Here is a 193,147-nt window from a genome sequence, read left to right as displayed (position 1 = left end):
GCGCGGCGAGCGGAGCGGCGGCGTTCGGCCGCGCCGCCGGAGCGGGCGTGGCGGGCGGCACGACGCCCGGGGCCTCGCGCCTGGGCGCGCTGGACGCCAACGGCGTGTCCTCGGCGCGCGCCCCCGGGCTCAACGAGACGCCCAAGCTTTCCGCCGGGCCTTCCGGCGGCGGCGGGCCGGGCGACCTCGGCGGAGGGGGAGGGGGAGGCGGGAAGGGAGGCTCGGGCGGCATGGGCGGCGCCGTGCCCGGCGGAAAGCCCAAGGAGTCGGCGGGCAAGCCGACCGGGTCGGATTCGGGCGGCGGCGCTCCCGTCGGGGGCGGCGCCTCCGGCGGGTCCTCGGGACCGTCGGGCGCGAACCCGCCCGCGGGCGAGGAGCCCGGCCCGATCGCCAAGACGGGCGCGCCCGAGGTCGGCGAAGGCGTCCCCAGCGGGAAGAAGTTCAGCCTCACGCGCGGAGGGCCGGCGGTGATCGAGACGAGAACCTTCCTGACGAAGAAGAAGGTCCCGCTCGTCGGCTTCACGGCCAAGATGGCCATCGACGGGGACGGCCCCGGCGGCGGCCGCGACGGCGACCCGACCTACCAGCGGGAGACCGCGCTCAAGTCGAACGGCGCGAGCCTCAACGCGCGCGTCGTGCCGTTCATCGTGATCCCGGGGGACTTCTCGGCGGCCCATCCGACCGTCAAGCTCGGCGACTACGCGGCGGTGACCTACGGCGGCAAGACGAGCTACGCCATCGTCGGCGACGTCGGTCCGAAGGGCGTGCTCGGCGAGGGCTCGCCCGCGCTGGCGCGGGCCGTCGGCATCAATCCGCACCCGGTGAGCGGGGGGGTGCAGAGCGCGAGCGTGCAGTACCTCATCATTCCGGGCAGCCGCAAACCCGCGGTGCCGGGCTCGGCGGCCGAGGTCCAGAGCCAGGTCGGCGCCGCCTTCGAGAACGCCGGCGCCGAGCTCCGTTAGCGCCTCCGCCGGAGCGGGTCCGGGCGGGAAATGCTAAACTCTCCGTCCTTCCCGTGGCGATCCTCCTCAGCTGTCAAAACCTCACCAAGAGCTTCGGCATACGCCCGCTCTTCGAAGGCCTGTCGTTCGGGCTCTTCGAGGGCGAGCGCACCGGATTGATCGGGCCCAACGGCGCGGGCAAGTCCACCTTGCTCAAGATCCTGGCCGGCCTGGAGGCCGTCGACGAGGGGAAGATCGCCGCGCGACGCGGCCTGCGCGTCGGCTACCTGGCCCAGCAGGACCGCTTCGAGACGGTCGGCGAGGGCTGGACCGTCCGCGACGAGCTGGGCCGCGCGCTCCAGGGGCTGGGCCTCGAGGACTGGGAGATCGACATGCGCGTCGAGTCGGGCATGGAGCGATCCGGCTTCGCGGACCCGGACCAGCGCGTCGACAAGCTCTCCGGCGGCTGGCGCAAGCGCCTCGCGATCCTGTCCCAGGTGCTGCGCGAGCCCGACCTGCTGCTCCTCGACGAGCCCACCAACCATCTCGACCTCGAGGGCGTCCTGTGGCTGGAGCGCTTCATGTCGGGTCTCGACTTCGCTTTCCTCACCATCACCCACGACCGCAGCTTCCTGGAGCGCGTGTGCAACCGCGTCGTCGAGCTCAACAAGCGCTACGAGGACGGCCACTTCTCGAGCCAGGGCAACTACAGCGACTTCCTCGAGAAGCGCGAGGAGCTGTTCAGCCATCAGGCCACGCTCCAGCAGACGATGCAGAACACCGTGCGCGGCGAGATCGCCTGGCTGCGCAAGGGGCCCAAGGCGCGCACCACCAAGCAGCAGGCCCGCATCGACCGCGCCGGCGAGATGATCGCCGGCCTCGCCGAGCTCAAGTTCCGCAACGCGCAGGTCCGCGCCACCGAGATCGACTTCGACGCCACCGAGAGGAAGAGCAAGAGCCTCGTGCGCTGCCTCGGCGTCGAGAAGTCCATGGGCGGCAGGAAGCTGTTCGGCCCCTTGGACCTCATGCTGTCTCCAGGAGACAAACTTGGATTGCTGGGTGAAAACGGCTCCGGCAAGTCCACCTTGCTCAAGCTGCTCGCCGGGACGCTCGCGCCGGACAAGGGGACGATGCGCCGCGCGGACCACCTGAAGGTCGTGACCTTCGACCAGCACCGCGAGCAGCTCGACATGACGAAGACGCTCAAGCGCTCCCTGTGCGAGGCCGGCGAGCACGTGGAGTTCAAGGGCTCGCGCATCCACGTCTACGGCTGGGCGGAGCGCTTCCTGTTCCGCACGGAGCAGCTCGAGTACCCGCTGAGCCGCCTGTCGGGCGGCGAGCAGGCGCGCGTGCTCATCGCCCGCCTCATGCTGCGCCCCGCCGACATCCTCCTGCTCGACGAGCCCACCAACGACCTCGACCTGCAGTCGCTCGAGGTGCTGGAGAACAGCATGATGGAGTTCCCCGGAGCCCTCGTGCTCGTCACCCACGACCGCTACCTGCTCGAGCGCGTCAGCCAGCGCATCCTCGCCCTCGACGGCAAGGGCAACGCGAATTTCTACGCCGACCTGTCCCAGTGGGAGGCGGCGCGAGAAGAATCGGATTCCCTCGGCGCCATGCATCCGGTCGCTCCGGCGCCCGTCCGGGACGAGCGGTCCCTTGACCCCAAGGAAGCCAAGGAGCTCTCGAAGATGGAGGCGTCCATCAAGGCCGCGGAGAACGAGGCCGCGCTGGCCCGCGCGGCGCTCGAGGACCCCGCCGTCGCGACCGACGCCCCGGAGCTGATCAGGCGCCAGGCGCGCCTGGACGAGGCCCGTCAGCGGGTCGAGGCCCTGTTCGCGCGCTGGAACGAGCTCGAAGCCCGGCGTTGACTGTAACCGTTTCGTCATTGAACTTCCGGCGGGAAGCCCTATACTTACATCGATGCGCCTGAGACCTCTCGTTCTGTGCGCCCTGCTGTCGTCCGTCGCCGCCTGCGGCGAGGCCGACGGCCCCGCCGCGCGCGAGGAGCGCCTCCTGCGCGCCGCCCGCAACGGCGACGCGCGGACGGTCGTCCGCCTCCTCGACGCCGGGGTGGACGTCGAGGCGCGCAACCCCGGCGACGCCTGGACGCCGCTGATGTGGGCCGCGGTGCGTGATCACGCGGACCTCGTCAAGCTTCTGACGGCCCGCGGGGCCCGCATCGAGGTCCGCGACCGCAAGGGGCTCACCGCGCTGCTGGTCGCGGCGCGCTGGGGGAGCAGGAAAGGCGTCGGCGCCCTGCTCGACGCCGGGGCCAGCATCGGCGCCGTGGACGAGATCGGCTGGAACGCCCTGATGTGGTCGTGCTTCAAGGGGCAGACGGACATGGCGGCGCTCCTGCTCGACCGCGGCGCGTCCCTCGAGGGCCTCGACCCCGACGGGCGCACGCCGCTGATGCTCGCGGCGAAGAAGGGCCATGAGAAGACGGCGGCTATGCTGCTGACTCGCGGCGCCTCGATCGCGACGCGCGGGCCCGACGGGCTGACGGCGGCGGACCTGGCCGAGAAGAACGGCTACGACGACCTGGCTCGCCGGCTCCGGCCGCGCTGAGGCGCGCGCGCTCCCTCCGTCGGAGCGTTTCGCGGTTGTTTCGGGCCGGTAAAAGAACGGCAACGGAAAACCCTTTGTTTAGCGGTAAAAAATCGGCAAAGCCCTCTTGCGGATCCTCGCCCCCGGGCTTATACTGAACGCATGACCGCCAAAGTGAAATCGGTGCTCACCGTCGTCTCAGAAGCGCTCGAGACCGCCGCGGGCTACGCGCTCGTCGCGGTCGGCATCTACGCCGCGATCTTCGTGGACATGACCGGGGGCGGCTCCCTGTGGAACACGCTGCGCCACTTCCAGGCGACGTCCCGGGAAGGGATCGAGTCCCCGAACGCGACCCGCGTGATCAAGGTTCCGACCCAGGTGGTCGAGGAGAAGGTCCACGAGGACCGCATCCTCGCCGTTTTCGACGACGCGTCCCCGGCGACCGAGGTCGCGGCGGTGTACGAGGCGCCGGAGTCGGCCGCCTCCCGCCCCTCCGCCGCGTTCACGGACACGCCCGCCGATCCGAAGTCCGGCAAGACCTGGAAGAAAGGGATCAAGGGCGAGCTGAGGAATTTCACCGTGTACGGGAAGGGCGATCAGACCACCTCGGCGGCGATGCCGGTCGGCACGGCCGTCCGCGACGACACTCCCGCGGTCGCGGCGACGGCGGCGGCAGGCTCCGCCGCGCGCGCGGCCACCGAGGCCGCGGCCCGTCCCGGCGTCGGCTCGCGGCTCTCCCGCGGCGCGCTGGCCGCGTCGGAGACCTCGCGCAACGTGCGCTGACGCCGCGCTACTTCTGAGGCGGCACGAACGGCGAGGCGAAGTCCTTGCCCGTCAGCGCGACGGACTTGACCGACGCCGCCGGGAAGCGCAGGCGCTGGTCGGAGTCCTTCGGGATCATCTCGATGTACGCCTCGCCCTTGAACGGCGCCAGCTCGCGGTTGAACAGGTAGCCCTCGAGCGTCTTGCCGTCGGCGAAGGTCACGGTCACGTGGCCCCGGAAGTCGAACGCCTCGTCGATCTGCGCGGCCACGTCCTTCGGAAGAGTCATGTCGTCTCCTGTCCTATCCGATGAGAGCCGTCAGGCTCGCCACGGTCGCGTCCCAGTCCCCGTCCGCGGCTCCGCCCTGGGCGAAGTCCGCGCGCCCGCCGGCCGAGCCGCCGTGCGCGGCGGCGAAGGCCTTGGCGATCTTCGCCGCGTCCACGCCCTTGCCCGCCATGTCCGGCGTGGCGGCGAGCACGAACGACAGCTTGCCCTCGCCGGGCGCGGCGAGGAAGACGAGGCCGGATCCGACCTCGGCCTTGATCTTGTCGGACAGCCCTCTCAAGGATTTGGGGTCCGCTCCCACGAGGCGCTGCACGCACAGCTTCACGCCCTTGACCTCGACGACGGTTTTGCCCGCCTCGGCCTGCGCCGCGAGCTTGTTGGCCTTGAGCTGGGCGAGCTGCCCCTCGAGCTGCTTGAGGCTGTCGATCTTGGCGGGAGCCTTCCCGCCGAGCGCCTCGATGGCGGCGATCAGCTCGTCCTGTCGCGCCAGCGCGTCGGCCTGGGCCTTCGCCTTGGCCGCGTGCTGCGCCGCGGCGTATTCCTCGACCGCCTTGCCCGCGAGCGCCTCGATGCGGCGCACGCCGGAGGAGGCCGACGACTCCTTGACGATCTTGAAGGCGACGATCTCGGCGGTGTTGTCCACGTGCACTCCGCCGCACAGCTCGAGGCTGAAGCGGTTCTTCGGCTCCGCCCAGGCCTTGGGGCCGATCAGCAGGAAGCGGGGCTCGGCGCCATAGTCCTCCCCGAGCAAAGTGGTCGCGCCGAACTCGGCGACCCGGGCGACGGGATGGCACTGCGCGACGACGGGGTGCGCGGCCTTGATCTCGGCGTTGACGATGTCCTCGATCCTCTTGAGCTCGTCGGGCGTGATCGCCTTCGGATAGGTGAAGTCGAAGCGCAGCTTGTCCGGGCCGACGTAGGAGCCGGCCTGGCGGATGCTCCCGCCGAGCACGCGCTTGAGCGCCTCGTTCATCAGGTGGGTCGCCGTGTGGTGGGGCTTGATGCGCGCGCGGCGCTCGGCGTCCACCCTGGCGCGGACCTCGGTGCCGACGAGCAGGCGCGCGCCCATCTCGACGAGGTGGACGAACACGGCGCCGTGCTTCTGCGTGTCGGCCACGCGCGCGAGCACGCGCGAGCCGTCCGCCGCGATCAGGTCTCCCGTGTCGCCGACCTGCCCGCCGCCCTCGGCGTAGAACGGGGTGCGGTCGAGCACGATGAGGCCCGGGGACGAGGCGATCACCGTCGCCGTGCACTCCTGCGCGACGTAGCCCACGAACTCGGTGCGGGCCGCGCCGGCGGCGATGGCCGCGAGGTCGTTCTCTCCGGAGCCCTTCCAGGACGCGCGCGCGATCTCGGAGGCCTTCTCGGAGGCGGCCTTGAAGCCGGGCTCGTCGACGGCGACGCCCTGCGACGCGCATATCTCCTTGGTCAGCTCGAGGGGGAAGCCGAAGGTCTCGTACAGGCGGAACGCGGCCTCGCCCGACAGGTGCTTGCCGGACTTCTGCAGCGCCTTGGTCAGCTCTGCCTCGCCGGCGTGCAGGGTCTCGAGGAACTTGGCCTCCTCGGTCTTCATCACGGCCTGGACCTGCTCGGAGGCGGCGCGCAGCTCGGGATAGCCCGGCGCGAAGATCTCGATCGCCTCGGGGACGAGGAGGTGCAGGAACGGGCGGTCGAAGCCCATCAGCTGGCCGTAGCGCGCCGCGCGGCGCACGAGGCGGCGCAGGACGTAGCCGCGCTCGACGTTCGAGGGGATGATGCCCTCGCTCATCAGCATGGTCGCGGCGCGCGCGTGGTCGGCGATGACCCTGAATCCAAGGGCATGCTTCGGGTCTTGAGGGTCTGTTCCGAGGATCTCGGCTGCTTTAGACACGATCGGCGCGAACAGGTCGGTGTGGAAGGGGGACTTGGTGCCCTGCGCGCAGAACGCGAGGCGCTCGAGGCCCATGCCGGTGTCGATGCACGGCCGCGCCAGCGGCTTGAGGCTCCCGTCGGGCTGGCGGTCGAAGCCGGTGAACACGAGGTTCCATATCTCGATGTAGCGGTCCCCGTCGCCGCCGACGACGTCGTCCTTGCCCGTCGCGAACTCGGGCCCGAGGTCGTAGTAGATCTCGGAGCACGGCCCGCAGGGGCCCGTCGGTCCCATGTTCCAGAAGTTGGTGTCCTCGCCGAGGCGCACGGCGGCGTTCGGGGCGCCGACCTTGCGCCACAGCTCGACGGCCTCGTCGTCTTCTTTATAAACGGTAGGGTACAGACGCTTGGGATCCAGGCCGACGTCCTTGGTCAGGTACTCCCAGGCCCAGAAAACGGCTTCCTGCTTGAAATAGTCGCCGAACGAGAAGTTGCCCAGCATCTCGAAGAACGTCATGTGCCGCAGGGTCGTCCCGACTCGCTCTATGTCTGTCGTTCTGAAACACTTCTGGGACGACGTCGCGCGCTTGAGGTCGGTCTTGAGCCCGAGGTAATAGGGCTTGAACGGGACCATGCCGGCGGAGTTGAACATGAGCGTCGCGTCCCCCTGGGGGACGATCGGCGCGGAGGCCTTGAGCGTGTGGCCGTTCTTGACGAAGAAATCGAGATAGCCGGAGCGGAGCTGGGAGCTGGTCTTCATGGGGGATGATGATTATAGCTGTTTCCGGAAACAGTTATAATCGCTCATGGAATTGGACGGCTTCGAGCGTTTCGACTTCACCGCCGGCGGCGTCTCCAAGCCCGTCTACCGCGCGGGGTCCGGCCCCGCCGTCGTCCTCATCCATGAGCTGCCCGGCATGGTCCCCGAGTGCGTCGAGCTCGGCCGCAAGGTCGCCGCCGAGGGCTACACGGTGTACATGCCGCTGCTGTTCGGCGCGCCGATGCAGAACTACGGGGTCAAGCCCGTCCTCTGGGCGTGCGTGTGGAAGGAGTTCAGCGTGCTGAGCACGCACGGCAAGAGCCCCGCCGCCGACTGGCTGCGCGCGCTGTCGCGCAAGGCGTTCGCGGAGCGCGGCGGCAGGGGCGTGGCCGCGATCGGCATGTGCTTCACCGGGCGCTTCGCGCTCTCGCTGATGATGGACAAGGAGCTGATCGCGCCGGTGCTGTGCCAGCCCTCTTCCTCCTATAGCGAGTCGGCGATGGGCATCCCCGAGGCCGAGTGGGACAACGCGGTGAAGCGCTCCCGCGAGGAGAACATCCCCGTCCTCGGCATGCGCTTCGCGGGCGACTCCCTGTGCCGCGCCGCGCGCTTCGACGCGCTGCGCGACGGCTTCGGCGAGCGCTTCCGGGAGGTCGTGGTCCCGGGCGCGCGCCATTCGGTGCTGACCCTGCACTTCAAGGACATGAGCCCGGACGAGCGGACGCGCGTCTGGGGCGAGTTGACCTCGTACCTGCGCGAACGGCTCGGGGCGTGAGCGCCTACGACGCGGTCATACTCGGCTCGGGCGGCGCGGGCCTGATGTGCGCGTTGACCGCGGCCAAGCGCGGGCGGAAGGTCGCCGTCCTCGACCACGCGGCCAAACCCGGCGGCAAGCTCATCATCTCCGGCGGCGGCCGCTGCAACTTCACGAACCGCGAGGTGAGCGCGGACAACTTCGTGTCGGAGAACAGGCACTTCGCCAAGTCGGCCTTGTCCCGCTTCACCCCCGAGGACTTCATCGCGATGGTGGAGGCGCACGGCATCGCCTATCACGAGCGCAGGCACGGCCAGCTCTTCTGCGACGGCTCCGCGCAGCGGATCATCGACATGCTGGTGAAAAGCGCCCGCGAAGCGGGCGCCGAGCTTTTTCAAAGGCACAAGGTGATGTCCGTCGAAAGGAACGGGGATTTTTATTCCGTCGCGACGGACATGGGCGTCTTCACGGCGAGCAAGCTCGTCGTCGCCACCGGCGGCCTGTCGTTCCCGAAGTTCGGCGCGACGCCGGTCGGCTACGACATCGCCGAGCAGTTCGGCCTGAAGCTCGTCCCGCGCGCCCCCGCGCTCGACGGCTTCGTCTTCAGCGGCGCCGACCGCGTCCGCCTCGAGGGCTTCTCGGGCATCGCTCTCGACGCGGCGATGGCGACGAACGGCGTCGTGTTCCGCGAGAACCTGCTGTTCACCCACGCCGGCTTCAGCGGCCCGGTCGCGCTGCAGGCGTCCCTGCATTGGAGGCCGGGCGGCGAGGTCCGCGTCGACTTCATCCCGGGCCTGTCCCGCGAGGGACTGATGGAGTGGTTCGCCTCGCGCAAGGGCAACAAGCTCGAGATCAAGAACCAGATGGCCGCCCTCGTGCCCAAGCGCCTGGCCGAGCGCTTCTGCGATCTCTGCCTGCCCGACGCGCTCGACATGGGCAACTACCCGAAGAAGGAGCTCGCCGCGTTCTGCGAGAAGCTCCAGGATTGGCGCTTCGTCCCCGCCGGGACCGTCGGCTACGGCAAGGCCGAGGTCACCCGCGGCGGCGTCGACACCTCCGAGCTCTCGTCGAAGACCATGGAGGCCCGCAAGGCGCCGGGCCTTTATTTCATCGGCGAGGTCGTCGATGTCACCGGCTGGCTCGGCGGCTTCAACTACCAGTGGGCCTGGGCGTCCGGGAAAGCCGCGGGCGACGCTCTGTGAACTTCGGATGTGTTAAAATCCCGGCATGACCGCGACCACCGACTGCCCCTGCCAGAGCAAGAAGCCCTTCTCCTCGTGCTGCGAGCCGTACATCACCGGCAAAGCCGCCGCCCCGACCGCCGAAGCGCTGATGCGCGCCCGCTACACGAGCTACGCGACGGGCAAGATCGACTTCATCGAGAAGACCCACGCGCCCGAGAGCCGCGCCGACTTCGACCGCAAGGCGTCGGAGAAATGGGCGAAGGACTCGACCTGGCGCGGGCTCGCCGTCGTCGCCACCAAGGACGGCGGACCGGAGGACAAGACCGGCATCGTCAGCTTCATCGCCGGCTTCTCCCAGAACGGACAGGACTACGAGCATCACGAGATCGCGACCTTCCGCAAGGAAGGCTCCAACTGGCTCTTCGTCGACGGCAAGTCCCCGAAGCCCGAGACCCACGTCAACACCGGCCCCGACGTCGGCCGCAACGAGCCCTGCCACTGCGGCTCCGGCAAGAAGTTCAAGAAGTGCCACGGGCGATAAGGCCGCCGCTTACTTGAAGTCGGAGGAGGGGATGCCGCCGGCGCGCAGCCAGGTCTTCAGCGCGTCGATGTAGGAGGCGTCGGAGATCCGGCTGGACTTCTTCTGGCGATAGCCGTCGATCCGCCACTTGCCGTCCCGGCGGGTGACGTAGAAGGCGATGGTGTGGCTCTGGATGTCGGGGTCGCGGTTGGCGTAGCCGCGAAGGAACTGGCGGCCGTTGAAGTCGGCGTACAGGAAGACGCCGTCGCGGGAGACTTCCTCGACCGACTTGCCGCCTTTGACCCCCATGGCTCCGGCGACGCCTCGCATCAAGTCGCCCTGGGCGTTGTCGGGATACTTGGCGACCGCGCGCTCGAGCTCGTCGTTGGTCAGAGCCATCTCGACCTGGTTCTCGAGGCTCGCGTCCGGGATGGCGTCGAGGTTCCGGATCAGCCCGCGCTTGGCCATCACGGCCTCGACGTGGGGAACGGTGACGCCGTACTCGGCGGCGAGGCGGATCAGCAAGGCGGCGTGACGGCGCAGCTTGGGATCGAGCTCGGCGGCGACGCGCTCGTCGGCCGCGGCCTTGCCGGGGACGAGCTCCCGCCGCACGGAGGCGGCGCGCGGGGAGTCCCGCGGGATGCCGTTCTCGTCGAGCCAGTCGCCGAGGAGGGAGTCCGCCTCGCGCTCGGTGGGGGCGCGCATCCCGCCCATGATGCCCTTGATGAAGCGCCGCGCGGCGGCGAGATCGGGGTTGACGGGGGGCGCGCGCGCCGGGACGGGCGCGGACTCGGCCTGCCAGGCCTCGGGAGTCTGCCGGGCCTGGAAGTAGCTCAGCACCGCGTCGAAGTTCTTGCTCTCCTCGGGCGGGAGCAGGGCGAACAGCGGGTTCTGCTTGAGGACGCTCAGGAACTTGAAGCTGCCCGCGAGCATCATCTCGTCGGTCGGGCCGGGGCCCTTGCCGATGGCCTGGAGCTGAGCCCGGATCTCGACGGCGAGGCCCTCGACGCGCTTGCGCGCGTCGGCGAGGGAGCCCACGTAGGTGGAGGACTGATCGGCGAAGGCGAGGTTCTTTCCCCAGGCCACGGCCCAATCGCCCTCGCCCGGGAAGGCCTCGGCGGCGGCCTTGGCGAAGGCGTCCTGCTTGGCCTGCAGCTTCGCCGGGTCCATGTCGAAGTCCGTGGCCATGATCAGGGCCTTGACCTGGGCGGCGGTGAAGCCGAAGCCGCCGCCGAAGTCCAGCAGCAGGGCCCGGGCCTCGTCGTCCTGGTCCAGGTGCTCGAGCGTGGCCGCCACCCGGGCGGGAGTGTTCTCGGCCCTCGCGGGGTCCACGTCGTGGAGGGCCGCGGCGAGTATCAGGAGGATCTTCTTCTCGGCGGGGAGGTTCCGGCCGGACAGGATGCGCGCGGTGAGGTTCGCCACCTCGCGGGTGTGGCCGAGGCCGTGGTAGATCGAGCTCTGATTCCCCGGATGGCGCGTCCCCAGGAAATCGTAGAGCCGGGCGAGCAGGCCTTGCGGGACCCCGAGCTTGCCCAGCTCCAGGAGGAAGTAGACCGGGGGGCCCGCGGGCGGCCCGGCGGGGGCGGCCGCGGGGTCGTTCTTGGGAGGCGTTCCCGGCGGCGCGGCGGCCGCCTGAGCGGGCTTGGAGCCGGGCTTTTCCGCGGCGGCGGCCGCGGGAGCCGGGGACTGGGCCAAAGCGGAGGGGGCCAGTCCCTGATTAAGGGAGACGGCCGGCGCCGCCAAGGCCGGCGCCAGGGCGCCGGAGAGAGACAGGGGGGTGAGCACGCTCCCGTTCTGGAGGCCGATCGGAGCCACGCCCCCGGCGTTGAGGGAGGTTCCGACCGTGCCCGAGGTGCCGGCCGCGGCGTCGGCCCCGGCGTTGGTCTTGATCTGGGCGCCGGCCGGGAGGGGCCATGCAATTAAGGTAAGAATCAGCGGGAGGGTAAGAGTGGGCCGCATTCCGGGAGTGTAGACCCGGTTCGGGGCCCTGTCAAGGGGTCCGGGAAACAGTTTTAATAAGATTTCGTTGACAGGCCTGAATCAGTCTGTTATAACATCACCGACGGAAGAACACGCATGCGCAAGAAAATCCTCGACGTACTGGCCCGCCGCCTCACGGTCCTCATCATCCCCCAGACGCAGATGAAACCCTGGCGCTGGCAGTGCTCCACCGGCTTTTTCCTGTTCTGGTTGGGCCTTTGGTCGGCCATGACCATCGGGGCGGGCGTGGTGGCCGGCCGTCACGTCGACTATTGGATCACCAAGGCCGACAACCAGGTCATGCTCACCAAGATGACCCGCCTGGCCCAGGAGATGGACCGCGCCCGCTACGCGCTCGACCAGGCCCGGGGCACGGACCGCCAGCTGCGCGGCCTGCTCTCGATGGCCAACAACCGCGACCCGATCGAGGCCGCCACCGGCGTCGGCGGGCCGACCTTGGCCGACCGGCTGAGCCTGGGCAAGATGCTCAACGGCGGGGCCTCCGCCATCCGCCAGGCCGACTGGCACCGCGAGATCGAGCGCATCCGCCACGACGCCGAAGGACGGCTGGCGAGCTTCCAGGAGATCGGCTGGTACGTGGGCAACCAGAAGAGCCTGCGCAACGCGACGCCGACCCTGTGGCCCACCAAGGGCGTGGTCACCTCGGGGTTCGGCTACCGGTTCTCCCCGATGCGCCGCGGCGAGAGCCAGGGCGAGGCCGGCGACAACGGCGAGTTCCACGCCGGCATCGACATCGCCAACGCCGCCGACACCTTGGTGCAGGCGACCGCCGACGGCACCGTCCGCTTCTCGGGCTGGTCCCACGGCTACGGGAACATGGTCGTCATCGACCACGGCTACGGCCTGAGCACCTTATACGGGCACACCTCCAAGACCTTGGTGAAGATCGGCGACCGCGTGGTGCGCGGCCAGGTGCTCGGCTACATGGGCACCACCGGCCGCTCGACCGGCGCGCACCTGCACTACGAGGTGTGGCGCCAGGGCCGGCCCATCAATCCCTGGACCTACCTGAAGGTCGGCCCCGGACCCGAGCTCCTCGGCTACCTTCCCCGCGCCCCGAAGGCCCGGTCCTGATGTTCGGCGAGAAGAGCGGACGCGGAGACGCGCGCGAAGGCATGACCTTGATCAGCGAGGACGCCTTCTTCCACGGGACGCTCGTCGTCAAGGGCTCGCTGCGCGTCGAGGGCGCCTTCGAGGGAGACATCTCCGACGCGGTGGACGTCGAGGTGGGCGCGAAGGGCCGCGTGATCGGCAACCTCGCGGCCGAGACCGTCGTGATCGCCGGCGAGGTCGTCGGCGACATCGTCGCGGCGCGCTCCCTGGAGATCCTTCCGGGCGGCCGCGTGACCGGCGACATCCGCGCCCCGAAGCTGAAGATCGACGACGGGGCCTTCTATGAGGGCGCCTGCTCCATGGGCTCCGACGAAGGCAAGTCCCGCCGGCGCCGCTCGCGCGCCGAGACCGACGCGTCCCAGCCTGCGGACCCCGTCTCCTAGATGTTAAGATTGACCTAGGCCCCCGCCCAAAACCAAGGAGTCCCATGATCTCATTCCTGCGCCGCCATCAGAAAAGCATCTTCGTCGCGACCATCTCCGTCTTCCTGTCCGGCAGCTTCGTCGGCCTCGGCGGCTTCTACTTCACGAGCCGCGACAACGACGGCGCCGTGGCCCGGATCGGCGAGAGCAAGATCCCGGCCCAGCGCCTGCTGCTGCGCGTCAACCAGTACGCCGACGCCCTCCGCCAGAAGGGGACCGAGGTCGACGACGCGATGATGTCCCGCCTCAAGCGCGAGATGCTCAACGACATGATGATCGAGGAGATGATGGCGCTGAAGGCCGACGAGCTCGGCCTGAAGGTCACCAATGACGAGCTTTCTCGCGATATCCGCGCGACGCCGGCCTTCCAGCGCGACGGCCGGTTCGACCAGGACGTCTACTTTCGCCAGGTGCGCGCGATCTTCCGCGAGAACCCCCAGGAGTACGAGCGCAACCGCCGCAAGGCCATCAAGAGCGGCCGCCTGAAGCAGCTGATCTACCGGGTGGCGAAGGTCCCGGCCTCCGAGGTGGACGCCGCCTACGCGCAGGTCATGAAGACCGCGCCGAAGAAGGACCTGGCCAAGATCACCAAGGAGGCGGTCGCGCAGAACCTCCAGCAGCAGCGCGCCGTCGAGCTGATCAACCACTGCCTCAAGCAGCTCTCCGCGCGCGTCGAGCATCAGATCTGGTTCGACCGCGTCGACTCGGGGGCGAACTCGTGAGCGACATACTCGTCGTCGGCTCCGTCGCGCTCGACTCCGTCAAGACCTCCGCGGGCAAGTCCGTCGAGGCCCTCGGCGGCTCGGCCACCTATTTCGCGCTCTCCGCGAGCTATTTCTCGTCGGTCGCCCTCGTCGGCGTCGTCGGCGAGGACTTCCCGGCCGAGCACCGCCGCACGCTCAAGCGCCGCAGCGTGGACCTCGAGGGCCTGAAGGCCGCGAAGGGCAAGACCTTCCGCTGGTCCGGCAAGTACGGCAAGGACGCGGCCGTCGCCGAGACCTTGGCGACGCACCTCAACGTCTTCAAGGAGTTCAAGCCGGTCCTCAACGAGGCCCAGCGCAAGGCGCCGGTCGTGTTCCTCGCGAACATCGATCCCGAGCTCCAGTCCGAGGTGCTGGCGCAGATGAAGGGCCCCGCGCTCGTCGCCTGCGACACGATGAACTACTGGATCGAGTCGAAGCCCGCCGCGATCAAGAAGCTCCTCGCCAAGGTGGACATCTTCTTCTCGAACGACCAGGAGGCGATGCGGCTGACCGGCGCGCCGAACGCGCTGCAGGCCGCCGAGGTCCTCGCCGATTGGGGGCCTTCGGTCATCGTCATAAAAAAAGGCGAGCACGGGGCTTTGATGAAGGTCGGCAGCAAGTTCTTCGTGTACCCCGCCTACCCGCTGGCGCGCATCAAGGACCCGACGGGCGCGGGCGATACGTTCGCGGGCGGGTTCCTCGGCTACCTGGCTTCCTCGGCTTCGTACGAGGATGTCTCGCATCTCAAGCGCGCGATGGCCTACGGCACGACGATGGCCTCGTTCAACGTCCAGGACTTCTCGACGAAGAACATCGAGGACCTGGAGCGCGACGTCATCGACGAGCGCTTCCACGACCTCGCGGAGCGCATGACGATCCCCCGCGCGGACGAGTTCCTGAAGGCCCGGCGCGCCGTCGCGGCGTGATCCGGCTCGAAGGCCTCAGCAAGACCTTCGGCGCGTACAAGGCCGTCGACGACCTCCACCTGGAGGTCCGCCCCGGCGAGATCTTCGGCTTCCTCGGGCCCAACGGCGCCGGCAAGACCACGACGGTCAAGATGATGACCGGCCTGCTGAAGCCGTCCGCCGGGCGGGTCCTCGTCGGCGGGCGCGACATGGCCGCCGACCCCATCGCCGCCAAGCGCGCGATGGGCCTCGTCCCCGACGAGCCCTTCGTCTACCCGAAGCTCACCGGCGCCGAGTACCTGCGTTTCGTCGGGGAGTTGTACGGCGTCGCCTTGCCCGACATGAAGAAGCGCGTGCCCGAGCTCCTGGAGATGTTCGAGCTGAGCCCGTGGGGCGGGGAGCTGCTCGAGAGCTATTCCCATGGGATGCGGCAGAAGCTCGTGTTGGCGGGAATATTGCTTCATGAACCTAAAATACTCGTGCTCGACGAGCCGATGGTCGGGCTCGACCCGAAGAGCGCGCGCCTGGTCAAGGACATCTTCCTGAAGCTCGCCGAGCGCGGCACCGCGATCTTCATGTGCACGCACGTCCTCGAGATCGCCGAGAAGCTGTGCCACCGCATCGGCATCATGATCGGCGGGAAGATGATCGCCTGCGGCACCCTCGACGAATTGCGCGAGCAGTCCAAGAAGGAGGGGCGCGACCTCGAGAGCGTCTTCCTGAGCCTGACCGGCGGCGCCGAGTATTCGGCGCTCCTCAAGTACCTGTAAGATGCTCGGCACCTTGCTGCGCCGCCGCGCGCGGACCTTCGTCAACACGATCGGCGCCTGGACCGGCTACGAGTGGCTGCGCAACGCGGCGTTCGGCTCGGCGGGCTTCGGGCTTTTGTTCGGCCTGCACTACGGCTTCTATCGCCTCCTCAAATACCTGTCCACGGTCGAGCTGATCGGCCTCCTGCTGACCTGGAAGCTCACCGCGATGCTGCTGCTCATGACCTTGTCCATGGTCGTCGTCTCGAGCCTGCTGACCGCGCTGACGACCTTGTTCTACTCCTACGACCTGAAGTTCCTGATGAAGGCCCCCGTCAGCCTGCGCTCGGTGTTCCTCGACAAGTCCCTGGAGAGCGCGTTCTTCGCCTCCTGGATGATCGGCCTGATCCTCGTCCCGTACGTCGCCGCCATCATGCGCGTTCAGCACCTGGGCATGGGGTTCCTCGCGGCGTTCCTCGTCGCCGTGCCCCCGTTCCTTCTTCTGGCGGCCTCCTTCGGGATAGGCTTCACGCTCCTGCTCCTGTATCTGTTCCCGTCGTCCCGCACCCGCGACGTGGTCTGGGTCTTTTCCAGCCTGTCTTTGACGGTCACCTACGGTCTGGTCCGCTTCGCCCAGCCCGAGAAGCTCATCCGTCCCGACGCCCTCAAGGTCGTCGCCGAGTACCTCAACTTCCTCCAAGCCCCGACCGCGCCGTACCTCCCGTCGTGGTGGCTGGCCGAGGCGCTGCGCATGGCGGCGGAGGGCGCCTGGCGCGGCTACGCCGTCCGGGCGATCGGGCTGTGGGCGGCGGCGTTCCTGGTGTACGGATTGTTGGTCGCCCTCGCCGGGAAGGTGTACTTCATCGGGTACAGCGGAGCGCAGGAGGGGGCGCTGCGCAAGCGCGTCCACGACTTCAAACTCCTTCCTGAACAACGGATCTTGGGGACTCGTTCCGCGGCCGTGCTCCTCTGGAAGGAACGAACGACGTTCTTTCGCGACGTCAAGCACTGGTCCCAGATCCTTCTGATCATAGGACTGGTGTTCGTGTACCTGTTCAGCATCCAGCGCCTGCCGCTGGATTCCGCCGAGCTGAAGAGCCTCGTCTCCTTCCTCAACGTGGGCACCGCAGGCTTCGTCCTCGCCGCGCTGGGCCTGCGCTTCACCTTCCCGGCGATCAGCCTCGAGGGGAAGTCCTGGTGGGTCCTGCGCAGCGCCCCGATCGACGTCGGCCTGGTGATGCGCGAGAAGCTCCTCTTCTCCGCGATCCCGATCCTGAGCATCTCGGCGATCCTGGCCCTGATGACGAACTGGCTCCTCGCGGCGGACCGCTTCACGTCGATCCTCTCCTTCGGCGCGCTGCTCACCGTGGGCCTCGCCGTCTGCGTGATGGGCGTGGGCTTCGGCGCGCTGTTCCCGAACTTCACCGTCGAGAACATCCATCAGATCGAGTCGTCGGTGGGAGGCTTCGTCTACATGGCCGCCTGCCTTTTCTACGTCGGCTTCACCATCGCCGTGCTCGCCGCGCCGATGCAGATGCACTTCGCGGAGCGCTTCGGGACGGGCGTCTGGAACTCGCGCGTCGCGCTCTACTCCGGCGCCGGGTGGCTGGCGCTGAACGCCGTTGCTATGATAGCGCCCTGGACGCTCGGCCGCCGGGCGTTGGAGAACCATGAATAAGATCCTCTTTGCCGTCCTTCTGTTCGCGTCGCCGGCCTCCGCCGCGCCTCAAGTCGCGGTCGTGATCGACGACTTCGGCCTGAACTACAAGAAGACCCCGCCCGACGAGGAGTGGCTGGCCCTGCCCGGCGCGATGACCTTCGCCGTGATGCCCGAGTCGCCGCGCACGAAGAAAGTCTCGCCGCTCGTCTCCGCCGCCGCGTCGAAGGAGTTGATGATCCACTACCCGTTCGACCCGTTCCAGTCCCTGAAGCTGGCCAAGGACGCCGTGGACCCCGAGGACGCCCTCAAGACCGCCGCGCTCCTCGACAAGGCGATGAAGCAGATTCCGAACGCGAAGGGCCTCAACAACCACCGTTCCTACAAAGCGACGAAGAACCGGCCCCTGATGCGCGCCTTCATGGCCCAGCTCAAGCCCACGGGGATGTACTTCCTCGACTCGAAGGTCTCCGAGAAGAGCGTCGCGCACGCGGAGGCCGCGGCGGCCGGCATCCCCGCGGCGACGAACGACGTCTTCCTCGACACGGCCGAGCTTCACACGCAGGCCTTCTGCGCGAAGATGCTGCGCCAGGCCGTCGCGCGCGCCCGCAAGCACGGCTCGGCGATCGCGATCGGCCATCACTACTTCCGGTCGACGTTCGACTGCCTCAAGGAAGAGATGCCGAAGCACGAGAAGGACGGCGTGGTGTTCGTGAAGGCGTCCGCCCTCGCCCGCTGAGGCGGGCCGCTACTGGTAGATGACGACTGACGGCTTCGGCTCGAGCTCGAGGAGCTCCCGCGGCGTCATCAGCGGCTTGTCGTTCTTGTAGAACAGCTTGATCCCGGCGTGCTGGACGGGCTCGTTCTTGACCGTGACGCGGTAGACCCGCCGCTTGAGCGCGGGGGAGCCGAAGCCGTCCATGACGACGGCGATCTGCACGCGCGGGTCGAGGCGGATGCGCTCGCGGCGCATGAGCATCTCCTCGGTGAAGCGGTGGACGATCAGGAGCTTCGGCGGCAGGCCCCCGTTCGCGGCGATTGTGGAGAGCAGGATGGACGCGACGTTGACGTCCTCCCCGTCGCTCGTGCCGATCCGCTTGCCCGGACGCACCGTCCTCGGCATGTCGAACTCGGGGTCGAGGGCCAGGTGCACGTGCGGCCGCGACAGGAACGGGCGCAGCCGCTCGACCTCCGCTCTCACCGTGCTGTGGCCGATCTGCACGTCGAGGATCACGAGCCAGCCCCGGCGCGCGGCCCAGCCGATGACCTTCTCGATGAGCGCGTCGGGCATGCGGTTGTTGTAGCGGCCGTCGGGCCCCGGCGTCGGGGAGGCGACCGTGGCCACCAGCTCGAGCGCGGGCAGGACCGGCGTCGCGGGATCGGCCTTCCGCCACTCCGCGGCCTGCTTGTCCAGGCGTTCGAGCATCTCGTCGACGGGGATCTCTCCGAGTATGCCCATCCGCTTCGACAGGGGGTTTCCGTAATAGCTGACGATGCGGCATTCGGGCAGGAGCTTCCCGGGGGGGCACGCCGCGGGCACCGCGGGGGCGGCCCGGAGGGGCGGCGCCGCGAGGGCGGTCAGCAGGACGGCCGCGAGGAGGCTCAAAGCGCTTCGCGTTTCGTCTTCTTCAGCTCCAGCTCGAACTTCTGGAGAGGCGCGCCGGGCACGCCGGAGAACGCGCGCACGCGCAGCACGGTCTTGTCCTCGAGGGCGAAGTAGGCGCGATGGACGGCGCCGTTGACGAAGGTGACGTCGATCTGCCGTTCCGGCGCGGCCGGCTTGCCGTCCAGGGGCTCGGGCGGCGCCGCCGTGCCCACGATCGCCCCGCCCTTCAACTCCGCGTCGGGGGCCACCGTCGTGGTCAGCACGGCCTCGTAGACGCCGCGCGGTTTGCCCGGGACCAGAGAGAGCCGGTCCGTCAGGCGGTCCCGGAACTGGAGCTCCTTGAGGTCCAAGGTCAGCGCGGCCTTCCCGCCCCAGCCGGTCTTGACCGTCAGCAGGACCTCGTAGCGGCCGAGGGCGTGGATCAAAGAGCCTTCCCAGCGCCCGTCGAGGTCCTTCAGGCCGGTCTTGGCGTCCTTGCCCGCGGGCGCGACCGGCAACCCCGGGAGGAGGGCCGTCGGCTTGGTCGTCGTCGAGCACTCGGCCGGGGCGAACAGGTCCCCGGAAAGGGAGGGAGGCTGGCCGTTGGGGCACAGCCGCGGCCCGGCGAGCAGCGGCGAGGCCGCGAGGGCCGCCAGGGCGGCGAGGACGAAGGTCTGTGGTCGTCTCATGGGGGAAATCGTAGCGGCGGTGGGACTCGAACCCACAAGGGCGTGAACCCGATCGATTTTGAGTCGATTGCGTCTGCCATTCCGCCACGCCGCCTACAAGCCCATCTTATCAAATTGGTGCCAGGCCTCCCATTATCCCATTACTCCGCCGGAGGGAATCCCGGGAGTAATGGGATAATGGGAGGCCTGGCACCATCGTTATAATGGATTCATAACGCCCTCGGGAGCTATCGTGAGGGCATGGAACGAGTCAAGAAGCTGCTGCTGGGCAAGCCGCGGGACATCCGCGATCCGAACGTCTATCACAAGATCTCGCTGGCGGCCTTCCTCGCCTGGGTGGGGCTGGGGGCCGACGGCCTGTCCTCCTCGGCCTACGGCCCCGACGAGGCCTACCGCGCCTTGGCCGGGCACACCCACCTGGCCCTGATCCTCGTCGTCATGATGGCCGTGACGATCTTCGTGATCTCGATCGCCTACTCGAACCTCATCGAGCACTTCCCGGGCGGCGGCGGCGGCTACCTCGTCGCCACCAAGCTCCTCGGCGAGAAGGCGGGGGTCGTCTCCGGCTGCGCTTTGCTCGTGGACTACGTGCTGACCATCTCGGTGTCGGTCGCCGCGGCCTGCGACGCGCTGTACTCCTTCCTGCCGCCGCATTGGGCGGGGACCAAATTGGTCGGCGCGGCGCTGATGCTCCTCATCCTGCTCGTGCTGAACCTGCGCGGGGTGAAGGAGTCCGTCACCTTCCTGGCGCCCATATTCCTGTTCTTCGTCGTCTCGCACGTCGGCATGATCCTCTACGCCGTGTTCAGCCACCTGCCGGTCCTGCCCGAGGTGTTCAAGGGCGCCGGGACGGACCTGAGCGCGTCCGTCTCGACGCTCGGCTTCGCGCCGGTCGCCTTCGTCCTCCTGCGCGCCTACTCGATGGGCGGCGGCACCTACACCGGCATCGAGGCGGTCTCCAACGGGGTCGCGATGCTCCAGGAGCCGCGCGTGCAGACCGGCAAGCGCACGATGCTCCTGATGTCGACCTCGCTGGCCTTCACCGCGGGCGGCATCCTGCTCGGCTACCTGCTGGTCAACGCCGTGCCGGAGGCGGGCAAGACCATGAACGCGGTCCTGCTCGAGAACCTCTACGGCGGCTGGGGCGCCGTCGGGCGCGCGATGATCGTCGCGACCCTGTTCGCCGAGGCGGCCCTGCTCGTCGTCGCCGCGCAGGCGGGCTTCCTCGACGGCCCGCGCGTGCTCTCCAACATGGCCCTCGACTCCTGGGTGCCGCACAGCTTCTCCCAGTTGTCCGACCGCCTGGTCACGCAGAACGGCGTGTTCCTGATGGGCGCGGCGGCGATGGGGACCTTGATCTATACGAAGGGGAACATCACGACGCTCGTCGTGATGTACTCGATCAACGTCTTCCTGACCTTCTCGCTGACCGAGCTCGGCATGTCGAAGTACTGGATCACGCATCGGGCCAAGGAGCCCCGCTGGAAAAGCCAGCTGGCCATCCACGGCACCGGCCTCGTGATGTGCGTCAGCATACTCTGCGTCACGCTGTTCGAGAAGTTCCTCGAGGGAGGCTGGGTCACCGCCGTCATCACGACCTTGACCATCGCCGCCTGCTTCTGGATCCGCCGCCACTACCGGGAGGTCTCCTCCAGCCTCAAGGGTCTCGAGAAGATTCTCGAGGCCTCGCCGCTCGCCGGCGAACCGGCCGGTCCGAGCAGGCTCGATCCCAAGGCGCCGACCGCCGTGCTCACCGTCTCCGACTTCTCCGGCTACGGCCTGCACCACATACTCGCCATCCAGCGCCTGCTCCCGGGCTACTTCAAGAACTTCATCTTCGTCTCCGTCGGCGTGCTCGACTCGGGGAACTTCAAGGGCAGCGAGGCCGTCGGCCAGCTCGAGAAGGAGAAGCGCGCGCATCTGGCGAAGTACGTGGCCTGGTGCCGCCAGAACGGCCTCGAGGCGGACTCCCGCCTGGCGCTCGGCACGGAGACGATCGAGACGCTGGAGAAGTCGATCGTCGAGCTGTCGCGGGAGTTCCCGCGCATGATCGTGTTCACCGGCAAGCTCATCTTCCGTCAGGAGCGCTGGTACCAGCCGTACCTGCACAGCGAGACGGCCAACGCGATCCAGCGCCGCCTGCAGTTCAACGGCGTGCAGGTCGTCGTGCTGCCGGTGCGGGTCTATTGAACGGGCGGATCGGCATGAAGAAGGCGCTGCTCGTCCTCATTCCGTTGAAGCTGAGCGCGCCTGGCACGGCCGCTTCGGCGCCGTGGGATGCGCCCTTGCCCGTGAGGTTCGGCGGGTTCGTGGACGTCTATTACGCCTACGACGCGCGTCGGCCGCCGGCCCGGGACCGGGCTTTCACGACCCAGCCGGCACGGCACGACGAATTCAACGTCAATCTGGCCTTCGTCGACGCGACGGTCGACGGCGAACGGGTGCGGGGGCGGCTCGCGCTGCAGGCGGGAAACTCCGTGCAGGCCAACTACGCGGGGGAGCCCCGCGTGGGGACCGTGAGCGGCTCGGACTTGGCGCGCCACATACAGGAAGCCGTGGTCGGTTATAAAGTCGCCGACGAGCTCTGGATCGACGGCGGGATATTCTTCTCGCACATCGGCCTCGAGAGCTGGATCTCGCGGGACAATTGGACCTGCGGCCGCTCGCTGATGGGCGATTTCTCGCCTTATTACCAATCGGGCGTGAAGGCGAGCTACCGGATCGACGAGGCGTGGTCCGGCCAGCTGCACGTGCTCAACGGCTGGCAGAACATCTCGGAGAACAACGACAACAAGGCCTTGGGCGGCCAGCTCTCCTGGACCGGGCCGTCCGGCTGGACGGCGACTTACAACAACTTCTGGGGCCAGGAGGTCGGCAATCAGGGGCGCTTCTTCAACGACCTGATCGTCAAGACGCCCCCGTTCGGCCGGCTCCAGCTCGCGGCCTCGGCGGACTACGGGATCCAGCGCAAGCCCGGCGGCGGGGATTTCTCGCGGTGGTACGCGGCGGCCTTGATCGGCCGGTGGAAGTTCGACGAACGCGTCGCGGTCGCCGCGCGCGTGGAGCGCTACGTCGACCAGGACCAGGTGATCGTCAACACCGGCGGCCAGGGAGCGTTCCGGACCACCGGCGCGTCGGTCAACCTGGATAAGCTCCTCCATAAGCAGCTTTTGTGGCGGCTGGAGGCGAGGCATTTTTGGTCCGAGAACCCGGTGTATCCGACGAGAGGCGGCTACGCCGAGCGGGACGGGGTCGTCTCGACTTCGTTGGCGCTGACCTTCTGACGATGGGACTGAGCACGCTTTCGGGCCGACGCATGAAAGCGGTAACATAGAAACATGCCCTACCGGGAATATGGTCTGGCCGTCGCCGCGGCGGCCCTGTGCACGGCCGCGGGCTTCGCGCTGTTCCCTCTGGTGTCGCTCACCGACCTCGTCATGGTGTATCTCGTGGGGACCCTGGTGGTGGCGCTGCGCGGCTGGCGCGGCCCGGCCCTGTTCTCCTCGCTGCTGGGCGTGCTGTGCTTCAACTTCTTCTTCGTGCCGCCCCGCTTCACGTTCCACGTCGAACACACCCAGTTCGTGGTCACCTTCGCGGTCATGTTCGCCGTGGCTCTGATCATCAGCCACCTCGCGGTGCGTGTGCGGACCCAGTCCGACGCGGCCAAGCGCGCCGAGGTCGTGGCCGAGGCCGAGCGCTTGCGCAGTTCCCTGCTGAGCGCCGTCTCGCACGAGCTGCGCACGCCGTTGGCCGCGATCATCGGCTCGGCGAGCACCTTGCTGCAGACGGGCCACGGCGGGGGAAAGTCGTCGCGGGACCTCCTCGTCAACATACGCGACGAGGCCGACCGGCTGACGCGGCTCGTGCATAACCTCATCGAGACCACCCGCCTCGACTCGGGCGCCGCCCTCAAGAAGGAGCTCTATCCGATCGAGGACGTGATCGGCACGGCGCTCGAGCGGGTCGAGAAGCTCCTCGCCGGGCGGCATGTCGAGTCCGACCTGCCCGAGAACCTGCCCCTCGTTCCGGTCGATCCGGTCTTGATGGAACTCGTGTTCGTGAACCTGATCGAGAACGCCGTGCGTCACGCGCCGGAAGGCGCGCTCGACATCGTCGCCCGCGAGCGCATGGACTTCCTCGAGGTGTCGGTCGCCGACCGGGGCCCGGGGCTCAAGCCCGAGGAGCTCGAGCGGGTCTTCGAGAAGTTCTACCGCGCGAGCGCCGCGCCTGGCGCGGGGCTGGGGCTGGCGATCTGCAAGGCGGTGGTGGAGGCGCACGGCGGGACGATACGGGCAGAGAATCGCCCGGGCGGCGGGGCGATCTTTCTGCTGACCTTGCCCCGGAGGAACGCCAAGTGAGCGCGCGCAAGCCGACCGTCCTCGTCGTCGACGACGAGCGCGCGATCCAGCGCTTCCTCAGGCCGTCGCTCGAGGCGAACGGCTTCGCCGTCCTGGAGGCCTCCACCGGCAGGGCGGCGCTCGACCTCGTCGTCGCCAAGAAGCCCGACGTCGTCCTCCTCGACCTGAGCCTGCCGGACATGGACGGTCTGGACGTGCTCAAGCGCCTGCGCGAGTGGAGCTCGGCGCCCGTCATCGTCGTGTCCGCGCGCGGCCAGGAGACCGACAAGATCGCGGGCCTCGACCGCGGCGCCGACGACTACCTGACCAAGCCCTTCGGCGTCGAGGAGCTGCTGGCCCGCATCCGCGTCGCCCTGCGCCACGCCGAGGGCGCGGCGCGCGACTCCGAGCCGGTGTACGAGCACGGCGATCTCAAGATCGACCTGACCTTGCGCCGCGTGTGGCTTTCGAAGAAGGAGGTTCGCCTGTCGCCGCTGCAGTACACCCTGCTCGCCGCTTTGGTCCGGGACGCGGGCCGGGTCGTCTCCCAGAAGCAGCTCATGAAGGAGCTCTGGCCGGAGGGGGGGAGCACGCCCGAGGCCCTGCGCATCCTCGTCCACCAGACGCGCCACCGCATCGAGAAAGAACCGGTGCGGCCCCGCCACCTCAAGACCGAGCCCGCCGTCGGCTACCGCCTCGAAGCGCAGGACGAATAGTCCCGCGTTATCCACGCTATCCACCGATCAACTGTCGTCAACGACAGTCCCATTGGGGGAAAAGGCCGACGCCACCGGCGTCGATGACAACGCCGCGATAACGGGCCTGAAATGGAGTCTCAACGGTGTCCGGGGCTACCATGAGGGCATGCAGACTTCCGCGGAGTTCGCCGTTCTCGCCTGCCTGACCCTCGATGAGCGGAAGGCCGCCGAGGTCATGGCCGAGGCGGCCCGGCTGGCGGAGAAGTTGAAGGCGCCGCTCAGCGTCGTCCATCTCTACCCCGCGGCGTGGAGCGGTCCTTTAAGGGCGCATCCGAGCGCCTGGCATCTCAAATCCGATGACCCCGCCGAGGTCGTGAAGCGCTTCGCCGCGCGACGGCGCATCACCCACATCCTATCCTAGCCTCGGACACCGAAGGGTTTGACCCCAACAACGCAACACGGGAGGTCTGACCCCGACGTTATAGGCCTTTGTAGGTGGTCAGCGTGCGGATGTACTGCTGGCGCTCGAAGGCGCTGGGGTCGGCGCAGTTGCGCTGGCTCATGCTGCCGCGCAGCTGGGAGACGGACTTGTACTCGCGCTCGGTCATCCAGCGCGCGAGCTCGGTCTCGATGACGCGGATGTGCTCGATGCCGAACTTGAACAGCGCCGAGCACAACATCGTCGTCGTGGCGCCGGCCATCAGGAGCTTGAGCGCGTCCATCGCCGTGTGGATGCCGCTCGTCGCGGCGAGGTCCGCCTTGACGCGGCCGGAGAGCACCGCCGTCCAGTGCAGAGGCAGGCGCAGGGCCTGGGGCGTGCTGAGCAGGAGGTTGGGGCGCACCTCGAGCTTGTCGAGGTCGAAGTCGGGCTGGTAAAAACGGTTGAAGAGGACCAGGCCTTTGGCCCCGGCGTCGTCGAGGCGCTTGGCCATGCTCGCCAGGTTGCTGAAGAAGGGGGCGAGCTTGACGGCGACCGGGATGCTCACGACGGAGCGCACGGCGGTCAGGATGTCGACGTGGGTGTTCTCCACCTCGATGCCCGGGACGCCGGGGTCGGTGGGTATGTAGTAGATGTTGAGCTCGAGGGCGTCCGCTCCGGCGCTTTGGATGTCCTTGGCGTAGCTCGTCCAGCCGCCCAAGGAGGTCCCGTTGAGGCTGGCGATGATCGGCATCTTCGAGGCCGCCTTCGCCTTGCGGATGTGGTTGAGGTAGCTCTCCGGGCCCCAGTGGAAGCCGCCGACGGCGGGGAAGAAGCTCTGGGCCTCGGCGAAGGCGTTGGTGTTGTCGGTCAGGCGCGTGATCAGCTCGTCGCGGTCGCGCGTCAGCTGCTCCTCGAAGAGCGAGCTCAGCACGACGGCCGAGGCCCCGGCGTCCTCCATGCGGCGGATGCCGTCGAGGGTCTCGGAGAGGGGGCTCGCCGAGACCACGAGCGGCGTGCGCAGCTTCAGGCCCAGGTAGGTGGTGCTCAGGTCCATGCTCATGCGCTCAGGCCGCCGTCCGCGTCTTGCGCTGCGAGAGGTACTCGTACAGCTCCCAGCGCGCCGCCGCGTCCTGCTGGGCCATGTCGAAGAGGACCTTGGCCTCCTCGGGCTTGCTCTTGGCGAGCATCTGGAAGCGGTTCTCGCTCGCCAGGTACGCTCCGAGGCCGGCCGGCCTGGTCGGCTTGGAGTCGAGGATGAGCGGCGCCTCGCCGGCCTTGGCGCGATCGGGGGAGTAGCGGTACAGGATGAGCTTGCCCGTGTCCGCCGCGGCCTTCTGGTTCTGGTTGGCGGTGCGCATGTCGATGCCGTGGGCGATGCAGTGGCTGTAGGCGATGATCAGCGCGGGGCCGTCGTAGGCCTCGGCCTCGAGGAAGGTCTTCAGCGTCTGCTCGTCGCGGGCGCCCATGGCGACCGAGGCGACGTAGATGTTGCCGTAGGACATGGCCATGAGGCCCAGGTCCTTCTTGGCGGCGGGGTTGCCGCCGCTGCTGAACTTGGCCACCGCGCCGCGCGGCGTGGACTTCGACTTCTGGCCGCCGGTGTTGGAGTACACCTCGGTGTCGAGGACGAGCACCTTCACGTTCTTGCCGCTGGCGAGCACGTGGTCGAGCCCGCCGTAGCCGATGTCGTAGGCCCAGCCGTCGCCGCCGACGATCCAGACGCTCTTGCGCGTCAGGTTGTCCGCGACGCCGAGCAGGCGGCGCGCCTTGGGGTCCTTGAGCCCGGCGAGCTTCTTCTTGAGCTCGGCGACGCGCTCGCGCTGGTCGTAGATGTCGGCCTCGTCCTTCTGGGAGGCGTCGAGGATCGAGCGGGCCAGCTCCGGCCCCACCACGCCCTGCAGGCTCCTTAGGAGGTCGCGCGCGGCCCCGGTCTGATGGTCGGCCGAGAGGCGCATGCCCAGCCCGAACTCGGCGTTGTCCTCGAACAGCGAGTTGGCCCACGCGGGACCGCGGCCCTCCTCGTTCTTCGCCCAAGGGGTCGTCGGGAGGTTGCCGCCGTAGATCGAGGAGCAGCCGGTGGCGTTGGCGATGATCAGGCGGTCGCCGTACAGCTGGCTGAGCAGCTTGAGGTACGGCGTCTCGCCGCAGCCGGCGCACGCGCCGGAGAACTCGAACAGGGGCCGCTGGAACTGCTCGTGGCGGATCGAGCCGCTCTTGAGGAGGCGGCGGTCGACCTCGGGGAGCTCGAGGAAGAACTCCCAGTTCTTGCGCTCGGCCTCGACGAGCGGCGCCGCGGGGCGCATGTTGATGGCCTTGAGCTTGGTCTCGGACTTGTTGCGCGCCGGGCAGACGTCGACGCAGATGCCGCAGCCGGTGCAGTCCTCGACGGACACCTGGAGGGTGTACTTCATGCCCTTCCACTCGCGGTCCTTGGGATCGCAGGACTTGAAGGCGGCCGGGGCCCCGGTGAGCTCGGCCGGCATGTACACCTTCGGCCGGATCACGGCGTGGGGGCAGACGATGACGCACTTGGCGCACTGGATGCAGACGGACTCGTCCCAGACGGGGACCTCCTGAGCCAGGCCGCGTTTTTCCCACTGCGCGGTGGCCGTCGGATACGTGCCGTCCACGGGCATGGCGCTGACGGGCAGGCGGTCGCCCTCGCCGGCGCAGATCGGGCCGAGCGTGTCGCGCACGAAATCCGGCGCGCCCGGGGCGACCGGCGGCACCAAGGCGGCGTGGACGTGCCCGCCCGCGGGGACGACGACCTGATGGAGGTTCTTGAGGCTCTCCTCGACGGCCTTCAGGTTCTTGTTGACGAGCTCCTCGGACTTCTTGCCGTAGGCCTCGCGGATGGACTCGCGGATGGCCTCGACGGCCCGCTCCTTGGGGAGCACGCCGGAGATGGAGAAGAAGCAGGCCTGCATCACGGTGTTGATGCGGCCGCCCAGGCCGTTCTCGCGGGCGACCTTGTAGGCGTCGATGACGAAGAAGCGGATCTTGTTCGCCCGGATCGTCTCCTGGTCCTCCTTGGGCAAGGTCTCCCAGGCCGCGAGCGGGCCGGCGGCGGTGTTCAGCAGGAACACCCCTCCCGGCGCGAGCATGCGCAGCATTTTATATCTGCCGACGAAGGAGGTCTGATGGCAGCCGAGGAAATCGGCCTGCTCGATGAGGTAGGGCGCGCGTATCTGGGCAGGTCCAAAGCGAAGGTGGGAAACGGTCATCGCGCCGGACTTCTTCGAGTCGTAGACGAAGTAGGCCTGCACGAAGGACTCGGTGTGGTCGCCGATGATGTGGATGGTGTTCTTGTTGGCGCCCACGGTGCCGTCGGAGCCCAGGCCGTAGAACACCGCGCGGACGACCTCGTCGCCCTCGATGGACCAGTTCGAATCGTACGACAGGCTCAGGTGGGTGACGTCGTCCTCGACGCCGACCGTGAAGCGCGGCTTGGGGGCGGGCTTGGCGAGCTCGTCGAAGACGGCCTTGGCCATCGCGGGCGTGAACTCCTTGGAGGAGAGGCCGTAGACGCCGCCGATGACGCGCAGGTCCTCGCGACCGCCGCGCTTCAGCGAGGCAACGGCGTCGAGGAACAGGGGCTCGCCGGCGCTGCCGGGCTCCTTGGTCCGGTCGAGCACGGCGACGGACTTCGCGCTCTTGGGGAGCGCCGCGCAGAACAGCGCCGCGTCGAAGGGGCGGTACAGGCGGACCTTCAGGACGCCGACCTTCGCCCCCGATGCGTTGAGCGCGTCCGCCGTCGCGTGCAAAGTCTCGGCGCCGGAGCCCATGACGACGACGACGCGCTCCGCGTCGGGCGCGCCGTGGTACTCGTAGACCTTGTAGGCGCGGCCCGTGAGCTCGGCGAGCTCGTCCATCTTCTTCTGCACGATGCCCGGGACGGCGGCGTAGAACGGGTTGGCGGCCTCGCGTGACTGGAAGAAGACGTCGGGGTTCTGCGCGGTCCCGCGCAGGACCGGACGGTCGGGCGAGAGGCCGCGGCCGCGCTGCGCCTCGACCAAGGACTCGTCGACCAGCGCGCGGACGGTCTCGTCCGACAAGGTCAGGATCTTGTTGATCTCGTGGCTGGTGCGGAAGCCGTCGAAGAAGTGGACGAAGGGAACGCGCGCCTCGAGGGTGGCCGCGTGCGCCACCAAGGCGAGGTCGCCGGCCTCCTGGACGGAGTTCGAGCACAGCATGGCCCAGCCGGACGCGCGCGCGGCCATGACGTCGCCGTGATCGCCGAAGATGGACAGCGCGTGGGTCGCCAGGGAACGGGCGGCGACATGAAAGACCGCCGGGGTCAGCTCGCCGGCGATCTTGTACATGTTGGGGATCATCAACAGGAGGCCCTGCGACGCGGTGAAGGTGGTGGCCAAAGAGCCGTGCTGCAGCGCGCCGTGGATGGCGCCGGCGGCGCCGCCCTCGCTCTGCATCTCCATGACCGAGGGGATGTCGCCCCAGAGGTTCTTGCGGCCCTCGGAGGCCCACTGGTCGGCCCACTCGCCCATGTTGGAGGAAGGGGTGATGGGGTAGATGGCGACGACCTCGCTCAAGCGGTAGGCGACGTCGGAAACGGCCTGGTTTGCGTCGACGATCTCGTGGGGGGTAGTGGGCATAGGTCCTCAACGCCCACGTAAGCAACATAAAGGCCAACGAAAAAGGCCTTAAATTGCGCCGTTTATCCGAGAGTGGGGGAGGTCTTGGGAACCCACATCCCGCCGACGAGCCCGGTCATGATGGTCTTCCCGTCCTTGGGTCCGCCGTCGAACTGGAACTCGACGCAGGCGACCATCTTGCCCTCGCGGAAGTAGCCCTCGGGCTCGAAGCTGGCCAGGCAGGCGACCTTGTCGCCCGCGCGCACGGTCTCGAAGAACTCGACGCCGTCGACCTGGGTGAAGAAGCCGACCAGCAGGGCGATCTCCTCGGGGGTCATCTTCAGCGTCATGTGGTAGATGCACCAGGCCACGCTGCCGATCTGCGCGGCCATCTCGATCATCTTGAACGGCGGCGCCAAAGTGCCGTCCGGGGTGTAGCCCGCGCAATCCTCGGGCTTCCAGGTGTAGTTGCCGACGATGTGGTCGGCGTCGATCTCGACGATCTCGTCGATGAACCGCATCGGCCGCTGCTGCGGGACGAGGGCCAGCACCTGCTCGGGCGTCAGGACGGTCAAGCGGCCTCCTCGCGTATCTTGAGCTTGCCGCCGAGGGCCATCTCGCTCGGGAGCGGATAGCCGGCGTAGCGGATGTTCTTATGACAACCCACGTTCAGGTTCGTTGCTGAGAGGATCAGGCGGCCGCCGGCGTGCACTTTCGCGTCCGCGCGCACGAAGGCGTCGCCGTTCGGCGCGCGCGAGAAGCGCACGATGACGATCTCGTAGCGGATCAGCTCATCTTCCGGAAGGATCTCGCCGAAGACCTCGACGCGCTCGAAGCCGAGCGCCCGGCCGGTGCCGGGGTTCCGCCGCCAGGTGAGGAACAGCCCCATCAGCTGCCACACCGCGTCGATGGAGAGCACCGTGGGCTTGATGCCCGGCGTCATCGGGTAGAACCACTCGAGCGGGCCGTTGGAGCGCGTCGCCGAGATCGAGCCCTCGCCCGTGGCCTCGTCGAAGACGATCCGGTCGATCGCGCCGACCTCGAGCATCAGCGACGAGGGGAGGAGGCCGACCTCGAGCCCGGGGGCGTCGATCAAGGTTCCCTGCGACAGGGCGACGATCTCGGCGTGGTTGAGCCTCGACTTCGCGGCGAACTCGTCGTACGCGAGCTTGCGGATCGGCGCGTCCTCGGCGGGAGGCGCGGGGGCCGGCTTCGAGGGAGACTCCTCGGTCCAGTAGGCCGTCGCGACGGAGACGCTCCCGATGGTGTACACGAGGGTGCCGTCCACGGAGACGGTCGCCTTGCCGGTCAGTAAAGTCTCCCCGTCGGAGGTCTCTTCGGAGAGCACGTCGATCGCATAGACGATCTTCTTGTCGTAGGGCCGTATCTGCCCGAAGAAGGACACGTTCTCCATGCCCATGGTCTTGCCGCAGCCCTTCAGGCCGCGCCAGGCGGCGAAGAAGCGCAGGCACTGCCAGGCCGCGTCCACGCCCCAGCAGCCGGGCATCACGGGATCGCCGTTGAAGTGGCAGGGGTAGAACCAATCGTCGAGCTTGTTGTACCGGACGGCCTCGACGCGGCCGGTCCCGGAGGCGGCGTCCCAGGAGATCTCGGTCACCTCATGAAACGGGACGAGCAAGGAGCCGGGCAGCGCGGGCAGGCCGGCGGGGGCGTCCTCGAGGAGCCGGCCGGCGACGAAGTCGAGGATCTCGTCGCGGCTGAAGCGGCTCTTGGCCCGGAAGTCCGTGAATCTCATTTAGTTGCCCGGGCCATTATACTTAAGATAGTATCCGGACATGAGCATGGTCAAAGAGTTCAAGGAGTTCGCCCTCAAGGGCAACGTCATGGACATGGCCGTCGGCGTCATCATCGGCGGGGCGTTCGGCAAGATCGTCAGCTCCTTCCTCAACGACGTGGTGATGCCGCCTCTCGGGATGCTCATGGGCGGAGTGGACTTCACGGACAAGACCATCGTGCTCAAGGCCGCGGAGGGGACCGCTAAGGCGGTGACCTTGAACTACGGCGCCTTCGTCACGAACGTCGTCGACTTCGTCATCATCGCCGGGGCCGTGTTCGCCGCGGTGAAGGGCGTCAACGCCCTCAAGCGGGCCGAGCCCGCCGCTCCGCCCGCCCCGACCGAGAAGCAGTGCGCCGAGTGCCTGCTCAACATCCCGATCCGGGCCAAGCGCTGCGGGCATTGCTCCCAGCCCCAGCCCTCCTGACCGGATATGTCCCGGACCATCCTAGTCGTCGACGACGACGTCACTCTGGTCGCCCCGCTCAAGGACGGCCTCGAGTCGGCGGGCTACCGCGTCGCCGTCGCCTTCGACGCCGCTCAGGGCATCCTGCTCGCCCAGGAGCTCCGGCCGGACCTCATCATCCTCGACTTCTACATGCCCGGCGTGGACGGCGGGGCGGCGTACGAGCGCCTGCGCTCCTCGCCGCTGACGAGCTCGACCCCCGTGATCTTCTCGACGGGCCTGACGCTCGAGGAGCTCAAGGGAAAGATCAAGCCGGGCGCGAAGACCTTCTTCCTGCGCAAGCCGGTCGGGTTCTCAGGCATCCTCTCGGTGGTCAACCAGGTCCTCGGCGAGGACCGTCAGGCGTTCGCGAAGGTGACCTTGCCCAATACGACGGGCACGCCGCCTCCGCCCGCGGCCAAGGCGCCGGAGCCTAAACCGGAGCCGAAGGCCGCGCCGGCGGCCGCGCCCGCGCGAAAGGCGAAGTTCCATGAGTTCCAGGTGCGCGTGACCTACGCCGACACCGACAAGGCCGGGATCATCTACTACGCGAACTACCTGAAGTACCTCGAGCAGGGGCGCACCGAGCTGCTGCGCTCGCTCGGCGTGCGCTACCGGGACCTCGAGGTCCAGCGCAAGCTCTTCCTGCCGGCCGTGTCGGCGGACTGCGAGTACCTGGCCCCGAGCCGCTACGACGACCTGCTGACGATCCGGACCTGGATCTCGGAGCTCGGGCGCGCGAGCATCTCGTTCGCGTGCGAGGTCGTCGACGGCGAGCTCGGCGGCAAGGTCGTCGCGCGCGTCCGCTCGCGGCACGCGATCGTGACCGACCTGTGGCGCCCCGCTCGCGTGCCCGCCGACCTGCGCGTGCTGCTCGCGCCGTACGTCCAGCCTTGAAGTCAGCGCTGATCGTCTGGGTGCTCATCCCCGGCGGGAGCTTCCTGATGGGCTCCGACGAGTTCCCTCAGGAGCGCCCCGTCCATCGCGTGACGGTCAAGGCCTTCGAGCTCGGCCGCACCGAGGTCACCAACCGCCAGTACCAGGCCTGCGTGAAGGCGGGCGCCTGCGCGCCGCTCGACATGGACTGCCTCTCGCCCGCGTTCCGCGGCCCCGAGCAGCCGGTGGTGTGCGTCCCCTGGGCGCAGGCGCGCGCGTTCGCCGCCTGGGTCGGGGGGCGACTGCCCAGCGAGGCGGAGTGGGAGTACGCCGCCCGCGGCGCCGGCCGCGAGGTCCGCTACGCGTGGGGGAACGCGCCTCCGACCTGCCGCCGCGCCGTCTTCGGCGAGCGGCCGGACAAGCTCGGCTGCGGGCGGGACGCGACCTGGCCGGTGTGCTCCAAGCCGGCGGGCAACACGCCCCAGGGCCTGTGCGACATGGGAGGAAACGTCTGGGAGTGGACCGAGGACTGGTACCACGACTCCTACGACGGCGCCCCGTCCGACGGCTCGGCCTGGCTCGTGAAGTCGACCGGCTCCTATCGCTCCGACCGCGGCGGGCAGTGGGACGGGGACGCGCACAACCTGCGGGTGTTCAACCGCGACAGCGAGGACCCGGAGATCCGCGGCGAGCGGGGCACGGGCTTCCGCGTCGCGCGCGACGCGAAGGCGCCCTAGGTGTAGGGAACGCCGACGCCCTCGGCCGAGCCGAGCGTCAGTCCGCGCTCGCTCGTGTACCAGGACCAGGTCACCGAGACGAGGGCCTTGATGATGCCGGCGGCGGGCACGGCGAAGACCAGGCCGAGGAAGCCGAAGGTGGCGCCCCCGACGATGAGCGCGAGCAGGTTGGTCATCGCGTGCATGTGCAGGGAGTGGCGCGCGATGATGGGCTGGATCAGCATCTCCTCGAGCAGGCGGATGCCCACGAACAGCGCGGCGACCTTCACCCCGGCGACGATCGTGCCGTACTGATAGACGGCCATCGCCCCGCCGACGAGGATGCCCATGGCGAGGCCGAAATAGGGCACCACCGAGCTGACGCCTGAGATCGCGGCGATGATCAGGGCGTTGTCGACGCCGAGCGCCAGCAGGCCCAGGAACGAGACGATGAAGATCGCCGTCACGACGATGATGAGGCCGCGCAGGTAGTTCCCGAGGACCGTGTCGACCTCGCTGAGCAGGTGGATCGCCTGCTCGACGTAGCGGCTCGGGCACATCTGGATCCCTCCCTCGACCCCGTCCGGGGCGTCGAGCAGGAAGAAGAAGCCGATGAAGGGCACGAGCAGGGCGTGCGCGAGGAGGGGGATCATCGCGAGGACGTGGGAGGGGAGGTCCTGCAGGACGTGCATGACCCCTCCGAGGGCGGACTCGAGCGCGTGCTCGGCCACCTTCGGGGGCAGGGGCAGCTTCTTCGTCAGCGCCGCCTGCTGGGCGTAGATCGTCTTCTGGATCTCGCTGAGGTAGGCCGGAGCGCGGGTCTGCAGCAGCTCGGTCTCGGACAGGATCATCGACTTGAGCCCCGCGTAGGCGACGAAGGCGAGGGCCGCGGCGGCGAGGTAGCCGCAGACGACGAGCTGGGAGCGGCGCAGGCCGCGCGCCTCGAAGTAGCTGACGATCGGGTTGAGCACGTACGCGAAGGCGGCGGCGAGGACGAAGGGCGCGAGCGCGTGGTGCAGCCGGGAGAACGCGTACAGCAGCGCTCCCCCGACGACGAACGCGGTGAGGACGGGGAACTCGCGGGGCCGCTCAGTCATTCTTGCCGATGACGCTTTTGGGGTCCGCGTTCATGCGGCGCAGGCGCGCGGAGAGCAGCCGCGCCAGGTGGCGCATGATGGTCACGCCGATGCGCGGCTCGGACTGCAGGAGGGAATCGAGCTTGCTCTTGTAGAGCAGGTGCAGGCGGGTCTTCTCCGTCGCCGTGGCGGTGGCGGTGCGGGGCAGGGACTCGAGCAGGGCCATCTCCCCGAAGAAGTCGCCCGGCTTGAGCCTATAAAGGAGCACGGGCGTCTCGCCCGGCGACGGCCGGGTCAGCTCGACGGCGCCGGACTCGAGCACGAACAGGGCGCGGCCGATGTCGCCCTCGACGAAGACGATCTCCCCCTCGCGGTAGGTGCGGGAATGCAGGGCCGAGACGAGGTAGCCGAGCTCCCGGTCCCGGAGGTCCTTGAAGATCTCCAGCGAGCGCAGGAACTCCTTCTTGCGCGCGAACTGGGGGTCGACGAACCAGCGCTTGATCGATCTCAGCGCGGACATGTCAGCGGCGGAGGAACGACAAGCCGGCGGAGATGACCGTCCTCAGCGCGCCGCCCCAGCCGGAGCGGAAGGTCTCTCCCACGGACAGGACCTCCTGGTCGACGCGGTACGCGGCGACCTCGACGGCGGCGGCGGCGTCCTTGACGCGCAGCATCACGACGACGAAGACGCCGACCATCACGGCGAGCTCGACGACGATCAGGGCCAGGCAGACGGCGATGAAGGTGTCCATGGAGGGGATACTATCAAAAATTGTAGGATGCCCATCATGCCCGAAGCGCGCACCGACTGGTCGGCGACCATCAACCTGCCGAAGACCGATTTCCCCATGAAGGGGGACCTCGCCAGGCGCGAGCCGGAGCTCCTGAAAGTCTGGGAGGAGGAGGGACTCTATCAGAAGATGCGGGCGCGCCAGGAGGGCCGGCCCGCCTTCGTCCTCCACGACGGGCCCCCGTACGCCAACGGCAGCATCCACATCGGCCACGCCCTGAACAAGACGCTCAAGGACATGACCGTGAAGGCCCGCGCGCTGATGGGCCACTCCGCGCCCTACGTCCCCGGGTGGGACTGCCACGGCCTGCCGATCGAGACCGCCTTGCTCAAGGAGATGAAGATGAGTAAGCGCGGGGTCACCGACATCCCCAAGTTCCGCCGTGACGCCGCCGCCTTCGCGGAGCGCTTCATCGGCCTGCAGCGCTCGGAGTTCAAGCGCCTCGGCCTGCTCGGCGACTGGGAGAACCCCTACAAGACGATGTCCCGCGGGTACGAGGCGAAGATACTGCGCGCCTTCCGCCTGCTCGTGCAGAAGGGCCACGTCTACCGGGGCCTCAAGCCCGTGCTCTGGTGCCCGACGTGCGAGACCGCGCTCGCCGACGCCGAGGTCGAGTACAAGGACAAGACCTCTCCCTCGGTGTACGTCGCGCTCAAGCTCCGGCCTTTCAAGGCCGAGGCCGCCAAGAGCGACAAGCAGCTGCTCGACGGCGCCGAGCTCGTGGTCTGGACGACGACGCCCTGGACCTTGCCGGCCAACCGGGCCGCCGCCTTCAACCCGCTGCTCAAGTACACCTTGGTCGCCGCCGAGATCGGCGGGGTCAAGCGCTCTCTCCTCGTCGGACGCGACCGGCTCGAGGCGGTCAAGGCGATCGTCGGCGCGACGGCCTGGGAGGAGGTCAAGTCCTGGGACGGGTCCTACTTCGACGACCCCTCGATCACCTACGCTCTGCCGTTCCCGCCCTCCGCCGCGGACCACAGCGGCCGTACGGTCGTGGCCGACTACGTGACCGCCGAGGACGGCACGGGCATCGTCCACACGGCTCCCGGCCACGGCGAGGACGACTTTCACACCGGCATCAAGTACGGCCTCCAGATATTGAACCCCGTCGACAACTCCGGCGTGTTCACCGACAAGGCTCCCCAGTGGAAGGGGAAGAACATCTTCAAGGAAGGCAACCCCGAGATCGTGGCCGACCTCGCCGAGCGGGGCCTGCTCCTGGCCAAGAAGGACATCTCCCACTCCTATCCGCACTGCTGGCGCTGCAAGAACCCGGTCATCTTCCGCACCACCGAGCAGTGGTTCTTGAAGCTCTCGGAGGCCCTGCGCGGGCACCTGCTGGCCGAGATCGACAAGACGCAGTGGGTCCCCGCCGAGGGCCGCAACCGCATCGCCGCGATGGTGACCAACCGACCCGACTGGTGCCTGTCGCGCCAGCGCGTGTGGGGCACGCCGATCACCGTGCTGTACTCGGTCAAGACCGGCGAGGCGATCCTCGACGACGCCGTGCTCCAGGCCATCGAGCGCCACGCCGCGACCAACGGCACCGACTTCTGGTTCGAGAGGTGGGGCGAGGTCCTGACGCGCAAGGACTGGGGCTTCCTGCCGGATCATCCCGCTTTGGCCGACGGCTTCCGCCGCGAGTCGGACATCCTCGACGTGTGGCTCGACTCCGGCGTCTCCTGGCTCTCGGTGCTGGGCGAGGACGCCGTCGCCGACCTGTACCTGGAGGGCTCCGACCAGCACCGCGGCTGGTTCCAGAGCTCGCTCGTCATGTCCACGGCCCTGCGCGGCAAGGCCCCGTACAAGGCGGTGCTGACGCACGGTTTCGTCCTCGACGAGAAGGGCCGCGCGATGCACAAGTCGACCGGCAACGTGGTCGCGCCCCAGGAGGTCATCTCCAAATGGGGCGCCGACCTCCTGCGGCTCTGGGTCGCGCTGTGCGACTACAACGACGACGTGCGCATCTCCGACAAGCTCCTCGAGGGCCCCGCCGACTCGTACCGGCGCGTGCGCAACACCTTCAAGTACCTCCTCGGGAGCCTCGACGGGTTCGACTCGTCCAAGACGGTCGCTTACGGCGAGCTCCCGGAGATGGAGCGCTACCTCCTGCATCGCCTGGCCGCGCTCCAGAAGGCCGTGCTCGAGGACTACCGCGCGTACCGCTACCGCGACGCCGCGCGCCGCCTCGTGGACTTCTGCGCCTTCGACCTTTCGGCGCTGTACCTCGACGGGACCAAGGACCGCCTCTACACCTTCAAGGCCGGCTCGCCCGAGCGCCTCGCGGCCCAGACCGTCATGGCCGAGACCTTCGCGCGCCTGTGCTCCTTGCTGTCCCCGATCCTCTCCTTCACGGCCGAGGAGGCCTGGCGCTTCTGGCCCGCGCGTCCTTCCGCCAGCGTCTTCCTGTGGGACCTCCCGGAGACCGACGTGCGTTGGACCGACGAGGCCCTCGCGGCGCGGTGGGCCAAGGCGCTCGAGCTGCGCGAGCGCGTCATGAAGAAGATCGAGGAGGCCCGGACGGCCAAGCTGATCGGCAAGTCGCTCGACGCGCGGGTCACGCTCCCCGGGGACGCCGTGGAGTTCAAGCGTCTCGACCTCGAGGAGCTGTTCATCGTCTCCCAGGTGTCCTGGGGCGCGGTGTCGGACATCTCCGTCGTCCACGCCGACGGCGCGAAATGCCCGCGCTGCTGGCGCTGGCAGACCGACCTCGGCTCGGACCCGTCGGCCCCGGAGCTATGCGGACGCTGCGCGCGGCAGCTGTAGTCGCCCTCCTCGCGCTCGACCGCGCGACCAAGATCTGGGCCGCCGGCTCGCTCAAGGCCGCCGGCACGATCCCGCTCCTCCCGTTCTTCGACCTGACCTACGTCGAGAACACGGGCGCGGCGTTCGGCATGGGCCGCGGCGCCAACAAGCTCCTGACCGCGGTCTCCATCGGGCTGGTCGTCGCGCTGCAGGTCGTCCGGCGGCGCTGGCCGAAGGACGACCTTTGGCTGCAGTGGGGGGCCCTGCTCGTGACGGCCGGGGCGGTGGGCAACCTGTACGACCGCCTGGCGTTCGGCTTCGTCGTGGATTTCCTGCACCTGCACCATTGGCCCGTGTTCAACGTGGCCGACTCGTGCATCACGATCGGAGCCTGCATGCTGGCGTGGGGGATGAGGGACGAAGGACCGTCTAAGCCGTGAGCTTGGACAGGCCGTAGCCGATCAGGCCGCCGATCAGCACGCCGACGCCCATGCCGGCGAAGCCCCACAAGGAGCCGACGAGCAGCCCGATCATGGCGCCCTTGACGCCGCTGATGATGTGGTCCGACTTGAGCCACTCGTTGGGCTTGGGGGGCTCGATCTCCTTGTCCGGGCCGGGGGTCGGCGTCTTGAGATCCGCGCGCGCGCGCGCGTCGGCCTTGACCTGCTCGTCCTTCGCGATCTGCTCCGCCGTGCGGCCGTCGGTCGAGGCGCCCGCCCGCACGAGGTCTCCCTCGGGCCGGGCGCGCGCGCCGTCGAAGTTCGGCGCCTCGAGGTTCGCCGCGGGCCCGGCGGCACGGGCCGGGACGGCGAAGGCGGCGGCGAGCAGCATGGGCAGGACCAGGACTCTCATGCCCATAGGATAGCGCCAAGCGAAACGCCCCGTAAGGGGCGTTCGGTCCTTCCCGGCCTGGGCCTTTCGGCCTAAGCCGTCAGCTCGTGATCTTGGTCAGGCCGTAGAACAGGGCGCCGCCGAGCAGCGGCCCTAAGACGAGGCCCGCCGGCCCGAACAGGGACCCGACGAGGAGCCCGACCATCGCGCCCTTCGCGGCGCTGGTGAGCAGGTCCGAGGTGAGCCACTTGCTCTTCTCCTTCTCCTTGTTCTCCACGTCCGAGCCTGTAGGCACCGGGACGTTGGCGCCGACGGCGGGCTTTCCGCCGGTGCCCGCCGTGCCGTCGATCCGGCCGGGAATCTCATCGGGAAGATTTTTGCAGGCGTCCTGGCGGGCCTTCCGCGGCCACTTCGTGTCCCGCGTCTGCGTATTCGACTCCGCCGGCTTCGTCTGCGGCACCGCGTCCGGCACCGAATTCTGGGCGCCCTTCAGCGCGTCGGGGTTGTCGGTATCGATCACCGGAGCTCTCGTGTCGCCCTGGATTGTCGCGGGATCCGGCGGGTAATCCTTGCAGAACTGCCGTTGCTGGAACAGCGGCAGCTTCGCGAACTGCTCCGCCGTCATGTCGTCCGACGCGGGGGCCGCCGGGACCTTAGAGCGCGGAGGCACCTCGTTGTTCATCCGGTTGCGCAGGAGCTCCGCGTTCGTCAGCAGGTTGTTTTCCGTCGGATCGAGCTTGCCGTCCTTCGTCGCGCGCTTGAGGTAGCCGTCGTACATCTCCTTCTCCTTGGGCGTCAGGAGCGCGATCTCCTCCGGCGTCAGGATGGATCGGGGGGGCTTCTCGGGGGTGGTCGCGACCGGAGGCTTGCCCTCGGCGGAGCCGACGGCCGCGCGCGCGGCCGTCACGGCGAGGCGCAGGGCCACGGGATCGACGTTGGCCGGGGCGAAGCCCGTGCCTTGCGTGGCCACGCCGTCCGCCCCGTGCCTGGCCTGGTTGTACCTCAGCAGATCGTCGCCCTTCTTCGTGAGCAGGTCCCAGTCCGCCTTCGAGAGCTGGATCTCCAGCATCTTGGCCGTGTCCGGGCTGGCGGTCTCCTGGAAGGGAGCGATGACGGCCTTGACGTCCTTGGCGTCCTTGCCGCCCCACATCTCGGTCTTGCCGATGGCGTCCTTGATCTTGGCCTCGGCCTGGGCGGCGGGCAAGGCGCGGGCGGCCTTGTACCCGGCCAGCGCCTCGGGGCGGATCTGGGCCTCGAGGAGGGCCCGGTACTTGTCGTCGAGGGCCTTGCGCGCGGCGTCGTCCTTGGCGTCCTTGCGCGCGGCGGCGTAGGCCGCGGCCTGGACCTTGGTGAGCCAGCGCGTCTCCGTCTCCGCGATCAGGGCGAGCGAGGCGGCGGCGGGCGCGTCGGGGGCCTTGGCGGCGGTCACCTTGACCCAATCCTGGCCTCCGATGGCGGCGTGGGAGAGGGGCTTGTCCTTGAGGACGAGGTTGGCGCCGCCCGCGTCGACGCGGCGCAGCGCGTGGTCCTTGTAGACGACGTCGATGACGACGCGGTTGTTGCGGACGCGGTACTCCTTGCCGTCCGCCTTCTCCACCTTGTCGTCGGCGGGGACGATCCAGTCGACGCACTCGACGACGTCGTAGTTGCTCTTGAGGTGGCCGGAGATGTTCTTATGCCCGTCCTCCGCCTCGTGATAGCAATAGAACGTCATCATCGGCGTGGGCGCCATCGGGATCGGCGCCTGGGTGGTCTCGACGGCGTGCCAGCGGTGGATGTGCGTGACCTTGTCCTTCCAGTTCCCGGCCCAGGCCGTCTTCTTGAACTCGCGCTTGATCCCGTCGGACTTCGGCGGCTGCGCGCCCTTCTTCGGGTCCACCTTCGCGCCGCTCGAGTTGACCAAGGTGACGCCGGGGATGCGGATGTCGTGGGGGATCGCCGGGGGAGCCAGGTAGAAGGTGCCGGCGGGCATCGCCATCACCGTCACGGTCTTCGCCGCGCCGTCGGGGCCGATCAGCTTCTTGTTCCTCTCGTCGTAGCGGTAGTTGGTGAGGGCGGTGTAATAGGTGGGCGGAGTGCCGCCGGGGAAGCCGAGCAAGGTCGAGCTCAGGTCCTGACCGCCGAGCAGGGGGCTCAGGACGTCGCGGGGCTTCTGGCCGGGCAAGGTGAACCAGTTGGGCAGGCCGCCGGACTGAAGGCCGTTGTCCGCGAGGGAGCGCTCGCGGGGGAGGACGATCACGCGCGAGCGGTCCACCCGGGTGTTGTCGGCGGGCAGCGTCGGCCAGTACCTCAGCTGGTCGGTGATGTCGGCGCTGTTGCGGCTCGGCATCCAGAGCTGGGGGCCGGTGGGCTGGCCTCCGGGCCCGAGGAGGCGGACCGGCTCGCCGCGCATCGCGCCGGGGTACGGGTCCTTGGACACGCTGAGGACCGTCGCCATCCCGCCGAACAGGACGCTGCCGGCCGGGACGATGAAATACTCGTCGTAGGGATTGACCACGGTGATCGGGTCGCCCTTGGTCGCGCCCCGGGGCGCCAGGCGGATGAGGGAGACGTCCGACGGGTTCCGCTCGATGTGCAGGATCTTCCAATCGGCGGCGTTCTGGAGCCGCGAGAAGTCGGTGACGCCCCTGTTGTTCTGGGGGAAGATGATGGTCGGATCGCCGGCGCGCGCGGCGGACGCGGTCAGGGCGAGCAGAGCGGCGAGGAGGGCGCGAGGGGTTTTCATGGGGTCCTCATTGAATGCCTATTAGGGAACGCTGGAGTGAATATAAGCCCAAAACCGCCAAAACGCAAGGCCTTTTGGCCCCCGAAACGTCTGGGTCTAAAGGCCTACTTTCGGTCCATCAGCGCCACGAGCTCGACATGGCTGGTCTGCGGGAAAAGGTCGACGGGCTGCACCCGGCGCAGGACGTAGCCGGAGTGGGACAGGAAGCCGGCGTCGCGGGCGAAGGTCGCGGGGTCGCAGGAGACGTAGACGAGGCGCTTGATCTTCTTATCGGTCAGGAAGCGGCGTACGGGCTGGGAGAGCCCGACGCGGGGAGGGTCGACGACGACGCAGGTGTTGTCGGGAAGCTCGTTGGCGAGCTTCGGCAGCACGGACTCGGCGCGGCCGGCCTTGAAGCGGGCGTTGCGCACGCGGTTGCGCTCGGCGTTGCGGTAGGCGTCGTTGATCGCGTCCTTGTTCTCCTCGACGCCGAGGACCTTGGGGAAGGCGTCGGCCAGCCACAGCGTGAGGGTGCCGACGCCGCAGTACAGGTCGAGGCCGACGGGGAACTTCTTGCCGCCTTCCTTGGCGGCGTCTTTGGCCGCGTCGTAGAGGACCTCGGCGGCCGGCGTGTTGACCTGGAGGAAGGCGCCCGGGGAGGCCGAGAAGTGGAAGCGCCCCAAGGTCTCCTCGAGCTCGCGCTGGCCCCAGAGACGGCGCCACACGGGGCCGAGGACGACGGAGGTGCGCTCGGGGTTGATGTTCTGGTGGATGCCGACGATCTCGGGGTGGTTGGCGCGCAGCTCGGCGGCGAACACCTCCCGGTCGGGGAACTCCTGATGCGTGGTGACGAGGCCGACGAGGGCCTGGCCCTCGGCGTTGGTGCGGATGTAGAGGTGGCGCAGCCAGCCGCGGCCGGTCTTGCCGTCGAAGTAGGTCCAGCCGCGGGCGATGGCCATGGCCTTGACCGTGAAGGCGATGCGGGCCGACAGTTCCGGCTGGATCGGGCATTCCTTCATGTCCACGATCTCGCGGGAGCCCGCGGAGAAGAAGCCCATGCGCGGGCCGCTCGGGCCGGGCATGAAAGGGATCTGGACCTTGTTGCGGTAGCCGAAGGGCTTGGGCGCGCGCAAGGTCGGGAGGACGAGCTTGTCGGCCTCGGGGAACTTCCCGATGCGGGAGACGCAGTCCGCGACGATCTCCCGCTTGTGCTTGAGCTGGCTCTCGTAGGCGAGGTGCTGCCAGTCGCAGCCGCCGCAGGACGGGCCGGGGCGCGAGGGGGCGGCGTGGTGCTGGCACGGGGGATCGATGCGCTCGGGGCCCGAGGACAGGACCTTCTTGACGCGGGCGCGGGCGAAGTTGGACTTCGCGTCGAACACCTCGACCTCGAGGCGGTCGCCCGGGGCGGCGCCGGGCACGAACACGACGCGGTTGGAGCCCTCTGCCTTCGCGAGGCCGTCGCCGGCGGGGGCCATGCGGTCCACCTTGACCGTCAGGATCTCGCCGATCGAGGGGGAGGCGGTTCGTTGTTCCACGACGAGATGATACCAAACTAAGGGGGCAGCTGTTTCCGGAAACAGCTCGGCCTGTCGAGAACGTCCGGCGATTTCATAGAATCCCGTCATGACCGCCAAAGCCTCCTCCTCCGCCGTGAAGAAGCCCGGCCGCAACGCCGCCCTGTGGGACGAGCGCGCCCGCCTCGTCTCGAGCGGCACCGCCGCCTACACCTCCCTCGTCCTGGAGCGGGGGCTCGGCGCCAAGGTCTGGGACGTCGACGGCAAGGAGTACCTCGACTTCGCCGGCGGCATCGGCGCGCTCAACGTCGGGCACTGCCACCCGAAGGTCGTCGAAGCGCTCCGCGAGCAGGCGGGCAAGCTCCTTCACACGAGCTTCCACGTGGCGGCCTACGAGGGCTACCTCGACGTCTGCCGCGAGCTGATCGCCGCGGCGCCCTGGAAGGGGCCCAAGAAGGCGATCCTGTTCAACAGCGGCTCCGAGGCGATCGAGAACGCGGTCAAGTACGCCAAGGCCTACACCAAGCGCAAGGCCGTGATCAGCTTCGACAACGCGTTCCACGGGCGGACCCTGCTGTGCCTGGCGCTCGACGGCAAGTACAAGCCGCTGCGCCAGGGCCTCGGCCCCGTCCCGCCGGAGATCTTCCACGCGCGCTATCCCTACGCCTACCGCCCGCCCCACGGCCTGAAGGCGGAGGACCTGACCGCGTACTGTCTGTCGGAGCTCGAGAAGTTCTTCCTCGTCGACTGCGCCGCCGAGGACGTGGCCGCGATCGTCGTCGAGCCGGTTCAGGGCGAGGGCGGCTTCATCGTCCCGACGCCCGGCTTCCTGAAAGGCCTTCGGGCCGTCTGCGACAAGCACGGCATCGTGCTGATCGTCGACGAGGTCCAGACCGGCTTCGGGCGCACCGGCGAGATGTTCGCCATCGAGCACGACGGGATCGCGCCCGACCTCATGGTCGTCGCGAAGTCGCTGTGCGGCGGCATGCCGCTCTCGGGCGTCGTCGGCCGGGCCGACGTCATGGACTCCGTCGCGACCGGTGCAGTCGGCGGCACCTACGGCGGCAACCCGATGTCCTGCGCCGCCGCGCTCGCGGTGTTCGGGATCGTCAAGGAGCAGAAGCTCGTCGCGGCGGGGCGCCGCATCGGCGAGACGGTCAAGAAGCGCTTCGACGGCTTCCGCGACAAGTACCCTTTCGTCGGGGACTCCCGCGGCCTGGGCGCGATGCGCGCCGTCGAGCTCGTCGCCGACAAGAAGACGAAGGCGCCTCTGGCGCCCGCGCGCGTCAAGGAGATCCTGCACGGCTGCGAGGACCGCGGCCTCATCGTCATCAAGGCCGGCGTCCACGACAACGTGATCCGCACCTTGATGCCGCTGGTCATCTCCGACGCCGACCTGAACCGCGGCCTCGACATCCTGGCCGACGCGTTCGACGCCTTCAAGCTTTAGCGGCCTCGGGGTCCAGGGCGCCGAACAGGCGCCGCGTGATCGCGCCGATCGTCGGCACGATGAAGAACGCGCCCAGCACGTCGAGCGAGTAATGGTTGCGCGTGAGCAGGACCCCGGCGGCGTTGAGCAGCGAGACGGCGAGGCACGCCAGGGCGACCGGCTTGCGGTCGCGGCTCAGCAGGAAATACAGGAACGGCACGCCGGTATGGCCGGAGAAGAACAGCTCCTGGTCGAAGAGCAAGGTGCCGTGGATGCCCGAGGCCACGCCGCCTCGATACAGCGGCATCAGCCCGGGCAGCGCCCCGACCGGCGTGAGCAGGAGGAACAGATCGCGCACGAGCATCAGCACGCCCGTCGCGACGACCAGGTAGGGCACCCGGCCGGGCCCGCGCGCGAGCCAGTACGAATAGAACGCGGCTAAGAAGAGGAGGTAGCCGCCGGAGAGGAAGCCGGTCCAGTCCTTGAGCGGCAGGACGGCGCAGAACGGGTCGAGGCCCGGAGGGAACGGCTGGCCCGCGCGATAGCGGCAGAGGATCGCCAGCAGCGCGTACGCGGCGGCGATGAGGAACAGGCCGAAGCCGGTCCAGCCGAGCCATCGAAGGGCGGGTCGCCGCATGGCGCATTATAACCAAGCAAGGCTCTCCGAGGACATTGCGGGGATGAGTCGTCTGCCTTAATTTTATAGAATGGCCTCGTGATCCGCTCCTTGACGCTCGCGTCGGCCGCGTTCGCGCTGGCCGCCGGCTGCATCCCCTATCCCGGGGAGCTGCCGGACGACGGGCGCGGGCGCTCCTACTCCGGGGTCATGGAGGGCGTCTATCCCGGCCTCGAGGCGGGCGCGCAGGAGAACTCGAGCCTGCACTTCAAGGTGAAGGCCTACGGTCAGGACACCGTGCTCGGCGTCTCGAACCAGGCCGAGGCCGCCTACACGCGGATCATGACCGACACCGGCCTCAACTCGTTCATGCCGCGCGGCCTGTATCAGATCGTCGTCTACGGCACGCAGGACGAGTACCGCAAGAAGACCGGACAGCCCGACTGGTCCGGCGGCGTGGCGGTCGGCAACGCGATCTACACCTATTCGTCGGCGCGCGTCGACGCCGTGCTGTCCCACGAGATCACCCACCTGATCTGGTTCGAGTACATGGGCCGCGTCAACCCGGACCACCGCTGGGTCAACGAGGGCCTGGCGGTCTTCCAGGAGAACAAGGCCGTGGGCTCCCGCGGCCAGGGCGACCTGTTCTCGTCGGTGCGCGGGACCATGCGCTCGCAGACGATCCCGATGGACCAGATGATCCGCCTGGTGCCCGCCACCGAGCGCGCCTACGAGGTCAGCCTCTGGTACGCGCAGGCGGAGAGCATGGTCCGCTTCATGATCGAGCGCGGCGGACGCATCGGCTTCTCCCAGTTCCTGGGCGCGCTGCGCTACGACAAGAACCTGGATCAGGCCGTCGCCGAGGGCTTTCCCGGCTCGTGGCGGACGCTCGAGGAGCTCGAGCGGGACTGGAAGAGGAGCCTGCAATGAAGACCGCCCCCGCCGCCGGAGCCCGCCGCGTCGTGCTGCCCGTGCGCGGCATGCACTGCGCGTCCTGCGTGGCGAAGGTCGAGGGCGCTCTGACGAAGCTCGAGGGCGTGAAGGCGGTGTCGGTGGACCTGCCCTCGCGCACGGTCGCCGTCGACTTCACGCCGATCCCGGGCAAGCTCGAGGTCCGCTCGCTGCGGCGCGCGATCGAGAAGGCCGGCTACGACGTGCTCGGCGAGAGCGAGTCCCGCACGCAGGCCGAGTCCATGAGCCTGCTCTCCCAGCAGGCCGAGCAGCGCGCGCTGATGACGCGGCTGCAGGTCGCGGTCGTCTTCTCCATCCCGCTGATGACGGCGCACATGCTGGGGCTATCTCCCTACACCGCGCTGTTCCTCGCCGTGCCCGTGCAGCTGTGGGGCGGCTGGCACTTCCACCAGGGCTTCTCCCGCGCGCTGCTCCGCCGCCGCGCCGACATGGACACCTTGGTCTCCGTGTCCACGTGGGCCGCGTTCCTCTACAGCGCCTACGTCGTGTTGTTCCCCGAGACCCTTCCGCCCGCGGCCCGCGTCACCCAGTGGGACGCCGTCAGCGGCCTGATCGTGTTCGTGACCTTGGGCCGCTGGCTCGAGTCGCGCACGCGCGGCAAGACGAGCGAGGCCGTGGCCAAGCTCATGCGCCTGGCGCCCAAGACCGCCCGCGTCCTGCGCGGCGGGGAGGAGGTCGTCGTGCCCCTGGCCGAGGTCGAGGTCGGCGAGACCGTCCGCGTCCGCCCCGGCGAGCAGATCGGCACCGACGGCGAGGTCGTCGCCGGGAGCTCGACGCTCGACGAGTCGATGCTGACGGGCGAGAGCCAGCCCGTCGAGAAGACGGTCGGCTCGCGCGTCTGGGGCGGCACGCTCAACAAGGGCGGAGCCCTCGAGGTCCGCGTGGTCCGTCCCGGGGACGAGTCGGCGCTGGCGCGCATCGTCGAGGCGGTCCGCGAGAGCCAGGCCACCAAGCCTAAGATCCAGCGCTACGTCGACAAGATCGCCGCCTGGTTCGTGCCGGTGGTCATCGGCCTCTCCATCCTGACGGCCGTCCTGTGGATGCGGTGGGGGCCGGAGCCCCGCTTCCTGCTCGCGATGACGTGCGCGGTGTCGGTGCTCGTCTCGGCCTGCCCCTGCGCGCTGGGCCTGGCGACGCCGCTCGCCGTGGTCGCGGGCATCGGGCGCGCGGCGGAAATGGGCGTCTTCTTGAGGAACGCCGAGATCCTGGAAGAGGTCGGCAAGCTCGACGTCGTCCTCTTCGACAAGACCGGCACGCTCACCGAGGGCCGGCCGCGCGCGGCCGGCGCGATCACCTTGCGCGGGACCGAGAGCGAGATGCTCTCCTGGGCGCTGGCCTGCGAGGAGCGCTCCGAGCATCCGTTCGCGGCCGCGATCGTCGCGCTCGCCAAGGAGCGCAAGGTCGCGGCCCCGAAGGTGGACTCCTTCGAGGCGCTGCCCGGCCGCGGCGTGCTCGTGACCTCCGGGGGACTGAAGGTGCGCGCGGGCAGCCTGCCGTGGCTCAAGGAGGAAGGCGTCTCGATCCCCGCCGACCAGGCCATGCGCTTCTCCGAGTTCGGCTCTTTGCTCGGCGTCGCCCTCGGGTCCGACCTCCTGGGCGCGTTCCAGATGGAGGACGCCCTGCGCCCGTCCGCCCCGGCCGCCGTCGCCGCGCTCAAGGACATGGGCCTCGAGGTCTACCTCGTCTCCGGCGACCGCAACGCCGCCGCCTACCGGGCGGCCGAGCTGTGCGGCATCGGCACCGTCTTCGCGGAGATAAGACCCGAGGAAAAGGCCGGCATCGTGCGCCGCTTCCAGACCGAGGGCAAGAAGGTCGCCATGGTCGGCGAGGGCTTCAACGACGCCCCCGCCCTGTCCCACGCCGACGTCGGCGTGGCGCTGGCCACCGGCACCGACGTCGCGATCGAGTCGGCCGACATGACCTTGCTCAACCCCGACCTGATGACCCTGGCGCGCGCGATCAAGCTCAGCCGCCGCATCCGCCGCGTGATCCGCGAGAACCTGGCCTGGGCGTTCGTCTATAACCTCCTGCTCATCCCCGTGGCCGCCGGCGCGCTGTACCCGCGGTTCGGCGTCCTGCTCCGCCCGGAGTACGCCGGCGCGGCGATGGCCTTGAGCTCGATTTCCGTCGCTTTGAATTCCCTGAGACTGAGGAGACGAGATGTCCAATAAGAAGCCCCTGATCTACGGCTACAACCCCGACCTGTCGCTGTCCGGCGCCGACGCGCCCCTGCCGCCGATCGAGACCTGGCCCAACCAGTACAAGGGCTACGAGATCAAGATCGAGGTCCCCGAGTTCACCTCGGTGTGCCCGAAGACCAAGCTGCCCGACTTCGGCGCGATCACGGTGCGCTACCTGCCGAACAAGGAATGCCTCGAGCTGAAGAGCTTCAAGTATTACATGCTCGGCTACCGCAACATGGGCATCTTCTACGAGAACGCCGTCAACCGGATCTGCGACGACGTCGCGAAGGCGACGAAGCCCGTCTGGCTCGAGGTCGTCGGCAAGTTCACGCCGCGCGGCGGCATGCAGTCCACGATCACCGCCCGCTGGCCGCGCAAGGCGTTCGGGCCGCGTTGATCCCCGCGGATCGGCGGCTGCGGGCCGGGCTCCTCGCCGCCGGGGCGCTGCTGCTGCTGTTCCGCCTGGGCCGCCCCGCGCTCTGGCAGGACGAGGCCGAGACCGCGCTGCGCGCCGCGACCGTGCGGGAGGCGGGCGTCCCCCGCATGGCCCTCGACGGCGCGCTGGTGACCACCCAGCCGACGCTCGCCCGTTTCGAGGGGAACTCCTCCGGCGTCTGGGTCTGGAACACCTGGCTCTCGGTGTACCTGACCGCGGCCTCGTTCCTCGTCTTCGGGCCCACCCCTTTCGCCGCGCGCCTGCCCTTCGCGCTGGCCGCCCTGCTGACTTTATGGCTGCTGCCGCGCCTGTTCGAGGACGACGGCGACCGCCCCTGGGCCGCGGAGGCGGGGGCCGTCCTGCTGACGCTGTCGCCGGCCTTCCTCCTCTTCGCGCGCCAGTCCCGCTATTACGCGCTGACCGCGCTCGGCTCGGTCCTGACGATGCTGGCGTGGCGCCGCCTGCTCGCCGGAAAGAAGGGCGGTGCGGCCAGCCTCGCGCTCGCGCTGCTCCTGCTGCTGCACTCCCTGTTCGCCTTCTTCGCGATCGCGGCGCTGGCCCTCGCCGCGGACGCGGCCCTGCGCGGGCGCGAGTGCCTCGGGCGGCGGTTCCAGGCCGCGGCGGCGGCGACCGCGGCGCTCGCCCTGCCGGCGATCTGGTACTTCCGCGTCTGGGACCGTCCCGGCAACCACCTCTACGCGCCGGTCGAGGCGCTCGAGTTCCTCAAGACGTTCCTGATGTGGATCGCGCTGTTCGCCGCCGCGCCGCTCCTTCCCGCGGCCGTCGCGGCCAAGCGCCGGGAGTGGTGGCTCGTCGCGGCGGGCTTCGTCCTTCTCTGCGGCCTCGTCGCGGAGGGGGCGTCCTCGCGCGTCGCGGCGGCGCTCGCCTTCGTCTGGCTCGCGGTCAACGCCGTCCGCTCCCGGGACATGGAAAGGCTGGCCTGGCTCTGGCTCGCCGCGACGCTCGGCCTGCTGTGCGTCTTCGCGGCGGAGCCTTACGGGCGGTATCTGATGGGCGCGCTCCCGGCCCTCGCCTATCTCGGCGGGCGCTGGGTCTCCGAGCTCGCCGGCGGCCGCCCCGCGCCCGCGCTCGCCCTGGCGGCCGCGCTGGCGGCGGTGAACTGGGCGGGCTGGCTGCCGCTGAAGGCGGCCGCGCTGCTGGCCGCGCCGGCGGCTCCGGCCGAGACCGTGTCGGGGATGATGCGCCAGCGTCTGCGCGACGCCGGTCCGCGCTCCGACCTCGCGCGCTTCGCCGGCGAGCTCGTCCGCGGGCCCGAGGGCTACGTCGAGTCCGCCGCGCGGGCGATCCGGGAGCGCGGGGGGGAGACGGCCTACTCCGACGCCGACCACCTGTCGCTGATGTTCGCCGCCGGCGTCAAGCCGGTCTATAAAGAGGAGCTCGAGTTCCTCAAGCCCGATTGGCTGCTGATCTCGCCGTGGCTGCGTCTCGATCCCCAGGCGTCGATCGAGCTCGCCGCCCTCGCGACGAGCGCGGCCTACGAGCCCGTCCTCGTCTCGGCGCCGCGCCTGCTGTGGCAGAACAACCCCGACCCGCTGTTCCGCGACTTCTCGCCGAAGGCGGGGCCTCTGGCGCTGTTCCGCCGCCGGCGCTGAGCCGCCTAGGCCTTAAGGCCCATTGACGCCTGGGTCTTAAGGGCTGGCGCGGAACGGGTTCATCGGCTATCCTCCCGGAGATGACCCCTCCCGGCCCCGCGGCCCGCGTCCTCCTGGCGGCGCTCCTCCTCGGAGCCTCCGCGCCCGTGCGCGCCGAGGAAGGCGAGCCCTCGGGCTCGGCGCCGAAGGTCGAGCCGGTCAAGGCGGTCCCGGTCAAGCCCGCCGAGCAGATCAAGAACGCCTGCGACGCCCCGGCGGTCGCCGTCCGCCTGTCCGATCCCGCCGCCGCTCCCGCCGAGGGGGGGAAGGCTCCCGTCCCTTCGCCCAAGCGGGAAAAGGAGGCGCAGGCCGCCGCCAACCGCCTCGGGGCCGGAGTCGAGGGCGAGGCCGACGAGTCCGGCCAGACCTTGTCGTGGAAGCGCGGCCGGACCACGAAGACCCAGTGCCGCGCCAAGCTCGAGCGCCTGCGCCGCGATTTCCCGGGACGCGTCTCCTTCGAGCCGACGACCGAGGAGCGCGTGGCCGAGGTGCGCCGCCGCCGCGACGCGCTGATCCCCGAGAACCTGCGCAGGAACTCGTCCGACGCCTCGCTGGCGAACGGCCTGTTCGACGGCGGGTCGTCCGGCTCGATGTTCGCGCCGAAGGTCGAGAGCTCGGTCTCGGCGGCCGCTCCGTCGGCCTCGCCGGACGCGCACATCCGCCCGGCCGCCTACGCCCCCGAGCGCCAGCTCCCGGTCCAGTACCGCGGGGCCCTCTCCGTCTCTCCGCCCCAGCCGGCCGCTTATTCGGCGCCGACCTTCACCCAGCGGATCTCGAACGCGTACGACGCGACGACGGCGTACGTCTCCGAGGGCATCGCGACGGCCGGCCAGTGGGTCGGCGGCGTCGCGCGCTCCGTGCGCAACCGCTTCTACAGCGGCATCGAGATGATCCAGGGCTTCGGCTACAAGTTCATCCACGCCGGACGCTCGACGAACTGGGGGACGAAGCCCCTCGTCGACGGCCTGCGCATGATCGCGGCGTACATGCGCGGAACCGGCAAGGCGGAGACCGACCTCGCCGTCGGCGACATCTCGAGCGCCGGCGGCGGCCGGCTCGGCGGCCACGCGTCGCATCAGACGGGCCGCGACGTGGACATCGGGTTCTACATGACGGAGGCGGGCAGCGGCAGGGCCGTGGACGCGATGAACTTCGTGCGCTTCGCCGGCGGGCGCGACGGGCTCACGGGCAGCTACGGCGGGCGGGCGGTGCGCTTCGACGCCGAGCGCAACTGGATGCTGATCCAGGCCATCCTCGCCAACCCCGACCCCGAGTTCAAGCCGACCCACATCTTCATCGCCAAGCACCTCGAGGGCGCGGTCCTCGCCGCCGCGGGCGACTCCCCGGACCGTGCGCGCGCCGCCGCGCTGATGTCGCACTGGCCCGGCCACGACAATCACCTGCACCTGCGCGTCCAGTAAGGTCTCCGCTCAGTCCCCGCAGAGCTTGAGGCCGACGATCCCGGTGAGGATCAGCCCGAGGCAGGCCAGGCGCGCGACCTCCAACAAACCTGCCAAATCGACCCAGACCCATGCGCTCGTCATAGGACTATAAGGTAACACTTCCGTATATGCCTTGAAACCGTAACACGATAGCGCTAAATTAGTCATAAGTTGCTTCCCCGCCCCCTGACATGATAATATCAACGCCGTCGTCCCGCTCTTTGTTCCGTTTTTCGTGCCCAGTTGGCGCAGTGGTAGCGCGCTCCCTTGACATGGGAGAGGTCATAGGTTCAAATCCTATACTGGGCACCATTTTTTTGCCCCAGGAGCCCCGCTGAACATGCCCGCAGCCGACATCGTGCGCGCCGCCGATCCGAACTCCCAGGAGGCCCTCGACGCCCTGCGCCACTCGTGCGCGCACGTCATGGCCCAAGCCGTGCAGGAGCTGTTCCCCGGCACGAAGATCACCATCGGGCCCGCCATCGAGCACGGGTTCTACTACGACTTCGACTCCGAGCACCGCTTCGCGGAGACCGACTTCAAGGCGATCGAGCGCAGGATGCTGCAGATCGTCGAGGGCAACCACGAGTTCAAGGGCGAGGAAGTCACCTACGAGCAGTCCAAGAAGTACTGGGAGGGCCGCGGCGAGAAGTACAAGCTCGAGCTCCTCGAGCAGTTCAAGGACCAGAAGCTCACGCACTACACGCACTCGACCTTCACCGACCTGTGCCGCGGCGGCCACACGCCGAGCACGAAGCAGATCCGCCATTTCAAGCTGCTGACCGTGGCCGGCGCCTACTGGCGCGGCGACGAGAAGAACGCGATGCTCCAGCGCATCTACGGGACGGCGTGGCCCACCAAGGAGCAGCTCCAGCAGCACCTCAAGATGCTCGAGGAGGCCAAGAAGAGGGACCACCGCAAGCTCGGCCCCGCGCTCGGCCTGTTCTCCATCGAGGAGCTCGCCGGCCCGGGCCTCATCTTCTGGCACCCGAAGGGCGGCCGCATGCGCCTCATCATGGAGGACTGGCTGCGCGCCGAGGCGCTCAAGCGCGGCTATCAGATGGTCTACACGCCGCACATCGCCAACAAGGACCTCTGGAACGTCTCCGGCCATACCGGCTTCTACCGCCAGAACATGTTCGGCGAGATCGAGGTCGAGAAGGCCGACTACATGCTCAAGCCGATGAACTGCCCCTGCCACATCCTCATCTACAAGGGCGGGCTGCGCAGCTACAAGCAGCTGCCGATGCGCCTGGCCGAGCTCGGCACGGTGTACCGCTACGAGCGCTCGGGCGTGCTGCACGGGCTGATGCGGGTGCGCGGGTTCACCCAGGACGACGCGCATATCTTTTGTACTCCGGACCAAATTGAATCCGAGATCGAGGGCTGCCTCGACTTCGCGCTCAAGGTCTTCGAGGTGTTCGGCTTCAAGGAGTACAAGATGGAGGTCTCGACCTGGGACCCCGAGAAGCCCGGCGACTACGTCGGCGAGGCCGAGGAGTGGGAGCGGGCGACGAAGGCGCTCATCGACGTGCTCGAGCGCCGCGGCACGCCCTACAAGCTGTGCAAGGGCGAGGCCGCCTTCTACGGCCCCAAGATCGACGTCAAGCTCATCGACGCCATCGGCCGCCCGTGGCAGCTGTCCACGGTGCAGTTCGACTTCAACCTCCCCAAGCGCTTCGAGATGGAGTACGTCGGCTCCGACGGCAACCGGCACCGGCCTCTGATGGTGCACCGCGCGCTGTACGGCTCGATCGAGCGCTTCTTCGGCATACTCGTCGAGCACTACGCGGGGAACTTCCCGCTGTGGCTCGCTCCGGTCCAGGTCAAGATCCTGACCCTGACCGAGGAGCAGGACGCGTCCGCCGAGGCCCTCCGCAAGAAGCTGGAGGCCGCGGGCTTCCGCGTCGAGGCCGACCTGCGCCGCGAGCGCATCGGCCACAAGATCCGCGAGACGACGCTCGAGAAGGTCCCGTACATGGTGATCATCGGCCCGAACGACGTGGCCTCGAACACGATCTCCGTGCGCCTCAAGGACGGCCGCCAGTTCAACGGCCAGACGGCGGACGAGTTCATCGCGAAAATCAAGACGGAGGCCGACGAGAAGCGCACGGCCTCGGATTGGCCGGCGCAGGCGCCGGCCCAAGGATAAGAATGAAGACACTGCTGATCGCCGTGACCCTCTCGATAGTCGCCGTCGGTACGGCCACGGAATCCGTCCGTGCGGCCAAGCCGGATTTCGACGCCGCCGCCGAGGAGGCCGGGTTCAACGCCGCGACGCAGATGTTCCAGGAGACGGGCCGCGACAAGCTCGCCGTCGTCTCGGCCTTCGAGAACTTCACCGCCCAGTTCCCGCGCTCCCCGCGCGTCGCCGACGCGGACTTCCTCCGCGGCGAGGCGTACATGCAGCACGCGCTGTCGATATTGAAGGCGGAGGCCTCCGCCAAGAAGACATCCTCGGCCCGGCTGCTCGCCCCCAAGAATCCCGCCGCGGTGAAGGCCCTGCAGGACGCCCGCAAGGCCTACGAGTCCGTGGTCGGCGACAAGAAATCCGGTCTCGGCGCCTCGGCGCAGTACCGCCTCGGCGAGGTCGCCTACAACGAGAAGGACTGGGAGAAGGCCGTCGCCGAGTTCAAGGAGGTCGACCGCCGCTTCCCGAAGGCCTACATCAACCCCGAGGCGCTGATGGGGATCATCTACGCCGACCTGGCGCTCGAGCAGTTCTCCCAGGCCGAGGCCAACCTGTTCCTTCTCGGCGAGACGTTCCCGACCTTCCTGAAGGAGCCCGTCGTGCTGTACGCGCAGGGCATCGTGGCCCTGCACAAGGGCGATTACGCGAGCGCCGAGCGCGCGCTCAAGCAGGTGAAGACCGCCGAGGCGCAGTACTACCTCGGCAAGACCTTCCTGCTGTCCAAGCGCGCCTATCTCGCCGCCGCCGCCTTCGAGAACCTGATCCGCGATTATAAGGACTCCGATCTGAAAGAAGAGGCTCAATTCTTCATCGGCGACTCGTTCTTCCTCGCCGAGGACTACAACGGCGCGATCTCCAAGTACCAGGCCTTCATCGCGATCTACCCCGAGAGCCCCCTGCGCGTGTCCGCGCTGTTCCGCATCGGCTCGTCCTACTTCCAGAAGAAGGACTACGTCGAGGCGCGCGCCAATTTCCAGGCCGTGCTCGACCGCTACCCGAAGGACTTCTTCGCGCCGCTGGCGCAGTTCTTCATCGCCGAGTCGCACCTCGTCGCCGGCCAGACGCGCGAGGCCCTGTTCGCCTACACGAAGGTGATCACGCAGTACCCCGACGCGGTGAAGATCACGCCGCTCGCGTACTTCAAGCTCTCCTGGTGCCAGCACCAGGTCGGCGACTACATGCAGGCGATCCAGACGGGGTCGAACTTCGTCGCTCAGTACCCGAATCACGTCCTCGCTAAAAATATCTACCTGATCATGGCCAACTCCCAGATCGCGCTGAAGCGCTACGTCGAGGCGACGTCGTCGCTGCAGCGCATCATCGACCTGGCCCCGTCCTCCGACATCGCCGAGCAGGCTCTCTTCTCCATCCTCAAGAACCAGTACGACCAGAAGGCGTTCAACTCGATCCTGACCTCCTATCAGTTCATCTTCCGGCATCTCCCGCCCTCGAAATCCAAGTGGCGCTCGATGAGCTACCTGTACGCGGCCGAGGCCTACCTGGGCATGAACCAGGTCGACGAGGCCGCGGTCATCTACGAGATGATCCTGAAGGTGTATCCCGACGATCCCGCGGCCTTCTACGCGCAGGACGGCCTGGCCTGGTGCCACTCCTACAAGGGCGAGGACACGCTCGCCCTCGAGGCGCGCCAGAAGCTCAAGGACATGATGGCGGTGGCCACCTCCTCGTTCTCCTTCACCGGCCTCAACGAGCTCGGCATCGCCGACTCGATGTTCAACCAGAAGAACTACGAGGACTCCTACCAGCTCTACGAGAAGTTCGCCCGCGAGAACCCGAAGGCTCCCGAGGCGCCGTCCGCGCTCTATCGCGCCGCGATGAGCTCCTACCACCAGCGCTTCTACACGCAGGCCATCGACCTGTGGCGCAAGCTCGTCGCCGAGTACCCGAGCGCGAAGGACGCGACCCTCGCCCGCTCCCAGATCGCCGACACCTTGTTCCGCGCGCAGAAGTACGGCGAGGCCATCGCGGCTTATCGCGAGATCCTGGCCGCGGACCCGAAGGGCGCCGGCGCGCCGATCGCGCACCTGCGCATCGCCCAGGCCGCCTTCAACGCCAAGGACGACGCGGCCGCGATCAAGCAGGTCCAGGAGCTCGTCGCCGCCTTCCCGGCGGCGCCGGAGTCCAACGACGGCCTCGACATCCTCGAGGGCGTCTTCGACCGCAACCGCGGCCTCGACTACAAGGCGAGCCTGCGGCAGATCGTCGCCTCCCAGCCCGGCACCCCGATCGGCGGCGAGGCGCAGTTCCGCCTCGCGCGCCGCGCCTTCGAGTCCAAGGACTGGGCGGCGGCCGCCGTCGACTTCCAGAAGTTCTCCGTGGACTTCACGAACCATCCCGAGCTGCCGAAGGCTCAGTTCTACCTGGGCGAGAGCTACTTCAACCAGAGCAAGTGGCAGGATTCCATCCCGGCTTACGAGCGGCTGCTCGGCAACTTCGAGAAGTCCGAGGACACGCCCCTCGCGGTGTTCCATCTGGCGAGCGCGTACTATAACCTGGAAAAGTTCGACGAGGCGACGCGCCATTACTCCCGCTTGATCGAGGAGTACCCGTCCTCGCCGTACGTGGCGCCCGCCCAGTTCAACCTGGCGCTCGCGTACAAGAAGCTGGGCAAGCTCGACATGGCGCAGTACGCCTACCAGAAGTACGTCGCGGCCGCCAAGCCCGGCGACGCGCAGGCGCAGAACGCCTTGTGGGAGACGTATCAGATCCAGCGCGACCGCAAGGACTTCGACGGCGCGGTCGCCACGCTCGAGACGATCAAGAACTCGGGCAAGGCGGACGGGGAGCTCGCGCTCGAGGTGATGTATCGTATTTCGGAGGTGAACACGGCCGCCGGCCGCCCCGACGAGGCCCAGGCGACCTGGGAGAAGATGCGGACGATGAAGCCGCTGAACTCCGCGTTCCGCCTCCAGGCGCTGGCCAAGCTCGGCGAGGCCTATGAGAAGGCGGGCGACTCGGCCTCCGCCGCCGACGTGTACGAGGACTACGCGCGCGCGGCGCCGAAGGACCTCGCGCAGAAGGCCGCGGCCCGCGCCGCGCTGCTGCGCAAGTCCGCCGGCGGGGCGAAGCCCCGCAAGGCGGCGCCGAAGGCGACCCCCGACGTGGACGAGCAGGTCGCCCCGGACGGCGGCGGCACGATGGTGATGCCCGCCGACGAGGCCCCGGCGAAGAAGCCCGCCGGCAAGAAGCCCGCGAAGTCCGGCGCCAAGGGCCGCCGCGGCGGGGAAGCCCCGTCCGAGCCGAACCTGCCGGGCATGCCGGCGGCCGAAGATATCCAGTAGTCCCGAGGAGACAAAGAGATGGGCGAAATCCACATCCTGGCGCTGTTCCGCGAGAGCTTCACCCTCGTCATCATGCTGTTCTGCTCCATCCTGTCGGTCACCTTCGCGCTCGAGCGCTGGTGGTACTTCCGGTCGGCGCAGGCGAGCCCCGACGACGTGCTCAGCCACGTGCGCAAGAGCCTCGAGGGGGGCAAGACCGACGCCGCCGCGGCCTACTGCCAGAAGCACCCGTCCGCGGTCGCCCAGGTCGTCCACTACGGGCTCCTGCACGCCGCCCGCTCGCGCAAGGACCTCGAGGAGCTGATGCTGACCAAGCTCAAGGAGGAGCGCGTCAAGCTCGAGCGCTTCCTCGGCGTCCTCGGCACGCTCGGCAACATCTCGCCCTTCATCGGGCTGTTCGGCACGGTCGTCGGCATCATCAAGGCCTTCCGCGACCTCGCCTCCTCCGGCACCGGCGGCCCCGCGGTCGTCGCCCGCGGCATCGCCGAGGCTCTCGTCGCCACGGCGGCGGGCCTGCTCGTCGCCATCCCGGCCTCGATCCTGTACAACTACTTCATGCGGCGCCTGAAGGTGATCACCGTGGACATGGAGATCGCCTCCGCGCGCCTGCTCGTGATGCTCGGGGCGAAGTAAGAGGGGACCCATGGCCGGAGCCAGCCAGAAAGAAGACGAACCGATCACGCAGATCAACGTCACCCCGCTGGTGGACGTCTGCCTCGTGCTCGTCATCATCTTCATGGCCGTCGCGCCCATGGCCGTCACGCTCGGCATCAAGGTCCTCGAGACCCGGCGCTCCAACGCCGAGGGCAAGGCCTCCGTCGACGAGAACGTCAACATCAGGATCACGCCGGACGGCGCCATCACCGTCAACGGCACGAAGACCGACGGCGTCACCTTCCGCGGGGTGCTGTCCGCCGCGCTCGCCTCGAGCAAGGACAAGATGGTGATCGTGACCGCCGACGCGACGAACAAGGTCGGCCTCGTCGTCGAGGTGCTCGACGCGTCGAAGCAGGCGGGCGCCCTCAAGCTCGCGGTGATGAAGGCCGATATGAAGGGGGAGGAAGGGGGCTGATGGCCGGTTCGAACATCGAGTCGGACGATCCGATCACGGACATCAACATCACGCCCCTCGTGGACGTGTGCCTCGTGCTCGTCATCATCTTCATGGTGACCGCGCCGATGTTCTCCGACCCGCCGATCAAGGTGGACCTGCCGAGCGCCCACACGCACGAGGGGGAAGAGGCCGACAAGATCACGATCACGCTCTCCAAGGACGGGGAATACGCGATCGACGCCCAGAAGTTCACCGACCCCAAGCTCCTCGGCGACGCGCTCAAGTCCGCGCTGGCGGCGAAGGAATCCAAGATGGTCGTGCTGCGCGCCGACAAGGACGCCCTGCACGGCCAGCTCACCGACCTGATGGCCCGGGCGAAGGACGCCGGAGCCCAGTCGCTGACGATCGCGACGGAACAGCTGAAATGATGCGGGTGTCATAGAAGGATGAACCAGGCACGAGTCCCGGCGTCGGTGCTGATCTCGCTCGCGGTCCACGCGGGCTTCCTCGTGCTGTTCATGGGCCTCGTCAAGGAGGGCCCGAAGCAGGCGGCGCAGATCGTCGAGGGCGTCGACCTGCTGATCGCGCCCGCCCGCCCTCGCCCCGTCGAGGGGACGCCGAAGCCGGTGATCTCCACGATGGACTTCCTCAAGATGGCCCTGCCCGCCGCGCCGCGCCGGGCCGAGCTCGCGGCCGTGGACGTCAAGCTCCCGGAGACGCGCAAGCCGCTGCTCGCGGAGGCTCCGAAGCTCGAGGAGAGCACGCGCCGGCTGGCGCCGAAGCTCGAGGCGCTCGATCTCGCCCGCTCCCGCGTCTCGGCCGCGAAGATCGACGCCGAGCCGATGAGCCGCCGCCGCGCCGCGCAGACCTTGGCCGCCCTCCCGAAGCTCGAGGAGGTCGGGCGGCGCCGCGTGAAGAACCTTCCCGAGGCCCTCGCCCTCGAGGACAAGCGCCGCGAGGCGACGACCTTGCTGGGCGGAGCGCTCGAGGCCCCGCGCGCGACGAGCCGCCGCGAGGTCGCGATGGCCGCCGCCAAGCTCGAGGAGGCCGAGGCGCCCGCTCCCGTCTCGACCCGCAAGGGCCTGTCCGTCCTGCCCGATCAGCTCGTGCTGCGGCAGCGTCCCGAGACGGCGATCGCCCCCAGGCTCGAGAAGATCGACGCGGTCGCCCCGAAGCTCGAGCGCCGTCAGGCCGCCGCCGCGACCGAGGGCGGCCCGAAGAAAGGCGTCGAGATCGAGGGCCCGCTCAAGGACCGCAAGGTCGTCTCGGCCGTCATCCCCAAGTTCCCCGAGTGGGCCCGGACGCAGGGCATGATGGAGGCCGAGGTCGCCATCCGCTTCAACGTCGACGCCGGGGGCGCCGTGATGCCCGGGATGCGCGTCGAACGCACGTCGGGCTACGGCCGCCTCGACCGCCTCTGCATGGACAGCCTTCGCGATTGGACCTTCGCCCCCGCGCCGGGTTCCGGCGCGCAATGGGGAGTCATCACCTTCCGCTTCATCCTGGAGTGACCATGAAAACCGCCTCTGTTCTCGCCGCAATGGCCGTGCTCGCCGCGAACGCCTCGGCCCAGGCGCCGGCGCCGCCCGCGGCCGCGGCCGCCGCCGCCGCGCCGTCGGGGGGGATGCCCGCCGAGGTGGTGATCAAGGCCGAGGGCGCCGGCTCCAAGCTCCAGGATCAGAAGCCGCCGCTGAAGATCGAGGTGGACCCCTTCGAGACGATCCGCCCGTCGCTGGCCCCGGACGAGAACCTGCTGCTAGCGGTGTCGCCGCTCACCGTGTCCTGGCGCCGCACGCATCCCGAGATCCTGATGAACGACCGGGTCATCCAGCCCTGGCGCACGACGTTCAGCCAGCGCTCGGGCATCGGCTTCAAGATCAAGGAGCAGCTCGAGGCGCTCCTCGGCGGCAAGCTCGAGGGCAAGGAAGGCCGCAAGTGGGGCTGGAGCCTCACCATCGCCGACGAGGAAGGCCGCGTCTTCCACAACTACTCCGGCTCCGGCGATCCGCCCGAGGAGTTGTTGTGGACCGGCCAGAACGAGCAGGGCGAGTGGGTGCGGGCGGGACGCTCGTATTCCGCCGTCTACACCTTCACGAGCCCCGACGGTTCGCCGCGCACGACGGTCGGCAAGCCCCTGCTGTTCAAGGGCATCGTCCACCAGGAGGACACCGGCCTGCACCTGAGCCTCGACTCGGCCGCGCTGTTCGGCACGAGCAAGAACGCCGCCGAGGTCCAGTCCGCCGCGGGCCAGGACCTGCTGCGCTCGGCCGTCGATCTCATCAAGCGCAAGTACTCCGGCATCCCGATCTCGGTGCGCGTGTTCGCCAACACCAAGGAGCTCGGCGACTCGCAGGCCAAGGCCATCCAGGACGTCCTGCTGCGCGAGCTGATGGTCGCCACGCGCCACATCGGCGTCGACGCGACGCGGGCGCCGTTCTCCGATCAGCGCGCCGAGATCGTCCTGCTCAACCGGTGAAGGAGCGCGGCGTCGCCTGATCGGGCGCGGGGGTTAATGGCTCAAGCGGGCCAGCACGCGGGATCGCTCGATGGGCCCCAAACCCGGCGGCGAATGATCGGGTCACCGATTAATGATGTGATCGATGCGGCGCCAGACCTGCAACGGTTCATCTTGGACAGCCATTGACGCCGTTTTCCACGGAGCAGCCGGGGTCTTGCGGCTGATGAGTCCCTTCTCCACGCCCCGCACGCTTCCGCTCGCGTTCCTCGCGAGCCGATTCTTCCCGGGCCCGTTTTGCGGCGTCCGAATTTTTCTTCATGATGGTCTTCTGATATGCCCTGACCACTTTGTCGAACGACCCCGAATCCGAGATATTCGATGAATTAGACAGGATGTAGTCGACGCATTCTCGATTGCTTAACTCATTCGCATGGTCGATTCTGGCTCGAAGGGGATAGCTCATCGGATTTTGAAGACTTGCGGCGGAATCATTGCAAGCCTTGATCTTTTCAGGGGGGATCCCGGCGCGAACCAGATCGCACGCCCGCGTGACCAAAAGAACTGTTTTTAGACCTGGCAAATCAAGGGGGCCCGGCGTGAAATAATGTGAATAGTCCTCATCCTTGAAGCCGATTATCCTTCTATCGGTGCGGCTAATGTAGTTGAGCCGATACCAACAACGCGCGACTTCGTTCTCTGTTTCCTGAAGCGCATAGAGTTCCGCACGCTGCTTCGCCTGGCGCTCACTCTCAGCATCCTCCCGAGCCTTGCGCTCCGCCTCCTGGCGTTCGCGGGCCAACCTCTCTTCCTCGATCCGTTTCTGCAGCGCTTCTTGCCGGGCGCGTTCGGCTGCCACTTTCTCCGCCAGTCGCGAGAATTCCTTCTCGATATTGACCTGGATGTTCTCATAGTGGTTCTTCCAGACGGCTTCTTGCGCGGGGGTGAGGGTATTGTCGTCCAGAGGGACGCCGCTGAGCACGGCTGCGCCATAGTCCATGTAATTCTGTCGAATCTCGTCGACATCCTTCTGCTTGAGTCCGAACGCACTGATGTGATCCAAGTCGAATTTATACGCGGCCATTTCTTCCTTGTCGATATGCTGCCAGCCGTGCCGTTTCCCTTTTTTATCCTTCCAGGAAAGCCGGTCGAAATGCTGGGATTCGTGATATAGGACACGCGCGAGATAGCCGGGATTGTCGCGCTCCCGGGCGATCGCGAATGTTTCCTTGAGGATGAGGACGCGACCATCCGCCGTGGTGAGCGCCATTCGGCCGCGGGGTTTGCGCGGGTCCATCGCCATCGTGCCGCTGTAGTGGGACCGGCCGTCCGTCCCGTCGATCTTCACCGCGAGGATCACCCCTTTACCGGATTCAGTGACACGGGGGTTCCATCGCGCCGTCAGTTTGGCGACATAGGCGTCCGCTGGTTCGGACGGCGCCTGGATTTCGAATGGGCCATCGTGTCGAGGTTTGACATGGTATAGGTCGGCGGTCAAAGTCATCGCTTTCTGATATGTCTGTTCTTGGATCGTGTAGGCAGCAAGGTACGCTTGGGCGGCCGCGAGCTTGTCTGTATTCGGAGCCGTCGTGCCGCGGATGGCGATGTATGCCGCCCTTAGAGGCGCGATGTCTTGTTCGGCGACTTGCGCAGCGGTGATCAAATCGAGGATTTTCTGCTTTGCCGCATCCGTATCAGGCCCCGGGTCGGGCGCGCAGGGAACACCGGCGTTGGCGACCGAGCAGAGGGCGGCGAACCCGCGTACTGGCGACGTCGTCAAGATGAAGACTAGGAACGCGCGCCTCATCGCACAATCTCCAACTCTACGGGGTCGGTGGAAATGGGGCCCAACGCATCGGCGACCCATTTCGCGTGGTCCTTCTTGATCGCTTCGAGTGTTTTGTAATGAAGCGCCATCTCGATGTAGGTTTCCGTCAGAGGCCGCGGCCGATCGTCGAATTCGACGTGGATGCGATAGCGGCCCGGAGTCTTGAACTCATTTCGGACGATCATCGTCCGGAACGGCTCCGAGGGGGAATCCCCGTCGCCGAGGCTTCGGAGAGTCTCCCCGGGGCCGATTCTGGCCCTGAAAGTCGTGCTCGCCGTGCTCTCGGCCATTTGTTCGGCAGTGAATGGGGCGGACATCGGCTTTAACGGTTCCGTCCTGCCCCCAAGCGTGGGCTCGAGGCGATGACTCCGCCCTTTGGCGTCGGTGAGCATGAACCTGATAGTTCGAAGCGAATCAAGCAATCCGCCCCAACGAAAGACGCTCGAGTCGTATTCGATGTAATTGATCGGCGCCCGGCCGACGTTCGTCATCTCGAGGCGATATCGAACGGGCTCTCCGACGCGGATCTTCGTTTTCTCGAGGACGAGCCTGAGGTGAACCTTTCGCCCGATGGGTTCGGGGGTGAACCCGGCGGGCGCGGGTGATACCATGGTGCGCGTATTCTTGTCTTCGAGCCTTTGGTCGGCGTCGACTAGGGCGTCGAGCTTCTTGATCTCATCGGGGACTGGGTGCTTCTCATTAGTCTGCGTGGGCATCGCCAGCGCAGGGGCGTGCGGCGCCACTGGCGCCGGGGATTCGGGCTTTCCGCATCCGGCGATGAAGGTGAGCAGCGCGGCGAGGGCGGCGGTCTTCATCTCTTGTGGCCTCGGTCCAGAATCAAATTGAAGCGGCGTTCAACCGCTTCTCTGGACTCATCCGGTTGAGGCCGGATCGTGGATACCCCGGGGCCGATCCCCCGAGCTACAGAGTTGATGGTCTAAGGATACTGGAAGTTGAGCAATCCATCGAGGGTCTTTCGCCCTGTAAGCGGGGAGACCCTATTGGCCCAGACAGAGTCTCCTTCTTTTTTAATGGGGGCAGCGGAGGTTTCCGTAATCCTCGCACCGTCCTCCCGACGGAGGAGGGTAATACACCGGGGCGGGGCGGTAGGCTGCGGCGGTCTCTTGCACCCAGCGGACGGTGATCCCGGGTCCTTCCCCGTTGCGGATGACTTCGATCAATCGGCGGAAAAGGCGGCTCTCGCAGGGCCCGAGACCGAGCGCTGATTCGTCGGCGATCCGCTCGTCGTTCCGCGAGAAGGCGGTATCGCCGAGCCGGATGGTCAGGACGCTATCGATAGAGACGCGGTCGGGAGTTCCGCAGGCGGTGACGGAAAGGTCCCTCGCCGCGGATAATAGAGTCGGGAACACGCCCATGGGGGTGCCTCGGATCGGCGCGGGATCCCACGGAATGATCGGAACGGCTCGAACCGGGTTCGATTCGGGCTTCGCGGGTGCGGGGTCTTCCCGCTCGGACCACGCGCGTATTTGATCCGCGGTCGCGCCCTTAAGAAGCATGCCGTACAACAATCCGCTGCAATCCCCAAGGCCGGGCGGCATGGTGTTCATCGCGTCCGTTCCGTAAGATCTGGGAGTGCATCCAATTCCGCCTGAGACACGCTTCCCGGGTGATCGCAGGACCGCCGGGCCAGGTCGGCGTAGGCGTTTTTCAGGCGTTCGTCGTGATCGCGCCGGGCGATGTTGGCCTGCGACCGGGCCTCGGCGACGAGTCCGCGCGCTTCGACGACTGCTTCTTCGAGGGCCCTTTTCTTCACGCGCTCTGTTTCCGTTTCGTAGCTGTCGATCATTGCGGATCGGAGCTGTTGGTGCGATTGCTTGAGGACGTCCTTCTTCTTCAGGACATCATAATACTCCGTACGGGCATGTCCGATCATCCCGGGTATCTTGCCGATCTTCTCGATGATCACCCGCTTGGATTTTCGCTCGTGCGGATGGCAGGTTCGTGTATTAGGCGTCCCCGAAGCGCAGACCGCGTCCCACTTCGCTTTGAAATCGACCGAGGCACCCGCGTCCAAGCCGATTTGCGCCGCGCGGTCCTGCGCGTTTCTGACGGCGTCGTTCTCCGCGCGTGTCCAGTGGACTTCCGTCCCCGTCCACTCCGCGAGGAGTGCCCATTTCTTCCGATCGTTGTCGGGAACTCCCACGACGATCAGCTTCTTCGGCGGACGGATGTCTCCGTTCAAGATCGCGGCATAGACCAGCTCGCAGCCCCAGCTGTGAGCGACGAGCTCGTTGATTTCCGCGTCCTGGTAAGCCGCCAGCTTCTTTCGTGCATTCTCGGTCGTCACGCCCCTCGCCGCGTTCGCGTATTCGACGGCATCGCCCACCAGCTCGCCGGTATGAGCTGGGTCGATGAGACGTTGGAACTTATAGCGGGCCCTTTCCAGGGCCGTCATGTTTTCGAGGGCGGAGAATGACGGCTTGATTTGGGTCTCGAATAGGTTCTTGTCGTATGCGCCGGTGTCGTCATTTGACATGACGCCGGTGACCTCCACCCGCATTAAAGTGAAGTTCTCGCCCTTCTTGTCCAGATTCCGGAGCGCCTCTTGTACGTAATAATGGTTCTTCCGCTGCAGCACCTGCTCGGTCATGGCTCGCAGTTCCGGATCGGCGACTCTCCCGGCCAAGTCCTGATGGTCCGGTCTGATCATCTGCGCATGAGCCCCGGAGACCACGAACGCCAGCAGGACCGCGATGACCAGGGGCTTCATCGGGATTCCCCGGTGTCAAGTGAATGGTCGATGAACAGGGCGAATGCGGTTCCGAACGCCAGTCCAAGGAAGTAGAGGATCACGGTGTTGCCGAAGACACCGAATTCGGCGGGCAGTCGGTCGCCGGGACCCCGGGTCAGGATCGTCAGGAGAGCCCAAAGCACAGCGATTGCGCCCGTCGCGACCAGGACTCGCCCAGCGCGGGCACTCCCGAGGCGGCGGGCCGCGAAAGCGCTGATCAGTGGAACAAGCATCACGGGAAGAAGAGTGGCGTCGTTCGAAACCCGCCATTTTACGCCGGTGATGGCGATGGGGAGGTAGACGGATATGAATCCGGCCAACGCGGCGAGATGCGCGAAGACGAACAGGCTTCTGCCGAAGTACCTCGTCCGGCGGGCACGAACGCTCGTCCCCGGCCAAAAGGCGAGGCCCGTCAGCGCCCCTCCGAGAATCCCGAAGAGCATGACGAAACGGAAAGCCTTGAAGCTCGAAAAAAAGTGCGGGGACAACTCGCCGGCGGGAATGAACAAATTCCCGGACGAGGAATCCTCCTGGGACGGGTGTGAACCGGAAATGACGTGTTTTCGAAGCGATTCCAGCGCGCGATCGAGCGTGTAGTTGTAATCCTCCGCGCGCTTTGCGCTGAGACCGAAATCTCCCTCGTTCAGAATGCCGCCGGTCGTGAGAATAAAGAATTCATGCTGCGACTCGGTGTAGGTTTGGACGGCGCGGTAAGGTCGTGTGGTTCTGGCATGGAATGTCCCGCGAGGCCATGCGTACTCATTGGTTTCATCGACCATTCGGTACTCGGCGCCGGCTTTCGCGCTCTCTTTGTCTTTGGCGGCGCGCAACTCCGCTAGGCTACGGAGGCCGCCGGGAGCCCTTTTGGGAATGACCATGAGTTCCATGAGCTCCAGTCGGGCGAAATCATCTAGCTTGTAATTCGACGGCTTCGGTTTGAATGGAGCGAGGCCCTTGTCGTCGGAAAAATTGCGATGGAAGTACACGACCTCCGTCTCACCCTTCACCTCGACCATGGTGGACCAGTAATAGGGGAGTTCTATGGTCTCGCCGTATTTCCCGACATACAATGTCACGGCCCCGTAGCCGCTGGAATTGGGCCTGGTCTGGATGGTCCCAGTTTGCGAGGAGGCTCCCTCTGCGATTGGAGAGGGGGGGGCCTGCGGTTCACGCGCGAAGCTTTGACCTGCGAGGAGAGTGAGACTGGCGCTAAGAATCGCTAAGTGGCGTTTCATTTGATTCCTTTGGCAATAAAAATGAGGAAGCGAGCATTGCTCGCTTCCCCTGGACTCATCCGGTTGAGGCCGGATCGTGGATACCCCGGGGCCGATTCCCCGAGCTACAGAGTTGATAGCCTAAGGATACTGGAAGATGAGTAATTCAACGAGGGTCTTTCGCTCTGGAAGCGGGGAGACCCTAATGGCCCAGACAGAATCTTCGATCGAAGACGAAAAGAAAGCGGGCCCGCGACGAGCGGGCCCGTTCCATTTTAAGGGGATGAAAACTAGCTGTTACCGGCGACGGCGGTTCCGGCGGGGGGGAGGTCCTTGGCGAGCTTGGCGAAGAGCTCCAGCTCGGCCTTGTATTTCGCGGCGGCCTGCTCGTTGGTGATCAATCTGATTCCATTGATATCCGCGATTGCGGCGGCGCGCAGGACTCCGGTTTTGTCGGTCAGATAGTATTCCGCGTAGGTTTTTTCGGTATTCCTGAACCAGATGAAAATATCTTTGGAACCTTCGACGGTCGGAACGACGAAGACGTGTTTGCCTTCAGGAAGAGGCTCTGACACTTGAAGCACGGGAATGTTCGTCGTGCCGTCGCACCCGCCGAGGACTCGGCAGACATCTTTGTCGAACGTGGTGGGTTTCTTCGAGGCAAGCGTACGCTTGATCAGCCTGGCGAGCAGTTCCTCGTTGATGATCGGATCGGCCTTGGGCATCAGGTCGACGGGGACGCTCTTGGGCGCCGGCGGGACGGGCGTGGGCGTCGCGGCGACGGCGGCGGCCCAGCCGGACGCATCGAGACCGGTGACGGCGTTCTTGAGAGCCTTTTGGGCGGCCGAAGGGTCGACCGCGGCGGCGAAAATGGCGTTGTTGCGGATGGGGGCGAGGCTCGAGGTGAGCATGGCCGAAAGGTAGGCCGAGGTCAGGACCGCGGTGATGGGGTGGGTCTTTATTCTCATAGTCGAATTGTAGGCGCCTTATGGGCGCCCTCCCTGAGGCCTATGTCCCGGGTGAGACCCGGTAATCGGCCTAGGTCTTCTTGCTCCAGTAGGCCTAGGCCATTAAAGGAGGGTTAAGCCTACCTTGACAGAGTTCGGGGCCGGGGTTACACTCCGGGTACCCCTCATTATGAAACACTCCCGATTTCTTCTTCTCGCCGTCGTCCTCTGCTCGGCCGCATCTTCGGCTATTGCTCTAGGCGACGAGGACGAAGTCAGTGATGCATCTGTCGTCACCTGCAAAACCGGCACCACCAGCGACGGCAATGGCGGCTGCGTGGCGGTCAAGCCTAAGCCCCGTCCCGAGGTCGCCGGCAAGGACGGCGTCGTTCAGAACGACCCCACCGGCAACGCCTGCGCGAACGGCGTGCTTCCCAACGGGTTGTGCCGCGTCGTCCCGACCGCCGTCGACTCCGACACCACGGTCGACGCGAACATCCCGGCGATGGTGGGCGGGATCGTGTCGGCCGGCGTCCTCGGCGAGCAGACCGGAGCCCAGGCCCGGCCCCCGGTCACCTTCCCTCAGGCGCAGACCCCGGAGGCCGAGCAGTCCCGCCAGGAAGTGGCCCGCCTGGTGAACGCGAACGACACCGCCGCCGCCCGCGAGTACGCCGTCGCGGCCCTGGCCCGCCACCCCGAGGACCCCGCCTTGCAGTCGTTCGTGAAGCTCACCGCCCCCGTGAAGACCGGCGTGGATCAGAGGACGGTGAAGTCCCGCATCGCCGAGCTCGCGGCGGGCATGCGCCAGGACGAGGGGACGGGCAACGGCGCCATACTCGCCTCGCCCATCTCGTTCGGTGCGCTGGCCGGCGGCGCCACTCGTGGCCCGGCGACCATTCCCGCCGGGGCCGTCATGCCCGATCTGCACGCCAACGCAGTCTATCGCGAGGCCAGCACTAAGATCGCGATCAAGGACTATGCTGGAGCCGAAGCCGTCCTGACACGCCGCATCGGGGAGAACCCGTCGGACGCCGGAGCGTTCCATCTGCGCGCGCTGACCCGGCGCCTGCTGACCCGATTGCAGGATTCAGCCGAGGACGCTCGAAAGGCGGTCGCCCTAAACCCCCGCGACTCGAGGTCCCTGCACCTGCTGTCCCGCGACCTGACCGACCTTGGCCGTCCGCAGGAAGGCCTGGCCGAGGCTGAGCGCGCGCTGGCCATCGATAACAACGATGCCCAGGCCTACGTCGCCCGTTCCGAGGCCTTCCGGTCGCTCGGCCGCGCCGAGGAACGCCTGTCCGATCTCGCTCGCGCCGCGGCGCTCGACCCGAAATTCGCCCCCGTTTACGAGGAGGCACTTGCCCTCAACGGAGGCAAGGCCGTTCCAAGCAAGAGCGGCCGCGCGTGGCCGGTGTGGTTCGGCGCTATCGGTACGGCCCTGTTGTTCTTCTCGTTCGCGCTCTTCCCGAAGTTCCGGGACACGGGGCGATCACGGGTGCCCTCGGCCGACCGGGGCGCCCCACCTATGAGGCCGGCGGTCCCGGCCGGCTACAGCCTGGGAGAACGGCTCGGCCAGGGCGGGATGGGCGTCGTCTACGAGGGGGAGGACCGCGCGCTCAAGCGCAAGGTGGCCATCAAGGTCCTTCGCCCCGAGGTGGCGGAGAACCCGCGCGAGCGGCAGCGCTTTCTTAAGGAGGCGCGCACGGTCGCCAGGCTCAAGCATCCGAACATCGTGGACATCCACGCGGTCCATGATGAGAACGGTGAAGTCTGGCTCGTTTTCGAACACATCCAAGGCGAGACTTTGCACGAGGTCCTCGGCCGGGGGGCGCTTCCGGTCCCGAAGGTCTTGCACCTGCTGGGGCAGGTCGCGTCCGCCCTCGACTACGCGCACGCCCAAGGAGTGGTCCACCAGGACCTGAAGCCCGCCAACATCATGACCGCCGGCGACGTCGCCAAAGTGATGGATTTCGGCATCGCCCGCTGCGTCCGGGAGACGATGTCGACGGTGTCGAGGCTGGAGGTCGCGGGCACGCCGGCCTACATGGCGCCCGAGCAGGAGTTGGGCGGGGCCGCGGCGGCCCCGGCGGCCGACATCTTCGCCTTCGGCGCCTGCGCCTACGAATGCCTGTCCGGCCAGATGCCGTTTCCCGGCGGCCACGTCATGATCAAGGTGGAGAAGCGCTACCGGCCGCTGTCCGAGCTGGCGGGGCTTCCGGCCGCCGTGGACCCGGTCATCTCCCGTGCCCTGGATCCTGATCCGGCGAACCGCTGGCCGACCGCCTCGGCCTGTATCGGGGCGTTGGCGCGGGCGCTGCAGGAAGCGCCGGCGGTTCAGCGCGGCGTCTGAACCGGGTCATCAGGATCGGCTGAGGCCCGTCATGTCGGGCGCATGATAGAGCGCGTACCCGTCTATCTCGGCGAGGAGTCTCCGCTCGTCCCATGACTTTTCGAGCGAGATTCCGTTGTAGGATGCGCTGAGGATGAACGTCCAGGTCAATGTCGGGGGTGCCGGCGGAGGGTTGCCGTTGAATCCCAGGCCGGCCCACGCGCTCTTGAATCGGGCAACGTTCTCCGGCTCCGGGCGGATGGCTACGGTGACGCAGGGTGCTGCCGCATCCAGCGCGCCGGCCTGCCGCAGGATCCAGGCGATCGTCCAATCCAGACGGTCGAGAGGGCCGCGATCGAATATCCCGCTCAAGAGGGAAAGGGCGGACTCATTTCCCGAGAGGAACATGAATTCGACTTCGCCGTTCTTGAAAGCCGATATCGTTTTCAAGAACGCGCTCGCATTAGCCGGGTCGAGCGCCGCGAGAAACCGCAGCCGTTCTCCGTGCTCCGCTGACAACCGTCGGAATAGGTTTCTCATCAGGGATAGCGCCGCAGTCTGGCGATTATAGCCAGTTGTTTCCGCGAAGGGGGAATTCGTCCAGTCCGTCTCGTGATGTTCCCAGAGCTCGGCGACTCGCAGGCCAAGGCCATCCAGGACGTCCTGCTGCGCGAGCTGATGGTCGCCCCGCGCCACATCGGCGTCGACGCGACGCGGGCGCCGTTCTCCGATCAGCGCGCCGAGATCGTCCTGCTCAACCGCTGACGCTCCGCGCCGTTCAACTTACCTTCACCGCGCCGCCATAGGCGGCGGGTCCCCGCTCGTTGTAGAGTGAGCGCCATCGGGTCATGGAGGGGAACATGAGAAGGACGATCCTGGGCGCGATGGCGTTGGCCGCGGCGCTGGCCGCCGCGCGGAGGGCGGAGCCCGAGCCCCGCCTGCAGGTCAGCCGGCTCTCCGGGCGGTTCGAGATCGAGACCCCGAACCGGAGGGAGAGCGTCGCCGGGCAGAGGCTGCCCTACGTCCGCTCCGGCTCGATCGTCCGCGTCACGGCGGGAACGGCCGAGTTCCGGTCGGACTTCGACGCGGTCGTGACCGCCGGCAAGGGCGACACGTTCCACTACACGGCGAGGCGGCCGGAGGACGGCCGGGCGGCCGTCCAGGTCATCGCGGCGATCGAGACGGACCCCAAGTCCCTGGAGATCGTCGTCGGGGGGGAGCGGTTCCGCCCGAAGCGGGGCGGGGGGCTCTCGATCACCGCCTCGGGCCCCGGCGAGGCGACCGTCCGGTCCGAGATGGGCGACGTCCTCGTCGCCACCGGCGGGGCGCGCGGGGCCGGCCGCCTCCTGCAGCCCGGGGAGGCGCTCATCGTCGCCGTGCGGGAGGACGAGACGGCCTCACGGCGCCCGATGAGCCTGGCGGGGGTGACCGTCATCCGCAAGAACGAGACGACGTTCGAGGCCCGGGGCGACGCCCCGGAGGAACCCATGCGCGGGGCGAGCTCCGAAGCGGCCCGGCGCGCCGCCGCGGCCTGGCCCGAGAGGTCCGGGATGGTCGCGGAGGCGATGATCGACAAATACGGAGCGCCCGACTCGGTCGACGACGCCAAGATGACCTGGATCGGGAACGGGAGCTGGAAGCGGACGACGGTCTACCGCCTGCCGGGCGGAGGCGGCGACGTCATCGAGCAGTCGATCGGCTACGCCGTGCCGGAGGACCGGCGCGCCGACCTGACGCGGCTCGGCCTCGCGGTGAAGGTCGACGCGGCGGGCGGCGAGCTGTCGTCGACGAGCGAGTCCGAGGAGACGAACTTCCTGGTCCTGAACCTCGCCGACGAGGTCGTCAAGGAGACGCGCACCCCCGAGGGCGCGCGCGCGTACTATCTGCAGACCGTGCGTCTCGCCGCGGCCGGCAAGAGCTCGCCATACCTGAGCGGGCTCTTGTTCAGGCCGTGAGGGACGGCGCCCGGAGGCTCGCGGCATGTCTATTATATTAGACATTGTTTCGCGCGGATGGCGGGTCTCTCCCGTCGGAGAGCGCGCCCGCCGGCGCTGGGGCGGGCTGAAAATATTGACGCGCCGAGCGCGCTCCGCGGCGCTGTTGAGGCGCGCGCTGACTTTGGTATCTACGGGTATGGCCAAAACCGTCTACAGCTTCGGGGAGTCTTCGGACGTCCGCGCGGTGTCGCGGCTGGACCGCGACGCGTCGCGCGCGTTGTTGGGCGGGAAGGGCGCCGGGCTCTTCGAGATGTCCCGCATCGGCCTGCCGGTGCCTCCGGGCTTCACCGTCACGACCGACGTGTGCCGCGCGTACTACGCGCGCAAGGCCGAAAAGGGCCTGACGCGTCACGCGATGCGCCACCCCGAGCGCTCGGCGAAGTCCATCGGCCGCGCCGTCGTCGCGGAGTTCCTCGCCGCCGTCAAGAAGCTCGAGAAGTCGACCGGCCGCCGGTTCGGCGACGTCAAGAACCCGCTGCTCGTCTCCGTGCGCTCGGGCTCCAAGTTCTCGATGCCCGGCATGATGGACACCATCCTCAACCTCGGCCTGAACGACCGGACGGTGCTCGGCCTCGTGGCGCAGACGGGCAACCCGCGCTTCGCCTGGGACTGCTACCGCCGCTTCATCGCGATGTTCGGCAACGTGGTCAAGGGCATCGACAAGGAGGCCTTCGAGGCGGCCCTGCGCCAGGTCAAGGCCGCGGCCGACGTCCAGACCGACGCGGAGCTGTCCACCCAGGCCCTGCAGTGGCTCGTGGGACTGTTCAAGGACATCTATAAGGAGCATTCGGGCTTCCCGTTCCCCCAGGAGCCCGGCGACCAGCTGCGCCTCGCGGTCACCGCCGTGTTCGAGTCGTGGAACAACCCGCGCGCGTTCGCCTACCGCAAGCTCAACCGCATCCCCGACGACCTCGGCACCGCCTGCACGGTGCAGGCGATGGTGTTCGGCAACATGGGCTCGGACTGCGCGACCGGCGTCGGCTTCACCCGCGACCCGGGCACCGGCGAGCGCGCCTTCTACGGCGAGTTCCTCGTCAACGCGCAGGGGGAGGACGTGGTGGCCGGCACCCGCACGCCGCGGCCGCTCAACGAGCTCTCGAAGGAGATGCCCGCCACGTACAAGCGCCTGCTCGAGATCTCGAGCAGGCTCGAGAAGCACTACGGCGACGTCCAGGACATGGAGTTCACGATCGAGAAGGGCCGCCTGTTCATGCTCCAGACGCGCACCGGCAAACGGTCGGCCATGGCCGCTCTTCGCATCGCCGTCGATATGGTGGACGAAGGCCTCATCACTCCCGACCAGGCCGTGATGCGCCTGACGCCGGAGCAGCTCGACGAGCTTCTGCGTCCGGTGTTCGAGGAAGGCGCGTCGGCCCGGGCGAAGGTGCTCGCCAAAGGCCTGCCCGCCGGCCCCGGCGCCGCCACCGGGCGCGCGTATTTCACCGCCGATCGGGCCGTCGAGGAGGCGAAGAAGGGCCCCGTGATATTGGTCCGGCCCGAAACGAACCCGGATGATATCCACGGCATGGCCGCGGCCGAGGGCATCCTGACCGCCACCGGCGGGATGACGAGCCATGCGGCCGTCGTGGGCCGCGGCATGGGCAAGGTCTGCGTCGTCGGCTGCGGCGAGCTCGAGAGCCTCGGGCTGAAGGAGGGAGACTGGATCTCGCTCGACGGCTTCAAGGGGCGCGTCCTGGACGGCCGCGTCGAGACCCAGCCCTCCGAGATCCTGGAGGTGCTGCTGGGGAAGCGGCCCGTCGCCGGATCGGAGCTGTACCGGCGCTACAAGACGTTCATGGCCTGGGCCGACGCCGCGCGCGCCCCCGAGGTGCGCGCCAACGCCGACACGCCCGAGGACGCCAAGACCGCGACGGCCCTGGGCGCCGCCGGCATCGGCCTGTGCCGCACCGAGCACATGTTCTTCGGCGAGGACCGCATCCCGAAGGTCCTGGCGATGATCCTGGCCGACTCCGAGGAGGAGCGCTACGAGGCGGTCAAGGCCCTGTACCCGCTGCAGAAGGCCGACTTCAAGGCGATCTTCAAGACGATGCGCGGCCGCCCCGTCACGGTCCGCACCATCGACCCGCCCCTGCACGAGTTCCTGCCGCAGACGCCGGAGGCGGCGGATCGCGTGGCGGCCCTGCACGGCTTCGACGCGGGCAAGCTGTGGGCGAAGACCCTCGAGCTCAAGGAGGCCAACCCGATGCTCGGCCACCGCGGCTGCCGCCTGGGCATCACCTACCCCGAGATCACCGACATGCAGGCGCGCGCCATCCTGTCCGCCGCCTGCGAGCTCGGCCGCGAGGGCGTCTCCGCCGTCCCGGAGATCATGATCCCGCTCGTCGGCCACGTCACCGAGCTCCGCCACCAGAAGAAGCGCATCGCGGCGATCGCCGAGGCCGTGTTCGCGGAGCACGGCACCTGCGTGCGCTACCAGGTGGGCACGATGATCGAGGTGCCCCGCGCCGCCCTCACCGCGGGGGAGATCGCCGAGGAGGCCGAGTTCTTCTCGTTCGGCACGAACGACCTCACTCAGATGACGCTCGGCTACTCGCGCGACGACTACGGGCGCTACATCGGCCGGTACCTGGAGATGAAGATCCTCGAGTCGGACCCCTTCCGCTCGCTGGACCGCTCCGGGGTCGGGCGGCTCGTGCGCCTGGCCGTGGACGAGGGCCGCAAGTCCCGCCCCACGCTGAAGATCGGCATCTGCGGCGAGCACGGGGGCGACCCGGCCTCGATCCGGCTTTTCCACGACGCCGGCCTGGGCTACGTCTCCTGCTCGCCCTACCGGGTCCCGATCGCCCGTCTGGCGGCGGCCCAGGCCGCGATCTCGTCCAAGGCGCTTCACAACTGACGTCAAAAACGCTAGGATGCCCGTATTCCCGGCCGAAAGGCTGGAACGGAGGTTTTATCCATGGCCATTAAAGTCGGAATCAACGGTTTCGGACGCATCGGGCGCCTCGTCATGCGCGCCTCCCTCAAGAATCCCGAGGTCCAGGTCGTCGCGATCAACGACCTGACGGACGCGAAGATGAACGCGAACCTGTTCAAGTACGACTCGACGTTCGGGCCGTACCCCGGGACCGTGGAAGCCGTCGGCAACGACCTGAAGATCGACGGCCGCCTGATCAAGGTGTTCGCCGAGAAGGACCCCGCGAAGCTCCCCTGGGCCTCGGTCGGCGCCGAGATCGTCGTCGAGTCCACCGGCCTGTTCACCGACGCGGAGAAGGCCAAGGGCCACCTCGCCGGCGGCGCCAAGAAGGTCGTGATCTCCGCTCCCGCGAAGGGCGAGGACATCACCATCTGCATGGGCATCAACGACGAGCTCTTCGACCCGTCGAAGCACACGATCATCTCGAACGCGTCCTGCACGACGAACGCGCTGGCCCCGCTCGGCAAGGTCCTCGACGAGGCCTTCGGCGTCAAGAACGGCCTGATGACCACGGTCCACGCCTACACCAACGACCAGAACCTGCTCGACCAGCGCCACGGCGACATGCGCCGCGCCCGCGCCGCCGCCGTGTCCATGATCCCGTCCTCGACCGGCGCCGCCAAGGCGATCGGCCTCGTGCTCCCGAAGCTCAAGGGCAAGCTCACCGGCACCTCCCTGCGCGTCCCCGTCCAGGACGTCTCCATCGTCGACCTCACCGTGACGCTCAACAAGTCCGTGACGAAGGAGGAGGTCAACGAGGCGTTCAAGAAGGCCGCCGCCTCCGGCAAGCTCAAGGGCTTCATGCAGTACAACGAGGACCAGATCGTGTCCCGCGACGTGATGGGCAACGCGCACTCCTCGGTGTTCGACGCGACGCTGACCGACGTCATCGACGGCAACCTGGTCAAGGTGTTCGGCTGGTACGACAACGAGTGGGGATACTCCAACCGCGTCGTCGACCTCGTCGCCTACATCGCCAAGAAGTCGGCCGTCGCGGCGTAAGGACGTGAGCGGAAAGAAGCGGCACGCGACGGTCATCGGCGTCCCCCTGGATTACGGCGCCTCCAAAAAGGGCGCCTCGGGGGGGCCCGCCGCCGTCCGGCGGGCCAACCTCGTCGAGGGCCTCGAGGCCTTGGGCCTCGAGGTCACCGACGCCGGGGACCTGACCGTGCCTAAGATCGTCCCGGCCGCGAAAGGCAAGCTCAAGAACGGGGCGGCCATCCTCAAGGTCTGCCAAAGCCTCGAGAAGCAGACCTATGAGGCCGTCGCCAACGGCTCCGTTCCGATCACCTTGGGCGGCGACCATTCGCTGGCCGTCGGCTCGGTGTCGGGCGTCTCTCGCGCGTTCCGCGACAAGGGGCGCAAGGTCGGGCTGATCTGGGTGGACGCGCACGCGGACATCAACACCCCGGAGTCGTCCCCGACGGGCAACGTGCACGGCATGCCGCTGGCGCACCTTCTGGGGATGGGTCATAAGGATTTCGCGCGCATGGGCGGCTTCTCTCCGAAGATCGACCCGCGCAACGTGGTCCTCGTCGGCATCCGCGACGTGGACCGCGCCGAGGCCGTCAACATCCGCAAATCCGGCATCCGCGTCTTCTCCATGCAGGAGATCGACCGCTACGGGATGGGAGTGGTGACCGAGCAGGCCATCGACATGGCCAGCGACGGCACCGCCGGCTTCCATCTGAGCTTCGACATCGACGCCGTGGACCCGGGCAACGCGCCGGGCACCGGCACGGTCAAGCGCGGCGGCCTGACCTACCGCGAGTCCCACCTGCTGATGGAGCTGTGCGCCGACTCCGAGCGCATGGTCGGCCTCGACCTCGTCGAGGTCAACCCGCTCGAGGACACGCAGAACGCGACGGCCGTCCTCGCGAGCGAGCTCATCGCGTCCGCGATGGGCAAGAACATATACTAGGGATTTTATGACCGATAAGCCGGCTCTCAAGCTCAAGCGTCTGCAGGACATGACCGTCAAGGGCAAGCGCGTGCTCGTCCGCGTGGACTACAACGTCCCGATGAAGGGCTCCAAGATCGAGGACAACGCGCGCATCCGCGAGACCCTCCGGACCCTCGAGCACCTGCTCGCCGAGGGCGCGAAGCTCGTCCTCGTCGCCCACCTCGGCCGCCCGAAGGGGAAGGTGGAGCCCAAGTATTCCCTGAAGCCCGTCGCCGCCGAGCTGGGACGCTTATTGAAGAAGCCGGTCGCGTTCGCCGACGATTGCGTCGGCCCCGTCGCCGAGAAGGCCGTCGCGGCGCTCAAAGCCGGCGACGTCGTCCTCCTCGAGAACCTCCGCTTCCACGCCGAGGAGGAGGCCAACGATCCCGCCTTCGCGAAGGCGCTGGCCAAGAACGGGGACCTCTTCATCCAGGACGCCTTCGGCGCCCTGCACCGCGCGCACGCGTCGACGGCCGGCGTCGCGGCCCACCTTCCCGGCGCCATCGGCTACCTGGTCCAGCGCGAGCTCGAGTTCCTCGACCGCGTCATCGGCAACCCGCAGCGCCCGTTCCTCGCGATCATCGGCGGCGCCAAGGTCTCCGACAAGCTCGCCGTGCTCGACAAGCTCCTGGAGCGCGTGGACGCGCTGCTCATCGGCGGCGCCATGGCCTATACCTTCCTCGCCGCGCAGGGCATCAACATCGGCAAGTCCCTGCTCGAGAAGGACCAGATCGACGCCGCCAAGGCGATCATCGAGAAGGCCTACAACAAGAAAGTCGAGATACTGCTTCCCGCCGACCACCTCGTCGTGCGCGAGATCAAGCCCGACGCCCCCGCGGCCGCGACCCAGGCGATGGCCATCCCGCCCGACATGATCGGCGTGGACATCGGCCCGCACACGATCGAGTTCTTCACCGAGCACATCTCGAAGGCCCAGACGATCTTCTGGAACGGCCCGATGGGCATATTCGAGATGCCCGCCTTCTCCACCGGCAGCAACGCCGTCGCCAAGGCGATGTCGGAGGCGACGGCGAAGGGCACGATCACCATCGTCGGCGGCGGCGACAGCCTGTCCGTCCTGGCGAAGACCGGCTTGGCCGGCAAGATGACCCACTGCTCGACCGGGGGCGGCGCGTCGCTCGAGCTGCTCGAGGGGAAGGCTCTTCCGGGCCTGGTCGCTCTCGCGTCGTAAAATAGGTATAATCGATCTTCATGTACACCATCTTGATGACGATCCACATCATCGCCTGCCTGGGCATGATCCTGTTCGTGCTCCTGCAGACGGGTCGCGGCGCCGGCCTGTCGATGTTCGGCGGCGGGGGGGACTCGCTGATCAACACGCCCAGCGGCTCCAGCTTCATGAAGAAGCTCACCGCCGGCCTGGCCGCGACCTTCGCCTTCACCTCGCTTTTCCTGACGCTCCTCTCGGACCGGACCGGGATGTCCAGCGTGACCTCGAGCGCGGCGACCTTGCCCGCTCCGGTCGCGACGGAAGCCCCGGCGCCCGCCGCCGAGGCGAAGCCGATGGAGCTCCCGGAGGCGGCCAAGACGTCCAAGCCGTCCGCTCCGGCTCCGGTCAAGAAGTAGACGCAAACCCGCGCACGGGTGGTGGAACTGGCAGACACATACGCTTGAGGTGCGTACGCCCGAAAGGGTTTGGGGGTTCGAGTCCCCCCTCGTGCAAGATCAAAGAAATGCCGCCGGTCTCCGAAAGGAGGCCGGCGGCTTTTTTTGACGTCAGTACGCGACTTCGAACTTCTTGCGGGCGAAGTCGGCCTTCGTCATGGTGACGATGCCGCGCAAAGTGTCGCCCTTCGCGTCGAAGGAGATGTCTCCGACCATGGCGCGCAGGTGGGTCTTGCGCACGGCGTCGAGGACCAGCCTCCGGTCGGGGGAGCCCGCCTTGCGCAGGGCGTCGAGCGCGACGCGCGCGGCCTCGTAGCCGTAGTGGTCGTAGGCCCGGGGCTGGGCGCCCGCCCAGCGCTTCTGATAGCGCTCGACGAAGTCGGCGGCGCTGGGCAGGGCCTCGACGGGCACGCCCCCGACCGAGATGTAGGCGCCGTCCCCGGCCGGCCCCGCGATGTCGAAGAAGTCGCGGTTCTTGGTCGCGTCGCCCGAGAGGAACGCGCCGCGATAGCCGGCGGCCCGGGCCTGCTTGATGAGCAGTCCCGCCTCCATGTAGATCCCGCCGTAGAACACCGCGTCCGGGCGCGCCGCCGCGATCTCCTTGGCGACGGCGGAGAAATCCTTGTCCCCGAGGGAGACGGCCTCGAAGGCGGAGACCGAGCCTCCTTTGCGCTCGACGGCCGCACGGAAGGTCTCGGCCAGGCCGAGGCCATAGGGCGAGCGGTCGTGGACGAGGAAGAAGCTCTTCAAGGCGAGACGCTTGACGGCGTAGTCCGCGGCGAACTCTCCCTGCATCGCGTCCGAAGGGGGAAGGCGGAACACGACGCGCTCTCCGCCCCAGTCCGGACGGTCCTGCTGGGCCGTCAGCGCGGTCGCGGTGGCCGACGGGGTGATCATCGCCAGCGGTGCCTGCGCGTAGACGCGCGACGCCTCGATGGCGCAGCCCGACGTCAGATGGCCGACGACGGCGAACACGCGCGGGTCGTCCACGGCCCGGCGGGCGACGGAGGCGGCCTCGAAGGGGTCGGAGCGGTCGTCGGAGACCGTCACCTCGACGGCGGGAAGACCGCCCAGCGCCGTCTCGTCCTCGACGGCCATCCGCACCCCGCGCTCCACGCCCTGCCCCGAGGCGGCCATGTCCCCGGTGATCGGCACGGCGACGAGGAGGCGGACGGGTCCTCCGCCCTCGGGCGAGCAGGCGCAGGCGAGGGCCATGACGGCGGCGAGGCCGGTCCGGCGGAGCATGACCCCAGTGTACGAAAAAGTTATCATCGAGAGAGGCTCAATCCATGATCCAACTCGCCGAAGGCGCGTACTGCTGGTCCTCGTTCAACCCCGAGAAGAGGTTCAACTTCAACGGCCACCTCCTCAAGACCGCCGGGGGGACCGTCATCGTCGACCCCGTGCCGTTCTCGGACGACGACCTGGCCTATCTCGAGGCCGCGGGCCTCAAGCCCGACGCGCTCGTGATCACCAACAGGAACCACCTGCGGGAGCGCGGGGCGGTGCTCGAGCGCTGGAAGATCCCGACCGTGCTCCATGCCGCGGAGGTCGAGGAGGCGGGGATCGTCCCCGAGAAGACGGTCAAGGACGGGGACTCGATCTGCGGCCTTCTGTGCGTGCACCTTCCCGGAAAATCGCCGGGTGAGATCGCCCTCTACTGGCCCGAACGGCGGCTGTTCCTTCTCGGCGACGCGCTGATCGCGCCCCATGGAAGATTGAAGACCGTTCCCGTGGAGAAGCAGGACGATCCCGCCGCGCTCAAGCGCTCGCTCGAGCTCCTGCGGACCTACGACTTCGACCACCTGCTCGTCGGCGACGGCGACCCGCTGCTCGGCGACGCCAAGACCGCCGTCGTCGCCTTCCTGAACAAGGGCGCGTGAGACGCTTCTCCTGCCGCGTCTACGGCGTGCTGCGGGAGGGGGACAAGGTCCTCCTCGCCCGCTCGCGCTTCGGCGGCGGCACCTTCATCAACTTCCCCGGGGGAGGCATCGAGATCGAGGAGGCCCCGGGCGACGCCCTGCGCCGCGAGTTCCGCGAGGAGACCGGCCTCGAGATCCGGCCCGTGCGGACCTTGTACGCCAACCAGGAGGCGCACCTGTCCACGGCCGCCCCGATCCAGATCGTGTCCGTGTACTGGCTCGTCGAGCGGGTGTCCGGCGACCTGCGCCTGGCCGGCAACGGCGACGACGTGCTCGAGCTGTTCTGGCGCGAGGTCGGCGACCTGCCGCTTGAAGAGATGTTCCCCGCCGAGGTGGAGTTCTCCCGGCGCCTGCCCGGCCTGCTGGGTTAGCATACCGCATCGCCGCGACTATCCTTGAGGATAGCCCTCCATCTGAAGGAGCGCGGAGCGCCCCCTTGATTCCGGATCGATCCGGGGCTATCCTCCTGTCGTGAAAGGCCCGCTGCTCATCGTCCTCATATTTTGCGCGATCCGCGCCTCCGCCGGCCCGGCCGGCCCCGTCGACGCCCACGCGGCTCCCGCCACCGGCTACTCGGGCGCCTATCTCGGCATGGTGTCGCGGTCGCTGGCCGCCGACCCGTTCTTCGGCTCGCGCCTGCTCGATTCCTTCGATCTCCACCTGCGCTCCGTCGCGGCGATGACCGCCCCGAGGGCGGTGCGGGATTACCTCGAGATCGCGGTGGTCGGCGCCGGCGTGAGCTCTCCCGCGGCCCTTCGGGCCTCGCTCGGCAAGGAGCCGATGGAGCCGCAGCGCGCGTCCGCTCTCCTGCTGGCCCACGCGCTCGCCCGGCCCGAGCAGTTTCGGGAGGTGCTCGACGGCCTCGAGACGCGGAAGGCGGGTCTCGGCAAGAACACCGCCAAGCTCCTGCGCGAGGCCGACGGCCGGGGGGACCGGAGCCTCATCGCGGCCCTGCGCGCGCGCGGCGAGGTCAAGCCGACGGGCCGCGAGTCGACGTACGACCGCTTCGGCCAACTCGACAAGATGTTCGACGGCGGCGGGTCGGACGGCCGAGACACGGTGGATATCTCGGGCCCGGTGTCCGTTCCCGCGGGCTATGACGGCTACGGGCCCGACGGCCGGCCTCGCCGCTCCGGCCTCAGCCCCTCGCGCGAGTAGTTGAGAGTATCGCTCCAATCTGGTAGAATGATATCTACGGGCCTTTAGCTCAGCTGGGAGAGCGCCTGCATGGCATGCAGGAGGTCAGCGGTTCGATCCCGCTAAGGTCCACCAGTTTATTCGCGTTTCTCGACGAGAACCCGGTTCAAGCCTTCCGTTCGGCTTTGACCGGGTTTTCTGCTTTTTGAGGGGCTATGGACACTTTTTGGACACCCGCTTTTTTGACTTGCCGCAACAGCTATCGTTCGGATATCCGTCAGTTTACGCGACGGGTGAGTAGTGCCTGCCGAAATTTGACAATGGCTGGAACAAAATATAAGATGCCTGTAGTTCTTTCATATATTTTCATAGGTGGCCCGAAAGGGCCTCAAAAGAGAACTCCGTGCAAATCGGAGACGGTCCCGCCGCTGTAACTGAGGACGAACCTCAAATGTTGCCCACTGGTTGCGTTTCGCTGGGAAGGGTTGAGGGGAGGATGATTCAGGAGTCAGAATACCTGCCTATGTGAGTTGCGCGTTCTTCCTCTTACGGGAAGAATAGCTGGCCCGCGGATTCGTTAACGGGCTCCACGCGCAGAGTTAGGGACGAAGTCTAGTCGGGTGCAATCCTTAATCGCTTTGTTTTTGCGATTGAGGATTTTTTATTTTAAGCCACCTGATGACGCATATGGACGCCGGGCGATGACGCTGTTGTTGGCTCGCCACGGCGAATGCACGGCCTCCGGCACGTATTGCGGACGGACCGACGCGCCGCTGACGGCAAAGGGACGGGAGCAGGCTGCGGCGCTGGCCCACGTCATCGCTCCGTATCCCATTGCGGCCTGCTTCACCAGTTCGTTGCTGCGCGCCCGTGAGACGGCTCAGATCGCTCTCAACGGCCGGGGCGTCCCGCTGTTAGTCGACGATCGCTTGCGCGAGGTCGATTTCGGGACGTGGGAAGGCCTTACGTACGCTGAGATCGAGCGCGGCTGGCCTCAACTCATTTCCACCTGGCTCTCCGACCCATCCCGGGTCGACATTCCCGCGGGCGAGCCATTCTCATCGTTGCGCCACCGCGTGCGCGCCTTCCTAAGCGAACATGCGCAATCCGCGTCGGACGATTGCGTTCTCATCATAGCGCACGGAGGACCGCTCGCCGTGATCGGCCTGGAGCTCCTTGGACGTCCTGACAACGAGTTCTTTGATCACGTGCCGCGTTTAGGAAGCTTGCGGCCGATCGATGTGCCGCTTCGGAAGATCCTCCCATGTTGACTCTCGTTCTCGGCGGCGCGCGCAGCGGCAAGAGTCGTCATGCCCTCGCCCTGGCGCATGAACACGGCGTGTCGGTGGTCTTTGTCGCGACGTGTGTTCCTCGCGATGGGGAGATGTTCGACAAGGTCGCGAGGCACCGCCTCGAGAGGCCCTCCGGATGGATCACGATCGAGCACCCTGCTGATTTGACGCGCGCCCTCGATCCGCACGAGGGTAAGGCGGACGCCGCGCTGATCGACTGCCTTACTCTCTACCTGTCCGAGGCTCTTATTAAAGGAGAGGACCAAGACTCGATCCTGGATCGGGTCGAGCGATTTTGCCGGTACGCTCAGAGCTCCCCGTTGCCCATCATCGTCGTATCCAATGAGGTGGGGTTCGGGATCGTCCCGGAGACGCCGCTTGGAAGGGCGTTTCGCGACCTCGCGGGCAGCGCGAACCAGATAGCGGCCCGATTGGCCCAGAACGTCTGGCTCGTCGCGGCCGGCATTCCGCTTTCTCTCAAAGCTCAGTCCTCGGTAAGGAGCCTTACATGACTCTCGAAGAGATTCTCTCGCAGATAGGACCCACGGACGCCGCCGCGGCCGAAAAGGCTCAGCAGCGGCTCGATCGGCTCACGAAGCCCCAAGGCAGCCTTGGACGGCTTGAGGTACTTGCCCGATGGCTGGCGTCCGTCACCGGGACGTTCCCATTGTCCATCGAGCGCCCGGTCGTCTTCACTTTCGCGGCGGATCACGGCGTCGCGGCGGAGGGGGTGAGCGCCTATCCCCAGGAGGTCACGGCCCAGATGGTTCTGAATTTCCTCGCTGGCGGCGCCGCCATTAACGCCTTGGCGAAGCAGGCCGGAGCCGACGTCGTTGTGGCGGACTTCGGCGTGGCGGGCGATCTGAAGCCGGCGCCCGGCCTTATCGACGTGAAGATCGCCCGCGGCACGGCGAATATGGCCCAAGGCCCCGCCATGAGCCGCGAGCAGGCGCTCCGTGCCATCATCGAGGGCGCGCGAATCGCCTTGGCAGCCAAGGAGAATGGCGCGGGGCTATTCGCCCTCGGCGAGATGGGTATCGGCAACAGCACGGCTGCAAGCGCCCTCACGGCGGCTCTCACCGGGGCTTCACCGGAAGAAGTGACCGGCCGTGGCACGGGCGTGGACGCGGACGGCCTCAAGAAGAAGATCGAAGTGATCCGCCGCGCGCTGGCCTTCCGCAAGCTGAATCCCGCCGATCCGATCTCGATTCTCGCCCAGGTGGGGGGATTTGAGATCGCGGGCCTCGTCGGCGTCGTGCTGGCCGGTGCGGCGACGCGCACGCCGGTGCTCGTCGACGGCTTCATCGCCTCGGCGGCCGCTCTCGTCGCTTGCCGGATCGCGCCCGATGCCGTGCATTACCTGAGCGCTTCTCATATGTCGGTTGAGCGCGGCCATCAGCGCCTGCTGCGAGAGCTTGGGCTGACCGTCCTGTTCGACTTCGGGATGCGACTGGGCGAAGGGACCGGAGCCGCGCTCGCCATACCGATACTGCGCGCGAGCTGCGCCGTCTACAACGAGATGGCGACTTTCGATCAGGCCGGCGTCGCCGAGAAAACGACCGACAAGGAGCCTTCCCATGTATAAGCGATTCATCTGCGCGCTATTGCTCGCCTACGGGGCTGCGGCCGGTGCCGCCGCCTCGGACGATGGAGCTGAATTGGAAGAAGTGGTGGTCACGGCGTCGAAGACGCCGCTCTCCAAGAAGCGGGCCACGCAGTCGGTCCAGGTCATCACGTCCGAGGAAATCTCGCGCCAGCAGGTCACCGAGGTTCACGAGCTTCTGCGGGACGTGGCGGGACTGAGCGTGACCCAAACGGGCAGCCGGGGCGGTACGGTCTCGATCTTCTCCCGCGGCGGCAGCGCCAACCATAACCTGGTGCTTATCGATGGCGTGAGGGTCAATCGCTCGGGCGGGACTTTCGACTTTGCCGACCTCTCGCTGGCGAACATTGAGAGAATCGAGGTCGTTCGGGGCGCTGCTAGTGCCCTATATGGATCGGACGCCATCGGGTCGGTCATCCATATCATCACGAAAAAGGGCCGCGGCGCACCGCGCGTGGACGTCAGCGTCGCCGGAGGCAGCTACCGCACCTTCGAGGAGAAGCTCTCGCTCTCGGCTGGCGCCGGCGATAACGGCGGATATTCCATCGGCGTGTCCAAGGTGGATTCAAAGGGATTCCTCCCCATCAACAACGGCTACAACTCCCTGGGCCTGTCCGGTTCCCTGCAACAGAAGCTCTACGACAAGCTCGACCTGTCCCTGACGGGCAATTACAGCGACGGAGAGTTCAAATTCCCCACGGAATTGGCCGGCGACCGCCTGCAGGCCGCGCTCGACCCGAGACAGTTCCGACGGACGAAGCGAACGACGATCGGCGCCGACCTGACTTTGCCCGTCCACGAGGCCTGGACCCATCGCCTCCAGCTCGGCGTCAACCAGGAGCACCGCTTCCAGAAGGACCCCAGAGACCCCGGCGTCGATACGACGGATCTTCAAATCCAGACGCTGGAGGGGCGCCGGTCCGTCGACTATTCCTGGAATGTGCGACTGCCCGAGTTCGCCTCCATCCGTTCTGAAATGATCGCAGGCATCGCCTGGGAACGGGAGACGCTGGAGGAGACTCGGCGCAATATCTCCGCGGCGAACGTGACGACGGCGCAAGCCACCGACATCGGGCGAGAGAACCACGCTTATTATCTCCAGACGCAGCTCAACTGGAAAGACGCGGCCTTTCTGACACCGGGCGTTCGTTTCGAGGACAACCAGACGTTCGGACGAGCGACGATCCCCCGCCTATCGGGAGGCGTCTTCGTGGCCAAGACAGGCACCAAGGTGCGCGGGAGCTGGGCCAAGGGTATCACCGAACCGAGTTTTTTTCAGACGTTCGGCGGCGGCACCACCGTCGGCAATCCTGACCTCCGGCCCGAGCGCGTGGAGACCTGGGAGGCGGGGCTTGATCAATACCTCTTGGACAACGCGGTGGAGCTTAACGCCACGTACTTTTCCAATCAGTACACGGACCTCATCGCGCGCGTCGCTCCGATGAACGTCAACATCCAGTCGGCGGAATCGGCGGGCTTTGAGACGACCGTCCGAGGACGCCTCAAGTGGCCGCAGGAGCTGGTGACCACCTTATCACTATCGCACACCTACCTCGAGACCAAGGCCCTGGCCGATGGCGGCGTGGGCGGCACGAGCTTTCCTCCCGGTCAGCAGCTCCTGCGCCGACCGAAGCACCGCGGCGCAGTAACGCTCGATGTGGCGGGAAAGAGATTCAGCGTCAACGCCAACGCCACGCTCCAGGGCCGTTCGCTCGACCAGGACTGGTCCCTCGGCGTCAACAACCCGCGACGTGTCTCGCTCCCGGGCTATGTCAAGACCGACTTGACGGCGACGGCGATCGTCTACTCCGGCCGTCCTGAAGTCCGGCTCTTCGCGCGCGCTGAGAACCTCTTCGACCGGCGCTACGAGGAGGCCTTCGGATTCTCAACGCCCGGTTTCCGGCTTCTCGCGGGCACTGCTGTGAGGTTCTAGGGTGAGAACGGCGCTTATCGTTTTGCTCGCGACTTCGACGGTTTCGGGGTTCGCCGGGACGATTCCCGCCTCCGGCTTCCCGCGCACGATCCAGAGCGGAACGGACCCAGCGATCACGCTTGCCGCTCCTCCGCGCAGGATCGTCTCCGTGGTCCTGGCTGTCGACCATATCCTCTCGGCTCTCGTGGACAAGAGTCGTATCCAAGCCGTCACACAGCTCGCCGAGGACCCCTATAGCTCTCACATTGTCGAATGGGCGAAAATCATTCCGCACAAATTGACGGTGAATGCCGAGCAGATAATCGCCTGCGCCCCCGACTTAGTTTTCGTGGCGCGCTATACCCATGCCGAGACCGTCAAGCTCCTGCAGGACGCGGGGTTGCCCATTCTGAGGCTGGAGAACTATAGCTCGATCCGAGATATCCAAGCCAATATCATCCGAGTGGGCGAGGCTGTGGGTGCCGAAGAGAAGGCCCAAAAGCTCGTGGGCCACATGGACGAACGCCTGGCCTTAGTCGAAAAAAAGATCGCGAAGGCGGCTTCCCGCCCCAAAGTCATCCACTACATCCCCAAAGGGTTCACGTCCGGCACGGGCACCACGCTCGATGAGGTCATCGTCCGCGCGGGCGGGATCAATGTCGCGGCCGAGGCGGGACAGACGGGGTTCCGGAAGATCTCCATGGAGAGTTTGATCGCGCTGGACCCAGAGGTCATACTCATCAGCGTCTATAAGCCCGGAAAAATAGATTTGGCGGCGCAACTCTACGCCGATCCGGCGCTGCGGACCATCCGCGCGATACGCGATCACCGCGTCTATTCACTGCCGGGACGAGACATCGGCGCCGTCGACCAATTCATCGTTGACGGAGTCGAGGAGACCGCTCGTGTTCTGCACCCTGAGCTGTTCCCAACGCCATGAAGCCGCCCAAGAGACTCCGCTACGTCTTCGTCGGACTCGGGCTGCTCATCGTCCTCGCTGTCGTTGCGGGCACTGCCTTTGGCAGCGTCGACATTCCGCTAAGGAAGACCGTAATGATCCTTCTGAGCCGTTTATCGTCTTTCTTGGGGGCCGCGAATTGGACAAGAATTCAGGAAATCATCCTCATCGAAGTCCGCCTCCCTCGTGTCCTTTTGGCTTGCACGGTCGGCGGCGGCTTGGCTTTGGCGGGAGCGATCATGCAGGGGATTTTCCGCAACCCAATGGCCGACCCCGGCATCATCGGAGCGACGGGCGGCGGGGCCTTGGGCGCCGTCATCGCTTTATATATGGGCTGGGCCGCGGATCGGATTTATACGTTGCCGGCGGCCGCCTTTTTGGGCGCGTGGACTTGCTCGTTGTTGGTTTATCTGTTGTCCACGGAGCGTGGGAAAACCTCCATGACGATGCTGCTGCTGTCGGGCATCGCTGTCGGCGGCATGGCTTCCTCGCTCACCTCTCTCGTATTGTCCTTGTCGCTCAAGAACGCCGAACTTGGGCGACAGATCGTGTTCTGGCTCCTTGGAGGGCTGGATTTCAAGGGCTGGACTCATGTCCGAATCGCTGCGGTCGTCATCCTTCCCGCGTCGCTAGTGGCCATCGCCTTCTCGCGCGATCTCAACGCAATGCTTCTCGGCGAAGAAGGCGCGCAGAACGTCGGCGTCGATGTCCGCAACGCCAAGCGCTGGCTGCTGGCCCTCGCTTCGCTGATCACCGGAGCGGCGGTCGCCGTGAGCGGAGGCGTGGCTTTCGTGGGATTGATCGTGCCCCATCTGGTGCGCCTGGTTTTGGGGCCGGACCATCGCAGCCTTCTTCCGGCGAGCTTTTTGGCTGGTGCGTCCTTTCTGACCGCGGCGGACCTCCTCTGTAGGATGGCCATTCCTCCCGAGGAATTGAGGTTGGGCGTCGTCACCGCCATGGTCGGCGGACCGTTTTTTCTTTATCTACTGCTCAAAAAGAGAGGAGAGATTGGGTGCTGATGAAAGCGGATAGACTTTCCCTCGAGAACGTCAGTTACGAGATCTGCGGCCAGCATCTTCTGCAGGACATCTGCCTGGAGATACCGCCCGCGGGCGTGACCGGTCTTATCGGCCCGAATGGAGCCGGCAAAAGCACACTGCTGAGGGTCCTTTCGGGGATGATCCACCCCGCCTTCGGCAGAGTCCGCCTTGGAGCCCGGGATTTGGCCGATTTCTCAAAGAGAGAGCTAGCGCGACTGATCGCCTTCGTTCCTCAAAACGTGCTGGCTGATTTTGCCTTCCCGGCGCAAGAAGTCGTGATGATGGGACGCTACCCTTTCCGCGGCCGCTTCGAACCGATCCAACCGGAAGACCACCAGGCCGTGCGGCAGGCCATGGAACGGACGGATACTTGGCATCTGGCGAAACGCTCGGTCACCGCGATGTCCGGAGGAGAGCGCCAAGGCGTGCACCTCGCCCGAGCTGTCGCCCAGCAGCCGGATTTCCTGCTTCTGGATGAACCCACGGCGCATCTCGATATCCGCCATGAGATGGCCCTTCTCGATATGGTGCGGGGCCTGGGGCAAACGCGGGGCGTGGCGATCGTGCTGCACGACCTGAATTTGGCCGCGCGGAACTGCGACCGCTTGGCGTTGCTGTCTCGAGGCCGCATCGTCGCCGTCGGCCGGCCGGAAGAGGTCCTCACTCCGGAGACGGTTCAGGAGGTCTTCGGCGTCAAGTCTGTCGGGCAGTGGCACGACATACTTGGCGCATGGCAACTGGCGTTCCTTCATAATACGGCCGAAGTCCCGGCGGGGCGGGGCACATGACAGCGTCGGAGCAGGCCGCGCTTGAGGTCCCGATCACGGCCGAGACACTCCTCTTAGCCTTCGTCGTCAAGTGGAAGGGACGTTGGACGCCCAAGGAGGTTCCGAGTCGGCGCCGCTGGCTCGAGAAGAACGGCTTCTTCCTTTCCGACGCCGAGTTCGAGGCGGCGCTCGAGCGTGCACGGGTACGCTTTTACGACCGGGCCGCCGAGCTCTTCGTCTGCCGCAGCGGCCCCTGCCGCGAGCGCTCCGATTTCGGGCCGGCCCATCCGGCCTTCTCCGTCGGCGCCGGCGGGTGCGCCGTCACCGCCACCGAATGCCACGGGCTCTGCGAAAGCGCGCCGGCCGCGACCCTGCGAGTCGGCAATCGGTGTCGGGTCTATAGCGAAATCAAGGACGCAGCTGGCTGGGACGCAACTCTTGATTATGCGCGGCGGGCCGCGACAGCGGGGACGTTGCCTTGATCATCGCGATCGGCGCAGGGCCGGGCGACATCGGATACTTGACGCGGCGCGCGGCGGCGTTGATCGAAGATGCCGATGTCATCGCCGGGTTCGAAACGGTGGTCAACATCGTGCGCGGTCTGATCCCGGCTGCGGCGGAGGTCGTCACGATGGGCTACCGAGATCAAGACGCCCAGTTGGCGCGGGTGGCAGCGGCACACCATGCCGGCAAACGCTGCGTCGTGGTGTTCATGGGCGACGTCCACTTCAGCGGCTTCCAATACCTGGAACGGGTCGAGCGCGCCTGCGGTCACGAGGTTGAGACGCTGCCCGGAATATCCTCCGCCCAGGTCCTCGCCTCGCGCGCCAGGGTGTGTTTCGACGAGACTACCTTCATCACCTTTCACCGCCGCGGCGATCTCGCCCCTTTCAAGCGTCATCTGGTGAGCGTGCTCGACGACGAGCGTAATGCCATCGTCATTCCCTGCCCGTGGGATGCGGCGCGCTCCTTCATGCCGCGGCACATTGCGGCCTACCTGCTGGAACGGGGCGTCTCGCCCTGGCACCCGACCGAGGTGTGGGAGAGCTTGACCCGCGACGAGGCGCGCTGGAGCGGCACGCTCGCCGAGTGTGTCGGCCGCGAATGTTCCCATATGAGCATCATGCTGATCCGCAGACAGGAGGAACGACTAATGTCAGATCAAATCGCGGCAAGGACGCGGGAAGCCCCTGACGTCAAGACGGAAGAGGCCCTCGACGGCACGAAGACCGAGTATGAGTATATGGACTGCGGTCAGCAAGCCCAGGAAAGCCTGTTCAAGGAGCTGTTCGAGATTCACTGGAACCACCTGCGGTTCGGGCCCTGCCTCCCCGGCGCCGTCTTCGAGCTCGTCTTGACCGAGAAGCCGCGGGTCAGCTTCCTCGACGGATATCTCACCGTGGACGCGGGCCCTTGGCACTTCCATCTGTGCGTAGGAGAGTACAAGGGGAAGACCGCCCATCATCCTGAATCCAAGGAGAATCTCACGGAGATCGCCCGCCAAAGACGGGTGACTAAGGCCGCCTTCTTCAAGACCACGGACACTGCCGGCTCACCGCAGAGCTGGGGCCTGCGCTTCTGGAACGGCCGAGGTGAGCAGATGATCACCGTATTCCTTCCCAACCCGTTCCGGGGCGACGATCTACGCAAGCTCAAGGAACCGGACTGGTCGCGTTTGGACCTCTGGAAGACGTTGAGGAAGGACTACCTTGGCGAGGGCCGCGAGTCATGATTGAATTGTTCAAGAAGCTGGCGCTGGCTGGAGATGTCTGGGTGCTTTGGCTGCTCGTCGCGGCGAGTGTCGGCTCGCTCGGCGTCATTATCGAGAGATGGCGGGTGTTCCGGCGCGACGATGCCGACTTCCCGGCATTGCTCGAAGCGCTGTCGCGGCAGTTGGAGGCCGGCGATTGGGCCGGGGCGCGGCTGTCGGTATTGGACACTTCGCTGGAAGCGCGCGTGGCCGCCGCCGGAATCTTGAACATTTCGAAAGGTCCCGCTTCGGTAGGGGAGGCCATGACGTCGCGGCTCATCCTCGAGCGAGCGCGGCTCGAAAAAAATCTGATCGTCCTGGGAACGCTCGGCAACAACGCGCCCTTCATCGGACTCTTTGGAACGGTGCTGGGCGTGATCAAGGCCTTCAACGACCTGGCTATGACCGGGGGCTCGGGAGCGGCCGTCGTCATGGCCGGGATATCCTCGGCGCTGGTCGCGACCGCGTTCGGCATTCTCGTGGCCATTCCGGCCGTCGCCGCCAACAACGCGTTCCAAACGCGCTTGAAGAGGAAATGCGTCAACGCGCAGAGCTTGATCCATCTGCTTCTCGTCCATCTGAAGGCCGAGAGGGAGGCCGCGGCCGAATGAGCGCCATGGAGACGGCCGACGACGGCATGGTGACGGGGATCAACGTCACTCCGCTCGTCGACATCATGCTCGTGCTTCTCATCGTGTTCATGGTGACGGCGCATTTCGTCACGGAGTCGGGCCTCAAGATCAACCTGCCGAAGGCGGCGACGGCGGAGGCGCCCGCGTCGGCGAGCCTCATGGTCTCCGCCGACAGAGCCGGAACGCTGCAGCTGATGGGCCAGACGGTCGATCTGAACGCCCTCAAGGCGAACCTCGCGCGCGAGGCGAAGCGCGATGCGGGCGTGCGCGTCACGCTCGCGGCGGATGGCGGGCTGCCTTACCGGCAAGTCGTCGGGATGCTCGACGCGATCAAGCAGGCGGGCGTGACCCGAGTGGCTCTGGCCTCCGAACGATGAGGTCGCGCGTCCGCAACTGGGTGATCGGCGGCGTGGGAGGAGGCGTGCTCGCCTCCGCTTTGGCGCACGCCGGGACGTTCGCGGGCCTGTCGTACGCCTTGGCGCGCCGCGCGCCGCCGGCCATCGTCGCCGAGCTCGATCTCTCCCTGGCCGCCATGCGGACTCCGAATCCCGGCGGCGGGCGGGCGGCGGCCGCGGCGCCGTTTTGGACGGCGCCCAAGCAGGGCGCGCCGCCCGCGCCGGCGCCCGCCGCTCCGGCGCCGCTGCCGGTCGCCCCGGAGGAGCCGACGCCATGCCCCGAACCTTGCGCGGCCACGGCGATCGGCACGGGCGGCGGAGGGACCGGCGAGAGCGAAGGGCGCTACATCCCGGCCTCGCAGGCCGCCCGCCAGCCGCGCTGGATCTCGAATTTCATCACCACCAAGGATTACCCGCAGTCCGCGCGGCAGAGGGGCAAGGACGGCCGCGTCGTGCTGTCGGTGCTCATCGACGAGATCGGCGTCGTGCGCGACGCGCGGCTGCTGCAGGGCGCCGACGAGGCGCTCAACGAGCTGGCCCTGCGCAAAATCCGCCAAGCCGTGTTCTCGCCGGCGTACGACGCCGACGGAAATCCCGTGGCCTGCAAGGTGAAGATGCCGATCCGATTCTCGTTGGAGGACGAATGAGCGCCCTGCGGCAGGCCATTCTGGCCCTGCAGTTCCTGACGGTCCTGCCCGTGCCGAGCCCATCCCGCCTGGCCGAAGGCGACCTGCCAGGCTCGATGAAGTTCTATCCCTTCCTCGGCGCCTTGGTGGGAGCGCTTGCGGGAGCGGCGGGCATGGCTTGCGCCGCTTTTTTCCCGGCTCCGATCGCGGCGGCGGCGGCCGTGGCGGCGCTGGCCGCGGCCTCCGGAGCCCTGCATCTCGACGGCTTGGCCGACGTGTGCGACGGCTTCTACGGAAACGGTGACCGCGAGCGCATCTTGGCCGTGATGAAGGACAGCCGCTCCGGGGCCATGGCCGTCGTGGGCGTGGGCTGCGCGCTTCTCGGCAAGTTCGCTTTGCTCTCCGGCCTGGGCGCGGCCGCGGCGCTGCCGGCTCTCGTCGCGGCGGGAGCGCTGTCGCGCGCGGCAATGGTCTGGCTCTGCTATCGCTCGACGTATGCGCGTTCCGGGAGCGGGACGGGAAGCCCTTATATCGGCCGGGTCGCGGCCGGCACGACGTGTCTCGTCGCCGCCGCCGCGCTGGTGATCGCCGTTGCCGTCTCGCCCGGGCGCGGCGCGATATCGTTCCTGCTCACGGTCGCCGCGGCTGAACTGTATCGCCGGCGCGTCGAGGCCCGCATCGGCGGGATGACGGGCGACACGTTGGGCGCCGCGTGCGAGCTCGTCGAGCTCCTCGTTTTGGGCGTCTTCGCCTTTCAATCAGGGGCCGTCTCATGAGCCACGGCGGCGATTGGGCCGGCGCCGCGCTGCGGACGAAGCGTCCCCCGCGCGCCTTCACGGATTTCAGCGCCAACATCAATCCGTTCGGCTTGCCCCGCGCCGCCGGCAAGGCCCTCGAAGCCGCGCTGCGCGATATCGGCCGCTATCCCGATCCGCATTGCGGCGACTTCCGGCGCGCCGCCGCGGACCGCCATCGCGTGCGGCCCGACGAGATACTTCCCGGCAACGGCGCCGCGGAACTCATCCACCTCGCCGCTCGCGCGCTGCGCGGCCGCCCGGCCTTGATCTTGTCGCCGTCGTTCAGCGAGTACGCGTCCGCCTGCGCCATCGAGAAGACACCCGTGTCTTTCATTCATGCGCGCTCAAACGGCGGCTTCCCGCTCGACACCTCCGCCGTCTTGTCGGCGATCGCGCGACGCCGGCGCTGCGCGGTCTGGGCGGCCAATCCCAACAATCCGACGGGCCGCCTGCTTCGTCCCGCGTGGCTGGCGAGCTTGGTCCGCGTCTGCCGCGCGCGCGAGCACACGCTTATCCTGGACGAGGCGTTCCTTGAGTTCTCGCGCGGCGGCGACGGCCGTTCCTGGGCCGCGCGCGCGCCCCGGCAAGGCTTGCTCGTGCTGCGCTCGTTGACCAAGAGCTTCGCCGTCCCGGGCCTGCGCGTCGGCTACGCCGTCGGGCCCAAGTTCCTGCTCGACGCGCTGAAGCGCTTCCAGCCGCCATGGTCGGTCAACGCCCTGGCCCAGGCGGCCGGAGTCGCGCTCTTGAGCCAGGACGGATTTCTCCGGCGGAGCCGGGAGCGGGTGGCCGGACTGCGCGCCGCACTGTCCGCGGCGCTCGCCGAGCTGGGATTCATTCCTTATCCCTCCGATGCGAACTTCCTGCTGTGCCGGGTGCCGGAGCCCGGTCCCGCCGCGTCGTGGTGGAAAACAGAGGCCTTGGCGCGCGGCCTGCTGCTGCGCTCTTGCGAGGATTTCCCCGGGCTCGAGGATGGGCGCCATGTGCGCTTTGCCGTGAGGACGGCGCCTGAGAATAAAAAGTTGATCGCGGCGCTGGGGAGCATCGCTCATGGCCGCTAAAACCTTGATGGTGCAGGGAACGGGCTCCTCGGTGGGAAAGAGCATGCTGGTTACCGCGCTTTGCCGCCTGTTTCACCTCGAGGGCGCGCGAGTGGCGCCCTTCAAGACCCAGAACATGTCCAATAACTCCGCCATCGCCAAGGAAGGCGGCGAGATCGGCCGGGCACAGGCGGAGCAGGCCCGCGCCTGCGGCCTGCGGCCGTCGGTCGACATGAACCCGATCCTCCTGAAGCCCCAAAGCGATCGCCGCTCGCAGGTTCTGCTCATAGGGCGGCCGATCGCCAGCGTCTCGGCGCGCGGCTACCACCGCCTGAAGCCTCGCGTCGTCCCGGAAGCCCGCGCGGCCTTGGACCGCTTAAGGGCCGGATTCGAGCTGGTGATCTTGGAGGGCGCCGGAAGCCCGGCCGAGATCAACCTCCGCCGTTTCGACATCGTGAACATGACGGCGGCCAGCTGGGCGCAAGCCCCGGTCCTGCTCGTCGCCGATATCGACAAGGGCGGCGTCTTCGCCTCGCTGATCGGGACCATGGAGCTGCTCACCGAAGAAGAGCGCCGGCGGGTCAAGGGCTTCGTGATCAATAAGTTCAGGGGGGACGTCTCGATCCTCAAGCCGGGGCTCGTGGAGCTCGAGCGGCGCACGGGCGTGCCCGTGCTCGGCGTCATTCCTCACCTCTCGGACCTGAGGCTCGCCCAGGAGGACTCGGCGCTGCTCGAGACCTCGCGCTCCGCCGGCGGCGGCGGGAAAGTGCTCGTCGAGGTTCTGCGCTTGCCGCGCATCTCCAACCACACGGATTTCGAGACGCTGTCGCGCGAGCCCGGCGTCTCGCTGCGATACGTCGATCAGCCGCAGGCCAACCGTTTTCCCGATCTGCTGATCATCCCGGGTACGAAAAGCACGATGGCCGACCTTCGGGAGCTGCGCCGGCGCGGCCTGGACCGCTACGTGCTTCGCTGCGCCGCGGCCGGCGCCCAGGTCGCCGGCATCTGCGGCGGCTACCAGATGCTCGGCCGCAAGCTGTTCGATCCCGCCGGGGCGGAGTCGGCGCGGCGGAGGGAAGACGGCCTCGGACTGCTTGCCGTCGACACGCGCTTCTCCTCGACCAAGGCGACCTTCGAGGTGCGCGGCACCCATAACCCGAGCGGGGCGGACATCCGCGGCTACGAGATCCACATGGGCCGGACGACGCGGCGCGGCGGCGACGCCCTGTTGAAGATCGTCGAACGCCAGGGACGCCGCGTCCGCGACGAGGACGGCTCAGCCTCACTCGACGGCAACGTTTGGGGGACCTACGTTCACGGACTGTTCGACTCGGCTCCCTTCCGGCGCCAACTCCTGAAAGGCCTGCGCCGCGCCAAAGGCCTTTCACCCCTCGCGGCCAAATCGGGGGATCAGGGGGAACGGGCGCTCGACGCCCTCGCGCGCGTCGTGGGGCGGAACCTCGATATGAAGCGGCTGCGGACCATCGTCCGACAGGGGCTCCAAGCGGCATGACGCTCTCCTGGCAACTGCTGCCCTTGGCGTACGCCCTCGATCTCATCCTCGGCGACCCGCCGGCCTGGCCGCACCCGGTCCGCTGGATCGGCGCGGCGATCTCAAGAGGGGAGACGACGCTGCGGACGGTCTTCAGCAATGACTTTATCTCGGGAGGCCTCCTGACTGTGTCGGTCGTGGGGGCGACCTACGCCGCGGCCGGGCTCATCCTCGGCATGACGTGGCGCGTTTCGGCCGCCGCCGGCGCCGCCGCCTCGGCGTGGCTGCTCTACACGACCTTGTCGGTCAGATCCCTGGCCGTCGAGGCGAGGCGCGTGGCCGCGGAGCTGGAAGCCGGCGATCTGCCGCGGGCGCGGCGGGCCCTGTCGATGATCGTCGGCCGGGAGACCGGCGAGCTCGATGAGCCCGAGATCGTGCGCGCGGCCGTGGAGTGCGTGGCGGAGAGCACGGTCGACGGCGTGATCTCTCCGTTATTCTACGCGGCGCTCGGGGGCCCGGCCTTGGCGCTCGCGTACAAGGCGGTCAACACGCTCGACTCGATGATCGGCCACAAGGACAGCCGCTATCTCCGCTTCGGCCGGCTCGCGGCCAAGCTCGACACGGCCGTGAACAAGCCGCCCGCCCTGCTCTCGGGCCTGCTCTTGCCGCTCGCGGCGGGGCTCGCCGGTCTTCCGGCGGGGCGCGCCTTCCGCGCGGCTTGGAGCGACGGCGCGTCCTCGACGCCGTCGAACGCCGCCATCCCCGAGGCCGCGATGGCCGGCGCGCTCGGGATTCGCCTGGGCGGGACCAACCGGTACGGCTCCCGCGTCGTCGTCACCCAATTTTTGGGGATACCCGTGCGGCCGCTGCGGCCCGAGATGATCGAGCGCTCGATCCGCGTCATGTACCGCTGCGCGCATATCACGGTCGTGCTGGCCGTCGCCGCTGCGTGGGCTCTGAACCAAGCCGGTCTGAATCTATGGAGGTAACGTCATGATCGTTTTCCTGAGCAGCGCCGAGTCCGAGATATTGGCCGTCCACAACGCGTTGTCGCTGCTTCCCCCGGGCTTCGGTAAAGTCCGCTGCGAGAACACGAACAACCTCGGCTCGCTCCAGGCTCTCGAGGCGTTCTGGACGTCGCTGCCTGCGGATGAAAAAATGGTCTTAGCCGTTCGCGTTCTCGGAGGAACTCGATACTTCGACGAAGGCCTGCGGTTCCTTCGCGCGGCCGCGAAGGCGCGCGGGGTCGCGATGCTGGCCTTGCCCCATCACGACGAGCCCGATCCGGAACTGTCGGAGTTCACGACCGTGCCGCCGGAGATCGTCCGGCTCTCCCTGGCGTATTGGGCCAACGGCGACGTGCAGAACGTCAAGGAGTGGCTCTGCGCGCTCAGCGACGGATTGTTGGGCACCTCGCGCGGCGCCGCCGCGCCGCAAGCTTTGCCTCTCGATGGGCGGTACGCGCTGAAGCGCGTCCCTCCCGATACCTCGGGACCCAGGATCGGCATCCTGTTCTATCGGGCGCACTGGCTCGTCGGGGACACCGGCTACGTCGACTCTTTGTGCGAAGCCGTCGCCGCCGCCGGCGGGTCCCCGGTCCCTGTATTCTGCTACCGGCTCAAGGGGGATTCCGGCCTCTCCTCCTTGGTCCAGAAATACTTTATCGCGGACGGCCGTCCCGTCGTCGACGCCCTGATCTGCGCCCTGAGCTTCGCCGCGTCGACGGGCGCCGCGGACTGTCCCGAGGTCGCCGCAATGGCGTCCTTGGGCGTGCCGATCCTGCAAGCCGTATCAAGCACTCGCTCGCGGCGTGCCTGGGACGAATCGCCCGCCGGCCTCTCGCCGCGCGAGGTCGCGATGAACGTGGCCATCCCCGAGTTCGACGGGCGCATCATCACGGTGCCGTTCTGCTTCCGCGAGATCATGGACGAGGCGAGCCCCCTCGCATGCTCGATCACGCGTTACGTCGCCGATCCGGGAAGGACCCGCGTGGTCGCGCGCTTGGCCGTCCGCTTCGCCAGACTGAGGCGCGTTCCTAATTCCGAGAAGCGCGTCGCTCTGATCCTGAGCAACTACCCGACGAAAAACTCGCGCATCGGCAACGCCGTCGGGCTCGATTCGCTCGCCTCGCTCGTGCAGGTTCTCAAGGCGCTCAAGGCCGACGGCTATCAGGTCGGGGAGTTCCCGGAGGATGGGGACGCCTTGGTCAGGCAGTTGATCGAGTCCGGAGCCTCCTGGGACAATGAGAATGTGTCCGCCCGAACCACGGGGATGTTCCTCTCGGGAGACGACTACAAGGCCTGGTTCTCCGGCCTGCCGCCGAAAGCACGAGAGAAGATCGGCGCGACCTGGGGCGAGGCGCCCGGCGACAAGTTCTGCCTGGACGGCGCTCTCGACGTGCGCGGCATCCGGCTCGGCAACGTCTTCATCGGCGTCCAGCCTCCGCGCGGATTCGGCGACAATCCCATCGCGATCTATCATAGTCCCGATCTGCCGCCGACTCATCACTACCTGGGCTTCTACCTGTGGCTGCGGGAGATTTTCCGCGCCGACGCGGTCGTCCATATGGGCAAGCACGGAAATCTCGAGTGGCTGCCGGGCAAGAGCCTGGGCTTGAGCGAGAACTGCTTCCCGGAGCTGGCGCTCGCGGAACTCCCGTTGTTCTATCCGTTTGTCGTCAACGACCCGGGCGAGGGGACTCAGGCCAAGCGCCGTGCCCACGCCGTGATCGTCGATCACCTGATCCCGCCGATGACGACGGCCGACAGCTATGGCGACCTCTCGAGGCTCGAGACCTGGATGGACGAATACTCGCAGATGGAGGCGCTCGACCCCAAGAAGCTTCCATGGATCAAGCAGAGGATCTGGGAGCTCGTCGAGAAGGCGAACCTCACCTCCGACCTCAACGTCGACGCTCCGCCGGAGGATTTCGGCGGCTTCCTCCAACACATCGACGGCTATCTGTGCGAGATCAAGGACTCGCTGATCCGCGGCGGTCTTCACACCTTCGGCAAGGCGCCGGAAAACGAGGCGCTGCTCGACCTGATCTTGGCGCTCACGCGTCTTCGCGGCCGCGCCGCGCCGATGAGAGAGGCCGTGGCCGTATCCCTCGGAATGGACCCGCAGCTTCTCGCTCTCGAGCCCGGCGCGCCCGTGGACCGGCCTTTGCCGGCGGTCTTGGCGACATTGTCTCCCGACCAGCCCCTTCGCGCCTGGGGTGATGTGACGCGCGCCCTGCACGACGTTTCCAAGCTATGCGTCTCGGAGTTGGCGCGGGGGCAGTTCGATCCCGCCGCGTCGCGCGAGGTCGCCGGCCGCTATGGCGGCCATCCGGAGCTCGAACGGGCGCTTGATGACGTTTGCCGCCAGCTCGTTCCGAACTTGCGCCGGACCACCGAGGAGATCGATCATCTGCTGCTGGGCTTGGCGGGAGGCTACGTTCCTCCGGGCCCGAGCGGTTCCCCGACGCGGGGCGCTAGCGACGTGCTGCCGACCGGCAGGAACTTCTACTCGATCGACATACAGGCCGTGCCCTCAAGAGCGGCCTGGGAAGTGGGCCGTGGCTTGGCGGCGCGGCTGCTGGAGCGTTACGTCAAGGAAACCGGAAGCTTCCCGGAGACCGTCGGTATGATCGTCTGGGGCACATCGACGATGCGGACGAAGGGCGACGACGTGGCCGAGATTCTCTGCCTTCTCGGCGTGCGTCCGGTCTGGGACGAGTCGACTCGGAGGGTGCGCGGGCTTGAGCTGATCCCGCTCGAGGAGCTCAAGCGTCCGCGCATCGATGTGACGGTCCGCATCAGCGGCTTCTTTCGCGACGCGTTTCCGCAGGCGGTGGCGCTTCTCGATCAGGCCGTCAGACTGGCGGCGCGGCAAGAAGAGCCGGAAGAGATGAACTTCGTGCGCAAGCATTGGCTCGCCGATCGCAGGAGCGAGAAGTTCAGCCCGTCGAGCGCGAATGACGAGGATCCTGCGCTGCTGCGGGTGTTCGGCAGCAAGCCCGGGAGCTATGGAGCCGGCATCCTGCAGGCCATCGACGAGCGCAATTGGGAGTCCGACGAGGACCTCTCCAAGATCTATCTCACTTGGGGAGGCTACGCCTACACGGAGAAGACGTACGGCCGCCCGTCCCAGCGCGAGTTCGGCGAGCGCCTCAAGACCGTGTCCTTGGCCGTGCAGAACCAGGACAACCGCGAGCATGACATCTTCGACAGCGACGACTACCTGCAGTTCCATGGCGGCATGATCGCGTCGGTCCGCGCGTTGAGCGGGAAGGCGCCGCTCGCCTATTTCGGCGACTCCTCGCGGCCCGATGATCCCAAGGTGCGCTCCCTGTCGGAAGAGGCCAAGCGCGTATTTCGCGCGCGCGTCGTCAACCCCAAGTGGACGGAAGGCATGCGCCGGCACGGCTACAAGGGCGCCTTCGAGATGGCCGCGACCGTCGACTACATGTTCGGCTACGACGCCACGGCCCACGTCGTCGAGGACTGGATGTACGAGGGCGTCGTCGAGTCGTACGTGCTTGATGAAACGAACCGGGCGTTCTTGTCCGCAAGCAATCCCTGGGCGCTGAAGGGCATGGCCGAGCGCTTGCTCGAGGCCGCACTGCGCGGACTCTGGGAGAAGCCGTCCGAGCCGATGCTCGAGTCCCTGCGCCGCACCGTCCTCGAGGTCGAGGGCGACCTCGAAGGCGCCGCGCTGGAACGACCGAAGGCCGCCGCATGAAGACGCGCAGGAGAGCAACCATGAAACCGCTCCATTATCCTTTCACCGCTATCGTCGGACAGTCCCGGCTCAAGCGAGCCTTGCTGATCAACGCCATCGATCCTCTGATCGGAGGCGTCCTCGTGCGCGGGCAAAAAGGCTCGGCCAAGACGACCGCCGTCCGGGGCCTCGCCCGGCTGCTCGGCGCCGGCGCGCCCCTCTTGGAGTTGCCGCTCGGCTGCACCGAGGACCGCCTTCTCGGCTCGTTTGATCTCGAGCTCATCCTCAAGAAGAGAAAGAAGCGCTTTCTTCCCGGGCTTCTGGCCCAGGCTCACGACGGCATCCTTTACGTTGATGAGGTCAACCTGCTAAGCCATCATCTCGTCGACCTTCTCCTCGACGCCGCGGCCTCGGGTTTCGTGCGCGTGGAACGCGAGGGCTTCTCTCTGACTTCGCCGTCGCGGTTCATCCTGGTCGGGAGCATGAACCCGGAGGAAGGGGAGCTTCGTCCGCAGCTGCTCGACCGTTTCGGCTTGTCGATCGAGACCGACTCGGTCTCCGATCCCGAGGAGCGCGTCGAGGTCACGCGACGGCGGCTGGCTTTCGACCTCGATCCCGCGGCCTTCTGCGAAAAATGGGCCGCTCAAGAGACGGACTTGAAGGCGCTGCTCCTTCGCGCTCGCGGGCTGCTGCCGCGTCTCGATCTGTCGGAAAGCCAATCGAGGGATATCGCGGCGATCTGTGTCGAATCGGGCGTCCAAGGCCTTCGGGCGGACCTCGTGATCTATCGATCCGCGCGCGCCCTCGCGGCGCTCGCCGGCAAGGCGGCGGTCGAGGCCCAGGATGTCGAGGAGGCCGCGCTGTTGGCCCTGCCGCATCGGCGCCAAAAGCACCTCACTCAAAGCGCTCCGCCGCCGCCGCCGAAAAGCCGCCCATCATCGATGGGCGAGTCCGACGGCGCGCAAGGCGGCTCCAAAGCCGCGAAGCCGTCCACGGAGCCCGGGAAAGACTCGGACGCCGCGGAGACGAGCCATGCCGCGGGAAAGCCGCACGCGGTGAAGCCATATGTTCTTGGGCGCAGCGTCCGGCAGGGGAAGGCCGAGCCCGGCCGCCGCCAAAGCCGGGAGACGACCGGCGTCACCGGAGCTCCCGTGGCGCTGCGCGCTTTCTCCGGCAAGGCCTCCGCGATCGCCTGGGACGATACGTTGAAGCACGCGGCCGTCGGAGACGCCGGCGACGGCGCGCTCTCTCTCGATCCGGGCCAGATCAAGGAACATATCCGCGAGTTCAAGACGGGCGCGCTCGTACTCTTCGTCGTGGACGCAAGCGGCTCGATGAACGCCCACGCGCGGATGAAGGCGGCGAAGACCGCGGCTCTCTCGCTGCTCGTCGACGCCTACCAGCGCCGCGACCAGGTCGGTTTGATCGCCTTCCGCGCGGAGGGGGCGGAGTTGCTGCTGCCTCCGACACGAAGCGCCGCCGCGGCCGAGAAGGCTTTGGCTGAGATGATGACCGGAGGCCGCACGCCGCTCGCGGCGGGGATAAGGCTCGCGGAGCAGGTCATCTCCCGGCTCTCCCCGCAGGAGTCTCTTGAGCCTTTTGTCGTGCTGATCACCGACGGTAGGCCAACGGTCGCCGCCGGCGAGGATCCTCTGGCCGAGACCCTGGCGTTGGCGGAACAGTTCCGCAAGCGCAGGATCGCCGGCTTGGTCATCGACACCGAATCAGGCGCGGTACGCCTGGGATTCGCCAAGCGTATCGCCGAATCGTGGGGGGCGCATTATGCCGCACCTGAAAGCCTTTAAAACCGTGCCGCCGGCCGCCGCGGCAATGAGCGCCTATGAGGCGATCTATCGCCGCCGTGATATCCGGAAATTCCGGCCGGATCCCGTGCCCGCGGACGTCCTGCGCCGGATACTCGATGCCGCGCATCATGCCGGCTCGGTCGGCTTCATGCAGCCGTGGAATTTCATCGTGATCCGCGATCGCGCGGTCCGCGAGAGCGTGAACGAGGTCTTCCAGCGCGAGAACGCACGCGCCTCCGGACAATACGCCGGCGACAGGGCGGCTCTCTATAAATCCTTTAAGCTCGAGGGCATCCGCGAGTCGGCCTTGAATGTATGCGTGACGTGCGACCGCACTCGCGGAGGACAGGTGCTCGGGAGAAGCACGATCATCGACACGGACCTCTTCAGCGTTTGCTGCGCCGTCCAGAACCTTTGGCTGGCCGCGCGGGCTGAAGGTGTCGGCGTTGGTTGGGTGAGCATTATCGATAATAGCGACCTGGCTCGCATCCTCGGGCTGCCCGACCATGTCGTGCCCGTCGCCTATCTGTGCGTCGGTTATCCCGAAGAGTTTCCTGCGGAGCCGATGCTCGCGACCGCGGGCTGGCGAAAGCGAATCCCCGTAGACGACCTCATATTCTACGACCGTTACGGCCGGCAGGCCGCGGAAACGCTGAAATAATTTTAAAGGAGCGATCAATCATGGACACGGTCAACGCCGAAAAAGCGCCGCAGACTCACGAGGACATCAAGGTCGCGATCAAGAAGGGCCTGATCATGGTCCATACGGGGGAGGGAAAGGGCAAGACGACGGCGGGCCTCGGCATGGTGCTGCGCTGCCTCGGCCGCGGCTATAAGGTCGCCATCGTGCAGTTTATCAAGGGCAAGTGGATCCCCGGCGAGCTCAAGGCGCTTCGGACATTCGGCGACCAGGTCGAGTACCACGCGATGGGCGATGGCTTCACCTGGGACACCAGGAATATCGAGAAGGACAAGGCCAGCGCCCGCGTGGCCTGGGCCAAGTGTCTCGAGCTCATCCGCTCGAAGCGCCACCGCTTCATCTTTCTCGATGAGATCAACTACGTCGTGCACTACGGCTTCCTCGACGCCCAGGAAGTGCTCGACGGCGTGAAGGAGAAGGATCCGGACACGCATATCCTCCTGACCGGCCGCCACGCGACTGAGGAACTGATCCAGCTCGCCGATCTCGTCACCGAGATGAAGCCGATCAAGCATCCCTATCGGGACCAGAAGATCAAGGCGCAGCCCGGCATCGAGTTCTGATATGAAGATCGCCATCTCGGGCTCCGCGGGGGTCGGCAAGACGACTCTCGTGACGGGCCTATCCGAGGCTCTAGGAATCCCGCGCATCTCAGAGGAGATGCGCGACTATCTGGTCGTCACGGATCAGCCTTTGGCCGGCCGGCCGGCGGCTGAGATCGCCGTCGTTCTCGCCGCGCTGTGGGACCTGCGTGTCTCGCGCGAGTCCGCCCTGCCGGCGTTCGTGGCGGACAACTCATGCTTGGACTTCATCGCGTACGTGCTTTTCTACCGGTGCCAGCACGAGGCCGCGGTGCAGCCCCTCTTGACGGAAGCATGGGCGCGCGTCAGGACGTATGACGCCTGCATCGTTCTGCCATTTGGCTCGATTCCGTATGTTGATGATGGGATTCGTCCACGCAGAAAGGAGAGCCAGAGGAACTATCAGCGTGTCCTGGAAAGGCTCTACAGGAAACAGCGGAATGCCACGACCGTTCATCGCATGCCGTTGGATTGCCGGGTTGAGGACGAACGTCTTCGGTGGGCTCTCTCCTCATTAGCTGCACCAGCACACAGAGAAGATCGTGGAATAATGGCGGGACGATCTTAGACTTACGTAACTCGCGACAGCGCCTCAATTGGCTGACGTTGGTTCGAGATCGTCCAATTTTGACCGAGTATGGACACATTGGGACACCTGGAAAATATTTCCGCGGATCTTGATCCTGAAAAAACGATATTTTCTAAATAAAATTGCTAGTCCGCGGCTCGGGAAAGTGCTCTGCATGGCATGCAGGAGGTCAGCGGTTCGATCCCGCTAAGGTCCACCACTCGCCCCTCGAGATTTTCAACACCGCCGACGAAACGGCAACGACGGGGGCGAGTGGTTTTCTTTCATATACCCCATCACCCCTAGTCCACCAGTTTATTCGTGTTTCTCGACGAGAACCCGGTTCGAGCCTTCCGTTCGGGCATTGACCGGGTTCTCTGCTTTTTTTGAGAGGCTAGGGCCGGGGGCCTGCTAGGCCTTGACTTAAAATCCGAGCCGCCCTATCCTTCGCTTGGTCGACCCCAGCCAAGGAGATTCAGAAATGCCAGGGCAGATATTAGTAATCATCGAGACGCCGGAAGACGAGATCATCCATGTCGCCGGCGAGACGATCACGTTCCAATGCCACACCGTCCCCGCCGGATTCGAGGACAAGGTCATGTGGATGGTCCCCGAGACTCAGTACGCCTCACGCGTCGTGGGGAAGGGGAAAATCTTCACGACGAGCTTCTCGTCCTCCGGCCTGAAGCAGGTCATCGCCGCCGGGCCCGCCGGCGAATATACGGAGGTCACGATCGACCGCCGCCTCGTCGACCCGATTCCGGTCGATCCGCGGCAAGAGCCCGCGGACGATTGGGAAGAGGAGAACCCTGGCGGCACGGGTGTGCGCCCGTTGCCCCCTGAGCCCGAGGAGCCCCCTCCGCCCATCGACGTCATCATCGAGGATGTGATCCAGACCAAGCCCGACACCGACGACGTCCTGCTCTACGTCTACAAGGAGACCACGGAGGCCACCTCCGGCGACATCCTCGACAGCGATCCGCCCCCGGAAGATCATCGCCGTCGCTACCAGCGCTCGCCCAAGCGCGGCGGACACAGCGAGCAGTGGTAAGGAGACCCCATGCCTGACACAGATACAGCAGTTGAAGAGAAGAAGGGCGTCGGAGGCACTACCTTTTACGATGAGGCCGTCCAACTCGCCGGCGAAATCCTCCGCAAGCAGGTCAAGCGCGGCCTCGAGCAGGGCCTCAAGCAGGCCGACAAGCCGATCAAGATGGGCTTCGACGCCATGCTCAAGGACCTCGACGACAAGGTCAAGAGCGCCGGCTCGCCCGACGCCGTCCTCGAGCTCGAGCACCAAGTTGAGATGATCAAGGCGATGCAGCCCATCTACGAGAAGAACTTCGAGGACTTCGCCTACGACGCCGGGCGGGAGGTCATCGAGGACATCTCGGACTTCAAGCTCAAGCACCGCAAGGCGGAGACCGCGGGAGACCTCGACGTGCCGCCCGCAACCTTCAAGTTCAACGTCATTCCGCCGGACTATCGCGTCAAGGTTCGCCCCGACTGGGAATCGATCGTGAGCTCCGGCTTTTTCGGAGACCTCAAGAAGATAGACCTCGACTTCGACGCGAAAGCCTACGCCAAGTTCCGGGACGACTTCGGCTGGCAGAAATACATGAAGCACTTCGGCGTCCAGGGCACGGTGGGCTGCAACATGGTCATCGAGAGCGTCAACGCGACCGCCGCCGCCAACGCCGGGGTCAACCTCGCGGACGACACAGCCACCGTCGGCGCCAACGTCAATGGCTATTGGCGGAAATGGACCTTCAGCGTGAACATGGACTGGAACTACAACTTCCGCGACGGGGACGTCGCGGACTGGAGCGCAAGCATCTTTTTCACGCTTAACCCGTCGGGCAAGCCGTTCCTGCCCGTCGAGCCGTAAATCACGGAACAGGTCCGGTGTCGCGAAGTCGGCATAAGACTGTTTCTTGCCCTCCCCGTTCCCTGACGGTAGAATCCGGTGGAATCCACGAAGAGCACGGAGGGGAGGGTGAAGACCGCAGCGTTGGCCCTGTGTCTGTTGACGGCGGCGCCGGCGCGCGCTCAGACGCCTTACGAGATATCGTCGTCGACTTCGGCCCGGACGACGGCGCCGGAGGCCAGGCCGAGATCCCGCAACTGGATATGGTGGGTGTTGGGCGTGGTGATCATAGGCGGCGTCGTCGCGGCCATCGCCAGCTCAAGCAAAGGCGGCGGGGGCGGGAGCGGGGGCGGCGCCGGGTATTGATCGGGCGCGCGTTCAGCGGACGTTCAGTATTTGTTGGGTCGACCTCGCGTGGGGATCCGGCTATATCCATAGCGAGAGGTGGAACGACAATGGATGAGCTTCGAATCGTGCAGCTGACGAAGGAGATGGTCGCCGAAGAGCTTCGGCTTCTCGGAGACCCCTGCGCGGCCGCCGCGTGCGTGGTCCGCAAGACGTTGATGGCCGCTTTGCAGGGCGCTCCCGCGGGGGACACGGCCCCGACCCGCGTGATCGAGGACGCCGTGAAGGGCGCGATGACCGCTTTGCTGCTCGCCGACCACAGCATGACCCGGGGCTCGATCCTGATCCTCGAGGCGGTGATGGACACGGCCTCCAAGCGCGACCTCGACCCGACCGACAGCATGCGCGCGGCCCTCAAGGGGCTGGCCGACCTGCGGCGCTTCGTGGACCCGTCCCGCATCGACGACATCCGCCTCGAGATCGAGGCGCATTACATGGGCGCCGGCGAGGTGTTCATGGAGTACCTGCGGGGCGTCCCGGTCGCCAAGCGCTAGGACGGCGGAGCGGTTGCGGGCCCGGGGAGGGGTCTGCTACGATGGGGCGTGCTACCGGCGCTCCTCGTGATGACCGCTCTGCCGCTCGCCGACCCGCTCATCGACGTTCAGGCCCTGATCCCGGACGCGGTTCTGGACATCCGCTACGCGACCAAGGACAACCTGACGGGGAGCCCCCTGTACCCGTTCGCGGCCGCCTTCCTGCGGCGCTCCACGGCGGGGAAGCTCGCGAAGGCCGCGGCGGAATTGCGGGCGAAGGGCCTGCGGCTGGTCATCTACGACGCCTACCGCCCGCTGTCCGCGCAGAAGGCGCTCTGGAAGGCCAAGCCCGACGCGCGCTTCGTCGCGGACCCCGCCAAGGGCTCGTCCCATAACCGCGCCGGCGCGGTGGACGCCGCCCTCGCCGACGCCTCGGGCAAGGCCTTGCCGATGCCCTCGGCGTTCGACGACTTCGGCCCGCTCGCGCGCCACGGCGCCCCGGGGGTCCCTCCGGAGGCGCGGCGCAACGCGGAGACCCTGAAGGCCGCCCTCGAGTCCGCCGGCTTCGTGTCGCTGGCCGACGAGTGGTGGCACTACCGCGACCGCGAGGCGCTCTCGTGGCCGCTGCTGGATATCCCGTTTGAACAGGTGGCCCGATGAAAGCCCTCAAAGCCTTGCTCATGTTCGCGGTCGTGCTCGGGATGATCGTCGCCGGCGCGCTCTCGCTGTGGCTTGGGCGCGGGGTCAAGCTCGCGGTGGAGCGCTTCGGCCCCGGGATCATCGGCGCGCCGGTCGCGGTCGGGGCGGTGTTCCTGACCCCCTGGTCGGGCCGCGGCGCCATCAAGGGCCTCGTCATCGGCAACCCGCCCGGCTTCAAGGGGGCGCACGCCCTCAAGGTCGGGTCGGTCGAGGTCAAGATCAAGCTGTCCTCCCTGGCCTCCGACACCGTCGTCGTCGAGAGCGTCGTGGTGCGCGATCCCGAGATCCTCTACGAGGTGGGAGGCGGGGGAAGCAACCTGTCCCGCCTGCAGCGCAACGCGGAGGCGGCCCTGCCCCGGTCCGGGGGCGCGCCGGCCAAGTCCGGCCCGGCGAAGTCCCTGTTCATCAAGGACCTCCTCGTCACCGGCGGCCAGGTCGGCCTCGCGGCGTCCGCGCTGGGAGGCAAGGGCGCGACGATCGCCCTGCCCGGGGTCCGCATGAGCAACCTCGGCGGCAAGGGCCGCTCGCCCGCGCAGGCCGTCTCCGAGGTCCTCGCCGCGATCTCCGGCGCCGCCGCCAAGGCCGTCTCGGGCCTCGGCGCCAAGGCGCTCGGCGACGCCGCCTCCTCCGTGATGGAGAAGCTCGGCGGCCTGCTCAAGGGGAAATGATGACCACCCGAACGCCGTCCGCCGTCGAGACCACCGCCGCCGAGTTCGCCGCCAAGGCCGCCGCCGCGCGCCGCGCCTCCGAGACCTGGCGCCGGACCACGGTGGCCCAGAGGGTCAAGACCTTGCGCGCGCTGTGGAAGGCCCTCGCCGCGCGCCGCGACGAGATCCGCGCCGTCGTCCACGAGGAGACGGGCAAGCCTCTCATCGAGATCGACCTGATGGAGCTCGGCGCCGCGGGCCTGCTCGTCGATTGGATGACGTCGGCCGCGCCTCGCGTCCTGGGCGACAAGGCCGCGAGCAAGCCCTGGTCTCTCTTCAATAAACGCGCGTATGAGAGACGGGTGCCGCGCGGCGTCATCGGCCTCATCACGCCCTGGAACATGCCGTTCCTCATCCCGTTCGGGGACGCCTTCGCCGCGATGCTCGCGGGCAACGCCGTCCTGCTCAAGCCCTCGGAGTGGACGACGAAGACCGCGCTGTGGCTCGAGGGCGCGGTCGCCGGCACCTCCCTCCTGCCCGCGGGCCTGCTGTCGGTCGTGCCGGGCGCCGGCGCCGCCGGCGAGGCCGTCATCGACGCCTCAGACATGACGGTGTTCACCGGCTCGACCAGGACGGGCCGCGCGGTCGCCGTGCGCGCCGCGGGCCAGCTCAAGCCGGTGATCCTCGAGCTCGGCGGCAAGCATCCGATGATCGTGCTCGCCGACGCCTCGCTCGACCGCGCCGCCGCCGCCGCGGTGTGGGCCGCCTGCGGGAACGCCGGCCAGGTCTGCGTCGGCGTCGAGCGCGTCTTCGTCGAGGCCGAGGCCTACGACCGGTTCGTCGAGAAGGTCCGGCCGCGCATGGCGGCCCTGCGCCAGCGGCTCGACGGCCGCGACTGCGACCTCGGCCGCCTCGTCTTCCCGCCCCTGCTCGACCGCATCCAGGAGCAGCTCGAGGACGCGCGCAAGAAGGGCGCGCGCGTCATCGGCGGCGACGTCCTCGACCGCGACGCCCTGCTGATGTCTCCCGCCCTCGTCCTCGACGCGCGCATGGACATGCGCGTGATGACCGAGGAGTGCTTCGGGCCCGTGCTCCCGATCATGAAGATATCCAGAGCCGAGGAAGCCGTCGCCCTGGCGAACGCGGGCCAGGAAGGCCTCGCCGCCAGCGTCTGGACGACGGACCTCGCGAAAGGCGAGCGCCTCGCCGCGGCGCTGGAGGTGGGACTGGTCGGCGTGAACGAGCCCTCGTCGCACTACGCCTACGGCGCGCTTCCCTTCGGGGGAATGAAGCAGAGCGGCATGGGACGGCGTCATGGAGAGGAAGGTTTATTGGCCTTCACTCAGGCGCAGTCCGTGGTGGTTCACGAGTGGCCCGACGCGACGCCCGATCTTTGGTGGTTCCCTTACGATGAACGGAAAGCGGGGTTCCTGCGCAAGCTGATGGGGCTTCCGTGAGGTTAGGCATCCATGCCTCGGTCCGTGGGGGGTATGATGCCGCGTTGAGCGAAGCACTGGCGCTCGGCGCCGAGTCCTTCCAGATATTGCCGTATCGCCGTCACGCCAAGCCGTCGGAAGAAGAGTTGTCTTCTTTCAACGCCGCGCGAAGCGCGGCGAAGCTCCCGCTGCTCGTTCACTCCCGCTATGTGCCGTGTTTGGCGTCGTCAGATGGGGCTCGTCGAACGAGCTCCATCAAACATCTCGCCCATGAATTGTCGTTGACGCAAGCGTTAGGCGGGGATGCATATGTTATTCATGGCGGGGCCTACTCGGTCGACTCGTCCCTGGAGGCGGGCGTCGAATTATTCGCGCAGTCCGTCATAATGGCCGTCCAACAGAGTTCCTGCCAAACGCCGTTGCTGTTAGAAAACGTCCCCGGCGGAGGCCGCCGCATGGGAGGAAGCCTCGAGGATCTAGCGCGTCTGCAAGACGCGCTAAAGCCGTCTCTCCCTCACATCGGCGTCTGCCTGGACACGGCTCATGCGTATGCCGCCGGCTACGACTGCTCCTCCATCGAAGGCGCCCTCAAGTTCGTCGCCCGCGCGCACCGCCTCCTCGGCTTCGATTCCATCAAGGCCTTCCATCTCAACGACACGAGGGCGTTATTGTCCTCGCATCGCGAGCACCACGAGCACTGGGGACGCGGCCGTCTCGGCAGCGAAGGCCTGAAGGCCTTGCTCGACCGCGAGGAGTTCTCGTCGATCCCGGGGATCCTCGAGATGCCCGCCGGCGGACGCGAGGACGACCGGGCCAGCCTGGAGTTCATCCGGAAGCTGTCGGCCTAAGCCGTGATGCGCAGGCCTTCGCGGCCGAGCGCGACCTTCAGCTTGTAGCCGCGCTCGTCGGCGCGGGCCTGGGCTTCCTTGCCCATCTGGTCGAGCACCGAGTCGGCGTAGCTGCCGTCCTGATGGACGAGGACCAGCGCCTTGACGAGGTTCTTGCCCGCGAAGTCGACGGCGGCGAGGAAGCTCGAGTGGCCGCTGTTGCGGTTCTTCTTGTAGTCCTCGGCGGTGTAGCGGCCGTCGTGGAACATCAGGTCCGCCCCGCGGCACACCGCGCCGATCTTCTCGTCGTAGTCCTGGAGCGCGGTCGCGTACTCGCCGTACAGCTCGCTGTCGGGGCAGTACACGATCTTGCGGCCCTCGGTCTGGAGCACGTAGGCGAGCGTCGTGCCGGGGTGGTTCGCGTAGAAGACGGAGAGGCGCACGCCGGGCAGGATCTCGTACGTCTGCTCGAGCAGCTCGTACAGCTCGATCTTCGCGGGCGGCATCTTGTCGCCGAAGCCGGGCTCGAAGGCGGCCTCGAGCGCCTTCTCGAACGGCTTGTCCGCCTCGGAGGCGCCGCTGATGTGGAGCGTGTAGTCCTTGTCGTGGGCGCACGGGAAGCCCGCGAGGCCCTCGACATGGTCGTGGTGGAAATGGGTCAGGAACAGCCAGATTTCTTTATGAAGCGACGATTTCATCAATTCGTTGCCGAGAAGACTTATGCCCGAGCCGGCGTCGAAGACGAAGATGTGCGACGGCGTCTCCACCGACACGCAGGAGGTGTGCTTCCCGTAGCGGGTCACGACCGGCGACACGGCCGACGAGGTCGAGCGGCAGCCCCAGACCACGGCCTTCAGGTCGGTGCGGGCGATCGGCGCGGGCGCGGAGGGGGGGCGGGCCGTCTTCTTCGGGTCCACGCCCTGCTTCTTCATGATCTCGTTGACCTTCTGCGCGAAGAGCTCCACGTCGTAGGGCTTCTCGATGAAGGCCTCGGCGCCGTACTGCGCCGCGCGCTGCTTCTCGGCCTCGAAGGACTTGCCGGAGACGATGATCGCGCGGATCGGCTCGGTCTCGGGGTCGGACTTGAGCCTGTGAAGAAGGGTCAAGCCGTCCAAGCCGGGCATCAGGATGTCGAGGATGACGAGAGCGGGCTTCTCGGCCTTGATGATGTCCTGGGCCTTGAGGCTGTCCTGGATCAGGCGGGAGGTGTAGCCGGCGTCGTTGAGCAGCTCGAGCGTCAGTCCGCCCACGAGGGGGTCGTCGTCCACGATGATGATCTGAGCGCCCATTGCCAGCTTATTCTATAATAATACCAACCATGCGCATCATCGCCGGCGAAAGTCGCGGACGTGCCCTCAAGAGCGTGCCGAAGGAAATGATGGTCAAGCCCATCTCGGCCCGCATCAAGAAATCCGTGTTCGACATCCTCCGCCCGCGTCTCGGAGGAGCCCGGGTGCTCGACCTGTACGCCGGCACCGGCGCCGTCGGCATCGAGGCGCTGTCCCGGGGCGCGGCTTCGGCGTTCTTCGTGGACGCGGACAAGCGCTGCATCGCCGTCATCGAGGAGAACCTCACGCGCCTGGGCTTCGCGGCGAAGGGCCGGGCCTGCTACGGCGACATACTCCAAGATCTTTCGTGGATCCCGTTCCGGGCGGGGGTCTCCGACTTCGACATCATCTACCTGGGCCCGCCGTACCGCACGGAAGACAACAAGATGCTGGCCTACTCGACGCCGTCGCTCGCGCGCGCGGCCGAGGCCGGCCTCCTGGCGCCGGGCGGCGTGGCGCTCCTTCAGCGCTACAAGAAGGAGAAGGTCGAGCTTCCCGCCGGCTACGAGAAATATCGAGAAGAAAGGTACGGGGACACGGACGTGGAGTTTCTGAGGCGCGTCGCGTCGGCTCCTTCATCTGAATAGTGGAGATCTCCTACACCCGCTACCGCATCTACCGCGAGTGCCCGTGGAAGTACAAGCTCCTGTTCGTCGACGGCCGCAAGATCCCGCTCGTCCCCAAGTCCTCCTTCGGGCTGTCTTTGCACCGCGCGCTCGAGGCGTGGCTGGAGAGCGGGGAGTTCTCGCTCGAGTCCCTGATGGCGGCCCTGCGCTCGCGCTGGCTGACGCTGGGCTATCCGGACGAGGAGTCCGAGGCCCGCTGGTTCGCGAAGGCGGAGCGCGCGCTGACCCGCTTCCACGGCGAGGAGGAGTCGCGCCGCGCGCGGACGGTCGCCGTGGAGAAGGAGTTCTTCTGGTCCTCCGGGGCGCACGTGATGCGCGGCATGATCGACCGCATCGATCAGGGCCCCGACGGCGCCTACGAGCTCATCGACTACAAGACCGGCCCCGGCGCGCCGACGACGGAGCAGGTCTCCAAGGATCCTCAGATGCGCTTCTATGCCCTCGGCGCCAAGCGCGGCCTCGGCCTGACGCCCTCGACCTTGACCGTGGACTGCGTCGTCGCGGGCGAGCGGGTCAGCGTCCCCTACGACGGCTCGGGCGAGGACGCCTACGACGCGGACATCCGCGCGGCGGCGTCGGGCATCGAGGCGGCGGCCTTCCCGCCGGACACGAAGTACTGCCCGCGCTGCGACTTCAAGGCGGACTGCCCGTACTCGGCGTCGAAGTAGCGGGGACTGTTTCCGGAAACAGTCGCGGATGACGCCTTCAGGCGTCGGTCTGTCTTCGGCGTGGGACGTCGGGCAAAGCGCAGTAGTCGCGGACGCAGTTCTTGCCGTCGTGCTTGGCCTGGTACAGGTTCATGTCCGCGCGGTGCAGGATCTCGGAGGGGGACTCCTTCCCGGGGTCCTCGACGGTCGCCACCCCGACGCTGATCGTGGCGAGGTAGCCGTTCTTGGCGATGCCCGCCCGGGCGCGGCCGGCGACGTGCACGGCCGTCGCGGCGTCGGCTCCGGGCATGATCACGACGAACTCGTCGCCGCCGTAGCGGCCCAGTATGTCGCCGGAGCGCACGTTGGCCGAGATCGTCTCGGCCGTCTCTTTGATGACGCGGTCGCCGAACAGATGACCGTGAGAATCGTTTATCCGCTTGAAGTCGTCGATGTCGACGAGCATGACCGACAGCGGCGTCTTCTGGGTCAGCGAGCGCTGGATCTCGAGCTCGAGCATCTCCTGCAGGTAGCCGTGGGTGAAGGCGCCGGTCAGGCCGTCGGTCACCGACTTCAGGTGCAGCTCGTCGACGCGCGCCGAGAGCACGCGGTTGCGCACGCGCTGGCGCTCGGAGCGCAGGCCGATCACGTAGCCGAAGATCAGGAACGCGCCGACGGTGCCGACGCCCATGTACGCGTAGAACAGGAAGTTGTAGTCGAGCTCGTGCCGGGCCCAGACCCGCTTGAGCAGGGGATCGGCGAGCCAGTAGCGCAGCAGGAACGCGCCGAGCGGCGAGAGGAGGCCGAGGACGGCGCCGGCGGCCGGGTAGAGGAAGTAGTGGGGCGCGGCGCGCACGCCGGCGCGGAGGCCCCCGCGGTCGTTCTGGCGCCGTCCCGGCGAGCTCATCCCGGGACTTCGGGGCTCATCGCCCACAGCACGCGCGGCTCGGGCGCGAACTCGATGGCGACGATGGTGGCCGGGCGGAACTCGAAGGTGGTCTTGGCGAGGAGCGCGGCGATCTCGCCGATCTGGGGCTGATGGCCGACGGCGAGGACCTCGTCGACGGACGCGGCGCGCGCGGCGAGCGCGATCTCGACCTCCTCGGGGGGCTTGGTGTTGTCGAGCGGCGCGAAGGCCTCGCGGCCTCCGGCGGGCTTGAGCACCGAGGCGGCCTCGGCGGCCGTCTGCACGGCGCGGAGCAGCGGCGAGTGCAGGATGAGGCCCGGCGCGCAGCCGAGGCGCAGCAGCTCCGCGGCCATATGGCGCGCGTTCTCCCGTCCCAGGTCCGACAGGGGCCGCAGGGCGTCCTTGGACACGCCGGCCTCCATCGTCGTGGGCGAGTGGCCGTGGCGCATCAGGTAGAGCCGCTTCATGGGAGAGGGCAGAGTATCAAAAAAAATAGTCGAACGACGAAAAGAACTGCTCGAGCGCCCGCTCGGCCCACGAGCGCTTGCTCCAGGCGTAGGGCGTGATCTCGAGGGCGCCCTCGAGGCCCGCCTCGAAGCGCTTGCGCAGCTCCGAGGCGAACGGGGCGTCGGTGGTCTGCAGGTTGACCTCGAGGTTGTGCTGCAGCGAGCGGTGGTCGAGGTTATAGGAGCCGACCGCGCACCACTTGCCGTCCACCACGACGGCCTTCGCGTGCATCATCGGCCCCTGCCACTCGAAGATGCGCACGCCGCGGGTCAGCAGCGACCCGTAGGTCGCGCGCATCGCGTACCACGCCGAGCGGACGTCCGAGCGCCCGGGCACCAGCACGCGCACCTCGACGCCGCGGCGCACGGCCTGCGCGAGCGAGCGGCGCACGCGCCAGTCCGGGATGAAGTAGGAGTTGGCGATCGAGACCTCGCTGCGGGCGGCGCGCAGGGCGTCGACGTAGGCCTCGCGGATCGCGAAGCGCTTGAGGATCTCGTGGTTGCCGACGACGCGCACGGGCGCGGACCCGGCGGACGGGTCCGCGGGGCGGGACTCGAACCAGCGCCCCGTCTCCTTGTGCCACACCGCGCGGAACAGGCGCTCGAGCTCGTGGGCGGCGGGGCCCTCCACGCGCGCGTGGGCGTCGGGCCAGTCCAGGCCGCCCTCCTCGAGCGGCGCGTGCTCGTCGCTGATGTTCATCCCGCCGATGAAGCCGGTCCGCCCGTCGCAGACGAGGATCTTCCGGTGGTCGCGCTTGTTCCACGCCCAGCGCGGGCGCCAGGGCGCGACGGGATGGTACTCGAGGATCTGCACCCCGGCGTTGCGCATCGAGGTCTCGGTCTCGGGCGCGAGCTCGATGGAACCGACCGAGTCGTAGATCAGCCGCACGCGCACGCCGCGCTTGGCCGCGCGCGCGAGCAGCCCGGCGAACGCCCGGCCGGTGTCGTCGCCGCCGAAGCGGTAGGTCTCGAGGCTGACCGACTCCTTCGCGGCGTCGATCGCCTCGCCCATCGCCTCGAACAGGTCCTTGCCGCGCACGAACAGCGCCAGCTTGTTGCCGTTCACGTACTCGTCAGCGTCCCAGGAGAAGTCCCCCGACCCCGGCTTGGGCCGGCGCAGGTACTTGCGGACGGGGGGCGGCAGAGTCGGGATCTGGGGGAGCGCCACGAGGGGCATGTTATCAAAGAAGACGGATGAAATCATCGACGGGCAGCCCGGCGTCGGACAGGATGCCCCTGAAACCAGGGGCGGCTTCACAAGGTGACGCTGAGGACCTTTTGCTTCGGGGTGGGCTTGAAGCTCCTCTCGCCGGCGTCGAGGTAAAGGAGGATGGCCTCCTTGATGTTTTCGACGGCCTCGGCTTTCGTCTTCCCCTGGGACCAGCAGCCCTTCAGGGACGGGCAGCGAGCGACGAGAACCCCGTCCTCGTCCGCCTCCACGACGATCTTGAGCTTCATGGACATAGTGTAGACCCCCCGGCCCCGCATTGCAAGGTCGCGGGCGCCTGCTCTCTTACGATCGAGGGGCCCGAAAAGTTCCGCCTGCGCCGCTAATTGCTAGACTCTTGGTCCCCCATGGCCGGCAAGGAACACTTCGACAGGCTCCAGGCGCTGATCGACCTCGAACGCGAGGCCGAGAAGGCGGAGAACCTGCGCGAGCTGCGCAAGTTTCCGGTCTCCCAGCGCGAGGCGCGGGGCAAGACGGTCACCGGCCTGGTCGTCGACGGCGTCGAGGGCGGGATGGGCGGCCTGACGATGGTCACCCTGTCGCGCGCGCCGAAGGGGGAAGAGCTCGCGCCGTTCCACGCGATGAACGCCGGCGACAACGTGCTGCTGACTTTGGCGCCCAAGAACGAGTTCGAGTCCGTGGAAGGGACGCTGTACAAGGTCGACGAGTACCGCGTGACCGTGGCGATGAGCCGCCCCGCCCCCGAGGAGGAGATCCGCGGCCACTGCCAGATCGACCTGCTCGGCTCCGACGCCACCTACCAGCGCATGCGCAAGGCGCTGGTCACGGTCGCGGAGTCGAGGCGCTCCCGCCTCGGGACCCTGCGCGAGATCTTCCTCGGCGAGCAGCAGCCGGAGCGGACCAAGGTCCCGAAGGTCCTCTGGTTCAACCGCGGGCTCAACGAGTATCAGCAGGCCGCGGTGAAGGCCTCCCTGGCCGCGGAGGACGTGGCGCTCGTGCACGGCCCGCCCGGCACCGGCAAGACCACCGTCCTCGTCGAGATCATCCGCCAGCACGTGGCTCGCGGCGAGCGCGTGCTCGCCACCGCGCCGTCGAACATCGCCGTCGACAACATCCTCGAGAAGCTGATCGGCACCGGCCTGCGCGTCACGCGCCTGGGCCATCCCGCGCGCACGCTCGAGAGCCTGCGCCACGGCAACCTCGCGGCGCAGATCGAGGCGGACCCCGCGTTCGAGGAGGTCCAGGAGCTCGACGCGTACCGCGAGCGCCTGATCCACCGCAAGTCGCGTTTTGGCCGCGGCATCAATCAGCTGGGCTACGAGGAACGGCAGCTGCGCGAGCGCGAGGTCGGCAAGCTCTGGCGGCAAGCCCGCGACCTGGAGGCGGAGATCGCGCGGCACATCGTCGCGGGCGCCAACGTCGTGCTCGCCACGCACGCCGGCATCTCGAAGCGCTACGTGAAGGGCGATTTCGACCTCGTCGTGCTCGACGAGGCCTCGCAGGCGAGCGAGCCCCTGTCCTGGGTGCCGCTGACGATCGCGCGCAAGGCGGTCTTCGCGGGCGACGGCAACCAGCTCCCGCCGACGATCTACTCGAAGGAGGCCGCCGAGGGCGGCCTGACGGTCACTTTGTTCGACCGCCTCAAGGACCTCCTGCCCGCCTCGGCGCAGACCTTGCTGCGCGTGCAGTACCGCATGCACGAGGACATCATGCGCTTCCCGTCCCAGGAGTTCTACGAGGGCAAGCTCATCGCCGACGAGACCGTGGCGAAGCACGTCGCCGCCGAGCTCCCCGGCGTGACCCCTTCCGACCTCACGAGCCGCCCGGTGACCTTCGTCGACACCGCGGGCGCGGGCTTCGACGAGGCCTGGAACGACATGCTCGAGAGCCGCGAGAACAAGGGCGAGGCCGAGCTGGCCGTCAAGCTCCTGTACGAGCTGCTCGGCTCCGGCCTCAAGCCCAAGGACGTCGCCATCCTGACGCCCTACACGGCGCAGGCCAAGCTGCTCAAGACCATGGTCCGCGAGCCCGGCCTCGAGATCGGCTCCGTGGACGGCTTCCAGGGCCGCGAGAAGGAGGCGATCATCCTCAGCCTCGTGCGCTCGAGCGAGGCCGGCCAGATCGGCTTCCTCTCCGACATGCGCCGCCTCAACGTCGCGATCACCCGCGCCCGCCGCTGCCTGGTCGTCGTCGGCGACTCGGCCACCGTCGGCCGCCATCCCGTCTACGCGCGCTTCGTGACGCACGCCGACGCGCTCGACAGCCATCGCTCGTCCTATGAGTGGGTCGGAGCGTAGGCACGACCTCTCCCGGCTGACGCCGGAGCTGCGGGCGGCCCTGGTCGCCGAGCTCGGCCGCCTCATCGAGCGCGCCTCCGCGCTCACCCCCGACGAGAGCGTGGTCCTTCTCCATCTGCTCGCCTACGCCGGCTTCAGCGGCGACGGGGCGCTGGTCGTGCCCGAGCTGGCCGCGTTGTGGGGCGGGGCGGACTCGTATATCCCCGCGGCGCACCTGCCTCCGGACCGGGCCCGCGCGGCGGTCAAGATCCTGCGCCGCCGCGGGATCCTGAAGGACGCGGAGGAAGGCGCCGCCCTCCTCGACAACGCCGCGCTGCGCGCCCTCGCCGGACCGTCATAAAAACGTGACGCGGGCTTCATGGACAGGCGCCCGGCGTTGCCTTAGGATACGATGGCCGGGCTCGGGGCGTCGGTCCGGCGATCGAGGTGACGGAGGCCGGCCATGACGGATGACCGACGGTCGATACTCATCGTCGAGGACAACGACGACGACCTGTTCCTGTTCCGCGAAGCCTGGATAAAGGCCGGGGTCTCGAACCCCCTGGCGTTCGTCCCGGACGGCGAGCAGGCCTGCGATTATCTCTCCGGCGAGGGGCGCTACGCGGACCGGAAGGCCTTCCCGCTCCCGGTCCTGGTGCTGCTCGACATCAAGCTGCCCGGCAAGTCCGGCCTCGAGATCCTCGCCTGGCTGCGCGACCAGGAGCGGTTCAAGACCCTGCCGGTCATCATGCTGACGGCGTCCACTTGGCCCGAGGAGGTGGCCGAGTCGTACCGTCTCGGGGCCAACTCCTTCGTCATCAAGCCCTCGTCGGCGCGGGAACTGGCCGCCTTCGCCGCCGCCGTGAAGGACTATTGGCTCCGGTTCAACGAGTTCGCGCCCCGTTGATGCAACTTTTTCGGCCCCTCGATCGTATGTAGGGTGGGACGCCTTGCAGGCGTCCCGCCCGGCCGCCGGGACCGGCGGCCGAAAAGGGGGAGAAAACATGGAGAACCTGCCGAAGCTGGACGCGCGCGTGCGGCCGTATCAGGACCCGTCGGACCGTCCCACGAAGCTGATGGCCTTCGCGGAGCTGATGATCGCGGACGCCTTCGTGATCAAAGGCATCCGCGTGCTGAAGAAGGCGGAGCCGGGCAACGACGAGCCGTTCGTCGTCTTCCCGGCGGAGAAGGGCAGGGGGGCCACGGCGGACCGCTGGTTCGACCTGGCGCACCCGATCACCGCGGAGGCGAGGACCGCCGCGATCGGCCTGATCCTGGAGAAGTACGGTCAGGCGGTGAAGGTTGCCTAGGCGGCGGCGCGCTTGTGCGACCACCACTCGTACAGGCCGGGGAGGACCGACAGGATCACCACGACGACGATCACCTCGTGGATCCTCTTGTCGATGTCGGGGACCATAGAGGCCAGGAAGTAGCCGCCGAGTATGGTCGAGAACACCCAGAGGAGGCCGCCGAGGATGTTGTAGGTGACGAAGGTCCGGTAGTCCATCTGTGCCGCGCCCGCGACGGCGGGGGCGAAGGTGCGCACGATGGGCACGAAGCGGGCGATGACGATGGTCTTGACGCCGTACTTCTCGTAGAAGTCGTGGGCGCGCTTGAGGTGGGCGCGCTTGAAGACGAGGGAGTCCGGCCGGCTGTACAGGGCCTCTCCGGCCTTGCGCCCGATGATGTAGCCGACCTGGTCGCCGATGATCGCGCACAGGGGCACGATCGTCAGCAAGGTCCCCAGCGAGAGGTGCCCGGTGCGCGCGAAGATGCCCGCCGTGACGAGCAGGGAGTCTCCGGGCAGGAAGAAGCCCACGAACAGGCCGGTCTCGACGAAAACGATCAGGGAGATCATCGTCAGGCCGCCCCATTGGACGATGGCCTTGACGTCGTGTATCTTCTTGAGGAGACCGATCAGTTCTTCCACGGGGGGAAAGGATAGCACAGTCGACGCCCGAGCGCGCGAAAAAGGAGATAAAAACGCTATAATCCGGTCATATTCTCCGTCCTGCGCGCGCGAACTTGACCTCTTCTCTCGAATCGAATCAGGCGCCCTCGGAAACCGCGGCTCTCCGCGCGCGCCTGCGCGACCTCCGGTCGCCCGTGACGGCCGGGAACGCCTCCGCTCCCGCGCTCCTTCCCGAGAGGCTCGGCGATCCCGCGTTCCTCCGCGAGCACGGCGTGCGCTACGCCTACGCGACGGGGGCGATGGCCAACGGCATCGCCTCCGAGGCCCTCGTCGAGGCGGGCTCCCGGGCCGGCCTGCTCTCCTTCTTCGGCGCCGCGGGCCTTCCTCCGGCCCGCGTCGAGGCCGCCATCGACCGCCTCGAGAAGTCCCTCGGAGCGTCGCCCCGCGGCTTCAACCTGATCCACAGCCCGAGCGAGACCGACCTCGAGAACGCCGTCTGCGACCTGTACCTCCGGCGCGGCGTGCGCCTCGTCGAGGCCTCGGCGTTCATGGACCTCACGCCTGCGATCGTGCGCTACCGCCTGCACGGGATCTCGCGCGGCGCGGACGGCCGGGTGAACGCCCCCAACAAGGTCGTCGCCAAGGTCTCCCGCGTCGAGGTCGCCGCGAAGTTCCTCGCCCCGGCGGGGGAGAGGCTCCTGCGCGAGCTGGCCGCCTCCAACCTCATCACGAGCGAGCAGGCCGCGCTCGCCGCCGAGATCCCGATGGCCCAGGACCTCACCGTCGAGGCCGACAGCGGCGGGCACACCGACAACCGGCCCCTCGTCGCGATGTTCCCGGCGATGATCGCCCTGCGCGACCGCCTGCAGGCCCAGCACGGGTTCCGCAGCCCCGCGCGCGTCGGCGCCGCCGGCGGCATCGCCACCCCCGACGCCGCGGCCGCGGCCTACATGATGGGCGCGGCGTACGTCATGACCGGCTCGGTCAACCAGGCCTGCGTCGAGTCCGGCTCGAGCGACAAGGTCCGGGCCATGCTCGCCGCCGCCGGCCAGGCCGACTGCGTCATGGCCCCCGCCGCGGACATGTTCGAGCTCGGCGTGAAGGTCCAGGTGCTCAAGCGCGGCACGATGTTCGCGCAGCGCGGCGCGAAGCTGTACGAGATCTGGAAGTCGAGTGATTCGATCGAGGCGATCCCGGCCGCGGTGAGGGCCTCGATCGAAAAGGACCTGTTCAAAGAGGATCTCGACGCCGTTTGGGCCTCCACGAGGGAGTTCTTCCTCAAGCGGGACCCCTCCCAGGTCGCGCGCGCGGAGAAGGAGCCCAAGCACAAGCTCGCTTTGGTCTTCCGCTCGTATCTCGGCCAGGCCTCGCGCTGGGCCAACGCCGGCGTCCCCGACCGCGTCCTCGACTATCAGGTCTGGTGCGGCCCCGCTATGGGCGCCTTCAACGAATGGGCCGCGGGCACCTTCCTGGCGGCCCCCGAAAACCGGACCGCGGCGGTCGTCGCCCGCAACATCCTCTACGGCGCGGCCGTGCTGACCCGCGCGCACTTCCTCCGCTGCCAGGGCGTGCCCCTGGACCCCGAAGCCACCCGCATCGAGCCGCTGTCCGCCGCCGAGCTCGAGCGTCTCCTCGACTAGAGAGATCATGAAAAACACCGACAAGTCCCCTGAGTTCGTCCCGCTCGCCGTGGTCGGCCTGGGGGGCGTGTTCCCCAAGGCGAAGACCTTGCGCCAGTACTGGGCGAACATCAAGAACAAGGTGGACGCGATCCAGGACGTGCCGGCCACGCACTGGAGCAAGGACGATTATTACGACGCCGACGCGAAGAAGCAGGACAAGGTGTACGCCTACAAGGGCGGCTTCCTCGACGCCTACGACTTCGACCCGTCCGAGTTCGGCCTGTCCCCGAACACCCTCGAGGCGACCGACCCCGCGCAGCTGTTCGCGCTCGTCGCCGCGAAGATGGCCCTCGCCGACGCGGGCTACCCCGTCGACAAGGACACCTGGGACCGCGGCCGCGTGTCCTGCATCCTCGGCGTCACCGGCGCCCTCGAGATCGTGATCCCTCTCGGCGCCCGCCTGAGCCTGCCCGCCTGGCGCAAGGCCATCCTCGCCGCCGGCGTGCCCCCGACGCAGGCCGAGGACGCGCTCGCGCGCATGTCCGACGAGTTCGTGCCCTGGCAGGAGGCGAGCTTCCCCGGCCTGCTCGGCAACGTCATCGCCGGCCGCGTGGCCAACCGCTTCAACCTCGGCGGCACGAACTGCGTCGTCGACGCGGCGTGCGGCTCGTCGCTCTCCGCGATGCACATGGCGGCCTTGGAGCTCCAAGCGGGACGGGCCAAGATGGTCGTCACCGGCGGGGTGGACACCTTCAACGATATTTTTATGTACACGTGCTTCACCAAGACTCCCGCTCTGTCCAAGTCGGGTCACGCGAAGCCGTTCGACTTCACGGCCGACGGGACGACTCTCGGAGAGGGCGTCGGAATGGTCGTACTCAAGCGTCTCGACGACGCCGTTAAAGACGGCGACCGCGTACACGCGATCCTCCGCGGCCTGGGGACCTCCTCCGACGGCCGCGGAAAATCGATCTACGCCCCCTCGGCCGGGGGACAGACCCGCGCCATCGAAGAGGCCTACCGCCTGTCCGGCTTGTCGCCCGACACCGTCGAGCTGGTCGAAGCTCATGGGACCGGCACCGCCGTCGGCGACGGCATCGAGGTCGAAGCGATCTCCGGAGTGTTCAAGAAGGGCTCCAAGCGCCAAGGCGCCTGGGTCGCCCTCGGCTCGGTCAAGTCCATGGTCGGCCACACCAAGGCCGCCGCCGGCTCCGCCGCCTTCATCAAGGCCGCGATGGCCCTGCGCCACAAGGTCCTGCCTCCGACGATCAAGGTGACCGAGCCCCTGCCGATTCTGGCCTCCGGCCAAACTCCCTTTTATTTGAGTCTCGAGAAGCGCCCGTGGATGGCGTCCAAGGACCATCCCCGCCGCGCCGCCTGCTCCGCGCTCGGCTTCGGCGGCACCAACTTCCACGCGATCCTCGAGGAGGGGAATCCCGCGAAGACCGAGACCGACTGGGACGCCGAGCACGAGCTGTTCGCCGTCTCCGGCGACTGCGCCGCCAAGCTCGCGCCGCTCTCCGCCGCCCGGAACTGGGACGAGGTCCGCGCCGCGTGCCAGGCCTCCCGCTCGTCGTTCGACCCGTCCGCGGACGCCCGCCTCGCGATCGTGCTCGAGAAGGGCGCCGACTGGAAGGCCATCGCCGAGAAGGCCAAGGTCCTGAAGTCCTCGCCCATCGATGGTATTTATCACGGCACGGGGAAGCCCGGCAAGCTCGGCGTCCTCTTCCCCGGCCAGGGCGCGCAGTACGTCGGCATGTCGCGCGACCTCGTCTGCGCGTTCCCCGAGGCGTTCGACGCCCTGTCCGAGGCCGACGAGGCGTTCGAGGGCGGCAAGCTGTCGTCCTTGATGTTCCCGCAGCCGGCGTGGAAGGCCGAGCAGAAGGATAAGCAGGAGCTGGCGCTGCGCGACACCTCCGTCGCCCAGCCCGCCCTCGGCGCCGCCGCGCTCGCGGCATGGGGAGTTCTCTCGCGTTTCGGCGTGAAGGCCGACGCCGCCGCCGGCCACTCCTACGGCGAATTGGTGGCGCTCCACGTCGCCGGGCGTTACGACGCGAAGACTCTCCACGCCCTTTCCGGCCTCCGCGGCCGTCTGATGAAAGGCGATGGCTCGGATAAGGGCTCCATGCTCGCGGTCATCGCGTCGTTCGACGAAGTCGAAAAATCCGTGAAGGAAGAAAAACTCGACCTCGTGATCGCGAACAGGAATGCCCCGACGCAGAATGTGCTGTCCGGCGCCACCTCCGAGATCGACAAGGCTGAAAAAATCTTGGCCGCTCGCGGCCACAAGGTCGTCCGTCTTCCGGTGGCCGCGGCGTTTCACAGCAAGCTCGTCGCTCCAGCGTTGAAGCCCTTCGCGACGGTTCTTGATTCGTTGCCGTTCTCCAAGCCGTCCCTGCCGGTCTATTCAAATACCACCGGTGCCGTATATCCCGAACCCGCGCCGATGGCGCGGGAGATTTTGTCCCAGCAGCTCGCCCACCCCGTCGAGTTCGTCAAATCCATCGAGGCCATGCGCCGCGACGGCATCACGACCTTCGTGGAATGCGGCGCCGGCAATAGACTCACGGGATTGGTCGGCCAGATCCTGAAGGGCCAAGAGCACGTCGCCATCTCCGCCGATGCCTCCAACGGCAAGAAGAACGGAATGGGCGACCTCGCCAGAACGCTCGCGCAATTAGCCGCCCTCGGTCATTCCATCGATCTGAAGGATTGGCAAGGGGGAGAAAAGGGCCTGTCGGACTGCCGCCCCAAGCCCAAGATGTCGGTGAAACTGACCGGCGCCATCTATCGGTCCACACCGAAGAAGAATTTCCCGGCGCCCGCCCCCGTCGCCGTTCCCGTTCAACCTGATCCTGTTGCGATGATGCAGGCGCCCGCGACTCAAACCGGCGACGCCGGACTCTTGGGCCAGGCCTTGTCCGCCGCTCAAGCGAGCATCGACGCCTTGACCCGCCTCCAAGAGCAGACCGCCGCTCTGCATCTCCAGTTCCTCCAGGGCCAAGACTCGGCTCAGCGGAGCGTTCAGGCGTTGGTGGAGCAGCAGCAGGCGTTATACGCGAGGATGTCCGGCGGCGTTCCGGCGTTCGTCTCCGCGAGTCTTCCGGTCTCCGCTCCGATCCCTCAATCCGTCGCCGTTAAAAATCCGTCGCCGTCCACGGCTCCCGCCCCCGTCGCTGTTTCCGTCGCGCCAAAGGCGGACATCGTCTCCGTCCTCGTCGCCGTCGTCTCCGAGAAGACCGGTTACCCCGCCGAGACCATCAACCCCGACATGGATCTGGAGGGGGACCTCGGGATCGATTCCATCAAGCGAGTCGAGATTCTGTCCGCCGTCTCCGAAAAATTGCCCGGCGCTCCGAAGGTGAAGCCGGAACATCTCGGCACGCTGCGCACGCTGAAGCAGATCTCCGTTTATCTGTCCGAAGGCGTCGGAGCTGCGACGGTCGTCGCAGCTCCGGCCGTCGTCAGCGTCGTCGTCAGCGTTCCCGGTAATGCGCCGTCGACCGAGATCCTGCCGGTGTTGTTGTCCGTCGTCGCCGAAAAGACCGGTTATCCCGCCGAAACCATCAACCCCGACATGGACCTGGAGGGGTACCTCGGCATCGATTCCATCAAGCGCGTGGAGATACTCTCCGCCGTTTCCGAAAAATTGCCCGGCGCTCCGAAAGTTAAGCCCGAGCACCTCGGCACGCTGCGCACCTTGAAGCAGATCGCCGCGTACTTGTCCGAGGGGGTGGGCGCGGCTCCCGTTGTTTTATCTCAAGATAAAACAACGCGGGGGCCCGAGGCGTCCCAGGAGAACATCCTGCCCGTGCTGCTCGCTGTCGTCGCCGACAAGACCGGCTACCCCGCCGACACCATCAACCCAGATATGGATCTGGAAGGCGACCTCGGCATCGATTCGATCAAGCGAGTCGAGATACTCTCCGCCGTTTCCGAAAGATTGCCCGGCGCTCCGAAGGTCAAGCCCGAGCACCTCGGCACTTTGCGCACGTTAAAACAGATTTCCGTTTACCTTTCCGAAGGCACCGCGGTTTCCGCGCCCGCATCCGTGCCCGCGGCCGTCATCGACGTCGCCGTTCCCTCCGCGAAGCCGTCGGAAGGCCCCTGCGTCATCACCCGTCTCGTTCCGGAGCTCGTCCCCGCCGGCCCCCGCGACGCGTTCCCTCTCGACAAGTCCCTGACCGTCGCCGTCACCAAGGACTCCGGCCTCGACACCGCGGTCGTCCGCGAGCTCTCCGCGAAGGGCTTCAAGACCGCCCTCGTCTCCGTCGACGACGCGAGCTCCCTCCCCGCCGAGCTCGGCGCCCTGATCGTCGTCGCCCCCGTCCGCCCCGCCGCGAAGGGCTCCCCGTGGACCGCGGACTCCGAGGCGTACCTCAAGAAGTCCTTCGCCCTGATCCAGTCCGCCGGCCGCTCCTTCGAATCCCGCGGCGTCCGCGGCCTCGTCGTGACCGTGACCCGCCTCGACGGCGCCCTCGGCCTGGAAGGCGGCCAGGACCAGGATCCCGCCTTCGGCGGCCTGTCCGGCCTCATGAAGACCGCCGCGCGCGAGTGGAAGTCCGTCTGCCGCGCCGTCGACGTCTCCCCGTCCCTGCCTCTCGACGCCGCCGCGAAGCTGCTGGTCAAGGAGCTGTCCTTCGACGGGCCCGTCGAGGCCGGCCTCTCCGAGGCCGGGCTCCGCGTCGTCTCGCTCGTCGAGCGCCCCGCGTCCCCGTCGGGCCGCGAGCCGCTCAAGCCCGGCGACTCCGTCATCGTCACCGGCGGCGCGCGCGGCGTCACCGCCGAGTGCGCGCTGGCGCTGGCGAAGGCCTTCAAGCCCCGCCTCGTCCTCGTCGGCCGCAGCCCGCTCCCCGGCGCCGAGCCGGCGGAGTACGCGCCCGCGGCGAACGAGAGCGCCCTGCGCTCCCTCATCGCGAAGACCTCCACGGGCCTGACTCCGAAGGAGATCGGCGCCCGCGCGAAGGACGTGATGGCCGCGCGCGAGATCCGCTCGACGTTGTCGCGGCTGGCGGCCGTCGGCGCCGAGGCCCGGTACCGAGCCGTCGACGCCCGCGACGCGGCCGCGGTCAAGGCGCTCGTCGCCGAGACCGTGAAGGACTTCGGCCCCGTCCGCGGCATCGTGCACGGCGCGGGCGTCCTCGCCGACAAGAGCATCCTCGACAAGACTCCGTCGATGGTCGACGCCGTCCTCGACACGAAGCTGACGGGTCTGCGCAATCTCCTCGACGCGGTCAAGCCGTCCGACCTCCGCGTCCTCGCTTTCTTCTCGTCCTCGACGGCTCGCTACGGCCGCGTGGGGCAGTCGGATTACGCGATCGCCAACGAGACGCTGAACAAGGCCGCCTGCGTCCTCTCCGCGCGCCTGCCCGAGTGCCGCGTCGCCTCGCTCGGCTGGGGCCCGTGGGACGGCGGGATGGTCGACGCCGGCCTCAAGAAGCTGTTCGCCTCGGAGGGCGTCGGTGTCATCGGCCTCGCGTCCGGCGGCGAGCACCTCGTCGCCGAGCTCCGCGGCTCCGGCCCGGCCGAGACCGTGGTCCTGGCCGCCTTGCCCGGGACGAAGGCGGCCCTGCCCGCGAGCTTCGAGCGCGACCTGACGCTCGAGGCCTACCCGTTCCTGTCGTCGCACGTCCTCAACGGACGCGCCGTCCTGCCCCTGGCCGTCTCGGCCGAGTGGCTGGCGCACGCGGCCCTGCACTCCAACCCCGGCTTCGCCTTCGTCGGCTTCGACGACCTGCGCGTGGCGAAGGGCATCGTCGTCCGGCCCGCCGCCGCGACGACGGTCAAGGCTCACGCCGGCCTCGCCGAGAAGCGGGACGGGCTGTTCGTCGTCGCCGCCGAGCTGCGCGGCGAGGGCGGGACGCTCCACGTCTCCGCCAAGGTCCTCCTCGCGGCCAAGCGGCCCGCGGCCCCCGCGGCGGCGCTCAAGGTCTCCGGCCCGGCTTACGGCCGCACGATAGACTCGGCCTACGGCGAGGTCCTCTTTCACGGGCCCGACATGAAGTTCATCTTGTCCGCGCCGCACTGCGGCCCGGAAGGCATCGTCGTCGAGGCGAAGACGGCCCTGCCGCCCGCCTCGTGGGCGCGCTCGCCGATCCGCGACCGCTGGCTGACCGATCCCGCGGCTCTCGACGCGGCGTTCCAGGCCATGATCCTCTGGACGGACGCCCAGATGGGCGCGCCGTCCTTGCCCAGCTTCGCCGCGCGCTACCGCCAGTACGCGGAGCGCTTCCCGGAGTCCGGGGTGCGCGTCGTCGTCAAGGCCGTCAAGCGCGCCGAAGGCCTCGCCGGAGCGGACGTCGAGTTCGTCGACGAGCGGGGCGCGCTCGTCGCGCGCCTCGAGGGCTTCGAATGCGCCGCCGATTCGTCCCTGTCGAAGGCCTTCCGCCGCAACGCCGTCGAGACCGCCGCCTGACCGGAGGAATCACATGAAGAAGACCCTGCTCGCGCTGATCGTCCTGTCCGCCTTCGCCGCCGCCTGCAAGGAGCGCAAGGCCGACCCGCGTCCGAACTACGAGGGCTCGCATTCCGCCTCGGAGAAGGCCCACCGGTCGCTCGACAAAGAGGCGGGCGGAAACTGAATGAGACGCTCCCTCCCGCTCGCCTGCGCGCTCGCCCTGTCGGCCTGCGGCGGCGGCAAGACCCAGGTCAAGGCCGCCTCCGGGCCGGAATACGACGCGGTGAAGGTCCGCGCCGAGAAGTCTCACGGAGAATCCTCGCCGCGGAGCGGCGGAGTCGTCGTCGCGACGGAGAAGGGCGAGTCGAAGGAGGCGGTCGCGCGCAACGAGGTCCGGGAGCGCCAGGGCAAGGTGCTCGGGGTGGATCCCGACGGCTGCACCTGGCTCGAGGGCTCGGCGTCGGTCGCGGTCGGCGCCCAGGACACGCGCCACCAGACGCGCGCGGCCGCGATGGAGCAGGCGCGCGCCGCCGCGGTCCAGGATTTCCTCGGCGTCGAGGTCCGGTCGAAGTTCATGGACTTCCAGCAGGAAGGCCTGCGCAAGGAGTCGCGGCTGACCGAGGGCATCCTCCAGACGACGCGCAACGGGCGGATCGTCAAGGAGGAGGTGCTCGAGGAGGGCTACCGCGACGTCCCGGACTGCCCGGGCTGCCTGTACCGCCTCAAGCTCAAGGCCTGCGCGGTGCCGCGCGACGCCGCCGGCGACAAGGATTTCTTCGTCGAGCTCCAGGTCTCCAACCAGCGCTTCCTGCACGGCGACGAGGCGAAGATCACGGTGACCGCGACGCGGGACTGCTGGATCTACCTGTACAACATCTACGACCTCGGCGTGAAGGACCAGACCGCGCTCGTCGTCCCCAACGAGAACGTGAAGGAGAAGCGCCTGAAGGCCGGCGAGTCCTGGGAGTATCCCGACGAGGAGGCGAAGAAGCTCGGCGTGCGCCTCGTCGCGGAGCTTCCTCAGGAGGGCGACGTCGTCTCGGCGGAGACCATCCGCGTCATCGCCTCGAAGGCGGCCCTGTCGAAGACGGTCACCAGCCCCGCGGACGGCGGCTGGCTCGGCGTCCTGCGGCGGCTGAACCGCGCGAGCGTCGAATGGACCGAAGACGCGGAAGCGTACACCATCTATAAGCGGTGAGCCAGAAACCGGAGCCGATCGCGATCGTAGGGGCCGGGGGGATATTCCCCGACGCCCCCACGCCCGCCCGGTTCTGGGAGAACCTGGTCTCTCGCCGCTGCTCCGCGCGCGAGGTCCCCGCCGGCCGCTGGGCGATCCCCGCCGACGCGGCCTTCGACCCGGCCAAGGGCGCTTACGACAAGGTCTACTCGAAGAAGGCCTGCTTCGTCTCGGATTTCGTCTTCGACCCCGCGGGCCTGGCGCTCGACCCGGAATGGGCGCTGTCCCTCGATCCGGCGTTCCACCTGGCCCTCCACGCGGCCCGGGAGGCGCTCGCCGGCGCGAAGCTCGCCTCCGCCGACAAGTCCCGCATGGGCGTCGTCATGGGCCAGCTCGTCCTGCCCACCGACGGCGCCTCGGCCTGGTCGCGCGAGCTGCTCCTGCCCGCGTTCGAGCGCGGCGCCCTGGGCATCGTCCCGAAGCAGCCTCCCTCCCGCGTCAATCCCGCCAACCGCTTCGTGGCGGGACTTCCCGGCGGCGTCCTGACCAAGGCCTTCGGCCTCGGCGGCGGCTCCTGGACGCTCGACGCGGCCTGTGCCTCGTCGCTGTACGCGCTCAAGTTCGCCATGGAGGAGCTGCGCGCCGGCCGCGCCGACGCGATGCTCGCCGGCGGCATGGCGCGCCCGCAGTCGCTGTATACGCAGATGGGCTTCTCGCAGCTGCGGGCGCTGTCGCCGTCGGGCATCCCGTCGCCGTTCGACGCGGCGGCCGACGGCCTCGTCGTCGGCGAGGGCGCCGGACTGTTCGTCTTGAAGAGATTGTCGGACGCGGAGCGCGACGGCGACCGCGTCCGCGGCGTGCTCGTGGGCGGGGGGCTCTCCAACGACGTGGGGGGCAGCCTCCTGGCGCCCAACACGGTCGGCCAGCTGCGCGCGATGCGCGCGGCTTATCTGGAGTCGGGGCTGTCCCCGTCGCAGATCGATTTCATCGAGTGCCACGCCACGGGGACGCCGACGGGCGACCCGATCGAGGCGGCGAGCCTCAAGGCGCTGTGGGGAGAAAGGGGCTGGACCCCGGGTCAGTGCGCGCTCGGATCGGTGAAAAGCAACATCGGTCATCTGTTGACGGCCGCCGGCTCCGCGGGACTCATGAAGGTCCTTTTGGGGTTCGAGAACGAGACCCTTCCTCCTAACGCCAACTTCCATACCGAAAATCCGAACGCCGGTTTGACGGGCAGTCCTTTCAGAGTTCAGTCCGAAGCGGCGGCGTGGACTCGTCGTGACGCGAAGACCCCGCGCCGCGCCGCGTTATCGGCGTTCGGCTTCGGCGGCATCAACGCTCATCTGTTGGTTGAAGAAGCTCCGGAGCGTCGTAAGGCACCCGCGAAGAGTTCTCCATCCGTCCGCCGTCATATCCCGGCCTCGGTGCCGGTTGCCATCATAGGCATGGACGCTCGCTTCGGGACCCTCGACGATCTCCGTTCGTTCCAAGAAGCCGTTTTGAGCGGCGTCGAACAAGAGAGCTCGTACGCCGAGGACCGTTGGTGGGGCATCGACGCCCCCGCCGGCTTCAAGGGCCGGTTTCTGCGCGAGGCGGGCTCCAGTGCGGCTGCTTTCCGGATCCCTCCCAAGGAGATGGAGGAGATGCTGCCCCAGCAGCTCCTGGCGTTGCAGAGCGCCGCGGCGGCGATCGCCGACTCGAAATTATCGGAAGAAGGACGTGATAGAGTCGGGGTCTTCCTCGGCGTCGCCTTCGACCTCGCGATTACGCACTACGATCTCCGCTGGTCGCTCGAGACCTCCGCCGACGCCTGGGCGAAAGCGAAGGGTTGGTCGTTGTCCGCCGCGGAGCGTTCCTCCTGGCTGTCCTCGCTGCGGGACGCCTCGGGTCCCGCGCTCACCGCGAACCGCGTCATGGGCGGCCTGGCCAGCGTCGCCGCCAGCCGCGTCGCGCGCGAGTTCCGTCTCGGCGGCCCGAGCTTCACCGTCTCCGCCGAGGAGAACTCCGGCCTCAAGGCGCTCGAGGCCGCCGTCCGCGCCCTTCAGCGCGGCGAGGTGGACGCCGCGCTGGCCGGCGCCGTCGACGTCGCGGGCGAGGCCCGCGCGCTCGCCGGCGCCCACGCCCTCAAGCCCTACTCGCCCGACGGCCGCTCGCGCCCGTTCGACGCGACCGCCGACGGCTCCGCGCCGGGCGAGGGCGCGGCCTGCGTCGTGCTCAAGCGCCTCGACGACGCCCTGCGCGACGGCGACCGGGTGTACGCGGTCATCAAGGGACTCGGCGCCGCCTCGGGCGGCGGCGCCGACGCGCTCGTCCCCACGCCGGAGGCCTGCGTCGAGGCCCTGCGCCGGGCTTACGACGACGCGAAGGCGGACCCGAGCACCATCGGTCTTTTGGAGTGCCATGCGTCCGGCCATCCGGGCGAGGACCGCAGCGAGGCGGCGGCGCTCGTCGATTTCTTCGGGACCGCCGAGGCCGAGCTCCCGGTCGCGCTGTCGTCCTCGAAATCCGTGATCGGCCACGCCGGCGCGGCGGCCGGCCTGGCCGGCCTCGTGAAGGCCGCGCTGTCGTTGTATCAAGAAATACTGCCCGCCGGCCCCGTGATCGTCAACCCGATCGCGCCCCTGTCCGCGGCGTCGCGCCGCTTCCATTCGCCTCGCCGCGCCTCGTACTGGCTGCGCAACCGCGCCGACGGGCCGCGCCGCGCCGGCGTCACCTCGCTGGGCGTCGACGGCGACTGCGTGCACGTCGTGCTCGAGCAGCTCGAGCGGGAGACCTCCGACCCGCGCGTCGAGGACGAGCGCCGCCAGCCTCTCGGTTCGCGCCTCGAGGCCCTGTTCGTCGTCGAGGCCGCCGACCCCGCCTTCCTGCTCGCCGGCCTGCACGCCCTGATCGACTGGGCCGCCTCCCAGGACCCCGGCGACGGCATCGAGGCCCTGGCCCGCCGCTGGTGGATCAAGCGCGGCTCGGCGCCGGAGGCGTCGCACGCCTGCGCCCTCGTCTCGCGCGACTGGAAGGAGCTCCTGGCTCTGGCGCGCATGGCCGCCGACTCCGTCCGCGACAACCCCGAGCGCCCGCTGCCCTCCGACCGCGCCTATCTCACCACGCGCGAGCCTCTCGGCGGCGACCTGGCCTTCGTCTTCCCCGGCTCCGGCAACCAGTACCTGGGCATGACCGCCTCCCTCGGCGCGCAATGGCCCGAGGTCCTGCGCCGCCAGGACGCCGAGAACGGCCACCTGCGCGACCAGATGACGCCCGCGCGCGTCGCCCCATGGCGCCTCGCCTTCGAGCCCGGCTGGGAGGCCAAGGCCGACAGCGAGCTCAACGCCGACTACCACGCCCTGATCTTCGCCTCGGTGGCCCACGGCACGGTCACCAGCGACCTGCTGCGCTCCCTCGGCGTGAACCCGTCCGCCGTCGTCGGCTACAGCCTGGGCGAGACCGCCGGCCTGTTCGCCACGCGCGCCTGGACCGCCCGCGACGAGATGCTGCGCCGCATGAAGCAGTCCTCCCTCTTCACCTCCGAGCTCGCCGGCCCCTGCGACGCCGCCCGCCAGTTCTGGCGCCTGCCCGCGAATGAAAAAGTGGACTGGGTGCTCGGCGTCGTGGACCGCCCCGCCGACGCGGTCAACATGGCCCTCAAGGGCGCCGAGCGCGCGGCGTTATTGATCGTGAACGCCCCCGTCGAGTGCGTGGTGGGGGGCTACCGCTCCGCCGTCGAGAAATTGGTCGAGGGTCTCGGCTGTGTGTTCCTGCCATTACAAGGCGTATCGACGGTCCACTTTCCCGCGGCCAAATTGGTCGAGAAACAATACCGAGACCTGCATCTTTTCCCGACCCGCGCCCCCAAGGGCATCCGCTACTACTCCGGCGCTTTCGGCAAGGCCTACGAGGTCACGCGCGAGTCTGCCGCCGACTCGATCACGACCCAAGCCATCCGGTCGGTCAATTTCTCGGCTCTCATCAAGACGGCCTACGAAGACGGCGTGCGCACGTTCATCGAGCTCGGTCCCCAGGGAAGCTGCACGCGCATGATCGGCAAGATCCTCGGTCCTCTGACCCACAACGCGCGGTCGGTCGACAGCCGAGGCATGGATGACGTGTCGGGCGTCCTCAAGGTGTTGGCCTTCCTGATCTCCGAGCGCCTCCCCGTCGATCTGAAGCCGTTATACGGCGCTCGTACCTTCTGCGCCGGTCATAGGCCGTCGCCGGCGCAGCCGGCGCAATACGTCCGTTTGCCGTTAGGCGGCCGTCCCTCCAAAGTGTCCTGGTCTCCGCCGTCGCCGCCGAAGGCAAGCACTCTATCCGTTCCGCCGGCGAAGGCTCCTGAACTCGCACCGGTGCGAGTCGTCCCTTCCGTTCGCATTCCCGAGCCCCGCCTTCCCGGCGACGAGTTCTCCTCTCCGCGCGCGCCGCAGGCGCCGCGCGAACTGTTTCCGGAAACAGTCGTCACCCCGCAGGCGGCGCCGTCCGCGGCCGGGAGCCTGTCCCACGCGGCCGCGCTGACGGCGCAGGCTCATCAGATGTATCTGAAATTGGCGGAGAACTTCGCCAAGCTCCAATCCCACAACCTCAGCCAGCAGATCCGCATCGCTTCGGGACAAGCCGTCGTTCCCGATGCTGGTGTCAGGCTCGCAAATTCGTTGAATTCCGCCCCAACCCCGGTGAAGCCGGTGTTCATGGACCGCAGGGCGTGCCTCGAATTCGCCTCCGGCAAGATCGGCAGCGTTCTGGGCGAGACCTTCGCCCACGTGGACTCCTATCCCACCCGCGTCCGCCTCCCCGAAGAGCCCCTCATGCTCTGCGACCGTATCCTGTCCGTGACCGGCGTCCCGAACTCGATGAAGTCGGGCTCCTGCGTCACCGAGCACGACGTGCTTCCTAACGGCTGGTATTTGGACTCCGGCCGCATCCCCACCTGCATCGCCGTCGAGGCCGGCCAGGCGGACCTCTTCCTGTCCGGCTACCTCGGCATCGACACCCAGACCAAGGGCAAGGCCGTCTACCGCCTCCTCGACGCCATCGTCACCTTCCACGATCACCTGCCCAAGCCGGGCCAGGTGATCAAGTACGACATCAGCATCGACGGCTTCGGCCAGCACGACGACATCTGGCTTTTCTTCTTCAGGTACGATTCGACCGTCGACGGCAAGCCCCTGCTCACCATGCGCAAAGGCTGCGCCGGCTTCTTTACCAACGCCGAGCTCGCAAAGGGCAAGGGGATCGTGCTGACGGATGCCGAAAAAATGCCGGCCCCCGGCAAGCTCCCCGCGGATTGGAAACCGTTGGCGCCATTCAATGAGAAGGTGTCGTTGACCGAAGGTCAATTCGAATCCTTACGCACCGGAGATTTGAAGACGGCATTTGGTCCGTCATTCGAGTCCCTGCCGTTCGTTCCGGATACTCTCCCCGGCGGCCGCATGAAGCTCGTCGACCGGATTCTCGAACTGGACCCCAAGGGCGGCCGCTACGGCCTCGGCCGCGCCGTCGGCGAGATGGACATCCATCCGGACGACTGGCACCTGGTCTGTCATTTCAAGGACGACAACGTCATGCCCGGCACCTTGATGTACGAGTGCTGCTTGCACACGCTCCGCGTCCAATTGATGCGAATGGGCTGGGTGGGGGAGAAGGGCAAGGTCTGGCACGAGCCCGTCCCCGGCGTCGCCTCCCAGCTCAAGTGCCGCGGCCAGGTCCTCGCTTCTACGAAGAAGGCCCGCTACGAGCTTCACATCAAGGAGCTCGGCTACGGCGCCGACGGCGCCCCGTTCTGCGTGGCTGACGCGTTCATGTACTCTGACGATAAGAATATCGTTCAGATCACGGATATGTCGGTAAGACTTTCCGGCACGAATCGTGCGACCATCGAGTCCCTGTGGCTCAAGAAAGAGAAGACGGTCTTCTTCGACTCCGACAAGATCATGGCCTATTCGAACGGCAATCCGTCCGAGGCCTTCGGCGAGCCCTACAAGATCTTCGACAAGGACCGCATACTCGCCCGTCTGCCCGGCCCGCCGTACCAGTTCCTCGACCGCGTCGTCGAGACCAAGGGCGCGCCGTTCGTCCTGAAGGCCGGCGCCGCCGCCACCTGCGAGTACGACATCCCCAAGGACGCCTGGTACTTCCGCGAGAACGGCCAGAACACGATGCCTTTCGCCGTGCTTCTCGAGGTCGCCCTCCAGCCCTGCGGCTGGCTCGCCGCCTATTGCGGCTCGGCCTTGACGAGCCCCATCGATCTGTCGTTTCGGAACCTGGGCGGCGACGCGATCCAGCATGTCGAGGTCACCCCCGAGACCGGCACGCTCGTCACCTCGGTCGTGATGACCAAAGTCTCGCAGTCGGGCGGGATGATCATTCAGAATTACGATATGGTGATGCACGACGTTGCCGGTCGGTTGGTGTATCAAGGCAAAACGGAGTTCGGCTTTTTTACCAAGGAATCCCTCGCTCAACAGGTCGGCCTGCGAGGCGCGAAGCCCTTTGCGGCACCCGTGGGAGTTTCTCCACGCCGTTTGCCGTTGAAAGACGGTCTGCCGTCGTTGCCCGGTCCGATGCTTCTCCTGCTCGATTCCGTCGAGCAGTACGACAACGCCGGGCCCAAAGGCCTCGGCGCGCTCATCGGCCGCCGCGCCGTCAATCCGAACGAGTGGTTCTTCTCGGCCCATTTCTATCAAGATCCGGTTTGTCCCGGCTCCCTCGGCCTGGAGTCGTTCATCGAGCTCATGAAGTGCCACGCCCGCGACCGCTGGCCCGGCGCCGGCCGCTTCGAGAGCATGGTCCTGGGCAAGACCCACAAGTGGCTTTACCGCGGCCAGTATACCCCCGTGAACAAGGCCGTCGAGGTCCAGTGCTGGATCACCTCGGTCGACGAGGCGGACAAGACTTTGACGGCGGACGGCTATCTTCTGCGCGACGGCCTCGTCGTCTACGAGATGCGCGACTTTACCCTCAAAGTGAGTTCGTGACTGTCGTTGACGACAGTTGGGCCCGTGAATAGAGTGAATAACTTCAATGCGATATAACCGAGTGACCCTTGATGGTTTGGCTTATGAGCTCGCCCCCAACGTCGTCACCTCCTCCGAGCTCGAGAAGCGCATACAGCCCGTCTACGCCGCGCTCCGCTTCCAGGTCGGCCAGATCGAGGCCCTGACCGGCATCCGCGAGCGGCGCTGGTGGGATCCCGGCTTCAAGCTCTCCGACGGCGCCTCGCGCGCCGGCAAAAAGGCGCTCGAGAAGGCCGGCGTGAAGCCCTCCGACCTCGGCGTCGTCGTCTACGCCGGCGTCTGCAAGGAATCCTCCGAGCCCGCGACCGCCTGCGCCGTGGCCTCTAAGCTCGGCGTGAGCAAGGACTGCGCCGTCTTCGACATCAGCAACGCCTGCCTGGGCGTGCTGTCCGGCATGATCGACGTCGCCAACCGCATCGAGCTCGGCCAGATCAAGGCCGGCCTCGTCGTCTCCTGCGAGTCGGCCCGCGAGATCAACGAGGCGATGATCAAGTCTATGCTCGCGAACCCGACCATGGAGCACTTCAAGCTCTCGGTGGCGACGCTCACCGGCGGCTCCGGCGCCGTCGGCGTGGTGCTCACCGACGGGACCTTCGGCAAGACAGGTCCCAAGCTCCTCGGCGGCACGGTGCAGGCCGCGCCCCAGCACTGGGACCTGTGCCAGTGGGACCGCGACTTCATGCGGACCGACGCGCCCGCCGTGCTCAAGAACGGCATGGAGCTGGCCAAGCTCACCTGGCAGAGCTTTGCGAAGGTCATGGGCTGGACCAGCGCCACGATGGATAAGACCATCACCCATCAGGTCGGCGGCCCGCAGACGACCGCGCTGCTCACCGCATGCGGCGTCGGCGCGGATAAGGACTTCCCGACCTACGAGTTCCTCGGCAACATCGGCACGGTCAGCCTGCCCCTGACGGCCGCCTTGGCCGACGAGAGGGGCTTTCTCAACAAGGGCGACCGCGTCGGGTTCATCGGCATCGGCTCGGGGCTCAACTGCATGATGCTGGGGCTCGAGTGGTAAGACTCGCGCTAGCCGCGCTGCTCGCGTTTCAGCCAGTCCTTCAGGCGGCGGAATTGGCGCCGGTCGACATTCTCCTGACGCGCGAGATCCCTCAGGACGAGGCCGCCCTCGCGACCACGGGCCCCGAAAAAGGCGAGCGTCTGGCCAAGCTCCAATCCGATCTCGCCCTCGTCGCCGAGGGGCTGGAGGGCTTCGCCAGCGAGGAAGACGCAAAGCCCTCTCTAAAGCGTCTGCGCGAGGCCGTCGATTCGCCGGACCAATTCAAGGACCGGGCTTCCGCTCTCGACGCGGCATATCGCGCGCTCGCCGTCGTGGACTACACCTGGGCGAAGCGCTTGCCCGAGGCTCCCTGCTCTCCTGAGTCCTCGCGCGCGCGGCTGCTTAAATCGGATTCCCTGTCGTCATGGCTGGCGTCCTTGCTCGGCCCCGGGGCTGGTGGCACCGACACGGCCGCGAAGCTCGATGAGGCGTCGGCAATCGTCCCTGCCTCCGCCCGCGAGTACGCGCTTCTGCGCGCGAAGATCAACCGCCTGACTCGGGCGCTCGGATCGGAAAAAGCGGTGGGAAGCATCCGCGCGGCTTTGTATTGCCGTCGCGCCGGCGCTTACGAGGCCTTGTCGGGCGCCAATCGTGCCGCTCCGGCCGGGCTCGTCGCCGCCTCCCGCGCCGTCTCGGCCGATGACGCTTCCGGGGTCTACCTCCTGGCTCGCAAGGACTCGGACGGGCTGGAAATACTCGGCGCGGCGACGGCGGTCGAGGATTCTCTCGTGACCGACGGCCGCCTCGCCGACGGCGAGGGCCTCGTCATCCTTCGCCGCGGAAAAAAAGGACTCATTCCCGTCCGGATCGCGCGGCGTGATGGATCGGGGTTGGCCCTGCTTCGTGCCGATGTGCCGGTCAAAGGCTTCGTTTTGGCGGAAGGCTCCCCAGCCAAAGACGACTTGATCGAAGCGGTCGGTCATCCTGAACGTACGGGCGCTTGGACGCGGGTGCGCGGGTTGGTGACTTCGGCGGATTCGTCGTCGTTCCAGACGGACGCCGCCATCGACGTGGGTATGACCGGCGGCGCGGCGTTGACCGAGGATGGCCGCCTGGCCGGCGTATTCGTCCTTCGCTCGGCGCGTTCGGAGGGGAAATCCTTCGACTGGCCTGTCGCCGTATCGGCCCCGGCGCTGAAGGCCTGGCTCGCCGGCGGCGAACTGGCGGCCCCGTCAGCTCCCATCGAACTTTCGGAATCGGGCACTGCGTCGATTCAGACGGCCTCCCGACTCCTGCTCGACAGGCGGGCACCCGGCGCGCAGGCGACGGAGGCCAGCCATCTTTATTTCTACGACGGTAATACTCGCGCCGTCTGCAAGGCTAACTGCGATGACGCTGCGCCTTCTTCTGGTTCAAGTTACAGCTCTAATGGGGGCGCCGAGCTCGGCGCGGCATTGGGGAAGGCGATGGCCCCGATGGTCGAAGCGCTGATTTTCCGAGGCATCCCGGCGCTGTTCCGGGGGATCGGGTCGTTGTTCAAGTCGAATCCGTCGGCAGCTCCCAAGGGGAATACCGTCGCCGAGAAGAAGAGGGAAGAGTCGAAGCCGGCGCCCAAACCCAAACCCAAGCCGAAGCCGGAACTCAAAGTCCGGCTCGCGGCTGCGCAGGATCAAGACGGCCAGTATGTTTTCACCGCGACGATCACGAGCGCCGACCCCGAGCAACTCCCGCTCGGCGGTCATGAAACGACCTTTACGGTGAACGGGACGACCACGGCAATCACTAGGACGAATGCGGCCGGAGTAGCGATCCTTTATGTCGATAATCCACCGCCGTCGATCGCCGCGCACAAGGGCCTAGACGAGGAGAGCGCCAAGCACCCGTGGTTGACCGAAACCGGCCGCACCTTCGGCGACAATGTCTGCTATGCCGCGTTGGGCGCGACGGTCCTGACGTTGGAGGTGACCGTCGTCGTGGTCGCCACCGCGGCCGGCGGTCCGGCCGGCCCCGCGACGGCGACGTTGTGCGTGCAGGCGAATCCCGCGATCATCGCGGGGGCGTTAGCGCTCTGCGCGTTGGCGAAAGAGACGGAGACGGCGGCGAACAAGCCGCCCATCAAGCAACCCGCTCCGGCTGCTCCTCCGATCGTGAAAACGGAGCGCGACAGGGTGGAAGCGGCGTCAGACAAACACCACGATAGCTTGGATGCTGAGGCTCGCGAACAGGCCATCTCCGAGGGGCAGTCGACTCCAAGAGATCCGAATGATCCTGGGGATGACGAGAATGAACTCGACCAAATCGAGAAAACCCTCCGCAGTGATTTGAAGAAGCCGTCAGCGGAAGATTCGGAATTGAAAAAGGTCATCAACGATCTTTTTCAGCCGACGGACAGATATCCTGGTGGAACGGCCGGGGCGTTGCGGCGTGAGGCCATGACGAAGGTTCAGACGGGGAATCGTTGGCATGCGCAGAAGGCGCAGGATAACATCAATCGCTTGAATCGACTCTTGAGGACTCGCAAGATGTCGGATGTCGATCGCATGACGGCGGAAGCGATTAAGGCCGATCTCCAGCACTCGGTGGAGGCCTGGGCACGGTCGAAAATCCCATGAGGGCAAATTCCGAATATCGTCAGACTTCGGCGCAATTCCTTAAAGCCTTCCCGGAATTGGTGGATAGGTTCTCTCCGGAGGATCGGGCGTTGGCGGATGACGGGCCCCATCCGTTCTTTGCATTCGTGGCCGGACAAGTCGTTCCGGACCTTTTCGCCGATGAAGTTAAGAATGCGGAGTTGCTCGAACGCATATTCGGGTTCTTTGAGGATTTGGCAAACCATTCAAACGAAGATATTCGGGGAATCGTTGGCCTCAGCGTTTGTGAGAAAATCGCTTCGAATGAGGTATTGCTGCAGAAATTCAAGAGATACGCCGGCTCGGTCACGATTAAGATGTGCGTCGATTTGTTGAAGTGAATTACATGAAGGGGAATCTTCAATGACGATTGAAGCCATCTTCCAAGATTCGAAGCCTCCGTATGTGGTCGCTTTGCCAGCGATCGCAGCAACGGAGTTGCGCAAGAACGCGATGGCCAGGAAGTGGCGTTCCTGGGAGATAGATTTGAGCCGCTGTACGGATATCGCGTCCATCTATCGCACCTTCGCCCTGGCGATAGATTCCCCGATCAAGGACAGCAAGAATTGGAACGCTTTGAGCGACATTCTGTCGGACCTTGGCTGGGCGGAGGCTGCGGGGCATCTGCTTCTCATCTCCGGCTCAAAGCGCTTTCATCAATCTCGCCCCGAGGAACACGCCGAGCTGTTCGACGTTTTGACGTCGGTTGGCGAGCATTGGCATTCGTGGCAAAACATGAGACATCCCTTCAAGACTGTCATTTTCAAATGAACACCTGGAAACCCCTCTACCCCTTCACCGGCCGCCGCCTCGACCTCGGCGGCTACGCCATGCACTACCTCGACGAGGGCAAGGGCGAGACCGTGCTGATGGTCCACGGCAACCCCACCTGGTCGTTCTACTTCCGAGAGGTCGTCAAAGCCCTCTCTCCCGATTTCCGCTGCATCGTGCCCGACCATATCGGCATGGGCTTATCGGATCGCCCCGGCGATGAGCGCTATAAGTATACGCTCAAGAGTCGGGTCGACGACCTCGACAAGCTCATGGAGACCGTCGCCCCGATCGGCCCCGTCACCCTCATCGTTCACGACTGGGGCGGCATGATCGGCATGTCCTGGGCGGTGCGCCATCCGGAGCGGATCAAGGCGATCGTCGCGCTCAACACCTCCTGCTTCCGCCTGCCGGCGGAGAAGGCGTTCCCGAAGGGACTGGAGATCATGCGGGGGGCCCTGACCGGGATCCCCCTGCGGGCGTCCGGCTTCGTGCGCCGCGTCGTCCTGCGTTCCTGCACGGCCAAGGTCACGCTCTCGCCCGAGGTGATGGACGGCTACCATGAGCCCTACGACGGCTGGGCGGCGAGCCGCGCCGTGCACCGCTTCGTGCAGGACATCCCGCTGAAGCCCGGCGACGACGCCTGGGACGCGGTCGTGGACACGGAGAGCCGATTGGGCCTGTTCAAGGACACCCCGATGCTGCTCCCGTGGGGCCTGAAGGATTGGGTGTTCGATGAGGCTTTCCTGAACGGCTGGATCCAGCGCTTCCCCAAGGCGACGGTGAAGCGCTTCCCCGACAGCGGACACTTCCTGCTCGAGGATGACGGCCCAACGGCCGTCATGCTGATAAAGGACTTCGTCGCCAAGCCCGTCACCGCATGAGCGAGACGGCGACCGCGACGGACCTGGGCTCGCGCCTCCTCGACAACGCCAAGCGTCTGGGCGACCAGCCCGCGCTGATCCACCACGAGACCATCACCTCCTTCGCGGAGCTGGGCAAGGACGTCGAGCTGCTGGCCCACGGCTTCCTGCGCGCCGGGCTCAAGAAGAACGACCGCGTGGCCGTGCTCATCCCGCCGTCGCGGGACTTCTTCGCGACGGCCTTCGCTTTGTTCCGCGCCGGGGTGACGCCGGTGCTCGTGGACCCGGGCATCGGCTTCTCGAACATGGGGCGGTGCCTGTCGGAGGCGGCGCCGGACGCGTTCGTCGGCTCGGCCAAGGCGCACCTGGCAAGGGCCATCGGCGGCTGGGCCCCCACGGCGCGCATCAAGATCGTGGCCGGGGGGCCCTCGCTCGGCCTGCCCACGCTCGAGACGATGCGCGAGCTCGGCCGCGCGCGCACGCTCGACCTCCCGGCCGTGCCGCCCGACGGCCGGGCCGCGATCCTATTCACCTCGGGAAGCACCGGCGCCCCCAAGGGCGCGGTGTACGAGCACTCGATGTTCTCCGCGCAGGTGGACCAGCTCCGCGAGCTGTTCGACATCAAGGAGGGGGAGCTCTCGCTGGCGACCTTCCCGCTGTTCGGCCTGTTCGACGCGGCCTTGGGGCAGACCGTCGTGATCCCCGACATGGACTTCACCCGCCCCGGCTTGGTGGACCCGATGGCGATCATCGTCCCGATCCAGAAATACCGGATCCACCAGCTGTTCGGCTCCCCGGCTTTGCTCGACCGCGTCGGACGGTTCGGGGTGCCGCACGGGATCGCGCTCCCCACGCTCGTGCGCGTGATGTCGGCGGGGGCGCCGGCGCCGGCGAAGACCTTGGCCCTGTTCTCGAGGATGCTGAACCCGAACGTGCCCATCTACACGCCGTACGGCGCGACCGAGGCTTTGCCCGTCGCGCTCACCTCCTCCGTCGAGATCCTGGAGGAGACGGCGGCCAGGACGTTGCGAGGAGAAGGGGTGTGCGTGGGCCGGCCCGTGAAGGGCATCGAGGCCGCCGTCATCCGCATCGAGGACGGCCCGATCAAGACCTGGTCGGAGGACCTGCGCGTGCCGCGCGGGCGGATCGGGGAGATCGCGGTGAAGGGCCCCGTCGTGACCGGCGAGTACTTCCGGCGCGTGGAGGACATGGCGAAGGCCAAGATCGGCGACGCCCAGGGCTTCTGGCACCGGATGGGGGACCTCGGCTACTACGACGAGCTGGGGCGGCTGTGGTTCTGCGGACGCAAGGCTCACCGCGTGAAGACGAAGGAGGGGGAGCACTATACGATCTGCGTCGAAGGCGTGTTCAACGCGCATCCGAAGGTGAAGAGGTCGGCGCTCGTCGGCGTCGGCCTTGACCCCGTGCTGTGCGTGGAGCTCGAGCCCGGAACGGACCCCACCGACGCCCTCAAAGCCGACATTTTGAACCTTCCGGGAAGACCGGAATTCACGAGGGACATCAAGGACATCCTGTTCCATCCGTCGTTCCCCGTCGACACCCGGCACAACGCGAAGATCAACCGCGAGGCTCTGGCGGTCTGGGCCGGGCGGCGGCTGGAGTGAGGGCGCTCGTCACCGGCGGCGGCGGTTTCCTGGGGGCGGCGCTGGCGCGCAAGCTGAGGGAGCGCGGCGACGAGGTGCGCGTGTTCGGCCGCGGCTCCTACGCCGACCTCGAGGCGGTGGGCATCGACTGCTCGAAGGGCGACGTCACCGATTACGCGGCCGTGAAGGCCGCCTGCGACGACCGCGACGTGGTGTTCCACGTCGCCGCGAAGGTCGGCTTGTGGGGCCCGTATGGGGAATTCTACGCGGTGAACGTGGAGGGGACGAAGAACGTCCTGCGCGCCTGCCAGGAGCAGGGCATCCGCAAGCTGGTGTTCACCGGCTCGCCGAGCGTCGTGTTCCACGGCGGGGACGTGTCCGGGGTCGGCGAGAGCGCGCCTTACCCGGAGAAGTTCGACTCCTTCTACTCGCAGACCAAGGCCCTGTCCGAGCAGATGGTGCTCGCCGCCGACCACGACCGGCTCTCCACCGTGTCCCTGCGCCCGCATCTCATCTGGGGCCCGGGGGACAGGAGTATACTGCCCCGCGTGATCGCCCGGCACAGGGCGGGGCGGCTGTTCCGCATCGGCGACGACAACAAGCTCGTGGACACGATCTTCGTGGACGACGCGGTGGAGGCGCACGTGCTGGCCGCGATCCAGCTCTCGCCGCTGTCCGAGATCGCGGGGAAGGCCTACTTCCTGTCGGGAGGGGATCCCCGCCCGATCTGGGAGTTCATGGAGCTCATGCTGGCGGCGGCGGGCCTGGGCCCGGTCAAGAGGCGCATCCCCAAGCCCCTCGCCTACGCCGCGGCGAGCGCTTGCGAGGGGACCTGGCGCGCCCTGGGGCTGCGCTCCGAGCCGCCGCTCACCAAGTTCCTGGTGGATACCCTGACCACCTCCCACTGGTTCGACATCTCGGCCGCCAAACGCGAGTTGGGCTGGCGCCCGAAGGTGAAGATCGAGGACGGGATGGCCCGCCTGGCGCACTGGATCAGGGCCACGCAAAGAAATATTTAACGCCTTAATGCCTGGCACCAAAGGCCCCTCTCTCGGGCATTAGACCTTAAAAAAGCGCTCTTCTCCATCATTAAAGCCTGACACTCTCTAGGCTGATTAGGCCCGGCTCCTCTGGGCCCAAGGACCTATGGCCGGCGCCGAAGAATCGGTTAAACTTCGGGCATGAGACGCCTACTTCCGATCCTCGCCCTCGTCCTCGCCTCCGGCGCGTTGACCGGCTGCAATGAGGAGAATCAGGCCGTGTCCGCGAAATCAGGCTCCGGCCCGGCGACCCGCGAGAAAGACCCGCCGCGCCGCCGCAGCTCGGGCAAGGACCTTGTCGCCTACGCCCCGGCGACCGATTTCAGCGGCGCCGCCCCGGAGGACGCCGCCAACGGCGCCAGCGCCATGTTCGACGGCGCGCGCATGCGGGACGGAGTGGCCTCGGCCGGCTACGCTCCCGGCGGCGCCGCGGGCGGCCGCACGGGCAAGCGCCTCCTTTATACGGCGGCCGCGAGCGAGCGCATCACCGACCTGCGCGGCGCCGTGCCGCCCCTGCCGGACGACTACGACTACTCCCGCAGCGGGGCGACCCCGGGCTCCGCCAAGGACGCGGGCCTGACCTTGCTCGGTTTCGCCTCGTTCCAGCTCGAGCAGAAGTTCCCGACCGTGGCCCCGATCATGAGCCGCCTCGGCTGGCGAGCCGCGCCCCGGCGCGGCTCGAACTCCGCGCACGCGCCGTACCGCGTGACGGTCCACCACACGCAGGGCAAGCAGGCGATGAACGAGGTCGAGACCGCGCAGGCCGTGAAGAACATCCAGCACTATCACATGGTCGGCCGGGCGCGGGAAGGCAAGGAGAGCTTCGATGACATCGGCTACCACTTCCTCGTCGCCGGCGACGGGCGCGTGGTCGAGGGACGCCGCGCGGAATACCTCGGCGCGCACGCCGGCGGGGCCAACGACGGCAACATCGGCGTCGCCATGATGGGCGACTTCAACAAGGTCAAGCCCACCGGCGCCCAGATCGAGAGCCTCACCCGCCTCGTGACCTATCTCTCGGTCAAATATAGGAAGGACCCGAACGCCAAGGGCTTCCTCGAGGCCCATCAGCACTACACCAACACCGACTGCCCCGGCGCCCACCTGATGGCGATGCTCGACTCCCTGCGCCGCAAGATCGACAAGGAGAACGAGATCATCGTGAGCGGCGGCGTCGCCGGTACCGACTTCACGCCGCTGGCCGTCGTCGGCTCGTGAGGCTCGGCCTCGCCGCCGTCCTGCTCCTGGCCGCCTGCTCCCGCGAGGGGCGCGTGCCTCCCGGCGCGGCCGTCGCGCTCGATTACGAGCTGACCTCCGGCGGGACCGTGATCGAGTCGAACGTCGGCCGCGAGTTCCTGACCGTGATCCAGGGCGACGGCAACCTCCCCGGCCCCGTGGACGAGGCCCTCGTGGGCATGAGGAAGGGGGAGGAGAAGGTGCTCGTGTTGACGCCCGACCAGGGTTTCGGCCCCGTCGACCCGGATAAGATCCGGACGATCCCGCTCGAGAAGTTCGGCGTCCTGGCCAAGGATATCGCCCCCGGCAAGGTCGTCGCCGGCGCCAAGGGCGGCAAGGCGGCCGAAGGCCGCGTCGTGAAGGTTTCGGACGGCGCCGCGACCCTCGACTTCAACCACCCCCTCGCGGGGAAGGCCCTGCGCTACAAGATCAAGGTCGTCGAGATCCGCTGAGCGGCGTCGGACTATCCTTGAGGATAGTCGAAACACTTCATAGGATAAGCCATGCTCAGCTCCTGGCCGGCCTTCGCGGCCGCGGCGTGGCTCCTCGCTCCGGCTCCCGCCGCGGCCTCCGCGATCGACCTGCACCTGCATCTTCCCATGATCGAGGACCAGGTCAAGCTCGAGGACCTGAAGGCGGCCGACATGCGCCTCGTCGTGGTCCCGCTGTACGCGACGCCGGTCCTGTCCCAGCTCCGCGGCGGCTACGCCCGGTCTCTGTTCCGCCAGATCGGCCAGGTCGAGCGCTGGGCGGCCAAGGATCCGCGCGTCGCCCTTGTGCGGACGCCCGACGAGGGCGAGGCCGTGCTCGGGTCCAAGGAGTGGCGTCTCGGCGTGATCCTTGCCGTCGAAGGGGCGGGCGGGGCCGACACGCCGGAGCGCCTCGACCGGCTGTGGGACCGGGGCGTGCGCATGCTCACCATCGCGCACTTCGTCGACTCGCGCTGGGGCGGGGCCGCCGCGGGGCGGTACTGGCCGTTCCCGACTTGCGTGCCCGGCGGCAAGGACGCCGTTCGGCGGAACCCGAAGGGGCTTTCGAAGGACGGGGAAAGGCTCGTCGACTACGCCGTGAAGAAGGGCCTCATGCTCGACCTGACCCACGCGAGCGACCGGACCGCGCTCGACCTGGCCGCGCGCCATCCGAAGCTGCCGATCCTGTTCACCCACCAGGCGGCGCGCGAGCTCACGCCGTGCGAACGGACGATCCCGCCCGAGCTCCTGCGCGAGGTGAAGCGCAGCGGCGGGCTGGTCGGCCTCGCGCTCGCCGCCAACTACGCGGGACCGGACCGAGCCTCGCTGTCGAGGCACGCGGCGGTCCTGGCGCGCGAGGCGGGGCCGGAGGCGGTGGCGCTCGGCTCCGACTTCAACGGCGTGATCGGCCTGATCGACGGAGTCCCGGGCCCCGTTGCCTACGGCCTCGTGCTAAAAGAACTGGCCGCCGCGGGCATCCCCGCGGACGGCGGGGCCGAGGCCTTCGTGAGGTTCTGGCGCCGGACGCTGGCCGCCGGCGCGCCTTAGCGCCGCTTGCCCCGGATCCGGTCGAGGGCGAGCCGGAATTCGTGGCGCCGGTGCTCGGGGGCTTTGGACAGCGCCTCCTCCAGGGCCGGGATCGCGTCGACGGCGGGGGGCTTCATCCGGGCGAGCTGGAAGGCCGCCGCCTGGGGCGCCCAATCGCCCGGCCCGGTCACGGTCGCGATCAAGGCCGCGCGGCCCTCCGCGCCGAGTTCTCCGAGGCCCCATGCCGCGTTCGAAGGGATCATCTTAGTCTCTTCCAAATCGGCGAGAAAAAACGGGATCAGGAGGTCCTTCGGCGCGCCGGGGCGGGCGGCCGCGCGCGTCAGGGCCTCTCGCGCTCCGGCGCGCGTGCTCTTGTCCGGGTCGGCGGCGGCCGGGATCAGGGCGATCGTCAGCGCGCGCAGGCCCGCCTCGTCGAGGGTCTCGAGCCGGGCGACTTCGGGCACGCGCGCCAGGATCGCCGCTTGGCGCTCCTTCATCATGGTGTATGGACGCATGAAGTAGGGTAGGCACATCAGGAAGTACCACCCCATCCACACGACGGCGACCGCCGCGAAGGTCCGCGCCGCCCATTCGGCGCCCGTCGGATCGGGGTCGCCGCGCCAGGCCCGGGCCGCCGCGCGCGCCTGCTGACCGGTCAGGAACGCGCAACCGGCGGCCGCGAAGATGAACGCGGCCTTCATCGCGGGCTCCGCGGAGAGCTCCAGGCTCCCGGACAGCCAGGCGCGCAGGAGGTTCCAGGACAGATCGACGGCGAGCAGTCCCAGGGCCAGCCCGACGAAGACGCGCGCGAGGAACGATCCCCAGCTGGGCTTCCCTGGCGACGGCGTCACGGGCTCCATGAGCGCAGGATAGCCCTTGCGGCGCGGTTTATCTAGTGTCGCTCGTAGTAGAACCCGACGTCCTTGGCGTCGTCGGGGTTGATCAGCAGGAGCTCGTCGGTCGTCATGATGGGCTTCCAGTTGACGATGTCGACGAACACGGCGATGCGCGAGAGGACCTTGTCCGCGCCCTTGGCGATCGCGCCCTTGGCCTTGAAGGTGAAGATTCCCGGCGCGGCCTCGGTCATGTCGAACTTCCCCTTGACCTCACTCTGAAAGAATTCGGCGACCTTGTCGTCGCCCAGTCTCGTGTTGATGTTCTTGTGCGTGTAGTCGCCGCCCGTCGAGTCCTTGGAGCCGAAATAGGCGCCCGGCACGTAGCCTTCCCAGGTCGAGGACACCTTGCCGTCGAAGGTCACGACCTCGGCGACCGCGGGATCGCCCTTCTCGTAGCGCGTGAGCGTGGCGCCGACGAGGGTCCCCTTTTTGGCGAGCGTGAGCTCGCCCGCCGCGGCGTAGCCGCCGTCGATCTCGAGGCCGCCCGTCGCGGAGACCTTCAGCGGCTTGACCGCGAAGCGAAGCTTGTCGAGCTGCTCCACGCGGTAGATGTAGAGCCGCGGGACCCACCGCGCGATCTCCAGGCGCTCGGGCCCCGGGATGTAGGGAAGGCGGGTGTACTCCGCCAGGATCGCGTAGCCCGCGGTCGGGTTCGTCTTGTCGGCCTTGAGGAGGAAGGCCATCACGTCGGGACCCTTGAGCAGGGCCGACAGGCCGCCCCACGAGCCCTCGGGGATCGGGCCGGCGTGCGCCGCCGAGACGAGAGCCGAAACGAGAAGCAGGGAACGAAGAAAGTTCTTCATCTTTAAGTCTCCTAGAAGCCGAACAGGCCCTTGGCCACGAGCCAGGGGATGAGGATGTAGAGGATGCTGTCGCGGACGAGATAGTACGAGAAGACGGCCGCGATCGCGATCCAGCCGAGCTTCCACGCCGTGGAGAGGAAGGTCTTGGCCGCGCGGACGTTGGTCATGAACCGAGCGGGGGTGTAGGGCAGGACGAGGCTGCCCGCGAACGTGCGGACGGCCGAGCCCAGCTGCTTCAGATCGCCCTTCGCCTTCTCCTTGAGCGTCGGCTTGCCCTCGGGGTTCGCGGCGCGGAGGTCCGGGTGGACGCCGTCGAGCGCGCGCTCGGCGGCGATGTCGGCCTGGGCCGTTCCCTTATAGACGCGCAGCATCATGTCGCGGCTGATCGCCGGGACGAGATGCTTGTCCTCGTTGGCGACCGTGTCCGCGTACAGCTGCAGGAGCTGGCTGGTGCGCTTCTTCACCGCGATCTCGCCGAGCCAGCGCGAGACCGGCCCGCCGATCCCCGTCTGGGAATCGCGCCAGCGCTTGTCCTCGCGCATGCGCGCGAAGTCGTATTCCGTCATGTAGTCGCGGCCCGGGGCGTAGCGGGAGAACATCTCGTCGAACACCGCCATGTCCACGTCGCCGGGCGTCAGTCCCTTGTCGTTGTTCTCGTGCGCGTAGACGCCCGTGGACGATGGACCCTGGGCCTGGACCATGTTCGGCACGTAGATCGCCAGCGGGTTGAAGAGGATGCCCGCCTTCCAGCGCGCCTTGATGCCCATGCCCCGCTGCGTGCGGTGGCCGAAGATCAGGTGCGACATCAGCGCGGTCTTGAACGCCATGAGCCGGCCCAGGCCGTGCTCGTGGAGCACGCGGTAGCTGTGCCGGACGGTCGCCACCGGCTGCTTGGCCCCCGCGGGGACCAGCATCCAGTAGCGGCGCTCGAGGTCGGACTTCGCCTCGGGGGCGGCGTCCTTGGCCGTCGCGACGGGGTAGCCCTCGCGCAGGCGGTTCTGCAGGGCGATCTTGAGGATCGCCATGTCGTTCTCGTACTGCTTCGTGGCGCCGATCACCGAGCGGGCCTTGAGGGCCGTGACGCCCGCGAAGATCGCGACCACGGGGTTCGTGGCGAACAGGCTGACCGCCGCGAAGCCCGCGACGAGCATCGCCGCGGTCGCGGCGAGCTTGCCCGCGCCGGCCGCCCAGCGCGAGACCTTCTCGCCGAGGAACAAGGTCGGGAACATCGAGCGGCGGCGGTCCGTGTACGCGGACTGCCACGCCTTCTGCATGTAGCGGTACGCGAGCATCCGCTTGTAGTAGAGGAAGATCGGCAGGCCGAGTGCCACCGCCGCGACCGGCACGATCGTGAACGCCGACACCGCGACGCCCATCCACGCCGAGAAGGCCGTGAACGAGCCCCACAGCGCGAGCTTGAACGTTTTCTTCAGGATGATCGAGGAGTTCGCGTTAGCCGTGTCGAGCAGGCGCACCGGGAACGTCTCCGTGTCCTGCCACGGGGCGAACCAGCGCGTCACGCCCTCCATGGCCTTGATGACGTCCTTGCCGCGGGGAAGGCCCTTCATCGCGCGGGCGAGGACGCCGCCCATGCCGCCGGAGTGCCAATGCCACTCCATGCCCTCGAACGTGTAGTCCTTGTGGGAATAGAGCTCGGTGAGGTGGCGGTTCGACTTCACGCGGCGCGGGGCGTTGAGGACGAACTGGTAGAACTGCGTGAAGCCGAGCGCGAAGCCCGCGGGCTTGGGCTCGGCGAGGATGCCGATGCCGGCGTCCACCTTGTTGACGTCGCCCTCGAACTTGACCTCGAGCGCCTTGGCCAGCTCGGCGTCGCCGCCGGTCAGCTCCAGGAAGCTCGCCACGGGCGGCTCGCCGACGGAGCGGCGGAACTCGTTGTAGGAGCCCGTGCCGTCGGTGCGCTCGCGGAAGGTGTCGGCCTCGGCCAGGTCCATCAGCTTATCGTGCTGCTGGTCCTTGAACTGGGTGAGCGCCTTCGGGAAGTTCTTGAGCGTGAGCGCGCCGGCGGACTTGCGCACGAAGGACCAGGCGAGGACGTCGTAGCCGTACTGCTCGACGATCGGGCGCGTGTTCGAGTGGATGAAGTCGATGAGCTCGCGGCGGCCGAGCAGCTTCTCGCCCTCGGTCGCCGTCGGCGGCGCGAGGAACTCGTGGTCGCTGAGGATCATCTCGTGCAGGCGATAGACGAAGCGGAAGTGCTTCGGCACCTGGAACGGGCCGTCGTGGTGCTCCCACTTCGAGCCGGGCATGCCCCAGAACACGTCGTTGTTGGTCAGCGGCTTCATCAGCTTGCCGAACCAAGGGTGGCGGTACGACGCGCGCATCACCCACGCCTTGAACTTGGGGCCGAGGAGGCCGTAGTACTCGGCGTGCATGCCTTCCTGAAGAGTAGGGTGCTGAAGGAGATCCTCGGTCCACTCGGTGGTGTGGATCTGCGCCGTGCTCGCGACGTTGATCTTGCGGGCGTAGTCCCAGAGCTTCGCGTCGTCCCAGCCGGGGTTGAACTTCCTCAGGTGGTCGACGATGTTGTTGTGGTTGACCACGAACGCCCAATGAAGGAAGGAGAGCAGGGGGTTGTAGTTGTTGATGAAGCCGGAGTGATCGATGCCGGGCTTGGTGGGGTGCGGCGGGAGGTTCCCGTTCTCGTCGAGGCGGAACTTGCCGTCGGTCCACGTGCGCAGCGGCTTCTGCTCCTCTTCGTTCGTGCCGTAGATCTGCGCCTGGATCCAGGCTTGGGTGCGCTCGTTCATCGGCGTCGGCCGGCCGTTGTCGGTGACGCGCGTCGGGTCTTTAGAAGTGCGGTCGAGCAGCGCTTCCTTCTCGGGCCACTTGTCGCCCGGGTTGCGGGGCATCACGTGCGGGTTCTGACCGATGGGGGCGCGCTTGGTGTTGCCGCCGAAATTGTGGAACTGGAACTGGATCCAGCCGCCGGCGAGATCGTTGAGGATGCCCGCGGGCTTGACGATGTCCTTGCCGGTGTTGGGATCCTGGTCGCGGTGGCGCAGCTTGCCGACCTCTCGCGCCGACGGAGTCATGTTCTCGACGTCGGGGCGGACCTGCTTGGGCGGGATGTTGGAGCCGAAGCGGGTGTTCTCCGCGCCCATGCGCGGGTTGTCCGTGTCGACGGCCCACGAGCCGTCGGCGGTGTAGCCGCGCTTGGCCTGCTCGGGCTCCGCGCCCTTGGGCTTCTGGTCGTTGGCGGCGTAGTCGTAGGGGTCGGTGATCGTGCCCGAGCGCAGGAAGCGGATCTTGCCGATGAGGTAGAGGAGGCCGAGCTTGGTGGGCCACTTGTCCCACGAGACGCGGCGGTTCGGATCCTTGGAGAACTTCAGGTTGGCCCACTGGAGGATGTTGTAGAGCGCGTTCCAGTAGACGTACTTCGCCGGGCTGATGCCGACGCGCGAGGAGCGCGGGGCGAACAGCTCGGGGTTGGTCTCGGGGGAGACGGGCTTGGAGGGCGCGAGGCTGGCCGCGGGGGCCTTGGCGGCGTCGCCCGCGGGGACGGCGGCGTCGTCGTCCTTCGACGCCGCGCTCAGGGCGCCGTTGGTCCAGAAGCTGTCGAGCGCCGCGGCCTTGCCGGCGCCCTCCTTAGTGTCGGCCTGGAGGCGGGTCTGCAGGGTGCGGGCGGCCCCGGTGACGGGCGCCGGCCTCGCGGCCCGCGCGGGCGCGGCGAGGACCGGGCGCAGCGCGAGGGGGGCGCTCGGCGCCTGAAGCGCCGGCGCCTGGAGCGCGGGCGCGGCGAACGCGGCCGGCGCGGGAGCGAGCAGGCTCGGGACGCTCAGGTTCGGCGCGGAGAGCGGCGAGAGAGCCGGAGCGGTCAGCGGGGCGATCGCGCCGGTCCCGGGGAGCGCGGCCGGCGCGGCGCGGCCGATCGTCTGGGCGAAGGATTGTCCGGGGATGGAGACGGCGAGAAAAAGGGCGACGGCCTTGCGCGGGGAGAGTATGACGTTGATCATAGGGACCGATGTTACCAACCCCGGCGGAAAGACGCGCGGGGCGAAGGTCCTACGAAGTGACGACTCTTACGGCCTAGGAAAACTAGGCCTTTCTGCGCGCGGCGAGGGAGGCGACGATGGCGAGGAGCAAGGTCCCGCCGATGACGGCCAGCGAGGCGCCGGTGGAGACGTGGTAGAAGTCCTTGACGATCATCTTCACGCCGACGAAGACGAGCACGGCGGAGACGCCGGCCTTCAGGTACTTGAACTCGGTCATCGAACCCGCGAGGAGGAAGTAGGTGGAGCGCAGGCCCATCACCGCGAAGATGTTCGAGGTGTAGACGACGAACAGGTCCGAGCTGACGCCGAGCGCCGCGGGGATCGAGTCCACGGCGAAGATCAGGTCCGTCGCCTCGATGACGACGAGGGCGGCGAACAGCGGGGTCGCGTGCAGGACGCCGTCGAGGCGCGTGAAGAACTTGTGGCCGTGAGTCCCGACGGTCACGGGCAGGAACTTGTGAAGAAGGCGCAGCGCGGGGTTCTTGCCCGGCTCCATCTGCTCCTCTCCCGCGAACATCATCTTGCCGCCGGTGTACACGAGGACCGCTCCGAACACGTAGAACATCAGGTGCGAGGCCTCGAGGAGGGAGAGGCCCGCGAAGATGAACACGAAGCGCATCGCGATCGCGCCGAGGATGCCCCAGTGGAGGATGCGCGGCTGGTTCTCGGGCTCGATGCCGAAGAAGGAGAAGACCAGGATGAAGACGAAGAGGTTGTCCACCGACAGCGACTGCTCCAGGATGTAGGCCGAGACGAACTGGAAGGCCTTGTCGTGGCCGTAGACGAAGTACACGGCGAGGGCGAAGCTGAAGGCCAAGGCCCACCAGATGGCGACCATGACGGCGGCCTCGCGCACGCGCATGACGTGCGCCTTCTTCTGGAAGACGCCCAGGTCGAGCATCATCATGACGCCGATGACGAGGATGAAGCCCGCCCACAACCAGGTGACTGCCATAGGGGTGAAATTCTACCATGTTGTCCCATGATCTCGATTTTCACCGACGGCGCCTGCTCCGGCAACCCCGGCCCCGGGGGCTGGGGGGCCGTCATCGCGACGCCCGACGGGAAGGTCCTCGAGCTCGGCGGCCGCGAGGAGCCGACGACGAACAACCGCATGGAGCTCGGCGGCGTCATCGCGAGCCTGCGGGCGGTCTCCGCCATGCCCGGCGTCGCCCTGGTCCACAGCGACTCGACCTACGTCATCGAGGGCATCACGAAGTGGATCCTGGGCTGGAAGCGCCGCGGCTGGACCACCGCCGCCGGCGACCCGGTCAAGAACGAGGACCTGTGGCGGACGCTCGAGGCCCTGGTCGCCGAGCGCGGACGCGGCGGCGTGCAGTGGCGCTGGGTGAAGGGCCACGCCGGCCACGACGCCAACGAGCGCTGCGACGAGATCGCCGTCGCGCTGGCCAAGCGCCGGCCCGTCGACCTGTACGAGGGCCCGCTGCTGAGCTACCCGTACGGCTCCTTATTGCCCTCCGAGGCGAAGGCTTTGCCCTCGCGCCCCAAGGAGCGCAAGGCCGCCGACACGCGCCCCGTCTCCTACCTGAGCTACCTCGACGGCAAGCTCGAGCGCCACGCGACCTGGGGGGAGTGCGAGGCCCGCGTGAAGGGCCGCCCCGCGAAGTTCAAGAAGGTCCGCTCCGAGGAAGAGGCGGCCGAGGCGCGGAAGTCCTGGGGCCTGGATTAGCGCGGTCGCTATCGATGATCGCTATTCCCGGGAACAGCGATCATCGTTAGCAGCGCCCGCCGGCTGTTTCCGGAAACAGTTGCGGATATCCTTGAGGGTACGGTCTGACGGCAAAAAAAGAAGGGGCGGCGAGGATGATCCTCGCCGCCCCTTTTTCGTTTTCGGAGCTAGTTGGCGATGCTGTTCCCCTGTCCCTTGCGGATCACCGCGCCGGTGCTGATGCGGCTGTTGACGCGGCTGAACTCCCAGGAGGCGATGAAGATGCTCGAGCGCACGAAGTTGGCGGGCTTCGGCGCGCTTGCCGCGGATGTCAGGTCCGTGATGTTCTGGGGGCTGTTGCCCGTCAGGACGTCGATGGGCGAGCTGTGTATGACCGAGTCGACGTTCTTCTCGTTCCAGCCCCACAGCAGGCCCTTGACCTTGATGACGTCGCGCCGCACGACCCGCGCGTTGATCCGGAGGGTCTCGCCCTGGTAGAACGAGGCCCGGTCGTCGTTGATCACGAGCTCGATCCTCCCGCCGTTGTTCCGGAGGAAGGCCGAGACCTTGTCGGCCTCGGGCGCGCGCAGGACCTTGGCGCCGGCGACGAGAGTCACGCTCTCGCTGCCGCCGCGCTGGTCGTCGAGCCGCGAGGAGTAGCGGTAGGCCGCGCCGGAGAAGTCGTAGCGCGGCTGGCCCGTGCCGTCATAGGTGATGCGGATGACGTCGTTCTCCCACGGCAGGTCCTGCCCCTGCACCAGGCTCATGTCGAAGGAGACGTGGGTGGTGTAGACGCGGGGCTGGCCGTACTCGCGGGGAAGGCGGATGCAGCGCGCCTTGTAATGGTCGAAGCGCTCCTCCCAATGGGAGCCGTAGAAGCCGCCCTGCGACCAATCGTAGCGGTACACGGCCTGGTAGTAGCACTCCTTGGCCTCGCGGTACGACTGGCTGGTCAGGGAGCGGGAGTGGATCTTGTCCTGGTTGGCGGCGGTGCGGCTGATCGTCGCCGTGTCCTCGGTGCGGCCCCAGTTCGTGACGAACACGTCCCGCCAGCGGTACCAGCCGCTGTAGTAGTAGAAGGTGTCCGGGTTGCTCTGGTCCTTGTGCGGCCGGTCGTAGCCTGACGGCAGGCTGTTCCACCAGTCGTAATGGTCGAAGTCGGTGTTCCACCAGTTCGGCGCCGGCGGCGGGAACGAGCTGCGCCACACGGGAGCCGGGCGGGAGGGCGGGGTGGTCCCGCCGCCGGGGTTCTGGCCGCCGGGCTGGCTGCCGCTGCCGGGAGGCCCCGAGCGGGGCGGGTTCTGATTGCCGCTGCCGGGAGGCCCCGAGCGCGGAGGGTTCTGCTGGTCGCCGCCGCTGCCGGGAGGCCCGCCGCGGCGCGTCGTGTCCTGCTGCTGCTCGCGTCCGCCGCTGCCGGGGGGGCCGCCGGCGCTGCCGGGAGGGCCCTGCTGGACGAGGACGAACTTGGCGTTCTTGCCCGCGGCCATGTCGGCCTTGACGAGCGGCACGTCCGCGACGGCGTCACGGAGCGCGTCGCTCGAGCGGTCGCTCGAGCCCGCGCGGTCGGCCGAGCCGAGGCGCGCGGCGGCGTTGTCGAAGTCCGCGACGACGGCCTGCGCCCGGATGCGGGCCTGAGCCGCCGTCAGCTCGTCGGCCTGCGCCTGGAGCACGACCGGCGACGGCAGGACCGGCGTACCCGCCGTCCGGACCGGAGCCTCGACGACGGCGTAGCCGAGATACTTGCGCTCGGCGAGCAGGCCTTCCTCGATCGCCTTGCGGCCGGCGGGCGTCACCTCGGTGAGGACGAGGCCGTGAAGGAGGACCTCGCAGCGGACCTTCTCGGAGGTCAGCTTGCGGGCCTGCGCCTCGAGCTTCTTGCAGGCGTCGGCGGCGCTGACGGCGGGCGTTTGGGCCCGCAGCGGCGCCGCGGCCAGGACGAACAGCAGGATCGCGTTAACGGTTCTCATGGTGTCTCCTGTCTATGGGGGATCAGATCTCGAAACGGTCCTTCAGCCACTGGATGATCCAGCCGTAGGCGGTGCCGGAGTCCAGTCCGCCGTTCTGCGCGCTGCCCTTTCCGTCGGAGCCGTAGGCGGTCTGAGCGGCGCGGTCGTACGTCGCCTTGTCGATGCGGGGGGCGCCCGGCGGGAGGGGCTGGCCGTTCTTGGCGTCGCCGGGGCGGTAGTAGCGGCCGTCGTACTGCTCCCAGAGGGAGTACTGGAAGGCGGGGACGGACGACTTGTCCTGGGGAGCGGTCCAGTCGCGGACCCAGGAGAAGAACTTGCTGTCGATGAGGTGGCCCGAGTTGCTGCCCACGCCGGCGGCGGCGTCGCGCGCGGCGGCGACCAGAACCTCGAACCAGTTCCACTGCGTGTAGGTGGAGCGGTCCCCGGAGACGGCCTGGTAGTCCTTGTCGGTGGCCCACGAGCGCGACGTGCCGTTCGTCAGGTCGACGAACACGCGCGTCATGTTCATAAAGGAAGCGGCCAGCTTCTCGGCGGAGGCCGGGATGGAGGCGTACCAGGCGTTGTAGAACACCTGCTCGCGGGCGATCACCGAGGCGATGAACTCCCACGGCGCGCCGCGGTAGACGTCCTCGGAGCGGCCGTTGTAGCGGTTGAGCAGGTCGTAGGTCAGGATGATGACCGGGCGGCGGTTCTGGTCCACCGCGGCGGCGGCCATGTACTTGGCGTTCGGGTCGCTGTCGAGGAGGTAATAGCCGCCCTGATTGCGGAACTCGCTGTTGAGGGCCGCGAACACCTGGGAGCCGTTCGCGCCGTAGCGCAAGGTCGCGTCGAGCTTGCCCTGCTCGCTGCCGTACAGGCGGCGGTAGGGGCCGAAGTTCGCGTCGACGAGCCGCGCTCCGGTCTCCGTGTTGCCCGCGCCGTCGAAGCGGCGGCTGGCGTCGGACCAATCGCCGGCGGGGGACGACGGGCCTTCGGGCACGGACGCGGCCAGCGCCCGGGCGGTCATCAGGGCCTGGGGCACGGCGTCGCCGCGAGCGGCGACGGGCCGGGCCTTGGCCGCGAGAGCGGCGGGCGCGAGGGCCGCGGGCGCGAGCGCCGCGGGAACGGCGGCGTTGACGGCGGCCGGAGCCGCCGGGGCGATCAGCGCCGGAGCCGACAGGGAGAGGTTGAAGGTCAGCGCGGGAGCGCTGATCGGCGTCAGCGACGGCGCGCCGCTCATCGCCGGGGACTGCAGGCGGATCGGAGCGATGGAAGCGCCCGGAAGCGCTCCGGGCCGGGCCACGATCTGTGCGAACACGGACAGGGGGGCGAATAGAACCAGCAGCACTGCGCTCTTCATGGTCAGTCCTCCACGGCGAAGTCGACTGCGTCGCGTCAAGCGAACTTTAGTAATAGCGCGCGGACGCGCATAAGGGCCGTTGGGCCCAAGGCCGGCGTGGAATGAGGCCTAGGCGGGCGCGGGCCCTTCGTGCCGCTACGCGGCGGCGACCTGGCGCGAGCGCAGCCAGAGGAAGGCGTTGAACAGGTGGGAGCCGACCGCCGCCGCCCATACGAACCAGTCGAGGCGCCCGATCGCGGTGAGGGCGACGATGAGATAGACGTAGTCGCGGCTGGCGATGCGCTCGACGGTCAGCGCGAGAGGCCCGCGCTTCTCCTCGGGAACGCGCAGGACGAGGTACCACACCGAGAAGCCGCAGGCCAGGAACCCGGTCACGAGCAGGACGCCGGGAACGAGCCAGTCGCGGCCGGGGTGGAGGCGCGCGACGCCGATGGGCAGGGCGACGAAGGTGGCCAGGTGCGAGAAGTGGTCGGCCCAGACGTCGTAGGCCGCGCCCGCGGGGGAGGACAGGTGCTTGAGGCGGGCGATCTCCCCGTCGCAGCCGTCGAGGAGGCAGCAGAACCAGAGCACGAGCGCGCCGAGGAACTGCAGGCGCGCCGAGGGCGCCGCGAGCCACCAGGCGCCGAGCAGGCCGAGGACGAGGCCGGCGGTCGTGACGTGGTTCGGCGTGACGGGGAAAGGGAGGAGCACGCGGGAGATCGCGATCGACAAGCGGCGGGCGAACTTGGCGATGTAGCCGTCGTTGTCCTTGGCCAGGCGCGCGAACAGGACGGCGGCCGAGCGCTCCGCGGCGGCTCCGCGCGCGTCGAGGAAGGCTCCTCGCGCGGCCTCCGGGGCGGGCGCGGCCAGCGCCTTGGCGAGCACGTCCGCCGCCGGCAAGGTCCCCGCGCCGAGCTCCGCGGGCGCGCGGCGCAGCGCGGCGACGGCGAGCCCGTCGACGAGGCGGCGCGCGTCGCCCGCGCCGGCGGCCGCGGCGAGCTCCTTCAGGCCGCCCTCGTCCGGGAAGAAATCGGCGTCGAGCGCGAGCAGCGGGAGGCTCTTGTCGAGCGCGGGAGGCCCGGTCTCGTCTCCGAGGACGGGCGCGCCCGCGGCGCGGAGCTGGAACGCCCACTTGCGGAAGAAGTCGTCGCCGACTCCGGAGATCACGATGCGCGAGGGCGCGAGCTCGAGCCCGGCGCGGACCGCGGCGCGCACGGCGGACGGCAGGCCGGCCACGAGCGGGGCGTCCGCGCGGGCCGAGAGGAGCACCTGCCAGCTCACGAGCGCCTCGTCATCTCGAACAGGCTCGAGGCCTGGCTTCCCAGGAAGCCCTCGAAACGGCGGCCGTCGATCAGCGGCCGCTCGGCGAGCTCGAAATAGGCGTAGGTCCACGGCTTCTTGACGACGCGCGAGCCGGCGCGCATCTCGACGGGGACGACGACCGCCTGGGTCGAGGTCTGCCGCAGGCTGGAGCCGGGCGCGCCCTCGATCTCGGCCTTCATCGGCACGCCCGCGGCCTTCAGGGCGGCGGCGGTCGACTCGATGTCGCCGAGCGCGTCCACCGCCTGCGCGTGCACCGCGGCGGTGAAATGGTTGACCGAGTGCCCGTGCAGCAAGGTCCACGCGGCGAACTGGGACTCGCGCTCGAGCGCGGCGGCGTCGGCCCGCGACGGCGCGGGCCAGGGGCGCGCGAACTGCGCGGCCCAGCGGCGCAGGAGCTGGGCCCGCCGCTTCGCGCCGACCTTCGGGAGGTCCGACAGCCCCGCCAGGTCGGCGTCGCTCAGCCGCGGCGCGGACCGCGCCGTGGCCCGCAGGATGATCCGGCGCGCCCTCGGCGAGAGCTCCCAGGTCCGCAGCTCGGAGACGAAGAGCTTGGGGAGGCTCTCCGACGGAGGGGCGAAGTGGATCGCGGTCAGGCTCTTGTCGGGGAAGTCGTACGCGCCGGCGGCCCGGTAGCCGAGGGCCTCGAACGGGCGCGAGAGCGCGGCGATCCCCGTCCAGCGCGACTGCGCGGCGAAGGTCCGGAAGGCGACGTGGTCGTTGCGGAAGGTCCCGCCTCGGGCGAGGAGGAGGTCCTCGTAGACGCGCGCGTAGGAGACCCGCTCCCGGTACTCCTGCCACAGGCAGTCGAAGAGCCTTTCGAGGAACGCGGTCTGCGCGATGATCATCGGCCTGATTTTATCAGAAAAGGTCGCCTTGGGCGTCGACGGCGAAGTCCCGCAGCGAGGGCTCGTCGACGGAGGCGGAGCCGACGCGGGGGGATACGGGGCGCGCGGCGAGGAGCTCCGAGGGATACGGCCGCAGGAGCTCCTTGAGCCGGTCGACCGGGGTCTTCGGGTCGAGCCATTCCGCCTCGGCGTCGCGCGCGAGCATCGCGGGCATGCGGTCGTGGAAGCGGGCGACCGCCGGGTTCGGCTCGCAGGTGATCATCGCGAAGTTCCCCGGCTCCCAGAGCCCGGCGAAGGCGAACAGCTCCCCGGACTTGAGCGAGAAGTACCGCGGCGACCGGTCGGCGCCCTTCTTCGGCCACTCGTACCAGCCGTCGGCGGGGATCAGGGCGCGGCGCCACCGGAACGCCTCCCGGAAGAAGGGCTTGTCGAGCAAAGTCTCCGCGCGCGCGTTGATCTGCGGCTTGGCCTGGGGGCCCTTGGCCCAGGCCGGCAGCAGGCCCCATTTAAGGAGGGCCATGCGCCGCTCCGGGGCGGCGAACAGGACGGGGGCCTCCTGGCTCGGGGCCAGGTTGAAGCGCGGCTTGAGGCCCGGCGCGGGGTTCGCCGCGAAACGCTCCGCGAGGGCCTTCGGGTCCGCTCCGACGGCGTATCGGCTGCACATGGGCGCCCATCGTACCACACGCGGGGCGCTTCTGCTAGAATGTGGGCCTTGAGCATAGCCAAACCGTCTTTGTCGCGCCGGGCCTCCGGCGTGCTTCTGCACCCGACGTCCTTGCCCGGCGCGCGCGGCGGGACCTTGGGCGCCGAGGCCCTGGCCTTCGTCGACTTCCTCGCGGACTGCGGGCAGTCGTGGTGGCAGATGCTGCCCGTCTGCCCGCCGGACGAGATCGGCTCGCCCTACGCCTCGCCCTCGAGCTTCGCGGGAAGCCCCGCCCTGATCGACACGGATATACTCGCGGTCGAAGGTTTCCTTAAAAAGGCCGAGCTCGGCCAATCCAAGCCGAAGGCCCTGCGCGCGGCCTTCTCGTATTTCGGCCGCCGCGGCTCGCGCGAGGACAAGGATGACTTCGAGGCGTTCCGCTCCCGCGAGTCCTGGTGGCTCGCCGACCACGCGCTGTTCATGGCCCTCAAGGACGCCAACCACGGCCGCCCCTGGACGGAGTGGGACGAGCGGCTGCGCCGCCGCGACCCCGAGCGCCTGGCCGAGGCCCGCGCGAACGTCCCCGAGGAGCTGCGCTACCACGAGTTCGCGCAGTGGCTGTTCTCCCGGCAGTGGCTGGCGGTGCGCCGCCACGCGGCCGCGCGCGGAGTCTCCCTCATGGGCGACGCCCCGATCTACGTGCGCCACGACAGCGCGGACTGCTGGGCGAACCAGGAGCTCTTCTTCCTCGACGGGGCCGGCGCCCCGACGGCCGTCGCCGGCGTGCCACCCGACTATTTCTCCGCGGACGGCCAGCTGTGGGGCAACCCGCTCTACCGTTGGGAGCGTCACAAGGAGACCGGCTTCGCCTGGTGGCTGTCGCGGCTGAAGGCCTGCGCCGAGCGCTTCGACGCCCTTCGCCTCGACCACTTCATCGGCTTCCGCAACTACTGGGAGATCCCCGCCGGGGAGGAGACCGCGATCAAGGGGCGCTGGGTGACCGCGCCGGGCGACGAGCTCTTCGAGACCGTTCGGCGCGGGATCCCCGGCCTCGAGATCGTCGCCGAGGACCTCGGCGTGGCGACGCCGGCGGTGATCGCCCTGCGCGACAAGTTCGCGTTCCCGGGCATGCGCCTGGCGCAGTTCTCCTTCGGCGGCGAGGAGAATGACTGGCCCGAGAGCTGGCCGGAGAGCTGCGTCGGCTACACCGGCACGCACGACAACGACACCACCCGAGGCTGGTGGGAGGACGACGGCTCCCTCAACGCCCAGCGCTCCGCCGCCCAGGCGGAAAAGGAGCGCCGCGCCTTCCGCCGCGCCCTCGGCCGCGAGCCGGCGCTACCGTCCTGGGACATGCTGAGCCTCGTCTGGCGCTCGCCGGCGAAGACCGCGATCGTCCCGATGCCGGACCTGCTCAACTGCGGCGGCGACGCGCGGATGAACCGCCCCGGCACCGCGACCGACAACTGGCGCTGGCGCATGGACCCCGGCCAGCTGACCCCGCGCCTCGCCGGGCGCCTGGCCCTGCTCACGGGCGCCTGCGGCCGCGCCCCGGAGCTCGAATGAACGCCGGCGCGGTCGACCACCACCCGTCGGGCCTGGCCGAGCTCGACCTGCATCTCTTCAACGAGGGCACTCACGTGCGCCTCTACGACAAGCTCGGCGCGCACCTGGAGACGCACGGCGGCAAGGAAGGCGCGCGCTTCGCGGTCTGGGCCCCGAACGCCAAGAAGGTCTCCGTCATCGGCGACTTCAACGGCTGGGCCAAGACCAAGCACCCGCTCAAGCCGCGCGCCTCGTCCGGCATCTGGGAGGGCTTCATCCCGGGCGTGGGCAAGGGCGCGGTCTACAAGTACTGGGTCTCTTCTCACGTCGGCGGCCACAAGGGCGAGAAGGCCGACCCGTTCGGCTTCCGTCACGAGGAGCCGCCCCGCACCGCGTCGGTCGTCTGGGACCTCGACTATCAGTGGAACGACGCGGAGTGGATGCGCACGCGCAAGGACCGCGCCGGGCTGGCGGCGCCGCTGGCCATCTACGAGGCTCACCTCGGCTCCTGGCGCCGCGTCCCCGAGGAGGGCAACCGCTCCCTGAACTACCGGGAGGCGGCACCCCTGCTCGCCGCGCACGTCAAGAAGCTCGGCTTCACCCACGTCGAGCTGATGCCGATCATGGAGCATCCGTTCTACGGCTCCTGGGGCTATCAGACCACCGGCTACTTCGCGCCGACCTCGCGGTACGGCTCCGCCCAGGACTTCATGTTCCTCGTCGACCACCTCCATCAGGAGGGGATCGGCGTGATCCTCGACTGGGTCCCGTCTCATTTTCCCACCGACGGGCATGGGCTTCATTTTTTCGATGGGACCGCTTTATATGAACACGCCGACCCGAAGCTGGGGTTCCACCCGGACTGGAAATCGTCGATCTACAATTACGGCCGCAACGAGGTCCGGGCGTTCCTCATCTCGAACGCCCTGTTCTGGCTCGACAAGTTCCACGCCGACGGCCTGCGCGTGGACGCCGTCGCCTCGATGCTCTACCTCGACTACTCGCGCAAGGAAGGCGAGTGGATCCCCAACCGATTCGGCGGCCGCGAGAACCTCGAGGCCATCGACTTCCTGAAGAAGTTCAACGAGCAGGTCTACCTCCACCACCCCGACGCGCAGACGATCGCCGAGGAGAGCACGGCGTGGGGGGGCGTCTCCAAGCCCACGTACCTCGGCGGCCTCGGCTTCGGCCTGAAGTGGGACATGGGCTGGATGCACGACACGCTCAAGTACTTCCGCGAGAACCCGATCCACCGCAAGTACCACCAGAACGAGATCACCTTCCGCGCGATCTACCAGTTCCACGAGAACTTCGTGATGCCGCTCTCGCACGACGAGGTGGTCCACGGAAAAGGAGCCCTCCTGGAGCAGATGCCCGGCGACGACTGGCAGAAGTTCGCCAACCTGCGCCTGCTGTACGCCTGGCAGTGGGCGATGCCCGGCAAGAAGCTCCTGTTCCAGGGCGGAGAGCTGGGCCAGCGCCAGGAGTGGAGCCACGACCGCTCGCTCGACTGGCATCTCCTCGTGCATGACAGCCACAAGGGCGTCATGCGCTGGGTCGAACGCTTGAACAGGGTCTACCGTTCCGAGCCCGCGCTCCACGAGCGCGACTGCGACGAGCGCGGCTTCGAGTGGGTGGACGCCTCCGACGCCGACAACTCCGTGCTGTCGTTCCTCAGGAAGGGCGCGTCCGAGGACGAGCAGGTGCTGTGCGTGTTCAACTTCACGCCCGTGCCCCGCGGGGACTACCGCGTCGGCGTGCCCTGCGGCGGCTGGTGGGCGGAGCTCGCGGACTCCGACGCGACCGAGTTCGGCGGCTCCGGCGTCACCCTCGGCGGCGGCGTCAAAGCCGACAAGGAGCCGTGCCACGGCCGCCCGTACTCGGTGAAGCTGCACCTGCCGCCGATGGCGGCGGTCTTCCTCAAGCGCCCCGCTAAATAGCGGAAGAGCCGTGGACTATCCTCAAGAATAGCCCGTGGGCTATCCTCAAGGATAGTCGAGGCAGAACGAACTGTTTCCGGAAACAGTCGCTCCCCGATCCTCATGGTGCGAGTTCGGCCGGCCTAGAACCGCGCGGAGTAGTTCACGCCGACCTTCTCGGAGGCCATGCGGCCGTCCTTCAGGCCCCACTCGGTCTTGAACGAGAGGGGGGAGCCTCGGCGCGACAGGCTCAAGGCGGCGAGGCCGCGGCCGTCGCCGTGCTGCAGGGCGGCGCTCAGGGCGTTGCCGGTGCTGGTGTCGAAGTCCACGCGCAGGGACCCGACGTTGAAGTCGGTGCGCAGGCCCGCGACATAAAGGTAGGCGCCGCCGAGCACGCCGGCGGAGAGCATGAACTCGGGGTCCCAGTTGGCGATGTTGGAGGCGTAGGCGCCGCTGTCCTTGCCGAAGCGCTCGAGCTGGTAGCGCCGGACCAGGGCGTCGGCGACGGCGTCCGTGAGGACGGTGGCGTGCGCGCTCGCGGCCTCGCGCTGCCAGGCGGCGGTCTCGGCGGGGCCGATCGGGCCGACGGGGCGGGTCTCGATCAGGCGCCGGGACGCCTTCTCCTGACGGTAGCGCAGGCGCTCGGAGAAGACCTTGTCGGAGGTCTCGACGGGGACCGCGCTCATGCGGCGCGACAGGCGCCCGGGGAGCACGGCCGAGATCAGGTGGCCGCGCACCAGGCCGTAGACGCCGTCCGCCACGGCTTCCACTCCTCTATAGACCGGGCGGGCGGACTCGGCCCAGTCTTCGGCGCGGGCGGGAGCGGCCAGGACCAGCAGGAGGAGAGCGAGCGCCTTCATTCCTCCAAGGGTAGCCGCGGGACCGCTCCGGGTCGGGGGTCTGCGGGCTTCGGAGGGGAAGGCGTAGGGCCCGTCGAGAAATGGGCCTTTGGACCTAGCAGGAACGGCGAGGGCGCCTCGGCGCGTCATCGTGGTGTGGACCTCTCGTGGTGCGGAGTCCTCGGCAGGGTAGCCGGGACGTGTTGCGTCTTCATTGCGGCGGCGCTGATTTGATATCCTCCCCCACCATGAAATACACCCTAGTGGCCTTTTTGCTCCTGATCGCCGCCGCATCGCCGGTGCGCGCCCTCATCAAGACCAAGACCGTGGAATATAAGGACGGAGAGACGGTCCTCCAGGGCTACGCCGCCTGGGAGGACGGCTTCAAGGACGGCCGCCCCGGCATCCTCGTCGTGCACGAGTGGAAGGGGCACGGCCCGTACGCCCGCAAGCGCGCCGAGCAGCTCGCCAAGCTCGGCTTCACGGCCTTCGCCGTGGACATGTACGGCAAGGGCGTGTACGCGAAGGACCACGAGGAGGCGGGCAAGCTCGCCGGCGCCTTCTTCGGCGACCGCGCCGCGATGCGCCGGCGCGCCCTGGCCGGCCTCGAGCAGCTGCGCAAGCTGCCGTTCGTCGAGCAGAACAAGCTCGGAGCCATCGGCTACTGCTTCGGCGGCACGACCGTCCTCGAGCTCGCGCGGGCCGGGACCGACCTCAAGGGCGTCGTGAGCTTCCACGGCAACCTCACCGCCCCGATGCCCGCGGCGGAGCGCCCCAAGGCCGCCATCCTCGTGCTCCACGGCGCCGACGACTCCCACGTCAACCCGGGCGTCCCCGGGTTCATCGAGGAGATGCGCAAGGTCGGCGCCGATTGGCAGCTCGTCCAGTACGGCGGGGCGGTGCACAGCTTCACCGTCCCCGAGGCCGGGACCGACACCGCGAAGGGCATGGCCTACGACAAGGACGCCGACAAGCGCTCGTGGGAGGCGATGCGTTCCTTCTTCGACTCCCTGTTCTCCGAGAGATTCGGGAAATAGTCACCTTTCCGGTCTCTAGGCCGTTCTAGGCCCAAAGACCCCCGACGCGCGGCCTGACATGGCTTACAATAATGTCCATGAGCCAACGCCTCCTTCGCGCCGCCGTGATCGCCGTGTCCGCCGCCGCCGCCGCCGCCGCCCCGGTCCGCGCCCAGATGAAGCTGATGGCCGAGCCCGACAGCGAATGGGAGTCGGTGACGGCGCCGGGCGACCCGGGCTCCACGCCCGACACCCCGATCGGCCCGACGACGCCGGAAGGCGGCTTCTCCGCCCCCGAGCGCGTGACCTTCGGCGAGAAGATGCGCGAGCGCGTCCTCGACCAGCTCTGCCGCAACGTCAAGCTCAAGTACGACTACAACCTGCCCGGCGACTTCGGCGGCACGGGCGCCGGCTTCAAGCGCTGGCTGGCCCCGCTCCCCGACGGCCGCCTGACCATCGTCGACGAGGAGCGCCTCAGCGTCGGCTACGGCCACGGCTTCTCCAAGGTCGTCAGCGAGTCCGTCGGCGTCGCCGTCGGCCTGTGGGTCGGCGGCCGCATCGAGGGCTCCTCGATGGTCATCCGTCCGCTCGCGGGGAAGGCCACCTGCAAGGAGATCGACACCCTCGTCGACCTCCGCGATATAAAGACCATCCTGCCTTTCAAAGCGTCGCGCGTCAGCGCGATGCAGGTCGGCGAGCTGTGGCGCATGCCCTTCCGCCTGACCGTCGGCCACACCGAGTCGATCGGCGACGCTCTGGCCGAGAACCTCAACCTCTCCTTCTCCTTTAACGGCACCGAGGCCGGCGCGGCGACCCTGACCGTCTACCGCCTGTCCGAGTCCCAGCTCCGCTTCCGCTACCGCGTCGACCGCGTCGAGATCCGCACCCGCGGCGGCAGCCTCGTCCAGACCATCCCGGCGGTGGAGTTCGCCTCGCTCGGCACGAACATCCTGGCCAACCTCGTCGACCACGAGCTCGCCAAGCAGCTCCGGCGCTACACGGTCGCCTCCCTCGGCTTCTCGAACTCCCGCTCGCAGGGCAAGCGCGTCATGCTCGAGTACGTCGTCGACCCCCGCGACCCGGCCCAGGCCGAGGCCGTCGCCCAGGCCCTGCACGGCGACTTCCGGTCCCTGGCCAGGATGGGCTGGCGCATGGGCACCCAGCAGGCCACCGACGAGAGTACCGAGGCCGCCTACCTGCGCATGAAGGACGAGCACGACAAGGAGCTCGGCCCGGCGCAGTTCGCGGCGATCGACGCCTACACCCAGAAGGCCAAGTCGATCACGTTGAACCTGCCCTTCCTGACCGCGCAGAACTGGTCGAGCCTCCGGGCCGACAACACGACGACGCGCTACACCGACGAGCAGGGCCACATCCACTTCGAGCGCGCGGACAAGTCCCGCCAGTCGGAGTACTTCAACATCCCCTGGGTCGGCCCGCTGGTCAAGGACCAGGTCCAGCGCGACGTCCAGGTCGTCACCGCCGCCCGCGCCGGCGAGGAGTACGGCGCGCCGATCGTGGTGTACCTCCAGCAGCACGGCTTCCTGCGCGCGACCGAGAGCTCGGTGCGCGAGAAGGCCAAGGAGCTCAGCGAGATCATGGCCCTGGCCGGCACCCGCGGCAACGGGCCGAACCCGCGCCTGGCGGTGCCCGTCGACAAGCACTTCCCCGAGCCTCCCGCCCCCGAGCCGAGCTACGACTTCGACCGCCATTCCTCCGGGAACCAGGAGCCCGCCAACCGCAAGGGCGCCATCGCCTTCACCCTCGTCTTCAACCAGGAGGGGGTCAAGCAGCTGACGGCGGCGACCGCCGAGGACGTCATCAGGTCCTACACCGCGACCGTCGACTCGATCCCGGCCGCCAAGTGGCTCCTGGCCAACGGCGCGCTGAACCCGAAGAACGGCAAGGTCGAGTACGACTGGCGGGCGGCCCGCGAGGCGTTCCCCGACCGCGACGACACCATGCGCGGGGGCGGCGGAAACCGCAGCTACGAGGAGGGGGAGATCGAGCACATGGCCAAGGTGGCCTCGGGCCTGATCGCCGACCTCGCCTCGGCGCGCGACGCGAAGGACAACGAGTCCCGCTCGGCGGCGCTGGCCAAGGCTTTCGCCGGCCTGGGCGAGAGCGGCCTGCCGTACGACGAGGCCCTGCGCGTGTTCGTCCAGCTCGTCGACCCGATGAACCTGACCGCCGACTTCACGGCCCGGGTCGACCGGCCCAAAAAGGAGGGCGATCTCGCCCTGCACTTCGCCCTCAAGAAGGGGCGGCCCGACAACAAGCTCCTGCAGCTGGCGGGAGAAGCGAAGTCCCGCTTCGCCGAGCCCTCCATCCTGGTCGACTAGCCGATATCACGCTCATATAGGCGGGGGCGGAGGACCAAGGCGCCTCGGGGACGGGCGCGATTGGCCGCGCCCTCCGGGGTAGAGGCAACAATAACACCCACGGTTGCCACCAACCCCAAGCCCCTCGGCGCCTTGGTCCTCCGCCCCCCTCGCTATATCAGCGCGCAACGCGCGCCAGTGCGGCGCGCCCGGCGGATGGCGTCGTCTCACGCTGACGGGTGAACAGGGCGACGGCATGATGTCCCGAGGGGCGTGGGGGTCGCGCGACCGAGATGCTCATGGGTCGCGCAAGACCCGAGCGCGGCTCAATGCCGCGCGTCCCCGAGGGACATCATGCCGTCGCCCTGCTCATGTCAGGGGGAATCGGGGGAACCCAGCCGCGGGCGGGACCCTGGAAACACGAAACCCCCCGCTTTGCTCGCGGAGGGTCTTGGTCCCGACATTTCTAGTTACGGGTTCGAAAGCGACATAAAGATTATAGCATGCCTTGGACGCCTTGTCCAGTCTTAATCACGGCACGACGGCGCCGCCGACCGGCCCGGCGGCGGGAGCGAGGTCCGGGAGCAGGCGCTCGGCGGTGTCGATCTTGTGGTCCTTGGTTTCGCGGACGAGCAGGCCGCCTACGAGGAGGGTGACCAGGCAGACGGCGATGGGATAGGCGAGCCCGGCGTAGATCGCGCCGTCGCCGAGCAGGGCCTTGGCGCGCTCGGAGGTGGTCAGCGCGGTGGCGATCAGGGGCAGGAAGCCGCCGAACCAGCCGTTGCCGAGGTGGTAAGGCAAGGACATCGAGGTGTAGCGGACGTTCGTCGGGAACAGCTCCACGAGGAAGGCCGCGATCGGCCCGTACACCATCGCGACGTAGGCCATCTGCAGCGAGACGAGTAGGATGAGCATGGGGATGTTCAGGGGGGCCGAGAAGGCCTTCATGCCCATGTAAATCGGCACGTAGGTCAGGGCCGCGAGGGCGCAGCCGCCGAGCATGACCGGCTTGCGGCCGATCTTGTCCGACAAGTGCCCGAAGTAGAGGAACATGGGCGTGCCGATGAGCAGGGCCGCCGAGACGACGAGGTAGGAGACCTTCCAGTCGAGCTTGAGCGCGGTCTGCAGGAAGGTCAGCGCGTAGAACTGGCCCGTGTACCACACGACGCCCTGCCCCGCGGTCGCGCCGAACAGGGCGATGAGCACGTAGCGCAGGTTGACGGGGTTGGTGAAGCTTTCCTTCAAAGGGTTCTTCGACAGCTTGCCGTCGGCCTTCAGCTTGGAGAACAGCGGGCTTTCCTTCATCTTGACGCGGATGTACAGGCTGACGGCCAGCAGGAAGAAGCTGAACACGAAGGGGAGGCGCCAGCCGGCGAAAAGGGCGCCCTCGCCGGTCTTGAAGCCGGCTTCTCCCATGAACGCCCTCGTCGCCCCGATCACGAGCATGCTGAGGAAAAACCCTAGCGTCGCCGTGGTCTGGATGTAGGCCGTGTAGTAGCCGCGGCGGGCGTCGGGGACGTGCTCGGCGACGTAGGTCGCCGCGCCCCCGTATTCGCCTCCCAAGGCCAGGCCTTGGAGCAGGCGCAGGGAGACCAAGGCGACGGTCGCCCAGATCCCGGCCTGCTCGTAGGTGGGGAGGAAGCCGACGAGGGCGGTGGCCAGGCCCATCGTCGCCATCGTGACCAGGAAGGTGTATTTGCGGCCGACGAGGTCGCCGACGTGGCCGAACACGAGCGCTCCGAGCGGGCGCACGCCGAAGCCGGCGCCGAAGGTGGCCAGGCTCGCGAGCAGCTGCGCGGTCTCGTCGCCCGGGGGGAAGAACTTCGCGCCGAAGAACACCGCCAAGCTGCCGTAGAGGTAGAAGTCGTACCACTCGAACAACGTGCCGAGGCTCGAGGCGAGGATGACGCGGCGGAGGGTCCCTTGTTCCTGGTTCATGGGCGCTATCCTAGCAACAAGGGGCCGTTCTTTCCCGTTGCGGTTGGGTGACAAAAAAGTCGCCCCCGGCGCCGCAAGCGGCGCCGGGGGCTCTGATTCGCCTACGGCGAATCGTTCTGATCGAAGCTTTAGTTAGAGCTTGCGAACGTTCGCGGCGCGCGGGCCCTTGTCGGACTGCTGCACGTCGAACTCGACGGCCTGGTTCTCAGCCAAAGTCTTGAACCCCTCGCCCGTGATGGACGAGTGGTGGACGAACAGGTCCTTGGACCCGTCATCCGGCGTGATGAAACCGAAGCCCTTCTGATCGTTGAACCACTTCACTTTTCCCGTAGCCATTCTGTTTGCTTCCTCTTTGTTTACGTCTTGCTCACGTACGTCTGTGTGGCGAGATCATCGCTGATCTATGCGTCATTATAGCATAATTCGTCGTCGTCGTCGCGAATATTAGTAATAAAAAAGCGGGGCGGGCCCGAGGGCCCGCCCCGCTCGCGTTCAGGGAGCGATCACAGCCCTTTCCAGAGCTCCGGATCCTGGAGGGAGGCCGCCAGCACGGGCGACTTCGGGTGAGCCGCCTGCAGAGCCATGCCCTCGGATTCGACCGGGGCGCCGGCCGGCTTGTACCAGCACAGCGGGCGGAAGCCCGAGGTCTGCCCGCCGGCCGCGGTGCAGGTGCCCTTCGCCGGGTCGGCCTGGTCGACCTCGTCGGTCACCGCGCGGGAGCAGACCGAGCCCGCGAAGTAGGTGTCGAGCCGGCACTGGGTGCCCGGGTGGGCGTCGTACATCCGGGTGACGACCGCCGGATCCGGGGTGTCGAAGCGGGGGAGGACCGTCTCCCGGCGCAGGATCCGGAACAGCGTCGTCACCGACATGCCGGCCATGGAGCCGCGCACGCACGTCGCGCGGTCGGCCTCCGACTGGAAGGACGCCTCGCAGGCCTTGCGGGGGCCGGCGTCGTCGCCCTTGGGGCCGGTGAAGGAGGCGCCCTCGTCGGCGAACAGACGGCGCAGGCACTTCATGTTGGCGAAGTAGTCGGACTGGCCCTCGTTGGAGGCCCAGTCGTTCCCGCCGCCGTACTTCGGCGCGCCGCCGATGTGGTGGCCCATCTCGTGGCAGACGACGAGCGCCATGCCGTCCTGCGTGATGGACTCGTGCCGGGCCAGGCCGCCGTACATGTTGAGGATGTAGTCGTTGCCGGAGCGCTGGGCCGACGCGTTGACCGTCGCGTTGTCCCACAGGCGCCTGAGGACGAGGCGGCCGCCGCGGGCTTTGATCTCGGGGCCGTAGATCTTCTCGACCCGGTCCATCACCTGATTGAACTGCGCCTGCGAGATGCCCTTCGCCTCGAGAGAGCCGATGGGAATCTTCATGTCGTTCTGCGGCACGAACCCTTCGCACAGCTGCTTCGACGCGGGGACGGCGGACAAGGCCGCGGCGGACACGGCCGCGGCGATCACGCTCACCAGGATGCTTCGTTTCATGGACACCTCCAAGAGAGTCCATCCTGGCATAGTCCGAATCCGGGATGCAAGGGAAAATGGGCCTTTAGTCCCATATATTTAGTGGGCCCTTTGGTCCCGCCTTTGGCCCGCCGGCGTGACGCGGAGTTCACGGAGCCGTTACCGACCCGGGCCGGAGAAAATGTTACGTTCGGCGCATGCCCCGGAAGATACTGGTCGTCGACGACGACAAGGCCATCCTGTCCTTGGTGCGCAGGTACATGGCCTCCGTGGGCTACTCCGTCGTCGTCACCGACAACGGATCCGAGGGCCTGATGCTCGTGCGCGAGTCCCGCCCCGACCTGATCCTCGTGGACTCCGACATGCCCGGTCTCGACGGCCACGCGGTCTGCCGCGTGCTTAAGAAGGAAGCCGCCACGCGGTCGATCCCGGTCGTGATCATGTCGGGCGCGCGCATCGCGGACACCGACGTGCTGGCGGGCTTCGAGGGCGGCGCCGACGACTACGTGATGAAGCCCTTCTCCCTGCCCGTGCTGGCGGCGCGGCTGGAGGCGGTCCTTCGCCGCTACAAGACGAGCGGGAAGCTGGAGTTGAGGCTCAAGAAGGCGGGCATCGAGCTCGATCCCACCGGCCGCACCGTCAAGATCCGGGGCAAGGGAGTCGCCTTGACGCGCAAGGAGTTCGATCTCCTGGCGGTGCTGCTCGAGAAGGCCGGGCGGGCCCTCAGCGTTCCTTACCTGCTCGAGACGGTCTGGGGCTATGATCCGGCCGATTACAACGACCCCGGCACCGTCGAGGTCCACATCTACCACCTGCGCAAGAAGCTCGGCCCGAGGCTCGCCAAGCGCATCCTGAACCTCACCGGCCACGGCTACAAGTTCGAGGCGTAGCCTCCGCCGCCGTCTTAAGCCCGAGTTAAGCGCGTGATAAAGTCCCCGCCAGCCCCGCCCGATATCCTCATGACCAGATCATGGCCGACCAACTCGACGCGTCGTCCTCCGCGGTGGACCCCAACGCCCTGCAGTACCAGGAGATCGTGTTCTCTCTCGCGATGGGCGTGGTGGCCATGCTCGGCCGGGATAATCCCCTGGTCCGCTACCCGGACATCCTCTGGGCCTTCGCGGCCATGCTCGCCTTCAACCTCGGCTACCACCGCCTGCTCCGCGCCCGCGGCGGGACGGCGGCGCCGCTGGTCTCGATGGCGGTCAACGTGGCGCTGTGCTCCCTCGTCCTCGGCCTTTCCGGCGGCGCGCAGTCGAGTTTCTGGCCCTTGTATCTCCTGCCGATCTTCACCGCGTGCCTGCATCTCGACCGCCGCCACGTGCTGGGCGCCTGCGCCGCGGCGGCGGGGTTCCTGGCCTTCTTCTACCTGGAGGCGTTCTGGGAGAGCCGGGAGTGGGAGGCGTGCGAGTTCATCATCAAGCTCGGCGTGCTGGGATTCGCCGCGGCCGTGACGTCGCGCATCTCCTTCAAGGAGCGCGTCCAGCGCCTCGATCTCGCCGGAGCCCGCGCGCGCGTCGAGGCGATGGACCGGACTCTCGCGCAGTCCCAGAAGATGGAGGCGGTCGGCCGGCTCGCGGGAGGCATCGCCCACGATTTCAACAATATCCTCACGGCCATCAAGGGCTACAGCGTGTTCCTCAGGGAGTCCGCCAAGGCGGACGACGCGATGCGCCAGGACGCGGAGGAGATCGAGAAAGCGGCGGACCGCGCGGCGGCGCTCACGCACCAGCTCCTGGCCTTCAGCCGCAAGCAGGTGCTCAAGCCCGAGATACTGGACGTCAACGAGACGATCGTGGAGATCGAGAGCATGATGCGCCGCCTCATCCGCGAGGACATCGAGCTCGTCACGCGCCTGGAGTCCGGTTTGGGACGGATCATGGCGGACCCGGGCCAGGTGTCGCAGGTGTTCATGAACCTGATCGTCAACGCCCGCGACGCCATGCCCGGCGGAGGGAGGATCGTCATCGAGACGGGCGACGTCCCGGCCGACGACAGCCCGCTCGGGGCCCGGGCGGTCATGATCTCGGTGAGCGACGGCGGCATCGGCATGGAAGCCGAGACGCTCGCGCGCGCGTTCGAGCCGTTCTTCACGACCAAGGAGAAGGGGAAGGGGACGGGCCTGGGGCTCTCGACGGTCTACGGCATCGTCAGCCAAAGCGGGGGGCACATCGCGGTCGACAGCGCCCTGGGCCGCGGGACGAGGTTCCGGATCCATTTCCCCCGCCTCCCGGACGGCGCCGTGAACGCGGCGTCGGACGCCCCGCAGGGCGCGGGGAGGACCGCCGGCTCCGAGACCGTCCTGGTCGTGGAGGACGAGGCGTCCGTCCGGAAGCTGATCTGCCGGACTTTGCTCGAACAGGGCTACGAGGTCCTGGCCGCGGCCGACGGAGAGGCGGCGCTGCGGCTGCTCCAGGGACGCCCCGGCCGCGTCGACGTCGTCCTCACCGACATCATCATGCCCGGGATGAGCGGGAGAGACCTTTTCGAGCGCGTCGCGGCGCTGAGACCGGAGACCCGCGTCCTCTACATGTCGGGCTACACGGACGACGAGACCGCCCGGCACGGCGTCCTGTCGCCCGGGACCCCGTTCCTCCAGAAGCCGTTCTCGCCGCGCGCGCTCACGGAGAAGATCCGGGAGATACTGGCTCCCGCGCCCTCCCGGGCCCCGGCCTAACCCCGCGCTCGCTTGCGGGCGGCCGCCTTCTCGAGCGTCGTCCGCAGCGACATCACCTCGTACGGCTTGGCCAGGTAATCGAAGGCGCCGAGCTCCTTGGCGCGCGCGGCCGTCTCGTCGGTCGGAAAGCCGGTGACCATGACGATCTCGAGCGCGGGGCGCTCCCGCTTGAGGGTCTCGAGGACCGCCATGCCGTCCAGGCCGGGCATCATGACGTCGCAGATCGCGACGTCGAAGTCCGCGGCGCGCGCCGCCTCGAGGCCTTTCTCCCCGTCCTCGGCGACGGCGACCCCGAAGCGAATCCGCCGCAAGGTGTAGGACAGCATGTCGCGCAGGCCCTTCTCGTCGTCGATGACGAGCACCCGGACCGGCGCGTTCTGGTCGTTCACGCTCTTTAGGATAGCAGAGTACGAGCGCGCGCGCAGGGGGCAAAGACGTCGAGGCGCCGGTTTAAGCGCCTATTAAGGGCAGGATAAGAGCGGGCGAATCTCCGGCCGCTACTCTGTCCGCATGGATCAACCCAAACCCAAGATACTCGTGATCGACGATGAGAAGGGCCTGCGCGACATGCTCGTTTACGGCCTGAGCGGACGAGGCTACGCCGTGACGACGGCGGCCAACGGGAAGGAGGCCGTCGCGAAGGCGAAGCAGGACGCCTTCGACCTCGCGCTGTGCGACCTGATGATGCCCGAGATGGGGGGGATCGAGACCTTGAAGGCGCTGAAGGAGACGCTCCCGCACATCGAGGTCGTGATGGTCACCGGCTACGCGACGCTCGAGAACGCGGTGGAGTCGATGAAGCTGGGCGCCTACGACTACGTGGCCAAGCCGTACGAGCTGGACCAGCTGTGCGACCTCCTGGAAAAGGCCCTGGAGCGCGGACGCCTCAGGGCGAAGGTCGGGAAGCTCGAGCATCTCAACCGCCTCAAGTCCGAGTTCCTGGCCAACATGAGCCACGAGCTGCGCACGCCGTTGAACGCGATCGTCGGCTACTCGTCCTTGATCCTCGACGAGATATACGGCGAGGTCCCTCCCGCCCAGGCTCAGGCGCTGAACCGCGTCCTCATCAACTCGAAGAACCTGCTCGCGCTGATCAACAACATCCTCGACTTCTCGAAGCTCAACGCGGGCATGATGCCGACGCATATAGAGGAGTTCGACCTGTGCGGCCTCGTGGCCGAGGTCGCGGACACGATGCAGTGCCTGGCCGACGAGAAGGGCCTGGCGTTGAAGGTGGAGTCGGACGGGCTCCTGCTGATCCGCAGCGACAAGACCAAGATCAAGCAGGTCCTGATCAACCTGACGGGGAACGCGGTCAAGTTCACGTCCGCGGGCGGCGTGACTCTGCGCGCGCGGAGGCGGCCCGACGGCGGCGGCGTCCTGCTGTCCGTTCGGGACACCGGCCCCGGGATCGAGGCCAAGGACGTCGCGGCGATCTTCGAGGACTTCAAGCAGCTCGACGGCGCCGCCACGCGCAAGTTCGGGGGGACCGGCCTCGGGCTGTCGATCACGAAGAAGCTCGTGGAGCTCCTCGGCGGGACGATCACGGTGGAAAGCGAGCCCGGACGCGGCGCGGACTTCATCGTGAGCATGGAGCAGGCGGTCGCTCCCCAGGACTCGCTGACCGCCGTCCCGTTCGCGGTCGGCGCGAAGAAGGTCCTCCTCGCCATCGACGACGATCCCGAGGTCCTCCGGCTCCTGCGCGACAGCCTGACCGGCACGGGCTACGCTCTGGTGGGCGCGACGTCGGGAGAGGAGGGGCTGGCCCTCGCCCGCAAGCTGAAGCCGTTCGTCATCACGCTCGACATCATGATGCCTCATCGCGACGGCTGGTCGGTGCTCCAGTCGCTGAAGAGCGATCCGGAGCTGCGCTCGATCCCGGTCATCATCCTCTCGATCATGGAGAACAGGGCGTTGGGCTTCTCCCTCGGCATCGCCGACTACATCGTCAAGCCGTTCGAGAGGCGGACCCTGCTCGAGAAGCTCGCGGGGTTGGAGCTCGTGAGGGGGAAGCGCGTCCTCGTCGTCGACGACGACGAGGGCATACGCGAGTTGATCCAGCTCGGCCTCGCGGGCGAGGGCTACAGCGTGGAATCGGCCCCGACCGGCGCCGCCGCGCTCTCCGCGCTCGCCGCGAAGCCTCCGCCCGACGTCCTCTTCCTCGACCTGAACCTCCCCGACATGAACGGCTTCGAGATCCTCGGCAAGCTCGAGAAGAACAGCGAGTTCAGGGCCATGCGGGTGTTCATCCTGACCGGGCGCAATCTCGACCCCGAGCAGCTGGCCGAGCTCGAGCGCAAGGCGGTCAAGGTGATCGAGAAGGGCTCGGTCAGCCTCACGGCCATCCTCGAGACGCTCAAGGAGAAGCTCCAGGCCCTGGCGGTGGCGAAATGACCCCGCGCACGATACTGGTCGCGGACGACGAGCCCGACAACCGCGCCATCATGGCCGCCGCGCTGGCCGCCTCGGGCTACAAGGTCTGCGAGGCGTCCGACGGCGACGAGGCCGTCGAGCTCGCCCTCCGGGAGCGTCCGGACCTGATCCTGCTCGACATGGCGATGCCCGGCGTGAGCGGCTGGGACGCGATCCGCCGCATCAAGGCCATGCCCCAGACCCGGGACATCCCCGTGTTCGCGTTCACGGCCTACGCGCTGGCCGGCGACGAGCTCAAGGCGAAGGAGGCGGGCTGCGACGGCTACGTCTCGAAACCGTGCGTCCCCAAGGACGTCGTCGAGAAGATCCGCGGCAAGGTGGGCCGCTGACATGCGCGTCGACGCGCGCTGCGCCGACGAATGGCTGATCCGCCTCCTGACGGCGAAAGGCCTCCTGGGCGCGGACGCCTGGGACGGCGCCGGGCCGGGGGCCTCGCCGTACGCGTCGCAGGAGCTCGTGCGGCGGGGGACGATCACGAAAGGACGGCTGGCCGAGGCGGTCGAGGGCCAGTACGGGCTGCGCTTCGCGGAGCCCGATCGCGCCTCCCTGGACAAGATGGCGCTCGCGCTCGTGCCGGAGCGCCTGTGCCAGAGGCACATGATGGTGCCGCTCGCCCTCGTCGGCGAGACCATCGAGATGCTCATGGCCAACCCGCTCGACACGGCCGCTTTGGACGAGGTCTCGGCGCTGTCCGGCCGCCGCGCGACGGCGGCCTACGGCTTGCCCGACAAGATCGAGGAGCTGATCTCCGCCGGCTACGGCTCCGACGCCGCGATCTTCGACCTCCTGAAGCGGCTCCCCGACGAGGCGTCGGTCGAGTGCCTGGAGGACGACTCGGAGGAGCTGGAGGCGGCGCCGACCTCGGTCGCGCTCCCGGTCATCCGCCTCGCGAACCTGCTGATCGCCCAGGCGGTGCGCATGAAGGCGTCGGACATCCACATCGAGCACGAGGAGAGCGTCACCTTGGTCCGCTACCGGATCGACGGCGACCTCCGCAGCATGATGAGGATACCCAAGTCGATCGGCGAGGGGCCGCTGGTCTCGCGCATCAAGATCATGGCCAGCCTGGACGTCGCCGACCGGCGCCGGCCGCAGGACGGGCGCGCGAAGCTCAAGGTCGGGCTCGAGGAGGTCGGCCTGCGCGTGTCGACGATCCCGACCTCTTTCGGGGAGAAGGCCGTGCTGCGCGTCCTCGACAAGCGCGCGGCCGAGATGCCCCTCGAGTCGTTGGGCCTCCGGCCGGACCTCCTGGCGCGCCTGACGGCCGTGGCCGGCTCGGACTCGGGCATGCTCCTGATCACGGGGCCGACGGGCTCGGGCAAGACGACGACGCTCTACTCGCTGCTCCACCGCCTGAAGTCCGAGGACATCAACATCGTGACGGTCGAGGACCCGATCGAGTACCGTCTCGCGGGCATCAGCCAGGTCCAGGTCAACGAGAAGGCCGGGATGACGTTCGCCTCGGCGCTGCGCTCCGTCCTGCGCCAGGATCCCGACGTCGTCCTGGTCGGCGAGATCCGCGACCGCGAGACGGCCGACATCGCGTTCCAGGCCGCCCTGACCGGCCATATGGTGTTCTCGACCCTGCACACGAACGACGCCGTCGCGACGGTCAGCCGACTGCTGGACATGGGAGTCGAGCGCTTCAAGATGGCGCCGGCGCTCATCGGCGTCGTCGCGCAGCGTCTCGTCCGCCGCGTTTGCGCCGATTGCCGCGTCGAGCTCCCGGTCGAGCCGGCCCTCGCGGCCAGGCTGCGCGCGGCGGGACTTCCGGAGAGGCGTTATAAGGGGAAAGGCTGCGAGCGCTGCTCGTTCACGGGCCTGCGAGGCCGCGTCGCCCTGACGGAGCTGCTGGATCTGCGCGATCCGGCGGCGCGCCTGGCGCTCAACGCCGCCCCGGGCGGACGCGGCCTGCGCGAGGAAGCGCTGGCGTCCGGCTGGCTGACGACCTTGTCCGACGACGCCCTCTGGCACGTCTCGCGGGGCGACGTCGCGCTCGAGGAGGGAGCCTTCTACTTCGAGCCGCGGATGACGGCGCCGGCGAAGCCGGCCGAGCCCGCGAAGACCCGCAAGCGGGTGCTCGTCGTCGACGACGTCGCCGACAACCGCGCGGTGATCTCCGCCGCGCTCGGGCCTGACGGCTACGAGCTCGTCGAGGCGGACGGAGGCGCTTCGGCCCTCGCGGAGATCGCGCGGGCCAAGCCCGACCTCGTGCTCCTCGACCTGATGATGCCCGAGGTCGACGGCTTCGCGGTCGTCAAGAAGCTCCGCGGGGAGATGGGACTGGGCGGGCTGCCGGTCATGGTCGTCACGGCGATGAGCGAGGCCGAGTCGCAGGCGCTGGCGCTCGAGGTCGGCGCCGACGACTACATGACCAAGCCGTTCAGCCCGAAGGTCCTTCGCGCCCGCGTGAAGGCGCAGTTCCGCCGCGGCGAGTATGTGTAAAACGAGATGATATAGATTACAATATAGCAAGCAGCGTGAAACGAGCCCTCACAGCCTTCTTGATCGCGGCCCACGCGGCCGTCCCCGCGCGCGCCGTCAACGACCCGTTCGGGCTCTTCGAGGAGGAGTCCCGCGTCGTGACCGCCTCCCGGCGGCCCGAGGCCGTCCGCGAGGCTCCGGTCGCCGTGGAGATCGTCACGGCCGATGATATCCGCGACTCCGGGGCGGTGAACCTTTGGGACTACATGCGCTTCCGCGCGGGCATGAACGTCGTGGACGGCCGCTCGGGGGAGGGCAACCGCGCGCTCGTGTCCATCCGGGGCTTCCCGGCCGAGTTCGTCGACAACATGCTCGTGCTGCTCGACGGGCGCAGCGTCTACACCGGCCTCTCGGGCGGCGCGGTCTGGGAGGCGCTCCCCGTCCAGGCCCAGGACATCGAGCGCATCGAGATCATCCGCGGGCCCAACGCGGCGCTGTACGGCTCGAACGCCGGCCTCGGCGTCGTCAACATCATCACGCGCAGGCCCGCCGCGCGACGGACCCTCTCGGGAGAGGCCCTCGGCGGCAACGAAGGGCTGCACCGCGAGCAGGCGTCCTACGAGGACGGCGGAAAAGCGGGAGCCTACCGCCTGAGCCTCGCCCACAAGGAGCAGCGCGGCTACCCGACGACCGCGGGCGCCGTCGGGCAGGATTATCTCTACTCCAACAAGGGCAGCGCTCGCGCGCTCTGGACCCCGACGGACCGCACCACGCTGGAGCTCATGGCCGGCGGCTCGTGGGACAACCTCGGCGTCATCGACCCCGACCTGCCCTCGGCGCGCTTTCGCCACCACTTCGAGATGCTGAAGCACTCCTACGACCCCGATCCGGACTCCTCGGTCCAGACCATGATCTCGCGCCGCCACGACCTGCGGACCTACGTCCCGTCCTCGGGGAGTCTCCTCACCGTGCGCGAGTACCAGTACGACGCGGAGGTCTCGCACCGGCTCGACTGGATGGACGGCCGCCAGCACACGGTGTACGGCGGCAGCTTCCGCTACACCGGGATCGAGTCGACGCGGCTGTTCTCCGGCCATCCGTACCAGAAGAACGCCATCCAGCGCGGCTTCGCGAGCCAGACCTCGAGCGTCCTGCCCCGCCTGAACCTGATCGGCGCCCTGTCCGTCGAGCACTCGGACACCGGCGGCGTCGAGCCGGCGTATCAATTCGCCGCGGTCGCCACCCCCTGGCACAACCATACCTTCCGCGCCTCCTACGGCCTGGCCCCGACGATCCCGACGCTGTACAACAAGGCCGCGCGCCAGCAGTCCTCCGCGAGCCTCCTTCTGGTCGGCAACCCCGGGATCAGGCCGCAGCGTCTGCGCTCCCACGAGGTCAGCTACCAGGGCCTCCTGCTCGACAAGCGCATGCAGGTGGAGGCGAACCTCTTCTACCTGCGCATCGACCGGCTCGGACGGACCGTCACCCAGAGCTTCAATTTTCCGCTGCTGACCTTGTCCTTCGCCGACGACAACAAGGCCATCGCGCGAGGCGTCGAGGCCAAGTGGAGCTGGCGGTGGGACGCGCGGCGCTCCGTCTACGCCAACTACACTTATGAGAGCCTCTCCGACGCGAAGGCGGTCGTCAACGTCGCCAAGGGCACCCCGCCGCACAAGGTGAACCTCGGCGGGCTGGCGGCGCTCGGGCGCGGGTTCTCTCTCGGCCTCAACGCGGGCTACCAGGACGGCCACACGCTGTACGCGCGGACCACGAACCAGACCTTGGACATCCCGGCGTACTGGCGCGTGGACGCGAAGCTGGCCTATCGCCCCAGGCCGGATTGGGAGCTCTTCGCCGCCTGCCAGAACCTCGCGCGGGCCCGGCACGTCGAGTTCGCCGACGGGCTGGTCGTGCCGAGGACCTATCAGGCCGGGGTCAGCGTGCGGTTGGCGCGCTGAGCGCGCATAAGCTTCATTTAAGCCGGCACTAAGCTCGGGCGGCGCTCCGACGCCGTACACTCCCTACGTGATGGAAAGAGCCTTGAAGCGCGTTCTGATCGCGGCGCTCGTCGCGGCCCCGTCGGGCGCGGCGCGCGCCGAAGACGACGCCTTCCGGCTCTTCGAGGAGGAGGCGCAGGCGATCCGGATAGCCTCCACCAAGCCGGAGACGGTGTTCAACAGCGTGTCCAACGTCACGGTCATCGACCGGAGGCTGATCGAGACGTACAACTACGAGACCGTGGCCGACGCCCTTCAGAGCGTGGCCGGGGTCATGGTCTGGCGGACGTATGCGATGCAGCACGTTCCCACTTTCCGAGGCGCCCTTCAGGAGCACTACGCCAACAAGGTGCTCGTGACCATCGACGGCGTGCCGGCGTGGAACGCCGTGACCGGCGAGGGGGACATCGACCGGGTCGGGATCGACTCCGTGGAGCGCATCGAGGTGCTCCGAGGCCCGGCGTCCGTGCTCTACGGCTCCAACGCGCTGACGGGGGTCGTCAACATCGTCCTGCGCCGGCCGGAAAAAGGCGCCAGCCTCGCCGCGGCCGCAGCCGGGATCGGCAGCGGGCACGGAGGCCTCGCGGGCTCGGTCGAGGTCTCCCGGGCCGCGGGCGTCTACGCGCGCGCGAAGGAGGACGCCTTCTTGTTCTTGTCGGCGGACCATTCGAGCCGGCGAAGCCCGAGCCTCTCGTTCTCGGACGACACGCGGACGGTCTTCGAGCTCAACGAGTACTTCAGCGTGCGCAACGTCAACGCGCGCTGGCAAAACGGCGGGCACAGCCTCCTGGCGAACGTGTCCAACAGCGTCCAGGACTACGGCGGCAACGCCGTCTCGCTGGCGAGCGGCGCGGGCAAGCCGCATGACAAGGAGATGGAGCTCGTGAGCTATTCCTACTCCTTCGGCCCGAGCCTGTCGGACTTGAAGTACTCCGGGACCGTCGACCGGCAGCGGCGGCAGATCCCGAGGGACGCCGCGGACTCCCTTCGCTCGGACATCCTGGGCACGCGGTACGTCAACGCTCTGAGCGCCGCGGCCGACCTCCCCGGCCCGTTCAGCCTGGAGTTCGGCGGCAGCCACGAATACCGCGTGGCCGAGCGCTACAACAACTTCGTCAGCAGTTCCCAGGCCGTGGTCGCCGACAACAAGATGGACGACCGCGTCGTCTGGGAGGGCTCGATCTTCGGCCAGCTCGGCTACGACCGTGGTCCCTGGAAGCTCCTGCTCGGCACGCGCTTCACCCACAACGCGGCCTTCGGCGACGACGTGTCCTCGCGCCTCTCCGCGGTGTACATGGTCGACGAGCGCAACAGCCTGAAGTTCATGGCCGGCCAGTCGTTCGGCGCGCCCACGCCCTTCGAGCTCTATTTCCAAAACTCCCCGGTGACCGTCCTGGGCAATCCCGCTCTGCGGCCGGAGAAGACCTCCTCCGTAGAGCTGTCCTATCTGACCTCCTGGGAAAGGCTTTTCGGGCAGGCGACGGTCTACTACGTGGACTACATCAACACCATCGTCCGCAGCCGAGGCGACTTCACCCGGGACGGCCAGACTTTCGCCAACGCGAACTTCTACGACAACGCCCGGAGGTACAACGCCGAGGGCGCCGAGCTGGAGGCGCGCTACGCGGCCCGGCGGTTCGGCGCCTTCGCGGCCTTCAATTACATCCACGGCGGGCGCGGCGACTCGAACGACGTCCCGGCGCCGGGAGTCTTCGGCCTCTCCGGCGGCCAGTCCTCGAACTTCAAGTTCGTCCCTCGCTATACGCTTTCCACGGGCGTGTCGGGGAACGTCCCGGGTCCCGCTGGCGTCGGGGAGCTCTTCTGCAGCCTCGTGGCCTACCATTACTCGAGCATGGAGACCCTTCGGACGCGCCTTCCCGCGCAGGCCTGGGCGGACGTGAGCGTGGGCTTCAAGAAGGACTCCTTCCGGCACGCCTTGGCGGTCCGCAACGCGGCCGGCGGGACGATCGTCGTGCCCGAGTACGTGCGGCAGCGCACGCTCGAATCCATGCCGCTCGTCAGCGGGCGCCGGATCGACTACACCGTGAGCTATAAATTTTGAACTCGCGACGACGAATGAAGATCGACGGACTGCTGCTCGCGCTGCTCCTCGCGGCCTCGGCCCGGGGGGCGCGCGCGCAGGAGGTCGTGGCCGTCCTGGCTTCGAGCCAGCGCGCCCAGCAGGAGACCTTCGACGGCTTCCAGGCCGCCTTCGGGAAGCCGGTGCCCGTCCTGCCGATGGGCGCGGCGCTCCCGGCCGCCGCCAAGGTCGTCCTCGCGTTCGGGGGGAAGGCGGCCATGCAGCGCTATCCCGACCGCGTGACCGTCGTCTACGCGGTCGCTCCGGGCGCGCTCATCGCTCGCGGGTCCCACGATGGCCCGTCGATCAAGATCATGATGGAGCCGGAGGCCGCGGCTCTGCTGGAAAGGCTGAAGTCGCTCCAGCCCGGGCTCAAGCGGCTGGCCGTGCTCTGGACCAGTGCGCCGCACGTCGGGAGCGCGGCGCGGCTGGTCAAAGCGGGCGCGGCTCGCGGCGTCGCGGTGACCGCGGAGAGGCTGGAGGACGGGGACGCCCTTCCGAGCCGGCTGCGCGCCCTCAAGAGCGGGATCGACGCGATCTGGCTCCCGCCGGATCCCCTCCTCATCAACGCGAGGAACTTCGAGATACTCAAGCGTTTCTCCTACGACAACGACGTCCCGTTTTACGTCCCGACCGAGGGCCTCGCGGAGCAAGGCGCGACCGCGGCGGTGTCGGTGAGCTACAAGGAGATGGGACGCATGATGGCCGAGGCGGCCAAGAGCGCCCAGAAGGGCCGCGCCTCGCCGGCCGAGCTCTATACGGGCTTGGTGCGCGTCGCCGTCAACCGCGCCGCGGCGGCGGAGGCGGGTCTCACCGTCCCCGCGAAGGCGATCGGAGCGGCGAACCTGGTGCTGCCATGAGCCTGTACACGAAGGTGCTCCTCGGCGTCGCTCTCGCCGCCTTATTCGCGGGCGAGGGCGTCGTTGTCTACTCCCGCAAGGCCGTTCACTCCGCCCTCCTCTCCCAGATCCGGGAGCACGGCGAGCAGGAGGCGGAGGCGGTCACCCGCGCTCTGGCGCCCACCATGACCGAGGCCGACGAGAAGCGCCTCCTGCCGATCCTTACCGGCTACCTCCGCGTCAGCGGCGGGGCCTACGCGGCCGCGCTCGACAACGCCGGGCGCGTCGTCGCTCACAGCAACGTCGCCGAGGTCGGCGAGGTCTACGGCGACTCCGAGACCGGGGCGGCCCTGCGGAGCGAGCGGAGCCGCTCCTTCGAGAAGGCGATCGGCGGGCGCCCTATGCTCGTGATGACGTTCCCGGTCTTCGGCGAGACGGAGCGGGACCCGGACGAGGAGTTCCTCCTCTCGGGCTCGGACGGAGGGCTGAAGGGCCCGCGCGTCGGGCTGCTTCTCGTCGGCCTTCCCCTCGACGCGGCGGTCGAGACGGAGCGCCGGATCGGCGCGGGGATCCATCGCCTGGTCCTGGTCCTCGGGGGGGTCTCGGCGCTCCTCCTTTTCTTCTTCCTGCGGCGGCTCCTGGCGCCGATCGCGCTGCTCGCGACCGCGACCTCGAAGATCCGCGGCGGAGACTACGGAGGCAGCGTCCCCGTGACGACGGGCGACGAGATCGGGGAGCTGGCGCGGAGCTTCAACGAGATGAGCCTCGAGCTCGGGCGCGCGACGGTCTCCAAGGGCTTCTTCAACGACATCCTCGACAGCATCCGGGACTGCGTCGTCGTGACCGACGCGGCGGGCGCGATCGTGCTCGTGAACCCCGCCGCGATCGAGCTCCTCGGCTGGCCCAAGGAGTCCCTGCTCGGGCGGCCCGGCGCGGACCTGCTCGACGGAGACGAGGCCTCGTTCACGACGGCCGCCAAGAACGCGGCCGCGCGCTTCAAGACCAAGTCCGGAGAGAAGGTCTCGATCCTGTTCTCCTCGTCCGCGATCAAGGCCGCGGACGGCAGGATCACGGGCTACATCGGCGCCGCCAAGGACGTCAGCGACCTGCGCAAGCTGGAGGCGCGCATGCACCAGTCCGAGAAGCTGTCCGCGGTCGGCCAGCTCGCGGCCGGCGTGGCGCACGAGATCAACAACCCCCTCGGGGTGATCCTGGGCTTCGCGCAGGGCCTGGCTCGCCAGCTGGCTCCGGAGGACGAGCTCGAGCTGCCGATCAAGTCGATCGAGCGCGAGGCCCTGCGCTGCAAGGCCCTCGTGCAGAACCTCCTGACGTTCGCGCGCACCTCCCAGGTGGAGCGCGCCCCGACGGACGTCAACGAGGCCGTCGAGCAGTCGCTGGCCTTGATCCGGACCCAGGCGAAGCTCAGCCGCGTCGTCCTGTCGACGGAGATCGCCAAGGACCTGCCCCCGGTCCTGGGCAACAAGAACCAGCTCGAGCAGGTGATCATGAACCTGGCGAAGAACGCCATCGACGCGATGCCGAACGGCGGCAATCTGACCCTGTCCACGGAGCTGCTCGAGCGGCCGCCGCACTCCTGGATCCTCCTGCGCTTCGTCGACGACGGCACGGGGATCCCGGCCGCGGCGCTGCCGAGGATATTCGATCCCTTCTTCACGACCAAGCCGATCGGGCAGGGCACCGGGCTCGGGCTGAGCCTCGTCAGCGAGATCGTGCAGAAGCACTCGGGCGAGATCTCGGTGGAGAGCCGTCCCGGAAGGACGGAGTTCACCGTCAAGCTGCCCGTGCGCACGGGGCAGGAGCTCGAAAGAGAGCTCGCGCAGCGCCGCCGGGAGAAGAGCGCCGAGCGCGCGCTCGATCCGGCGGCCAAGGGGAGCATATCCCATGGGTGAATCGAGGAAGGTCGTTCTCATCGTGGACGACGAGGCGGGCATGCGCGACATGCTCCGCTGGACCTTCGGCGGATCCGAGTTCGTCGTCGTCGTGGCGCGCGACGGCCGGGAGGCCGCGGAGCTCCTCTCGGAGGGAGGCATCGACCTCGTGGTCACGGATGTCACGATGCCGCGCCAGGGAGGCTACGACGTCCTGGAGGCCGCCGCCGGGACGCGGCCGCGGACGCCGGCGATCGTGATGACCGGCTTCGGGACGGTCGAGATGGCCGTTCTCGCCATGCGGCGGGGGGCGGTCGATTTCCTCCTCAAGCCGTTCGACGTCCGCCTCCTCGCCGCGCGCATACGAGAGACGCTCACGGAGGAGGCGCGTCGAGGATCTGTCGCACCTTCACGAGCAGATCCGCGGCGGTGAACGGCTTGGAGATGAAATGGCCGCTCGAGGCGGAGGATTCCTCTGTCTTTTCCTCGGCGTAGCCCGAGGTGAACAGCAGCCTGCAGCCGGGGCGGGCCGCCTTCAGCCGGCGCGCGAGCTCCGGGCCGCTCATCGCCGTCATGACGACGTCGGTCACGATCAAGTCGAGGGGCTTCCCGGGGTCGCCGTAGAGGCGCAGGGCCTCCTCGCCGCCGCGGGCCACGACGACCGCGTAGCCGTGGCTCTCCAGGATGCGGCGCGCGATGAGCGCGACCGCCGCGTCGTCGTCGACCACGAGGACGGTCTCGTCGCCGCGCAGCGACCCCGGCGCGGGAGGCCTGAGGACCTGCTCGGCCGCGCCTTCGACGGCGGGAAGGTAGACCCGAAAGACGGCGCCGGCGCCGGGCCGGCTGTCGACCTCGATGAAGCCGTTCGACTGCTTGACGATGCCGTAAACCGTGGCCAGGCCCAGGCCCGTGCCCTTGCTCTTCGTGGTGAAGAACGGCTCGAAGAGCCTCGAGAGCGTCCCGGCGTCCATGCCCGCGCCGGAGTCCCGGACGGACAGCCTCACGAAGCGGCCCGGGCGGACGTCGGGCTGCGCCGATAGGGCCGTTTCGTCGAGCTCTACGTTGGCCGTGTCCAGGACGATCGTCCCGCCCTGGGGCATCGCGTCGCGGGCGTTGACGACGAGGTTGAGGATGACCTGCCCGATCTGGTCGACGTCGACGCGCACGTGAGCGAGGTCCCCGGCCGGGACGATGGTCAGCTTGATGTCCTCGCCGATGATGCGCTGGAGCATCCGGTCGAGCTCCGCGAGGACGCGGTTGAGGTCCAGGACCTTGGGCGCGAAGACCTGGCGCCGGCTGAAGGTCAGGAGGCCGGTGATGGCCGTCAGGATGTTGTTGAAGTCGTGGGCCACGCCGCCGGACAGCCGGCCCAGGGCCTCCATCTTCTGCGACTGCAGGAGCTTCGCCTGGCTCTCGCGAAGGGCCGCCTCGGCCTTGAGCCGCTCCTCCCGCTCGCGCCGCTCCCGCAGCGCCCGGTTCAGCACGAGTTCGAGCCGCTCGAGATGGTTCTTGAGCACATAGTCCGTGGCGCCGCGCTTGAGCGCCTCGACCGCCGCATCCTCTCCGATCGTCCCTGAGACCAGGATGAACGGGATGTCCGGCGTCTTTTCCCGGACGAGAGCCAGGGCGGAGAGCCCGTCGAAGACGGGAAGCTTGTAGTCCGAGAGGACGAGGTGGGGGGAGAAGTTCTCGAGCGCCTCGATGAACTCCGCGCGCGTCCGCGCCCAGCGCGTGGACGCCGTCGCGGCCGTCCGGGCGAGCGCGCGCCGGATCAGCGCGGCGTCGCCCGGATCGTCCTCGAGCATCAGGATGCGCAGTCCTCCTTCCTCGCCGGTCGGCGTCACGGGCGGTCGTCCAGCCTCGGCGCGGCCTCGTTGAGGACGAGCCAGTACAGTCCCAATTGCCTCACGGCCTCGACGAACTGGTTGAAGTCCACGGGCTTGCGGATGTAGCTGTTGGCCCCCAGCTTGTAGCCGGCGATCAGATCCTGCTGTTCTTTCGAGGAGGTCAGGATCACGACGGGAACCAGCGCCGTGCGCTCGTCGGCCCGGATGCGCCGCAGAACCTCCAGGCCGTCGACCTTGGGCAGCTTGAGGTCGAGGAGCACGAGTGCCGGCGGGCCCTTCGCGTCCGGTCCCAGCAGCAGTTCGAGAGCCAGGGCGCCGTCCCGGGCCGTGACGATCTTGTTGGCGATGTTGTTCTTCCTTAGGGCCCGCAAGGTGAGGGCCTCGTCGTCCAGATTGTCCTCGATGAGGAGAATGAATTCAGCGTCGCTCATGCGGTCCTCCCGGGCGTCATTGGAATCGTGAAATAGAACGTCGCACCGCGTCCTGGAGAGGCTTCCGCCCACACTCGTCCGCGGTGGCGGTGGATGATGCGCTGCACGGTCGAGAGGCCCACTCCGGTGCCGGGGTACTCGGCCTCGCTGTGAAGGCGTTGGAAGGTGCCGAAGAGCTTGTGGGCGTAAGCGGGATCGAAGCCGGCCCCGTTGTCGCGCACGTAAAAGACCGGGGTCCCGTCCGCCTGCCGGAAGCCGGCGACCTCGATGCGGGCGAGGTCCGTCCTGGAGGTGAATTTCCAGGCGTTGTCGAGGAGATTCTGCAGGACGAGGCGCAGGAGCCGGGCGTCGCCTTCCACGGTGAGGCCGGGCGCGACCGACATCTCGGCGCGGCGCGTGCGGTCGCCGTCTTGGAGTTCATCCGCGATCGACCGCGCCATGGCGCTCAAGTCCACGCGCTCGCGGCGCATCTCGACGCGCGAGACGCGGGAAAGCTCGAGGATGTCGTCGATGAGCTGCGCCATGCGTCGGCTGGCCGCGCGCACGCGGCCGAGGTTCTCCGCGCTCTGGGCGTCCAACTTGCCGGCGCAGTCCTCCAGGACGGCCTGGCTGAAGCCGTCGATGGACCGGAGCGGCGCCCGAAGGTCGTGCGCGACGGAGTAGGAGAAGGTCTCCAGCTCGGTGTTCACGCGCTTGACCTCGTCGACCAGCCTCGCCTCGCCGACCAGTTCCCGCGTGCGCTCCACGAGGTTTCTGGTCACCAGCATCCCGACGAGCGCAACGACGGCGGCGAGGAGTCCGCTGACGGCGACGTTCGTCAGGGCGATGGTCCGCGACTTGGCGTCGATCCACTCCGTGCGCATGCCCACCTCGACGAAGCCGATGGGCGCCGCCATGGAAGGCGTTCGCGCCGTGTCGGCCTCCACGACCGGCACTATGGGGACTTCGACCAGGAGGACGGGAGTCTCGGGGCGTTCCGGGCGGAATTCGCGCCGGACACGGCCGGCGGCGTCGCGGATCCGGAGGCTCCCGATATGCGTGACCGTCCGGCTCGAGTCCACGAGCGCGGCGAGCGACCGCTCGTCCTCCAAGATCATGGGCACGAGGGCGCCGCGGGCCGTCGCCTCCGCGAGCGTCCGCGCCTCGCTCCTGAGCGAATCCTTGAGCAGCCCCTCCGCCTGCTTGGTGGACATGAAGGCGGAGAGACCGGCGATCGTCACGACCGACAGGAGGATGACCACGAACACCTGGCGGGCGAAATAGACCCATTTGACGACGTCCGTGCGGCTGAGATCGTAGTGGAGCAGGGAGGAAGTCGCCGCGTCCACGGCCGCGGCGACCCGGGCCCGGACGCTCAGGATCAGCGCAGCAGCCGCCATGGCCTGCCCGCGGGCGGGGAGATGTTCCATTTGTCGACGAGCGCCCCGTTGAGCAGCAGCGCCCCTTCCCGCGGGGCGGACTGCAGCCGTTCCTCCGGCGCGAGCTCTCCGTCGAGGATCGAGCCGAGCATCTCGGCGGCGCGGGAGCTGAGGCCGACGGCCTCGGGCTCGAAGGCCAGCAGCGCGCCCTGCCGCACCTCCCAGGGGCCGTTGGCGATCATCGGCACGCCGCGCGAGAGGCTCCGCTCGCGCAGGAACTCGAAGCCGGCGCCGCGCACGAGCATGGGGTCCCCGACGACCCAGATCGCCCGTGAGGTCTCGAGGAGGTCGCGCACGGCCGGCGCCAGTTCCTTGAGGCTCGCGATCCTCCTCTCGGACAACGGCAGCCCGCGCTCCGCGGCCCCTTTGCGTATCCAGGCGGCGACGGGCTCGTAGCCCGGGGTGTAGGCGAGGCCGAGCGTCCCGGGCAGCATGGCTTCGACCGCGTCGAGCAGGCTCTCGACGCTGTACGAGAACAACCCCGAGACCGAGGGAGAGGAGAGGCGCTCTCCCGGGACCAGGCCGGCGCCGACGAAGTATACCGGCGCGTCCTCGAGCTCGCGGGTCACGAACGCGGTCGCCTCGTCTCCCACGGCGACGATCAAGTCCATCGACGCGAGCGAGGCCAGGAGCCTGCCTTTCTCGATCGGGTCGGCCGACTCGTTCGGCTTCAGCGAGTGGACGGAGAGGGCGGCGCGCCCGCGCGCGGCGGCCGTCAGCTTCCGGAGCAGCGGCGCGTCGGCGCGGCCCACCACGACCGTCACCGCGCGCGGCGCGGGCGCGGCGGCCGAGGACGGGGGCGTCAGGCACGACAGCAGCAGCGCGAGGGCTTCGGTCGTCATCATCAGTAAGTGACGGTCAACCCGAGCAGGAGAGAGTAGCCGCTGAGCTTGAGATCGCCGAGGCCCTGGTACGGCAGCTTGTAGTAGAGGTCGCTCGCCTCGGCCTTGAGGACGACCCCGTCCCGGACCCGTACGGCCGCTCCCGCGGCGGCCGCCCATAGCGCCTCGCGGCCCCGGCCCGCGTCGTCTCCGTGGGTGAAATAGTCCTCGAAGCGGGCCCATACGGTCAGCGGCTTGCGGAACGCCGTCAGCTTCGTGTAGTCCGCCTTGATGAAGAACCCGTCGGTGCGCCAGTTCTTGGAGCCGAAGTTGCTTACCAGGCCCTCGTCCGCGCGCACGCGCATATAGAGATACTCGCCGTTGAGATCGAAGCCGGCCAATCGCGCGCGCGCATGCGCCCCGGCCATCTGCAGCAGGCGCGCGTCGCCCGCGCCCCATTCGCCGCGGTAGTACGACACGCCGGCGCTCGTCTCCGAGAGCGCCTCGGGCGCGACGTCGACGCGGCCGCCCAGGGCGATGCGGTGGTTGGCGTCGCGGCTGCCGATGTTGTTGGCGATCGTCAGGCCGCCGGGCAGGCCGGCGTTGCGGAAGCTCGCGGTTGAGCCCGGCACCGTGCTGTAGCCGTTGACCGCGTAGACGTCCGCCGTCAGCGCGAAGCCCCCGAGGTCCACCGTCCGCTTCGCCGAGACGCCGATATCCGACATGGGCAGCCCCAGGATGCCGCTCTGGAACACGGGGCCCGTGATCGAGGCGCGTTGGAAGCCGTAGAAGCGGTTCTGGTTGTACCAGCCGAAAGGCAAAGTGATTTTTCCCGCCTGGAAACGGGAGCCGTACGCGAAGTGCTCGATATAGGCGTACTGGATGCGGATCGTCCGCGTGTTGACGCCGACGTCGCGGTAGGTGACGTCCATCAGCACTTGCGTATCCTCGGCTATGCTCGTCGTCGCGAACAGGCCGATGGCGTCGATGGTCATGCCGCGGCTTTCGAGGCGGCCCGAGCCTAAGTTGAAGGAGTTGAGCACGGATGGGGGGCCGTCGATCTTGAAGCGGGACTGGGTCGTGGCTTGGATGTCGCCGTAGCCCGTGAAGATCACCTTCGCCCGCGCGGACGGGCTGGATAGGACGGCGAACGCGGCGGCCGCGGCGAGACCTCGCGACGACGATTTCGACATGGGCATGGCGCGAGTCTAGGGATTTCGCCGCGAATTGTCGATTACAGACTGTAAGGACGTCTCAGTCGGGCCGGGACGGCCGGTCGTCGATGATGAGATGATAGCCGGCGGGAACGGCGTCGACGCGCAGGAACGCGAGGTCTTTCAAGTCCTGGCGCAGGCGCATGACCGTCACGTCGACGGTATTGAGATTGTCGTTGCCGTCCCAGATGCGGTCCAGGAGTTCCTCGCGGCTCATCGCGCGTCGCGCGTGCAGAAGCGTGCAGAACAGCTGGAAGCGGCGAGCGGGGAGCTCCGATAGCCGGTGCTCGTCGATCCAGACCGCCCGCTTGAGAGGATCGACGACGATGCTCCGTTTGCGCGCGGCCGGCGGCCGGAGGAGAGCCGCGACGCGGGGCAGGAGGGATTCGAACCCGGCGCCCTTGAGGAAGACCGGCCCGAGACCCAGCGCCTCGGCGGCGGTCTCCAGGATGCCGTTCGGGATGGCTCGCCCGGTCATCAGGATCGCGGGTATCGCGGCGGTCTCCGAGCTCGCTTGGAGGGCCTTGACGAGCGCGACGCCGTCCAGGCCGGGCATCGCGATATCGCTCAGGATGACGGCGGGACGGGCGGCCGCGTCGCGAACGATCTCAAGCGCCTCTCGGGTGGAGGCGGCGCTGGTGACTTCGAGGCCATTCTTCTCGAGCAGGCGGCGGAGCAGGCAGCGCTGCTCTCTCTCATCATCGACGACGAGCACTCGCCTGTTCATTTGTTTATTATACCAATTACAACTCCGTTCAGGCGAAGAACCCGCGCTCATGGAGGAGGCGCGTCGAGGATCTGGCGCACCTTCTCGAGCAGATCCGCGGCGGTGAACGGCTTGGAGATGAAATGGCCGCTCGAGGCGGAGGACTCCGCTATCTTTTCCTCGGCGTAGCCCGAGGTGAACAGCAGCCTGCAGCCGGGGCGGGCCGCCTTCAGCCGCCGGGCGAGCTCCGGGCCGCTCATCCCCGTCATGACGACGTCGGTCAGCACCAGGCTGGGCTGCTTGTCGGGGTCGCGGCACATCCTCAGCGCCTCCTCGCCGTCGCGGGCCTCGCGGACCGTGTAGCCCCGGGTCTCCAGGATGCGCTTCGCGATGAGGCGGACGGCGGGGTCGTCGTCCACGACCAGGATGGCCTCCGTTCCCTTCGTCGACCCGGCGGGCGCCGGCTTGAGCGCGGCGTCGAGCTCGGCGTCGACGGCGGGCAGGCATATCCGGAAGGCGGCGCCGGCGCCGGGCCGGCTGTCGACCTCGATGAAGCCGTTCGACTGCTTGACGATGCCGTAGACCGTGGCCAGGCCCAGGCCCGTGCCCTTGGGCTTCGTCGTGAAGAACGGCTCGAACATGTGGGACATCGTCGCGGCGTCCATCCCGACCCCGCTGTCCTCGACGGACAGCTTCACGAAGCGCCCCGGCCGGACGTCCGGGTGATGGCGGAGGTCCCTCTCGTCGACGACGACGTTCGAAGTCCTCAGCACGAGCGTTCCGCCCTTGGGCATCGCGTCGCGGGCGTTGACGACGAGGTTGAGGATGACCTGCCCGATCTGGTCGGCGTCCACGTGCACGTGGTCGAGGTCCGCGGCCGGAAGGACGGTCAGCTTGATGTCCTCGCCGATGATGCGCTGGAGCATCCGGTCGAGCTCCGCGAGCACGCGGTTGAGGTCGAGGACCTTGGGCGCGAAGACCTGGCGCCGGCTGAAGGCCAGGAGCTGGCGCGTCAGCGCCGCCGCTCGGAAGGCCGCGTTGAGTATCTCCCGGATGTCGGACCGCAGGCCGTCGTCGAGCTTCGGGCTCAGCAGGGCCATCTCGCTGTAGCCGGTGATGGCCGTCAGGATGTTGTTGAAGTCGTGGGCCACGCCGCCGGACAGCCGGCCCAGGGCCTCCATCTTCTGCGACTGCAGGAGCTTCGCCTGGCTCTCGCGAAGGGCCGCCTCGGCCTTGAGCCGCTCCTC

Annotated in this window: 162 protein-coding genes, 5 tRNA genes, 1 pseudogene and 1 riboswitch; of the genes and pseudogenes, 116 read left to right on the top strand and 52 right to left on the bottom strand. The window is 67.9% G+C overall.

What is annotated here, in order from left to right; genetic code table 11:
* The 4 genes from HYV14_01235 to HYV14_01220 all read left to right on the top strand — a co-directional run.
* Positions 1 to 962 (top strand): glycoside hydrolase family 75 protein (locus HYV14_01235; protein ID MBI2384612.1); only part of this gene is annotated, 962 nt, incomplete at its 5' end.
* Between the two features lie 53 nt (positions 963 to 1,015).
* Entirely contained in the window at positions 1,016 to 2,812 is a 1,797-nt protein-coding gene (locus HYV14_01230) for an ABC-F family ATP-binding cassette domain-containing protein (protein ID MBI2384611.1), read from the top strand.
* Between the two features lie 52 nt (positions 2,813 to 2,864).
* Positions 2,865 to 3,512 (top strand): ankyrin repeat domain-containing protein, encoded by a 648-nt coding sequence (locus HYV14_01225; protein ID MBI2384610.1) that lies wholly within the window; start codon positions 2,865 to 2,867, stop codon positions 3,510 to 3,512.
* A 141-nt stretch (positions 3,513 to 3,653) separates the two neighbouring features.
* The gene (locus tag HYV14_01220; protein MBI2384609.1) at positions 3,654 to 4,274 is read left to right on the top strand and encodes a hypothetical protein; all 621 of its coding nucleotides are present in this window, start codon (positions 3,654 to 3,656) and stop codon (positions 4,272 to 4,274) included.
* A gap of 7 nt (positions 4,275 to 4,281) precedes the next feature.
* Here HYV14_01220 and HYV14_01215 read toward each other — a convergent pair whose 3' ends face one another.
* Positions 4,282 to 4,542 carry a hypothetical protein gene (locus HYV14_01215; protein MBI2384608.1) on the bottom strand — a complete coding sequence of 87 codons (261 nt, stop codon included), beginning with the start codon at positions 4,540 to 4,542 and terminating at the stop codon, positions 4,282 to 4,284.
* 13 nt (positions 4,543 to 4,555) lie between these two features.
* Positions 4,556 to 7,147, bottom strand: coding sequence for an alanine--tRNA ligase (alaS, locus tag HYV14_01210; GenBank protein ID MBI2384607.1), 2,592 nt, complete (start codon positions 7,145 to 7,147; stop codon positions 4,556 to 4,558).
* 46 nt (positions 7,148 to 7,193) lie between these two features.
* Here alaS and HYV14_01205 point away from each other — a divergent pair, with 46 nt between their 5' ends.
* The 3 genes from HYV14_01205 to HYV14_01195 are packed head-to-tail and all read left to right on the top strand — an operon-like array spanning position 7,194 to position 9,626.
* On the top strand, positions 7,194 to 7,922 hold the full coding sequence (locus HYV14_01205; GenBank protein ID MBI2384606.1) for a dienelactone hydrolase family protein: 729 nt from the start codon (positions 7,194 to 7,196) through the stop codon (positions 7,920 to 7,922).
* Positions 7,919 to 9,103 (top strand): NAD(P)/FAD-dependent oxidoreductase, encoded by a 1,185-nt coding sequence (locus HYV14_01200; GenBank protein ID MBI2384605.1) that lies wholly within the window; start codon positions 7,919 to 7,921, stop codon positions 9,101 to 9,103. Before HYV14_01205 ends, HYV14_01200 begins: the two co-directional genes overlap by 4 nt.
* 25 nt (positions 9,104 to 9,128) lie before the next feature.
* The gene (locus tag HYV14_01195) at positions 9,129 to 9,626 is read left to right on the top strand and encodes a YchJ family protein (protein ID MBI2384604.1); all 498 of its coding nucleotides are present in this window, start codon (positions 9,129 to 9,131) and stop codon (positions 9,624 to 9,626) included.
* A gap of 9 nt (positions 9,627 to 9,635) precedes the next feature.
* Here the strand turns inward: HYV14_01195 and HYV14_01190 are convergent, their stop codons facing one another.
* On the bottom strand, positions 9,636 to 11,564 hold the full coding sequence (locus HYV14_01190; protein ID MBI2384603.1) for an HD domain-containing protein: 1,929 nt from the start codon (positions 11,562 to 11,564) through the stop codon (positions 9,636 to 9,638).
* 117 nt (positions 11,565 to 11,681) lie between these two features.
* On the opposite strand from HYV14_01190, the gene HYV14_01185 reads away from it, so the two are divergent.
* The 7 genes from HYV14_01185 to HYV14_01155 are packed head-to-tail and all read left to right on the top strand — an operon-like array spanning position 11,682 to position 17,934.
* Complete coding sequence (locus HYV14_01185) at positions 11,682 to 12,680, top strand: M23 family metallopeptidase (GenBank protein ID MBI2384602.1); 999 nt, start codon at positions 11,682 to 11,684, stop codon at positions 12,678 to 12,680.
* Complete coding sequence (locus HYV14_01180) at positions 12,680 to 13,102, top strand: polymer-forming cytoskeletal protein (protein MBI2384601.1); 423 nt, start codon at positions 12,680 to 12,682, stop codon at positions 13,100 to 13,102. The genes HYV14_01185 and HYV14_01180 overlap by 1 nt, the downstream gene beginning before the upstream one ends.
* Positions 13,103 to 13,146: 44 nt before the next feature.
* Positions 13,147 to 13,863 (top strand): SurA N-terminal domain-containing protein, encoded by a 717-nt coding sequence (locus tag HYV14_01175; protein MBI2384600.1) that lies wholly within the window; start codon positions 13,147 to 13,149, stop codon positions 13,861 to 13,863.
* A gap of 5 nt (positions 13,864 to 13,868) precedes the next feature.
* Complete coding sequence (locus HYV14_01170; GenBank protein ID MBI2384599.1) at positions 13,869 to 14,810, top strand: sugar kinase; 942 nt, start codon at positions 13,869 to 13,871, stop codon at positions 14,808 to 14,810.
* A complete protein-coding gene (locus tag HYV14_01165; protein ID MBI2384598.1) occupies positions 14,807 to 15,559 on the top strand; it encodes an ABC transporter ATP-binding protein in 753 nt (250 codons plus the stop codon). Before HYV14_01170 ends, HYV14_01165 begins: the two co-directional genes overlap by 4 nt.
* A 1-nt stretch (position 15,560) precedes the next feature.
* Positions 15,561 to 17,216, top strand: a complete 1,656-nt coding sequence (locus HYV14_01160) for a hypothetical protein (protein MBI2384597.1) — start codon at positions 15,561 to 15,563, stop codon at positions 17,214 to 17,216.
* Positions 17,209 to 17,934, top strand: a complete 726-nt coding sequence (locus HYV14_01155; GenBank protein ID MBI2384596.1) for a divergent polysaccharide deacetylase family protein — start codon at positions 17,209 to 17,211, stop codon at positions 17,932 to 17,934. Before HYV14_01160 ends, HYV14_01155 begins: the two co-directional genes overlap by 8 nt.
* A gap of 9 nt (positions 17,935 to 17,943) precedes the next feature.
* Here the strand turns inward: HYV14_01155 and HYV14_01150 are convergent, their stop codons facing one another.
* From HYV14_01150 to HYV14_01140, 3 genes are all read right to left on the bottom strand, one after another.
* Positions 17,944 to 18,801: a hypothetical protein gene (locus HYV14_01150; protein ID MBI2384595.1), complete on the bottom strand. Its 858-nt coding sequence runs from the start codon at positions 18,799 to 18,801 to the stop codon at positions 17,944 to 17,946.
* Positions 18,798 to 19,469, bottom strand: a complete 672-nt coding sequence (locus HYV14_01145) for a hypothetical protein (protein MBI2384594.1) — start codon at positions 19,467 to 19,469, stop codon at positions 18,798 to 18,800. The genes HYV14_01150 and HYV14_01145 overlap by 4 nt, the downstream gene beginning before the upstream one ends.
* Before the next feature lie 11 nt (positions 19,470 to 19,480).
* Positions 19,481 to 19,563, bottom strand: a tRNA-Leu gene (locus HYV14_01140).
* Between the two features lie 146 nt (positions 19,564 to 19,709).
* Between HYV14_01140 and HYV14_01135 the strand changes: the two genes are divergently transcribed.
* The 5 genes from HYV14_01135 (at position 19,710) to HYV14_01115 (ending at position 24,925) form a co-directional block, all read left to right on the top strand.
* Positions 19,710 to 21,659 (top strand): APC family permease, encoded by a 1,950-nt coding sequence (locus HYV14_01135; protein ID MBI2384593.1) that lies wholly within the window; start codon positions 19,710 to 19,712, stop codon positions 21,657 to 21,659.
* Between the two features lie 14 nt (positions 21,660 to 21,673).
* Positions 21,674 to 22,753, top strand: coding sequence for a porin (locus HYV14_01130; GenBank protein ID MBI2384592.1), 1,080 nt, complete (start codon positions 21,674 to 21,676; stop codon positions 22,751 to 22,753).
* Positions 22,754 to 22,807: 54 nt separating this feature from the next.
* Positions 22,808 to 23,827 (top strand): DUF4118 domain-containing protein, encoded by a 1,020-nt coding sequence (locus HYV14_01125; GenBank protein MBI2384591.1) that lies wholly within the window; start codon positions 22,808 to 22,810, stop codon positions 23,825 to 23,827.
* Positions 23,824 to 24,522: a response regulator gene (locus tag HYV14_01120; GenBank protein MBI2384590.1), complete on the top strand. Its 699-nt coding sequence runs from the start codon at positions 23,824 to 23,826 to the stop codon at positions 24,520 to 24,522. The genes HYV14_01125 and HYV14_01120 overlap by 4 nt, the downstream gene beginning before the upstream one ends.
* Before the next feature lie 148 nt (positions 24,523 to 24,670).
* Positions 24,671 to 24,925 (top strand): hypothetical protein, encoded by a 255-nt coding sequence (locus tag HYV14_01115; protein ID MBI2384589.1) that lies wholly within the window; start codon positions 24,671 to 24,673, stop codon positions 24,923 to 24,925.
* Between the two features lie 58 nt (positions 24,926 to 24,983).
* Here HYV14_01115 and HYV14_01110 read toward each other — a convergent pair whose 3' ends face one another.
* The 4 genes from HYV14_01110 to fabA form a co-directional block, all read right to left on the bottom strand.
* Complete coding sequence (locus HYV14_01110; protein ID MBI2384588.1) at positions 24,984 to 25,979, bottom strand: dihydroorotate dehydrogenase-like protein; 996 nt, start codon at positions 25,977 to 25,979, stop codon at positions 24,984 to 24,986.
* A 10-nt stretch (positions 25,980 to 25,989) separates the two neighbouring features.
* Positions 25,990 to 29,538, bottom strand: a complete 3,549-nt coding sequence (gene nifJ / locus HYV14_01105; GenBank protein MBI2384587.1) for a pyruvate:ferredoxin (flavodoxin) oxidoreductase — start codon at positions 29,536 to 29,538, stop codon at positions 25,990 to 25,992.
* 62 nt (positions 29,539 to 29,600) lie between these two features.
* Complete coding sequence (locus HYV14_01100; GenBank protein ID MBI2384586.1) at positions 29,601 to 30,092, bottom strand: hypothetical protein; 492 nt, start codon at positions 30,090 to 30,092, stop codon at positions 29,601 to 29,603.
* Positions 30,089 to 31,273 (bottom strand): bifunctional 3-hydroxydecanoyl-ACP dehydratase/trans-2-decenoyl-ACP isomerase, encoded by a 1,185-nt coding sequence (fabA, locus tag HYV14_01095; GenBank protein MBI2384585.1) that lies wholly within the window; start codon positions 31,271 to 31,273, stop codon positions 30,089 to 30,091. The genes HYV14_01100 and fabA overlap by 4 nt, the downstream gene beginning before the upstream one ends.
* A gap of 40 nt (positions 31,274 to 31,313) precedes the next feature.
* Here fabA and mscL point away from each other — a divergent pair, with 40 nt between their 5' ends.
* The 3 genes from mscL to HYV14_01080 are packed head-to-tail and all read left to right on the top strand — an operon-like array spanning position 31,314 to position 33,370.
* Positions 31,314 to 31,739 carry a large-conductance mechanosensitive channel protein MscL gene (gene mscL / locus HYV14_01090; protein ID MBI2384584.1) on the top strand — a complete coding sequence of 142 codons (426 nt, stop codon included), beginning with the start codon at positions 31,314 to 31,316 and terminating at the stop codon, positions 31,737 to 31,739.
* Between the two features lie 6 nt (positions 31,740 to 31,745).
* Entirely contained in the window at positions 31,746 to 32,654 is a 909-nt protein-coding gene (locus HYV14_01085) for a YbgC/FadM family acyl-CoA thioesterase (protein ID MBI2384583.1), read from the top strand.
* A complete protein-coding gene (locus tag HYV14_01080) occupies positions 32,651 to 33,370 on the top strand; it encodes a formylglycine-generating enzyme family protein (GenBank protein ID MBI2384582.1) in 720 nt (239 codons plus the stop codon). Before HYV14_01085 ends, HYV14_01080 begins: the two co-directional genes overlap by 4 nt.
* Here HYV14_01080 and HYV14_01075 read toward each other — a convergent pair.
* The 3 genes from HYV14_01075 to HYV14_01065 are packed head-to-tail and all read right to left on the bottom strand — an operon-like array spanning position 33,367 to position 35,177.
* Positions 33,367 to 34,446, bottom strand: a complete 1,080-nt coding sequence (locus HYV14_01075) for an AI-2E family transporter (GenBank protein ID MBI2384581.1) — start codon at positions 34,444 to 34,446, stop codon at positions 33,367 to 33,369. The genes HYV14_01080 and HYV14_01075 overlap by 4 nt on opposite strands.
* Entirely contained in the window at positions 34,439 to 34,945 is a 507-nt protein-coding gene (locus tag HYV14_01070) for a cyclic nucleotide-binding domain-containing protein (GenBank protein MBI2384580.1), read from the bottom strand. The genes HYV14_01075 and HYV14_01070 overlap by 8 nt, the downstream gene beginning before the upstream one ends.
* 1 nt (position 34,946) lies before the next feature.
* On the bottom strand, positions 34,947 to 35,177 hold the full coding sequence (locus tag HYV14_01065; GenBank protein ID MBI2384579.1) for a hypothetical protein: 231 nt from the start codon (positions 35,175 to 35,177) through the stop codon (positions 34,947 to 34,949).
* Positions 35,178 to 35,213: 36 nt separating this feature from the next.
* Here HYV14_01065 and ileS point away from each other — a divergent pair, with 36 nt between their 5' ends.
* Positions 35,214 to 37,982 (top strand): isoleucine--tRNA ligase, encoded by a 2,769-nt coding sequence (gene ileS / locus HYV14_01060; GenBank protein MBI2384578.1) that lies wholly within the window; start codon positions 35,214 to 35,216, stop codon positions 37,980 to 37,982.
* On the top strand, positions 37,955 to 38,401 hold the full coding sequence (gene lspA, locus HYV14_01055) for a signal peptidase II (protein MBI2384577.1): 447 nt from the start codon (positions 37,955 to 37,957) through the stop codon (positions 38,399 to 38,401). The genes ileS and lspA overlap by 28 nt, the downstream gene beginning before the upstream one ends.
* Here lspA and HYV14_01050 read toward each other — a convergent pair.
* The 3 genes from HYV14_01050 to rlmD form a co-directional block, all read right to left on the bottom strand.
* A complete protein-coding gene (locus tag HYV14_01050; protein ID MBI2384576.1) occupies positions 38,391 to 38,813 on the bottom strand; it encodes a hypothetical protein in 423 nt (140 codons plus the stop codon). The genes lspA and HYV14_01050 overlap by 11 nt on opposite strands.
* Positions 38,814 to 38,892: 79 nt before the next feature.
* The gene (locus HYV14_01045) at positions 38,893 to 41,517 is read right to left on the bottom strand and encodes a hypothetical protein (protein ID MBI2384575.1); all 2,625 of its coding nucleotides are present in this window, start codon (positions 41,515 to 41,517) and stop codon (positions 38,893 to 38,895) included.
* 104 nt (positions 41,518 to 41,621) lie between these two features.
* Positions 41,622 to 43,031 (bottom strand): 23S rRNA (uracil(1939)-C(5))-methyltransferase RlmD, encoded by a 1,410-nt coding sequence (rlmD, locus tag HYV14_01040; GenBank protein MBI2384574.1) that lies wholly within the window; start codon positions 43,029 to 43,031, stop codon positions 41,622 to 41,624.
* Positions 43,032 to 43,119: 88 nt separating this feature from the next.
* Between rlmD and HYV14_01035 the strand changes: the two genes are divergently transcribed.
* Positions 43,120 to 44,460 (top strand): aspartate aminotransferase family protein, encoded by a 1,341-nt coding sequence (locus HYV14_01035; GenBank protein ID MBI2384573.1) that lies wholly within the window; start codon positions 43,120 to 43,122, stop codon positions 44,458 to 44,460.
* Here HYV14_01035 and HYV14_01030 read toward each other — a convergent pair.
* On the bottom strand, positions 44,450 to 45,076 hold the full coding sequence (locus tag HYV14_01030) for a hypothetical protein (protein ID MBI2384572.1): 627 nt from the start codon (positions 45,074 to 45,076) through the stop codon (positions 44,450 to 44,452). The genes HYV14_01035 and HYV14_01030 overlap by 11 nt on opposite strands.
* Before the next feature lie 78 nt (positions 45,077 to 45,154).
* Between HYV14_01030 and HYV14_01025 the strand changes: the two genes are divergently transcribed.
* The 13 genes from HYV14_01025 (at position 45,155) to HYV14_00965 (ending at position 60,763) form a co-directional block, all read left to right on the top strand.
* Positions 45,155 to 45,985, top strand: coding sequence for a hypothetical protein (locus HYV14_01025; GenBank protein MBI2384571.1), 831 nt, complete (start codon positions 45,155 to 45,157; stop codon positions 45,983 to 45,985).
* Positions 45,982 to 48,198, top strand: coding sequence for a copper-translocating P-type ATPase (locus HYV14_01020; protein ID MBI2384570.1), 2,217 nt, complete (start codon positions 45,982 to 45,984; stop codon positions 48,196 to 48,198). The genes HYV14_01025 and HYV14_01020 overlap by 4 nt, the downstream gene beginning before the upstream one ends.
* Positions 48,188 to 48,607, top strand: a complete 420-nt coding sequence (gene queF / locus HYV14_01015; protein ID MBI2384569.1) for an NADPH-dependent 7-cyano-7-deazaguanine reductase QueF — start codon at positions 48,188 to 48,190, stop codon at positions 48,605 to 48,607. The genes HYV14_01020 and queF overlap by 11 nt, the downstream gene beginning before the upstream one ends.
* On the top strand, positions 48,604 to 50,259 hold the full coding sequence (locus HYV14_01010) for a glycosyltransferase family 39 protein (protein MBI2384568.1): 1,656 nt from the start codon (positions 48,604 to 48,606) through the stop codon (positions 50,257 to 50,259). Before queF ends, HYV14_01010 begins: the two co-directional genes overlap by 4 nt.
* A gap of 80 nt (positions 50,260 to 50,339) precedes the next feature.
* The gene (locus tag HYV14_01005; protein MBI2384567.1) at positions 50,340 to 51,719 is read left to right on the top strand and encodes a penicillin-insensitive murein endopeptidase; all 1,380 of its coding nucleotides are present in this window, start codon (positions 50,340 to 50,342) and stop codon (positions 51,717 to 51,719) included.
* Between the two features lie 258 nt (positions 51,720 to 51,977).
* Positions 51,978 to 52,052: transfer RNA gene (locus HYV14_01000), tRNA-Val, on the top strand.
* A 28-nt stretch (positions 52,053 to 52,080) separates the two neighbouring features.
* Positions 52,081 to 53,892 carry a threonine--tRNA ligase gene (thrS, locus tag HYV14_00995; protein MBI2384566.1) on the top strand — a complete coding sequence of 604 codons (1,812 nt, stop codon included), beginning with the start codon at positions 52,081 to 52,083 and terminating at the stop codon, positions 53,890 to 53,892.
* A gap of 2 nt (positions 53,893 to 53,894) precedes the next feature.
* Positions 53,895 to 57,233, top strand: coding sequence for a tetratricopeptide repeat protein (locus tag HYV14_00990; GenBank protein ID MBI2384565.1), 3,339 nt, complete (start codon positions 53,895 to 53,897; stop codon positions 57,231 to 57,233).
* An 18-nt stretch (positions 57,234 to 57,251) separates the two neighbouring features.
* On the top strand, positions 57,252 to 57,866 hold the full coding sequence (locus HYV14_00985) for a MotA/TolQ/ExbB proton channel family protein (GenBank protein ID MBI2384564.1): 615 nt from the start codon (positions 57,252 to 57,254) through the stop codon (positions 57,864 to 57,866).
* Positions 57,867 to 57,876: 10 nt separating this feature from the next.
* Positions 57,877 to 58,305, top strand: a complete 429-nt coding sequence (locus HYV14_00980) for a biopolymer transporter ExbD (protein ID MBI2384563.1) — start codon at positions 57,877 to 57,879, stop codon at positions 58,303 to 58,305.
* Positions 58,305 to 58,715 (top strand): biopolymer transporter ExbD, encoded by a 411-nt coding sequence (locus HYV14_00975; GenBank protein ID MBI2384562.1) that lies wholly within the window; start codon positions 58,305 to 58,307, stop codon positions 58,713 to 58,715. The genes HYV14_00980 and HYV14_00975 overlap by 1 nt, the downstream gene beginning before the upstream one ends.
* Positions 58,716 to 58,733: 18 nt before the next feature.
* Entirely contained in the window at positions 58,734 to 59,798 is a 1,065-nt protein-coding gene (locus HYV14_00970) for a TonB family protein (protein ID MBI2384561.1), read from the top strand.
* Between the two features lie 2 nt (positions 59,799 to 59,800).
* Positions 59,801 to 60,763 (top strand): hypothetical protein, encoded by a 963-nt coding sequence (locus HYV14_00965; GenBank protein MBI2384560.1) that lies wholly within the window; start codon positions 59,801 to 59,803, stop codon positions 60,761 to 60,763.
* A 148-nt stretch (positions 60,764 to 60,911) separates the two neighbouring features.
* Here the strand turns inward: HYV14_00965 and HYV14_00960 are convergent, their stop codons facing one another.
* The 6 genes from HYV14_00960 to HYV14_00935 all read right to left on the bottom strand — a co-directional run bounded on the left by HYV14_00960 (position 60,912) and on the right by HYV14_00935 (position 67,504).
* Complete coding sequence (locus tag HYV14_00960) at positions 60,912 to 62,549, bottom strand: hypothetical protein (protein ID MBI2384559.1); 1,638 nt, start codon at positions 62,547 to 62,549, stop codon at positions 60,912 to 60,914.
* Complete coding sequence (locus HYV14_00955; protein MBI2384558.1) at positions 62,546 to 63,385, bottom strand: hypothetical protein; 840 nt, start codon at positions 63,383 to 63,385, stop codon at positions 62,546 to 62,548. Before HYV14_00955 ends, HYV14_00960 begins: the two co-directional genes overlap by 4 nt.
* Before the next feature lie 213 nt (positions 63,386 to 63,598).
* Positions 63,599 to 64,138 carry a hypothetical protein gene (locus HYV14_00950; protein ID MBI2384557.1) on the bottom strand — a complete coding sequence of 180 codons (540 nt, stop codon included), beginning with the start codon at positions 64,136 to 64,138 and terminating at the stop codon, positions 63,599 to 63,601.
* Positions 64,135 to 65,301 (bottom strand): hypothetical protein, encoded by a 1,167-nt coding sequence (locus HYV14_00945; GenBank protein MBI2384556.1) that lies wholly within the window; start codon positions 65,299 to 65,301, stop codon positions 64,135 to 64,137. Before HYV14_00945 ends, HYV14_00950 begins: the two co-directional genes overlap by 4 nt.
* Positions 65,298 to 66,338: a hypothetical protein gene (locus tag HYV14_00940; protein ID MBI2384555.1), complete on the bottom strand. Its 1,041-nt coding sequence runs from the start codon at positions 66,336 to 66,338 to the stop codon at positions 65,298 to 65,300. The genes HYV14_00945 and HYV14_00940 overlap by 4 nt, the downstream gene beginning before the upstream one ends.
* Before the next feature lie 488 nt (positions 66,339 to 66,826).
* A complete protein-coding gene (locus tag HYV14_00935; GenBank protein MBI2384554.1) occupies positions 66,827 to 67,504 on the bottom strand; it encodes a hypothetical protein in 678 nt (225 codons plus the stop codon).
* 316 nt (positions 67,505 to 67,820) lie between these two features.
* On the opposite strand from HYV14_00935, the gene HYV14_00930 reads away from it, so the two are divergent.
* Entirely contained in the window at positions 67,821 to 69,833 is a 2,013-nt protein-coding gene (locus tag HYV14_00930) for a protein kinase (GenBank protein MBI2384553.1), read from the top strand.
* Between the two features lie 9 nt (positions 69,834 to 69,842).
* Here the strand turns inward: HYV14_00930 and HYV14_00925 are convergent, their stop codons facing one another.
* Positions 69,843 to 70,352, bottom strand: coding sequence for a hypothetical protein (locus HYV14_00925; GenBank protein MBI2384552.1), 510 nt, complete (start codon positions 70,350 to 70,352; stop codon positions 69,843 to 69,845).
* 72 nt (positions 70,353 to 70,424) lie between these two features.
* Between HYV14_00925 and HYV14_00920 the strand changes: the two genes are divergently transcribed.
* From HYV14_00920 to HYV14_00885, 8 genes are all read left to right on the top strand, one after another.
* Positions 70,425 to 70,577: a hypothetical protein gene (locus HYV14_00920; protein MBI2384551.1), complete on the top strand. Its 153-nt coding sequence runs from the start codon at positions 70,425 to 70,427 to the stop codon at positions 70,575 to 70,577.
* Positions 70,578 to 70,672: 95 nt separating this feature from the next.
* The gene (locus tag HYV14_00915) at positions 70,673 to 71,767 is read left to right on the top strand and encodes a hypothetical protein (protein MBI2384550.1); all 1,095 of its coding nucleotides are present in this window, start codon (positions 70,673 to 70,675) and stop codon (positions 71,765 to 71,767) included.
* A gap of 178 nt (positions 71,768 to 71,945) precedes the next feature.
* Positions 71,946 to 74,666 (top strand): pyruvate, phosphate dikinase, encoded by a 2,721-nt coding sequence (locus tag HYV14_00910; GenBank protein MBI2384549.1) that lies wholly within the window; start codon positions 71,946 to 71,948, stop codon positions 74,664 to 74,666.
* A gap of 60 nt (positions 74,667 to 74,726) precedes the next feature.
* A complete protein-coding gene (gene gap, locus HYV14_00905) occupies positions 74,727 to 75,746 on the top strand; it encodes a type I glyceraldehyde-3-phosphate dehydrogenase (GenBank protein MBI2384548.1) in 1,020 nt (339 codons plus the stop codon).
* Between the two features lie 4 nt (positions 75,747 to 75,750).
* Complete coding sequence (gene rocF / locus HYV14_00900) at positions 75,751 to 76,665, top strand: arginase (GenBank protein MBI2384547.1); 915 nt, start codon at positions 75,751 to 75,753, stop codon at positions 76,663 to 76,665.
* Between the two features lie 7 nt (positions 76,666 to 76,672).
* Positions 76,673 to 77,878: a phosphoglycerate kinase gene (locus HYV14_00895; GenBank protein MBI2384546.1), complete on the top strand. Its 1,206-nt coding sequence runs from the start codon at positions 76,673 to 76,675 to the stop codon at positions 77,876 to 77,878.
* A gap of 20 nt (positions 77,879 to 77,898) precedes the next feature.
* On the top strand, positions 77,899 to 78,273 hold the full coding sequence (secG, locus tag HYV14_00890) for a preprotein translocase subunit SecG (GenBank protein MBI2384545.1): 375 nt from the start codon (positions 77,899 to 77,901) through the stop codon (positions 78,271 to 78,273).
* A 12-nt stretch (positions 78,274 to 78,285) separates the two neighbouring features.
* Positions 78,286 to 78,369, top strand: a tRNA-Leu gene (locus HYV14_00885).
* Between the two features lie 54 nt (positions 78,370 to 78,423).
* On the opposite strand, the gene HYV14_00880 is transcribed toward HYV14_00885, so the two are convergent.
* Entirely contained in the window at positions 78,424 to 79,557 is a 1,134-nt protein-coding gene (locus HYV14_00880) for a branched-chain amino acid ABC transporter substrate-binding protein (GenBank protein MBI2384544.1), read from the bottom strand.
* A 44-nt stretch (positions 79,558 to 79,601) separates the two neighbouring features.
* On the opposite strand from HYV14_00880, the gene HYV14_00875 reads away from it, so the two are divergent.
* The 33 genes and pseudogenes from HYV14_00875 (at position 79,602) to HYV14_00715 (ending at position 110,405) form a co-directional block, all read left to right on the top strand.
* Positions 79,602 to 80,195 carry a hypothetical protein gene (locus HYV14_00875; GenBank protein MBI2384543.1) on the top strand — a complete coding sequence of 198 codons (594 nt, stop codon included), beginning with the start codon at positions 79,602 to 79,604 and terminating at the stop codon, positions 80,193 to 80,195.
* Positions 80,192 to 80,605, top strand: a complete 414-nt coding sequence (locus tag HYV14_00870) for an NUDIX hydrolase (GenBank protein MBI2384542.1) — start codon at positions 80,192 to 80,194, stop codon at positions 80,603 to 80,605. The genes HYV14_00875 and HYV14_00870 overlap by 4 nt, the downstream gene beginning before the upstream one ends.
* A 100-nt stretch (positions 80,606 to 80,705) precedes the next feature.
* The gene (locus HYV14_00865; GenBank protein MBI2384541.1) at positions 80,706 to 81,392 is read left to right on the top strand and encodes a hypothetical protein; all 687 of its coding nucleotides are present in this window, start codon (positions 80,706 to 80,708) and stop codon (positions 81,390 to 81,392) included.
* Positions 81,393 to 81,430: 38 nt separating this feature from the next.
* Positions 81,431 to 81,506 (top strand) — tRNA-Ala (locus tag HYV14_00860).
* Positions 81,507 to 81,724: 218 nt separating this feature from the next.
* A riboswitch (cobalamin riboswitch) is annotated at positions 81,725 to 81,911 on the top strand.
* A gap of 161 nt (positions 81,912 to 82,072) precedes the next feature.
* Positions 82,073 to 82,642 (top strand): histidine phosphatase family protein, encoded by a 570-nt coding sequence (locus tag HYV14_00855; protein MBI2384540.1) that lies wholly within the window; start codon positions 82,073 to 82,075, stop codon positions 82,640 to 82,642.
* Entirely contained in the window at positions 82,636 to 83,175 is a 540-nt protein-coding gene (cobU, locus tag HYV14_00850) for a bifunctional adenosylcobinamide kinase/adenosylcobinamide-phosphate guanylyltransferase (GenBank protein MBI2384539.1), read from the top strand. The genes HYV14_00855 and cobU overlap by 7 nt, the downstream gene beginning before the upstream one ends.
* A complete protein-coding gene (gene cobT / locus HYV14_00845) occupies positions 83,172 to 84,248 on the top strand; it encodes a nicotinate-nucleotide--dimethylbenzimidazole phosphoribosyltransferase (protein ID MBI2384538.1) in 1,077 nt (358 codons plus the stop codon). Before cobU ends, cobT begins: the two co-directional genes overlap by 4 nt.
* Positions 84,241 to 86,199, top strand: a complete 1,959-nt coding sequence (locus HYV14_00840; protein ID MBI2384537.1) for a TonB-dependent receptor — start codon at positions 84,241 to 84,243, stop codon at positions 86,197 to 86,199. Before cobT ends, HYV14_00840 begins: the two co-directional genes overlap by 8 nt.
* Position 86,200: 1 nt before the next feature.
* The gene (locus HYV14_00835; GenBank protein MBI2384536.1) at positions 86,201 to 87,118 is read left to right on the top strand and encodes an ABC transporter substrate-binding protein; all 918 of its coding nucleotides are present in this window, start codon (positions 86,201 to 86,203) and stop codon (positions 87,116 to 87,118) included.
* Entirely contained in the window at positions 87,115 to 88,155 is a 1,041-nt protein-coding gene (locus tag HYV14_00830; GenBank protein MBI2384535.1) for an iron chelate uptake ABC transporter family permease subunit, read from the top strand. Before HYV14_00835 ends, HYV14_00830 begins: the two co-directional genes overlap by 4 nt.
* Positions 88,155 to 88,964 (top strand): ABC transporter ATP-binding protein, encoded by an 810-nt coding sequence (locus HYV14_00825; protein ID MBI2384534.1) that lies wholly within the window; start codon positions 88,155 to 88,157, stop codon positions 88,962 to 88,964. Before HYV14_00830 ends, HYV14_00825 begins: the two co-directional genes overlap by 1 nt.
* Positions 88,961 to 89,425, top strand: coding sequence for a hypothetical protein (locus tag HYV14_00820; GenBank protein MBI2384533.1), 465 nt, complete (start codon positions 88,961 to 88,963; stop codon positions 89,423 to 89,425). The genes HYV14_00825 and HYV14_00820 overlap by 4 nt, the downstream gene beginning before the upstream one ends.
* Positions 89,422 to 90,084: pseudogene (locus HYV14_00815) on the top strand (cobalt-precorrin-7 (C(5))-methyltransferase). Before HYV14_00820 ends, HYV14_00815 begins: the two are co-directional and overlap by 4 nt.
* 587 nt (positions 90,085 to 90,671) lie before the next feature.
* Complete coding sequence (locus HYV14_00810) at positions 90,672 to 91,304, top strand: MotA/TolQ/ExbB proton channel family protein (protein ID MBI2384532.1); 633 nt, start codon at positions 90,672 to 90,674, stop codon at positions 91,302 to 91,304.
* Complete coding sequence (locus HYV14_00805) at positions 91,301 to 91,702, top strand: biopolymer transporter ExbD (GenBank protein MBI2384531.1); 402 nt, start codon at positions 91,301 to 91,303, stop codon at positions 91,700 to 91,702. The genes HYV14_00810 and HYV14_00805 overlap by 4 nt, the downstream gene beginning before the upstream one ends.
* Entirely contained in the window at positions 91,699 to 92,367 is a 669-nt protein-coding gene (locus tag HYV14_00800; GenBank protein MBI2384530.1) for an energy transducer TonB, read from the top strand. Before HYV14_00805 ends, HYV14_00800 begins: the two co-directional genes overlap by 4 nt.
* Entirely contained in the window at positions 92,364 to 93,122 is a 759-nt protein-coding gene (gene cobS / locus HYV14_00795; protein ID MBI2384529.1) for an adenosylcobinamide-GDP ribazoletransferase, read from the top strand. Before HYV14_00800 ends, cobS begins: the two co-directional genes overlap by 4 nt.
* Positions 93,119 to 94,201, top strand: a complete 1,083-nt coding sequence (locus HYV14_00790; protein ID MBI2384528.1) for a threonine-phosphate decarboxylase — start codon at positions 93,119 to 93,121, stop codon at positions 94,199 to 94,201. Before cobS ends, HYV14_00790 begins: the two co-directional genes overlap by 4 nt.
* Complete coding sequence (locus HYV14_00785) at positions 94,191 to 95,693, top strand: cobyric acid synthase (protein ID MBI2384527.1); 1,503 nt, start codon at positions 94,191 to 94,193, stop codon at positions 95,691 to 95,693. The genes HYV14_00790 and HYV14_00785 overlap by 11 nt, the downstream gene beginning before the upstream one ends.
* Entirely contained in the window at positions 95,690 to 96,661 is a 972-nt protein-coding gene (cobD, locus tag HYV14_00780) for a cobalamin biosynthesis protein CobD (GenBank protein ID MBI2384526.1), read from the top strand. Before HYV14_00785 ends, cobD begins: the two co-directional genes overlap by 4 nt.
* A gap of 4 nt (positions 96,662 to 96,665) precedes the next feature.
* A complete protein-coding gene (gene cobN / locus HYV14_00775; GenBank protein ID MBI2384525.1) occupies positions 96,666 to 100,397 on the top strand; it encodes a cobaltochelatase subunit CobN in 3,732 nt (1,243 codons plus the stop codon).
* 20 nt (positions 100,398 to 100,417) lie between these two features.
* Complete coding sequence (locus HYV14_00770) at positions 100,418 to 102,181, top strand: VWA domain-containing protein (GenBank protein ID MBI2384524.1); 1,764 nt, start codon at positions 100,418 to 100,420, stop codon at positions 102,179 to 102,181.
* Positions 102,159 to 102,842, top strand: a complete 684-nt coding sequence (bluB, locus tag HYV14_00765) for a 5,6-dimethylbenzimidazole synthase (protein MBI2384523.1) — start codon at positions 102,159 to 102,161, stop codon at positions 102,840 to 102,842. The genes HYV14_00770 and bluB overlap by 23 nt, the downstream gene beginning before the upstream one ends.
* A gap of 20 nt (positions 102,843 to 102,862) precedes the next feature.
* Positions 102,863 to 103,444 (top strand): cob(I)yrinic acid a,c-diamide adenosyltransferase, encoded by a 582-nt coding sequence (gene cobO, locus HYV14_00760; GenBank protein MBI2384522.1) that lies wholly within the window; start codon positions 102,863 to 102,865, stop codon positions 103,442 to 103,444.
* A 1-nt stretch (position 103,445) separates the two neighbouring features.
* Complete coding sequence (locus HYV14_00755) at positions 103,446 to 104,030, top strand: AAA family ATPase (GenBank protein ID MBI2384521.1); 585 nt, start codon at positions 103,446 to 103,448, stop codon at positions 104,028 to 104,030.
* A 104-nt stretch (positions 104,031 to 104,134) separates the two neighbouring features.
* Positions 104,135 to 104,250 (top strand) — tRNA-Ala (locus HYV14_00750).
* 261 nt (positions 104,251 to 104,511) lie between these two features.
* Positions 104,512 to 105,081, top strand: a complete 570-nt coding sequence (locus tag HYV14_00745; GenBank protein MBI2384520.1) for a hypothetical protein — start codon at positions 104,512 to 104,514, stop codon at positions 105,079 to 105,081.
* Between the two features lie 9 nt (positions 105,082 to 105,090).
* Positions 105,091 to 105,918 carry a hypothetical protein gene (locus HYV14_00740; GenBank protein ID MBI2384519.1) on the top strand — a complete coding sequence of 276 codons (828 nt, stop codon included), beginning with the start codon at positions 105,091 to 105,093 and terminating at the stop codon, positions 105,916 to 105,918.
* Positions 105,919 to 106,352: 434 nt separating this feature from the next.
* The gene (locus HYV14_00735) at positions 106,353 to 106,796 is read left to right on the top strand and encodes a hypothetical protein (GenBank protein MBI2384518.1); all 444 of its coding nucleotides are present in this window, start codon (positions 106,353 to 106,355) and stop codon (positions 106,794 to 106,796) included.
* Between the two features lie 48 nt (positions 106,797 to 106,844).
* Positions 106,845 to 107,435 (top strand): M15 family metallopeptidase, encoded by a 591-nt coding sequence (locus tag HYV14_00730; protein MBI2384517.1) that lies wholly within the window; start codon positions 106,845 to 106,847, stop codon positions 107,433 to 107,435.
* On the top strand, positions 107,432 to 108,142 hold the full coding sequence (locus HYV14_00725) for a hypothetical protein (GenBank protein MBI2384516.1): 711 nt from the start codon (positions 107,432 to 107,434) through the stop codon (positions 108,140 to 108,142). The genes HYV14_00730 and HYV14_00725 overlap by 4 nt, the downstream gene beginning before the upstream one ends.
* On the top strand, positions 108,139 to 109,578 hold the full coding sequence (locus HYV14_00720; protein ID MBI2384515.1) for an aldehyde dehydrogenase family protein: 1,440 nt from the start codon (positions 108,139 to 108,141) through the stop codon (positions 109,576 to 109,578). The genes HYV14_00725 and HYV14_00720 overlap by 4 nt, the downstream gene beginning before the upstream one ends.
* Positions 109,575 to 110,405: a deoxyribonuclease IV gene (locus tag HYV14_00715; protein MBI2384514.1), complete on the top strand. Its 831-nt coding sequence runs from the start codon at positions 109,575 to 109,577 to the stop codon at positions 110,403 to 110,405. Before HYV14_00720 ends, HYV14_00715 begins: the two co-directional genes overlap by 4 nt.
* Here the strand turns inward: HYV14_00715 and HYV14_00710 are convergent.
* Complete coding sequence (locus HYV14_00710; protein ID MBI2384513.1) at positions 110,402 to 111,673, bottom strand: response regulator; 1,272 nt, start codon at positions 111,671 to 111,673, stop codon at positions 110,402 to 110,404. The genes HYV14_00715 and HYV14_00710 overlap by 4 nt on opposite strands.
* A 29-nt stretch (positions 111,674 to 111,702) precedes the next feature.
* On the opposite strand from HYV14_00710, the gene rsmD reads away from it, so the two are divergent.
* Together rsmD and HYV14_00700 are read left to right on the top strand one after the other, a co-directional pair.
* Complete coding sequence (gene rsmD / locus HYV14_00705; GenBank protein ID MBI2384512.1) at positions 111,703 to 112,299, top strand: 16S rRNA (guanine(966)-N(2))-methyltransferase RsmD; 597 nt, start codon at positions 111,703 to 111,705, stop codon at positions 112,297 to 112,299.
* A complete protein-coding gene (locus HYV14_00700; GenBank protein ID MBI2384511.1) occupies positions 112,299 to 113,006 on the top strand; it encodes a PD-(D/E)XK nuclease family protein in 708 nt (235 codons plus the stop codon). Before rsmD ends, HYV14_00700 begins: the two co-directional genes overlap by 1 nt.
* Positions 113,007 to 113,043: 37 nt before the next feature.
* Here the strand turns inward: HYV14_00700 and HYV14_00695 are convergent, their stop codons facing one another.
* From HYV14_00695 to HYV14_00680, 4 genes are all read right to left on the bottom strand, one after another.
* Positions 113,044 to 113,892 (bottom strand): diguanylate cyclase, encoded by an 849-nt coding sequence (locus HYV14_00695; GenBank protein ID MBI2384510.1) that lies wholly within the window; start codon positions 113,890 to 113,892, stop codon positions 113,044 to 113,046.
* Positions 113,889 to 114,359: a histidine phosphatase family protein gene (locus HYV14_00690; protein ID MBI2384509.1), complete on the bottom strand. Its 471-nt coding sequence runs from the start codon at positions 114,357 to 114,359 to the stop codon at positions 113,889 to 113,891. Before HYV14_00690 ends, HYV14_00695 begins: the two co-directional genes overlap by 4 nt.
* Before the next feature lie 16 nt (positions 114,360 to 114,375).
* On the bottom strand, positions 114,376 to 115,566 hold the full coding sequence (locus tag HYV14_00685) for a hypothetical protein (GenBank protein MBI2384508.1): 1,191 nt from the start codon (positions 115,564 to 115,566) through the stop codon (positions 114,376 to 114,378).
* 86 nt (positions 115,567 to 115,652) lie between these two features.
* On the bottom strand, positions 115,653 to 115,856 hold the full coding sequence (locus tag HYV14_00680) for a type II toxin-antitoxin system HicB family antitoxin (GenBank protein MBI2384507.1): 204 nt from the start codon (positions 115,854 to 115,856) through the stop codon (positions 115,653 to 115,655).
* Positions 115,857 to 115,973: 117 nt separating this feature from the next.
* On the opposite strand from HYV14_00680, the gene HYV14_00675 reads away from it, so the two are divergent.
* The 4 genes from HYV14_00675 (at position 115,974) to HYV14_00660 (ending at position 119,173) form a co-directional block, all read left to right on the top strand.
* Positions 115,974 to 117,884, top strand: a complete 1,911-nt coding sequence (locus HYV14_00675; GenBank protein MBI2384506.1) for an AAA family ATPase — start codon at positions 115,974 to 115,976, stop codon at positions 117,882 to 117,884.
* Positions 117,865 to 118,224: a hypothetical protein gene (locus tag HYV14_00670; GenBank protein ID MBI2384505.1), complete on the top strand. Its 360-nt coding sequence runs from the start codon at positions 117,865 to 117,867 to the stop codon at positions 118,222 to 118,224. The genes HYV14_00675 and HYV14_00670 overlap by 20 nt, the downstream gene beginning before the upstream one ends.
* 102 nt (positions 118,225 to 118,326) lie before the next feature.
* Entirely contained in the window at positions 118,327 to 118,770 is a 444-nt protein-coding gene (locus tag HYV14_00665; GenBank protein MBI2384504.1) for a response regulator, read from the top strand.
* A 97-nt stretch (positions 118,771 to 118,867) separates the two neighbouring features.
* A complete protein-coding gene (locus HYV14_00660) occupies positions 118,868 to 119,173 on the top strand; it encodes a septation protein SpoVG family protein (protein MBI2384503.1) in 306 nt (101 codons plus the stop codon).
* Here HYV14_00660 and HYV14_00655 read toward each other — a convergent pair.
* Entirely contained in the window at positions 119,170 to 119,721 is a 552-nt protein-coding gene (locus HYV14_00655; GenBank protein ID MBI2384502.1) for a VTT domain-containing protein, read from the bottom strand. The two genes, HYV14_00660 and HYV14_00655, sit on opposite strands and share 4 nt — an antisense overlap.
* Positions 119,722 to 119,864: 143 nt before the next feature.
* On the opposite strand from HYV14_00655, the gene HYV14_00650 reads away from it, so the two are divergent.
* The 15 genes from HYV14_00650 to HYV14_00580 all read left to right on the top strand — a co-directional run bounded on the left by HYV14_00650 (position 119,865) and on the right by HYV14_00580 (position 146,633).
* Positions 119,865 to 121,415, top strand: a complete 1,551-nt coding sequence (locus tag HYV14_00650) for a PfaD family polyunsaturated fatty acid/polyketide biosynthesis protein (GenBank protein MBI2384501.1) — start codon at positions 119,865 to 119,867, stop codon at positions 121,413 to 121,415.
* A gap of 7 nt (positions 121,416 to 121,422) precedes the next feature.
* Positions 121,423 to 127,812: an SDR family NAD(P)-dependent oxidoreductase gene (locus HYV14_00645; protein ID MBI2384500.1), complete on the top strand. Its 6,390-nt coding sequence runs from the start codon at positions 121,423 to 121,425 to the stop codon at positions 127,810 to 127,812.
* Between the two features lie 13 nt (positions 127,813 to 127,825).
* Positions 127,826 to 127,978, top strand: a complete 153-nt coding sequence (locus HYV14_00640; GenBank protein MBI2384499.1) for a hypothetical protein — start codon at positions 127,826 to 127,828, stop codon at positions 127,976 to 127,978.
* Positions 127,979 to 128,992, top strand: a complete 1,014-nt coding sequence (locus HYV14_00635) for a hypothetical protein (protein ID MBI2384498.1) — start codon at positions 127,979 to 127,981, stop codon at positions 128,990 to 128,992. It abuts the gene before it with no gap.
* Entirely contained in the window at positions 128,989 to 135,933 is a 6,945-nt protein-coding gene (locus HYV14_00630; GenBank protein MBI2384497.1) for a type I polyketide synthase, read from the top strand. Before HYV14_00635 ends, HYV14_00630 begins: the two co-directional genes overlap by 4 nt.
* A 46-nt stretch (positions 135,934 to 135,979) precedes the next feature.
* Positions 135,980 to 136,993 (top strand): 3-oxoacyl-ACP synthase III, encoded by a 1,014-nt coding sequence (locus tag HYV14_00625; GenBank protein ID MBI2384496.1) that lies wholly within the window; start codon positions 135,980 to 135,982, stop codon positions 136,991 to 136,993.
* Positions 136,994 to 137,046: 53 nt separating this feature from the next.
* Entirely contained in the window at positions 137,047 to 139,584 is a 2,538-nt protein-coding gene (locus tag HYV14_00620) for a trypsin-like peptidase domain-containing protein (GenBank protein ID MBI2384495.1), read from the top strand.
* Complete coding sequence (locus HYV14_00615; protein ID MBI2384494.1) at positions 139,581 to 139,943, top strand: hypothetical protein; 363 nt, start codon at positions 139,581 to 139,583, stop codon at positions 139,941 to 139,943. The genes HYV14_00620 and HYV14_00615 overlap by 4 nt, the downstream gene beginning before the upstream one ends.
* 22 nt (positions 139,944 to 139,965) lie before the next feature.
* Complete coding sequence (locus HYV14_00610) at positions 139,966 to 140,373, top strand: barstar family protein (protein ID MBI2384493.1); 408 nt, start codon at positions 139,966 to 139,968, stop codon at positions 140,371 to 140,373.
* Positions 140,370 to 141,257, top strand: a complete 888-nt coding sequence (locus HYV14_00605; GenBank protein MBI2384492.1) for an alpha/beta fold hydrolase — start codon at positions 140,370 to 140,372, stop codon at positions 141,255 to 141,257. Before HYV14_00610 ends, HYV14_00605 begins: the two co-directional genes overlap by 4 nt.
* Positions 141,254 to 142,861, top strand: coding sequence for an AMP-binding protein (locus HYV14_00600; GenBank protein ID MBI2384491.1), 1,608 nt, complete (start codon positions 141,254 to 141,256; stop codon positions 142,859 to 142,861). Before HYV14_00605 ends, HYV14_00600 begins: the two co-directional genes overlap by 4 nt.
* Positions 142,858 to 143,859, top strand: a complete 1,002-nt coding sequence (locus tag HYV14_00595; protein ID MBI2384490.1) for an NAD-dependent epimerase/dehydratase family protein — start codon at positions 142,858 to 142,860, stop codon at positions 143,857 to 143,859. Before HYV14_00600 ends, HYV14_00595 begins: the two co-directional genes overlap by 4 nt.
* 162 nt (positions 143,860 to 144,021) lie before the next feature.
* Positions 144,022 to 145,098 (top strand): N-acetylmuramoyl-L-alanine amidase, encoded by a 1,077-nt coding sequence (locus HYV14_00590; protein ID MBI2384489.1) that lies wholly within the window; start codon positions 144,022 to 144,024, stop codon positions 145,096 to 145,098.
* Entirely contained in the window at positions 145,095 to 145,568 is a 474-nt protein-coding gene (locus HYV14_00585) for an FKBP-type peptidyl-prolyl cis-trans isomerase (GenBank protein MBI2384488.1), read from the top strand. Before HYV14_00590 ends, HYV14_00585 begins: the two co-directional genes overlap by 4 nt.
* 51 nt (positions 145,569 to 145,619) lie before the next feature.
* Positions 145,620 to 146,633, top strand: coding sequence for a membrane dipeptidase (locus tag HYV14_00580; GenBank protein MBI2384487.1), 1,014 nt, complete (start codon positions 145,620 to 145,622; stop codon positions 146,631 to 146,633).
* Here HYV14_00580 and HYV14_00575 read toward each other — a convergent pair.
* The 4 genes from HYV14_00575 to HYV14_00560 all read right to left on the bottom strand — a co-directional run bounded on the left by HYV14_00575 (position 146,630) and on the right by HYV14_00560 (position 153,279).
* A complete protein-coding gene (locus HYV14_00575) occupies positions 146,630 to 147,472 on the bottom strand; it encodes a hypothetical protein (protein ID MBI2384486.1) in 843 nt (280 codons plus the stop codon). The genes HYV14_00580 and HYV14_00575 overlap by 4 nt on opposite strands.
* A gap of 32 nt (positions 147,473 to 147,504) precedes the next feature.
* On the bottom strand, positions 147,505 to 148,311 hold the full coding sequence (locus tag HYV14_00570; GenBank protein ID MBI2384485.1) for a hypothetical protein: 807 nt from the start codon (positions 148,309 to 148,311) through the stop codon (positions 147,505 to 147,507).
* A gap of 11 nt (positions 148,312 to 148,322) precedes the next feature.
* On the bottom strand, positions 148,323 to 152,285 hold the full coding sequence (locus HYV14_00565) for a hypothetical protein (protein ID MBI2384484.1): 3,963 nt from the start codon (positions 152,283 to 152,285) through the stop codon (positions 148,323 to 148,325).
* Positions 152,286 to 152,367: 82 nt separating this feature from the next.
* A complete protein-coding gene (locus tag HYV14_00560; protein ID MBI2384483.1) occupies positions 152,368 to 153,279 on the bottom strand; it encodes a TerC family protein in 912 nt (303 codons plus the stop codon).
* Positions 153,280 to 153,306: 27 nt separating this feature from the next.
* Here HYV14_00560 and rnhA point away from each other — a divergent pair, with 27 nt between their 5' ends.
* The gene (gene rnhA / locus HYV14_00555) at positions 153,307 to 154,014 is read left to right on the top strand and encodes a ribonuclease HI (protein ID MBI2384482.1); all 708 of its coding nucleotides are present in this window, start codon (positions 153,307 to 153,309) and stop codon (positions 154,012 to 154,014) included.
* A gap of 167 nt (positions 154,015 to 154,181) precedes the next feature.
* Here the strand turns inward: rnhA and HYV14_00550 are convergent, their stop codons facing one another.
* From HYV14_00550 to HYV14_00530, 5 genes are all read right to left on the bottom strand, one after another.
* Complete coding sequence (locus HYV14_00550; GenBank protein MBI2384481.1) at positions 154,182 to 155,960, bottom strand: hypothetical protein; 1,779 nt, start codon at positions 155,958 to 155,960, stop codon at positions 154,182 to 154,184.
* Positions 155,961 to 155,982: 22 nt separating this feature from the next.
* Positions 155,983 to 157,299 carry a hypothetical protein gene (locus HYV14_00545; protein MBI2384480.1) on the bottom strand — a complete coding sequence of 439 codons (1,317 nt, stop codon included), beginning with the start codon at positions 157,297 to 157,299 and terminating at the stop codon, positions 155,983 to 155,985.
* Positions 157,300 to 157,434: 135 nt separating this feature from the next.
* Positions 157,435 to 158,559: a CDP-alcohol phosphatidyltransferase family protein gene (locus HYV14_00540; protein MBI2384479.1), complete on the bottom strand. Its 1,125-nt coding sequence runs from the start codon at positions 158,557 to 158,559 to the stop codon at positions 157,435 to 157,437.
* Positions 158,556 to 159,446, bottom strand: coding sequence for a DUF1338 domain-containing protein (locus HYV14_00535; GenBank protein MBI2384478.1), 891 nt, complete (start codon positions 159,444 to 159,446; stop codon positions 158,556 to 158,558). Before HYV14_00535 ends, HYV14_00540 begins: the two co-directional genes overlap by 4 nt.
* A gap of 13 nt (positions 159,447 to 159,459) precedes the next feature.
* Positions 159,460 to 160,110, bottom strand: coding sequence for an SOS response-associated peptidase (locus tag HYV14_00530; protein MBI2384477.1), 651 nt, complete (start codon positions 160,108 to 160,110; stop codon positions 159,460 to 159,462).
* A gap of 39 nt (positions 160,111 to 160,149) precedes the next feature.
* On the opposite strand from HYV14_00530, the gene malQ reads away from it, so the two are divergent.
* The gene (gene malQ, locus HYV14_00525) at positions 160,150 to 161,655 is read left to right on the top strand and encodes a 4-alpha-glucanotransferase (GenBank protein ID MBI2384476.1); all 1,506 of its coding nucleotides are present in this window, start codon (positions 160,150 to 160,152) and stop codon (positions 161,653 to 161,655) included.
* Positions 161,652 to 163,574 (top strand): 1,4-alpha-glucan branching protein GlgB, encoded by a 1,923-nt coding sequence (gene glgB, locus HYV14_00520; protein MBI2384475.1) that lies wholly within the window; start codon positions 161,652 to 161,654, stop codon positions 163,572 to 163,574. Before malQ ends, glgB begins: the two co-directional genes overlap by 4 nt.
* 122 nt (positions 163,575 to 163,696) lie before the next feature.
* On the opposite strand, the gene HYV14_00515 is transcribed toward glgB, so the two are convergent.
* On the bottom strand, positions 163,697 to 164,413 hold the full coding sequence (locus tag HYV14_00515; protein ID MBI2384474.1) for a hypothetical protein: 717 nt from the start codon (positions 164,411 to 164,413) through the stop codon (positions 163,697 to 163,699).
* A 227-nt stretch (positions 164,414 to 164,640) separates the two neighbouring features.
* Between HYV14_00515 and HYV14_00510 the strand changes: the two genes are divergently transcribed.
* Together HYV14_00510 and HYV14_00505 are read left to right on the top strand one after the other, a co-directional pair.
* Positions 164,641 to 165,429, top strand: a complete 789-nt coding sequence (locus HYV14_00510; GenBank protein MBI2384473.1) for a dienelactone hydrolase family protein — start codon at positions 164,641 to 164,643, stop codon at positions 165,427 to 165,429.
* Positions 165,430 to 165,506: 77 nt separating this feature from the next.
* The gene (locus HYV14_00505; protein ID MBI2384472.1) at positions 165,507 to 167,750 is read left to right on the top strand and encodes a hypothetical protein; all 2,244 of its coding nucleotides are present in this window, start codon (positions 165,507 to 165,509) and stop codon (positions 167,748 to 167,750) included.
* A gap of 510 nt (positions 167,751 to 168,260) precedes the next feature.
* Here HYV14_00505 and HYV14_00500 read toward each other — a convergent pair.
* The 3 genes from HYV14_00500 to HYV14_00490 form a co-directional block, all read right to left on the bottom strand.
* Positions 168,261 to 169,667, bottom strand: a complete 1,407-nt coding sequence (locus tag HYV14_00500) for an MHS family MFS transporter (protein MBI2384471.1) — start codon at positions 169,665 to 169,667, stop codon at positions 168,261 to 168,263.
* Between the two features lie 132 nt (positions 169,668 to 169,799).
* Positions 169,800 to 170,003 (bottom strand): cold-shock protein, encoded by a 204-nt coding sequence (locus HYV14_00495; protein ID MBI2384470.1) that lies wholly within the window; start codon positions 170,001 to 170,003, stop codon positions 169,800 to 169,802.
* Positions 170,004 to 170,170: 167 nt separating this feature from the next.
* Positions 170,171 to 171,145 (bottom strand): hypothetical protein, encoded by a 975-nt coding sequence (locus HYV14_00490; protein ID MBI2384469.1) that lies wholly within the window; start codon positions 171,143 to 171,145, stop codon positions 170,171 to 170,173.
* 176 nt (positions 171,146 to 171,321) lie between these two features.
* Here HYV14_00490 and HYV14_00485 point away from each other — a divergent pair, with 176 nt between their 5' ends.
* Together HYV14_00485 and HYV14_00480 are read left to right on the top strand one after the other, a co-directional pair.
* Complete coding sequence (locus tag HYV14_00485; protein ID MBI2384468.1) at positions 171,322 to 172,014, top strand: response regulator transcription factor; 693 nt, start codon at positions 171,322 to 171,324, stop codon at positions 172,012 to 172,014.
* 80 nt (positions 172,015 to 172,094) lie between these two features.
* Positions 172,095 to 173,801, top strand: coding sequence for a response regulator (locus tag HYV14_00480; GenBank protein MBI2384467.1), 1,707 nt, complete (start codon positions 172,095 to 172,097; stop codon positions 173,799 to 173,801).
* On the opposite strand, the gene HYV14_00475 is transcribed toward HYV14_00480, so the two are convergent.
* Positions 173,798 to 174,190: a response regulator gene (locus HYV14_00475; GenBank protein MBI2384466.1), complete on the bottom strand. Its 393-nt coding sequence runs from the start codon at positions 174,188 to 174,190 to the stop codon at positions 173,798 to 173,800. The genes HYV14_00480 and HYV14_00475 overlap by 4 nt on opposite strands.
* A 121-nt stretch (positions 174,191 to 174,311) precedes the next feature.
* Here HYV14_00475 and HYV14_00470 point away from each other — a divergent pair, with 121 nt between their 5' ends.
* From HYV14_00470 to HYV14_00435, 8 genes are all read left to right on the top strand, one after another.
* Positions 174,312 to 176,195 carry a response regulator gene (locus HYV14_00470; GenBank protein MBI2384465.1) on the top strand — a complete coding sequence of 628 codons (1,884 nt, stop codon included), beginning with the start codon at positions 174,312 to 174,314 and terminating at the stop codon, positions 176,193 to 176,195.
* Positions 176,192 to 176,563: a response regulator gene (locus tag HYV14_00465; GenBank protein ID MBI2384464.1), complete on the top strand. Its 372-nt coding sequence runs from the start codon at positions 176,192 to 176,194 to the stop codon at positions 176,561 to 176,563. The genes HYV14_00470 and HYV14_00465 overlap by 4 nt, the downstream gene beginning before the upstream one ends.
* A gap of 1 nt (position 176,564) precedes the next feature.
* On the top strand, positions 176,565 to 178,679 hold the full coding sequence (gene tadA, locus HYV14_00460) for a Flp pilus assembly complex ATPase component TadA (protein ID MBI2384463.1): 2,115 nt from the start codon (positions 176,565 to 176,567) through the stop codon (positions 178,677 to 178,679).
* Between the two features lie 35 nt (positions 178,680 to 178,714).
* Positions 178,715 to 180,616: a TonB-dependent receptor gene (locus HYV14_00455; GenBank protein MBI2384462.1), complete on the top strand. Its 1,902-nt coding sequence runs from the start codon at positions 178,715 to 178,717 to the stop codon at positions 180,614 to 180,616.
* 70 nt (positions 180,617 to 180,686) lie between these two features.
* The gene (locus tag HYV14_00450) at positions 180,687 to 182,717 is read left to right on the top strand and encodes a TonB-dependent receptor (GenBank protein MBI2384461.1); all 2,031 of its coding nucleotides are present in this window, start codon (positions 180,687 to 180,689) and stop codon (positions 182,715 to 182,717) included.
* Between the two features lie 14 nt (positions 182,718 to 182,731).
* A complete protein-coding gene (locus HYV14_00445; GenBank protein MBI2384460.1) occupies positions 182,732 to 183,595 on the top strand; it encodes a hypothetical protein in 864 nt (287 codons plus the stop codon).
* A complete protein-coding gene (locus tag HYV14_00440) occupies positions 183,592 to 185,484 on the top strand; it encodes a HAMP domain-containing protein (GenBank protein MBI2384459.1) in 1,893 nt (630 codons plus the stop codon). Before HYV14_00445 ends, HYV14_00440 begins: the two co-directional genes overlap by 4 nt.
* Positions 185,477 to 185,896, top strand: coding sequence for a response regulator (locus tag HYV14_00435; protein ID MBI2384458.1), 420 nt, complete (start codon positions 185,477 to 185,479; stop codon positions 185,894 to 185,896). The genes HYV14_00440 and HYV14_00435 overlap by 8 nt, the downstream gene beginning before the upstream one ends.
* Here HYV14_00435 and HYV14_00430 read toward each other — a convergent pair.
* From HYV14_00430 to HYV14_00400, 7 genes are all read right to left on the bottom strand, one after another.
* Entirely contained in the window at positions 185,838 to 187,307 is a 1,470-nt protein-coding gene (locus tag HYV14_00430; protein MBI2384457.1) for a response regulator, read from the bottom strand. The genes HYV14_00435 and HYV14_00430 overlap by 59 nt on opposite strands.
* Entirely contained in the window at positions 187,304 to 187,741 is a 438-nt protein-coding gene (locus HYV14_00425; GenBank protein MBI2384456.1) for a response regulator, read from the bottom strand. The genes HYV14_00430 and HYV14_00425 overlap by 4 nt, the downstream gene beginning before the upstream one ends.
* Positions 187,738 to 189,150, bottom strand: coding sequence for a hypothetical protein (locus HYV14_00420; GenBank protein MBI2384455.1), 1,413 nt, complete (start codon positions 189,148 to 189,150; stop codon positions 187,738 to 187,740). Before HYV14_00420 ends, HYV14_00425 begins: the two co-directional genes overlap by 4 nt.
* Positions 189,102 to 190,004, bottom strand: coding sequence for a hypothetical protein (locus HYV14_00415; protein MBI2384454.1), 903 nt, complete (start codon positions 190,002 to 190,004; stop codon positions 189,102 to 189,104). Before HYV14_00415 ends, HYV14_00420 begins: the two co-directional genes overlap by 49 nt.
* Entirely contained in the window at positions 190,004 to 191,179 is a 1,176-nt protein-coding gene (locus HYV14_00410) for a hypothetical protein (GenBank protein MBI2384453.1), read from the bottom strand. Before HYV14_00410 ends, HYV14_00415 begins: the two co-directional genes overlap by 1 nt.
* A 55-nt stretch (positions 191,180 to 191,234) precedes the next feature.
* A complete protein-coding gene (locus tag HYV14_00405; protein MBI2384452.1) occupies positions 191,235 to 191,921 on the bottom strand; it encodes a response regulator transcription factor in 687 nt (228 codons plus the stop codon).
* 47 nt (positions 191,922 to 191,968) lie between these two features.
* Positions 191,969 to 193,147 (bottom strand): response regulator (locus HYV14_00400; GenBank protein ID MBI2384451.1); only part of this gene is annotated, 1,179 nt, incomplete at its 5' end.

This window comes from Elusimicrobiota bacterium, from assembly GCA_016182905.1.
GTDB lineage: Bacteria > Elusimicrobiota > Elusimicrobia > UBA1565 > UBA9628 > GWA2-66-18.
Note: the sequence above shows the minus strand (reverse complement) of the source record. Positions and strands in the feature narration are given on the sequence as shown.

Bases quoted from the DNA above. Each gene is read 5' to 3' on its own strand.
- HYV14_01180 (MBI2384601.1), top strand. From the start codon at position 12,680: ATGTTCGGCGAGAAGAGCGGACGCGGAGACGCGCGCGAAGGCATGACC.
- HYV14_01050 (MBI2384576.1), bottom strand. From the start codon at position 38,813: ATGAGAGTCCTGGTCCTGCCCATGCTGCTCGCCGCCGCCTTCGCCGTC.
- rsmD (MBI2384512.1), top strand. From the start codon at position 111,703: ATGCGCATCATCGCCGGCGAAAGTCGCGGACGTGCCCTCAAGAGCGTG.
- HYV14_00530 (MBI2384477.1), bottom strand. From the start codon at position 160,110: ATGTGCAGCCGATACGCCGTCGGAGCGGACCCGAAGGCCCTCGCGGAG.
- cobN (MBI2384525.1), top strand. From the start codon at position 96,666: ATGATCGTTTTCCTGAGCAGCGCCGAGTCCGAGATATTGGCCGTCCAC.
- HYV14_00560 (MBI2384483.1), bottom strand. From the start codon at position 153,279: ATGGCAGTCACCTGGTTGTGGGCGGGCTTCATCCTCGTCATCGGCGTC.
- ileS (MBI2384578.1), top strand. From the start codon at position 35,214: ATGCCCGAAGCGCGCACCGACTGGTCGGCGACCATCAACCTGCCGAAG.
- malQ (MBI2384476.1), top strand. From the start codon at position 160,150: ATGTGGGCCTTGAGCATAGCCAAACCGTCTTTGTCGCGCCGGGCCTCC.
- HYV14_00605 (MBI2384492.1), top strand. From the start codon at position 140,370: ATGAACACCTGGAAACCCCTCTACCCCTTCACCGGCCGCCGCCTCGAC.
- HYV14_00980 (MBI2384563.1), top strand. From the start codon at position 57,877: ATGGCCGGAGCCAGCCAGAAAGAAGACGAACCGATCACGCAGATCAAC.
- HYV14_00610 (MBI2384493.1), top strand. From the start codon at position 139,966: ATGACGATTGAAGCCATCTTCCAAGATTCGAAGCCTCCGTATGTGGTC.
- HYV14_01020 (MBI2384570.1), top strand. From the start codon at position 45,982: ATGAAGACCGCCCCCGCCGCCGGAGCCCGCCGCGTCGTGCTGCCCGTG.
- HYV14_00990 (MBI2384565.1), top strand. From the start codon at position 53,895: ATGAAGACACTGCTGATCGCCGTGACCCTCTCGATAGTCGCCGTCGGT.
- HYV14_00820 (MBI2384533.1), top strand. From the start codon at position 88,961: ATGACAGCGTCGGAGCAGGCCGCGCTTGAGGTCCCGATCACGGCCGAG.
- HYV14_01225 (MBI2384610.1), top strand. From the start codon at position 2,865: ATGCGCCTGAGACCTCTCGTTCTGTGCGCCCTGCTGTCGTCCGTCGCC.
- lspA (MBI2384577.1), top strand. From the start codon at position 37,955: ATGCGGACGCTGCGCGCGGCAGCTGTAGTCGCCCTCCTCGCGCTCGAC.
- HYV14_00420 (MBI2384455.1), bottom strand. From the start codon at position 189,150: ATGGAACATCTCCCCGCCCGCGGGCAGGCCATGGCGGCTGCTGCGCTG.
- HYV14_00895 (MBI2384546.1), top strand. From the start codon at position 76,673: ATGACCGATAAGCCGGCTCTCAAGCTCAAGCGTCTGCAGGACATGACC.
- HYV14_00690 (MBI2384509.1), bottom strand. From the start codon at position 114,359: ATGAAGCGGCTCTACCTGATGCGCCACGGCCACTCGCCCACGACGATG.
- HYV14_01005 (MBI2384567.1), top strand. From the start codon at position 50,340: ATGACCCCTCCCGGCCCCGCGGCCCGCGTCCTCCTGGCGGCGCTCCTC.
- HYV14_01110 (MBI2384588.1), bottom strand. From the start codon at position 25,979: ATGGACCTGAGCACCACCTACCTGGGCCTGAAGCTGCGCACGCCGCTC.
- HYV14_00725 (MBI2384516.1), top strand. From the start codon at position 107,432: ATGAAAGCCCTCAAAGCCTTGCTCATGTTCGCGGTCGTGCTCGGGATG.
- HYV14_00495 (MBI2384470.1), bottom strand. From the start codon at position 170,003: ATGGCTACGGGAAAAGTGAAGTGGTTCAACGATCAGAAGGGCTTCGGT.
- HYV14_00580 (MBI2384487.1), top strand. From the start codon at position 145,620: ATGCTCAGCTCCTGGCCGGCCTTCGCGGCCGCGGCGTGGCTCCTCGCT.
- secG (MBI2384545.1), top strand. From the start codon at position 77,899: ATGTACACCATCTTGATGACGATCCACATCATCGCCTGCCTGGGCATG.
- cobS (MBI2384529.1), top strand. From the start codon at position 92,364: ATGAGCGCCCTGCGGCAGGCCATTCTGGCCCTGCAGTTCCTGACGGTC.
- cobO (MBI2384522.1), top strand. From the start codon at position 102,863: ATGGACACGGTCAACGCCGAAAAAGCGCCGCAGACTCACGAGGACATC.
- HYV14_01075 (MBI2384581.1), bottom strand. From the start codon at position 34,446: ATGACTGAGCGGCCCCGCGAGTTCCCCGTCCTCACCGCGTTCGTCGTC.
- HYV14_00810 (MBI2384532.1), top strand. From the start codon at position 90,672: ATGATTGAATTGTTCAAGAAGCTGGCGCTGGCTGGAGATGTCTGGGTG.
- HYV14_01185 (MBI2384602.1), top strand. From the start codon at position 11,682: ATGCGCAAGAAAATCCTCGACGTACTGGCCCGCCGCCTCACGGTCCTC.
- HYV14_00410 (MBI2384453.1), bottom strand. From the start codon at position 191,179: ATGCCCATGTCGAAATCGTCGTCGCGAGGTCTCGCCGCGGCCGCCGCG.
- HYV14_01175 (MBI2384600.1), top strand. From the start codon at position 13,147: ATGATCTCATTCCTGCGCCGCCATCAGAAAAGCATCTTCGTCGCGACC.
- HYV14_01115 (MBI2384589.1), top strand. From the start codon at position 24,671: ATGCAGACTTCCGCGGAGTTCGCCGTTCTCGCCTGCCTGACCCTCGAT.
- HYV14_00830 (MBI2384535.1), top strand. From the start codon at position 87,115: ATGAAGCCGCCCAAGAGACTCCGCTACGTCTTCGTCGGACTCGGGCTG.
- HYV14_01220 (MBI2384609.1), top strand. From the start codon at position 3,654: ATGACCGCCAAAGTGAAATCGGTGCTCACCGTCGTCTCAGAAGCGCTC.
- HYV14_00740 (MBI2384519.1), top strand. From the start codon at position 105,091: ATGCCTGACACAGATACAGCAGTTGAAGAGAAGAAGGGCGTCGGAGGC.
- HYV14_00925 (MBI2384552.1), bottom strand. From the start codon at position 70,352: ATGAGAAACCTATTCCGACGGTTGTCAGCGGAGCACGGAGAACGGCTG.
- alaS (MBI2384607.1), bottom strand. From the start codon at position 7,147: ATGAAGACCAGCTCCCAGCTCCGCTCCGGCTATCTCGATTTCTTCGTC.
- HYV14_01070 (MBI2384580.1), bottom strand. From the start codon at position 34,945: ATGTCCGCGCTGAGATCGATCAAGCGCTGGTTCGTCGACCCCCAGTTC.
- HYV14_00770 (MBI2384524.1), top strand. From the start codon at position 100,418: ATGAAACCGCTCCATTATCCTTTCACCGCTATCGTCGGACAGTCCCGG.
- HYV14_00805 (MBI2384531.1), top strand. From the start codon at position 91,301: ATGAGCGCCATGGAGACGGCCGACGACGGCATGGTGACGGGGATCAAC.
- HYV14_00625 (MBI2384496.1), top strand. From the start codon at position 135,980: ATGCGATATAACCGAGTGACCCTTGATGGTTTGGCTTATGAGCTCGCC.
- mscL (MBI2384584.1), top strand. From the start codon at position 31,314: ATGAGCATGGTCAAAGAGTTCAAGGAGTTCGCCCTCAAGGGCAACGTC.
- HYV14_00970 (MBI2384561.1), top strand. From the start codon at position 58,734: ATGAACCAGGCACGAGTCCCGGCGTCGGTGCTGATCTCGCTCGCGGTC.
- HYV14_00675 (MBI2384506.1), top strand. From the start codon at position 115,974: ATGGCCGGCAAGGAACACTTCGACAGGCTCCAGGCGCTGATCGACCTC.
- queF (MBI2384569.1), top strand. From the start codon at position 48,188: ATGTCCAATAAGAAGCCCCTGATCTACGGCTACAACCCCGACCTGTCG.
- HYV14_00935 (MBI2384554.1), bottom strand. From the start codon at position 67,504: ATGAGAATAAAGACCCACCCCATCACCGCGGTCCTGACCTCGGCCTAC.
- glgB (MBI2384475.1), top strand. From the start codon at position 161,652: ATGAACGCCGGCGCGGTCGACCACCACCCGTCGGGCCTGGCCGAGCTC.
- HYV14_00955 (MBI2384558.1), bottom strand. From the start codon at position 63,385: ATGAAGACCGCCGCCCTCGCCGCGCTGCTCACCTTCATCGCCGGATGC.
- HYV14_00480 (MBI2384467.1), top strand. From the start codon at position 172,095: ATGGCCGACCAACTCGACGCGTCGTCCTCCGCGGTGGACCCCAACGCC.
- HYV14_00570 (MBI2384485.1), bottom strand. From the start codon at position 148,311: ATGAAGAACTTTCTTCGTTCCCTGCTTCTCGTTTCGGCTCTCGTCTCG.
- HYV14_00645 (MBI2384500.1), top strand. From the start codon at position 121,423: ATGAAAAACACCGACAAGTCCCCTGAGTTCGTCCCGCTCGCCGTGGTC.
- HYV14_00505 (MBI2384472.1), top strand. From the start codon at position 165,507: ATGAGCCAACGCCTCCTTCGCGCCGCCGTGATCGCCGTGTCCGCCGCC.
- HYV14_00440 (MBI2384459.1), top strand. From the start codon at position 183,592: ATGAGCCTGTACACGAAGGTGCTCCTCGGCGTCGCTCTCGCCGCCTTA.
- HYV14_00535 (MBI2384478.1), bottom strand. From the start codon at position 159,446: ATGATCATCGCGCAGACCGCGTTCCTCGAAAGGCTCTTCGACTGCCTG.
- HYV14_01045 (MBI2384575.1), bottom strand. From the start codon at position 41,517: ATGAAAACCCCTCGCGCCCTCCTCGCCGCTCTGCTCGCCCTGACCGCG.
- HYV14_00915 (MBI2384550.1), top strand. From the start codon at position 70,673: ATGAGAAGGACGATCCTGGGCGCGATGGCGTTGGCCGCGGCGCTGGCC.
- HYV14_01030 (MBI2384572.1), bottom strand. From the start codon at position 45,076: ATGCGGCGACCCGCCCTTCGATGGCTCGGCTGGACCGGCTTCGGCCTG.
- HYV14_00695 (MBI2384510.1), bottom strand. From the start codon at position 113,892: ATGAGCTCGCCGGGACGGCGCCAGAACGACCGCGGGGGCCTCCGCGCC.
- HYV14_01215 (MBI2384608.1), bottom strand. From the start codon at position 4,542: ATGACTCTTCCGAAGGACGTGGCCGCGCAGATCGACGAGGCGTTCGAC.
- HYV14_00485 (MBI2384468.1), top strand. From the start codon at position 171,322: ATGCCCCGGAAGATACTGGTCGTCGACGACGACAAGGCCATCCTGTCC.
- HYV14_00785 (MBI2384527.1), top strand. From the start codon at position 94,191: ATGGCCGCTAAAACCTTGATGGTGCAGGGAACGGGCTCCTCGGTGGGA.
- HYV14_00720 (MBI2384515.1), top strand. From the start codon at position 108,139: ATGATGACCACCCGAACGCCGTCCGCCGTCGAGACCACCGCCGCCGAG.
- fabA (MBI2384585.1), bottom strand. From the start codon at position 31,273: ATGAGATTCACGGACTTCCGGGCCAAGAGCCGCTTCAGCCGCGACGAG.
- HYV14_00965 (MBI2384560.1), top strand. From the start codon at position 59,801: ATGAAAACCGCCTCTGTTCTCGCCGCAATGGCCGTGCTCGCCGCGAAC.
- bluB (MBI2384523.1), top strand. From the start codon at position 102,159: ATGCCGCACCTGAAAGCCTTTAAAACCGTGCCGCCGGCCGCCGCGGCA.
- HYV14_00745 (MBI2384520.1), top strand. From the start codon at position 104,512: ATGCCAGGGCAGATATTAGTAATCATCGAGACGCCGGAAGACGAGATC.
- HYV14_00840 (MBI2384537.1), top strand. From the start codon at position 84,241: ATGTATAAGCGATTCATCTGCGCGCTATTGCTCGCCTACGGGGCTGCG.
- HYV14_00450 (MBI2384461.1), top strand. From the start codon at position 180,687: ATGGAAAGAGCCTTGAAGCGCGTTCTGATCGCGGCGCTCGTCGCGGCC.
- HYV14_00790 (MBI2384528.1), top strand. From the start codon at position 93,119: ATGAGCCACGGCGGCGATTGGGCCGGCGCCGCGCTGCGGACGAAGCGT.
- HYV14_00405 (MBI2384452.1), bottom strand. From the start codon at position 191,921: ATGAACAGGCGAGTGCTCGTCGTCGATGATGAGAGAGAGCAGCGCTGC.
- cobT (MBI2384538.1), top strand. From the start codon at position 83,172: ATGACTCTCGAAGAGATTCTCTCGCAGATAGGACCCACGGACGCCGCC.
- HYV14_00665 (MBI2384504.1), top strand. From the start codon at position 118,327: ATGACGGATGACCGACGGTCGATACTCATCGTCGAGGACAACGACGAC.
- HYV14_00470 (MBI2384465.1), top strand. From the start codon at position 174,312: ATGGATCAACCCAAACCCAAGATACTCGTGATCGACGATGAGAAGGGC.
- HYV14_00940 (MBI2384555.1), bottom strand. From the start codon at position 66,338: ATGGTCGAGGTGAAGGGTGAGACGGAGGTCGTGTACTTCCATCGCAAT.
- HYV14_01145 (MBI2384594.1), bottom strand. From the start codon at position 19,469: ATGAGACGACCACAGACCTTCGTCCTCGCCGCCCTGGCGGCCCTCGCG.
- HYV14_00655 (MBI2384502.1), bottom strand. From the start codon at position 119,721: ATGATCTCCCTGATCGTTTTCGTCGAGACCGGCCTGTTCGTGGGCTTC.
- HYV14_00490 (MBI2384469.1), bottom strand. From the start codon at position 171,145: ATGAAACGAAGCATCCTGGTGAGCGTGATCGCCGCGGCCGTGTCCGCC.
- HYV14_00960 (MBI2384559.1), bottom strand. From the start codon at position 62,549: ATGAGGCGCGCGTTCCTAGTCTTCATCTTGACGACGTCGCCAGTACGC.
- HYV14_00515 (MBI2384474.1), bottom strand. From the start codon at position 164,413: ATGAAGGCGCTCGCTCTCCTCCTGCTGGTCCTGGCCGCTCCCGCCCGC.
- nifJ (MBI2384587.1), bottom strand. From the start codon at position 29,538: ATGCCCACTACCCCCCACGAGATCGTCGACGCAAACCAGGCCGTTTCC.
- HYV14_00550 (MBI2384481.1), bottom strand. From the start codon at position 155,960: ATGAGAACCGTTAACGCGATCCTGCTGTTCGTCCTGGCCGCGGCGCCG.
- HYV14_00635 (MBI2384498.1), top strand. From the start codon at position 127,979: ATGAGACGCTCCCTCCCGCTCGCCTGCGCGCTCGCCCTGTCGGCCTGC.
- HYV14_00425 (MBI2384456.1), bottom strand. From the start codon at position 187,741: ATGAGCGACGCTGAATTCATTCTCCTCATCGAGGACAATCTGGACGAC.
- HYV14_00880 (MBI2384544.1), bottom strand. From the start codon at position 79,557: ATGCTCCGCCGGACCGGCCTCGCCGCCGTCATGGCCCTCGCCTGCGCC.
- rnhA (MBI2384482.1), top strand. From the start codon at position 153,307: ATGATCTCGATTTTCACCGACGGCGCCTGCTCCGGCAACCCCGGCCCC.
- HYV14_00415 (MBI2384454.1), bottom strand. From the start codon at position 190,004: ATGATGACGACCGAAGCCCTCGCGCTGCTGCTGTCGTGCCTGACGCCC.
- HYV14_00680 (MBI2384507.1), bottom strand. From the start codon at position 115,856: ATGAAGCTCAAGATCGTCGTGGAGGCGGACGAGGACGGGGTTCTCGTC.
- HYV14_01085 (MBI2384583.1), top strand. From the start codon at position 31,746: ATGTCCCGGACCATCCTAGTCGTCGACGACGACGTCACTCTGGTCGCC.
- gap (MBI2384548.1), top strand. From the start codon at position 74,727: ATGGCCATTAAAGTCGGAATCAACGGTTTCGGACGCATCGGGCGCCTC.
- HYV14_00985 (MBI2384564.1), top strand. From the start codon at position 57,252: ATGGGCGAAATCCACATCCTGGCGCTGTTCCGCGAGAGCTTCACCCTC.
- HYV14_00950 (MBI2384557.1), bottom strand. From the start codon at position 64,138: ATGAACACCATGCCGCCCGGCCTTGGGGATTGCAGCGGATTGTTGTAC.
- HYV14_00945 (MBI2384556.1), bottom strand. From the start codon at position 65,301: ATGAAGCCCCTGGTCATCGCGGTCCTGCTGGCGTTCGTGGTCTCCGGG.
- HYV14_00500 (MBI2384471.1), bottom strand. From the start codon at position 169,667: ATGAACCAGGAACAAGGGACCCTCCGCCGCGTCATCCTCGCCTCGAGC.
- HYV14_00575 (MBI2384486.1), bottom strand. From the start codon at position 147,472: ATGGAGCCCGTGACGCCGTCGCCAGGGAAGCCCAGCTGGGGATCGTTC.
- HYV14_01195 (MBI2384604.1), top strand. From the start codon at position 9,129: ATGACCGCGACCACCGACTGCCCCTGCCAGAGCAAGAAGCCCTTCTCC.
- HYV14_01135 (MBI2384593.1), top strand. From the start codon at position 19,710: ATGGAACGAGTCAAGAAGCTGCTGCTGGGCAAGCCGCGGGACATCCGC.
- HYV14_00640 (MBI2384499.1), top strand. From the start codon at position 127,826: ATGAAGAAGACCCTGCTCGCGCTGATCGTCCTGTCCGCCTTCGCCGCC.
- cobD (MBI2384526.1), top strand. From the start codon at position 95,690: ATGACGCTCTCCTGGCAACTGCTGCCCTTGGCGTACGCCCTCGATCTC.
- tadA (MBI2384463.1), top strand. From the start codon at position 176,565: ATGCGCGTCGACGCGCGCTGCGCCGACGAATGGCTGATCCGCCTCCTG.
- HYV14_00435 (MBI2384458.1), top strand. From the start codon at position 185,477: ATGGGTGAATCGAGGAAGGTCGTTCTCATCGTGGACGACGAGGCGGGC.
- HYV14_00710 (MBI2384513.1), bottom strand. From the start codon at position 111,673: ATGGGCGCTCAGATCATCATCGTGGACGACGACCCCCTCGTGGGCGGA.
- HYV14_00800 (MBI2384530.1), top strand. From the start codon at position 91,699: ATGAGGTCGCGCGTCCGCAACTGGGTGATCGGCGGCGTGGGAGGAGGC.
- HYV14_00565 (MBI2384484.1), bottom strand. From the start codon at position 152,285: ATGATCAACGTCATACTCTCCCCGCGCAAGGCCGTCGCCCTTTTTCTC.
- HYV14_00615 (MBI2384494.1), top strand. From the start codon at position 139,581: ATGAGGGCAAATTCCGAATATCGTCAGACTTCGGCGCAATTCCTTAAA.
- HYV14_00445 (MBI2384460.1), top strand. From the start codon at position 182,732: ATGAAGATCGACGGACTGCTGCTCGCGCTGCTCCTCGCGGCCTCGGCC.
- HYV14_00670 (MBI2384505.1), top strand. From the start codon at position 117,865: ATGAGTGGGTCGGAGCGTAGGCACGACCTCTCCCGGCTGACGCCGGAG.
- HYV14_00875 (MBI2384543.1), top strand. From the start codon at position 79,602: ATGATCCAACTCGCCGAAGGCGCGTACTGCTGGTCCTCGTTCAACCCC.
- HYV14_01130 (MBI2384592.1), top strand. From the start codon at position 21,674: ATGAAGAAGGCGCTGCTCGTCCTCATTCCGTTGAAGCTGAGCGCGCCT.
- cobU (MBI2384539.1), top strand. From the start codon at position 82,636: ATGTTGACTCTCGTTCTCGGCGGCGCGCGCAGCGGCAAGAGTCGTCAT.
- thrS (MBI2384566.1), top strand. From the start codon at position 52,081: ATGCCCGCAGCCGACATCGTGCGCGCCGCCGATCCGAACTCCCAGGAG.
- HYV14_01125 (MBI2384591.1), top strand. From the start codon at position 22,808: ATGCCCTACCGGGAATATGGTCTGGCCGTCGCCGCGGCGGCCCTGTGC.
- HYV14_00465 (MBI2384464.1), top strand. From the start codon at position 176,192: ATGACCCCGCGCACGATACTGGTCGCGGACGACGAGCCCGACAACCGC.
- HYV14_01065 (MBI2384579.1), bottom strand. From the start codon at position 35,177: ATGGACACCTTCATCGCCGTCTGCCTGGCCCTGATCGTCGTCGAGCTC.
- HYV14_00735 (MBI2384518.1), top strand. From the start codon at position 106,353: ATGGATGAGCTTCGAATCGTGCAGCTGACGAAGGAGATGGTCGCCGAA.
- HYV14_00755 (MBI2384521.1), top strand. From the start codon at position 103,446: ATGAAGATCGCCATCTCGGGCTCCGCGGGGGTCGGCAAGACGACTCTC.
- HYV14_00510 (MBI2384473.1), top strand. From the start codon at position 164,641: ATGAAATACACCCTAGTGGCCTTTTTGCTCCTGATCGCCGCCGCATCG.
- HYV14_00590 (MBI2384489.1), top strand. From the start codon at position 144,022: ATGAGACGCCTACTTCCGATCCTCGCCCTCGTCCTCGCCTCCGGCGCG.
- HYV14_00855 (MBI2384540.1), top strand. From the start codon at position 82,073: ATGACGCTGTTGTTGGCTCGCCACGGCGAATGCACGGCCTCCGGCACG.
- HYV14_00660 (MBI2384503.1), top strand. From the start codon at position 118,868: ATGGAGAACCTGCCGAAGCTGGACGCGCGCGTGCGGCCGTATCAGGAC.
- HYV14_01035 (MBI2384573.1), top strand. From the start codon at position 43,120: ATGACCGCCAAAGCCTCCTCCTCCGCCGTGAAGAAGCCCGGCCGCAAC.
- HYV14_00910 (MBI2384549.1), top strand. From the start codon at position 71,946: ATGGCCAAAACCGTCTACAGCTTCGGGGAGTCTTCGGACGTCCGCGCG.
- HYV14_00545 (MBI2384480.1), bottom strand. From the start codon at position 157,299: ATGAAGAGCGCAGTGCTGCTGGTTCTATTCGCCCCCCTGTCCGTGTTC.
- HYV14_01160 (MBI2384597.1), top strand. From the start codon at position 15,561: ATGCTCGGCACCTTGCTGCGCCGCCGCGCGCGGACCTTCGTCAACACG.
- HYV14_01190 (MBI2384603.1), bottom strand. From the start codon at position 11,564: ATGCGGCCCACTCTTACCCTCCCGCTGATTCTTACCTTAATTGCATGG.
- HYV14_00825 (MBI2384534.1), top strand. From the start codon at position 88,155: ATGAAAGCGGATAGACTTTCCCTCGAGAACGTCAGTTACGAGATCTGC.
- HYV14_00975 (MBI2384562.1), top strand. From the start codon at position 58,305: ATGGCCGGTTCGAACATCGAGTCGGACGATCCGATCACGGACATCAAC.
- HYV14_01155 (MBI2384596.1), top strand. From the start codon at position 17,209: ATGAATAAGATCCTCTTTGCCGTCCTTCTGTTCGCGTCGCCGGCCTCC.
- HYV14_00600 (MBI2384491.1), top strand. From the start codon at position 141,254: ATGAGCGAGACGGCGACCGCGACGGACCTGGGCTCGCGCCTCCTCGAC.
- HYV14_01205 (MBI2384606.1), top strand. From the start codon at position 7,194: ATGGAATTGGACGGCTTCGAGCGTTTCGACTTCACCGCCGGCGGCGTC.